Source organism: Polaromonas sp. SP1 (assembly GCF_003711205.1).
Lineage (GTDB): Bacteria > Pseudomonadota > Gammaproteobacteria > Burkholderiales > Burkholderiaceae_C > Polaromonas.
In genome coordinates, this window is sequence record NZ_CP031013.1 from 2,017,314 (window position 1) to 2,237,275 (window position 219,962).

Below are 219,962 nucleotides of genomic sequence, written 5' to 3' on the forward strand. Positions count from 1 at the left end.
TGCCGCCCCTGGCGTTGGCCTCGTCAAACGCCAGCTGCTGGCCGGCCAGCACGCCCATGAAGGCGGGCGCCATCATGCCGGAGAGCGGCGCGCTCTGCCCGACGAGGATGTCGGCTTTGTCGGCTTTATCAACCTTCTGCGCCATCGAAGGCAGGGCCGGCAGCAGGGCGATGGCGAGCAGGCACAGGCAACGGGAAAGACTGAAAGGGGAAAGAGCGTGCAGTGGCATGGCGTGGGGCTTCCTGGCAAGGTTGTGGTGGTCGGACCTGCCATCTTTTTCCGCGCCCCCGGCAGCGTCTATCCAAATCTTGCGTGTCTCAGGCGGATTTCGCCCAAACTTGCTTTTTGCCCGCCCGGCAAAACCCTAGGATGGCGAGGCCGGCCGTCCCGCCGTGCGCTGCCACTGCAAAGGCGTCTGCCCGGTGTGGCGTTTGAAATGCGCCGCGAAATGGCTGGACGAGCCAAAGCCGCACGCCAGCGCGACGTCCACCATGCTGGCGGCCGCTGATGGCTTGCCCGGCTGCGTCCAGAGCATCCGTTTGGCCCGCGTCACCCGGCGCGAGAGGATGTACTGGTGCGGCGTAGCGCCCAGCCGCTCGCGGAATACCCGGCAGAAATGCGACAGGCTCATGCCCGCCATGGCCGCCAGTTCTTCCAGGGCCAGCGGCGTGTGCAACTGGGCGTCGATGTGTTGTTGCACGGTGGCCAGCGTATCGGCCGCCGCGCTGCGGGCGCGGCTGTTTTGCCGCAGCAGAACGCGCGTGACAAGGGCGCAGGCCGTCTTCTCGGTGGCCTGCGCGCCGTCGGGGCAGCCCGCACGCAGGTCGGCCAGCAGGCCCTGCGCGGCGTTGCGAAGCAGCTCGTCGCCCGCCATCACCTGGTGCACCAGGCGGGCCTGGCCGGCCGCCAGGCCCAGGCCCATGGCGCAGTCGTCCAGCAACTCCCGCGAGATGCGGAAGGTGGCGAGCCTGGCGGGCGTATAGGCCCGGCCCGCCGGCTTGGGCAGGCCCGCGTAGTGGGCCACCGACAGGTCGGGCGGAATGATCATCAGGCTGTTGCGCCTGCACTCAAAGCTTTGCCGGTCCCGCCCGCCTGTCACGTCAATCGAATAGCTGGGGCCGATATTCAGGCTGATGCGCAGGTAGGGCTCGGCGGTGATGACATGCGCGGGCCCTGCCACCTGCACCAGCGCAAGCTGGACATGGCGGGACGGCGACGACACGACCTCTCGCGCAATCGTGGGCGCAGGCGGGCGGGGCGGGGCGGCGGCCGGTGCGCCCACGGCCCGGATAGCCGCCGCTGCGGCAGCCTGCACGGCTGCAAGGGACGGCGTCACGGTCGGGGCGGGCGCGGAAATCATCCACGCATGGTAGGGAGCGAAGACACCCGGCGGCTCGGGTGTTTCCCGCATCGCGTCACACTGGCGACGCGCCGGCCGGCCAGGCGCCCGGGAATAGCTTGCTATCTTTTCAGGAGCTAAAAGCCTAGGTAAGTATTGGGCTGGAGGGCTTTTTGATCAATAAACTGATCCGCGAACCGGTCAACGCACTTCAATCGTGACGCGCCGGTTGCGCGGCTCGTCGACTTCATCGGCGGTCGGCACCGCCAGCTCGCGTTCACCGCGCCCTGCGGCCTCGATGCGTGCGGGTGGAAACTGCCGGTCCGCCAACATCTGCCGCACCTGCTGCGCCCGCTGGGTTGACAGCGCGTCGTTGCTCGCGCCCGAACCCACGGTGTCGGTATGGCCGGTGATCACCATGTCGCCGCCGCTGCGGGCCAGCGCCGCGGCCAGCACTTCCTCCAGCGTTTGCTGCGACTCGGCCGTCAGCACCGTGCCGCCCGCGTCGAAGTACAGCGTGTAGCGCTGCGCCCTGGGCGGCGCCATCTCAAAGAGTGAGCCGTGCTCGGCTTTCACCTTGGCCGGGTCGGCCTGGTCCAGCGCCGGCGCGCGATCTGCGCCCAGCGCGGCCGTGGCGCGGTGGTAGGGCTGCGACAAGGTGGTCTCCGCACCCGCACCGGCCTTGGCGCGCACCACCACGGCAGACGGTGCGCCGCCTTCTTGCGGCAGCAGCACCACGCGGGTGCCGGGTGTGGAGCAGGCCGCCAGCAGCAAGGTCAGTGCGGCAACGATAAGGGGATAAGTGCGGCGGCTCATGGCTGCTCATCCGCCTGCACGATGAAATCCGTTCCGCGCACGCCGACAAAAGCGAACTGCGTTTCGATGCGCACCGCTTCCGGGTGCGCCTTGCCGATCAGCCCGGTGATCATGCGCAGCGAGCCCTTGAGCAGCACGGCCAGCAGGTTGCCGTCGTGGGTGGTGGCATCAAAGCTGAAGGCCTTGAGCTCAAACTGCGAGGACGGCCCGACCACCAGCGTGCTGCCGTCGCGCAGCACGACGCTGGCGGCGGAGTCGGGCCCCGTCGTGATGCGCCCGCCCGGTAGCAGCAAATCACCGGCCTGGGCCGGCCGCGCGGCGGCGTTGGCCTCGGGGCCGAACAACTGCACATTTCCTTTGAGTGTTTTGACGAAGCCGGCGTGCCGCGGTGCTTCGGCCGGGGCTGCGGGTGCTGGCGCGGCGGCGGCAACTGCAGTTTCGGGTTGGGGCTGGGGTGCCGGCGCGGGAGCCTGCGCCTTGGCGGCGGCTGCGGCCAGTGCCAGCACGGCGGCAGCCATCGAGTGCGAAGAGATCATGGTGTGTTCCAGAGTCCAGCGGGCATTGTCTCATCGGCTGCCTGATCTGATGCGCTGGCCGATGCGTCTTCTTCATGCCTCACAATGCCTGCATGAACATCCTGGACTGGCAATCCCTCACGCCGCAGCGGCTGCTGAAGATTTCCGTGGCGGTGGCTGTCGCCACCATCGCCCTCAAGACGGCCGCCTGGTACCTCACCGGTTCGGTGGGCCTGCTGTCCGACGCGATGGAGTCCTTCGTCAACCTGGCCAGTGCGCTTTTCGGCGTGGCGATGGTGACGATCGCGCAGCGCCCCGCCGATGAAGACCACCCTTACGGCCACCACAAGGCCGAGTATTTCTCTTCCGGGTTTGAAGGCGCGTTGATCGTCGTCGCGGCGGTAGCCATCATCTGGGCTGCCGCGCATCGAATGTTGAACCCGCAGCCGCTGGAGCAGCTTGGCTGGGGCCTGGTCTTGTCCATCGTCAGTTCGGGGCTCAATGGCGTGCTGGCCTGGGCGATGTTCCGTTCGGCCAAAGTCCACCGCTCGATTGCGCTGGAAGCCGACGCGCGCCACCTGATGACCGATGTCTGGACTTCGGCGGGCGTGGTGGTTGGCATCGGCCTGGTCATCATGACGGGCTGGCTGTGGCTGGATGCCGTCGTGGCCATCGGGGTGGCGCTCAATATCCTGTGGGAGGGCGGCCAACTGGTGTGGCGCTCCTCGCAGGGCCTGATGGACGAAGCGGTGGAGCCCGAGGTGATGGCCGAGATCCAGAAAACGCTGGACGGCTTTGCCCATCACACCATCCGCTTTGACCACCTCAGCACGCGCCGCGCCGGCCAGCGGCGCTTTGTCGACCTGCACATGCACATGCCGGCCAGCTGGTCGCTGGGGCGCGCCGCGGCGGTGCGGGGCAGCGTCGAGCAGGCCCTGATGAGCGCGGTGCCCGGCCTGCGCGCCACCATCCAGTTGCTGCCCAGCGACGTGGAAGCCCACTTTGACGATGAGGCTGACCTGATTTGAGGGTGCACCGCCGTTGATGCCGCCGATAATTCCCTGCCCTTACCCGCCCTTACCTCGCCCTTACCCCGCCTTTTTATCCAGGAGCTCTGATGAAACGAATCCCTTTTCTGGCCCAGGTCCTTGCCTGCGCACTGGCCGGCGCTGCGGCCCAGGCGGCAGAGCTCCAGGTGCTCAGCGCCGGCGCCATCGAGCCGGGGCTCAAGGCCGCCGTCGCCGCGTTTGAAAAGCAGACCCCGCACACCGTCAAGATCACCTTCAACACCGCGCCCGAGCTGAAAAAGCGCATGGACGGCAACCCGGCGTTTGATGTGGTGATCGCGCCGCCCGCCGTCATCAGTGAATTTGCCGCGGCCAGCAAGCTGGCCGAAACCCGCGCCAACGTCGGCCGCGTCGGCATGGGCGTGGCGGTGCGTGACGGCGCACCGGCGCCCGACATTGCCAACGCCGACGCGCTCAAGCGCTCGGTGCTGGCGGCGGACTCGCTGGTCTTTAACCGCGCCTCCACCGGGCTCTACCTGGAAGGCCTGCTCAAGAAGATGGACGTCTACACGCAGGTCGAAGGCAAGACCACGCGCTACCCCGACGGCGCCGCGGTGATGGAGCACGTCATCAAAGGCAAGGGCCACGAGATCGGCTTCGGCGCCATCACTGAAATTTTGCTGTACCAGGGCAAGGGCCTGAAGTTTGTCGGCCCCGTGCCGGCCGAGGTGCAGAACTACACCTCTTACACCGCCGCACCGCTGGCCTCCGGCAAGCAGCAGGACGTGGCCCAGCAGTTTGTGAGCTTCCTCTCGGGCCCGGTGGGCAAGCCGCTGTTTGTGGCGGCCGGCGTGACCGACTGATGAAGGCGGTGCTGCAGCGCGTGGCCGAGGCCCGCGTGGTGATTGCCGGCGAGACCGTCGGCGAGATCGGCGGCGGGCTGCTGGTGCTGGTGTGTGCCGAGCGCGGCGATGCCGAGGCGCAGGCCGACAAGTTGCTGGCCAAGATATTGAAGCTGCGGATTTTTTCCGACGATGCGGGCAAGATGAACTTGAGCGTGCAGGACGTGAAGGGCGGCCTGCTCATCGTCAGCCAGTTCACCCTGGCCGCCGACGCCTCCGGCGGCAACCGGCCCAGCTTCACCGGCGCAGCCGCGCCTGATGAAGGGCGCCGGCTCTACGACTACTTTGTGGTCCAGGCGCGGGCGCTGCATCCTGAAGTGCAAACAGGCCAGTTTGCCGCCGACATGAAGGTGCACCTGGTCAATGACGGGCCGGTGACGATTCCGCTGCAGATCGCAGCGGGCGTTTGAAACGCTTGCCCTGGCGGCTATTTGCTATCAAATAAATAGCTATGGGCCAAGGTGGTGATTGGGCTGGAGGCCTTTTTTGCTTAAATTTCAGCGATAGGGGTTCTTGAAACCCAAGCCCGCCAGGATGCGGATTTCCTCCGCCTCCATGGCCTCGGCGTCTTCTTCGCCGGTTTCGTGGTCCCAGCCCTGCGCATGCAGCGTGCCGTGCACCAGCAAATGCGCATAGTGGGCCTGCAGCGTTTTTTTGTTTTCTTTTGCCTCTTGGGCCACCACCGGGGCGCACAGCACCAGGTCGGCGGTCACCACGGGCTCTTGCGTGTAATCGAAGGTCAGCACATTGGTGGCGTAGTCGCGCTGGCGGTAGTCGCGGTTCAGCGCCTGGCCTTCTTCGGCGTCGACGATGCGCACGGTGATCTCGCCGTCGACCTCAAGCGCATGGCGGATCCAGCGGGCCACGCTGTGGCGCGGCAGGGCGGCGCGGTGGCGGGCGGCGTCTTTCAGCTCACCAAACTGCAGCGACAGGCTGAGCTGCTTAAGAGCCATTGCGGCTCCGGGCGCTGGCGCGGCGGGCCGGGGCGGCAACGGGTTCAGCGTCGGCTTCGCCGGCGGGCCCTGCGGCACCTGGTGATTTGTCATACGCATCCACAATGCGGGCGACCAGCGGGTGGCGCACCACGTCGGCGCTCGTCAGGCGGGTGATCGCAATGCCTTTGACGCGCTTGAGCACGCGCTCGGCGTCTACCAGGCCGCTCAGTTGCGTGCGCGGCAAATCGACCTGGCTCACGTCGCCCGTCACCACGGCCTTGCTGCCAAAGCCGATGCGCGTCAAAAACATCTTCATCTGTTCGGGCGTGGTGTTCTGCGCTTCGTCGAGGATCACGAAGGCATGGTTCAGCGTGCGGCCGCGCATGAAGGCGAGCGGCGCGATTTCGATCTGCTGGCGCTCAAAGGCCTTTTGCACGCGCTCAAAACCCATCAATTCGTGCAGCGCGTCATACAGCGGGCGCAGGTAAGGGTCCACCTTCTGGCTCAAATCGCCCGGCAAAAAGCCCAGGCGTTCGCCGGCCTCGACGGCAGGACGGGTCAGCACAATGCGTTGCACCGTGCTGCGCTCCAGTGCATCCACCGCGCAGGCCACGGCCAGGTAGGTCTTGCCGGTGCCGGCAGGGCCTATACCGAAGGTGATGTCGTGCGTGGCGATGTTTTCCAGGTAGGTGCCCTGGTTGGTGGTGCGGGCGCGCAGGTCGGCGCGCCGGGTGGAGAGCGCCATGCCGCCGTCGGCTGCGGTGCTCAGCGCCGTATCCCCTGCGAGCATCAGCTGCACGGTTTCAGGCTCGATGGGGCGCTGGGCGATTTCGTACAGGGCCTGCAGCACCTCCAGCGCCTGGTTCGCCTTCACCTTGGTGCCGTCGATCTTGAACTGCTCGAAGCGGTGCGCAATCGTGACATCCAGCGCCACCTCGATGGTGCGGATATGGCTGTCCATGGGGCCGCACAGGTGGCCCATGCGGGTGTTGTTGGGCGGCGTGAAGGTGTGGCGAAGAATCAAGGCGGTGGGTTTCCTGGAAAAGAGGGCCGATGAAGGGCGAAAAACGCAATTGTCCGCCCAAACGTGCGCCTGCGCCCGACTGATAAGATTTGCCCATGATTGGAAGACTCTCTGGCCAGCTGGCCGAAAAAAATCCCCCGGAAATCCTGGTGGACTGCAACGGCGTCGGCTATGAAGTGCTGGTGCCCATGAGCACCTTCTACAACCTGCCCGCCCTGGGCGAAAAAGTCAGCCTGCTGACGCATTTTGTGGTGCGCGAAGACGCACAAATCCTCTACGGCTTCGGCAGCGGCACCGAGCGCGCCGCCTTCCGCCAGCTCATCAAGATTTCCGGCGTCGGCCCGCGCACCGCACTCAGCGTGCTCAGCGGCATGAGCGTCGAAGAGCTCTCGCAAGCCGTCACCCAGCAGGAAGCCGGCCGCATCATCAAGGTGCCCGGCATCGGCAAGAAGACCGCCGAGCGCCTGCTGCTTGAATTGAAAGGCAAGCTCGGCGCCGACATCGGCATCCAGGTCAGCGTCGCCAACGACGCGCAGTCCGACATCCTGCAGGCCCTGGTGGCGCTGGGCTACAGCGACCGCGATGCGGCGCTGGCGCTGAAAGCGCTGCCGAAGGATATTGGTGTGAGTGACGGTATCAAGCTGGCGCTGAAGGCGCTGGCGAAATAGCCGCGGTAACCCAGCATGAGCATTCAAACCGACGATTTCTCTGCAGGCGACTTTCCGCCCGCCAAGCGCGTGATGTCGGCGGCGCCCGCCTCACCCGGCGAAGAGGCGATTGAGCGCGCGCTGCGCCCCAAGCTGTTTGACGAATACGTCGGCCAGACCAAGGTGCGCGACCAGCTGGAGATCTTCATCGGCGCCGCCAAAAAACGCAGCGAGGCGCTGGACCATGTGCTGCTCTTCGGCCCGCCCGGCTTGGGCAAAACCACGCTGTCGCACATCATTGCGCATGAGCTGGGCGTAAACCTGCGGCAGACCTCCGGCCCGGTGCTGGAAAAACCCAAGGACCTGGCCGCGCTGCTCACCAATCTTGAAAAGAACGACGTCCTTTTCATCGACGAAATCCACCGCCTGAGCCCGGTGGTCGAGGAAATCCTTTATCCCGCGCTGGAGGACTACCAGATCGACATCATGATCGGCGAAGGCCCGGCGGCGCGCAGCATCAAGCTCGACTTGCAGCCCTTCACCCTGGTGGGCGCCACCACACGTGCCGGCATGCTGACCAACCCGCTGCGCGATCGTTTTGGCATCGTGGCGCGGCTGGAGTTTTATACGCCCGACGAATTGGCCCGCATCGTGCGGCGCAGCGCCAAGCTGCTGAATGCACCGATGGACGAAGAGGGCGGCTTTGAAATCGCCCGCCGCTCACGCGGCACGCCGCGCATCGCCAACCGCCTGCTGCGCCGCGTGCGCGACTACGCCGACGTCAAGGGCAGCGGCCACATCTCGCTCGACATCGCCAACAAGGCGCTCGCCATGCTGGATGTGGATCCGCAAGGCTTTGACGTGATGGACCGCAAGTTGCTGGAAGCCGTCATCCACCGCTTCGACGGCGGCCCGGTAGGCCTGGACAACATCGCCGCCAGTATCGGCGAAGAGCGCGACACGATTGAAGACGTGATCGAGCCGTATCTGATCCAGCAGGGCTACTTGCAGCGCACGCCGCGCGGGCGCATCGCCACGCTGGCCGCTTACCGCCACCTGGGTGTGGCGCAGCCCCAGCAGGGGCAGGACTTTTTCGGCGCCGGCACATAAACCGTTAACCCGCCCGTCAACGAGGCAGGGATAGGAGGGGATCGTGGATTTTCCGGATACCGTTCCGTCGGCCGAAATGGCTGGCGACGCCGATGCGCGTGAGTCTGTGCGTGACTATGTGCGTGAGTTTCCGCCATCGTGGCGCAGCACGACGGGGACCCTCACGATCCTCTTTTCATTCCTGGCCGCCATTCCGGCCTTGATGCTCCTGTTTGTCCCGTTTTCCGGTTTTCCCGGGTGGCGGGTGGTCAGCCTCGGCGGCTTGCTGTGGTTTGTCTGGCTCCTTGGGCGCCAGCTTGTCGGTGGCCGCCCTGCCTTGCGGGTGGGCCCCGAGGGCATCAGCGCCGCCACCCTGAAAAACAGGACCATCGCGTGGACTGAGGTCTCCGACATCGAGTCGCAGACCGTGCAGGGCAATACATCGATCAACGTATCGCTTGCGCCGCACGTGAAAGACAAGTGGTGGTGGGGCAGCCGTAAAAAGCGGCTTGGCATTTCATTGAGCAGCATACGGACCAAGGACCATGCCGAGGCGATCGTGGCCGCGACGCAGGCTTTTGCCGCTTACGGCGGACGGGGTTTTATGCAGGCCATGGAGCAGCGGACCGCTGAACTCAAGGCAGTGGAAAATTTCGATGCCCGCCTCAAGCAACTCACACCTGTGACGTGGGCGCTTTATCTGGTGGTGTGCGTGAATGTCGCCGTCTGGCTGGCCAATCTCGGCGCCGGAATCAGCGCGTTCAAACCCTTGCCCTCGGAGCTTCTGGCCTGGGGCGCCAATTCGGCGGCCTCGGTGGTCGAAGACCGCCAGTACTGGCGGCTGCTGACGGCCACTTTTTTGCATGGCGGGTTTCTGCACCTTGCACTGAACATGCTGGGCTTGTGGGAGGCCGGCAGGCAGCTCAACCGGCTCCACGGCAACTTACAGTTCCTGCTGATCTACCTGGCCAGCGCGCTCACCGGCAGCGCGCTCAGCCTGCATTACTCCGCCCAGCAATCGGTGTCGGTGGGCGCTTCCGGCGCGGTGTTCGGGGTTCTGGGGGCTTTGCTGGTTGCCATGTACCAGCATCGTGGGCAGATACCCGGCATCACCAGCAAGAATGTGATGACCAGCCAGGGTGTGTTTCTGGCCTACGCCCTTGTCCAGGGTTTCAGCAAGCAGGGCATCGACAACGCCGCCCACGTAGGCGGCCTCATCGCCGGGTGTGTGCTGGCCTGGATGTTGACGGAAAAGATCGCTGTTGTGGCCACGCCCGCGCGACGTCTTTCAACGGCGGCCATTGGAGCGCTGTTGTCTGGGGTGGCGGTGGCCGCGCTGGTGGTGACGACACCCGCGCCCGCCGTGCATCACCGGCAGTTGTTTGAGTTTCAGGCCGGATTGACGCGGATCTTGCCCCTGATGAAGGCGACGGAAAAGGCTTTTCAGGCTGACGTGAAAGCCCTGCGGGAAGGCAAGATGACCGAGGAGCAGTTTGCGCAGGCGCTGCAAACACAGCACCTGCCCGGCTACCAGGCCGTGCAGCGTGCTTTGGCCCCGCTGGACGTTCCCGCGAACGACAAAGTCGGCGCCGGCATGCGCGATGTCAAGCGTGCGAACAGCCTCGTGGTGGAGGTCATGCAGATCCAGCTGGCGAACGCACGTGCTGTGCCGGGCGATGCGGCTGCCGCCGCAGGCCAGGCCCGCATAGACGTCATCAACACGGAGCTCCGCGCCATTAACGCGCGGATTTCCGAGCGCGTCAACGCCGCCAAGCCCAAGCCTTGACCCCTGGTGGATAGCCGCAAGATCGCTTACTCCTGAGCCTGCGTTGATGCACGCTGTGCATTGGCAGGCGCTCTGGCCCGTCAGGTCAGCGCGCCGCGCGCATCCACCCGGAAAATGCGCTGCACCGTGCCGGTGCGAAGGCCGCCAGTGACGCCGATCATGGTGTCGTGCAGGTTGACGGTGGGGTCGCAGTGGCCGGGTATCAGCCACAGCATGCGGCCGAGGCCGGGCAGGCGTTTGCTGTCGCCGGCGGCGCGCAGGATGCCGTGCTCGTCGCCGCCGTTGAAGTATTCCAGTTCGCTTTCGGTGTCAAAGGCGTGCACCAGCGGCATGCCTGAATCGATCGCGTGGCTCTTGTGGCCGGCGTCGCACACCGCGTGGCCGCTGTGGGTGCTGACGACCTGTGTCTTCACAAAGAGCGAGTGCTCAAATTGCGGCTGGGCCGCATCACGCTCGTTCTGGGCGTAGTCGGCATCCATGAACATGAAGGAGCCCGCCTGCAGCTCGCCGTACACGCCGCTGGCGGCCTCCAGCATGAGACTGCCGGTGCCGGCGCCCGTGACCAGTTCCACGGGGATCCCTTGCGCTTCAATGAGTTTTTTGGTCAGCACAACGGCCTCGACGGCTTTTGAAATGGCGTCGCGCCTTTCCTGGGCGCTGCGCATGTGCTGGGCCTTGCCGTGGTAGGCCTGCAGGCCGGCAAAGCGCAGGGCCGGGTGTTTGCGGATTTCCAGCACCAGGGTGACGGCGGCGGCGCCGGGCTCGACACCGCAGCGGCCCTGGCCGACGTCGATCTCGACGAACACGTCGATCACGGTGGCGCCGGTCTTGTTGCCCAGCCGGGCTTCCGTCATGGCCTGCGCCAGGCGGATCACGCCTTCGGTGCTGTCCACCGCGATGGCGAGCTGGCCGCCCTGGGCGGCGACTTTCTGCGTGAGCTCCGCCACACGCGCGAGTTTGCCGGGGGCGATCACCTCGTTGCTGATGTAGATGTTGTAGACGCCGCCGGCGAACATGGCTTCGGCTTCGGAGGTTTTTTGCACGCACACACCGACGGCCCCGGCCTTGATCTGCATCTTGGCCAGCGACGAGCATTTGTGCAGCTTGGCGTGCGGGCGCCAGCGGATGTTGTGTTTTTTGGCGAATTCGGCCATGCGCGCCAGGTTGCGTTTCATCGCATCCATGTCGATGACCAGGGCGGGCGTGTCGATGTCGTTGACCGGCTTGCCGATCAGCTTGGCGAGGTGGGGGGGCAGGGTGCTCATGGGTGTGGTCGTTATTGTGCGCCTGGGGGCCGCCTTGGCGGCGCGTTCTCAGGCCATTATGAATGGCTTGTCCGTAACAGCTTGTGCACTCGGCGGGCGCATTCAGCCGGCGCTCAAGGGCTTTGGGGTGCCGCCGGCCGCAAAACCGTTTCCGTCGTCCATGCTGCCTCCGTCCAGGTGCTGCGTGTCGGCCCAGCCCACCAGCGTAAAGCCCTCGGGTGTCCAGAGCAGGCGGTTGATGGCCGCATTGCCCAGCGCCCAGGTGCGCGGCGCCTGGATGTCCAGCCGAGTGGCGGCGCGGTAAAGCACGTCCATCACGCCGCCGTGGCCGACCATCGCGATCAGCTCGCCCGGGTGTTCGGCCGCCAGGCGTTCGGCGGTGGCCACCACACGGCTGCGCAGGTCGATCAGCGACTCGCCGCCGGCCGGCGCGAATTCCGGGTCCCGCTTGCGCCAGCGCATCGACTGGTCGGGCAGCAAGGCCTCGATCTCGGCGAAGGTCTTGCCCTCGAAGTCGCCGAAGCCGCGTTCACGCAGGCCTTCTTCGCGCGTCACCTCAATGCCCTGTATGCGGCCCAGGTACTGCGCTGTTTCCCAGGCGCGGGTCAAGTCGCTGGCGTAGATGGCCGTGATGGGTTCGTCGGCCAGCGCCAGCGCCATGCGCTCGGCCTGCTTGCGGCCGGTTTCGTTGAGCGGGATGTCGAGGTGGCCCTGGATACGGGTGTCGACATTCCATGTCGTTTCACCATGGCGAATAGCAATGATGCGCGTGGGTTCCATGGTCATGAAGCCCCCACGTTCGCCCACTGCGTGTGGCTCTCTGCCCCCCGAGGGGGCCGCCCGCCTGCGGCCCGGCAAAGCCGGTTCCGCGGCTCAGGCTTGTACAGATCTGTTTTGCAAATCGAGAAGCGTGGCGGCGGTATCACCGGGGAATCTCCACATTCACGCGGCGCGTGCCGGCCGGCGGTTGCGGAAAGCCGCGCAGCGCCGAGTCCAGCATGGCGGGCAATACGGCCAGGGTGTCGCCCCAGACGCCGTCGTGCAGTGCGCGGGTTTCAAACACCACCTGGTTGGTGCCGAGGTCGCGCATCAAGAGGGTCAGGTCGCGTTTGTAATACGGCTCTGAAAAGCGCAGCGGAAACGACAGGCCCACCGACGCGCCGCGGTTGCCGCCGCCCACAAACACGCCCGGTGCGCCGAAACCGAAGCCGTCGTAGGGGCTGTCATAGGGGTAGCGCTCCACCACCTGGGTGTTGGCGACCACCTGCACGCTGTAGCGCGCGATGGGCGAGTTGAGCTCCATACCCACCTTGGCCAGGGCCGTGCGCGTGAGGCCTTCGACCAGGTCCTGCTGGCTGCCTACGGCCTGCTGCGAGGGCAGGCGCTCAAAGCGGTAGGGCGTGCCGGGCCCGGGGGGCGCGGCCTTCCAGCCGTAGAACGCGGTGACGTCGCTGTCGACCAGGCGCACGGTGGAGCAGCCGGTCATGAAGAATGCCGTGGCTGCTATCAAAACAATAGCTACAAGTGCACGTCTCATATGGGCTCCAGCGTAAAAAGACTTAAAAATCAGTTGGGGCGGATGCCGATGACCGACATGCCCGGAAGCGCCGGCTCCTTGAACTCTTCGGCATCAAATGCTTTGTCGCCGTCGGCGTCGGCAATGCCGGTGGCCTTGATGCCTTTGAAGTCGTGGCGCTTGTTGTCCATCAGGTGCGAAGGCACGATGTTCTGCAGCGAGGCAAACATGTTCTCCAGCCGGCCGGGGAATTTTTTCTCCCATTCGCGCAGCATGTTGCCGACCTGCTTGCGCTGCAGGTTTTCCTGGCTGCCGCACAGCGTGCACGGGATGATGGGGAATTCACGCACCTGCGCCCAGCGCGTCAGGTCTTTTTCGGTCACGTAGGCCATGGGGCGGATGACGACGTTTTTGCCGTCGTCGCTCACCAGCTTGGGCGGCATGCCCTTGAGCTTGGCCGCAAAGAACATGTTGAGGAAAAAGGTCTGCAGCATGTCGTCGCGGTGGTGGCCCAGCGCGACTTTCGTGCAGCCGAGCTCACCGGCCACCCGGTACAAGATGCCGCGGCGCAGGCGCGAACACAGCGAGCACAGCGTCTTGCCCTCGGGGATCACGCGCTTGACGATGCTGTAGGTGTCCTGGTTTTCGATGTGAAAGGGCACGCCGAGTTTGCTGAGGTAGTCAGGCAGGATGTGCTCGGGAAAGCCGGGCTGCTTCTGGTCGAGGTTGACGGCCACCAGCTCGAAGTTGATGGGCGCGCGCTTTTGCAGCTTCAGCAGGATATCGAGCATCGCGTAGCTGTCTTTGCCGCCCGAGACGCACACCATCACCTTGTCGCCCTCTTCAATCATGTTGAAGTCGACAATCGCGCGGCCCACTTCGCGGCACAGGCGCTTTTCAAGCTTGTGGTCTTCGCGCTCGATCTTCATGCTGTTTTGCACGCGGGCCGAGCTCTCTTGCTGCTCAAACTCCGCAACGGCTTCTTCCCAGACTGCATTCATAAAGGCCCCCACGCTTGCGAAATACGCTGCGCTGCCCCCCGAGGGGGCGTTCGCTGCTTGAAGCGGTTCTGCGCGACGCTCATATCGTTTGCTCCCATATCGTTCACCACTGTCCCGTCTCGACGCGAATGGCCACTTCGCAGTCGTCAAAAATTTCAAGTTTGGCAATCTTCACCCGCACGCCCAGCACGCCGGGCAGCTGCATCAGCCGGTGCGCCAGCTTGCCGATCAGGCTCTCCAGCAGGTTCTGGTGTTCCGCCGTGCATTCGTTGATGATGATCTGGCGCACCTTGCGGTAGTCCAGCACGTGGTTGATGTCGTCGTCGTGGGGCAGCAGCGGCTGCGTGCCCAGGTTCAGCTCGGCATCGACCTGGATGGGCTGCGGCGCGGTTTTTTCGTGGTCCAGAATGCCGAGGTTCGCGTCGAAACGCAAACCGGTGAGGTTCAGGATTTGGGTGCCCCGGGTATTGAACATGGCGCCAGTCTGTAGTGGGTAGGGTGCAGGGATGTGTCAGCCGTTGCCGCAGGCTTACATCAGCGAAAAATCGCGTTCGAACTTCATCAGGTGCTGGCCGCCGTCCACCAGCAGCGTCGTGCCGGTGAGGGAGCGGTTTTCCAGCGCGAACTTGACCGTGGCCGCGACATCGGCAGGCGTGGACGAGCGGCCCAGCGGAGACAGCTTGTGCCTGGCCTCGAACTGCGCGTCGGTCAGCAGGTGGCTGGTCAGCGTGAGCCCGGGCGCCACACCCACCACACGTACCTGGGGCGCGAGCGCCAGCGCCAGCATGGTTCCGGCGGCCTCCAGGGCGGCCTTGGAGAGCGTGTAGCTGAAGAAATCGGGGTTCTGGTTCCAGAGCTTCTGGTCCAGCAGATTGACGACGGCGCCCTGGGCGCCGTTTTCGCCGCCTTCGGCGCGCGAAAGCACATGGGCGTGCAGCGCCTGGGCCAGCAGCACGGCCGCGCCGGTGTTGGTGTGCAAATGTTTGTCCAGGGCCGCAAAGCCGAAGCTGGCGGCGCTGTCGTGCTCGAAGGTAGAGGCGTTGTTGACCACCGCATCGACCCGACCCATGCGAGCGACCACCGCCGGCAGCAGGCCACGGACCGCCGCCTCACTTCCAAGATCAGCATGAAAAGCGGCTGCAGCCGGCGTCAAGCTTGAGCAGTCAGCTACTGTTTTTGTAGCGTCGGCCTCGGAGCCGCGGTAATGCACCGCCACCCGCCAGCCGCCGGTGGCAAGCGCCAGCGCGATGTCACGCCCCAGCCGCCGGGAGGCGCCGGTCACGAGGACAACGGGTTGCGGTGATGACGGAGCTGCAGGCATTGCTGGGGTAGGTGGGCTGAAAGGAGGGGAGGACGGGCCCGGGTGTAGCGCCGCCAATTGCAGGCGCTGACACACATGACCCCCAATGACCGCGACGGCCAATCCGCCCATTTTACCGGCCACCCCCGCAGGGCCCGTTGTCAGGGGCCTTTGAGGCTTGGCGTGTATCCACGGGTGCCCCAGAATCCCTGTTACGTTTTATATACAAATCTCGGTTCCCCTATAAGATTGCTAAATGGCTATCTTGTTTTAGAGGGATCCTCCAATGCGTAGACGAATACCCAGCATGGGTGCGCTGATGGCATTTGACGCGACCGCCCGCCATGCAAGCGTGACGCGCGCCGCAGACGAGCTGTCGCTCACGGAAAGCGCCATTTCACGCCAGATTTCCCAACTCGAAAGCCAGCTGGAGGTACAGCTCTTTCTTCGCGTCAAGAAGCGGCTGTCGCTCACCCAGGCCGGTGTGGCTTACGCGCGCGATGTGGGCAAGGTCCTTGAGCGTCTGGAAAGAGATACCCTGGACGTGATGACCAATGAGGGTGAAGGTGGTGCGCTGGAAATCGCGGTGTGCCCCACGGTGTGCAAGCTGTGGCTGATTCCCCGTCTGCCTGATTTCTACGAAAGCCACCCGAAGCTGACGATGAGCATCAGCGCACGCAACAACCGCTTCTTGTTCCGCGGGACGACTTTCGACGGTGCCCTTTTCTACGGCGCGGCGAGTTGGCCTGGTGCGCGTTCGGATTTCCTGTTTGATCGGGAGTTGATCGCCGTTGTCGGAGGCCGGCTGCTGCAGGACCCCGCGCCCTGGACACCCGAGCGGATCGCACAAGAGCGTTTGCTGCATCTCGTCACGCGACTGGATTCCTGGCGAGACTGGGCTGAAAGCGCCGGGGTCGAGGGTTTGAACATGCTCAAGGGTCCGCGCTTTGACATGCAGCTGATGGCGATTGAGGCCGCCTGCGCGGGCTTGGGTGTGGCGCTGGTGCCCCGGTTCATGGTGGCCGCAGACCTGCTGGAGGGCAGGCTGCGCATCGTCTCCGACATCTCGCTGCGCGAAGAAGGCGCCTACTATTTCTCTTACCCTGAAGAGAAGGCGGGGGAGCCTCAGCTGGAGTTCTTTCGCAGCTGGCTGCAAGTGCAGGCGCAGCGCTTCCGGGGGCCGGACGCAGCTGGGCCGCAGTAAGGCAGGGGCGCAGGCCTGCGTTGGGCTGGATGGGCTGAAAGAAGGGGCGGGGCTATCGCCGACAATTGCAGGCGCTGACACACGCCCCGATATGACCCCGATGGCCACCCCCCCCAATTTACACACCGCTCTTGCAAGGCACATCACCCAAGCCATTGAGGCCGCCGGCGGCTGGCTGGGCTTTGACGCCTTCATGGCGCTGGCCCTTTACACCCCCGGCCTGGGTTACTACGCCAACGACTCGCGCAAATTCGGCCTGATGCCCGGCACCGGCAGCGATTTTGTGACGGCGCCCGAGCTCTCCCCCAGATTCGGCCAGACGCTGGCCCGCCAGGCCGCCCAGGCCCTGGAGGCCACCGGCACGGCCGAAATCTGGGAGTTCGGCGCCGGCTCCGGCGCGCTGGCGCTGCAGGTGCTGGAGACACTGGGTGAGAAGCTGCAGCGCTACACCATCGTCGATTTGTCGGGCAGCCTGCAGGCACGCCAGCGCGAGCGCCTGGCCGCTTATGGCAGCAAGGTGCAATGGGCGACGGAGCTGCCGGCGAAGATGAGCGGCGTGGTGCTGGGCAACGAGGTGCTCGACGCGATGCCGGTCAAACTGCTGTCGCGTTTGGCGGGCGTGTGGCATGAACGCGGCGTGGTGATGCACGAAGGCGGCTTTCTCTACGCCGACCAGCGCACCGACTTGCGCCCCCCGTTCGAGGTAGAGGGTACGCACGATTACCTCACCGAAATCCACCCGCAGGCTGAAGGTTTTGTCGCCACGCTGGCCGACCGGCTCGAAGCCGGCGCCGTGTTCCTGCTCGACTACGGCTTTCCGGAGCACGAGTACTACCACCCCCAGCGCAGCATGGGCACGGTGATGTGCCACCGCGGCCACCTGGCCGACGCCGACGCGCTGGCCGACGTCGGCAGCAAGGACATCACCGCCCACGTCAACTTCACCGGCATCGCCCTGGCCGGCCAGCAAGCCGGGTTGCAAGTGCTGGGCTACACCAGCCAGGGGCGGTTTCTGCTCAATTGCGGCCTGGTCGACGGGATGGAAGGCGCGCCGCTGGAGCAGCGCGTGATGGTGCAAAAACTCATTGCCGAGCACGAGATGGGCGAGCTGTTCAAGGTGATTGCGTTCGGCGCCAAAGACACCGCTGTGTGGGAGCCTATGGGCTTCAAGGCGGGCGACCGCATGCATACCCTCTAAACTGTTCTGATGATCCGCTGGTTCATCGTCATCTTTTTGGCCCTGATGCTTATCAGCTGGTTCAGCCCGCTGCTGCACAAGCTGGGCTTTGGCAAGCTGCCGGGGGACTTTCGCTTTCGCCTTTTCGGGCGCGACTGGTTCATCCCGCTCACCACCACGATTTTGCTGAGCTTTATTGCCAGCCTGATCTCTCAACTCATCTGAATTAAAAAGGTGCCATACCGATGAAAGCCTGCGTCGACCTGGGAGGCACCAAGATCGCCGTCAGCCTGGTGGACGCCGGCCCGCAAATGAGCCTGGCGCAGGCCATGTCTGCGCTGCAATCGCGCCGCAGCGAGCCCACCGAAAAGGCCGGCCCGCCGGGCACCGTGGCGCAACAGGTGCTGCGCATGCTGGGCCAGGCCTGCGAGGCCGCCGGCATTCGCGAGCAGGACATCGAGGCGGTCGGCGTGTCGTCTTGCGGCCCCTTTGTCGTGGCGGGCGGCATGATCGAAGTGTCCAACCCGAATATTTGCGGCGGCATGGCCGGCCCGGCGCGCGGCCTGCCTAACGACTGGGTCAGCGTGCCGCTGGAAGCCCCGCTGCGCCAGCGGTTTGCCAATGTTCTCCTCGAAAACGACGGCGTAGGCGCCTTGCAGGCCGAACGCCGCTGGGGCGCGCTGCAGGGCGTTGACAGCTGTGCTTATGTGACCTGGAGCACCGGCATCGGCTTTGGCCTGTGCGTGGACGGAAACATCCTGCGCGGCAAACACGGCAACGCCGGCCACGCGGGGCACACGTTTGTGAGCGACAGCGACGACACGCTGTGCGGCTGCGGCAATGTCGGCGACCTGGAAGCGCTGGTGGCCGGCAATGCGATCGAGCGGCGTTTTGCCGGACAGGGATATGCCGGCGCCACCGCACTCTTCACCGCCGCACGCGCCGGCGATGCCGCCGCGCTGGCTATCGTCGACGAACTCTGCCGGGTGATGGGCCGCGGCCTCTACAACCTGGTTGCGACGCTGGACCTGCAGCGCTTCAGCATGGGCGGGGGCGTGTTCTGGAACAACCGCGACTTTTTGCTGCCGCGCCTGCAGGCGCAACTGCGCGGCAAGTTTCCGGCGCTCACTGAGGGGGTTGAGGTGGTGGCTGCGGGGCTGGGAGAGAAGGTGGGGGACTTTGGGGCTTTGGCGTTGGTGAGTTGAGGTTTGTTGGTGTTTTTGGCCACCAGCCCAAGTGGTTCCCTGGTTGTTAGCTCCTGAATTGATAGCACGCTGCGGTTCTATGCACAGGCACAGCCAGGCCGGAGCAAGAACCAACCTCACAAAGCAAGGTCACCTCACACCGGCCAAACCACACCCTTGTCATTGAGGATGGCATCCAGCGGAATGTCGTGCGGCTCGGGCTCCATGTCGGGCAACCACCCATGGGTGTAGCCCAGGCCCACGGTAAAGGGCCGTGGCTGCAGCGTGGCCAGCGTGCGGTCATAAAAACCGCCGCCATAGCCCAGCCGGTAACCGCCCGGCCCGTAACCCACGCAGGGCACAAACAGCAGGGTCGGCACGATGACTTCCGTGTCCTTGGGTTTGGGGATGCCGTAGGCGTCTTCTTCCATCGGGCAGCCGGGGTACCAGGCGTGGAAGGTCAGGGTCTTGTGCAGCTTGTTGACCACCGGCAAGCCGATCTTGCGCGGCGACCTCGCTGCTATGCTTTCTGTAGCTAACTGTGCAGACTCCACCTGGGCTAGCGCCGGATTTGATGATGAATCCTGGCTGAGGATGGCGTCCTCCTGCCAGCGGTAGAGCGCGGGCAGCGGATCAAACTCGCCCTTGATGGGCCAATAGGCGCCAATCACCTCGTGTTTGGAACCTACCAGCCAGATGCGCATCACACGTTGAAGCATGTCGGCGCGCTCCAGGCGGTCGGGCATGTTCAGGCGAGCTTCAACCAGTGCCTTGCGGGTGCTTAATTTGTCCATAATGTCCCGATGCTATACAAATTTCTTACCGGTTCCATGCGTGCGACCGCGCGGCCTTCCCTTCTTGGCGCCTTGGCGTGCCTGGCCCTGACAGCGCCGGCGCTGGCGCAGACCGCTTCTTCCGGCGGCAACAACAGCGCCGCCGACAACGTGATCGTCGAGATGAACAAGGCCTCCAAACGCGGCGACAAGGCCCGCATGGCGCAATTGCTGCCGCAGGCCAGGGGCCATGCGCTGGAGCCCTGGGCTGCTTACTGGGAGCTCAAGGCCCGGCTGGGCGAGGCCGGCCCGCAAGAGGTCCAGGATTTTTTCAGCCGCTACGCCGGCACCTACCAGGAAGACCGCCTGCGCAACGACTGGCTGCTGCTGCTGGGCCAGCGTCGCGACTGGGCCGGCTTTGCCGCCGAATACCCCAACTACCGCATGAACGACGACAAGGAAGTGCGCTGCTACGCCATCCTGGTCGAGCACCTGAAGAACCCGGCCATCGATGCGCGCCTCTCGGACGAAGTCAAAAAGAACTGGTATGCACAGCGCGAGGCCGACGACGGCTGCACCGCCGCCGCCGAGCGGCTGATGGGCGCCAAAAACCTCACGCCGCAAGATATCTGGATCAAGGCCCGGCTGGCCACCGAGGCCAACCGCCCACGCGCCGCGCGCGATGCGGTGCAGATCGTCGCACCCGACGCCGTGGGCATGGTGAACGACCTCAACGCCAGCCCGATCAAGTTCCTCGCCGGCAAACACCTGGCCATCAGCAAGGCGCGCCGCGAGATCATCACGCTGGCGCTGATCAAGATGGCGATCTCCGACATCGAAGGCGCGGCCTTCCAGCTCGAGAACAAATGGGGCATGCAGCTGAACACCGAAGAGCGCAACTGGGTGTGGGGCGCCATCGGCCGGCAAGCCGCCACCAGGCTGGGCACGGTGCCCGCAGGCGACGCGCTGCAGTACTTTGCCAAGGTCACCAAAGACAGCGACCTTTCCGACGACATGCTGGCCTGGAAGACCCGCGCCGCATTGCGCGCCGGCGCCCAGCCCAACTGGGCGCAGGTGCTGTCGGCCGTCAACGCCATGAGCGAAGACGCGCGCAAGGACCCGACCTGGACCTACTGGAAAGCGCGCGCGCTGCTGGCCACCGCGCCGCCGGACGCCGCACCCAAAACCCCCATCGTCGTGCCCGCCACACCCGGCGTGACGCAAACCATCAGCACCGGCATCACCATCGCGCCGCAGCGCGCCGAAGCCCTGGCGCTGATGCAGTCGATTGCCTCGGTGCGCGGTTTTTACGAGCAGCTCGCGCTCGAAGAAACCGGCCAGAAGATCACCGTGCCGGCCAAACCCGCAGCGCTGACGGCCGAAGAAAAAGAAGCCGCACGCCTGAACCCGGGCCTGAACCGCGCCGCCTACGCCATCGCGATCGGCCTCAGGCCCGAAGGCACGCGCGAATGGAACTACACCACCAACCTGCACAAGCGCGGCGGCATGGCCGACCGCGAACTGCTGGCCGCCGCCCAGTTCGCCTGTGACCGCCAGATCTGGGACCGCTGCATCAACACCAGCGAACGCACCAAGGGCGAGATGGACTTCGACCAGCGCTTTCCGATGCCGTTTCGCGAGGCCGTCACGCAGCGCAGCAAAACCATCAACCTGGATCCCGCCTATGTCTACGGCCTGATCCGCCAGGAAAGCCGCTTCATCATGGACGCCCGCTCCGGCGTGGGCGCCTCGGGCCTGATGCAGGTCATGCCGGCCACGGCCCGCTGGACAGCCAAAAAAATCGGGCTGGAAGGCTTCACGCAAGACCAGCTCAACGACCGCGACACCAACATCGCCATCGGCACGGCGTACCTCAAGCTGGCGCTGGACGACCTCAACGGCTCCATGCCCATGGCCGCAGCCGCCTACAACGCCGGCCCCGGCCGCCCCCGCACCTGGCGCAACGGCCCGGTGCTGGACGCCGCCATCTGGGCCGAGAACGTGCCCTTCAGCGAAACGCGCGACTATGTGAAAAAAGTGCTGTCCAACACCACCAACTACGCGGCCATCCTGACAGGGCAGCCGCAGTCGCTGAAGGCCCGCCTGGGCACGGTGGGGCCGCGGGATGCGTCGCAGCCTGAGCCTTACAAGGATTTGCCTTGAGGGGGTGCGCCTCTGCCTGGTTTCATAGTGAAATTGGCCTCTAGCCCAAGTGTCGCCTTGGGTGATAGCTACTGAATTGATAGCGAATGTGGGGTTTGGTGGTCGGGCTTTTTTCTTGGTCTTGCTGGCCGGGGGTTGCCCGGCGGCAACCCCCGGCCCCGGAATTCAAAACACCTCAGCGCCCCACAACAAAAACGCTTCGACAGGCTCAGCTCCAAGGAAGAAGACAGGGCTTCGAACCCTCAGCCCTTGGGCTTGTAAGCCACCACATCAATCTCAACCCGCGCATCCACCATCAAGCGCGCCTCCGTCGTCGACCGCGCAGGCTTGCCGCCGGTGAAGTAGCTCATATACACCCGGTTAAAGCTGCCGAAGTCGCGTGCGTCCTGCAGCCACACCGTCGTCTTGCAGACATCGTCCAGCGTGCAGCCGGCCAGCGCCAGGGCGGTCTGGATGTTCTTCATCACCTGGCGGGTCTGCACTTCAATGCCGCCGTGCACGATCTCGCCTTTTTCATCGGCCGGCACCTGGCCGGAGACATACACAAAGTCACCTGCGCGCACAGCGGGCGAAAAGGGGCGGGGCTGGTGGTCGGAGGCGATGGGCGGGTTGCCGAGGTATTCGAGGGCGGACATTGCGAAGACTCCTTATTAGGTAAACAATGGGCAGTTGCCGTGCGCAGCGGCGGGCGGTCAACAAACAACAACAACAAAGGGCGCGGCATCCATACCACCAAGGTGGTGCAAATGGCCGAAGCCGGCGGGGCGCAACGCCCCAAAGCCATGCAGCATAAACCCTAATCTGAAATATATTTTCAGTTTCTAGGGTCATTTCCTAGGGTTTATACCAATTTCTAGGTATTTTTTGGTGGCATATTCTTTGCAAGTTGAAAATTACTTTCACTTTTAAGGAGATCGGCATGCTGCAGAAGTTCTTGATCAGCCGTCGCACGGCGGTTGCGTTGGCCCTGGTGGCGAGTGGTTCGGCCCTGCTGCCGATGACCGCACAGTCCCAGGCATTGTCCAAATCGGCGCTTAACCTGGCGATGATCGCCGAGCCCGCCACGCTGGACCCGATGGCCACCACCGCCGACCTGACGGCGACCATCATGCAGCACGTGTACGAGCCGCTCTACACCTTCGACGCCAACTGGAAAATGATTCCCATGCTGGCCGAAAGCCTGCCGAAAATCTCGGCCGACGGCAAGCGCTACAGCATCACCCTGCGCAAGGGCGTCATGCTGCACAACGGCCGCGAGCTCAATTCCGAAGACGTGGTACTCAGCCTGAAACGCTGGATGGAAGTCTCGCCGCGCGGCAAGGCCCTGGCCAAGGAAATCGACAGCCTGACGGCCAGCGGCGCCAACGGCGTTGAGATCGCCCTCAAGGCCCCTTACGCGCCGCTGCTGCCGCAGCTGGCGCTGCCGTCCGGCATGGCCGCCATCATGGCCAAGGAAGCGATTGCCACGCCGCTCAAAGAATTCGTCGGCACCGGCCCCTACAAGTTCAAGGAGCGCCGCCCCGACCAGTATGTGCTGCTGACCAAGTTCGACCAGTACTCGGCCCGCAAGGAAGCCGCCAGCGGCTACGGCGGCAAGAAGGTCGCGATTGCCGAAGAGCTGCGCTTCATCCCCGTGCCCAACGCCAACACGCGTGTTGAAGGCTCGCTGGCCGGCCAGTACCACTTTGCCGACCTGCTGCCCACCGAAGCGCTGGGCCGCCTCGAAAAATCCGGCGGCAAGACCGTGCCCATCCTGACGCCGTCTTTCGGCTTTCCTTACTTCGTGTTCAACACCAAGGAAGGCGTGATGGCCTCGCAGCCGCTGCGCAAGGCGGTGCAGACCAGCTTTGGCGAAGGTGAAATGATGGCCGCCGGTTTCGGCGACACGCGTTTCTTCATCGCGGAAGCCAACCACTTCCCCAAAGGCACGCCCTTCTATTCCACCGCAGGCTCCAACCTGTACAACGAGCGCGATGCCGCCAAGGCCAAGGGCCAGGCCGGCGCCGCAGGGTACAAGGGCGAGACCATCCGCATCCTGACCAGCCGCCAGTACGACTTCCACTACAACATGGCCCTGATCATGGCCGAGCAGCTCAAGCGCGCCGGCTTCAAGGCCGAGCTCAATGTGGTCGACTGGGCAACGCTGGTGCAGCGCCGCGGCGACTCCAAGCTGTGGGACATCTACATCACCCATTCCGGCCAGTTCCCTGAGCCGATGCTGTCGCCGCCGCAACTGGGCGACGGTGCACCGGGCTGGTGGTCGTCTCCGGCCAAGCAGTCCACGCTGGCTGCGCTGAACCAGGAAACCAACCCCGCCAAGCGCGGCGCCCTCTGGGGTGCGGTGCAGCAGGTGGTGTACGACGAAGTGCCGTATATCAACGTCGGCAAGTTCAACAGCCTGTCGGCCAAGTCGCCGGCGCTGCAAGGCTATGTACCGTCCACCTGGCCGTTCTTCTGGAACGCAGGCCTGAAATAAATGAGCCCCCACGCTTTTCACTTCACCTTCGGCTTCGTGTAATACGCTGCCCCCTCAGGGGGCCGTCCGCCTGCGGCCCGGCAAAGCCGGTTCCGCGGCTCCACTGGTTTTTGTTTCGCTTCTCCTCTTTAATAGAACAAGGTCATGACCCGCTATTTGTTGTCAAGAGTCATGGGCATGCTGGTGGTGATGGCGCTGGTCGCCGTCATCGTCTTTGTCCTCACACGCGCCGCGTCGGGCGACCCGATTGCGGTGTTGCTGGGCGACCAGGCCACGGCCGAGGACATTGCCAGCGCGCAAAAGCTCTACGGGCTCGACAAGCCGCTGCCGGTGCAGTTCGGTTACTGGCTCAAAGAGCTGTCTCACGGCAACCTGGGCCAGTCGATCTTTTTGCAGCGTCCGGTGACGCAAGCACTGTGGGAGCGGGCCGAGCCCACCACGCTGCTCGCGTTGCTGTCGGTGTTGATTGCGGCGGTGATCGGCGTGCCCTGCGGCATCGTGTCGGCGGTGTTTCGCGGCAAGTTCATCGACCAGGTCTTTACCGGCTTTGCCATGCTGGGCGCCAGCATCCCGAGCTTCTGGTTCGGCCTGGTGCTGATGCAGATCTTTGCGGTCTCCATGGGCTGGTTCCCGGTCTCGGGGTATGGTGACCCGGGTGCCACGCTGGTCGAGCGCATGCACTACCTGGTGCTGCCGTCGGTAGTGCTGGGCGTTTTGAATTCCGCGCTCATCATCCGCTTCACGCGCGCCTCCATGCTCGACGTGCTGGGTGAAGACTATGTGCGCACCGCCCGCGCCAAGGGCCTGTCGGAAAACGTGGTGGTGCTCAAGCACGCCCTGCGCAATGCGCTGGTTCCCATCGTCACCGTGTTGGGCCTGACGGTCGCGCTCATGATCGGCGGCGCTGTGGTGACCGAAACCGTGTTCGGCCTGCCCGGCGTCGGCAATCTGGTGGTGAGCGCCGTGCTGCGCCGCGACTACCCCGTCATCCAGGGCGCGCTGCTCGTGATCGCCATGATTTATGTGGTGATCAATTTCCTGACCGACCTTCTCTACATGCTGGTTGATCCGCGCGTGAAGTACTAAGTTATGAAGATCCCCCTCACGCTGAAAAAACTCTTCCGCCGCCGCATCGTGCTGGCGGCGGGCATCTGCCTGCTGATCGTGGTGGCCGTCGCATTGCTGGCCAATGTGGTCAGCGGCTACGACCCCAACGACACGGCGGTGCGCGAGCGCCTTTCTGCGCCCACCGCCAAGCACCTGCTGGGCACGGACGAATTGGGCCGCGACCTGTTTGCGCGCATCGCGTTCGGCGCGCGTTATTCGCTGACGATTGCCGCGCTGACGGCGATCGGCTCCATCGCGCTGGGCACCTTGTTTGGCCTTGTCGCCGGCTTCTTCCGCCGGCTCGACGCACCCATCATGCGTGTGGTCGACGCGATGATGTCCTTCCCCGACATCCTGCTGGCGATCGCGCTGGTCGCCATCCTGGGCCCGTCCATGCTCAATGTGGTGTTTGCGCTGGTGCTGGTCTACACGCCGCGTGTGGCCCGTGTGGTGCGCGCTTCCACGCTGGTGGTGCGCGAGCTGCTGTTTGTCGAAGCCGCGCGCGCCGTCGGTGTCTCCACCGGCCGCATCCTGCTGCGCCACATCCTGCCCAATTTGATGTCGCCCATCCTGGTGCAGGCGTCCTTCATCTTTGCCTATGCCATCCTGGCCGAGGCCGCGCTGTCTTTCCTCGGCGTCGGCGTGCCGCCCGAAATCCCGACCTGGGGCACCATGGTCGCGGGCAGCCAGCAGTATGCGCATGAGGCGCTGTGGATCGTGCTGTTCCCCGGCCTGGCCATCATCCTGACGGCGCTGTCGCTGCAGCTGCTGGGCGACGGCGTGCGCGACCTGCTGGACCCTCGACTTAAGAAGTCGATGTAAGTAGTCCATCCAAAGAACGACTCCATGAATTCCCCCACACCTCTTCCAACGCCAGCTGGTACACGCCTCGACGTGCGCCACCTGAGCACCTTCTTCGACACCGACGAAGGCCTGATCCGCTCGGTCGCCGACGTGAGCTTCAGCATCCGCCCCGGCAAGACCACCGCGCTGGTCGGCGAGTCCGGCTCCGGCAAGTCGGTCACCAGCCTTACGCTGATGCGCCTGCTGTCGCGCACCGCTTCCACCCAGGTCAGCGGCGAGGCGATGTTCACCAACCGGGCCGGCCAGACAGTTGACTTGCTGTCATTGCCCGAAGCCGAGATGCGGCGCATACGCGGCAACGAAATCGCGATGATCTTCCAGGAGCCCATGACCAGCCTGAACCCGGTGTTCACCGTGGGCGAGCAGATCGCCGAGTCGGTGCGCCTGCACATGGGGCTGGACCGCAAGGCCGCGCTGGCCCACGCGTTGCGCATGCTGGAGCTGGTCGAGATCCCGGCCGCGAAGCAGCGCCTGAACGAATACCCGCACCAGCTCTCAGGCGGCATGCGCCAGCGCGTGATGATTGCCTTGGCCATGGCCTGCAACCCCACGCTGCTGATCGCCGACGAGCCGACCACCGCACTCGACGTGACCATCCAGGCGCAAATCCTGGAGCTGATGCGCCGGCTGCAGGCCGAGACCGGCATGAGCATTTTGTTCATCACGCACAACCTGGGTGTGGTGGCCCACCACGCCGACGATGTGGCCGTGATGTACGCCGGCCGCATTGTGGAAGCCGCGCCTGTGCGCGAACTCTTTGCCCAGCCGCGCCACCCCTACACACAAGGCCTGCTGGCCTGCCTGCCGGCGCAGCAGCGCAAGCGCGAACTCGCCAGCGGCCAGACCGGCGCCAAGCGCCGCCTGTATGCGATTCGCGGCCAGGTCTCCAGCCCGCTGGCGCCGCCGCCGGGCTGCGCGTTTGAGCCGCGCTGCGACCTGGCGATTCCGCCTTGCCGCGACGCCATGCCCGCGCTGCTGGCGGCGGGCCCCACCCGTGCCGCGCGCTGCATTCGCGTGGAAGAAACAGCTACTGCCACGGTGGAGACCGTATGAGCGCCCCTTTGATTGAGGTCAAAAACCTCCAGCGTTATTTCGGCGCGACGGCGAAACCGGTGCGTGCGGTGGACGACGTGTCCTTCAGCATCCAGCCCGGCGAAACCCTGGGCCTGGTCGGTGAGTCCGGCTCCGGCAAAAGCACGATTGGCCGTACCCTGCTGCGCCTGATCGAAGCGACCTCGGGCCAGGTGCTCTACCGCGGTGAAGACCTGGGCACGGCCTCCAGCAGCCGCATGCGTGCGCTGCGCAGCAAGCTGCAGATGATTTTTCAGGACCCGTATGCCAGCCTGAACCCCAAGATGCGGGTCAAGGACATCCTCGGCGAAGCGCTGCAGGTGCACGGCCTGGCCAAAGGCAAGGCGGCGCGCGAAGAACGCATCGCCGAGCTGCTGGAGCTGGTCGGCCTGCGCGCCGAACATGCCAGCCGCTACCCGCACGAATTTTCCGGCGGCCAGCGCCAGCGCATCGGTGTCGCACGCGCCCTGGCGGTGGAGCCCGAGTTCATCGTAGCCGACGAGCCGCTGTCGGCGCTCGACGTGTCCATCCAGGCGCAGGTGGTCAACCTGCTGTGCGACCTGCGTGACCGCCTCTCGCTGACCATGCTGTTTATCTCGCACGATCTTGACGTGGTCGAGTACCTGTGCGACCGCGTGGTGGTGCTGTACCTGGGCCGCGTGATGGAAGTCGCGCCCACGGCCGAGCTCTTCGCCCGGCCGCTGCACCCTTATACGCAAGCCCTGCTGGCTGCCTCGCCCAAGCCCGACCCGGAGCACAAGAGCGAACGCATTGCGCTCAAGGGCGACATCCCCAGCCCCGTCAACCCGCCCTCGGGCTGCGTGTTCCGCACCCGTTGCCCGCATGCCATCGAGGCCTGCTCCACCACGCGCCCCGAGTTGCGTGACATGGGCCAGGGCCGTTTCAAGGCCTGCATCCGCGATGACCTCGCGGTGCCCGTGCTGATGGCCGCCTGATAATCAGATTCACTTTATGACCACCTTGCAAGACCTTCTCGACCCGCAGATTGACCGCAGCTACAAGGGCTTTCCGCACAACAGCGCGCCGGTGCGCCGCTCCGACATGGGCAAGCAGGGCTGGAACGTGCTCAAGGGCGATTTGCCGCTGCCGCTGGCCATCGTCAAGCAGTCGGCCATGAAACACAACCTCGGCTGGATGCAGCGCTTTGCCAAGGGCCAGGGCGTGGACATGGCGCCGCACGGCAAGACCACCATGTCGCCGCAATTGCTGCAGCGCCAGCTGGACGAGGGCGCCTGGGGCCTGACCTTCGCCACCGTCGCGCAGATGCGCGCGGGCATCACCGCCGGTGCGAAACGCCTCATCATCGCCAACCAGGTGGTCAATGCGGTCGACCTGGCCGGCATCCAGGGCATGCTGCGCGAGTATCCCGGCCTGCGCATCGTCTTCCTCGTGGATTCAAAGGCACAGCTCGCATTGATCGAAACCTGGGCGAAAGCGAATGCCGCGCAAGGGGTCTCACCCTTTGAAGTGCTGATGGAAATCGGCGTGATGGGCGCACGCACCGGTGTGCGCACCGATGCCGATGCGATGGCGCTGGCCTCCGCCATCCACGCCAGCCCGGCCTGCCGCCTGATGGGCATCGAGACTTATGAAGGGCAGGGCGCTACCGGCAATTCTGACAACGACAAGGCCTATGCCGACACGCTGATGCAACGTGTCTGCGGCATCGCACTGGCCTGTGACCAGCAAGGCCTGTTCGACAGCGACGAAGTCCTGATGACGGCCGGCGGCTCGGCCATCTTTGACCTGGTGAGCGGCTGGCTCACGCCCAAACTGTCGAAACCGGTGCGTGGCCTGCTGCGTTCGGGTTGCTACATCACGCATGACCACGGCAACTACAAGCGCCTGGTCAGCGCCGTCAACAGCCGCCTGCACGACAGCGACGGCCTCAAACCCGCCATCGAGGTCTGGGCTACGGTGCAGTCCTGCCCCGAGCCCGGCCTGGCCATCCTGGCCGTGGGCCGGCGTGACCTGTCTTACGACCTGGAGCTGCCCATCCCGCTGTCGACCGTGAATGCACCCGGCGCCGCGCCGGTGGCCGTGCCGGCCGACTGGAAGATCACGGCGCTCAACGACCAGCACGCCTACCTGCGTGGCGAAGGCCCGGCGCATGCGGCGCTCAAGGTCGGCGACCTGGTGGCGCTGGGTATTTCCCATCCCTGCACCACTTTCGACAAATGGCGCTGGATGCCGGTGGTGGATGACAACTACGGTGTGTGTGATGCACTCGTCACCTGTTTTTAAGCGGATTCATTTGTTGGTAGTAACAGGCCCTAAGCACTCATGACCTCTCAAGTTCTTGCCAAAATTGCCGACACCATTGCCACCGCGCCGACCTCGCGGCGCAGCGTGCTGGAGTTGATCCTGCAGGACCCCCAGCGCGTGCTGGACGAAAGTTTTGAGCAACTCGCGCAGCGCGCGGGCAGCTCGGTGCCCACCATCATGCGCACCTGCCGCGACCTGGGTTACCCCGGCCTGCGCGAGTTCAAGCTCGCGCTGGCGCAGGAAATGGCCGTCAGCGGCTCGCCGCTGCACCGCCGCGTGCAGCTGCACGACGACACCGAAGAAGTCATCTCCAAAGTCATCAAGGGCGCCGCCACTGCCGTGAGCGGTGTGCAGGCCCAGCTGAACATCGAGGCCGTGGAAGCCGCGGCCAACGCCATCGCACGCGCCACCCGCATCGACTGCTACAGCGTGGGCGTCACGTCCAGCTTCATGGCCTCGGACATGCAGGCGCGGCTCTTCAGGCTTGGCCTGGTGTCGAATGCCTACCTGGACATTCACCTGCAACTGGTCTCAGCCGCCACCATCAGCCCGCAAGGCGTGGTGTTTGCGATCTCCCACGTGGGCGGCATGCCCTCGCTGCTCGAGGCCGTCGAGGTCGCGCAGTCGCAAGGCGCCACCGTGATTGCACTGACCCAGCAGGGCACCGAACTCGCCAAACGCGCCGACATCGTGCTGGGCATCCATGTGCCCGACGATCCTGTGATGCATGTGGGCACCGAGGCCTACCTGGTGCATTTGACCGTGATCGAAATCCTGACCGTGCTGGTGGCCCAGCGCCTGGGCGACCGGGCCGTCAAACGCCTGGGCGGCGTGCGCGATGTGCTCAGCACCCGCGGCGTGGACATGCGCCACTATCCAAAACTCGACTGGGACACCGTGACGGCCGTGAACGAAAGCAAGATCAAATGACGCGTGCGACGCTGCTGGAAAACGGCTTGGTGATTGATGGAACGGGCAATGCCGGATTTATAGGCGATGTGTTGCTGGCAGGTGACCGCATTGCCGCCGTGGGGCCGGGTCTGTGGGGAAAGCTGCCCGGGGCCATGGCGCAAAGCGATGTGACGCGTGTGGACTGCACGGGCCTGGCCATCACGCCGGGTTTTGTCGATGTGCACACGCATGACGACGCCATCGTGCTCAACCACCCCGAAATGCTGCCCAAGGTGTCGCAAGGCATCACCACCGTGGTCACGGGCAATTGCGGTATCTCGCTCGCACCCTTTGTGGTCAAGCAACCCGAGCCGCCGCTGAACCTGCTGGGCGCCGACTCCTTCCGTTTTGATTCTGTCGATGCGTATGAGCGCGCGGTGATGGCCGCGCAGCCGGCCGTCAATGTCGCCGTGCTGATCGGCCACACCACCTTGCGTTTTGCCTGCATGGACGACCTGACCCGCGCGGCCACGCCGGCGGAAGTCGACGCCATGTGCGCGCTGCTGGAAAAGTGCATGGAAAGCGGCGCCGCCGGCATGTCTTCCGGCCTGTTTTACGAACCCGCCTTTGCCGCGCCCGCTGAAGAGGTGGTGCGCCTGGCCCGCGTGGTGTCGCGCTTTGGCGGCGTTTACAGCACGCACCTGCGCGACGAGATGGCCAACATCATCGAAGCCCTGCACGAAGCCGGCGACTCCGCCTTCAGCGCCGGAGTGCCGCTCATCGTGTCGCACCACAAATGCGCCGGGCCTGCCAACTGGGGCCGCACACAACAAACACTGCCGCTGATCGAATCGCTGGCCGCACGCCAGTCCGTGGCCATGGACGTCTACCCCTACGTGGCCGGCTCCACCGTGCTGCGTGAAGACCTGGTCGACGGCGTGATCGACGTGCTCGTGAGCTGGTCTACCCCGCACCCCGAGATGACAGGCCGCACGCTGGCCTCCATCGCCGGCGAGTGGGGCGTCGATCAGAAAGAAGCCTGCCGCCGCCTGCAACCGGGCGGCGCCTGCTACTTCCAGATGCACGAGGATGACGTCAAACGTGTCATCGCGCACCCGCTGACCATGATCGGCTCCGACGGCCTGCCGCACGACCAGCACCCGCACCCGCGCCTGTGGGGCGCTTTCCCGCGCGTGCTGGCACGCTACTGGCGCGAGCAAAAACTCTTCTCCCTCGAAACCGCCATCTACAAGATGACCGGCATGTCGGCCCGCAACTTCCGCCTGCACCAGCGCGGCCAGCTGCAGCCCGGCTGGCACGCCGACGTGGTGGTGCTGGACCCGGCGCGTGTGCGCGACGTGGCGACGTATGAAGACCCGATCGCCTTGTCGGAAGGCATCGAGAAGGTGTTTGTGAATGGCGAGCTGGCGTATGTGGCCGGCAATGCCGATGCGGCGAATGCCAAGGTTCAGGCGCGTGCCGGCCGTTTGCTCAAACGCGGGGCGGCCTGAGCTTTTAGCGGTTTTTCCATCCCTGCCGTTCGGGCTGAGCCTGTCGAAGCCGTGCGTGAATTAAGCCCGTCGACAGGCTCAGGGCGAACGGGGAATTACCAGGGCCGGAGGTTCAATCAATCCAAAGAGTCGACCGTATCCGGATCCGGCCCATCCCCAATCGCCTCCCGCGTCAGCGCCGCCTGGCTCTTGAGCCAGTCGCAAAACGCAATCACCTCCGGCCGGGCCACGTTGCGCGGGCCGACGATCAGCCAGTAACTCATGGGCGACTCCATGCGCATCTGCGTCAGCGGCTCCACCAGGTCGCCTGAGGCCAGGCTTTCAGCGATTAGCGGCAGCCGGGCCAGCACCACGCCCTGGCCTGTCAGCGTGGCCTGCACCATCTGGTAGGCGTAATTGAAGTACAGCCAGCGTTTGGCTTCCAGCTTGGGGCTGGCGTGCAGTTCGAGCCAGCGGCGCCAGGTCAGCCACTCCAGGTGGGTGTGGTGGGCGTCGCCCGCCTCGATCAGCGTGAACTGCGCCAGGTCGTCCGGCTTTTTCAGCCTGGGCCCGCTTTTGAGCAGCCAGGGGCTGATCACCGGCGTGATCTGCTCGCCGAACAGGCGTATGGCACCCGGCGGCATGGCGCTGGCCGGCGCGTAGCGCAGCGCCAGGTCCAGGTCCGAAATGTCCAGATCCACCGCCACGTCCGACGCATCAATCCGGATGTCGATATCGGGGTTGTCGCGCTGGAAACCCTCCAGCCGCGGGATCAGCCACATCGACGCAAATGAGGCAAAGGTGGTGAGCGAGACGCTTTTGCGCCCCGCGCTCTGGCGGATCTGCCGCACGGCGTTGTCGATGCGCTCCAGCGAGGGCGTGACCGCCCGCAGCAGGATGCCGCCGGCGTTGGTGAGCTCTACCGCGCGGGTGTGGCGGTGAAACAGGCTCACGCCCACGTCTTCTTCCAGGCCCTGGATCTGGCGGCTCACGGCCGACTGGGTGAGGGCCAGTTCTTCCGAGGCGGCGCGGAAGTTGAGGTGGCGGGCGACGGCCTCAAAGGCCCGCAGCTGGCCGGCAGAAATGGGCCGGGAGCGGAGGTGGGTTTGTGAATGGAGCATGACAGTGTGGGGCTGAAAAGACGCAATTAGGGCAATTCGGGCCTGATTGATTAATGCGATTATGGAATCAATAGCTTACCGCGATTTCATTGGACTGTGCAAGCCCGCAGCGAGATGATTCAACCCTCATCACTCACTTCATGCCCTTTCAGGAGAACCACCATGGACCACGCAGCTCACCCCTCAGGAGATCGATTCTTGCAACAGGCTTCAGACGCCACCAACGGCCACGTGGCCGGCCTGGCGGGCTTCTGGAAACTGGGCGCGGGCCGGGCGCTGACGCTGCGTGCCTCGCAGGCCGGTGTGTTGCGAATTGCGCATGGCCGGGTCTGGGCCACCTTCGACTTTGCCAGCCAGGACATCCATGTCCGCGCCGGCGACCACTTCCTCGGCCGGGGCGAAAGCCTTTCGCTGCGGGCGGGTGAGTCGCTGGTGATGGAGTCCTTCAGCGCTGGTCACGCTGCTTCCGCGTATTTCAGCTGGGAGCCGGCAACGGCCTGCGCCGAAGTGACCGAGATGAAAGAGCCTTCGGGCTGGCGCGCCGGCGTCATGCAGCCCCTGGTGGACCTGCGCGCCGCCTTCGGCCTGGCCGCCGGCGCCCTGGGCCGCCTGGCCCGCGGGCTGGTGATGGGCGCGGCTGCCGCTGCTGAAGCGGTGCTGACCCCCATCGCCCTGGTGTTCGTCACCGCCCGCGCCCGGCCCCACGTCACCGGCCACGACTTTGACACCTACAAGGACAACCAGGCCCAGCCGCGAAGCTACAACGTGCTGGCCATGTCCAACCTGGTGAGCTGAATCAGCATCGCAGCCGGCCACCCAGCCAATAGTTTTTTACTCCGGGAAAACCGTTCACCCGCAGTCTGCAAAGGCTGCGGGTTTTTTTATGGGCGGCTGCGGGGTTTGGCGGTTTTGGCTGGCTTGGCCGTTTTGGCGGCCGGCGCTTTTTTTTTCACCTTGGGCGCTTTGGGTGTTTTCGCCGCTTTGGCTGCCCGCGCCTTCAGCGCGCAGTCCAGCGCCACACGCGCCCACGGCAGCATCACCGCGGGCGACTCCATCGCTTCCTCGGGCGCCGTGTAGTAGTTGAGGCTGTGCGGCGCCGCCACGCCGTTGCGGGTGATCTCATAGGTGAAGCGTTCGCAGCCCTGGGCTTCATAGAGCCCGCGCGTGTCCGCGTCGGCCTTGAGCCACAGCTTGTCGCCGCCGCCCAGGTCGGCCACCAGGGCCAGTGTCAGGCCTGAGGTGCTGATGCCCCAGCCGCCGAACATGCGTTTGGCGGTGCACGGCCCCACGCCTGACAAAAGCTCGCAGCAGTACATCGCAAAATCGTGGTGGGGTGCGTTGGATGAAGCCATGCCGCCACGATAGCAAAAGCGCATCAAATCGGCGGCGGCAGGCCTTTGCCCGCGATAATTTGCGGATGCCCCCTGTTTCGCCGACCCTGTCCCCTGCCGCCTCCGGTGTTCCTTCCACGCCATCGCCCGTGCGCGTGGTGGTGATGGGCGTGGCCGGCTGCGGCAAATCGGCGGTCGGGCGCTTGATCGCCGACCAGCTGGCGCTGCCGCTGATTGAAGGCGACGACTTCCACCCGCCCGGCAACATCCGCAAGATGCAGCAGGGCATCCCCCTGGCCGATGAAGACCGTGCCGACTGGCTGCGGCAGCTGGGCGCCGAACTGGCGCGCCACCCGGACGGCGTGGTGCTGACCTGCTCGGCGCTCAAGGCGGCTTACCGCAGCAGCCTGCGCGACGCCGCGCCGGGCCTGCAGTTTGTGCACCTGGCCATCAGCCAGGCAGAGTCCCTGCGGCGCGTGTCGGTGCGGCCCGGCCACTTCTACCCGCCCAGCCTGGTGGCCAGCCAGTTTGAGGCGCTGCAGGATCCCTCGGCCGAGGCCGGGGTGCTGACACTGGACGGCGACGCGCCGCTGCAAGCGCTGGCGCAGCGCGCAGCCGCCTGGCTCGGCGGCGCCGGCCGCTAGCCGCATTTATCAATCAAATTGGCCTCCAGCCCAGGCAGGGTATGGGCTATGCGCTATTAAATTTATAGCGCTACGCCGATCACAAGCGCACGGCCGGGTTTTGCGGTTCAACTATCCGTAACGAGTTACGTTTAAGTAAAATCCCCGCATACCGGCGGCTTTTGCTTCGCCGCGCCCACAACAGGAAGCCCCGATGTCCAAAGCCTTTGCCTCGCAGTCCGACCTCACGGACAAAACCATCACCTTCGAGCAGCTCAGCGCGCATTGCTGGGCCTACACGGCCGAGGGTGACCCGAATTCCGGCGTGATCATCGGCGACAAATTCATCATGGTGAGCGACGCCACCGCCACGCCCGCCATGGCGCAGGATTTGATCGCCCGAATCCGCACCGTGAGCGACAAGCCCATCAAGTACGTGCTGCTGACGCACTACCACGCGGTGCGCGTGCTGGGCGCCAGCGCTTACGTGGCCGAGGGCGCAACCGAAGTGATTGCCAGCCGCGGCACCTATGAGCTGATCGTGGAGCGCGGCGCGCAGGACATGCAAAGCGAGATGGAGCGCTTTCCGCGCCTGTTCCGCAACGCCGAAAGCGTGCCGGGCCTGACCTGGCCGACTTTGGTGATCGATGGCGGCAACCCGGTGAAAGGCGAGGTGCCCGGCAAGCTGGTGCTGGACCTGGGCGGCGTGAAAGTGCAGGTCTGGCACCCGGGCCCCGGCCACACGCGCGGCGACACGATTGCGTGGATCGAAGAAGAAAAAGTGCTGTTCTCAGGCGACCTGGTCGAGTACGAAGCCGGCGTCTACACCGGCGACGCCCAGCTGGAAGAGTGGCCCGCGACGCTGGAGGCCCTGCGCGCGCTGAAAGCCGAAGCCATCGTGCCCGGCCGCGGTGAGGCCATGAAGGGCGCGGCCAATGTCAACAAGGCGCTGGACTATACAAAACGCTGGGTCGAGACGCTGTACAAGGCCGGCAAGGAAGCCGCCGCCGCCGGCATGGACCTCAAGGCCGCGATGGACCACACCCGCAAAAGCATGGACCCGGTTTTCGGCCATGTGTTTATTTACGAGCACTGCCTGCCCTTTGATGTGAGCCGCGCGTTTGACGAGGCCAGCGGAATCAAGAACCCGCGCATCTGGACGGCCGAACGCGACAAGGAAATGTGGGCCGCGCTGCAGGGCTGAACCCGGCAGGCTCAGGCGTCCAGGTCCAGCTTGGCCAGCAGCCCGGTAAACGCATCCAGGGCGGCTTGCCCGTCCAGTTGTTCCATGCGCTCCAGCACGTCGTCCTCTTCCATGGTGCAATAGCCCAGGCTGAAGTTGCGAAAGCGCCGCAGCGCCAGCTCGCCGTGGTGCAGGATCTGCATATTGATATGGCGGGTGTCCTGCCGGATGCGCTCCAGCAGCGCCAGCACCTGCTTTTGGCCACCTTCCAGTTGCTGGCAAAAGCGCATGCCATCAAAGATCAACAGGCCGGTAATGCCACACTCGGCATTGGCCAGGCGGGCCTTGGCTGCAATGTCTCCGATCACGCTCAAAGGCGCTTCGGGCGCCAGCGTGCTGACGTAAAGGATTTCGTACAGAGTCGTGCTTATTTTGTTCATGTGCTTCAAATGTAAGTGCCCCGGACTCGCTACACAATGTCAAAAGACACAGGCAAATGCGCCTAAGATGTTCCCTCCATGAGCATACCGACGCCAACATCAGCTATCTGCCCACCGCGGTGTAATGCCTGCGGCTTACGCAAGACCGGCGCTTTCATGCCGGTGAAAGCGGAAGAACTCCAATTCATCGAAGCTTTTCGCAACGGCATCTCGCAAGTCAACGCCGGCACCACCATACTGCATGAGCAAAAACCCAACGGAAAACTCTTCACGCTGTATTCAGGGTGGGCGTTTCGCTACAAGACACTGAGCGACGGCCGCCGGCAGATCCTCAATTTTTTGCTGCCGGGCGACTTTATCGGTCTGCAGCAAAAGTTCGCCGACGGCGCCATGCACGGCATCGAGGCGGTGACGGACGTGAGCCTGTGCGTGTTTCCGCGCGAAGGGCTGTGGGAGTTGTTTCGCAACCACCCCAGCCTGGGTTATGACGTCACCTGGATGGGGGCGCGTGAAGAAGGCATGGTGGACGACCACCTGCTCACGGCAGGGCGGCGCAACGCCACCGAGCGCGTGGCCATGCTGCTGATGCACCTGTTCCGGCGGCTGGACCGTGTGGGTATGGCCGAGGGCGGCCTGATCGAGTTTCCCATCAACCAGCAACACATTGCCGATGCGCTGGGGCTGTCGCTGGTGCACACCAACAAGACGCTGCGGCGCCTGCGCCAGCTGGGCCTGCACGAGATCGAAAACGGCAAGCTGCGGCTGCTCAACACCCGCGCGCTGGAGCGCATTGCCGACTTTTACGACACGCCGCCACCGCAAGTGCCACTGTTGTAAGCGGCGTGTAGGCGGTCGCCGACAGCAAGGCTTTGGGGCGGATGACACGGCGGCTGCGGATGGGCCTTTAAGGTGCTTTCCTGTTCCGGATTTTCTTTTTTATTCCTTGATGCGGGAATGAAAGTCCGGACACCAGAACACGACACCAGGACATCCAAGGAGACTCCCACATGGACACCGCCAACCGCTCGCGCCTGCAGCAGCAACCCCGACGTTTCGCCGACCGCCAGCAACAGCAAAGCAGCGGATCGCGCGAGTTCCAGCCGCGCAAATCGCAGTCCTCGCAGCCATCGCAACCGTCTGACCGCCCCGCCGGCCAGATGGGCGAGGGCAGCTACGAAGGCACCCGCGACTACCAGGACAACATCAAGTCCTACCTGAAGAATGCCGACGTCGAGTCGGACGCCAAAGCCGCCAGGCCCGATTCAGCGGCGCAGGCTGCAGAGATGAAGAAGGCCGAGGAAGAGGGCAAGTCACACTCCAAAGCGCCGGGTAAATAAACGCCCGGTACACCCGGTACATCGGGTACTAAGCGCCAGGCATCAGGACTTATCAAGACCTTATCAAGACTTCTGCAGGTGCAGGGTCTTGAAGTCCTGCTCATACCGCAAAAGGGTTTCAACCGCTTTGCTGCGTTGCGCCGGCGTGGTGCTGTTGTGCAGTTCGGCAAAGCCGCTGCACGCGTCCTGAGTGAGCTTGTCCATGTAGGCGCGGTAGGCCGGGTCGGGTGAATTGAGCGTGCGTTCCAATAGTCCCTTCATCGCGGCCTGAGTTTTCTCCGGCGCCGCCTGGCCCGCTACCAAAGGGCGCAGGGTTTGCAGGGCGTCCTGCTGGCGCCGCAGCTTTTCCTCATACGACACCGGCGCGCTGAAGTGCGAGTTGTCGATCCGGTGCGCGATCACCGCCAGCTGTTTGTGGTCCAGGCTGCCGTACAGCATTTCGGCGCGCGAGACCGCCTGCTTGTAGCGCTTGTCGCGCCGCGCCTTGCGGCTGCCGTCCAGAAAGTCTTCGCGGTACTCGGCATTGCCTTTGGCAAAGCGGGTTTGCAGTTTCACCAGCTGGTCGGCGTTGAGTGTTCCGACCAGGGCCACCACCGCCGGCTCGGCGCGGTTCGTCACCGCGATCAGCTTGCTGCGCACGTCCGCATACAGCGCGCAGGCGCCGGCGGCGTCCATGTCTGCCGGTATTTGCTGCCGCAGTTTTTGCAGCGTCTCGATATAGGCCGGCAGCTGCGTCTGCCGGTGCCATGCCTGCAGTTTGGCCAGGTCGGCCTTGACCTGCAGGGTTTGCGCATCGGTGAAGTCGAAGTGGCCGTCCAGGTGCCAGTAGGCCAGTTCGGGCGCCTGGTTGTAGGCGATTTTCATGACGCTGCAGCCTTGCAGCGCCACGGCCAGCGCCAGGACGCCCAGCACGCCGATAATCCGGGTGCAGCGTCCCGCTGCTGCCCCGGCAGCCGGCGGACGCGTCAACATCCCAAGATTCAGAGGAAATTTCATGGCAACCCCAATTGATGTCGTCATCATGGCCGCGGGCAAAGGCACGCGGATGAAGAGCAGCTTACCCAAAGTCCTGCACCGCCTGGGCGGGAAGGCTTTGCTGGCGCATGTCATCGAATGCGCCGCGTCCGTGTCGGCACGCAAGGCAGTTGTCATCACCGGCCACGGCGCAGAAGCTGTCGAGGCCGCCTGCACAGGCTTTACGCAGGCGGCAGCGCTTTCAGATTCAAAACTGGACCTGAAGTTCGCGCGGCAGGAGCCGCAGCTGGGCACCGGCCATGCCGTGCAGCAGGCGCTGCCGCTGCTGGCCGACGACGGCGTCACGCTGGTGCTCTCGGGCGACGTGCCGCTGACCCAGCCCGCCACGCTTGAGGCCCTGATCGCCCAGTGCGACGGCCAGCGCCTGGCGCTGCTCACCCTCACCATGGCCGACCCCACCGGTTACGGCCGCATCGTGCGCGCAGGCACCGAAGCCTCGGCCCAGGTGCGCGCCATCGTCGAGCACAAGGACGCCAGCGCCGCCCAGCGCGAAATCCGCGAGATCTACAGCGGCATCATGGCCGTGCCCACGCGCCTCTTGCGCGCCTGGCTGTCCCGGCTGGACAACAAGAACGCGCAAGGCGAGTACTACCTCACCGACATCGTGAAGTTTGCAGTGGCCGACGGCGTGGCCGTGGTGGCCCACCAGATCACCGACGCCGCCCAGGTGGCCGGCGTGAACAGCCCGGTGCAACTGGCCGAGCTGGAGCGCGTGCACCAAAGCCGCGGCGCCGTCGCCCTGATGGAGCAGGGCGTGCGCCTGGCCGACCCGGCGCGGCTGGATGTGCGCGGCACGCTCAATTGCGGCCAGGATGTCGAGATCGATGTGAACTGCGTGTTTGAAGGCACGGTGAGCCTGGGCGACGGCGTGCGCATTGGCGCCAACTGCGTGATCGCCAACTGCACGATTGCCGCCGGCGCGGTGATCCACGCCTTCACCCACATCGACGGTGAAAAGCTCGGCGTGCAGGTCGGCGAGGGCGCGCTGATCGGCCCCTTTGCCCGCCTGCGGCCCGGCGCGCAACTGGGCGCCGAAGTGCACATCGGCAATTTTGTCGAAGTCAAAAACGCCACGCTCGCCAAAGGCGCCAAGGCCAACCACCTGGCTTACCTGGGCGACGCCACGGTGGGCGAGCGCGTCAACTACGGCGCGGGCAGTATCACCGCCAATTACGACGGCGCCAACAAACACCGCACGGTGATTGAGGCCGATGTGCACATCGGCAGCAACTGTGTGCTGGTGGCGCCTGTCACGATTGGTGCCGGCGGGACTGTTGGTGGGGGCTCCACGATTACGAAGAGCACGCCGCCTGGGGCGTTGAGTGTGGCGCGGGGCAAGCAGATCAGTTTGACGAATTGGACCCGGCCTGTGAAGGTTGCGAAGGGCTAGGTTCTCCTTTCCCGTGCCCGGATACGGCACCCCGCACCCCGCACCCCGCACCCGTTCGGGCTGAGCCTGTCGAAGCCTTCTCCCCCTCCGTTCGGGCTGACCCTTCGACAGGCTCAGGACAGGGTACGCCTGACGGCGTATCGAAGCCTGGTGGCGCTCCGGCGATGTGCTTTTTGCTAAGTGCTGCTGGCCGGGGGGTGCCCGGCAGCAACTCACTTTTCTTTTGCTTCGCCAAAAGTAAAGTAAGCAAAAGAAAGGCGACCCTGCTGGCTGCGTCCCTCCGCTTCGCTGCGTGCAACCTGCGGTGCTCGGTCCAGCCGGGGTCAAAAACAACTCGCCTTCGGCTCAAACAAGTTTTTGCCCTGATCCGTCTGGCCCTCCGCTCCTCGGCGCATCCAGAAGGGGCAATCAGGATCGGGATCGGATGCGGGAACGGATCGGCAACCTTACGCCCGAATACGGGATTAGTACCGGTGCTGCTTCCCGGTTACATGACGTAACATGGCGTCGGCGGTGCCTGCAATGGGTGCCGTTTACTTCAACAAATAAATCAACGAGGGGTCTCCCATGTTTCAACTGCTCAGGCGTGCCGTCCTGTTCTCGGGTATTGCTGTGTCTGCGTTTCTGGTGGGCTGCGCCGGCCCGGCGCCCAACTATGCGCCTTCGATAGACAACGTCGAAGCGCTCAAGAAGATTGAAGGTGCGACTGCGGTGAAGACGGGCGCGATCGGTGTGACGGCCGGCATGCCGGGCGCTGCTTCGCTCAGCCTTCGCGCCAACACCATGACGTCACCGGTCGGCAGCAATTACGGCGACTACATCGCTGCCGCGCTGCGCCAGGAGCTGGAGCTGGCCAAGCTGCACAACCCGCAATCGGGCGTTGAAATCAGCGGCACGCTGCTCAAGAACAACATCGATGCCGGAGGCATCAGCACCAATGCCGGGCAGATCGAGGCCCGCTTTGTCGTCACGGCCAACGGGCAGGTGCGCTTTGACAAGGTCAAGCAGGTTGAGCGCAAATGGGAAAGCTCTTTCGCCGGCGCCGTGGCCATTCCGCTGGCGGCCAACAACTACCCCTTGATGGTGCAGTCGCTGGTCGGTGCGCTTGTCACCGATCCTGACTTCATCAAAGCCATCCGCAAGTAAACGGAGACATCGACCATGAACCGTTTTATCGGCTATGCCGTCTCGGCGCTTGCCTGCGTTGCCCTGTTTGGCTGCGCGCATCCCATCAACATGAATCCCGATCTTGCAGCGCTGGCAGCTCCGGCCAACGCCAAGGTCATCAACAAAAGAGCGGGTTACCACATGCCGGACGCCCTGCGGGCGCTGGAAGTCACCACGCCGGGCGGTGGCGGGGACAAAGTGCGGTATTTCCCTTACCGCGACATCGAACCGGGTTTCTACAAGGCCTTGTCCGAAGTCTTCACCAGCGTGACCAAGGTGCAGAACCCCAAAGACCTGGCAGCCCTGCAGGCCGGCGGCGTGGCATTGCTCATCACGCCGGAGGTCACGACAACCTCCTATTCCGACGGCGCTTTCACCTGGCCGCCGACGCAGTTCAGTGTGAAGCTGGTCTGCGACATCACGGATGCGAACGGCAAGGCGGTTCAAACCGTCACCGTGACTGGCAACGGCGCTGCGACGTTTGACGAGTTCAAGGCCAATTTTTCGCTGGCCGCGGTACGCGCCTCGAATGAGGCCCTCGCCAAGCTGATCCAGGCGCTGGCCGAATCGCCCGAGCTGCGCAAGTAGGCAATCCATGGCGTTTCATGCCGGCGGCTGCCGGCATGAAACCGCCCGGCTCACTTGACGCGATTAACCAGAAACACCCCGAATATCGCCAGGCCTCCACCGGCCAGCAGGCTGACAGTCAAAGGCTCGCCCAGGATCAACCACCCCAACAACACCCCGAAAATCGGCACCAGGTTGTTGAACACCACAGTCCTAGCCGCACCCAGCTGGCGTATCCCCTCGTAGTACCAGACAAACGCCACGGCCGTGCCCAACACACCGAGGAACACCAGCCCCGCCCACACCTCGAGCGTGAACGAGGCGGCATGCACCTGCGAAATGTCGCGCAGGGCCAGCAAACCCAAAAACAGCGTGCCCCAGATCGCCGCCCACAGCGTGGCCAGCACAGGCGACAGGCCCTGCAGCAGCTTGCGGCCGAGCAGCGTGTAGACCGCCCACGCGCACACCGCGCCGAACATCGCCAGCTCCCCTTTGCCGACCGATTGCGCGATCTGCGACAGGTCGCCGCGTGTCACCACCACCCACACACCCAGCAGCGCCAGCGCCACACCCAACCAGCGCACCGGCGACATCCGCTCACCCATCAGCGCCGCAGCCAGCAGCAGCGTGACGACCGGGTTCAGGGCAATGATGAGCGAGGTGCGCCCGGCCGGCAGCACCGACAGGGCGGTGAAAAACAGCAGGTTGTACATCAGGATGCCGGTGGCGCCCAGCGCCATCGTGCCCAGCAGCTGGCGCCGCGTGAGCGTCGTGAGGGCGCGCAGGCCTTCGGTGAAATGCAGCGCCGCCAGCAGGGCCAGCGTGGCAAACACAAAGCGGACGAAGCCGGCCGTGGCCGGCGGCAAATGCGCCGAGATGACGCGCCCGGCGATAAAAGTGCCGCCCCAGAGCATGGGCACGCAGGTCAGGCGCAGGTAGATGCCCAGCAGCGACGGCGTGGCGGTGGTGGAGGGGGTAGCGGCAGAGGCGGCGGCAGCGGTCATGGGATGGGATGGTGAAAAAGCGGTCAATCGGGTAAATTCATGCATGAGATTAGTTGTTAAGTAACTCACTATCAAATGAGCATTCACTCATGGGCATTCACTCATAAGCATTTGCTCATAGGCATTCACTCGCAGGTATTCACGCATCATGACCCTGGCCCAACTCGAAGTGCTGATCACCCTGGACGAATGCCGCAGCTTTTCGCGCGCGGCCATGCGGCTGGGCACCACCCAGTCCGCCGTCAGCCACGCCTTGCGCGCACTGGAGACGCAGTTCGGCGTCAAGCTCGCGCAGCGCGATGCCTCCGGCGTGACCATGACCGACGCCGGCGAGCGCCTGCTGCTGCGCGCGCGCGAGATGACGGCGCTGGCCGCCACCATGACGCAAGAGCTGGGCGACGCCAAAGAGCTGAAGACCGGCACACTGCGCATCGGCTCCTTCGGCCCGACGTCTACCGTCAATCTGCTGCCGCCGCTGCTGGCCGCTTTCAAACAGCGCCACCCCGGGGCGCAGGTGCGCATTGAAGAAGAAAGCGACGAAGTGATCGACGGCTGGTTGCTGTCAAAGCGTGTCGAGCTCGGCTTCGTGGTGGTGCCCGACGAGCGCTTTGAAGTGTTGCCGCTGGTGCAGGACGAATTTGTCGCCATCCTGCCGGCGGACCACGCCCTGGCCAGGCTCAAGGCCGTGCCCGTCAGCGCGCTCACGGGGCTGGACTTCGTGCTGACCGAGGCCGGTTGCGGCCCTGTCATCGTGCCCATCCTGCAAAAAAACATCGCGCTGCCCAAGGTGCTGTACCACTTCACGCAAATCATCTCCATCCTGCAGTTTGTGCAACAGGGGCTGGCGGTGTCGGTGGCGGCGCGCCTGGCCTTGCCCGATGCGCCGCAGGGTGTGGTCTACCGGCCGCTCTTGCCGACGCAGCCGCGCACAGTGGGCCTGGCCTGCCTGGATGTGGCCAGACTCTCGCCGCTGGCGCGCGCCTTCTGGGAGCTGGCACGTGAGCAGGCCGGGGCGCGCGTGGGCGCCGCAGGCAAGGCGGGCGCGCGGGCTCGTGCCACAGCGGCCCAAGTCTGATTCTGTGGCCTCTCAGTTGCTATCGATTTGATAGCTGAATGCCAAGGTGAATAAAGGGCTGGAGCCCTATTTCATATAAATGTTGACGCGGCGCCCATCGCGGGCAAACCCTGTTCGCGTCGGTGCGCCGCTACTTCACAATCATTCACAACATCAAGAGGAGAGCGAGCATGAGGGATATGTCCAAGGCTTTTCAGGATCGCCGCGCATTGCTGGGCCGCCTCGCGGGCATGGGCGCAGCGGCCGCGTTCATGCCGCTGGCGGGCTTCGCGCAGGCGCCCGCCCGCGTTCCCATCGCCGACATGCATTCGCACCTGGGCATCGTGGGCCGCACGCGCTCGCCTGCCGACCTGGCCACCGAAATGAAAACCCATGGCGCCACCCTGGTGTCCTGGGCCGTGGTGGGCGACGCGCTCTGGCTGGCTTACGGCCCCAAGGGCATCGTCCAGAAGAGCGAGCCCACACCCGCCGAACTCTCGGCCTTCTTTGAAAAAACCCTGAGCGGCATGGTGACCTATGCCGAGCAGAACCAGCTGGCCATCGTGCGTACCGGCGCCGACGTGGATGCCGCCCTGGGCGGCAAGCATTCGGTGCTGCTGGCCAGTGAATCGGCAGAGTTCATCAGCACCGACCTCGCCCCGCTCAAGAAGGCCTTTGACATGGGGCTGCGCCAGCTGCAGCTTGTGCACTACATCCGCAACCCGATTGGTGATTTCTCCACGGCATCGCCGGTGCACAAGGGGCTTTCTCCGCTGGGCCGCGATGTGATCAAGGCGTGCGAAGCGCAAGGCATTCTGGTTGACCTGGCGCACTGCAGTACGCAGGCGCTGGAGCATGCGTTTGAGACCGCAACCAAACCCATGATCTGGTCGCACGGCTGGGTCGACAGTGACGCAGGGGAATACCGCGACCAATATGGCTACCTGATGCGGCGCCTGTCGGTTGCGCAGGCCAAAAAGATCGCCGCGGGCGGCGGCGTGGTTGGCCTTTGGGGCCTGGGCCTGCGCCAGCCGGCCAATGCCTTCGGCTGGAAGGTCGGCCTGCAAGACCGTGCCGGCTATGCGCGTGAGTTGGCCAGGCTGGTCGGCATGATTGGCGCCGACCACGTGGCCCTGGGCACTGACATCGCCGGTGTGGGCGACGACTGGACCACGAATGACTACAGCCACGTGCGCGAGGTGGTGCAATTGCTCGAAGGCCAGAAGCTGGATGCGGCAACGATCGAGAAAGTCGCCTTCGGCAACTTCGCCCGCGTGCTCAAGGCCACGCTGCCCAAGGCCTGAAGCGGGGTTTGATCCGGCCGGTGGCTGGAGCCGGCAACGGTTTGTTATTGGCTTGCTATTGATTTGGTAGCTGAAGGCCAAGGTGGTGATTGGGCTGCAGGCCTTTTTCTTATAAATTTTCAACACCGCCGTCGTCGTTTGCCGCGGCGAGCCCCCGGGGTTTCGTCGGTCCTCCATCAAGTACCATCAGCCAACCATAAGCCGGCGTAGCATCTTCGCGGCATGGCAACAAGAGGGAGGCTGGGTCATGATCATCTGGGGTATTGTTTGGGGTGCAGTCCTGGGCTCGATGTGGCCGGGCTATGGTGACTTTGGTGTTTTCCTGGGCGCCGTCCTCGGCTTCTTTGCCGGGTTCTCACTGCGCTGGGTGGTGCGGTCTGAAGTAGCGGCCGCGCAGAAAAAACTCCGACCGCAGGCCGCCACGGCGCCGGCGCCGGCTGCCGCCGCTGCCAAGCAAGTTGCCGAAGTCGAAGACGACGGCGGCTTCAAGGACTTTGAAGACACCAGCCCGCAGGCTGCTGCACCGTCATCCACCACAACGACCCCCACAACGACCCCCACAACGACAGCAACCACGGCGCCGCCCCCGCTGCCCGTGACCGCGGCAGACAACGAAGCCGCCTGGGCCAGTGAGCTCCCGCCGGCAGCGCAGTCTGCCCCGGCCTCCGTGGCCGCAGCACCCAAGTCCGTCACACGGCCCGCACCCGCGCAGCCCAACGCCATCGAGCAGGCCCTCACGGCGGCGCAGAACTGGTTCCTGGGCGGCAACACCATCGTGCGCGTGGGCCTGGTGATTCTGTTTATCGGCCTGTCTTTCCTGGCGCGCTACGCCGCGTCGGCAGGCCTCTTGCCGGTCGAGTTTCGCCTGGCCGCCATCGGCGCGGCAGCCATCGCGCTGCTGGCCGTGGGCTTTCGCAAGCGCCATGACAAACCTGGCTTTGCGCTGGCGCTGCAAGGCGCTGGCGTGGCGGTGATGTACCTCACGGTGTTCGCGGCGTTTCGCCTCTACGGCCTGCTGGATCCGCTGCCGTCCTTCGCGCTGATGATCATCGTGTGCGCGCTCAGTTGCGCGCTGGCGCTGCTGCAAAACTCGCGCGCGCTGGCCGTCGCCGCGTTTGCCGGCGGCTTTGCCGTGCCGCTGCTGCTGTCGACGGGGCAGGGCAGCCATGTGGGGCTCTTCAGCTACTACACGGTGCTCAACCTCGCCATTCTTTTCATCGCGTACAAGCGCTCGTGGCGCATCCTGAACGTGGTGGGTTTTATCGCCACCTTCGGCGTGGCCACTGCCTGGGGCGTGCTCAAGTACGCGCCTGAGCACTACGCCAGCGCCCAGCCTTTCCTCATCGGCTTAGTGCTGATCTACCTGTTCACCGCCATCCTGTATGCGCGCAACACGCCGACCAAGCTGGGCAACGCGGTCGACACCATGCTGGTGTTCGGCACGCCGCTGGCCGGCTTCGGCCTGCAGGCCGGGCTGGTGCAGGGCATGGAGTTGGGGACCGCGTTGTCGGCGCTGGGCTTTGCCGCGCTTTACCTGCTGACGGCGACGGTGCTGGTGCGCCGCGGGCTGGCCAGCTACCGCCTGCTGATTGAATGTTTTATCGCCGTGGGTGTGGGCTTTGCCACGCTGGCGGTGCCGCTGGCGCTCGATGCGAAATGGACCTCGGTCGTCTGGGCGCTGGAAGGCGCGGGCGCATTCTGGGTCGGCATGCGGCAGGCGCGCTGGATGCCGCGCGCGTTTGGCCTGTTGCTGCAGGGCGTGGCGGCGATGGCTTTTCTGGGCGGGATGGATGACGGGGGCGCGCTGGGCAGCCCGATCTCGGCGATTCCTTTCGGCAACCCGGCCTTTATCGGCGCCATGCTGATCGCGCTGCCGGCGCTGCAACTGGCGTGGTGGCTGCGCAAGCCCCTGCCGCACAGCGAGTCGTCGTGGGCCAAGGCCTATGCCGGTGTGGAGTCGCAGCTCAGCGCGCCTGTGTACCTCTACGGCTTTTTCTTCTGGTGCCTGGCCTGGTTGCTCGAAATCAGCCGCCGTGTGCCCGCGCTGCAGGCCGACGAGATGCCGCAGCAGGTCTTTAGCGACCGCACGACCGGCCTGCTGATGATGCTGGCGGTGGTGGCCAGCGCGGCCTTGTCCATGCTGCTGGGCCTGAAGAAGCAGTGGGCTGTGGCCACCTGGCCCGCGCGCATCACCGTGGGGGTGCTGGCGCTGGGCTTTGTGGTGCAGGTGGGCGCGGGCTACCGCGTGCTGGCCATGCCGGCGTGGGCTGTGTGGCCGGTGGTGCTGGTGCTGCATTACTGGATGCTGCGGCAGTCTGACCGCCAGGCGCTGGCGGGTGCGTCCGGCCAGTCACCCTATGGTTTCCTGCATGCGGCCAGCGCGTGGCTGGTCACCTTCCTGCTGGCCGACTGCCTGTGGTCGGGCATCGGCAAGGCCGAGCTCTGGCGCACCTCGTGGGCCGGTGTGGTCTTGCTGGTCAGCGCCATCGCGGTGCTGATGCTGCTGGCCGTGTGGGCCGGGCGCGCCAACAGCGCGGCCTTGCGCCAGGGCGCGAAGTGGCCGCTCAACCCGCATGCCCAGGCTTATTACTGGTATGCGGCCCTGCCGCTGGCGGTGCTGGTGTTCTGGGGCGCGCTGGCCGCGTCGGTCACCTCGTCGGGCCGCACCGCGCCGCTGCCGTACATCCCGCTGCTCAACCCGACCGACCTGACGCTAGCGCTCGCGCTGGGCGCGCTGGTGTTCTGGCGCCGCGTTCTGGTCACGGCCGCGCCGCCGCCCGGCAACGCGGGTTGGGTCACCGGCCGCAATGCGCTGGTGTCGCTGGCGCTGCTGGTGTTTGTTGCCGTCAACACCGTGTGGCTGCGCGTGGCGCACCACTTCTTCGGCGTGCGCTGGGACGCCGACGCGCTCTTTGAAAGTTTTGTCGTGCAAACCGGTTATGCCATCTTGTGGACGCTGCTGGCGCTCACGCTGATGGTGCTGGCGCACCGCCGTGTGCAGCGGCCGCTGTGGCTGGTGGGCGCGGGCCTGCTGGGCCTGGTTGTTGTGAAGCTGCTCTTGATTGATCTGTCGAACGCCGGCGGCGCCGAACGCATCGTCGCGTTCATCGCCGTGGGCATTTTGATGCTGGTGGTGGGCTACTTTGCGCCGCTGCCGCCCAAGGCGCCCAGCGCTGCAGTCGATGCCGCGCCGCCCGATGCTCTTGAACTGAAAGAGGCCCAGTGATGAAATTGAAGCTGCCATTTTTGGGGCTCGCCCTGTCGGCCGGATTGACGGCTCCGCTGATGGTGCTTGCCGCGGATGCGCCCGACGCGGCCAACGCCAGGTCGTACGCCATCCGCATCCCGGTGACGGCCGCGCCTGATGCGCCGCTGCAGCGTCTGCTGCTGCCGGCCGAGGCGCTGGTGCGCCTGCAAAGCGCGGGCTATGCAGATTTGCGCCTCTTCAACGCGGCGGGCCAGCCCGTGCCCATGGCGCTGGCGCAGGTGCCGACGGTCAATTCCGCCGAAGAGCAGCAGGTCAAGCTGCAGGCGTATCCCATCCTCGGCTCCGCCACATCCACCGCTGCCGGGCTCGAGGGTCTGTCGCTGCGCATTGAAGAGCGCCAGGGCCGGCGCGTGGTGCAGCTGAACACCGGCGGCGGCACCACAGCAGGCCCGGCATCGCAGCAAAAGGTGCTGGGCGCGCTGCTCGACGCGCGCGCCGTCAACGTTCCCGCGGTGCGCCTGACGCTCGACGCCGATTTGCCGGTGGGCCAGCCCGTCACCTTCAATGTGCAGGCCAGCAAAGACTTGAAGAGCTGGCGCGCCGTCGCCGACACGGTGCTGTTTCGCGCCGATGCGTCGGCGCCCGCCGCCAGCCTGGGCGACAGCAGCCTGGCGCTGTCGATGGCCGAGCTGAAAGACCACTATTTGCGCATCACCTGGGGCGACGCCGCCGTCACGCTGCGCGGCGCCACGCTGGTCACATCGCGCAACACTGCCACGCGCGAGCGCGTCAATGCCACCATGGCCGCCCCTGCAATGGCCGGCCCGCGCGAGTTGAGCTTTGCCTTGCCCTTTGCCACGCCTGTCGCCGCGCTGAAGATCACGCCGAAGGAAAGCAATGTGCTGGTGCCCCTGCGCGTGCTGGGCCGCAACGACCGCAACCAGCCTTGGACCTTGCTGGCCACGGCGGTGGTTTACCGGCTCACCACCGCAGGCAAAGAACAAACCAGCGGCCCGGTTGAGTTGCAGGGCGCCTCGGTGCGCGAGGTGAAGATCGAGGCCGATGCCAAGACGCCGGGCTTTGCGTCTGCGCCCGACATCGCGCTGCAGTTTGAGCCCGCGCAACTCGTCTTTCTGGCCAGCGGGCAGGGCCCCTTCACCTTGGCGGCGGGGCTGGCGGGGCCGGCCGGTGCTGCGGGCGCCTTCCTGCCCATGGCCAGTCTGATTCCGGGCTACAAAGCTGCGCAGGAAAACGCGCTGCCTTTGGCGAAGGCCGATGTGTCCAAGGCAGACGCTACCGGCGGCAGCGCCGGCGTGGGCGGCCCGCTGGTCGCTGCCCAGGCGCCGGGCGACGGCATCCCCACGCGCACGCTGGTGCTGTGGGGCATCCTGCTGCTGGGTGCGCTGGCGCTGGGCGCCATGGCCTGGGTGTTGATGAAGCAGACCCGGCAGCCGCCGGCCCAGTAGCCGGTTTGCTATTAATTCAGGAGCGGCTAGCCCAGACGCTTATTGGGCTAGAAGCACTTTTGGCTCAAATTTTGCGCGCCTGGTACTGAAGAAGGCCTTCACGTTGCGCACATTCGCATCGCTGGTAAACAGCCGCTGCGCCAGCGCCAGGTAGCGCGGCATGTCGGCCACATGCACCACCAGCATGAAGTCCGGTCCCGGTGAGACGCGGTAGCACTGCTGCACGGCGTCGTCCTGCACCACCCGCACTTCAAACGCCTCCTGCTGCTCGGCGCCTTGGCGCTCCAGCGTGATCTCGACCAGCGCCGTCAGCCCGTGGCCGGTGATGGCAGCCAGCTTGTCGGTGCTCAGCACAGCGATTTCGCGCTCCACCAGCCCCGCATCGCGCAGCCGTTTGACGCGGCGCAGGCAGGTCGGCGGCGAGATGTGGGCGCGCTCTGCCAGGTCCTGGTTGCTCAGTGAAGCATCCGTTTGCAGGCTGTCGAGCAGCTTGAGGTCTGTCTCGTCTATGGTGATTTGTTCCATAAAACTACTATAAATGAAAGTAAATTCAATCAATAGAGATTTATGAAATTAAATTCCGAAATCAGGAAAAAATCAATCACATAAGAAAGCATCAAGTCCGTAGCATCCATACATTGATTCTTTCAGGAGACCTTCCATGTGCGGCATCGTTGCTTCCGTTTCGACACGAAATATTGTTCCCATCCTGGTGCAGGGCCTGCAGCGGCTGGAGTACCGCGGTTATGACTCCTGCGGCGTCGCGGTGTACGCCGGCGGCCTGAAGCGCGCGCGCAGCACCTCGCGCGTGGCCGAGCTGCAAGAGCAGGTCACGAATGACAAGCTCGAAGGCGGCACCGGCATCGCCCACACCCGCTGGGCCACCCACGGCGCGCCGGCCGTGCACAACGCCCACCCGCATTTCAGCCACGGCAGCGGCGCCGCCTCGCAAACCAGGCCCGGCAAGGTCGCACTGGTGCACAACGGCATCATCGAAAACTACGAAGAGCTGCGCGCCGGCCTCAAAGCCAAAGGCTATGTCTTCGACAGCCAGACCGACACCGAAGTCATCGTGCACCTGATGGACAGCCTGTACGACGGCGACTTGTTTGAAGCCCTGAAAGCCACCGTGGCGCAACTGCACGGCGCCTATGCCATCGCCGCCTTCTGCAAAGACGAGCCGCACCGCGTCGTCGGCGCACGCGCCGGCTCGCCGCTGATCCTGGGTGTGGGCAAAGACAAGACCGAGAACTTCCTCGCCAGCGACGCGATGGCCCTGGCCGGCGTGACCGACCAGATCGTCTACCTCGAAGAAGGCGACATGGTCGACATCCAGCTCGGCAAATACTGGATCGTCGGCAAAGACGGCAAGCCCGCGCAGCGCGACGTCAAAACCGTGCACGCCCACAGCGGCGCGGCAGAGCTGGGCCCCTATCGCCACTACATGCAAAAAGAAATTTTTGAGCAGCCCCGCGCCATCGCCGACACGCTCGAAGGCGTTGAAGGCATCGTCCCCGAGCTCTTTGGCGACCAAGCCTTCCGCGTCTTCAAAGACGTCGACTCCGTCCTCATCCTCGCCTGCGGCACCAGCTACTACAGCGGCTGCGCCGCCAAATACTGGCTCGAGTCGATTGCCGGCATCCCGACACAAGTCGAAGTCGCCAGCGAATACCGTTACCGCACCTCGGTGCCGAATCCGAAATCACTCGTCGTCACCATCACCCAAAGCGGTGAGACGGCAGACACGCTGGCGGCCCTGCGCCACGCGCAAAGCCTGGGCATGACGCAAACCCTCACCATCTGCAACGTGTCAACGTCCGCCATGGTGCGCGAATGCAAGCTCGCCTACATCACCCGCGCCGGTGTGGAGATTGGCGTGGCATCGACCAAGGCCTTCACCACCCAGCTCGCAGGCCTCTTCCTGCTCACCCTCGCCCTGGCCCAAAGCAAAGGCAAACTCAGCGACGAAGAAGAAGCCAGCCACTTGAAAGCCATGCGCCACCTGCCGGCCGCCCTGCAAGCCGTGCTCGCGCTCGAGCCGCAAGTCATCAGCTGGGCCGAAGACTTTGCCAAAATGGAAAACGCACTCTTCCTCGGCCGCGGCCTGCACTACCCGATTGCTTTGGAAGGCGCCCTCAAGCTCAAAGAGATCAGCTACATCCACGCAGAGGCCTACCCCGCAGGTGAACTCAAACACGGCCCCCTGGCTTTGGTCACCAGCGAAATGCCCGTCGTCTGCGTCGCCCCCAACGACACGCTGCTCGAAAAACTCAAAAGCAACATGCAAGAAGTCCGCGCCCGCGGCGGCGTGCTCTATGTGCTGGCAGACGCCGACAGCCACATCGAAAACGGCGAAGGCTTGCACGTCATTCGCATGCCTGAACACTACGGCGCGCTGAGCCCGCTGCTGCACGTGGTGCCGCTGCAGTTGCTGGCGTATCACACGGCCGTGGCGCGGGGGACGGATGTGGACAAACCCCGCAATCTTGCAAAGAGCGTGACCGTCGAATGACGGTCACGGTGCGCGAAGCGCACTGCGAGGTTTGGGGGACGCTCACTTCGCGCAGCGGAGTTATGCGGCCACACAGGCCTCTCCCCCGCAACCTGACGAAGTCTGTGACCGTCGAGTGAGGTCACTCAGCCCGCCTCATCCAGCCTGCGTAGAACCAGGCGCAAGGCTTTGGCGAACCGCGGATCTGCGACGGCGCCCACGTTAAAGCGTGACCAGCGTGAGCTCTCGGAGGAGTCGACGCAAAACACTTTGCCTGGCGCCGACACGATTTTTTCCTTGAGCATTTCCTGGGCGAGTTTGAGCGAGTCGGGCACACCCGGCAGGGCCGCCCAGAGATAGAGCGTCTGCGGCGGCTTGGCGAAAATTTCACCGCCTACGCCTTCGAAGAGTCGCACAGCTTTGGCAGTGGCCTCGGTGATGCGGTCGCGCAGCCGGGCCAGGTGGCGCTGGTAGTGGCCTTCGCTGAGGATGATGTCCACCGTGCGTTCGCAGTATTCCGAACTGCTGACGTGAATCAGGGCCTTCAGGTCGGCCAGGTCGCTGGCCAGGTCGGCGCCGCAGGCGATAAATCCAACGCGCAGCGCTGCAGAAAACGATTTCGAAAAACTGCCGATATAGATCGTGCGGTTGAGCTGGTCCAGCGCGGAAAGGCGCGGCATGGACATGGGCTTGAAATCGGCAAGCGGGTCGTTTTCCACGAGCAGCAGGTCGTATTTCTCTGCAAGTTGCAGCACACGAAAAGCCTTGGCCGCGCTGATGTCCGAGCCCGTGGGGTTGTGCCCCACCGACTGGGTGAAGAACAGCCGCGGCCGATGTGTGATGAGCAACTGCTCCAGCGCATCCAGGTCCGGGCCGTCGGCCAGGCGCGGCACGCCGACGATGCGAGCGCTGGCCAGCTTGAGCTTGCCGAACAGCGGGTAGTAGCCTGGGTCGTCGGCCAGCACCGTGCCGCCGGGCGGCACAAAGTAGCGGATGACGATGTCCATGGCCTCGTTGGCGCCGTGCGTCAACACGATTTGCCGCGCTTCGGCGCCAATACCCAGGTCTGCCAGCTTGCGCACCAGGTGCTGGCGCAGCGGCTCATAGCCGAAGCGGCTGCCGTAGCGAAAGAGGGCACCCAGGCCGGTGCGCACGACCTTGTGGTGAAACTTGTCCAGGCGCGCGCCGGCCAGCCATTCGACGGGCGGAAAGCCGTCGCCCACGCTGAGCTGGTCGGCTTCCCACTTCAGTTGCTCCCGCATCAGCCAGACGATGTCCATGGCCCGGCCCAAAGAGCCGGCTTCTTCCTCCGCCGCTTTGGGCGCCGGCGCATCCAGCACGTAGTAGCCCGAGCCGCGCCGCGGCTCGACGATGCCGCGCGCCACCAGCAGCTCGAACGCCGCCACCACGGTGTTCTTCGCGTAGCCGTGCAGCTCGGCCAGCTCGCGCAGTGAAGGCAGCTTTTCGCCGGCCTTGAAGGCGCCTTCGGCGATCTGCCTTTCGAGCGAGGCCGCTAGCGCGCCGGCGATGGTGGTGGGTTGGGGTTTCTCTTTGGCTTTGGGCATATCGGCACGACAAAAAAGGTATGGGGCAACTATCGCTGCGGCCGCCTGTCCGGGGTTGGCCAGGCCCGCTGTCCCGTCAAACTGTACCTTTATTTGCTGGTACAGACTGCCTACAGTGTCCCCAACCGTACTAACAGACCTGCCCAGGAAAGATTCATGACTGTTGATTCCCGTCTTCCCAACTTCCGTGCCTTGAGCCCTTCTGAGCGGATGGCCCATGTCGGGCGCGCCGCTGGCCTCAGCGAGGCCGACCTGGCGTTATTGGCCCAACCCGGCGCCTTGAGCGTGGACCGGGCCAACGGCATGATTGAGAACGTCGTCGGCACTTTTGAACTGCCCTTTGGCGTGGCCGGCAACTTCACGATCAACGGCAAGGACGTGCTGGTGCCCATGGTGGTCGAGGAGCCCTCGGTGGTGGCTGCCGCATCGTTCATGGCCAAGCTGGTGCGTGAATGCGGCGGTTTCGAAACCTCCAGCAGCGAACCCCTGATGCGCGCGCAGGTCCAGGTGCTGGGCACCACCGATCCGTATGGTGCGCGCCAGGCTTTGCTCAAGCGGCGCGCCGAGATACTCGAGCTTGCCAACAGCCGCGACAAGGTGCTGATTGGCCTGGGCGGCGGTTGCCGCGACATCGAGGTGCATGTTTTCCCCGACACGCCGCGCGGCCCCATGGTGGTGATGCACCTCATCGTGAACGTGCGCGACGCCATGGGCGCCAACACCGTCAACACCATGGCCGAGTCGGTCTCGCCGCTGGTTGAAAAAATCACCGGCGGCACGGTCCGGCTGCGTATCCTCTCCAACCTGGCCGATTTGCGGCTGGCCCGGGCGCGCCTGCGTGTGACACCTGAGGCGTTGACCACCAAAGAGCGCGCGGGCGCCGATGTGATCGAGGGCATCCTCGACGCCTATACGCTGGCGGCCATTGATCCTTACCGGGCCGCCACCCATAACAAAGGCATCATGAACGGCATCGATCCCGTCATCGTCGCCACCGGCAATGACTGGCGCGCGGTCGAGGCGGGCGCCCATGCCTGGGCTTGCCGCAGCGGAAACTACACGTCGCTGACCACCTGGGAAAAAGACCGCTCCGGCGCGCTCGTCGGCACGATCGAGATGCCCATGCCCGTGGGTCTTGTCGGGGGCGCCACCAAGACACATCCGCTCGCACAACTTTCGCTGAAGATCATGAAGGTGGAAACTGCCCAGGAACTGGCCGAGGTCGCTGTGGCGGTGGGCCTGGCGCAAAACATGGGTGCGTTGCGGGCGCTTGCCACCGAAGGCATACAGCGCGGGCACATGGCCCTGCACGCCCGCAACATCGCACTGGTGGCCGGCGCCACCGGCGACGAGATCGACAAGATCGCCAGGCGCATGGCCAGCGAACACGATGTCCGCACCGACCGCGCCGTCCAGCTGCTGGAGGAGCTCCGGGCCTGACGGCTCCGCATTCAATTTTTCCCCGTTCGTGTCAGCGCTTCATTGCATCAATAATTCAATTAGGAGACAAGCATCATGTTCAAGCACTGGATTCCATCCAAACCCCTTTCCCTGCTGGCGGCCGCGCTTGCAGCCGCCTGTGTGATCGCCGCGCCTGCGCGCGCGCAGGACATCAAGGTCGGCTTCAATGCCGACCAGTCCGGCACCGCGGTGGCCGAGCTCGGCATTGCCGCGCGCCACGGCTTTGACCTTGCGATCGAAGACATCAACAAGGCCGGTGGCGTGCTCGGCCGCAAGCTGGTCGGCGTGATCCGCGACGACACGGGTGCGCCGCCCAAGTCCATCCAGAACATGACCGAACTGATCGACAGCGAAAAAGTCGTCGCCGTCCTCGGCCCCGCCAATTCCGGCAACGCGCTGGCCTGGCTGCACCTGCCGCAGCAAAAGAAGATTCCCGTCATCGTGCCCGTGGCCACTGCCACGGACATCACACGCCGCTACGCCAACGAGCCACAGAACTACATCTACCGCATCTCGATGGTCGACCGCGAACAGGTCGCGTTGCTGCTGGCTTACGCCGTGAAAGCCACCAAAAACAAAAAGATCGCTTTCATCGCGGACTCCACCGGTTTCGGGCAGCAAGGCGTGAAGGACCTGACCGAGGTGCTGGCCCTGCACGGCCAGCAACCGGTGGCGGTTGAAAAATTCGGCCCCAAGGACACCGACATGACCTCGCAGCTCGCGAAGATCCGCGACTCTGGCGCCGACACTGTCATCGTGTACGGCCTGGCCGATGCCAATGCGCAGTTGCTGCGCAGCATGGAAAAAATCAACTACTTCCCGACCACGCTTGGCACCTGGGGCAACATGAGCACGCCGCTGCTGAACATTGCCGGCAAGAAGCTCTCCGAGCACATCATTTTTGCCACATCGACTGCGGAAGACAGCAACCCGCGCGCCGTGGCATTGGCTGCCCGCGTGCGTGAGCGTTACCCGCAGATGCCGACCTTTGTGGCCGCTGCCCAGTCTTACGATGCCACCATCCTGCTGGCCGCCGCCATCAAGCAGGCCGGCACGACGGATGGCGCAAAAGTCGCCTCGACGCTGGACGCCGGCGTGCCCGATACGCAGGGCATCATCAAGCTGTACAAAAAGCCCTTTAACAAGACCGAGCACGACGCGCTGTCGGTGTCCGACTTCAACCTGGCGCGCTGGAAAGACGGCAGGGTCACTTCCTACAGCGATGCCATCACGAAGGCCATGACGCCTGCTGACCTCAAAAAATAGGCCCCGGCTCAGCTGACTCGCTGGCCAGCCGCCACCCGCCCTGACAGGCGCCACAGGAGACATATCGGATGATTAATTTGCTGCAGGCATTGCTCAGCGGCCTGGCGCTTGGCGGCATCTACGCCCTCGTGGCGCTGGGCTTCAGCATCACGCACACCACGACCAAGACGCTGAACTTCGGCCAGGGCGAATTCCTGGTGGCGGGCTCGCTGGTGGCAGTGGGCACGCTGCTGCTGATTTCCGGCAAGAGCCAGACCGGCGTGCTGACCAGTGCCGACGTCAACCTGCTCAGCTACGGCATGGCGCTGGTGGTGTCGTTGGCGGTGTTGGGGGTTCTGGGGGTCATCCTGTATTTCACGGCGGTGCGGCCTTTCTTCGGTTCGGCCGGAATGTCGTGGGTCATGAGCACCATCGGATTTGGCATCATCTTGCAGAACACCGCGCTGGCCATCTGGGGCCCAGGCTCCATGGCCATGCCGTCGCCGCTTGGCGAGACAGTCATCCGCATCGGCGGGGCGGGCATCCGGCCGCAGGAAATCCTCGTGCTGGCCGTCACAGCCGTGGTCATGCTCGCGCTGGACCATGTACTGCGCCGCACCCGTATCGGCAAGGCCGTGCGGGCGGTGGCGGCCAACCGGCAGGCGGCCGCGCTCATGGGCATCAATGTGGCGGCCATCGTGGTGCTGGCGTTTGTCGTGTCTTCCGGCCTTGCGGGGCTGGCGGGCCTGCTGATTGCCCCCATCACCACGGCTTCGGTCTTCATGGGGCTTTCCATCGCGCTGAAGGCCTTTTCTGCGGCCATCGTCGGCGGCCTCACCAGCCCGCGCGGCTGCATTGCCGGCGGTTTTTTACTCGGATGCGTTGAGGCGCTGGTGGGGCTTTGGCGCGCGGAGATGCGGGAGATCACCATCTTCGCGCTCATCATCCTGGTGCTGGTTATCAAGCCCGAAGGCCTGTTCGGCCAGAAGCCGTTTGAGAAGGTATGAGCGTGCGTCCCCACACCATTGGCATCGTCGTTGCCGCCGTCCTGGCTGCGGCCGTGCCGGCCTTCCTCACCAACGAGTTCTACCTCAAGATTATTTTTACGGCGGGTCTCTACTACCTGGCGGCCTGCGGCCTGAATGTGCTGGTCGGCTGGACCGGGCAGAAGTCGCTCGGCCATGCAGGCCTGTTTGCCGCAGGCGCCTACACCGTGGCGCTGCTGACCACCAAGGGCGGCTGGAACCCATGGCTTGCCCTGGCTGCATCGGGTGCTGTCGCGGGTCTTTTTGGTGTGCTGATCGCCTTGCCGTCGCTGCGCGTCAAGGGGCCTTCACTGGCCATGGTCACCATCGGCTTCGGCATCGTGGTCGAGAAGGTCGTCACTGAATGGCAAGAAGTATTTGGCGGCCAGCAGGGCATTTACGGGGTGGTGCCGCCGACTTTCGGCGGGCAGGCGCTGGGCACGCGCGAATGGGCCTGGCTGGTGCTGGCCTTCGCATTTGCCGCGCACCTGCTGCTGCGCACGCTGCTGTCGGGCAAGTACGGCCGGGCTTTCCAGGCCGTGCAGGCGGCCGAAGTGGCTGCCGAAAGCGTGGGCATCAATGTCTACCGGATGAAGGTGCTGGCGTTTGTCATCAGCGCGGTGACCTGCGGTCTGGCCGGCGCCTTGCTGGCGCAGCAGAACCAGTACATCAATTCGGACTTCATCACCTTCAATCTGTCGATCTTCCTGCTGCTCATCGTGCTGTTCGGTGGCCCCTCGTGGTACGGGCCGGTGCTAGGCGCGGTGGTGTTGACCTTGCTCGACGCCTTCCTGGCGCGCTGGCCGCATCTGCAGCATTTCACTTACGGCGCCTTGCTGTTGTTCGCCCTGTACGCCATGCCCCAGGGCCTGGCGGGTGCGCTGTCAAAGGCGGTGCGCAGGCTTTGGCCACGGCTTTCGGCGGCGGCTGCGCTGCCGGCTGTGCAAGGCGAATGGCAACCGAAATTTGCCGCCGTGCGCGACGAATCCGCGGTGATGCTGCGCGCGGAAGGTTTGTACAAGGCCTATGGCGGCGTCGTGCCCACGAACGACGTCAGCCTGGAACTGCGGCCCGGCCACGTGCATGCGCTCATCGGGCCCAACGGTGCGGGAAAGACGACGCTCCTCAACATCCTCTCGGGGGTCATTCCGGCCGACCGCGGCCGTATCGAGTTCTGCAATGCGGACATCACGCACAGCCGCTCCAGTGCCGTCTGCGCACTCGGCATCGGCCGCACCTTTCAGAACCTCAAGCTGTTTCCGCACATGAGCGTGCTGGACAACGTGCTCGCCGGCCTGCATCCGCACCTGAAAGTCGGTTTCTGGCCAAGCCTGCTGGGCTTGCCGGCAGCCCGAAGGGAAGAACGGGAGGCGCGCGACGAGGCCGTGCGCCTGCTCGGTTTTGTGGATTTGCTGGACCGCACCGGCGATGAAGCGGGCAGCCTGCCCTATGGCTTGCAGCGCCGCCTGGAGCTGGCGCGCGCACTCGCCACGCATCCGCGGCTGCTGCTGCTCGACGAACCCGCGGCAGGCCTGAATCCGCAGGAAACGCGAGACCTGACACACCTGATCGGCCGCATCAGGGACAAGGGCATGACGGTGCTGCTGATCGAACACCACATGGACCTGGTGATGGAGGTGTCCGACCATGTGCTGGTGCTGGACTACGGCGCCAAGATCGCCGAGGGCGCACCCGCTGACGTGCAGGGCAACCCGCGCGTGATTGCCGCTTACCTGGGCGTGGATGACGGCGACGACGTGGCGCCGCCCGCATCCCCTCTTCAACCCGCCTGAGCCGACCATGCTGCATATCAAAAACCTGGCCGTTCGTTACGGCGCGATTGAGGCCCTGAAGGGCGTGAGCCTGGAAGTGAAGGCCGGCGAAGTCGTCACCATCATCGGGGGCAACGGCGCTGGAAAGAGCACGCTGATGAAAGCGATTTCGGGCCTGGAGCCCGCCAGCGCAGGCAGCATCGAATTTGAAGGGCAGGACATCACCCGCCTGCCGGCCCATCAACGCGTGGCACTGGGCATCTCGCAGTCGCCCGAAGGCCGGCAGGTATTTGCCGACCAGAGCGTGCGCGACAACCTGCTGCTGGGCGCCTACCTGCGCAAGGCGTCTGACCCGGGGATTGAGCAGGACATTGCGTCGCAGTTCACCACGTTCCCCCGTTTGCGTGAGCGCCAGCAGCAACTGGCCGGCACGCTGAGCGGCGGCGAGCAGCAGATGCTGGCGATTGCGCGCGCATTGATGGCCAGGCCGCGCCTGTTGTTGCTCGATGAGCCTTCGCTCGGGCTGGCGCCGCTCATCGTGAAGGAAATCTTTGCCGTGATCCGCACGCTCAAGCAAAGCGGCGTGACGATCCTGCTGGTCGAACAGATGGCCAACCAGGCGCTCAAGGTCGCCGACCGGGCTTATGTACTCAAGACGGGGGAATTCACGTCCTCAGGCAATGCGCGCGCCATGCTGGACGACCCGGCTGTGCGCGAAGCCTACCTGGGCAAGCATTGACGTTTTATGCAGAAGATGATGGACGCGGTGCTGCGGTGAACGGGGAATTTGCGTGAAGGAACATATCAAGATCGTTGAGGTGGGGCCGCGCGACGGGTTGCAAAATGAAGCGGTCAACGTTGATCTCGAGACACGGCTGGAATTGATTGCCCGCCTGGCGGACGCCGGTGTCCGGCATATTGAGTCGGCCTCCTTCGTGTCTGCGAAGTGGGTTCCGCAGATGGCCGGAAGCGCTGATTTGATGAAGCGCCTGCCGCGCCTGGCGGGCGTTCATTACAGCGCACTGACCCCGAACCTGCAAGGACTGGAGTCAGCGATAGAAGCGGGATGCGAAGAGGTCGCTGTCTTTGCGTCTGCGTCGGAACAGTTCTCCCGCCGCAATATCAATTGCACCATTCGCGAAAGCCTGGAGCGTTTCCGGTCGGTAGTGGAAACGGCCCGCGCGCACCACATCAAGGTGCGCGGCTACGTATCGTGCGTACTGGGTTGCCCTTACGAAGGCCGGGTCGATCCGGAACAGGTCGCCGGGGTCGCGTTGCTGCTGCACGAGTTGGGCTGCCACGAGATATCGCTGGGGGACACCATAGGCCGCGGCACGCCGCGCGAAGTCCGCGCCATGCTGGAGGCAAGCGCCCGGCGTGTGCCTGTCAGTCGGCTGGCCGGGCATTTTCACGACACCTACGGCATGGCGATCGCGAACATTGCGGCTTCGCTGGAGATGGGTGTTCGGGTGTTTGACAGTTCTGTGGCCGGCCTGGGCGGCTGTCCTTACGCGGCGGGAGCGTCCGGGAATGTTGCAACGGAGGACGTCATCTATCTCCTGCACGGCATGGGCTACGAAACCGGCATCGACCTGCGCAAAATTGCCGAGGCTGGCCGGTTTATCAGCCAGGCGCTTGGCCGCGAATCGAACTCCCGGGTTGGCCGCGCCTTGTTGGGGTAGTTCTTTCTCGCGCCGGCCTGTGGTGCGCTCACCTCATCAGCGCGGAATGAACAGTTGCTGGACCACAAGGTGTTTTACTTTGCGCTCTGTGCTGATGGCGTAGTAGTTCTCATCGACACCGTCGCAAGGGCCCAGCAACCTGACCTGATGACGTTTCATGAGGTCATCCTGTACTGACAGCGCCGCTGGGAAAACGCCCAGCCCACTGCCGCCGAATGTTTCCAGCAGGGCGCTGTCTTCAAACTCTCCAACAACGCGCGGCCGCAGCCCGTGCTGGGTCAACCACTGATCCAGCGGCCCGCGCACGGTGGAGTGTGAAGTCGGCAGCAATACAGGCACCTTGCTCAATGACGCGGGGAAGTCTTTTTGAGCCAGCTTCCACCAGCGCTGCGATGCATACCACCCCATGCCTGAAGTGCCCAGGGAATGGTTGTGCACCTTCAGATGGGGATTGAACGGTGCGGGGTGATCGGACAGCACAACATCCAGCCTGTGCATGGCCAGGTCGGCCAGGAGGTCGGCCATTTCACCTTCGTGGCATATGAGCCTCAGGTCGGGCGTGCCCAGCACCGGCTGAAGCAGGCGCTGCACCACCAGCTTGGGCAGGCCGTCCGCAATGCCAACCGTCAACCGAACCGATTTGGCCTTGGCGGCGCTACGCACCAATTCAGGTAGCGCCTCGCCCAGCTGGAAGATCTGCTCGGCCTGCCGCAGCGCAATGTCTCCGGCTTCGGTCAGCGCCAGGCCCCGCCCGGCAGGTTTGAGGAGCTGGCATCCCAGGTCCCGCTCAAGTTCGCGCACCTGGGCGCTGATGGTCTGGACCGCCATGTCCAGCCGCGCTGCAGCATGCGACATGCCGCCTTCCTTCGCAACGACCCAGAAGTAGTACAGGTGCCGGTAGTTGAAGGCGAGGCTCATGGTCAGTTTTTACGGGATGGTAGATCAACAATTGTCTGCTTTTTATTTGTGTATGGAAACCCTATTCTGTATGGCTCCGCAGATGTTCTGCGATTCAAGAAAGGCACACCATGAATCGACCATTGGTTTTCCCATCCCACACCGCCGGCTCCGGCTGGGGCGCCGGCATTGCGAAGCACAGGGTGCTGCGTAACACCTACGCCCTGCTCTCCATGACCTTGCTGTTCAGCGCCGCGATGGCCGCGTTGAGTGTCTTCCTCAAGCTGCCGGCCCCCGGGTTGGTCATTACGCTCGCCGGATATTTCGGCTTGCTGTTCCTCATCCATAAAGTGCAGAACAGCGGCTGGGCCGTCCCGGCGGTTTTCGCGCTCACCGGCTTCATGGGCTACACGCTTGGCCCTTTGCTGGCGATGCATTTGGCCCTGCCGGGCGGAGCGCAGGCCATTGCACTGGCGCTGGGTACGACGGGCGTGACGTTCCTGGCCTTGTCCGGCTGGGTATTGGCCACACGGCGCGACTTCAGCTTCATGGGCGGTTTCCTGTTCGCCGGCATGGTGATCGCGATTCTCGCGGGACTGGCGGCGATGTTCCTGCAGATGCCGGCACTGGCGCTGGCCGTGTCGGCCGTGGTGGCGTTGCTCTCGGCGGGAATGATCCTGTTTGAAACCAGCCGCATCGTCAACGGCGGCGAGACCAATTACGTCCTGGCCACGGTAAGCCTCTTCGTTTCGCTGTTCAATCTTTTTACCAGCCTGCTGAGCCTCTTCGGCTTTGGCGGCAACAACGACTAATTCAAGGAGAACCCCATGAAATGTCCCCATTGCAACGACGTCACCCTGGTCATGACGGAACGCCAAGGCGTTGAAATTGATTACTGCCCCCAATGCCGCGGTGTGTGGCTGGACCGCGGTGAGCTGGACAAGCTCATAGCGCGCGACGTGGCCGCCGCACCGGCACCGCAGCCGGCCTACCAGCAACCCGCGCGGCGTCCCGACTTTCAGGATTCGGACTACCGGCACAACACCGGCTATGGCAGGCGCAAGCCCAAATCATGGCTCAGTGAAATCTTCGATTGAAGCAAAGACCCGGCCGGGCAGCTATGACGCCCCCCTGTTTAATTTTTTTCTTTAGGAAACTTCGTGAACACTTCTTTTCGCACCACCACCTCTGTGATCGCTCTGACCATCGCTTCGCTGGCCGTCCCTTCGCTTGCATTTGCCAAGCGGATGGGAAGTGGCGGCAGAACCATGCCGGCTGCCCGGGCCGGCAATGCCCCGGCCGCTCCCGTAGCGGCAAAGGCGCCGGCGCCAGCTGCCGCGCCCGCCGTCACTGCAGCCCCGGCCGCTGCGGCTGCGCCCACTGCCCGGGGACCCGGCTTGATGGGCACGATGGGCGCAGTCGCCGTGGGTGCAGTTGCCGGCACCATGGCCGGCAATGCGCTGGCTGGCGGCACCAACTCCGACAAAGAAGCCAAGGCCAAGGAAGCGGAGAAAGAAGCCCAGGAGCTTCAACAAAAGGCTGACGAAGCCAAGCGCAAGGCTGAAGCTGCTCGCGCGGCGGCAAAGTAGCCTGCGTGGCAGTCAGCGCTGCAAGACTTCACATCGCGCTGCGCGCCTTGCTGGGCGGATGCCCAATCACCCGCTTGAATGCCCGGCTGAACGAAGCCTCGGAATCAAAACCCAGCCGGTCGGCGGCGGTGGTCACGCGCATGCCGTCCTGCGCAATCCAGCTGCGGGCCTGGAACATGCGGACGCGGGCGACGTACCGGGCCGGGCTTTCGCCCACCGACTCCTTGAAGGCCTGGGCAAAACTGGATCGCGATGCGCCCATGATGTTTGCCAGCTCGGGCACGCTCCAGTCCTGCTCGGGCGATGCGTGAATGGCGGCCAGCACCTTGCCGACGCCGGGTGAACGCAGTGCCGTGATCCAGCCGGTCGAGTTGCTGCAGGCGCATTCCACCCAGGCGCGGATGATGCTCGCGGCGAGCACGTCGGCCATGCGGGCCAGGATGCCGCAGGCGCCGATGCGGTTCAGCGAGGCTTCACGCTCCATCGCATCGAGCAGCATGGGCACGCCGGGGTCGCGCTGGGCCAGGTCGCCGGCACGGATCACCTCCGGCATCATGGTGAGCAAGGGGTGCAGGGGATCGAGGTTGAACTTCATGCTGCCGCAGAACATGACGTGGGACGGTGTTTGTGCTGCGGGCGCTCCGTCGCGCAACAGATAAATATCGTCTGCAATTCGCTCACGTTCAAAGGTTGCGAGGGCTACCGGCGGCACCTCGGGCGAACTGGCCAGGGTGTGGGCCGTGCCGCGCGGCAGCAGCACCGCATCACCGGCCTTCAGTTCCATCCACCCGGACTGCGGTGTGTGCATCCAGCCATCCCCGCCGGCAAAAAAATGAAACCTTGCGGAGGGTTGCGCGGCAAAGGAAATGGCCCATGGCGCATGCATCAGGCAGCGGCCGTACTCGACGCCTTCCAGGCGCAAGCCCAGCAGGATTTGGGTGAGCGGGTCGGGCCCCGCGGCGGGAAGGCCGCCTCCGGCCAGAGGCGGCTGAACGACGGGCGTGAAAGTTCTGGAGGAATCGTCAAGCATTTCGGCTCTTTCGCCATGGAAAGCTGTCGATGCTAGGCCTAAGCTGGCAACCCTGTCCCCAACAAGGCTTCACATTTCATGTCATCTACTTGCTCTTCTGTTTGCCTGGATCCGCTGGCCGCAGGCGTAAACCCATCCAACGACCCGCCCGGCGAGGCGGCCGCTCGCTGGGCGGCGGTCGCTTCACTGTCCCTCGGTGTGTTTGGCCTGGTCACGGCGGAGTTCCTGCCGGCCAGCCTGCTGACGGCCATGGCGGCCGATCTCCACGTCACGGCAGGCGCTGCGGGTCAGGCCGTCACGGCCACGGCATTGGTCGGTGCGGTGGCCGCGCCGAGCATCCCGCTGTTGACGGCGCGCTTCGACCGCAAGCGGGTGCTGCTGGCACTCACGGCCCTTCTGCTTGTGTCCAACCTGCTGGCGGCGACAGCCGCCACGCTCACGGTGCTGCTGTTTGCGCGTGTGGTGCTCGGCATCGCGCTCGGGGGGTTCTGGTCGATGGCGGCGGCACTGACCATGCGCCTGGTGCCTGAGCGCTTGTTCCCGCGCGCGATGTCGCTGGTGTTAACCGGCGTCTCCATTGCCACCGTCTGCGCGGCGCCCATCGGCGCGTGGATGGGCGACTTATGGGGATGGCGCAGCGCGTTTGTCGCGGCAGGCGCTGTCGGCTTGCTGGCCTTTGTGGTGCAACTGGTCGCGTTGCCGGCCTTGCCGCCGCGCGACCAGGCCAGCCTGAATGGCCTGCGCGAGCTGCTCACGCGCGGGCCGGTGCGCATTGCGCTGCTGGCGGTGCTGCTGGTAATTTGCGGCCACTTCGCGGGCTTCACCTACATCCGGCCCGTGCTGGAAGACGTGACAAAACTTTCCGTGGCGTCGATTTCTGCCGTGCTGCTGGGCTACGGCATTGGCGGCTTCTTCGGCAACTTCGCGGGGGGATGGCTGGCGGAGCGCAGTGAACGCTACGCCATCGTTGCCGGCAGCGCCATGATTGCAGCGCTTGCGGCGGCACTGCTCATGGGCGGCGGCTCCACCGTGGTCGCGGCCGTGGCTGTGACGCTATGGGGATTTGCGTTCGGCGCATTCCCGGTCGGCTTCCAGACCTGGATCGTGCGCGCCGCACCCGACCAGGCCGAGGCCGCAGGCGGCTTGCTGGTGGCCGCGTTCCAGATCGCCATTGCCACGGGCGCCATCGCCGGCGGCCTCATGGTCGACTGGACGGGCGCGCTGGGCGCTCCTGCATTTGCATTGGTGGCCGTGGCCCTGGGCGGCCTGCTGGCATGGCGGCGCGGGCCCTCGGGCCGCGGCTGAGGAGCGAAGGCCATCATGACCCCTCCAAACCCTTCCATGAACAGCCACGTCAACACCAACCGGCGCATCACATTGGCAGCGCACCCGCGCGGCCTGCCTGTTGCGTCCGACTTCCATCTTGTGACGGAGCCCGTGCCCCGCGCAGGCGAAGGCCAGGTGCTGCTGCAAACGCTTTTCCTGTCGCTGGATCCGTATATGCGCAACCTGATGGACGAAATCGGGCCCGGGTACGCACCGCCCGTTCCGCTGGGCGGCACCATGCCGGGCGGCGCCGTCAGCCGTGTCGTCGACTCAAAGCATCACGCCTATCGTGCGGGTGATCTCGTACTCGCCAACACCGGCTGGCAGGACTACGCAGTGAGCGATGGGAGCGGCCTGCAGGCCATCGGCAACATGGCCCGTCCGTCGCTGGCGCTGGGCGCGCTCGGCATGCCGGGCTTCACGGCGCATGTCGGCCTGCTCGACATCGGCCAGCCCAAGGCGGGTGAAACAGTGGTGGTCGCCGCGGCCACCGGTGCGGTGGGCGCCATGGTCGGCCAGATCGCAAAACGCAAAGGCGCCCGCGTGGTGGGCATCGCCGGCGGCGCCGGCAAGTGCCGGCAAGCGGTTGACGAGCTGGGCTTTGATGCCTGCGTTGACCGGCACGGGCCGATGTTTGCGGCGCAGCTTGCGGCCGCGTGCCCCGCGGGCATCGACGTGTACTTTGAAAACGTCGGCGGTGATGTGTTGTCGGCAGTCCTTCCGCTTTTCAATATCGGCGCCCGCATGCCGGTGTGCGGCTTTGTCGCGCACTACAACGACACGGCAGACTCACCCGGCGCCAATCAGTTGCCGCATTTCCTGGCCGCCATCCTGCAAAAGCGTGTGCGGGTTCAGGGATTCATCATTCTTGACCACTACGGCGAGCGCTTTGACGGGTTCCGCCGCGAAATGGATGAATGGGTCAACAGCGGGCAGGTCAAGGCGCAGGAGCATTTGGTGGACGGCCTCCTGAATGCGCCCGCCGTGCTGTCGGACCTGCTGCAGGGCCGCCACAGCGGCAAGGTGGTGGTCCGCGTAGCCGCGTAGCCGCGTAGCCGCGTAGAGGCCTGGATGTGGCGCGTTGCCCTGGCAGCCTCAGGGCCTGGCCATGACCGCTTTGAGCCGCCGCACCGCTGCCGCGGCTTGTTCGGGCGTCGCGAAGTTGGCAAAGCCCATGAGCAAGCCACCCTGCGATGACTTGCGCATCCGCCAGTCGCTCAATGCCTGGACGGCCAGGCCTTTGGCTTCAGCGGCTGCTGTCACGGCTTTGTCGCTGTGGCGCTTGTTGAGGTAGGTCAGCACCTGGATGCCGCCCGCCTGGTGCTGGACATGCAGGTCGTCGCCGAGCGTCGCCGTCAGTGCCTCCACCAGGTAAGCGCGCCGCTCTGCATAGAGGGTTCGCATCTTGCTGAGATGCCGCGCAAAGTGGCCCTGTTCCATAAAGCTGGCCACCATGGCCTGCGGCAATATGGAGCCGGGACCGGGAAGGTAATTCACCGCCTCCCTGAACTTGCCGAGCTGCGACGCAGGCACCACCAGGTAGGCCAGCCGCAAACCCGGGAACAGCACCTTGCTGAAGGTGCCGGTGTAGACCACCCGCCCATCACGGTCCAGGCTTTTGAGTGCGGGCAAGGGCCGGCCGTGGTAGCGGAACTCGCTGTCGTAGTCGTCTTCGATGATCCAGGCCTGGCTGCGCCGCGCCCAGTCCAGCAACTCCAGCCGCCGCGGCAGCGACAGCGCAGAGCCCATCGGGCTTTGGTGCGTGGGCGTCACCACTACAAAGCGCGCATCGGCGGCGCGTTGCTGGCCGGCACGCACGTTCAAGCCTTCGTCATCGACAGGCACCGGCTCCAGGCGCAGGCCGGAATGTTCGAGGAACTGCCGCGCGAGGATGTAGCCCGGGTCTTCGTACCAGCCTACGTCTCCCGCTTGCAGCAGCGCGTGGCGCACGAGTTCGAGCGCGCCCCGGTAGCCCGCGGTGACGAAGACCTGCTCGTGCGAACAGGTGATGCCGCGCGAGATGCCCAGGTAGGTGGCAATGGCGCGCCGCAAAGGCCCGTAGCCGGAGGGATCCGGATAGCTCATCGTCGCGGTCTCCAGCGTGCGCAGGCTGCGCCCGGCCAGGCGGGCCCAGACCTTTCGCGGAAACGCATCCAGTGCCGGAAAGCCCATTTGAAACGGCAGGACCTTGCCGGCCTTGTCCAGCTCGCGGGTGGATGCGCCGGCAGGCAGCGCAGGCGCCTTGGCGCGGCCCGGCTCCGCCAGGTTTCCCAGCCGCGGGGAGACGACGGTTCCCGCAGCGCCGTTGGCGACGAAATAACCTTCGCTCACCAGGATCTGGTAGGCCTTTTCGACCGTGCCCCGTGCCAGGTTCAGCTCGCTGGCAAGGCTGCGCACGGAGGGTACGCGGTCCCCGGGGCGCAGCTTGCCACTGGCGATCGACTCGCGGAAACGGCGGTACAGCTGCAAATAGATCGCAGCGTCCTGCTCGCGGCTGGGTTGGAGGTCCTGCAAGTCCATCAGCGATGTCTCCGGTGTTGTAGATGTCCCATGAATCTAGTCAATTCTTGCACCTATGCCATAGGACATTATTTTCCTACAGTGAAGCCTGTTGACCAAGAAGGTTCGACAAGGAAGTTCGACAAGGATTCACATGAGCACTTTTCAATTGCGCCTGATCGACGGCGACCAGGACTATCAGGCCAGTTTCAACGTCATGCGCGAGCTGCGTCCGCACCTCACTGACGCAACCGCATTTGCCGCGCAGGTACGCCGCCAGGCCGCACAGGGCTATCGCCTGCTGGCCGGCTGGCAAGGCGGCGAGGTCAAGGGCCTGGCCGGCTACCGCCTCCAGGAGAACCTGATCTACGGGCGCTTTCTGTATGTCGACGACCTGGTGGCGACTGCCGAAGCCCGCCGCTGCGGCCTGGGCGCTGCCTTGATCGAGGCTGTGCGCGAAGAGGCGCTGCAGCAAGGCTGCGCCAACCTTGTTCTCGACACCGGGCTGGCAAACGCGCTGGGCCAGCGCTTTTATTTCCGCCAGGGCCTGCTGGCCGTGGGAATGCATTTCCGCCAGGCGTTGCAGGCCACATAAACCACACAGAACACACAGAACACACAGACCACATAAACCGCGTTTTATTTTTTGACTGAATTTGACTGGAGATTTTTATGAGCATGCCCAAACGTTTGCCTTATCACACCCTTTCTCCCGCAGCCTACCAAGGCTTGGGCGCCACCAAAAAGGCCCTCGAAAGCAGCCCCCTCGGCAAGCAGCTGATCGAGCTGGCCTGGCTGCGCATGTCGCAGATCAATGGCTGCTCCTTTTGCCTGGAGATGCATTCGAAAGCGCTGCGCGCCGGCGGCATGGCGGACGCCAAGCTGGACAGCCTGGCCGGCTGGCGTGTGTCGGATCATTTCAGCGAGCGCGAACGTGCCGCACTGGCGTGGACGGAATCACTGACCCATGTGGACAAGACGCATGCGCCGGATGAAGACTATGAGCCGCTCAAGGCGCTTTTCAGCGAGGTCGAAATATCCGACCTGTGTTTTGCCATTGCCCTGATGAGCGGCTTCAACCGCCTGGCCATCGGCATGCGGCAATAAGGGGCTGGAGAAGCTGGTATGAAAATTTTGCGTATCGACTGCAGCCCGAGGGCTGAGTCACAAAGCCGGAAACTTTCGGCAGCCCTCGTTGAGCGGCTTCTGGCCATGGACCCTGATGCACATGTCACGCACCGTGACCTGGGCCGCGAGCCCATTGCCCACCCGGAGGCCGACTACGCCTGGGCGCTTTCGTCGCCGGCGACGCTATCTGCCGGAGAAGCGAAAGGAGCCATGCGCCTGTCGGAAACCTTGATCCGGGAAGTGGAGGCCGCCGATGTGCTGGTCATCGGCACCCCGATGAACAACTTCACCGTGCCTTCGGTGTTCAAGGCCTGGATCGACCAGCTCCTGCGGGTAGGCCGCACCATCGGCATGTCCGCCACCGGCGAGAAGATCGGCCTGCTGCAAGACAAGCCGGTGTACGTCGGCATCGCCTCCGGCGGCTCATTCACCGGTGCGCGCGCCAACCAGCCCGACTTCCTGACGCCTTACCTGACGGCTGCCTTGGGCTGCGTAGGGCTGAAGTCCTTGCAGTTTTTTCCGGTGCAGGGAACGGCGTTCCTGAACGATGAGCAACTGGCCGCGGTCCGGGAGACGGTGCTCGCCACCCTGGAGGTGTCGAAGCCCGGCCTCGAAATGGCTGCGGAGGCCCGATAACGGCCGAAGTCAGCCCGGATCCGCCAGCGATTGCGCCAGAAAATCCACCAACGCCAGAACACGCCGGCTGGGCAGGCCGCCGGGGTGCACCGCATAGAGGTCGCTGGGCCCCACCACATAGTTTTCGAGCGCCGTCTCCAGCGTGCCGGCCTGCAGCTCATGCTGGATGTCCAGGCGGTTCTTGAAGGCGATGCCGACGCCGGCCAACGCCCAGTCACGCAGGATGCTGCCGTCATCCACCTGCCGGTCGCCGGAGACCTTGATGCTGAAGGGCTTCGAACCCTCGCGAAACGGCCAGGCGACCAGGGGCGCCCCCGGCCGCGCCAGCACCAGGCAGTTGTGGTCGGCCAGGTCTTTGGGGTGCACAGGCTTTCCGGCCCGGGCCCAGTAGGCGGGTGAGGCGCACACCAGCCGTTCGTTTCGCAGCAGCAGGCGGGCACGCAGGCTGGAGTCGGGCAGGGGCCCGTTGCGCAGCGCCAGGTCGATCTGCTCGTCCATCAGGTCCAGGTTGCTGTCGTTCAGCATCAGGCTGATGTGAATGCCGGGATGGCCGGCCTGAAACGCGTCCAGGCAGGCGCGCAGTTTCGAGCGGCCAAAGTCATGCGAGGCGGTCACGCGGATCGGCCCGGTCAGCGGCCCTTCCTGCCGCAGCCCCGACATGGCGGCGTCCCAGTCGGACACCAGGCGGCGCGCGTCGGCCAGCAGCCTTTCGCCCTCATGCGTGAAAACCAGGCGCCGGGTGGAGCGGACCATCAGCCGCGCACCAACCTCCTCTTCCAGCTGGTTGATCGCCAGCGTGACGGTGGAGGTGGCAATCGCGCGTTGCCGCGCCACCTGCGAAAAGCTTCCGGCTTCCGCGGTTTCCATGAACATCCTCAGTGCGTCGATCCGGTCCATGCGTCGTGTCTCATCTTTCGAATTTATCGAATAGTGAATTTGATATCGAGGCGATTATCAATGAACGGCAAATGATTCACAGTAGAGCCCATCACAGGAACACGCGCAAGGAGCTTTCATGATCATCGACTTCACGGGACGCCGGGTTCTGATTACCGGCTCAACCAGCGGCATCGGCTTTGCCACTGCCAAAGGCTTTCTGGCGGCAGGGGCGAATGTCGTCATCAACGGGCGCAGCGACAAGAGCGTGGCCGCCGCCATCGCACAACTGGGCGGAGCAGCGGGCAAGGTCGAGGGTTTTGCCGGCGACCTGAGCGATGAAGCGGCCTGCGCGCGGCTGGTGACCCAGTACCCGGACTTCGACATCCTGATCAACAACCTCGGCATATTCGGGCCGCAGGACTTTTTCGAAACGCCCAACAGCGAATGGCGGCGGTTCTTTGAGGTCAACGTCATGTCGGGCGTGCAGCTGTCCAGGGCCTATGGGCCCGGCATGGCGCGGCGCGGCTGGGGGCGGATTGTTTTTATCTCGTCGGAGTCGGGCGTCAACATTCCCGCAGACATGATCCATTACGGTTTCACCAAAACCGCCCAGCTGGCGGTGTCGCGCGGCCTGGCCAAACGCCTGGCCGGAACAGGCGTCACGGTCAATGCCGTGCTGCCCGGCCCCACACTTTCCGAGGGCGTGGCCGACATGCTCAAGGCCGATGTGGAGCGCACCGGCCAGAGCCTTGAGAAGGTCGCGGCCGATTTCGTCAACACCCACAGAAGCTCTTCCATCATCCGGCGCGCGGCCCGTGTCGAGGAAGTGGCCAACATGATCCTCTACGCCAGCTCCGAGCAGGCGTCCGCTACGACGGGCGCAGCGCTTCGGGTCGACGGCGGTGTTGTGGACACCGTGGTCTAGCCCCCGGTCCACCCGCTCGCGGCAGCCCGCCGCATTCATCCATCCGTCCATCCTTGAGCCTTGCCGCGACCGGCAAGGCGGGGATTCTTTCGTCCAAAAAAGGAATAGCCATGACTCACCCCTTCAACCCCTCCAGCTTTATCCAGGCCATCGAAGAGCGCCGCACCACCAATCTGTTCGATGCATCGCAAAGCATCGACGACGCGCAGATCCAGGAGCTCATCCGCCTGGCCACCAAGGCGCCGACCTCCTTCAACCTGCAGAACTGGCGATTCATTGCCGTGCGCACGGCCGAGGCCAAGGCGCGGCTGCGTAAGCTCGCATGGGACCAGGCCAAGGTGACGGACGCCGCGGTCACTTTTATTGTGTGCGGCCAGTTGCCCAACGCCCAGACCTTGCCGGACAGGCTCGCACCGTCTGTGGACGCCGGATTCATGCCCGCGGCGATGGTGCCCGGCTGGCAAGGCGCTGCCGCAAGCCTGTACTTCGAGCAACCGCAGCGCCAGCGCGACGAGGCGATCCGCTCTGCGGCCCTGGGCGCCGGCACGCTGATGTATGCGGCGCAGGCCATGGGCCTGGGTTCGGCGCCCATGATCGGTTTTGATGCCGAAGCGGTGTCGCGCGAGTTCGGGCTGGCGGCGGAAGAAGTCCCCGCGCTGCTGGTCGCGGTGGGTGTTGCCGCACCTGAAAACTGGCCGCAAAAACCGCGGCGCCCGCTATCGCAGGTTTTGCAGCTGGTCTAGCAATTCGGCGGCGGTTTGCCCGCCCGCCTGCACAGGCCTGCGGGCAGCTTCGCAATCACCTTGATTTCGAACTACAAGCCGTAGAGGCCTTTCCGCTGAACCGGCACGTCAGCGCCAAGCTGCGGGTGTTCATTGAGTGGATCGCTGAGTTGATGGCGCAGCATGCGCCTGCCGGTGGCAAGCCTGAAAGCATCGCACGCGCTCCGGCCCTGCACCGCGGCTCTGCAGCGCAGCGCAATGTGCCACGCAGCTAATTGTTTCGATTCAATCGGGCCCGTATCAGTTGCCGGGTCGCAAATTGGCCTGCCGGTGATGGTCGGCCGCCTCCTGGATGGCTTGCCTGGCCGTGGCATCCATCCGGGACAGGTTCTTCAGCTGCATGGCCATGCGCTGGTTTTTCTCGAGCAGCTTTTCATGCCGCATCAAAAAGTCCCAATACAGCGTGGTGTACGGGCAGGCTTTGGGGCCGGTGGATTCGGCCGGGTCGTATTGGCAGCCTTTGCAGTAGTTGCTCATGCGCTGAATGTATTTGCCGCTTGCCACATACGGCTTGCTCGCCATCAGGCCGCCGTCGCCAAACTGGCTCATGCCCAGCGTGTTCGGCAGCTCCACCCATTCCACAGCATCCACATAGACGCTGAGGTACCAGCCGTGAACTGCTTTCGGGTCCACCCCCAGCAGCAGGGCATAGAGGCCGGCCACCATCAATCGCTGGATATGGTGCGCGTAGCCGTGCTCCAGCGTCTGGGTGATCACGTCGCGCAGACAGGCCATGCTGGTTTCGCCCGTCCAGTACCAACCGGGGAGCGCACGCTGCGCACCCAGTGCATTTCTCTCAAGATAGCCGGGCATCTGCGTCCAGTAGATGCCGCGCACGTATTCGCGCCAGCCCAGTATCTGCCGGATAAAACCTTCCACCGCTGCAAGAGGCGCCAGGCCGAGGCGCAAAGCCTCTTCTGCAGCCGCCACCACTTCCCTGGCGCCCAGCAGCTTGAGGTTCAGCGCGCTGCTCAGGTGCGAGTGATAGAGCCAGGCCTCGCCCGACCACATGGCGTCTTCGTAGTCTCCGAAGAGGGGCAGGCGCTGGGCGATGAACTCCCGCAGGGCGACCAGCGCTTCTTCCCGTGTCACGGGCCAGCCAAACGCTTCAAGCTTGCCGGGGTGGCCGGAGAATTTTCGGTTGACCAGCGCCATCACCTCCCGCGTGGTTGCGTCGGGGGCAAAGCGGGTAGGTGGGGTGAGCTGCGGCGGCCCCGCCTTGCCAAAGGATTTGCGGTTGTCCGCATCAAAGTTCCACTGGTCACCGAGGGGTTTATCGCCCTGCATCAGAATGCCGTGCTTTTGCCGCAGCTCCCGGTACCAGTATTCGAGGCGAAGCTGCTTGCGTTGGGCGGCATGCGCGGCAAACTCCCGCACCGTGCTGAAAAAATGCCGGTCATCGCGCAGTGCCAGGGGCAACTTTTTTGTGGACGCGACAGACTTGATGAGCTGAAGTACCCGCCAGTCGCCAGGTGCGCACATGACCAAGGCCTGCGGTTGCAGGCGGTCAATGGCGTGGGCCAGTTCAAGATCCAGCGCGCCCAGGTTGCCTAGGTCGTCCAGCCCGGTGTAGCTGACCGCATAAGCCTGTGAGCTCAACCATTGCGCGAAATGCCGCATGGCGCTCAGGAACAAGGCAATGCGTTGCCTGGAAGACCACACATGGGTGGATTCCGCCTCCACTTCCGCCATCCAGACGACATCCTGGCCAACGTCAAAATCTTCAAGGGCTGACGAGGCCTGATCGAGCTGGTCTCCCAAAACAATCACCAGGTGACGGATAGGTGCCGGCGGTGCAGGGAGGTTCATGGCTCACACTTTAAGTCATGCCTGCCGGCACGACTCCTCGGGCTAAATCCCCTGGCGCAACGGGCCGTGCCGCAGGCGATATATTCAATTCCATCTGGTTTGATTCAATCCAAAGCAATCCAAAGCAATCCAAAGCAATTCAAGGAGCAGCCCATGGCCGATCTTCGCCAAGCCCTGGCCCACATGCGCGCGGGGCGCTGGAACGAGGCGCACGTTGTTGTGCAGAGTGATGAATCGCTGCTGGGCGCCTGGCTGCACGGCATCCTGCATATTGAAGAGGGCGACCTGGGCAATGCCGAGTACTGGTACGGCCAGGCGCAGCGGGATTTCGACAGCCGCGGAACGATCGCTGAAGAGCTGGATCGCTTTGAGGCCGAGCTGCCCGGTTTATAAGCAAAATTGGCCTCCAGCCCAATACCTGTATGGGCTGGCAATTCAGTATGGAAAAAATATGGGTATCAAAGTTGTCATAACCGCGGTGAACTAGCATGAACGACGTCACAGAAAAAAAATGGGCTTCGGCTTTATTCAACGGCGATTTCTATCTCATCGAAACATATTCGGGGTATCGAGGGAGTAGTCGCGACGAAAACGGTAAGCAACACACACTTGATCCGAATGCAGATGCAAACTCATTGGGTTCGGCTCTACTGGATGCGTTGTTGCATAGCCGATTCTTGACTTTGGCAGAGCTGGACGATTTCTTCGACTATAGAAAAAACCAGCAGTCTTATGAAGCTTGGGTTCAAGCGCTCATAACCAAACATGGCTACAAATCCAGGAACGCACTCTTTAAGAAAATGGCGTGTTGCACCATCACGGTGAACGTAGCTGATGGAACGATGGAGATATGCCCAATGCGCCATCAGAAGCTGGAAGGTTGGGGTCGGGAAAAAGATGATGGCATTGAGAATGTATTCATTCCGGCAAATAGTTCCGAAGCTGTTGTCGGAGACGCTTTACGCTTGGCCTTCAGTCGTTGTGTTTAGCAAGACAGCAAAACACCCAAACCAGTGCGTCGGGTTTTTCCGGCTTCGGGCTGAGCCTGTGCATCCCGCCGTTCTGCCACGGCACGCCCGTGACGGGCAGCGTCAGCGCTGCTGCACGAAAGCGAAAAGGCCAAGATCAAGGAATTGGCAAAAGGCCACGCAGAGCGCGAACAGAAGCTGGCCGATGCGGCCTGCTATTTGACTCATTGCTCAGCAGGCAAGGCCGATAGTGATCCGGTCAAGTGTTGAATTCCGCTGAAGTCTGACCCGAGTTTTCCATCGAATCTTGACCCACACTCTTTGTGAGCAGAAGGTGCTCACGATGTGGATAAGTTCTTGATCTTCTCCTTTTCGGGCTGAGTGTGTGGATCTGCCTCAAAGTGCGCCGCTGTTTCCGCGATTTTGTTGCCTCGATTCCTGGCCAGGTGGCCAGCTTCTCGGCGTAGGGATCGAGCTTGTTTGAGCTAACCCGTCTTTCGTAGCTGGGCTCGGTTTCCTCTGAGCGCAGGTACTTCTTCACTGTGTTGCGAGCCAGGCCCGTACGCCTTGAGATCTCGCGGATGGACACCTGATCGCGCAGTGCCCAACGTCTGATGACATTCAATGTCGCCACGTCTATCACTCCTGAATTCCCTCTGCTTTTAAAACAAGCGGAGTAGTGCCTACGTGGGTCAGTTTTGGATGGAAATTACTGCGCTAAGTGGGTCAGATTTCGACGGAACTCAACACTCAAGCCCATTATGTGTATGGGCTGATAGCTACCAATTTAATAGCAATGAAAGAATTGCACGAAAACTGCAGCGGCGTGCACGGGAGCGATGCCCATGCGCGCCTTGCCTTCAAACGACGGCCTTGATTAGAACGTCAGGTCTTTCTCGATGTCCTGCATCTTGCGCCGGGCGATGGCCAGGTTGGACTTGGCCTTGTCCAGCACGTAATAGATGAAGACGCCTTCCCTGCGTGAGAGCGGGCGGATCAGGTGGTATTGCTTGCCCAGGGTGATGAGGATGTCCTCGATCACGTCGTTCAGGCCCAGTGAGCGCATGGTCTTGAGCTTGGCGCGCATCACTTCCGTGTTGCCGGCGGCGGCTACTTCCAGGTCTACCCCGGTGCCGGCGGAACCCAGCATCATGCCGCTGGAGGAGTCGACGACTGCGGCGCACAGTGCGCCGTCAAGGGTCAGAAGTTCGTCGAGAGATTGCTTGATGGTTGACATTTTTTTGTAAGTCCTGGCGCGCATGTTCTTTAAAGGGATACGGGAAAGGCATGCGCGCCACCATTCCCGTGCCCGTTGAATTCATCTGCCGATCATTCGGCCGAGTTCGCCGACCTTGCGGAACCAGTCTCCCGTGTCCAGCGCCATTCGCGCCGACAGCGTGGCCATCACAATGCCCTTGCCGCACGGCATCAGGCTGAGCACGCCGCCCTGGTGGATCATCGAGATGGCCTGCAGCGGCCCGAGTTTTGAGAAAGGGCTGCCGCTGCGTTCATGCATGCGCCAATAGTCGCTCGCCGCCTCGGCGATGGCGTCGATCTGCGGGTGCTTGCCGGCGGACAGGTACACCATGCCGGTGGCCGAATCCACCAGCGCGCAGGCGTTGACGCCTGGCGTCAGGGCCATGTTCTCCAGTTCAGCCGCGATGTGCTGGGTGTTCACGCGGCCTCCAGTGCCCTGGCAAATTCGCCCGCGCGCCAGGCAACCTGCCCGAGGATGGCGTGCTCATTCGCGATGACGTTCACCACCAGGTCCACATCCGTGCGGTTGACGGCGCTCAGAAAAGCAAAGCCTGCATCCGTGTTGATGGTGACGCTGCGGCTGCGGCCCAGCCGGGCCTCTTGCGACACCACGGCCCCGATGGCCGAGATCGAGCTGGCCAGCGCGGCTACACGCACCGGGTCGATTTCGCGCGTCACGGCGCTGGCGATGTCGAAGCCGTCGGTGGTGGCCACTACCACGGCGACCACGCCGCTCACTTCTTCCAGCATCCTGCGTGCCTGTTCTTCGGCCGCGCTGCGGACCGTCTCATTCACCATCGTCATGTTGTTTCATTCCCGGTCAAGGATTCCATTTGCGACAGCAAGGTGTCGATCAGCAGCGCCACGTCCTCGCGCTGGCGCACATCGACAGGCAGTACGGGCAGCACCAGCCCGTGCTGCTCCAGCCGGGCCGAATAGGCGTCCAGGTTGGGTTCTGCATGCGTGTCCATTCTTCCGACGCCGACGGTGCAGGGCGTGTGCGCCAGCACGTCGGCAAAGCCTGTGAGGTAGGCGTCGAGGTCGGCCAGCGGGTCGGGCCTGGAGTTGTCGACCAGGATGATGATGCCCAGCGCGTTCTGCGCCAGGATGCGCCACATGAAATCAAAGCGCGCCTGGCCGGGCGTTCCGAAGAGGCGCAGCCTGTCTCCGGTATCCAGCGTCAGCTGCCCGAAGTCCAGCCCCACCGTTGTCTTCGCCTTGGCGAGCGAGGTGTCGTTGTTGGCCACGTCGGTCACGACGGGCGGTGTTTCGCTGATGGCCGCGATCGCGGTGGTCTTGCCGGCGCCCATGGTGCCGGTGAAAACGATTTTGTATTCCCTCATCAGGCGCTCCGGCTGTTGCGGCTCAAGCCCAGGCGGCGGCGGATGCTGCTGAGCAGACCGGGCGCGCCATGGGCCTGGGCCGCACCCCTCGGGGCGGACGCGGCGGCCGCTTGCCGCGGGTGTCCTGATGCCGCCTCGGCGATCTCCCAGCTCAGCAGGTCATGCTTTTCAAGCTCCAGCATGAAGGCGCCGCATGCCGACTCGGGATACCCGGCGGCCGCGCTCAGTTCACGCGCAGAACGGGACCGCCGCGACAGCAGCGTCGCCAGCTGGATCCGCTCGCGGCTGGAGCCCACCAGGTAAGAAGGCGGCCAGCGCTTGAGGCGGCCGCGCCTGTCTGAAGGCACCGTGGCCGCTTCACTGCGGCGCGGTGCAACAACGGGTGCAGGTTTCAGTGCCGGCCCCACGCGCCCCAGCAGGGCCACAAAATCCTCCGCCCTGAAGGGCCGCTCAAGGCACTCGCGGCCGTTGGCTTCACCGCGCCGCACGATGGGCACGACGATCTGGGCCGGCGGGCCGGCATGGACCCGCTCAGGTTCGAGGGTAGACGCCGTCAGCAACACGTCGCAGGGACCTTCTTCGCTCAAGCTCCAGTCCATCACCAACTGGGTGCTGAGCTTCAGAATGGTCCGTAGCAAACCCACTTCCGCAGCAGATAAACCTTCAACGCCGATGATCATAAAAGACTACTTTATAAGTACCAAATAAACAGAAATATCTGTCGTTTGTAATATTTGGTTTGCAATAAATATAGTTCAGGCTGCCTAAATTTCAATGAAATCGTAAGTATGCTCATCATTTTTGTGACATTAATCACACAGTGCTTTAGGCTTTAAGCATCTCTGGCGATCCGCTACCGGCTGCAACTCCGTGAAGATGAAAAAGGCGCGCTGAGCTGCCTCGCCCGGTGATGTCTTCTGCCACCTCAAGCCCGCTGGCTTCAGCGTGTTGGCGTGTGCTCCTACCCGGCAAGCACGGGGTGGTGCGCACAATCGCCTTCCATGACAACCCGCGCGCACCCCTGGCTGACAGGCATCCTGACGTTTATCGCGGCGCTGGCCGCGGTCTTGCTGGCACTCAATGTTTCAGTCGGAGAGAAAAAGGTGAGGCAGCAGCTGACACGCCACTACAGCGTGGCCGACCCGCAGTTTCACCGCGCCATGGGCAGCCTGCTGGGCCCGGGCATTGTGGGCGGCAACCAGGCGGCGGAGCTGCTCAACGGCGACCAGATCTTTCCGGCCATGCTGGGTGCGATCAAGGCGGCCACCCAAACCATCACATTTGAAACCTATATCTACTGGTCGGGCGATATCGGCAAGCAGTTTGCCGATGCCTTGTCTGAACGGGCCAAGGCCGGCGTCAAGGTCCATATCCTTCTGGACTGGGTGGGCAGCGCCAAGATGGACGACGACCTGCTCAAGGAGATGGCGGACGCGGGTGTCGACATCCGCAAGTTCCACAAACCCGCCTGGTACACCCTGGCCAAACTCAACAACCGCACGCATCGCAAGCTGCTGGTGGTGGACGGCAAGGTCGGCTTTACCGGCGGCGTGGGCATCGCCCCCAAATGGACGGGCAACGGGCAGGACGCTGAGCACTGGCGTGACTCGCACTACCGCGTCGAAGGGCCGGTGGTGGCGCAGATGCAGTCCACCTTTTTGGACAACTGGCTCAAGGTGAGCGGCCAGGTGCTGCATGGCGAGCCCTACTTTCCGGAGATCAAGCCAGCGGGCAACAGCCTGGCGCAGATGTTTTCGAGCTCGCCCACCAGCGGCAGTGAAAACGTCGAGCTGATGTACCACCTGGCCCTGACGGCCGCCGCCAAAACGATTGACCTCTCGATGGCCTACTTTGTGCCCGATGAGGTGAGCATTGAAATCCTGCTGGATGCCGTGCGCCGCGGTGTACGCGTTCGCCTCATCACGCCCGGCGACATCATCGACACCGAAACCGTGCGCGCCGCGTCACGCGCGACCTGGGGCAGCCTGCTGGAGGCCGGCGTCGAGATCCATGAGTTCCAGCCCAGCATGTACCACTGCAAGGTCATGATCGTTGACGGCCTGATGGTTTCCGTCGGCTCGACCAACTTTGACGCCCGCTCCTTCAGGCTCAACGACGAAGCCAACCTGAATATCTATGACGCGGCCTTCGCGGCGCGCCAGACCGAGGTGTTTGAGCAGGATTTGCAGAAGTCCCGCCGCGTGACCTTGCAGGAATGGCAAAACCGGCCGCTTGGCGAAAAGTTCAGCGAGAAGCTGGCCTCGCTGCTCAACTCGCAGCTGTGAAGGCCGGCTTGCGGTGAAGCTTATGAATAAAATTGGCCTCTAGTCCAATGTGCGTATAGGCTAATAGCTATTAATCTGATAGCAAACGGCAGAGGGTACGGAAACGGGCGCGGCGAGCGCGGGCGATGCCCGTACACGCCTTGCCCTTAACACTGCGGGCTTAAAACGTCAGGTTTTTTTCGATGTCCTGCATCTTGCGCCGGGCGATCGCCAGGTTGGACTTGGCCTTGTCCAGCACGTAATAGATAAAAACGCCTTCCTTGCGCGAGAGCGGGCGGATCAGGTGGTATTGCTTGCCCAGCGTGATGAGGATGTCTTCGATCACGTCGTTCAGGCCCAGCGAGCGCATGGTCTTGAGCTTGGCGCGCATCACCTCGGTGTTGCCGGCGGCGGCCACTTCCAGGTCCACGCCGGCGCCGGCGAAGCCCAGCATCATGCCGCTGGAGGAATCGACGAGTGCGGCGCACAGCGCGCCGTCCAGGGTGAGAAGTTCGTCGAGAGATAGCTTGATAGATGACATTCTTGTGGGTCCTTGCGCGCATGACATGCAAATGGATACGGGATTGGCATGCGCGCCACCGTCCCCGCGCCCGTTGATTTATCGCTTGCCGGCCAGGCGCCCTAACTGGCCGACCCTGCGGTGCCAGGCGCCCAGATCCAGCTCCATGCGCCTGGACAGCGTCGCCATCACGATGCCTTCGCCGCACGGCATCAGGCTCAGTACGCCGTCCCGGTGGATCATCGAGATCGCCTGCAGCGGCCCGAGTGCGGCAAGCGGGGTGCCGTTGCGCGCGTACATGCGCCAGTAGTCGCTCGCCGATTCGGCGATCGCGTCGATCTGCGGGTGCTTGCCGGCAGACAGGTACACCATGCCCGTGGCTGAATCGACCAGCGCGCAGGCGCTAACACCCGGCGTTTCGGCCATGCTCGCCAGTTCTGCCGAAACCTCCTGCTTGTTCACGCCGCCTCCAGCGCCTTGACGCATTCGCCGCAGTGCCATGCGACCTGCCCGAGGATGGCGTGCTCGTTGGCGATGACGTTGACCACGAGTTCCAGGTCCGCGCGGTTGACCGCACTGAGGAAGGCAAAACCTGCGTCCGTATTGATGGTGACGCTGCGGTTTTTGCCCAGGCGCGCCTCTTGCGACACCACGGAGCCGATGGCCGAAATGGAGCTCGCCAGCGCGGCCACACGCACCGGGTCGATGTCGCACGTCACCGCGCTTGCGATGTCGAAGCCGTCGGCCGTGGCGATCACCACGGCCACCACGCCATTGATTTCTTCCAGGGTTTTGCGCGCCTGCGCTTGGGCCACGCTGCGCAGTTGTTCATTCACGATCATCAGGTTTCGTTTTCCGTTATTGAGGATTCCAGCTGGGACAGCAGGGTGTCGATGAGCAAGGCCACCTCTTCGCGCCGGCGCACATCGACCGCCAGCACCGGCAGCACCAGCCCGTGCGCTGCGAGCCGCGCTGAAAATGCGTCCAGGTCAGGGTGTGTGTGGGTGTCCATCCGCCCTACGCCCACCGTGCAGGGCGTGTGCGCCAGCACTTCGGCAAAACCCGTGAGGTAGGCGTCGAGGTCGGCCAGGGGATCGGGCCGGGCGTTGTCGACCAGGATGATGATGCCGAGCGCGTTTTGCGCCAGGATGCGCCACATGAAGTCAAAACGCGCCTGCCCCGGCGTGCCGAAGAGTCGCAGCCGGTCGCCGGTGTCCAGCGTCAGTTGCCCGAAGTCCAGCCCCACCGTGGTTTTGGCTTTGGCGAGCGAGGCGTCGTTGTTCGCCACGTCGGTGACCACCGGGGGCGTCTCGCTGATGGCGGCAATGGCCGTGGTTTTGCCGGCGCCCATGGTGCCGGTGAAAACGATTTTGTATTCCCTCATTCGGCGCTCCGGCTGTTCCAGCTCAAGCCCAGGCGGCGGCGGATGCTGCTGAGCAAACCGTGGGATCGGGCGTCCTGGCGTTCAGGCGCGGGCGTATGGGTGACCGGGGCCGCGGCAACAATGGCCGTTGGTGCCTGGTCATCGGGTTCCCAACTCAGCAGGTTGAGACGGTCCAGTTCCTGCATGAAGGCGCTGCAGGCCGATTCGGGGTAGCCCGCCATTGCGCTCAGTTCACGCGCTGACCGGGGGCGACGAGACAACATCGTCGCCAGCTGGATGCGTTCGCGGCTGGCGCCCATCAGTTGCGCCGGTGGCCAGCGCTTGAGGCGGCCGCGCCGCGCGATGGGCGGCGTCATCGCTTCGTGCGGGCGCTTACGACTCGCATCCGCCTTGATAAGTGTGGGCCCAATACGCTGCAGCAGCCCCACAAAATCTTCCGCGCGGAAAGGCCGCTCAAGGCATTCGCCACCCTGGCCTTCACCGCGCCGCACGACGGGCACGACGAAGTTGCCGGCGGGCGCCCGCTGCGCGACGGTGGCGTGCGTTGTCAGGAGAATATGGCACGAACCGTTTTCGCTCACAGTCCAATCAGCCGTCAGCTGCGTGCTGAGCTTCAGAATGGTTCGCAGCAGTCCCACTTCCGCGGCGGACAGACCCTCTGTGCCAATGATCATAAAAAGAAAACTTTGTAAGTGCTATTTGTAGAAATCCTCCCGTTTGTAAGGGTTGAGCGTTAACAAATCTAATACCAATAGATCAAATTCAGAAACGCCAGGCAGGCGCATCATTCCGGAAAATTTTTCATGCACTTTTTGCCGTGGTCGCGCCGCCGAATGACCGCCGAACAGGATGAGCGCAATGTCCATGATCACTAATAGCCTGATGGCTCGAAGGCCTGCGTAGTCTCCACCAACTTTGACGCCAGCTATTCAGACGCAACGGCGAAGCCAATCGCAACATCCATGACGCAGCTTTGGCGGCCCGATGGGCAACTGCCGGGATTTATGAGCCAAATCGCCCTCTAGTCCAGACGGTACCTTGGTATATCGCTATTAATTTGATAGCAATTGAGGGGCTGGCCAGGCAAGCTCACCCCTCAAACGACGGCCGGCAGTTTCTCCAGCAGCTTGTCCAGCGTGATCGGGTACTCCCGCACACGCGCACCGGTGGCGTTGTAAACCGCGTTGGCCACGGCGGCGCCGACGCCGCAGATGCCCAGCTCACCGACGCCCTTGGCCTTCATCGGTGAAGAGGTCGGGTCGGTCTCGTCCAGGAAGATGACGTCCTGGTGCGGAATGTCGGCATGCACCGGCACTTCATAGCCGGCCAGGTCGTGGTTCACAAAAAAGCCATGGCGTTTGTCGACGGCGAGTTCTTCCATCAGTGCCGCGCCCACGCCCATGGTCATCGCGCCAATCACCTGGCTGCGCGCACTCTTGGGGTTGAGGATGCGGCCCGCGGCGCAAACCGCCAGCATGCGCCGCACGCGGATCTCGCCGGTGTAGAGGTCCACGCCGACTTCCACAAAGTGCGCACCGAAGGTCGACTGCTGAAATTTTTTGCCCAGGTCGCCGAACTCGATGGTGTCTTCAACCACCAGCCCGGCGGCGCCGGCAGCGTCCGCCAGCGGCACACTGCGACCGCCCGCACTGACCATGCCGTCAGAGAAGGCGGCATCGCCCGGCGCCATGCCCAGTTTCTGGGCAACCGCTTCGCGCAGCTTCATGCAGGCCGCGTACACGCCCGAGGTGGAACTGTTGGCACCCCATTGCCCGCCGGAGCCGGCCGACACCGGAAACGCGGAGTCGCCCAGCCGCACAAACACTTTTTGCAGCGGCACGCCCATGACTTCAGCGGCGGTCTGCGCAATGACGGTGTAGGTGCCGGTGCCGATATCGGTCATGTCGGTCTCGACGGTGACGAGGCCGGTGTTGTCCAGCCGCACGCGCGCAGCGGACTTCATCGTGATGTTGTTGCGAAACGCGGAGGCCACGCCCATGCCGATCAGCCAGCGGCCTTCGCGCAATTGGGCGGGTTGGGCGATGCGCCGGCTCCAGCCAAAGGTTTGCGCGCCGGTTCTCAGGCACTGGATCAGCTGGCGCTGCGAGAAGGCGCGTTCGGGTTTTTCAGGGTCGACCTGCGTGTCATTCAGGATGCGGAACTCGACCGGGTCCAGCCCGAGCTTTTCGGCCATCTCGTCCATCGCGATTTCCAGCGCCATCATGCCGGGTGCTTCGCCCGGCGCGCGCATCGCATTGCCTTCGGGCAGGTCCAGCACGGCCAGCCGCGTGCTGGTGAGGCGGTTGGCGCCGGCGTACAGCAGGCGCGTCTGGTTCACCGCGGTCTCGGGCCCGCCGCCGGGCAGGTCGCCTGACCAGCCGTCATGGCCGATGGCGGTGAGCTTGCCGTCACGCCCCGCCCCCAGCCGTATGCGCTGGATGGTGGCCGGCCGGTGGGTGGTGTTGTTCATCATCAGCGGCCGCTGCAGTGCGACCTTGACGGGCCGCCCCACCGCGCGCGCGCCCAGCGCCGCGAGCAGCACATCGGCACGCAAAAAAAGCTTGCCGCCAAAGCCGCCGCCAATAAAGGGCGAGACCAGCCTGACATTGGCCTTCGGGATGCCCAGCGTCTTGGCCAGGTCGCCCACGCCCCAGTCGATCATCTGGTTGGCCGTCCACACCGTGAGCTTGTCGCCCGTCCACGCGGCGGTGGAGGCATGCGGCTCCATCATCGCGTGCGACTGGTCGGGGGTGGTGTAGGTGGCGTCCAGCTGCACAGGCGCTGCGGCGAAGGCGCCGGCGAAATCGCCTACCTTCGTTTCGGGCGGCCCGGCAAAGTCGGACTCCTTGGCCAGCGGTGCGCCGTCTTTTTCAGAGGCCAGGCTGAACTTGCCCGGCGTGCTCAGGTAGGTGATGCGCACCAGCTGCGCGGCGGCGCGCGCCTGCTCGAAGGTGTTGGCCACCACCAGCGCCACGGCCTGGTGGTAGTGGTCGATCTCCGGCCCGCCCAGCAGTTTGGCGGTGTTCATGCTGCCCTTGGCAAGCTTGCCGGCGTTGTCTGCCGTGACGATGGCGATCACGCCCGGCGAGGTGCGGGCCGCGCGCACATCCATGGACGCGATGCGGCCCTTGGCAATGCCGGCGCCGACGACATAACCGTAAGCCGCGTCGGGCGCGGCGTCGTGGCGTTCGTAGGCGTAGGGTGCGGTGCCGGTGGTTTTCAGCGGGCCGTCAATGCGGTCGACGGGTTGGCCGATGACCTTGAGCTGGTCAATCGGGTTGGTGATGGCGGGGGTGTCGAACTTCACGATGCGCTCCTCGCCTGGGCCAGCGCGGCGGCGATGGTTCGCTCCACCAGTGGCAGTTTGAATGCGTTGTCAGGGGTGACTTGCGCGCCGGCCATCAAGCCAAGCGTCAGCGCCCGCGCGCCTTGCGGCATCGCGGCCTCCGCGGCTTCCACGCGCCAGGGTTTGTGCGCCACGCCGCCCAGTGCGACCTTGCCCGATCCGTCGCGCTGCACGATGGCGGCCACGGAGACGAGCGCAAAGGCATACGAGGCACGGTCGCGCACCTTGCGGTAGATATGGGCGCCGCCAACAGGGCGTGGCAGCGTCACGGCGGTGATCAACTCACCCGGTTCGAGATTGGTCTCGATGTGCGGCGTGTTGCCCGGCAGCCGGTGAAAGTCGGCAATCGGGATGACGCGCGTGCGCCCGTCGGGCCGCACGGTTTCGACCGCGGCGTCCAATACCCGCATGGCAACCGCCATGTCGCTCGGGTGGGTGGCAATGCAGGACTGGCTGGTGCCGATGATGCCGTGCTGCCGCGTCACGCCGCCCAGGGCGCTGCAGCCGCTGCCCGGCTGGCGCTTGTTGCAGGGCTGGTCGGTGTCGTAGAAATAAGAGCAACGCGTGCGCTGCAGCAGGTTGCCCGCGGTGGTCGCCTTGTTGCGCAACTGGCCTGAGGCACCGGCGAGCAGCGCGCGTGACAGCACGCCGTAGTCGCGCCGCACGCGCTCGTCAGAGGCGAGCGCCGTGTTGCGCACCATCGCGCCCACACGCAGGCCGCCCTCGGCCGTGGCCTCGATCTTGTCCAGCGCCAGGCCGTTCACATCGACCAGGTGTGCAGGCGCTTCGATCTGCAGCTTCATCAGGTCCAGCAGGTTGGTGCCGCCGGCGATGAACTTGGCCGCCGGGTTGCGCGCCACCGCCGCGGCGGCTTGCGCCGGCGAGGTGGCGCGTTCGTAGGTAAAGGGTTTCATGCCTGCACCCCCGCGGCTTCGGTGATCGCTTCCACGATGTTGGAGTAGGCGCCGCAGCGGCAGATGTTGCCGCTCATGCGCTCGCGAAGTTCGTCGGGCGAGAGCAGCGGGCGCGCGGTGATGTCGGCGCTGACATGGCTCGGGATACCCCGGCGGATTTCATCGAGCGCGCCGACGGCCGAGCAGATTTGCCCCGGCGTGCAGTAGCCGCACTGGTAGCCGTCGTGTTTGACAAAAGCTGCCTGCATCGGGTGCATGCGCTGCAGCGTCCCCAGGCCTTCGACGGTGGTGACCTTGCTGCCTTCGTGCATCACGGCCAGCGTGAGGCAGGAGTTGATCCGTTGCCCATCAAGCAACACCGTGCAGGCGCCGCACTGGCCGTGGTCGCAACCCTTCTTGGTGCCCGTCAGGTGCAGGTGCTCACGCAAGGCATCGAGCAGCGTCGTGCGCGTGTCCAGCTCCAGCGTGTGCGCCGTGCCGTTGACTTCAATCGTTACGCGGGCTTGCGGTACGGAGCCGGGTGCGGCGAGCGGTGAAGAAGGGGCGGCGGAGGCGTCTGATGGCATGGTGGTCACCGCCGCTGAGGCGGCACTGGCGATCAGAATACCCCGCCGTGAGATGGTGAGTGCATCGGTGGGACTTTCCATGGCTTCTGCCTTTGTGTGAGAGTGGCGAGGTAAACCGCCAGCATCCCGGGGCAGGGCCGGTCGTACTGTAGGAGGCTGGCTTGGCGCGTCGTCAGTTGTCGCCACCACCGCCTTTCGGGCATAAAAAAGCGGGCCTGGCGCCCGCTCCTGTTTCTCTTGTTATTCCTTTTGCCTTACTTGGCAAAGAGGTTGTCCAGCGACGCAAAAGCCTTGAACTCGATCGCGTTGCCCGAGGGATCCAGAAAGAACATCGTCGCCTGCTCGCCGGGCTCGCCCTTGAAGCGCACATAGGGCTCGATCACAAACTTGGTCCCGCCCGCTTTCAGCCGCGCGGCCAGCGTGTCCCATTGCTCCAGCGACAGAATGGCGCCGAAGTGGCGCACCGGCACGTTGTGCCCGTCAACCGCGCTGGTCTCTTTGTGGCCGCATTCGTCCGGCGCCAGGTGGGCGACGATCTGGTGGCCGTAGAAGTTGAAGTCCACCCACTCCGGTGAGCTGCGTCCTTCCGAACACCCGAGCAACTCACCATAAAACTTGCGCGCTGCAGCCAGGTCGTGCACCGGGAAGGCGAGGTGGAAAGGGGGCATGGTGGCTTGGGGGGTGGTGGCCGTGGTCATCGTGGGTCCTCGAGGGGTGAATCTGCAGAAAGAAGCCTGAACTTTAGGTGGTTTGTGAGATTCTGAAAAACGATATATATTGAATCTGAGTAACAACAATATCGATGAATTGATGAATCCGTTTTGATCACCGAACTGAAAACCTTTATTGCCGTGGTGAGAGACGGGAGCTTCTCCGCCGCGGGCGAACGCATAGGCCTCACCCAATCGGCCGTCAGCAGCCAGATCAAACGGCTCGAAGAGTCCCTGGGCTTTGAACTGTTTGACCGCACCCGCCGCGCCGCAGTGCTCAATGCCCACGGCAGCCAGACGCTGGCGCGCGCCGAAGAAATCGTCGCCCTCTACGACAAGCTGGGCGAGCCGCCCGCAGGCGTTGACGTCGCCGGCACGCTGCGTATAGGCGCCATCGCCTCCGCGCAATCGGCCCTGCTGCCCAAAGCCCTGGCCGCCATGCGCCGCAAACACCCCAAGCTGCGCCTGAACATCGTCCCCGGCGTTTCCATGCGATTGATGGACCAACTTGACGCAGGCGAGATCGACGCCGCCATCATGATCCGCCCACCCTTCGGCATCCTGCCCGAGATGGCTTGGCAAGCCCTCGTCTCAGAACCCTTCATGCTGCTGGTGCCCGAAAGCGTCAAAGGCCGCGACTGGCGCAAGATCCTGGCCTCGCATCCCTTCCTCAGGTACGAACGCACCTCCTTCGGCGGCCGTCTGGTGTCACGCTTCCTGCGCGACGCCAACATCACCGTGCAGGAAGCCGTCGAGCTCGACGAGATCGCCGGCCTGATGAACATGGTGTCGGAAGGCCTGGGCGTAGCGCTGGTGCCCATGGTCGAGGCCTACCTGCCGATGCCGCCCTCGGTGCGGGCGATTTCGTTGGGGGAGGAGACGTTCTATCGGGAGATTGGGGTGCTGCATCGGGGGAAGAGGCAGGCGTTGCCGGTGGTCGGGGAGTTGGCGCAGTGTTTGCGGGACGCGGTGGCTGTAAGCCGGTAGTGGCCTGGTTGGATTGAACTTTTCCAGGCCGAGCCCCTCAGACTCCCTTTCAACGGAGGGACCCCCATGGCTTTTGCCCAAAACGCTCAACTGACTTCACGCGCCTTGTCGGTGCTTCGCATTGTTTCTGCTTATTTGTTGATTCAGCATGGCACGGCCAAGCTGTTTGGGTTTCCTCATGTGGCGTATTTCGACAACCTGCAGGTGGTGTCGCTGGTTGGGTTTGCCGGGATTCTTGAAGTGGTTGGCGGTTTGCTGCTGTTGATCGGTTTGTTCACGCGCCCTGTGGCGTTTGTGTTGTCGGGCTTGTTGGCGTTTGCCTATTTCATCGGCCATGCGTCCAAGGGCTTTGTGGCGGCCCCTATGCTGAACGGCGGCGAGTCGGCTGTGTTGTTCTGCTTTGTGTTTTTGTTCTTTGCCGCAGCGGGCGGCGGTGCGTGGAGTGTGGACGCGCTTCGTTCGCGCAAGTAATCAAGACATCCATTTAAGCCGGTGCATCCTTTGTGGGTGCGCCGGCTTTTTCACGCCAGTGCCTCAGGCCCGAAGGCCAGCCCGTCGAGCTTGTCGGGGTTGCGCATGACGTAGATGTTGGTGGCCTTACCTTCGTCGTTGTAGGCAAAAGTGATGGCGGCGGCGATCTCGCCGGTGCTGGTGCGCAGCTGGATGGCACGGCCGCCGTTGATCTCGCAGGGCACCCATTCGTAAGCGGCCCAGTAGCGTGCCAGTTGCGTGGAGATGAGGGTGAGCACGCTGCCCAAGCCCCGCACCACGCCTTCGAAAGATGCGACCTTGCCGCCGCTGTCGGCGCACACGGCGATGTCGTCTGAGAGCAAACTCGCCAGCGCCTCGGTGCTGCCGGCGGTGATGGCTTCGCGAAAGGCGATGAGCAGGTCGTCCTGCACCTTGGGCGCCGTCACGTGCCGCACCTTGCCCTGGGCGATGTTGGTGCTGGCGCGTGACACCAGCTTGCGGCAGGCGGCTTCTTCCATGTCCAGCATTTCGGCCACTTCGGCGTACGGCGTTTCAAAAATCTCGTGCAGCAAGTAAGCCGCGCGCTCTTTGGGCGTGAGGCGTTCGAGCAGCAGCAAAAACGCCATGCTCAGCGACGAGGCCAGCAGCGCATGCGTTTCGGGCGTGTCTTCCGTCTGCGTGTGGATGGGTTCGGGCAGCCAGGTGCCGACATAGTCGACCCGGCTGCGCTGGGCGTCGCGCAGCATGTCGATGCAATGCCGCGTGCAGATGGCGGTGAGCCAGGCAGCGGGTGTGGCGATGCTGGCGTGGTCGGCGGCCAGCCATTTGATGAAGACGTCCTGCACGGCGTCTTCGGCATCGGCCCGCGAGCCGAGGATGCGGTAGGCCAAGCCGAACAGGTGCCTGCGCCTTTCTTCAAACACGGCGGTGGGGTTGATGCTTGTCATGATGCGTAAACCTTGATCTGACGCTTGCTCAGTGTGCCGAGACCTGGATGCGGTTCCAGAGGTTGATCATGCCGATGTTAGCGGTCAGCGTACCGATTTCCTTGTCGGTGAATGAGGCACGCAGGCGGCCGCGCAGGCTGGCGTAGTCGGTCTTGTGGTCGAGTGTGGTCAGGGCTTCCGTCCAGGCCAGTGCGGCTTTCTCGGCTTCGCTGAAGTCGTTGACGTGGGCCCAGACGACGAGGCGGTCCAGCCTGTCTTGCGTTTCGCCGTCTTCACGGGCTTCGCGCAGGTGCATCTTCACGCAGAAGGCGCAGCCGTTGATCTGCGAGGCACGCAGGTGCACCAGGTGCTGGAGCTTTTTGTCCAGGCCCTGGGCGGCGATGGTTTCACTGACCTTGAGCAGGGTGGGGAGGACTTCAGGAATGGCCAGGTCGATGCGGACGGGGGCGGTGTTGGCAGAGGTGGCAGAGGTGGCAGTAGCGGTGCTCATGGTGTTTCCTTTAAAGGTGTTCAAAAGTTGGGTGTCACACCGTATTGACGATCCAGCGTTTGCGTTTGTGACGCGGCCACCCAAAAAAGACCAAAAAAACGGGGAAGAAAACAAAAAATCGCCTGACCCGCAAAGGGGTCCAGGCGATTTTTGCTATGTTTTTAATAGCTACTTGTGCAGATGGATAAAGGGCTGGAGGCCAATTTTGCTTGTAAATTGATTTTGTGCTTCAGCGTGGTGAGCTCAGCAAGGTGTTCATCGCGGAGTAGTCCAGCTTGTCCCCCAGCAGCGGCGCCAGGTCCTGTTTGAGCAAAGCCTCGACGCTGGTGCGGGCGTGCTCATACGCCACCTGGAAGGGCGCCGGCCCGACGCTGACCCGGCGCGCACCAGCAGCCTGCAGCGCGCCGATGGGAGGCAACCCGGGCATGGCCATCACGTTCAGCGGCAGGCTGATGGCGGCGGTGATTTCCGTCACCTCGGGCAGGGCCGTGAGGCCGGGCACAAAGGCGCCGTCGGCACCGGCTTGCTGGTAGAGCTTCAGCCGTTCGACACTGGCCTGGGCCGGTGTGCCCTCGACCTTGAGCTTGCGCAGGTAGACGTCGGTGCGGGCATTGATAAACAGCGGCGCGCCTTTGAGGGCGCTGCGTATCGCCTTGATCTTGTCGGCCAGCAAGTCCGGGGCGCCGCTGCCGTCTTCGAGGTTGATACCTGCCGCACCCACGGCGACCAGCTCGGCGGCCAGGCGGCCCACCTCGGCGGGGCTGTCGCTGTAGCCGTCTTCCATGTCGACCGTCAGCGGCACGCGCAGGACGCGGGTGATGCGGGCGACGGCGTCCAGCAGCTCGTCGGGCGGCAAGGCGCCGCCGTCGGCATAACCGCAGGCCCAGGCGAGCGACGCACTGCTGGTGGCCACGGCCCTGGCGCCGGAGGCCTCAAAAATTTTGGCGCTGGCCGCGTCCCAGGCATTGGGCAGCAGCAGGATGGCGTTCGGCGCCTGGTGGAGTTGGGCGAACTGTTGGTGGTGTTGGGTTTGCATGGCGGCTCCGTTGTGATGGCTGGATTGGAATCGGGCCGCACAGCTTAGCAAGCCGGGCAAAAACTGCCCGCCGGTTTCGGACCTTTCCTGCCCTATATATCCGTATCTGCTTGCGTGGCACCGGGGGGAAGCTCGGGCTGACCGGCCGGGCATCCGGTTCTGCTATGAATTCAATAGCTGGTGACCCGGCAGCCGATTGGGCTGGAGGCCTATTTTGTTGATGAATTTGTGGGGTATGGGCTCCCCCTGTAGTATTGGCGGCTTCACCGTTTCGGCGGTCCCGCCCTTCTGTAACTCCTTCCCAACCCCTTCCCAACCCCTTCCAGACCCATGAATAAAAACCTCAGCCTTGCCGCCGCCCTGCCTGTTGATGCCGCCAACGCCTTGCTGGTCGGCCGTGTGTGGGTGGAAGGCACCGGCCCCGTGCTGGCGCTGGTGCGCCCCGAGGGCGTGTTTGACCTGTCCGCCGTGGCGCCCACTGCCAGCCAGTTGCTGGAATTGCCCGGTGTGGCCAAGGCCGTTCGTGCCGCCTTGCCTTCGTTGCCGCGCCTGGCTGGCACGGCCGAGGTGCTGGCCAATTCTGCGGCGGATGCGCAAGACACCAAGCTGCCCTGGCTGCTCGCGCCGTGCGACCTGCAGGCGCTGAAAGCTTCTGGCGTGACCTTTGTCGAATCGATGCTGGAGCGTGTGATCGAAGAGCAGGCGGGCGGCGATGCCAGCAAGGCTGAAGACGCGCGCAAGGCCGTGGTCGCGGTGATCGGCGAGAACCTGGGCAAGATCAAGCCGGGCTCACCCGAAGCCGCCAAACTGAAAGACGTGCTGATCGCGCAGGGCATGTGGTCGCAGTACCTGGAAGTGGGCATCGGCCCCGACGCCGAAATTTTTACCAAGAGTCAGCCCATGAGCGCGGTCGGCACCGGCGCCGAAGTGGGCATACACCCGGGCAGCGACTGGAACAACCCCGAGCCGGAGATCGTGCTGGCCGTGAACTCGCGCGGCGAGACGGTGGGCGCCGCACTGGGCAACGACGTCAACCTGCGCGACTTTGAAGGCCGCAGCGCACTGCTGCTGGGCAAGGCCAAGGACAACAACGCTTCCTGCGCCATCGGCCCTTTCATCCGCCTGCTGGATGAGCACTTCACCATCGACGATGTGCGCAAGAGCGACCTGAGCATCACCGTGACCGGCCCCGAGGGTTTTGAGATGAAGGGTGGAAGCTCCCTCAGCAAGATCAGCCGCGACCCGCTGGACCTGGTGGCCCAGGCCATTGGCGACAACCACCAGTACCCCGACGGCTTCATGCTGTTCCTCGGCACCATGTTTGCGCCCACACAAGACCGCCACGGCCCCGGCCAGGGCTTTACCCATGTGGTGGGCGACATCGTAACGGTGGCCACGCCGCAACTGGGCAGCCTGGTGAACCGCGTCACCACCTCCGACAAGGCCGCGCCGTGGACCTTCGGCATTTCGGCGCTGATGAAAAGCCTGGCCAAGCGCGGCCTTCTTTAAGGGCTGTTGAAGGTTCAGCCCATGCACACTTCCGCTCTCGTTTTATTCTCCGGCGGCCAGGATTCGACCACCTGCCTGGCGCAGGCGCTGTCCAAATACGAACGCGTCGAAACCGTCGCCTTTGACTACGGCCAGCGCCACAAGGTCGAGCTGGATGCACGCCTGAATGTGCTGCGCGAAATCAAGGCGCAGTTTCCGCAGTGGGCGCACAAGATCGGCGAAGACCATTTGCTCGACCTGGCGGTGCTGGGCCAGGTCAGCGACACCTCGCTCACGCGCGACGTGGCCTTCAAGATGGAAAGCTCAGGCCTGCCCAATACCTTTGTGCCTGGGCGCAACCTGCTCTTCCTCACGCTGGCCGCCGCGCTGGCGTACCGGCGTGATTTGCAGGTGCTGGTGACCGGCGTATGTGAAACCGATTTTTCGGGCTACCCCGATTGCCGCGACGACACCATGAAGGCCATGCAACTGGCGCTGTCGCTGGGCATGGACAAGCGCTTTTTGATTGAAACCCCGCTGATGTGGATAGACAAGGCCGACACCTGGCGGCTGGCGCATGAGGTCGGTGAAAAATCAGGCGTTCCCCATGGCGGCGAGGCGCTGGTGAACCTGATCGTGGAGCACACGCATACCTGCTACCTGGGTGACCGGGTGCACCGGCATGCCTGGGGCTATGGGTGTGGGACGTGCCCGGCTTGCGAGCTGCGCGCGCGCGGGTATGCAGGCTATGCAGACGGGCTGTCGAAACCATAATCGCGCTCGACCTTCGCGATTCTGGTTTTGTACTGCGTGTACCAGTCGCTGCGCCCGGTTTGCTGTGCCACCAGATGCTCTGCATTCATCTTCCAGGCCTTGATGGACGCCAGATCTTGCCAGTAGCTCACGGTAATACCCACGCCCTCGCGGGCTGATTCGACTCCCAGAAAACCCGGCTGTTTTGCGGCAAGCTCGACCATGCGGTCGGCCATCTCGCCGTAACCGTTGTCGCCTTCGGTGCGCAATGAGGTGAAGATAACCGCGTAATACGGGGCTGGGGGTGTGGCTGCAATCACAGGGTTCTCCGTGGTGGGGGTTGAAAAAATGCTGCTAGCTTCGGCCGGGTGCCTCGACCACGCTGCGAGTGACTAATGGCGGCTCCTCGCCGAGGTGAAATCCGAGCTTGCGCTCCCGCAACGACACATCGCTGGCCGTCACACGGTCAAAGCGGCGCAGGTGTTCCGTCCATGACTCGTCAATGATCTGCTCGATGTAGTGGCCGGGCTTGTTCACGTCGCGCAACAGCTCCCATTCGAGCGCGCCCTGGCGCAGGCGGCTGCGGCGGCTTTCCTGCATCACGGCGCGAAAACCGTCGGCGCGCGCCGGGTCGATCTGGTAGTGAATCATCACCACCACGCGGCCTGCGCCGGGCGGTGCGTCGGTCACCGGGGCCTTGAATTCGCGTGAGGGCGTCAGGTCTTCCTCGATGCTGAGGTCGGACACCACATATTGCGCCACCAGCATGACCACCGCGCCGCTGGCTGCGGCCATGAGCAAGCCGGTGGGCACGCTCGTGAGCGTGGCCGCATGGCCCCAGATGGCGGCGCCCGCGGCGCTGGCGCCCATGATGGCCATCTGGTACATCGACATGCCGCGCGCGCGCACCCAGTCGGGCAACGCCAGCTGGGCCGACACGCTCAGCGAATTGGCGCAGGTGATCCAGGCCATGCCGTTGAGCACCATGGCCGGCACCGCCACATACACATTGGGCGCAAAGGCCATGACGGCCATGGAAGCCGACTGCAGCAGCGTGGCACGCATCACCAGCACGTCGCGCGGCATCATCTGGCGCAGGCGCGGCAGGTTGAGCGCGGCGACGATGGCGCCCGCGCCCATGGAGGCCAGCAGCAGCGTGAAGGTGCCGGCGTCCCCGCCGCCGCCGTGCAGGCCGCGCGCCACCAGCGGCAGCATCGCCAGCAAGGCGGTGGAGTGGAAAAAGAAGATGGAGATGCGCAGCAGCACCGCACGCAGGCGCGCCGACTGGCCGACGTACTGCAGGCCGACACGCATGGCGCTGACCAGTCGCTCGCGCCCGAGCGGGCTGGGCGCGTGGTCGCGCCGCCAGCGCATGATGACAAAGCCGGAGATCACCGACAGCACCGCGTTGAGCACGAACACGTATTCGGTGCCGGCGCCGGCGATCAGCGCGCCCGCCACCAGCGGGCCGACGATGCGCGAGGCATTCATGGACACACCGTTGAGCGCCAGCGCCGCCGGCAGCTGCACGCGCGGCACCAGTTCCGGCACGATGGCCGAGAACACCGGCCAGCGCATCGCCAGGCCCACGCCGTTGGCGAAAGTGAGCGCCAGCAGCAGTGCGGGCGTCATCACGTCGGCGATCACGGCGATGCACAGCAGTGTGGCCACGCCGGCCACCCAGAACTGCGTCATGATGAAGTAGCGCCGGCGGTCCAGGATGTCGGCCAGCGCGCCGCTAGGCAGGCCCAGCAAAAACACCGGAAGGGTAGAGGCCGTTTGCACCAGCGCCACCCAGAGGGGCGAGGTGGTCATCGAGGTCATCATCCACGCGGCCGCCACGTCGTTCATCCACATGCAGATGTTGGCGACCAGCCAGGTGCTCCACAGCATGCGGAACACCGGGCGCCGGATGGGCGCCCAGGCGGCGAGGTCGGCCGTGCTGGGCGGCGGCGGGGACGGGCTGGCTTCTTCGGGCATTCAGGGTGTCTTCAGCGTTCTTGGGGACGTGCACTTTCGGCCAGGCTGTACAGCGCCGGCGCGCCCTCGGGCTGCTTTTCAAACGCCCACACCTTGCCGTGAAACGCGGCCACGTTGGGCCGGTGGGCGATGGAGACGATGCTGCCGTGCATGGCCTTGACGTGCGCGAGCAGCTTTTCGTACAGGGTTTTCTCGGCGGCTTCGTCCAGCGCGCTGGTCGCCTCGTCGGCAAAAATCCAGGTGGGTTTTTTCAGCAGCACGCGGGCAATCGCCAGGCGCTGTTGTTCGCCGCCTGAAAGCTTCTGGCTCCAGGCGTCCTTGTCGTCCAGCCTGCCCGTCAATTGGGGCAGCAGTGCGTCGGTCAATGCCTGCTTGAGCGCATCGTCGCTGTACTGCGTGGCGGGCTGCGGGTAGGCCAACGCGTCGCGCAGGCTGCCGTCAGGGAAGTAGGGGCGCTGCGGAATGAACATCACATCCTGCGGCAGCTGCGTCTGGCCTTTGGCAAAGGGCCAGATGCCGGCGAGGGCGCGGAACAGGGTGGACTTGCCGCTGCCCGACGGGCCTTTGACCAGAATGCTCTCGCCGGGGCCGGCGCGCAGCGAGACGCCACTGACCAGCGTGGCGCCCGTGGGCAGGTTCAGGCTCAGGCCGCCGGCCGCCAGGGTGTCTGCGCCGGCCAGCGGGTTGGCCGTGTTTGCTATCGAATTAATAGCTGCTTGTGCTTGCCCCTCCTGGGCTACAGCCGCAATATGGTCTTCAAAACTGGTCAGGCGGTCCGTCGTGGCGCGCCAGGCGGCCAGGCTGGAGTAGTTGTCGACCAGCCAGCTCAAGGAGTCCTGCACGCGGCCGAAGGCCGACGAGATCTGGATCAACTCGCCGAGCTGGATGGCGCCGCTGAAGAAACGCGGCGCCGCCACGATAAAGGGAAACACGACGGCGGCCTGGCCGAAGAAGTTGGTGAACCAGACCAGGTTTTTCTGCTTCTTGATGAGCGTGAGGTAGTTGCCGAGCACGGCTGAAAAGCGGGTGTCGAGCTGAACGCGCTCCACCGATTCGCCCTTGTCGAGTGCGATGGATTCGCTGTACTCGCGCACGCGCACCATGTGGTGCCGGAAGTCGGCCTCATAGCGTTGCTGCAGGAAGTTGAGCCTGATCTGCGGGCGGCCGATGTAGTGCGTGATGATGCTGCCGACGGCGCAGTAGAGCACCGCCATCCAGACCATAAAACCGGGGATGCTGTAGCTGGTGCCGCCCAGGGTGAAGGCAAAGGCGCCCGAGAGCGTCCACAAAATGCCGACAAAACTGACCAGCGTGACCACCGCGTTCAGAAGGCCCATGCTCAGTGAAATGCTGTAGGTGGTGAAAAGGTTGATGTCTTCCTGAATGCGCTGGTCCGGGTTGTCCGGCGTGTTGACGCTGCCGGTCTCACCGTGGGCGCTGTTGCTGGCCGCTGAAAAGCGCGCCAGCTCCAGTTTGTAAAACGCGTTGCCAGACAGCCAGCGCTGCAGGTAGTGCGCCGTCATCCACGCGCGCCAGCGCACTTCCAGCAGCTGCGTGAGGTAGAAGCGGTATACCGCGATGATGATGAAAGCAAAAGCCAGGTAGGTGAAGCGGCCCAGCTGTGTCCAGAAGACGGGCTGGTCCTTGTTCTGCAGGGCGTCGTAGAAGACGCGGTTCCAGTCGTTGAGCTGCACCAGCATGTAAACCGCCGCCAGGTTCAGCAGCACGATGGCCAGCAGCATGCCGCGGGCCTTCCATTTGTCTTCCGACCTGAAGTAGGGCGCCGACAAGGCCCAGACGCGCGAGCAAAAGAGCTTGAAGGCGCTGAACTTTGCGAGCAGGCCGGAGGGGGGAGTTGTGCTTGTTTCAGTCATGGCGTGCGCTTTGTTGTTGTGGGGTTCAGGACAGTTGATTCGAAACACCACTGGCCACATGGCCCGAAGGCACATGCTCCGCGGCGGAACTCACGTGGCCGGTCTGGTCGTCAAAGAAGAAGTCGGGCTCGAACTCGCGCAGGAATTCGCCTTTGGCCAGGCCGCCGAGGAACATGGCTTCATCAACCTCGATGTTCCAGTCCATCAGCGTGCGGATGGCGCGTTCATGCGCGGGCGCGCTGCGCGCCGTGACCAGCGCCGTGCGTATGCGCATGCGCGAGGTGCCGACCTGCTGCAGGCGGTGCAAGGCTTCCAGCAAAGGCTTGAACGGCCCGGCCAGCAGCGGCTGTGTGGCCTTGTCGCGCTCGTGCGCCTGGAAGGCTGACAGGCCCTCGGCCTGGAAGACGCGCTCGGCCTCGTCGGAGAACAGCACCGCGTCGCCGTCAAAGGCGATGCGTACTTCGTTGGGGTGCGCATCGCTGGCCCGCACCGAATGCGGGTAGACCTGTGCTGCCGGCACGCCCGCCAGCAGGGCGTCGCGCACATCGCTGAGGTGGGCCGACAAAAACAGGTTGGCGTGCAGCGGCTTGAGGTAGCGCCAGGGCGCTTCGCCGCGGTTGAAGGTACCGCGCTGGATGTTCAGGCCGTAGTGCTGGGCCGAGCGGAACACCCGCATGCCCGAGACAGGGTCGTTGCGCGAGAGGATCACGACTTCGACGCGCTGCGCGGGCGCGGCCGGGCTGGCAGCCTCGCCCGCGCTTTCGGGCGCTTCGTTAAACGCCAGCAATTTCTTGACGAGTGAGAACGCCACGCCGGGCTTGGCCGGAACGTCCAGGCGTTCGAGCTGCAGCTTCATGTAGGCCGCATCCTTTTTGGTGCCGGGCGGCGGCTCGGCCGTCATGCCGGTTTCAAAAACCTGGTTTTCTTCTTCAAAGTCAAACAGCGCGCGTGACGAGATCGCCACCACGAGCTGACCATCCAGAGTTGCTGCCATTGTTTGATGCCTTTTTGTTGTCAGGTCGCTTGGGGATATTGCTTCTTCACGCTGATCGCTCGGGCGCGGCAACACACCAGCAGACGCCGCGGAACTGGCTTTGCCAGGCCGCAAGCGTCGCCCCCTGCAAGGGGGGAAGGTGCTACGCGAAGCGAGCATCCGACGGGGATGTTCATAAAAGCTCCAGTTTGCACCATTGTCCGTATGCGGGTGCGCTAATCGGCCACTCGTCAGCCCTGGTGATCTGACGCTGGCCGCGTGCAATCAGTTCCGTAGCGCGTATGACACCGGCATGCGTGATCCACAGCGTGTCGCCAGGGCCTTGCAGTTCATCAAAGGCCGAGGCCACACGCGCCATCACCTGCAGGGTGCTCTCGCCGTGGCCACCGACCGCATGGTGCGCAAAGCTGTCAGTCCAGGCTTGCAGATCGGCGGGCGCGATGTCCTGCCAGGCGCGGCCTTCCCAACTGCCGAAGTCCATCTCCTGCAGGCGTGGGTCGGTTTTATAAGCCAAATCGGGCTGTAGCCCGCACAGCGCCTTGGCCAGCTGCTCACATCTTTGTAGCGGGGAACTGATGATGCGGACGCCGGCGGGGAGTATTTCAGCCAGCGCCCGGGCGCATTCAGCGGTTGCGTCATGGTCGGCCGCCATGTCTTGCCGGCCGTAGCACATGCCGGGTTCAACCAAAGGCGTTGCATGGCGGACCAGCCAGAGTTTCATGGCTTGATGGCGGTCATAGGCTGATGGCGAGGCCCAGGTAGAACGCGATTTCACAAACCTGTTGTGTGGCGCCCAGGCAGTCGCCGGTAAAGCCTTGAAGCCGTCGCTTGAAGAGCCTGCCCATCCATAGCAGCGCCAGCATGGCAAAGCTGCAGGCGACGACCAGGTTCAGGGCGTCGAGCGCCAGCGTGGCCAGGGCCAGAACGCCCAGGCACCAGGCGAATCCAACCCACAAGCTGCCCGGCGCGATCTGGTCGGCCAGCGGCTTGGATTTGGATGACGCGGTGTCGCCCACATGCGGCAGCAAATAAATCAGCAGCAGCGGCAGGCCGCGTGAGACGACATGGCCGGTCATCAGCGCGGCGCACACATACCAGGTGGCAAAGGGGGCCTCTTCCCATTCGCCCCAGCCGGTCGGCAAGCCTTCCACCGAGCCGAGGATGGCCAGCAGCGAGACCTTGCACAGCACGGCCAGCACCAGCGCCATGGCGCCGAAGGCCCCGACGCGCGAGTCTTTCATGATCTGCAGCGCGCGGTCCCTGTCGTAGCTGCCGCCCAGGCCGTCGGCCACGTCGGCCAGGCCGTCTTCATGAAAGCCGCCCGTGAGCAGCACGGTAGCAGCGGTGGAAAACGCTGCGGCCACCAGCGGCGTGTAGGTGGTGTCGGGCAGCATGGCCTGGAACAGCGCATAGGTTGCAGCCGCCACAGCGCCGGCCAGGATGCCCACCCCCGGAAAGTGCCCGGCGCTGGCGCGCAGCAGCTCGGGGCTGTAGCCCACCCATTCGGCCAGCCGCCCGGTGACGGGGATGCGGGTGAAGAACTGCACGGCGAGCAGGTACTCGCGCACAAACTGGGTGATGGCGGTCATGCGGCGTCCACGTGACTTACGTGCCTTCTTTGCCGCTCACACCGGCGGATTCAAAGCTGGCCATCTCGTTGAGGAAACCGGCCGCCGACTGCACCAGCGGCCAGGCCAGCAGCGCGCCCGTGCCTTCGCCCAAGCGAAGATCCAGCGCCAGCAGCGGCTGCGCTTTGAGGTGGGCCAACAGCAGGCGGTGGCCGTGTTCATTGCCCTGGTGGCAAAACACCAGGTAGTCCTGCACGGCAGGTGCCAGCGCGCGCGCCATCAGCGCGGCCGCGCCGGCGATAAAGCCGTCGACCAGCACGACGCGGCGCTCACTCGCAGCCTGCAGCATGGCCCCAGCCATCATGGCGATCTCAAATCCGCCCAGCGCGGCCAGCACATCCAGCGGCTGCGTCGCGCCGGCATGGCGGACCAGCGCGGCGGCGAGCACCCGGCGCTTGTGCGCGAGCTGCACGTCATCCAGGCCGGTGCCGCGGCCGGTGGCGTCGTCAATGCTGACGCCCGCCAGGCGCGCAAACAGCAGCGCCGCGGCGGAGGTGTTGGCAATGCCCATTTCGCCGAAGGCCACCACGTTGCCGGGCAGGTTTTGCACGATGTCCATGCCGGCCTGCAGTGCGGCTTGCGCTTGTGCGGGCGTCATGGCGGCTTCGTTGGCGATGTTGCGGGTGCCGTGTGCGATCTTGCGCTGCAGCAGTTGTGGGTGTACGGGCAAGTCAGCGGCCACACCGGCGTCAGCCACCTGCAATACAAAACCATGCTGGCGCGCAAATACATTGATGGCGGCGCCGCCGGCCAGCATGTTGCCCACCATCTGCACCGTGACGGCCTGCGGAAAGGCCGACACGCCTTCGTCGGCAATGCCGTGGTCGGCGGCGAACACCACCATTTGCGGCTCGCGCAGCGTGACGGTGTCGCTCTGCTGGATCAGGCCCAGCTGCAGCGCCAGGCTTTCAAGACGGCCCAGCGCGCCCAGCGGCTTGGTCTTGTGGTCGATCTTGTGCCGCAGCTTTGCCTCGAGCGAGGCGTTGGCGGTGCGCTCAATCGCGGGCAGGTGGGTTGGCGGAAAGTCGGGTGCGTTCATCGGTGATTTGTTTCAGGCAGGCGGGGCAAAAGCACGACAGTGCGCTGCCTTCCGGTTGCAAGGTTCTTTCGGAGGGCACCGGCATGACGTGCGGCAGCTTGACGCACCAGCACTCCGCATCGCCCGCCACCATCCCGCAGCGCAGGCCGGCGCCGCAGCGTGGGCACACCGAGGTGTTGGCCAGAGCGGGTGTGGATGGGGCTGCGGCCTGCGGGCTCATGGCGTGTGGGGCGGCTCAGCTTTGCAGTCAGCTTTGCAGGAAGAGGCGGTAGACAGGGTTCTCGGTTTCTTCCACGTGCGGGTAGCCCAGCGTGTCGAGGAATTCCTTGAAGGCCTTGTTGTCGGCCTTGGGCACCTGCAGGCCCACCAGGATGCGGCCGTAGTCGGCGCCCTGGTTGCGGTAATGGAAGAGGCTGATGTTCCAGCCCGGCCGCATGTTGGAGAGAAACTTCATCAGCGCGCCGGGGCGCTCAGGGAAGATAAAGCGCAGCAAGCGCTCGTCTTTGGACAACGCGCTGTGCCCGCCCACCATGTGGCGGATGTGTTCCTTGGCGAGCTCGTCGTGTGTCAGGTCCAGCGCCTTGAAACCGTGGCGTGAAAAATTCGCCGCGATCTTGCTGCTCTCGCCCTTGGCGGAAGTCGTCAGGCCCACAAAGACATGGGCTTTGGCGTCGTCGTTGATGCGGTAGTTGAACTCGGTCACGCTGCGTGGGCCGCCGGGCAGGTCGCCGATCACTTCGCAAAAACGCCGGAAGCTGCCGCGTTCTTCAGGGATCGTCACGGCGAACAGGGCTTCGCGCTCTTCGCCGACTTCGGCGCGCTCGGCGACAAAGCGCAGGCGGTCAAAATTCATGTTGGCGCCGCACAAAATGGCGGCGTAGGTTTCGCCCTTGGTCTTGTGGCTGGCCACGTATTGCTTGATGGCGGCCACGGCCATCGCGCCGGAGGGCTCGACGATGCTGCGTGTGTCGACAAAAATATCCTTGATGGCGGCGCAGACCGCGTCGGTGTCGACGGTGATGAATTCATCGACAAGCTCGCGGCTGATGCGGAAGGTTTCTTCACCCACCAGCTTGACGGCGGTGCCGTCGGCAAAAAGGCCGACGTCGCTCAGGGTCACGCGTTTGTTGGCGGTGACCGACTGCATCATCGCGTCGGAGTCGTTCATCTGCACGCCGATGACCTTGATCTCGGGCCGCACGGCCTTGATGTAGTTGGCCACGCCGGAGATGAGCCCGCCGCCGCCGATGGCCACAAACACCGCATCCAGCCGGCTGGAGCCCAGGGTTTGCAGCTGCATGAGGATTTCCATCGCGATCGTGCCCTGCCCGGCGATGACATCGGGATCGTCGAACGGGTGCACAAAGGTCAGGCCCTTTTTTTTCTCGAGCTCCACGGCGTGGCCGTAGGCGTCTGAATAGCTGTCGCCGTGCAGCACGACCTCGCCGCCCCAGGCGCGCACGGCGTCGACCTTGAGCTGCGGCGTGGTGGTAGGCATGACGATGACGGCGCGCGTGCCGAGCTTTTGCGCACTGAGGGCGACGCCCTGGGCGTGGTTGCCGGCCGAGGCGCAGATCACGCCTTTCTTGAGCTGGGCCGGGCTCAGGTGCGCCATCTTGTTGTAGGCGCCGCGCAGCTTGAAGCTGAACACCGGCTGCTGGTCTTCACGCTTGAGCAGCACCGTGTTCTTCAGGCGCAGGCCCAGGTTTTTGGCGGGTTCGAGGTTGGATTCCACCGCCACGTCGTAAACCCGTGCCGTCAAAATCTTTTTCAGGTAGTCGGCGGGCTGCAGCGGTTTGCCGGAAGGCTTGGATGCGGCGGGTTGGGGGCGGCGTGGGGCGGGTTGGGTCGGTGTTGGCATGTTTTTCTCGCAGCCTGACATCATAGTGGGGCAAGAAAAAAGGCCCAGACTTTGCAGTCTGGGCCTGTAAATCCACCCTTAGAGGAGGTGGAGGAGACAACCGGTGCAACCAATACCTTGCGATGCGGAAGGCATCTGATTGGTGCGATGATTTCAGTATAGCGTGGTGATGTTGCGCTGCACAATATTCTGTGGCGAGAATTCGACATTTTTCACGGTTTTAGTTATTAATTTTATGCATAAGGAGTGAAGTTTATGGAATGCACGGTGAGCTGGACAGGCAACGGTGCCACGACAGGGTCTCCCTCCAGCATGAGTTTTCTGGCCGAAACCGGCAGCGGCCACACGCTGATGATGGACGGCGCACCCGATGCGGACAAACCGGAGAACGGCGGCGCCAACCTGGCGCCCAGGCCCATGGAAACGGTGCTGGCAGGCGCCGGTGGCTGCACAGCCTACGACGTGGTGCTGATCCTCAAGCGCGGCCGCCAGGATGTGCGGACCTGCTCGGTAAAGCTGAGCGCCGAAAGGGCGCCCGTGGACCCGAAAGTCTTCACCAAGATCCATATGCATTTTGTGGTGACGGGGCGCAACCTGGCTGTCGGCGTGGTCGAGCGCGCCATCAACATGAGCCACGACAAATACTGCTCGGCGACCATCATGCTGGCGAAAACCGCAGAGATCACCACGACTTTTGAGGTGATCGAGGTTTAAGGTATTTTTGGCCCCTAGCCCATATGGATAATGGGCTTTTAGCTATTAATTCGATAGCAGATTGATCTGCAGCCCGGTTCGGGCTCCACCAGCTTCACCGGCGTTGCAGGCTTCAGAGGTAATGCGCCGTCGTCGTCATGACGCGCGCCGCCGAGCGCATGAGGGCCTTGACGGGCGCAGGCAGCTGCAGCGCTCCGGCCTGCTCGGCCTCGCGTGCGTGCAGGGCTTCGTCGTCTTTCATTTGCGCCACGATGGCGCGCGACTCGTGGTCACCCTGGGGCAGGCGCTCGAGGTGGCCGGCCAGGTGCTGCTCGACCTGGCGCTCCGTCTCGACGACAAAACCCAGGCTCAGGCGGTCGCCCAGGCGGCTGGCCACCAGCCCCAGGCCGAAGGCGCCGGCATACCAGAGCGGATTGAGCAGGGAAGGGCGGGCGCCCAGCTCGTCCAGCCGGGCTTTGGTCCAGGCCAGGTGGTCGCCTTCTTCGCGGCTGGCCTGCAGGAAATGCTCGCGCAGCACCGGGTCACGGGTGCCCAGCGCCTGGGCCGCGTACAGGGCCTGCGCGCAGACCTCTCCCACGTGGTTGACCCGCATCAGTGCGCCTGACAACGCCTTGTCCTGCAGGGCGAGCTCGGTTTTTTCACTGGGCACGGTCGGGCACGGCCGGCTGGCGTGCGGGGTGGCAAAGAGGGTGCGCAATGCGCCGTCGGCGGCGTTCAGCGCGGTGTCGAGTGCGGTGGTCATGGCCCCATGTTAGCGCCGGACCTGCAGCAAGGGAACGCCCATGAAAAAAGCCCCCGTAAGGAGGCTTTTGACGGAAGGCCCGGAATGAATCCGGGGCCAGTTGTCATCAGAACGTGTGGCGAATGCCCAGTGCCAGGTTGGTGGAACCGACGCCGGCGTCAGAGGTCACGCCACCGAGGAAGCCATTGCCGCCAGGAGCAGCCTGGGCCTGGTTCTTGTTGCTGAAGCGGGTCAGCACAGCATTCAGGCTGGTGCGCTTGGACAAGGCGTAGCTGTAACGAACGCCGTAGGACGACGTATCGTTGTTGGCAGCTTTCTTGTCGTCGTAGCGGCTGTATGCCACCACCACGGTGTGGACACCGCTGTTCAGGCGATAACCGACGTGCATCAGGTTGGCATCCTGCTTCAGGCCGTTGATCAGGCCAGCCTGGATCGTCGGGGCAACTGGTGCGAGGGCCGCGTTGGCCGCGATCAGGGCAGCGGAAACGCCGGACAAACCGGTGGGGTTTTCATCTTTCACGGTGGCAAACTGGCCATACAGAGCGCCAGGGCCGATGTCCACAGAAGCGCCAATCACGTTGTTGGTCAGGGATTTCTGGCCCAGTTCGTTGTTGCGTGCATTATGGCCAATACCAACGCCCCAGCCGTCGGCCTTGTACATGGCCATCGCGCCGTAAAAACGGCCTGCCGAATTGCCGGCGCCTGCGACTTCACCCGCGCCGTACATCAGGGCGGCGGTCAGGCCTTCCAGCTTGATACCGTACTGGATGGTATTGCTCAGGCGAATGTCAAACGCTGGCGGGAAGCTGGCCACCTGGCCGGCCGCGAGGCTGGACTCGGTCTGCGAAGCGTCGAACGAAGCGCCAATGATGTAGGCCGGCGTGTACTGGCGGCCCAGTGTGAAAGCACCGAACGGCGTGATCAGGCCGGCGAAAGCCTGGCGGTCAAACAGGTTGCCGGCGGTGTTCACGCCGATGCTGGAGCCCAGGCCCGCAGCGGTGCTGGGGGTGCCTGCTGCATTGCCGTAGGCTGCAACGTTCAGCGCGGTTTGCAGGGTGCCGCGGGTAAGCGCGGGCAGCAACGCGAAAGGCACGCCGTTCACGGTGGGCAGCAACAGGTTGGCTTGCGCCAGGCGGTCAGGCAACTGGCCGCCCGAAGGAGCGCGGTTGGTGACGGAGCCGGTGTCGAGTTCGAAGCGGTTTTCAAGGGTGAAGATGGCCTTGTAGCCGCCGCCGATGTCTTCCGTGCCGCGAAGACCGAACCTGGAGCCTTCGATGATGCCGCTGGCGAGCTGGTTGACGGTGCCTTGCTTCAGGCCGGTCACACGGTTGTAGCCGCCGTCAAGAACGCCGTAGACGGTCACGGTGCTTTGCGCCATGGCGGCCGAGGCGGACAAAAGTCCCATGATCGCAGTTGCAACGAGGGTCAGTTTTTTCATGGAGTCTCCAGGAGTTTTAATTAATAAACGAAACGCTATAAACAGGAATCTTGACGCCTGTCTTTACCCTGCAGGCCATCTCTGTGAAGGGAAGATTAATGGTGATGCTGTGACCCGTAAAGAGTGCCACTACCGGGGGTATCACTTTTGCGACAGGGGAAAACCCGAGGTTTTTGCCCGTGGCGCAGCGCACTGAAAATCACCGTGAAAGCCCCGCATTTGCCTGGCGCTCCCTCTGGTGCGATGGCGTGGCTGCCTCGGCGAAGAGCGGTTTGAATGCAGTTTGGTGGCGGGCAAACCTTGCCTAGGGCTTCATCTCTATTTTTCACCCTGCGTGGTAAGCGAGCCACATCCCGCCGGCGCCAAGCCGCAGATTCGCCGGCGGATGCACGCAGTCGGCGGTTTTTTGTTGCCGCACTCAGGGCGATGGATGAAAAACATGAGTTATTGCGGGGATCGTTTTCACCAAGACGATGCATCTACGTCCAAAACGCGCCATTTGGGTGTGGTCCGCATGCACCAAAAAAAGACATTCGCCCGAACAAAGGCCTCAAGCACACGAAATCACGGTCGCGCGAAGGTTGGACAGGAGGGGCTGTCGTTAGTCGCCAACACTTGGGTATGAAAGTTGCTAATGGAGCGATAAGGGCGTCCTGTGATTTGTGACGGCTTGGTTAAATCGCCCCCAAGGGCCAAACCAGAGGGCCCTTAAAAAAGAGTTCCATAACTTGTTTTCCCACCTTTTTGGAGATTTTTAATGATGAAGAAAAGCCTAGTTGCCCTGGCAGTGCTGGCCGTTTCCGGCGTGGCTTCTGCGCAGTCCACCGTCACCATCTACGGCCTTGTCGACGCCTGGATCGGTAACGTGAAGGACAACAACATCAGCCAGACCGGCGTGAACGTTCCCCACCCTTTCTCCGCTAGCGGCGGCGGCCTGCAGACCAGCCGTTTCGGCCTGAAGGGTTCGGAAGACCTCGGTGGCGGCCTGAAAGCCAACTTCCTGCTGGAAGCCGGCTTTGACCCCAGCACCGGCGCTGCCAACAACTACACCAACCCCTTCACGAATGCGACGTCCACCGCTGTCTTCGGCCGTCAGGCCTGGGTTGGCTTTTCCGGCGGCTTTGGTGAGCTGAAGCTCGGCAAAATGTGGACCCCTTACGACATGGTCAAGGGCTCCGGTTCCGCCAACTTCGACTCGCTCCTGTTTGCACCTTCCACCAGCGTGTGGGCCAGCAACAGCTACCAGGACCGTCCAGGCAACTCGGTGTACTACGAGACCCCTAACGTCGGTGGTTTCAGCGCTGCTGCCATGTACAGCTTCGGTGAAAACAAGACCGCCGCTGTCAGCGCCGGCAAAATCGTTGGTTTCAACGTTGCCTACGCCAACGGCCCCATCGGTGCTTCCTTGGCTTACCAGAGCGAAAAAGCCAATGGCAACGCCACTGCGATCAAGTACACGCAGCTGAACGGCTCCTATGACTTCGGCGTGGTCAAGCTGCTCGGCGCTTACGGTAACGTGAAGAACGGCACCACCCCTATCACCGGCGTGGCAGCAGACAAGAGCAAGGAATACCAGATCGGTCTGGACTTCCCTGTCTCCAGCGCTCTGACGCTGTCCGGCGGCTATGCCCGCTCCAAGAGCACGCTGCTGGCCGGCGCTCCTGACCTGAAGCGCACCGGCTACGGTGTGGCAGCCCTCTATGCGCTGTCCAAGCGTTCGAACCTGTACGCTGGCATTCAAACGGCCAAGGAAACCGGCGGCGCTACCGAGCGCAAGACCAGCACCTACGGCGTTGGCATTCGCCACACGTTCTAATCCGGGGTTGATCTGAACCGCTGTTAAACCCGCCTTGTGCGGGTTCGAAAAAAGCCGCTTCACGAAGCGGCTTTTTTTTATGGAATCGGCTGAAATCGGGCCCACAAAGCCGGATTTCAGCAAGCGGGAGCTCCTTGTTTTTGCGGGCGTTGTTTCTTTTCCACGTGCATCGCCTGTTTTGTGGTTTGACTACAACGGGTTGGCTGTTTTTTCGGGCATTCCTTTGCGAATTGAAGCCCAGTCTGGTGCAATAGACCCAACTTCCCGAAAGGGGGTTGGCCCGGGTCTCTGGTGGAGCCACGAAGACGCAAGTCCGAAGTAGCCCCCGTGCCGGAGCCCTATGTTTAACCTTGGAGAAACTCTCAATGAAAAAGACCCTTATCGCTTTGGCCGCACTCGGCGCGATGGCTGGTGCAGCACAAGCTCAGTCGACCGTGACCATCTACGGCTTGCTCGACGCTAACTTCGGTAGCTTCAAAACCAACGTGGCAGGTGCTGGTGCACAAGCCGGTACGATCCAGAGCGTTACCCAGACCAAAATTGACTCCGGCGGCCTGAACGGTTCGCGTTGGGGCATTCGCTTCAGCGAAGACCTCGGTGGCGGCCTGGCTGTTATCGGTAACCTCGAAAGCGGTATCAACCTCGACGCAGGTTCTTCCGCTCAAGGCGGCCTGCTGTTTGGCCGTCGCGCCAACGTCGGTTTCTCCAGCGGTTGGGGCACCTTGACCATCGGTCGCAACTCCAGCTCCTACGACGACGTGGCCAACAGCCACAGCACGATGGCTGGTACGCTTTTCGACCCATCCAACGTGAACAACGGCGCAGCTGCCTCCACTGGCCAGTTCGTTCAGCAAGCTTCCGGCGCGATTCTGCCAACCGCTGCTGCAGGCCTGACCCTGCTGCAACGTGAAGGCCGTAGCTGGGTTGGTTACAACACGCGTTTCAACAACAGCGTGAAGTACAACACCCCTAACTTCGGTGGCTTCACCGGTTCGTTCATGTACTCGTTCGGCGAAGACAAGACCACGGCCAACAACGCCAGCAAGACCGTTTCTGCAAACCTGCAGTACGCAAATGGTCCTCTGGTTGTCCTGGGCGGCTACCAGTCTGAAGCAGCTGTCAACACTGTGACCGCTACTGGCAAGCCAGCTCTGGAAAACTCGCTGATCGGCGCTACGTACGACTTCGGCGTGGTTAAGGTTGGTGCTGGTTTCAACCGTGCCAAGTACAAAGACGCTGTGACCCTGATCGGTGGCGGCACGGGTTCCTTGGCAGCTCAGAAAGAATGGAGCTTGACCGCTGCTATTCCTCTCGGTGCTACCACCCTGAGCGCAGGTTACGCACAATCCAAGGGTGACGATCTGGGCAAGGCTACCGGCTACGGTATCCAGGCTCTGTACTCCCTGAGCAAGCGCTCCACGCTGTACACCGGCGTGCTGAGCACCAAGGGCTTCGACAAGGTTGTGGCTGCAGCTCCTGCTGGCTCCAACATTGGTCGCACCACGACCTTCGCTGTTGGCCTGCGCCACACGTTCTAATTTGAAGCTGGCTTAACGCCAGTTTCTTATGAAGAATCAAAAGCCGCCCCGGGGTAACCCGAGGCGGCTTTTTTTATGACTTGAATACGTGTGAAATTCACCGGATTTCTGAAACCTTTCCTGTGTGCGCTGCGTTAGGGATATGGCATCCCTGATTTGTCCTTCTGCCTGCAGGGCGCACTCAAGTAATGTTTCCCACCGGGCTTTGGCTGTTTTTTTCATGACGCTGTCTCCATCTCATTTTTCTGTGCGTTTACTCCGCCCGTTAGCGCTTGTCGCTTGCGTGACCGTGCTTACGGCCTGTGCGGGCATAGAGACTTCCGCACCCACTGACAACCTGGATGTGCACTGGACTTCGGCGTCGCCGGAAAATTTAAACCCGAACTCGGACCTGAATCCAGATCGAAATAAAAACGCAGCGATGGTGAAGTGGCTGCACTGCGCATTTCCCGGAAAAAAATCGACGCACTATCGCGCCGTGCGGCTTGACGGGCGCGATGCCGTTCTGAGCGAGTCCGACAGTTCCGCCAGCATGTTGCGGCAGAACCTTCGCGTGGAGCCGGCGAACCTGGGCCAGCTCAGCTTCTCCTGGAAGGTGCCCAAGATGATCCCCGGCGCCGACATGACCCAGCGCGACAGCGACGACTCACCGGTGCGCGTGGTGCTCGCCTTTGACGGCGATCGCACCAAATTTTCCGCAAAGAACGCCATGCTGTCCGAGCTGGCACTGGCGTTGACGGGGGAGCCTTTGCCGTATGCCACCCTCATGTATGTGTGGGGCTCGCACAGCGCGCCTGAAAGCGTGATCATCAACACACGCACCGACCGCATTCGCAAGGTCGTCATTGAGTCCGGCCCCGCCCGGCTGGGCCGCTGGCTCGACTACGAACGTGATGTTCGTGCCGACTATGAAAAAGCATTTGGCGAAGCGCCCGGTGCGCTCGTCGGCATTGCCATCATGACCGACTCCGACAACACGCGGCAGCAAGCCAAGGCCTGGTACGGCCCCCTCAGCCTGGTGAAAAAGCCGCGCGATGTGCTGGCGACTTCAGCCGCGCCGTCAATGACCGCCGTGTCGGCTATGTCGGGGTTGGATTCGCAAGTCCCTGAATTTGCACCGCCATTCCTTCAAGACTAGTATTTCAATCAGTCGAACCCAGGATTTCATTGACATGCGTGCTGCGGCCACCACCCCAAGCCTTTCGAGCCTTCCAGGCCATCCGTCCAACGAAACCGCGGCAGCAGCAGCAGACGCCGCAAGCCAGGGCCACCCGGCCCCGCTGCGCGCCAGCGGCCGTGCTTTCGCACAGATCGCGCAATACCACCCCGAACTGACAGCCTTCCGGCGCGACCTGCACGCGCACCCTGAGCTCGGCTTTGAAGAGGTCTACACCTCCAGCCGCGTGGTGCATGCGCTCAAGCTGTGCGGTGTCGATGAAGTGCACACCGGTGTGGGCAAGACCGGCGTGGTGGCCGTCATCAAAGGCCAGCAGCCCGGCAAACCCGTCGGTACGAGCGGCGTCAGGCCCATGGTGGGCCTGCGGGCCGACATGGATGCATTGCCCATGACGGAGCACAACGAGTTCGGCTGGAAGTCGTCCAAGACCGGGCTGATGCACGGCTGCGGCCACGACGGCCACACCACCATGCTGGTGGGCGCCGCACGTTACCTGGCCGAGACGCGCAACTTTGCCGGCGACGCGGTGCTGGTCTTCCAGCCCGCAGAAGAAGGCCGCGGCGGGGCCGACGCGATGATCAAGGACGGGCTGTTCGAGCGCTTTCCGGTGCAGGCCATTTACGCCATGCACAACTGGCCCGCGATGCGGCCCGGCACCATCGGCATCAATCCCGGGCCCATGATGGCCGCGGCCGACCGCATCACCATTGAAGTGACCGGCAAGGGCGGCCACGGCGCGCATGCTTACCTGACGGTGGACCCGGTGCTGGTGGCCGCTCACATCATTACCGCCGTGCAAAGCATTGTGTCGCGCAACGTGAAGGCCATGGACAACGCGGTGATCAGCATCTGCGCCGTACGCGCGGGTGAGCTCGGCGCCATGAGCGTGGTGCCCGAAACCGCCACGCTGGTGGGTACGGTGCGCACCTTCAGGCCCGATGTGCAAGACCTTGTCGAGCGGCGCCTCAAGGAGTTGTGCGCGGCGGTGGCTCAGGGCTTCGGCGCCACTGCGACTGTGAAGTATGAACGCATTTACCCCGCCACCATCAATTCACCGGCCGAATACACGCTGGCCACCGCCGTGGCCGACCAGCTTGTGGGCGCGGAAAACGTGGTGCGCAACCTCGAACCCAGCATGGGCTCGGAAGATTTTTCCTTCATGCTCAGGGTCAAACCCGGCGCCTACCTGCGCCTGGGCCAGGGCGAACAATTGCCCGACGGCAAGGGCGGCACGGTCGGCGGCGTGGGCAGCCGCTTCCTGCACAACAGCTGCTATGACTTCAATGACAGCGTTTTGCCGCTCGGCTCTGCGTTGTTTGCGGGGATTGTGGAGCGCTCGCTGCCGCTGGCCGCATAAGCTATCTGCTATTGATTTAATAGCGTATCACCAAGGCGGTGATTGGGCTGGAGCCCGATTTTGCTTAAAAACCTGACGATTGAAGCTGAGGCGCCACCGTCTCAGGCATAACGTTTGTTGCGCAGGTTGTTTTTCATTTCCTTGAGCAGCGGCTGCAGCTTGACGCCGATGCGCAGCGCCACGCAGGTGGCCAGGATGTCGATGATCATCAAATGCATGAGGCGCGACACCATGGGGCTGTAGCGGTCATAACCTTCGGGGTGGTCGGCCGCCAGGTGGATGTTGCCGGCCGCGGCCAGCGGCGAGCCGGTGACCGTGATCACGATGGTGGTCGCGCCGTTCTTGCGGGCAATGTCGCAGGCGTCCATCAAATCGCGTGTGCGGCCCGAGTTGGAAATCACCACCACGCAGTCGCCTGGGCCCAGCAAGGACGCACTCATCACCTGCATGTGGCCGTCGCTGTAGGCAATGCTGGTAATGCCCAGCCGGAAGAACTTGTGCTGCGCGTCCTGCGCCACGATGCCCGAGTTGCCCACGCCGAAAAACTCAATGCGTTTGCCGGTGTTGTAGGTGTTCAGCAGCGCGTCGGCAGCCCGCTCAATAGCGACCGAACTCGCGTCGTTTCGGTACTTCAAAAACGCCGCCACGGTGTTGTCGATCACCTTGACCATCACGTCGCCGGTCTTGTCGTCGGCGTCCACGCTGCGGTGGATAAAGGGCACGCCCTCACTCACGCTGCCCGCCAGCTTGAGCTTGAAATCGGACAGGCCGTCATAACCCATGCTGCGGCAAAACCGCACCACGGTCGGTTTGCTCACATGCGACCGGCTCGCCAGCTCGGTGATCGGCAAGTTGGCAAATGCACGGGGATCGGACAGGACCAGGCGGCCGACGCGTTGCTCTGCTGGCGCCAGCGAAGGTAACGAGGCTTTAATTCGATCAAGCATGGAAGTGGCCCCCACGGTCGTTCACTACGTGTAACTCCCTGCCCCCCGAGGGGGCCGCCCCGCCTGCGGCCCGGCAAAGCCGGTTCCGCGGCTCGGACTGGTATCTGAAAGACCGGCAACTTGGGAAAGGTGTGGGGGCTAGCATTCCTCACTCCAGCAGTAGCCGTCTCTTGCGATCATCGCGCTGGCCGCGCTCGGCCCCCACGTGCCGGCCGCATAAGGCCGCGGCGCGCTGGCCTGGCTGCTCCAGCTGTCCAGGATGGGCTCGACCCAGCGCCAGGCTTCTTCCTGCTCGTCGCTGCGCACAAAAAGATTCAGCCGCCCGTCGATCACGTCCAGCAGCAGCCGTTCATAAGCGCCCACGCGTTCGGAGCCGAAGCGTTTGTCGAAGTCCAGGTCCAGCTGCACCGGCGCCAGCGAAGGCGTGCCGCGCCCGCCCGTGCGCTGGTCGGCGCCCTGCGCCAGCAGGTGCAACTCCAGGCCGTCCTTGGGCTGCAGGTTGATGACCAGCCGGTTGGCCACGTTGGAACCGCTGAGCCCGGTTTTAAAAATCGCATGCGGCGCGGGCCGGAAGTTGACTTCGATGTGCGCGTCGCGGCCGGCCAGGCGCTTGCCGGTGCGTATGTAAAACGGCACGCCGGCCCAGCGCCAGTTGGCGATTTCGGTGCGCAGCGCGACAAAGGTTTCGGTGGTGCTGTCGGGGTTCACACCTTTTTCGTCGCGGTAGCCGGGCACGGCCTCGCCGTCGATGTTGCCGGCCGCGTACTGGCCGCGCACCACGTGCTGGCTCAGCGTCTCGGGCGTCCAGGCTTTCAGCGAGCGCAGCACCTTGAGTTTTTCGTCGCGGATGGCGTCGGCGTGTGAGTTGATGGGCGGCTCCATGCCGATGGCGCACAGCAGCTGCAGTGCGTGGTTTTGCACCATGTCGCGCAGCGCGCCGGTGCTGTCGTAAAACGCACCGCGCTTTTCCACGCCCAGGTCTTCGGCAATCGTGATCTGGATGTTGGCAATCGTCTCGCGGCGCCACAGCGGCTCAAACAGCGAGTTGCCAAAGCGCAGCGCAAACAGGTTTTGCACCGAGGGCTTGCCCAGGTAGTGGTCGATGCGAAAGATCTGCTGCTCGCTGAGCACGCTGCGCACCGTCTTGTTGATCGCGCGGTTGGAGGCCAGGTCGTGGCCCAGCGGTTTTTCAAGCACCACGCGGGTTTGCGGGCCGTTCAGGCCGGCGGCGGCGATCTGCTCGCACACGACGGTGAACAGGCTGGGCGCCGTCGCCACATACATCACCACCACATCAGCGGGCCGCTGCTGCAGCTTGGCCGCCAGCGCCGCATAGTCGGCCGGGTTGGACAAATCCATGCGCAAATAACCCAGCATCGCCGCGAAGCGCGAGAACTCTTCCTCGCTCGGACGCTTGGCCAGCTCCACGTTGTCAAACCGTGACTTGATGAGCGCGCGGTACTGGTCGTCGGAGAGGTCGTCGCGCGCCACGCCCACAATGCGCCCGCCCTCGGGCAGTGAGCCGTGGCGGAACGCCTGGAACAGCGCCGGCATGATCTTGCGCCACGCCAGGTCGCCGGTGCCGCCAAACAGGATGAGGTCAAAACTCATGGTAAAAAAGTGTCTTGGTAATTAAGTTTCATATTCTATTGGCATAATGGTAACTCGGCCCCGGGCCCGTGAGATGCGGCATCCAGGGGCCTCCAAGGTGTTTCATCCGGACAACTTTCGCGTTCTTCGCATCTGACATGACCCAACTCGACGCCCTGAAACAGTTCACCACCGTGGTTGCCGACACCGGCGACTTCAAGCAACTGGGGCAGTTCAAGCCGCAGGACGCCACCACCAACCCGTCGCTGATCCTCAAGGCGGTGCAAAAGCCCGACTACCAGCCTCTGCTGAAAGACACGGTAGGCCGCTTCAAGGGCCGCCAGCTCGACGAGATCATGGACCGCCTGCTGGTGCGCTTCGGCTGCGAAATCCTCTCCATCATCCCGGGCCGCGTTTCGACTGAAGTCGACGCCCGACTGAGTTTTGACGCCAACGCCACCTACACGCGCGGCGAACGCATCGTCGAGCTCTACCAGGCCGAAGGCATCCACATCGACCGCGTGCTGATCAAGGTCGCCGCCACCTGGGAAGGCATCCAGGCAGCCGAAAAGCTTGAGCAGCGCGGCATCCACACCAACCTCACGCTGCTGTTCTCGTTTGCCCAGGCAGTGGCGTGTGGCCAGGCCAAGGTGCAGCTGATTTCGCCCTTTGTGGGCCGCATCTACGACTGGTACAAAAAATCCGCCGGCGCCGCCTGGGATGAGGCCGCCATGGCCGGCGCCAATGACCCCGGCGTGAAGTCGGTGCGCGAGATCTACAACCACTACAAACACTTCGGCATCGCCACCGAGGTGATGGGCGCGAGTTTTCGCAACGTCGGCCAGATCACCGCGCTGGCCGGCTGCGACCTGCTGACCATCAGCCCCGAGCTGCTGGCGCAGCTGGCGGCGTCCGATGCGCCGCTCTCACGTGCGCTCGACGCCAAGGCTGCCGCCGCGCTGGATTTGCCAGCCGTGAACTTCGACGAAGCGGGCTTCCGTTATGCGCTGAATGAAGACGCCATGGCGACCGAAAAGCTGGCCGAAGGCATTCGCGCTTTCGCGGCCGATGCGGTGAAGCTTGAACAGCTGATGCTGGCGGTCTGAGTCTCATGGCCAGACTCCGCTGCGACGAAACCCCGGCCTGGGCGGCGCTGCAAAGCTGCTTCAATGCCCATGGCAAAACCTTCGACCTGCGCGAAGCCTTTGCCGCAGATCCAGACCGCTTTGCCCGCTTCAGCCAGGACGCGCCCCACGTCTTTGCCGACCTGTCTAAAAACCTGGTCGACACCACCAGCCAGGCGCTGCTGCTGGACCTGGCCGTGCAATGCCAGCTTGAGCAGCACCGCGACGCGATGTTTTCCGGCGAGTTGATCAACAACACCGAGCAGCGCGCCGTGCTGCATGTTTTATTGCGAAATCCGGCTGCAGCCAAGGCGGCGACTGGGGATGGCGCTCCTGAAACCATAGCAAGCAAACTTTCCCAGGTGCATGAAACCCTGGACGCCATGCTGGCCTACGCCGGGCAGGTGCGCGCCGACGCCGCCATCACCGACATCGTCAACATCGGCATAGGCGGCTCAGACCTGGGCCCGCAGATGGCGGTGCTGGCGCTCGACGAATTTGCCACCACCGGCAAGCGCGTTCACTTTGTCTCCAACGTCGACGGCAGCGAGCTGGCCGGCGTGCTCAAGGGGCTCAAGCCGCACAGCACGCTGTTCCTGATCGCGTCCAAAACCTTCACCACCACCGAGACCATGACCAATGCGCATTCGGCGCGCCGCTGGTTTGAGGCCGAAGGCGGCACGGATGTGGGCCGTCATTTCGCGGCGCTCACCACCAACGTGGCGGCCGCCAATGAATTCGGCATCAAGACGACATTCGGTTTCTGGGACTGGGTGGGCGGGCGCTATTCGCTCTGGTCGGCCATCGGCCTGCCGTTGGCCATTGCCATAGGCGCCAGGGGCTTTCGTGAACTGCTGGCCGGCGCGCACGCCATGGACGAGCATTTCCGCACCGCGCCACTTGCCGTCAACTTGCCGGTGCGGCTGGGCCTGCTGGATGTCTGGTACCGCAACTTTTACGGCTTTGGCAGCCGCAGCATTGCGCCTTACAGCAGCGCCCTGCGGCGCCTGCCGGCCTACCTGCAGCAGCTTGAGATGGAAAGCAACGGCAAGCGCGTGGACGCCGATGGCCGGCCTTTGCCCTTTGGCACCTCGCCCGTGTTGTGGGGCGAGCCCGGCACCAACGGCCAGCATGCCTACTTCCAGATGCTGCACCAGGGTACGTCGGTCGTGCCAGTGGAGTTTGTTGCCGTCAAGAAAGCCGGGCACAGCCTGGCCGGCCATCACGACAAGCTGCTGGCCAATGCGCTGGCGCAGGCGCAAGCGTTGATGAAGGGTAAGGAAGATGTGGGTGGCCACAAACATTTTTCCGGCAACCGGCCTAGCACCTTTTTGCTGCTTGAGCAGCTCACCCCCGCCAGCCTGGGGGCGTTGATTGCGCTGCAGGAGCACCGCGTCTTTGTGAGTGGCGCGATCTGGGGCATCAACAGCTTTGACCAGTGGGGCGTGGAGCTCGGCAAGGTGCTGGCCAAAGACATCGAGCCGCGCCTGAAGAGTGGCGACGTCTGCGGCCTGGACGGCTCGACGGCTGGCCTGCTGCGCAAAATGGCCGGCTGATTCACGCGAAAGTGTGCGTTTTTCCATAGCGGGCCGCGCGCTTGCGTGGTCAACTTGCAGCTTCGCCGATTCTTCGATGACTTCGCATCATGGCTTCACCCGTTCCGTTTCCCCGCGTGTTCCCCCGTTTTTCAATCGTCGCTGCGGCGCTTGTTGCCTTCGCCCTGATCAGCGGCTGTGCAACGCGCCCGCCCGCTGATGAAGACGACGACATCGAGGAACCGGTCAGCCAGGGCGGCACCCTGGGGAGCGCCGAAGGGGTGACCGGCACCGCCTGGGCCGAGATGTCGGCGCCGCCCAAAGCCGAAGAACTCAAGCCCGACGACCTCAAGTGGGAAATCTTCCGCGTGCCCGGCAAGCAGCCGGCCAGCTACAGCTATGTGCGCCACGAAGGCCGCGACGCGGTGCTCGCAAAAGCCGAGGCCTCCGGCAGCATCCTGCGCCATCGCCACCGCATCGAGCCCGACCAGCTCGGCCTGGTGCGCTTTTCCTGGAATGTGCCCAACGCCGGCGCCGGCGCCAACCTTGCGCTGCCGCAACTCGACGATGTGCCGGTGCGGGTAGTGCTCGCGTTTGAAGGGGACCGCTCGCGACTGTCCATGAAAAACGCCATGCTGTCGGAGCTGAGCCGCCTGCTGACCGGCGAAGAGATGCCGTTTGCCACGCTGGTGTATTCGTGGTCGCGCGTCAACCAGCCCGGTGAGGTCATCGTCAACGACCGCACCGACCGCATCCGCAAGATCGTCGTCGACTCGGGCGACCATGGCTACAACGAATGGCGCAGCTACGAGCGCGACATCCGCGCCGACTACCGCCAGGCCTTTGGGGAAGACCCGGGCGCCTTGTTGAGCTTTGCGGTGTTTACCGAAGGTGAAAAGAACGAAGGCCAGCTGCAGGCCTTTTACGGGCCGCTGAAGTTAGTGCCGGCTTCGGCTGTCGCTCGCAAGTAGCGACGCGTCGGCAGGCTCCGGCGGTCACTTTGTCAGAACCTGTAGCCCAGGTGCAGGGTGAAGCAGTCGGGGTCCAGCCCGACATCAATCGTCTGGCCGGTGCTCAGCGTGCCGCGGGTTTTCAAAAATGTCTTGGCATAGCTGCCTTCCAGAAACCATTTCGCGTTCAGGTTCAGCACGCCGCCTACCTGCAATGTGGGTGCCAGTTTGGACTGGAAGGAAACACCGGTAGGCGGCCCGCCGGGGTTGGTGAGCGCTGTCAGCGTGGTGCTGCCGCGTTCCTTGTTGAACCGCACATAGGTAAAGCCGGCACCCACATAAGGGCGAAACCGCGCGTTGGCCTCCAGGAAGCGGTATTGGGCGACCAGTGTGATCGGCAAGGCCCGGGTGTCCGCCACCTTGCCCACGCCGGCCAGAACGCCCGCACCGTAAACGTCGTGCTTGAAACCCAGGCCCAGCGGCAAATGAAGATTGATATGGTCGGTGACCATGTAGCTCACCGCGGCCGTCAGCCGGGTGTCGCTGGCGACGTCGACCTTCGCATCGGCGATCACGCCACCGCCCGTGGGCGCCGAGAGGCTGCCGCTGTCTACCGAGGGCGCGATGCGCGTGACGCCGGCCGAGATAGCCCAGGTGCCGGCCTGTTGCGCAAGCGCCTGGGTGCTCAGGGTGATGAGTACCGCCGCAACGCAGTGTTGTTTTGAAGTTGTCATAGCGGCTTTATATTAGCGACAAGCGTCGGTGCTGAGGTGGCTTGAGGCGCTGATCGCTTCGCAGTGTGGTTTTTAGGCAAGGCCCGGGCGCACAGTAACGCATTCTTTTAGCTTTTGCCATGCTGGGGCGCTGCGTGCTTTTGGAGTCCCCGGTAGCTTTGGCAGGGCCGGCGCATTATCATGGCGCGGGGAATCCGCCCCGTCTGAATCCTGAGGAGGAGTAAAAACATGAATTTCGGCCAAGCCATTTCCGTTTGCCTGGGTAAATATGTCGATTTTTCGGGCCGCGCCGCCCGCCCTGAGTTCTGGTGGTTCTTTCTGTTCCAGATCCTGGTGTCCCTCGTGGCGTCCTTCCTGGGCGACATGGTCAGCTCACTGGTCAGCCTGGCCTTGCTGCTGCCCGCGCTGGCTGTAGGCTCCCGCCGCCTGCACGACATCGGCAAAAGCGGCTGGTGGCAACTGATCTCCCTGACCGTGATCGGCATTCTGGTGCTGATCTACTGGTTTGTGCAGCCCTCGGCCGAAGGCAGCAACCAGTACGACAAGGAGCCTGCCGCTGCCTGAGCTTCAGGTTTCTGGCGCCCATGAAAAAACCCGCAGGGCTTGCGCCCTGCGGGTTTTTTTGTTGGGAGCCCGGAGTTCCGGGCCGCGCCAAAGGCCTGATTACATGCCCATGTCGCCCATGCCGCCCATACCACCCATGCCGCCTGGCATGCCGCCGCCGCCGGCTGCTTCTTCCTTGGGGGCTTCAGCAATCATGGCTTCGGTCGTCAGCATCAGGGATGCGACGGAGGCTGCGTTCTGCAGTGCGGTGCGGGTGACCTTCGTAGGATCCAGGATACCCATTTCGATCATGTCGCCGTAGGTGTCGTTGGCGGCATTGAAGCCGTAGTTGCCCTTGCCGGCCAGAACCGCGTTCACCACCACAGAGGCTTCGCCGCCTGCGTTGTAAACGATTTCGCGCAGGGGGGCTTCGATGGCGCGCAGCACCAGCTTGATGCCGGCGTCCTGGTCAGGATTGTCACCGGCGATCTTGCCAGCCGCTTGCTTGGCGCGCAGCAGGGCCACGCCGCCGCCGGCCACAATGCCTTCTTCCACGGCAGCGCGGGTGGCGTGCAGTGCGTCTTCCACGCGGGCCTTCTTTTCCTTCATTTCGACTTCGGTGGCAGCGCCGACCTTGATCACGGCAACACCGCCGGCCAGCTTGGCCACGCGCTCTTGCAGTTTTTCACGGTCGTAGTCGCTGGTCGCTTCTTCGATCTGGACGCGCACTTGCTTGACGCGTGCTTCGATGTCGGCAGCGGCGCCGGAGCCGTCGATGATGATGGTGTTTTCCTTGCCCACTTCGATGCGCTTGGCCTGGCCGAGGTCAGCCAGCGTCACTTTTTCGAGCGACATGCCGACTTCTTCAGCGATGACCTTGCCGCCGGTCAGGGTGGCGATGTCTTCCAGCATGGCCTTGCGGCGGTCGCCGAAGCCAGGTGCCTTCACGGCCACAACCTTCAGGATGCCGCGCAGGGTGTTCACGACCAGCGTTGCCAGGGCTTCGCCCTCGACTTCTTCGGCAATGATCAGCAGCGGACGGCCGGCCTTGGCGACTTGCTCCAGGGTAGGCAGCAGGTCACGGATGTTGCTGATCTTCTTGTCGTAGAGCAGAACAAAGGGGTTGTCCAGCAGTGCGGACTGCTTTTCAGGGTTGTTGATGAAGTAAGGGGAGAGGTAGCCGCGGTCGAACTGCATGCCTTCGACGACGTCGAGCTCGTTTTGCAGGGACTTGCCGTCTTCCACGGTGATCACGCCTTCTTTACCGACCTTGTCCATGGCGTCAGCAATGATCTTGCCGATGGATTCGTCGGAGTTGGCGGAGATGGAGCCGACCTGGGCGATTTCTTTGGAGGTCGTGGTGGGCTTGGAAGCCTTCTTCAGCTCTTCGGTCAGGGCCAGCACGGCCTTGTCGATACCGCGCTTGAGGTCCATCGGGTTCATGCCGGCGGCCACGTACTTCATGCCTTCGCGGACGATGGCTTGAGCCAGAACGGTGGCGGTGGTGGTGCCGTCACCGGCGTTGTCGGAGGTCTTGGAAGCGACTTCCTTGACCATCTGCGCGCCCATGTTCTGCAGCTTGTCCTTCAGTTCGATTTCCTTGGCGACGGACACACCGTCCTTGGTCACCGTGGGGGCGCCGAACGAGCGCTCCAGAACCACGTTACGGCCTTTGGGGCCCAGGGTTACCTTGACGGCGTTGGCCAGGATGTTCACACCCTCGACCATGCGTGCGCGGGCTTCGCCGCCGAAAATTACGTCTTTTGCTGCCATGATGCAGATTCCTTAAAGTTTATGGATGAAATCGCCTGCCAGCTCAATAGGGATATGCGCTAGCAGCTATCAAATTAATAGCGGTACGGGAATTACTTCTCGACCACTGCAAACAGGTCTTCTTCTTTCATGACGAGCAGTTCGTCGCCGTCGACCTTGACGGTCTGGCCGCTGTATTTGCCGAACAGCACGCGGTCGCCGACTTTCACGCCCACGGGGCTGACTTCGCCCTTGTCGTTCTTCTTGCCTGGGCCAACGGCCAGCACTTCGCCTTGGTCAGGCTTTTCAGCGGCGCTGTCAGGGATGACGATGCCGGAAGCGGTTTTGGTTTCGTTTTCCACGCGTTTGACGATCACGCGGTCGTGCAAAGGACGAAGTTTCATGAGAGCTCCTTGTTTGAGAACAATGGTTTTGGGAATCAAAAAGCACCCATACAGAAGTGGGTGCCTGTTAACTTTGGTGGTGGGGTGCGTTGTTAGCACTCAATACCATCGAGTGCTAATCATAGAGGCAATCAGGCCTGTTTTCAAGGCGGCTTGACTGAAAGTCGCTGTTTTAACGGTTCCCGGTGGTCTGGAGGGTTGGGGCGCACCCGACGTTGGCGGGCATCAAAACCTGTCAAAACCGTTCGATCGGAGGGTTTTGTACTTTTGGACAGGGCCTTGTCCTACGCATAGCTTAGGCGACTCAAACCAGGGTTTTTGGGGTGTGCTGGCTACTATTTATTCAGGTGTTACAAGCCGCTTTGTTCTTAAACGGGTGTTGCGGATTGTTCTTTCCCGGCCATGTTGGCTCACAACCCGCATCCCTGTAACCATGACATTAAAGACCTCAACCGAACCTGTTTTCCTTTCCACCGGCATTTCAGGCCTGGACAACATCCTGGGCGGCGGCCTCATAAAAGACCGCATCTACCTCATCGAAGGTGAGCCAGGCACCGGAAAGACCACCACCGGCCTTCAATTCCTGGTCGAGGGCGCCCGACTAGGCGAGTCCGTCGTCTACATCACACTGGCCGAAACGGCGACGGAGCTGGCCGGGGTCGCCGAATCCCACGGCTGGGATATGGAAGGCATCCACATTCATGAGGTCCTTCCGTCGGAAAACCTGCTGACGCCCGAAGCGGAATACACCATGTTCCACCCCTCAGAGGTGGAAATGGGCACCACCACACAAATGATCCTGTCGGTGATTGAAGAGCGAAAACCGACCCGCGTGGTGATCGACTCGCTCTCGGAGCTGCAATTGCTGGCCGACACGCCGCTGCGCTACCGCCGCCAGGTGCTGGCGCTCAAGCAGTTCTTCGCCAGCCGTTCCTGCACCGTCATGCTGCTGGACGACCGCACGGCCGCCGGCATTGACCTTCAGGTGCGCTCCATCGCCCACGGCGTGATCACGCTGGACCAGTCCGTGAAGGACTACGGCGCCGAACGCCGGCGCGTGCGCGTGGTGAAGTACCGCGGCATCGCCTTTCGCGGCGGCATGCATGACTACGACATCCAGTACGGCGGCCTCTCGGTGTACCCGCGCCTGGTGGCAGCCGAGTCACGGGTCATGGAAAAACGCGATCAGCTCAAAAGCGGCCTCACGGAGCTTGACGCGCTGCTGGGCGGCGGCCTGGAAGAAGGCACCAGCACGCTCATCGCCGGGCCGCCCGGCACCGGCAAGTCCTCGCTGGCGGCCCAGTTCGTCACGGCCGCCGCAGCGCGCGGGCAGTCCAGCGCCATGTTCCTGTTCGAAGAAGCCGCCAACAACCTGCTGAACCGAGCCGACGGCCTGGGCATGAAAATCCGAGAGCCTTACGAACGCGGCACGCTGAGCATCCAGCAGATCGACCCGGCCGAGCTGTCTCCAGGCGAGTTCACCTCCGTGGTGTGCCAGGCGGCCGACCGCGGCTGCAAAGTCGTCGTCATCGACAGCATCAACGGCTACCTCAACGCCATGCCGGACGAGCGTTTCCTGACCACCCATTTGCACGAATTGCTGACCTACCTGGGCCAGCGCGGTGTGGTGACCATACTGATCGGCGTGCAGCAGGGCATGCTGGGCGGCCAGATGTCCACCACGGTGGATGCCAGTTACCTGGCCGACAACGTGCTCATGCTGCGTTACTTCGAGCACGACGGCGAGGTCAAGCAGGCCGTGTCGGTGTTCAAAAAGCGCGGCAGCCTGCACGAGCGCACCATCCGCGAGTTTTCCATGTCCCGCAACGGCATTCACGTCGGCGCCCCGCTGCGCGGCTTCCGCGGCATCCTGACGGGAGTGCCTGTCTATGTCGGCAGTGATCCCGAACTCAATGCCTCCCGCGGAGTGAAATAGGTGGAGCGGCGAATCGTCATTTGTGCGCCCACGGGGCGGGATGGGGCGCTGACCGCCAAAGTGCTGCAGTCGGTCGGCATCCACAGCATCGTGTGCGCCAACAGCGACGAACTCATGCAGCAACTGCCGCTGGGCGCGGGCGCCGTGCTGCTGGTGGAAGAGGTCGTCAGCGGCAGCGGCATGCGGCCCCTGGCCGAATACGTCGCCACCCAACCGACCTGGTCGGACATCCCCATCCTGCTGCTGACGCGCAGCGGCGCCGATTCGCTGGATGTGCAGCGTGCTGTGGAGCACCTGGGCAATGTGACGCTGGTGGAGCGGCCGGTGCGCACCATTGCGCTCATTACCGCCACACGCTCGGCCGTACGGGCGCGTGAGCGGCAATACCAGGTTCGCGATGCCGACAAGCGCAAGGATGAATTCCTCGCCACGCTGGCCCATGAACTGCGCAACCCGCTGGCGCCCATCCGCACGTCCATGGGCATCCTCAAGCACCTTTACCCGGAGTCGGGCCAGATCACGCAGGTGCGCAACGTGGTGGACCGCCAGGTCAGCCACCTGACGCGCCTGGTCGATGACCTGCTGGATGTGGCGCGTATCACCAGCGGCAAGGTCACGCTGAAAAAAGGGGAGATCACGCTGCAGTCGGTGGTCAACCATGCGGTGGAGATCTCCGGCTCTGCCATGGAGAGCAAGCAGCACCGGCTGGAGGTGCAGGAGCCGGACACGCCCTATCTGCTCGACGCCGATCACGCGCGCCTGGTGCAAAGCGTGGCCAACCTGCTGGTCAACGCGGCCAAGTTCACCCCCCCGGGCGGGCACATTGTGTTGCGCGCGGAAGTGGAGGGCCCTGTCGTGACGTTCCGCGTCACCGACAACGGCATCGGCCTGGAGCCGGCCTCGCTGGCGAAGATTTTTGACCTGTTTGTGCAGACGCCCGTGCCGGGCGAGGCGCCGACCGGCCTGGGCATCGGCCTCAGCCTGGCCAGGCAGTTTGCCGGGATGCACGGCGGCACCATCCACGCCACCAGCGAAGGCCTGGGCCGCGGAAGCGAGTTTGTGCTGACGCTGCCGGTGGTGCTGCAGGCAGTGCCGCCTGCATTGGAATTGCCCGTGCCCGTGGCCGCCCCCGCCTTGCAAGGCAACGCCAAAAAAATCCTGATCGTCGACGACAACGTGGACGCTGCCAACACCCTGGCGGCCTTGTTGGGAATGGACGGGTTTGCCGTGACCACCGCGTATGACGGTGTCGCCGCCGTGGCCGCCGCCCAGGCCGGCACGCCGGACGTGGTTGTCATGGACATCGGCATGCCCGGCATGAACGGCTATGACGCGGCCCGCCTGATGCGGCAGCAGCCCCACAGCGACAAAATGGTGCTCGTCGCGCTGACGGGCTGGGGGCAGTCGACCGACAAAACCCTGGCCGCCCAGGCAGGGTTTAACCACCACCTGGTCAAGCCGGTGGATTACGAGAGCCTGATGTCTTGCCTGGTGGCCTGACGATGGAAAGTGCAATCCTGCGCATGGCGGCCTGATTCAGGCTTGTCCTACACACATTTCCTATCCCGCTGACGGCGGGCGGATGGGCGCACCCCTAAAGTCAAAACCCAGCTACTCAAAGCCATACCGGCGCCACCATGTTCCTCGACATCTTTCCCATGCACGAGCCGCACGCCCGACCTGCCCGGCCTGCCCGTGAACCTGCTGCAGAAACGGCAAAGTCCCGCAGCGCCTGGCCATTTATTGTGGCGGGCAAGAGCGCCACTGAGCCGCGTCCCGCATGGGGTTCGATGGCGGCCGTGCGCCCGGCGCCTGCGTCCGCATTGGCTGCCCCGGACACCAGCAGCTTTGTCACCTGACGTCCAGCGCCGTCTGCACCCTAGAACCAGCAAGACCAGCAAGACCAGCAAGGACACACGATGAGTTCCAGACACCCTGTTGATCCCGGGAGCGACGCAAACAACCGAAAGAAAAAGCCGGCCGAAACCCCCGCCGCAAGGCCGGACCCGGCCTCTGCCGAGGAATACGGCAAAGAGGGCACGAACAAAACCATTGCGCAGCCCAAACCCGACAACGCCCCTTCAGAAGAATTGGGCAATACCCCGCACGTCGAAAAAACCCCTTACACCCGCGGTTGACCCGGCCGCGACGGCGGCTAGCTTCAAGCGTGCGAAATTGCCTTGCGCAGGACGGCCAAGGGCAGCGTCGCCATGATGGTGGTGCCGCCGTCCGTCGTGATGTCCAGCCGGCCGCCCGAGGCCTCCACCCGGTGGCGCATGCCCTGCAGGCCGTGGGCCGAGATTTGCACCGTTTTCGGATCAAACCCCTTGCCGTCGTCGCGGACCGACACGGTGATGTGGTCCTTGTAAGCCAGCAGGTTGATTTCCACGTTGCTTGCCTCGGCGTATTTGGCGATGTTGGTCAGCGCCTCCTGGATCAGGCGGTAGACCGTCAGCTGTATGGTCTCGTCCAGCTCGGCCGGCTCGAGGTTGACCGTGATGTCCAGGCCCGAGCGCTGGCCGAACTCCCGCGTCAGGATCTCCAGCGTCGGCACCAGGCCCAGGTTGGACAGCGTCGAAGGGCGAAGGTCTTCGATGATCCGCCGCTTCAGCGCAATGCCGCTGTTCAGGGTTTCGGTCAGGTGGTCGATGCGCGAGGGCAGGTCGCCAGGGTCGCCGGCTACTTTGGCTTTGATGCGCGCCACGTCCAGCTTGGCGGCCGTGAGCAGCGCGCCCAGCTCGTCGTGCAGCTCGCGCGCCAGGTGGGCCCGCTCTTCTTCCCGTATCTGCTGCAGGTGCGTGGCCAGTTCAGTCAGTCGGGCAGTTCGCTCCCGGACCTGGATGTCCAGCAGGTCGCGCTCGGACTGCAGGGCGAGTTGCTGGCGCTGGCCTGCCAGGTTCAGGGCGGCGGTCTGGCGCAGGTAGAGCCAGAAAGCCGCAAAGGCGACAGCCGCGACCAGCGTGATGCCCAGGCGCGACAGAAACAGTGAGCGGCGAACCTCGGCATAGCCGGCGCTGGTCTGCTGGTCGCTTTCCTCGACCAGCTGGCCGGCAAAAGTGCGTATGGCGTCCATCTGCTCCTTGCCCACCTCGGTATTCAATACAAAGCGCCAGGCGTCGTCTTTGCCCTCGTTTTTCATGCGGATGGACAAATCCATTTCCGCCAGCTTGCGCTGAACCGTACGCCCCAGCCGCGCCAGCGTGCCGATCTGGCCGGGCTTGAGGACGTACAGCTCCCGAAGCTGGTCCTGCGTCTGGCCGATATCCGCAACGGCTGCCTTGTAGGGTTCCAGGTAGGCCGTGTTGTCCGACAGCAGATAGCCCCGGTGGCCGCTTTCAGCGTCCAGCACGTCGCGCAGCAGCCGCTGGACGTGGCTGCGCGCCGCATGGGCCTGCGCGATGTCATCCATCGCGTCCACGGATTTGTCATAGGCCAGCTCGCTGATGCCGATCAGGGCGAACACCGCGAACAATGCGGCGGCGATATTGACGGCCATTTTGGGAGGAGTGCGTGGCATGGGGGCTTTCGTGAAAGTTGACGAAAAACGGCGCTGCCGCCCGGACGGATACTTGCCCAAAATTGTAGTGGCCGCCTCTGAAAACACGCATGAAAAAAGCCACCCGAAGGTGGCTTTGTGTTGCAGGTGTTTTGCGGGCTGCGGTGTAGGACGTTGCGCTTGGGCGGGCTCCACGTTAGCTTCGGCACCGGGCCTTTGGCCCTTAACTTCGCGATGCGACGTTAGCCTGCGCTGAAGAACCGAACCGCGCGATGCGCGGCGGCCTTACAGGCCGGCTGCAGCCTTAAGGGCTGCAGCTTTATGGTGACCGCATCACATTGCTGCGCAATATGAGCGTTCCCCAAAGCGCAAGAGGAGCTTCGCTCCGCGGTCCTTACAGACCCGCCGCTGCACGCAGCGCTTGAGCTTTATCAGTCCGCTCCCACGTGAACTCCGGCTCATCGCGGCCGAAGTGGCCGTAGGCCGCGGTTTTTTCGTAGATGGGGCGCAGCAGGTCCAGCATCTGGATGATGCCCTTGGGGCGCAGGTCGAAGTGCTCCTGCACGAGTGCCGAGAGTTTTTCGTCGGAGATCACGCCGGTGCCTTCGGTGTACACGGTCACATTCATCGGCTTGGCAACGCCGATGGCGTAGGCCACCTGGATCTGGCACTGGCGAGCCAGGCCTGCGGCGACGATGTTCTTGGCCACGTAGCGGGCGGCGTAGGCGGCCGAGCGGTCCACCTTGCTGGGGTCTTTGCCGCTGAAGGCGCCGCCGCCGTGCGGGCAGGCGCCGCCGTAGGTGTCGACGATGATCTTGCGGCCGGTCAGGCCGCAATCGCCTTGCGGGCCGCCGATGACAAAGCGGCCGGTCGGGTTGATCAGGTAGCGCGTGTCCTTGAGCCACTCTTTGGGCAGCACGGGTTTGATGATTTCTTCAATGATGGCTTCGTTGAACGAGGCCTTCATCTTGTGGGCGGTTTCGCTCTGGTCGGGGCTGTGCTGGGTCGACAGCACCACGGTGTCGATGCTGTGCGGCTTGCCGTCGACATAACGCATCGTGACCTGGCTCTTGGCGTCGGGGCGCAGGAAAGGCAGGCGGCCGTCCTTGCGTAGCTGGGCCTGGCGCTCGACGAGGCGGTGCGCGTAATAAATGGGCGCGGGCATCAGGTCGGGCGTTTCGTCGCAGGCGTAACCGAACATCAGGCCCTGGTCGCCGGCGCCGATGTTCAGGTGGTCGTCGGAGGCGTGGTCCACGCCCTGGGCGATGTCGTTGGACTGCTTGTCGTAGCAGACCATGACGGCGCAGCCCTTGTAGTCGATGCCGTAGTCGGTGTTGTCGTAGCCGATGCGCTTGATGGTGTCGCGTGCGACCTGGATGTAGTCGACATGCGCGTTGGTGGTGATTTCGCCGGCCAGCACGACCAGGCCGGTGTTGGTCAGGGTTTCGGCGGCGACGCGGCTGCGCGGGTCCTGCTTGAAGATCGCGTCGAGAATCGCGTCGGAAATCTGGTCCGCGACCTTGTCGGGATGGCCTTCAGAGACGGATTCGGATGTAAAGAGAAAATCGTTCGCCATTGCGTACACTCCATGAAGTTTGTCGGCGCGTTGCCGGCTGGAATGCTTCGGCGAACGCTTTAGCAGTTTGGTTTAATGTCGCCCTGCAAGTTGTTCAGTAACTCGGCGACAGCCCCGATTATAAGACGGTCCTCCGGGGGCCGGATTGGCCCTTCAATACCCCTTTCACCTGTCTGATGCTCTGGTTGTTCCGTTTCCTCGCCCTCTGGCCGCTGGCTGCCCTGCATGCGGCGGGCGGCGCGCTGGGCTGGCTGGTGTGGGCCCTGAGCCCGCGCTACCGCGCGCAGTTCCGGGCGCATGTGGCGCAAGCCGGCCTGCCGTTTGAGGTGGCCCGGCCGGCGATTGCCGAAGCCGGGCGTTTTATCGCCGAGCTGCCCAAGCTCTGGATGCGGCCGGCCGATGAGTCGTGCCTGGGCAATGTGCGGGTGGAAGGCCAGACCCATGCCGAGAGCGCTTTTGCGCAGGGCCGTGGCGTGATTTTTTTCGGCCCCCACTGCGGCAGTTTTGAGCTGGGCCCGCAGGCGCTGGCCGAGCTTTACGGCCCCATCACCGCCATCTACCGGCCCGCGCGCAAGGCCTGGCTGGCCCGGCTGGAACGCCTGGCCCGCGACCGCGCCCACCTCACCGTCGTGCCGGCTTCCCTGGCCGGCATCCGCCTGATGCACAAAACCCTCAAGGCCAACCAGGCCGTGGCGCTGCTGACCGACCAGGTGCCGCCCGAGGGTTTGGGTGTGTGGGCGCCGTTCTTCGGCAAACCGGCTTACACCATGACGCTGGCGGCGCGGCTGGCGCTGCAAAGCGGGGCGGTGCTGCTGCCGGTGAGCTGCGAGCGCCTCGCGCACGGCAAAGGTTATTTCCTCAAGATCTGGCCGGCGGTAGAAGGCGTGCAGCCTGCCGATTCCGGCAAGGCTGGAGCCGACCTGCTGCAGCGCGTGACGGCGATCAACCGGGCGATTGAAGCCATCGTGCTGAGCCAGCCGGGCCAGTACCTCTGGGGCTACGCCCGCTACAAGACACCACGCAAGGAAGCCTCCCTTTGAAGACCGTTCGACAGATGGCCAGCCGGCTTGTGACCCGCGGCGGCATTGCGTTCATGCAGGTGCTGGCGCTGGTGCCGCTTTCCGTGACGCGCGGCCTGGGCGTGGTGCTCGGCTGGGTGTTGTATGCGGTGGTGGGCTCGCGCCGGCGTGTGGTCGGCGCCAACTTTGCGCTGTGCTTTCCTGAACTGTCAGCCGATGCGCGGCGCAAGCTCACGGTGCAGACCTTTGTTTACTTCGCCCAGGCCTGGCTGGACCGCGCCTGGCTGTGGCATGCGCCCAAGGCCTGGGTGCAGCGGCGCGTGCAGGTGACGGGTGCTCTGCAAGAGCTGCAGGGCAATGCGCCCACGCTGATTTTTTTGCCGCACTTCTTCGGTCTGGACGCGGCCTGGGCCGGTGTGGCGCTGCAGATGCCGCGGCCGTCAACCACCATTTACACCGACCAGTCCAACAAGCTAATCGACCGCTGGATCCTGCGCGGCCGGCGGCGTTTCGGCAACCTGCGGCTGTTTGGCCGCGCGGCCGGCGTCAAGCCCATCGTGGCGGCGCTGCGTGAAGGCCAGCCGCTGTATTTGCTGCCCGACATGGATTTCGGCCCGGATGACTCGGTGTTTGTGCCTTTTTATGGCCTGCCGACGGCAACCGTGCCGTCACTGTCGCGCTTTGCCAGACTGGGCCGCGCCAAGGTCTTGCCGCTGCTGCCGCGCATCACGCCCACCGGTTACGAGGTGCAGGTGCTGCCGGCCTGGACGGACTTTCCGACCGACGACGCGGTGGCCGATACCGCGCTGATGAACGCGCGGCTGGAGGACTACATCAACACCATGCCGGCGCAGTACTACTGGGTGCACAAGCGCTTCAAGACCCGGCCTGAAGGTGAGCCTTCGCTCTATTGAAGCGCGGTCGCGGGGTTGCGGGAAATTTAAGAAAATAGGCATCCAGCCCAATCCCTGTCTTGGGATATTGCTATCTATTTGATAGCGCTCAGCGCAAAAAGCGCTGCAGGTGCGCGGCCACCAGGGCAGGCTGCTCATGCACGATCCAGTGCGTCGCGCCTTCAATCCGGCGCAGGTCCATGCGCGGCACGTAATCACCCAATCCATCGAGCAAAGAAGCCGGCAGCGCGATGTCGTCCATGGCCCACAGCACCAGCGTGGGCAGCTTCACCTCCAGCATCTCGCGCGGAATCGTCACGCCGGCCGCGGCCGGGTCGTTGTGCGGAGGCCCGGGCCGCGGCGGGCGCAGCGGCGAGGCGCGGTAGTAGTTGCAGGGGCCCGTCAGGCCCTGGCGCCAGATGGCGCGGTATTGTTCCCGCACGGCGTCCGTCAGCCAGGCGTGGGGGCCGTCGGCCGCGCCCATCTTGGTAAAAAACTCCCACAGGCGGCGAAAGTCGTCTTCGGCCAGCAGGGCTTCGGCGTCCGGCCGGATCAAAAAATTCATGTAGGCGCTGGCGGCCTGTTGTTCGGTCGAGTGCTGCAGTTCGCGCAAAAAAGTGCCCGGGTGCGGCGAGTTGATGATCGCCAGCTTTTTCGTCAACGCCGGCTGGCCGGCCGCCAGGTTCCAGGCCACGGCGCCGCCCCAGTCATGCGCGATCAAACATTCGAGCGGGCCGCCTTCCAGCGCAATCAGCGCGGCGATGTCCTGCACCAGGTGTTTGGGCCGGTAGGCCGCGGCCTCGGCCGGCGCGCTGGATTGTTCAAAGCCGCGCAGGTTGGGCGCGATGCAGCGATAGCCGCCGTTTTCAGGCTGGGCGAAATGTTCGAGCAGGCCGTCCCACACAAAAGCAGCTTCGGGGAAGCCGTGCAGGAACATCAACACCGGCCGGCCTTTGGCACCGCTGCTGCGGCATGACAGCGTGATGCCGTGGGGCAGGGGCTGCAAACTGGTTTTAATCATGGTGCTACGCTTTTGATAGCGGCTTGCCCATGTACTGATTGGGCTGGGGCCGGTTTTTGTTCATAAACCTGGGCGGCCCCGCCCGCACCCGGATGAGCCCGCTCAGTCGTTGGCTTCCGGCTCGGCTTCAATCGCCTTGGCCGCCTTGGCCGGTTTTTCCTGCGGATGCGCCCAGTCCCACAAATGCTGGGCGACTTCCTCGACGCCGCGGCGCTTCAGCGAAGAAAACAGTTTGACGTCTCCGCCGCCGGCCTGCAGTCGCACAATGGACAGCGCCTTGGCGGCTTCGGTCTTGTTGAGCTTGTCCGACTTGGTCAGCAGCACCAGAAACTTCAGGCCTTCTTCCACCCGGGGCCGGATCACGTCGAGCAGGATTTCGTCCAGCTCGGTGAGGCCCAGGCGAGGGTCGCACAGCAGCACCACCGCCTTGAGGTTGTCACGCGTCTGCAAATAATTGCCCATTACTTTTTGCCAGCGGTATTTGGCTTCCTTGGGCACGGCCGCGTAGCCGTAGCCCGGCAAATCGGCCAGCACCGCGTCGGTCACGCCCTGCTTGCCCAGGCTGAAGAGGTTGATGCTTTGCGTGCGGCCCGGCGTTTTGGAGGCAAACGCCAGCCTGTGCTGCTGCGTCAGGGTGTTGATGCAGGTGGACTTGCCCGCATTGGAGCGGCCCACAAAGGCGATTTCAGGCACGTCGATACGCGGCAGGTGCATGAGCTCAGGCGCCGTGGTCAGGAACTTGGCCGTGTGCAGCCAGCCCATGGCGATCTTGGGATCAGGTGCGCCAGGTGCGGCTGCGGGCAGTTTGGGCTTGGGTGTGGAGGCTGAGGTCATTGGTCGGGCGGTCCCTGAAGGTCGGTTGTGCGCCACGGGCTTGCGTGGAAGGGAGCAAATGCCCCTGCAGGCGGGGCTTGGAGGGTGCTTGAACCCCAGTGGCGCCGGCGGCCGGTTGCCGCGGCAAGACCCGAATAATCGGGGATGCCCTGAAGCCATTGTAAAATCAGAAAGTTATAAGTTTTGTGCGCCAACCAATTAAAACCCCCGATATGAAGCTGTTCGTTACTTCCCTCCTGGCCGCCCTGTTGGCCGTGCCTGCCATGTCGTCGTTTGCCGCCGGCGAAGCCGCACCCGCGCACGGTGCCGCATCTGCCCCCGCAGCAGCAGCGCCAGCCAAGGTCGCCAAGCCAGACCTCGTCAAGGGCGGTGCCAGCTTCGCCGCCGTGTGCGTGGCCTGCCACGGCGCCGACGGAAACTCGGGCTCCCCCGAGAATCCCAAGCTGGCGCAGCAGCACCCTGAATACATCGTCAAGCAGCTGCAGGAGTTCAAGTCCGGCAAGCGCAAGAACGCCGTCATGCAGGGCTTTGCTTCGGCGCTGTCCGACGAAGACATGAAAAACATCGCTTACTGGGTCACGGCCAACAAGGCCAAACCCGGCTTCGCCAAAGACAAGGAACTGGTTTCCCTGGGCGAGCGCATTTACCGCGGCGGCGTGCAGGACCGCCAGATCGCCGCCTGCGCAGGCTGCCACAGCCCGACCGGCGCCGGCATTCCTTCGCAATACCCCCGCCTGGGCGGCCAGCATGCGGCCTACACGGCTGCGCAGCTGACGGCCTTCCGCGACGGTGGCCGCAAGAACAGCATCCCGATGAGCCAGGTCGCCGCCAAACTCAATGACCGCGAAATCCGCGCGCTGGCCGATTACATTGCCGGCCTTCGCTAGGCCACAAGCCTGCCGGGAGGCAGGTTTTTTTGCTGAAAGTACACGCAGAAGCCCTGCAGTATTGAACCCAAGCCTCCAAAACCAATCACACCAAGGCGGGTCTTTCTGATGAAAGCCCGCCTTTTTTCTTTTTCCCGTGCGCGCCGCCGGCTTTCCTGAGCTGGCCCCAGCTTCCACTCCAGCAATCCAAGCATGACAGTTTCCACCCAGGGTATGAAGGTCAATTGGGGCTCCCGCAGTCTGCGGGCGTCGGTGGAACTGCTGTCGTCCATGCGGTTTTCGATCTCGCTGCTGACGGTGATCTGCATCGCCTCCATCATCGGCACCGTGCTCAAGCAGGCCGAGCCGCTGGCCAATTACGTGAACCAGTTCGGCCCGTTCTGGGCGCAGGTGTTCAGCCTGCTCAGCCTCAACACGGTTTACAGCGCCTGGTGGTTTTTGCTGATCCTGGCCTTCCTGGTGATCTCCACGTCGCTCTGCATTGCACGAAACGCCCCCAAAATTTTCGCGGACCTGAACCAGCTCAAGGAAAACGTTCGTGAGCAAAGCCTCAAGGCCTTCGGCCATCGCGCTGAGGCCGCACTGGCCGAATCCCCCGAAGCGGCCGCGTGCCGCATCGGCCAGACGCTGGTGCAAAGCGGCTGGAAGGTCAAGCTGCAGCAGCGCCAGACAGCCGGGGGCGGCGGCTGGATGGTGGCGGCCAAGAAGGGTGCGGCCAACAAGCTCGGCTATATCGCTGCGCACAGCGCCATCGTGCTGGTGTGCATAGGCGGCCTGCTCGACGGCGACATGGTCGTGCGTGCGCAGATGTGGCTGAACGACAAGTCCATCTATTCCGGCGGCGGGCTGATTGCCGATGTGCCGGTGCAGCACCGCCTGAGCGACCGTAACCCGACCTTTCGCGCCAACCTGCTGGTGGCCGAGGGCACGCAATCGGGCACGGCCATCCTGAACCAGCCCGGCGGCGTGCTGCTGCAGGAGCTGCCGTTTTCCATCGAGCTCAAGAAATTCATCGTGGAGTACTACTCCACCGGCATGCCCAAGCTCTTTGCCAGCGACATCATCATTCACGACAAGGAAACCGGCGAGAAAATCCCGGCCCGTGTTGAAGTGAACCACCCGGCCAGCCACCGCGGCATCGAGATCTACCAGTCCAGCTTTGACGACGGCGGCTCCAGCGTCACGCTCAAGGCGATTCCCATGGCGGCGGCCAGCAAGCCGTTTGAAATCCAGGGCACGATTGGCGGCACCAGCCAGCTGACCAACGGGCAAGGCGAGGGCGCCGAAAAACTCACACTCGAATACACCGCGCTGCGTGTCATCAACGTCGAGAACTTCGCCTCGGGCGGCAGCATGGGCTCAGGCGCTGACGTGCGCAAGGTCGACCTTCACCAGGCCATCGACACACGCCTGGGCGCGGCCAACAAGACCGTGACGCAAAAAGAGCTGCGCAACGTCGGGCCCAGCGTGAGCTACAAGCTGCGCGACGCGGCCGGGCAGGCCCGCGAATTCCACAACTACATGCTGCCGGTCAAGACCGACCAGAACGAAAACGCCCCCGCTGTCTACCTGCTGGGCGTGCGTGAGACACCGTCTGCGCCTTTCCAGTACCTGCGCATTCCGGTCGACCCGGAAGGCAGCATGGACACCTTTTTGCGCCTGCGCGCGGCGCTGGCCAATCCGGCACAGCGTGAGCTGGCCGTCAGGCGCTATGCCAGCCAGGCCATCGGCCGCGACCGGCCCGAATTGGCGCAGCAACTGGCCGCTTCGGCTTCACGTGCGCTGGCCTTGTTCGCCGGCAGCGCCGCCGACGCTACACCGGCCGGTGTGAAAACCGCAGGCCTGCAAGCGATTTCCGACTTCATGGAAGCCAACGTGCCCGAAGCCGAACGCAGCCGCGCCGGCGAAGTGCTGGTGCGCATCCTCAACGGCGTGCTGTTTGAGCTGGCCCAGATGACGCGCGAGCAGGCAGGCCTCAAGCCGCTCGGCCAGGACGACAAGACGCTGGGCTTTATGTCGCAAATGGTGCTGAGCCTGTCGGACGCCCATTTCTACCCGGCCCCGATGGCGTTTGAGCTGAAGGATTTCACGCAGGTGCAGGCCAGCGTGTTCCAGGTGGCGCGCGCGCCGGGCAAGACCATCGTCTACCTGGGTTGCGCCTTCCTGATTTTGGGCGTGTTCGCCATGCTGTATGTGCGTGAGCGCCGCGTCTGGGTCTGGCTGGCACCGCGCGGCGCCTCGGCACACGGGGCTCCCGCTGAGGGCGCTTCAGTGACAGAATCGGCCGAAGACCCGGCACATAGCCACGCCACCATGGCCTTGTCCACCAACCGCAAGACCATGGACGGGGACAAGGAGTTCGAGATGTTGAAAACGAAACTGTTGCAGGCGCCTTTATGAATACCTCCACGATCAACAACACGGCGGTCAACACCACCACCCTCAAAGCCGGTGGCGACACCACGCTCAGCCTGAACGAAGGCTACTTCGCCCGGCGCAATGTGCTGGACTGGGTGTTTGCCGCGCTGGTCACCGGCGGCCTTTTGTACGCCTTCTTCCGCTACGGCGCGTTCATGGACGTCTATGAAAAAGGCATCCTGCTGGCGGCCATTCCGTCGGCCATCGCGATGGGCTGGTTCTGGCGGCCGCTGCGTGTGCTGATGGTGGTGGTGAGCGCCTTCGCGCTGCTGGCCATCGCGTCTTACCAGGTCGACGGCGCGGGCAGCCTGGCGCGCTCCGAGCAGGTGTTCTGGCTCAAGTACTTCCTCTCCAGCCAGTCGGCGATCTTGTGGATGAGCGTGCTGTTTTTCATGAGCACGATTTTTTACTGGCTGGGCATGTTTGCCAAAGGCCAGAGCAGCACGCTGGAATCACTGGGCTCCAAAATCGCCTGGGTCGCCGTCGGCATGGCGCTGATCGGCACGCTGGTGCGCTGGTACGAAAGCTACCTGATCGGCGCTGACGTCGGGCACATCCCGGTCAGCAACCTCTATGAAGTGTTTGTGCTGTTTTGCTGGATGACAGCGGCTTTCTACCTCTACTTTGAATCGCAGTACAACACCCGCGCGCTGGGCGCTTTTGTGATGCTGGTGGTCAGCGCCGCGGTCGGCTTTTTGCTCTGGTACACGGTGGTCCGCGAAGCCCATGAAATCCAGCCGCTGGTGCCTGCGCTCAAAAGCTGGTGGATGAAGCTGCATGTGCCGGCCAACTTCATCGGCTACGGCATGTTCTCGCTGGCCGCCATGGTGTCGCTGTCTTACCTCATCAAGCAGCAGGCCGACGAAACCCGCTGGCACCGGCTCACGCCGCTGTGGCTGCTGGGCGTGGTGCTGTGTTTTGTGCCCATCGTGTTTCGCAGCAAGTCGCCGGCCGAAGTGGGCGGCAGTTACTACTGGGTCGGGTACCTCGCCGTGTCCGGGCTGATCGCCGCCGGCATCCTGCTCGGCCGCAAGCGCATCGCTTCGCGCCTGCCCAGCTTTGAGGTGCTGGACGATGTGATGTACAAGTCCATTGCCGTCGGCTTTGCCTTTTTCACCATCGCCACGGTGCTGGGCGCCCTGTGGGCGGCTGAAGCCTGGGGCGGCTACTGGAGCTGGGACCCCAAGGAAACCTGGGCGCTGATTGTCTGGCTCAACTACGCGGCCTGGCTGCACATGCGGCTGATGAAGGGCCTGCGCGGCACCGTGGCGGCCTGGTGGGCGCTGGTGGGGCTGGCGGTCACCACATTTGCCTTCCTGGGTGTCAACATGTTCCTGTCGGGCCTGCACAGCTACGGAACCTTGTAGCCGGCAGCGAGTCCTTGTAAGGTGGGTTAACTTGCTTGTTCGCCTGCCAGGTTGAATCCCTGTAAGAAGCTGCGGCGTATTCAGACTAACCCCTTAACGGATATCAAGGACCTCTCATGCTCATCAAGACCCACGCCAGCGGCTTCGACCACCCCGTTCCCAGCGAAATCACCCCGCAAGGCATTTACCAGGGCCGCCGCGACCTGATCAAACTCATGGCCACGGGCGCGGCGGGCGCCGCCATGGCGGGCTGGGCCGGACGGCAGGCGATGGCGCAAACGGTACAAAAGCCCGGCAAGCTGGCAACGCTGGCGGGCGGCAAATCGGCCGTGGCCGGTGCGGTGACCATGGAAAAGGTCACCGACTACAAAGACGCCTCGACCTACAACAACTTCTACGAGTTCGGCACCGACAAGGCCGACCCGGCCAAAAATGCCCACACGCTGGTGACCAAGCCCTGGTCGGTGGCCGTCGAAGGCCTGGTCAAGCAGCCCAAAACCTTCACGCTCGAAGACCTGCTCAAGCTCAGCCCGCAGGAAGAACGCATCTACCGCATGCGCTGCGTCGAGGGTTGGTCCATGGTGATCCCGTGGGTGGGGTATTCGCTGTCGGAGCTCATCAAGAAGGTCGAGCCGCTGGGCAACGCCAAATACGTCGAGTTCATCACCCTGGCCGACCCCAAGACCATGCCGTTTGTGGGTTCGCGCGTGCTCGACTGGCCTTATGTGGAAGCGCTGCGCATGGACGAAGCCATGCACCCGCTGGCCCTGTTGACCTTTGGCATGTACGGTGAAGTGCTGCCCAACCAGAACGGCGCGCCGGTGCGCATGGTGCTGCCCTGGAAGTACGGCTTCAAGAGCGGCAAGAGCATTGTGAAAATCCGCTTTACCGACAAAGAGCCGCGCACTGCCTGGAACAAGGCCGCGGCGCAGGAATACGGCTTTTATTCCAACGTGAACCCGGACGTCGACCACCCGCGCTGGAGCCAGGCCACCGAGCGCCGCATCGGCGAAGACGGCCTCTTTGCCAAGAAGCGCAAGACGCTGATGTTCAACGGCTATGAAGCCCAGGTGGGCCAGTTGTACGCAGGCATGGACCTCAAGAAGAACTTTTGATGAGTTCTCTTCTGGCGAGCCGGCAAAAATGGTTGCTGCACCCGGCAGCCAAACCGGTGGTGTTCTTGCTGTGCCTGCTGCCGTTTGCCTGGCTTTTCTACGGCGCCTTTACCAACCAGCTGGGCGCCAATCCCGCCGAAGCATTGATACGCGCGACCGGCGACTGGACGCTGCGTTTCCTTTGCATCGTGCTGGCGGTCACGCCGCTGCGGGTCATCACCGGTACGCCGGCACTGGCGCGCTTTCGGCGCATGCTGGGGCTGTTCACGTATTTTTATGTCGTCATCCACCTGCTGAGCTACAGCTGGTTTGACATGGGTTTTGATTTTTCCGATATCGCGAAAGACATCGCCAAGCGGCCGTTCATCCTGGTGGGGTTCTCGGCCTTTGTCCTCCTGACGCCTTTGGCGGCGACGTCGTTCAACGCCGCCATCAAGGCCATGGGCGCCAAACGCTGGCAGTGGCTGCACAAGCTGGTCTACCTGATTGCCGGGTTGGGGCTGCTGCACTTCTTCTGGATGCGCGCCGGCAAGAACAACTTTGCGGAAGTATTTGTCTACGCCGGGATCATCGCCGCGCTGCTGGGCTGGCGCGTGCAGCAGTTTTTAAGGAAAAAGAGGCTGCAGCCCGCGTACGGTGTACGCAATACGCTATCGTAATGATAGCAACCGGCGTTTAGCCGGCGACCAGCCGTTCCTGGCGGGTCTGGTCGTCCACGGTTTCCCGCTGGCGGATCAGGTGCACTTTGTCCCCGTCAACCAGCAATTCAGCCGCGCGGCCGCGGGTGTTGTAGTTGCTGGCCATGCTCATGCAATACGCGCCCGCCGACATCACCGCCAATTGGTCGCCCGCCGCCACTGACAAGGCGCGGTCGCGGCCAACCCAGTCGCCGCTTTCGCAGACCGGGCCGACCACGTCATAGGTGACTTTCTCCGCATCATCTTTGGGCGATGAAAGCGGCACGATGGCGTGAAACGCCTGGTACATGGCGGGCCGGGGCAGGTCGTTCATGGCCGCATCGATGATGCAGAAATTCTTGTGCTCACCGGGCTTGACGTACAGCACTTCGGTCAGGCACACGCCGGCATTGCCGACCAGCGAACGGCCGGGCTCGATCATCAGTTTTTTGCCGCCGTAGCCGCGCGCGTCCAGCTTGGCCAGCAGCTGGTGCCACAGGGCGTCTGCTTCAGGCGGGGTGTCGTTGTTGTAGTTGATGCCCAGGCCGCCGCCGAAGTCGATGTGTTCCAGGGGAATGCCCGCGCCTTCAATCGCCGCCACCAGGTCGAGCACCCGGTCCATGGCATCCAGGTAAGGCGTGGTGTCGGTGATTTGCGAGCCGATGTGGCAATCGATGCCGACCACCCGCAGGCCCTGGAGCGATGCCGCGTGCCGGTAGAGGCGCAGGGCGTCTTCATGCGCCACGCCGAACTTGTTGTCCTTGAGGCCGGTGGAAATATAGGGATGCGTCTTGGGGTCCACATTCGGGTTGACGCGGATGCTGACAGGCGCGCGCAGTTTCATGGCCAGCGCCACTTCCGAAAGCACGTCCAGTTCGGCTTCGCTTTCGACGTTAAAGCAGCCGATGCCGGCCGCCAGGGCCTGGCGCATTTCGGCGCGGGTTTTGCCCACGCCCGAGAAGATGATCTTGGCGGCCTCACCGCCCGCGGCCAGCACGCGGCTGAGTTCCCCACCCGAGACGATGTCAAACCCGCAGCCGGCGCGCGCAAACACCTGCAGCACGCCCAGCGATGAGTTGGCCTTCATGGCGTAGCAGATTTGCGCGTGGCGCCCTTCAAAACCGCGCTGGTAAGCGGCGAGCGCCGACAGCATGGCCGCTTTGGAGTAAACAAAGAGCGGCGTGCCATGCGTGGCGGCGAGGTCGTGCAAGCGGACGTTTTCAACGAACAGCTCACCCTCTCGGTAGGCGAAATGGGGGTGGCCGGGAAGGAATGGGCGGGTCATGGGTAATAAAGGCTTTTAACCGTGCGTGTTGTTCGGGGTATCTTAAAGAGCGTGCAGGCTGCGCGCCATGACCGATTCAAGGTGACTGTCTGCCTTCGCCTTGGATTTGAAGGTTCAGGCGGGACATGGCCTGAAGCTTCGCAACGCCAGGAGCGCAAGCCTTACGGGCGGGGGGCAGAAGCCGGCAGGGCCGGCGCCACTGCCGCAGGCGGCGCTTCGGGAAGGGCGGTGTAGGGTGCGGGCGGGGCCGAAGGCGTCACCCCGGGAATTTTGGGCGGCACTGGATGGTAAAGCGGGCCTTTTTGCCCGCAGCCGGCCAGCAAGGCGGCGCCGACCACAAGCGCAGCAAGGCCATGCCGCAAGGCCGGATTACGGACGCGGCCTAAAATTTGAGCTGAAGAAACCATGATGGGATTGTAATGACGGACATCGAATACCAGGATCTGGCCGAGAGCGCGCTCAAGGCGGTGGAGACGGCCTGCGACCGGATCAATGATGAAACCGACGCGGACATCGACAACCAGCGGACCGGCGGCATGATCACGCTGACTTTTTCAAACCGCAGCCAGATCATCATCAACCTGCAAAAACCGCTGCAGGAAATCTGGATGGCGGCCAAGGCCGGCGGGTTTCACTACAAGTTCAGCGGCGGGCGCTGGGCCGACACCAAGGATTCCAGCGAGTTCTTCGCCAATTTGTCGCGTTATGCCAGCGAGCAGGCGGGCCGGCCGCTGGTGTTCAAGCCGGCTTGAGGCGCTGGGGCCTCCAGGCCGAAGCGAAACCAAAAAAAGGGCTCCGAGAGAGCCCTTTTTCCTTTTTGCTGGTTGATGCGGATTCGCGTCAGTGCGTCAGTTCTTGAACAAATCCAGGATGCGTTTTTTCTCGTCCGAAGGCGGCAGCACCTGGATAGCCCCGCCCGGCGGCGCGGCCGGGTTGGCGGGCTGGCCGGCATTGGCTGCGGCCGGGTCCTGCTGGATGCCGACCGTGCTGACGCCGGAGCCCCGGGCGTATTCGCTGTAGTACCACTCGCCGCCCACATTCACCACGCCTTCGGGCGCCGGGTATTCGGTCACCGGCACGCCTTTGAGGGCATATTCCATATAGTTGATCCAGATCGGCAGGCTCAGGCCGCCGCCGGTTTCGCGGTCGCCCAGTTTTTTCGGCGTGTCGTAACCCATCCAGACCGCTGCGGTCAGCGTGGGCTGGAAGCCCACAAACCAGGTGTCGATGGAGTCGTTGGTCGTGCCGGTCTTGCCGAAAAGGTCAGGGCGCTTGAGCGTGGCCTGCGCCCTCGCAGCCGTGCCGGAGCGCGCCACTTCCTGCAGCAGGCTGTCCATGATGAAGGCATTGCGTGCGTCAATGCCCCGGATGGACTCGTCCAGCACGGGCGGCTTGGTTTCCAGCAACACTTTGCCGCGCTGGTCGGTGATTTTGGTGATCAGGTAGGGATTGACGCGGTAGCCGCCGTTGGCAAACACCGAATAGGCGGTGGCCATCTGCATCGGTGTGACCGAGCCGGCGCCCAGCGCCATCGTCAGGTAGGCGGGGTGCTTTTCCGCTTCAAAGCCGAAATGCGTGACCCAATCCTGGGCGTAAGGCGCGCCTATCGCTTGCAGGATACGGATGGAGATCATGTTCTTGGACTTCTTCAGGCCGGTCCGCAGGCTCATCGGGCCGTCGAAAGTGCCGTCGTAGTTTTTCGGCTCCCAGGGCTGGCCGCCGGTCACGCCGGCATCAAAGAACAGGGGCGCGTCGTTGACCACGGTGGCCGGGGTGAAACCCTTTTCAAGCGCTGCCGAGTAGATAAAGGGCTTGAAGCTGGAGCCCGGCTGGCGCCAGGCCTGGGTTACGTGGTTGAACTTGTTCTTTTCGAAGTCAAAGCCGCCCACCAAGGCGCGGATGGAGCCGTCACGCGGGTCCAGCGCCACAAAAGCGCCTTCCACTTCAGGTAACTGGGTGATTTCCCAGGTGTTCTTCGGTGTCTTCGCGACACGGATCAGGGCGCCGCGGCGGATCTTGATATTGGGGCCGGCCTTGTCGGCCAGGCCCGATTGGGCGGGCTTCAGGCCGTCGCCGGTGATTTCCACCGTTTCGCTGTTCTGGCGCATCGCCAGGATTCGTTTGGGATTGGCCTCCAGCACCACGGCCGACATGACGTCGCCGTTGTCCGGGTTGTCGGTCAGGGCGTCGTCGATCGCGTCTTCGGTTTCCTGCGGGTTGACGGGCAGGTCGATGAATTTCTCGGGGCCGCGGTAAATCTGGCGGCGCTCGTAATCCATGATGCCCTTGCGCAAGGCCTTGTAGGCGACGGTCTGGTCGGTGGCGCGCAGGGTGGTGTAAACGTTCAGGCCACGGGTGTAGGTCTCATCCCCATACTGGTTGTAGACCAGCTGGCGCACGGTTTCGGCCACATATTCAGCATGAACCCGGCCCGCATCCGGGCCTGTCCTGACCTTCAGGGGCTCTTCCTTGGCCGATTTGGCCTGTTCGGCCGTGATGAAGCCGTTTTCTTCCATGCGCTCAATGATGTAGAGCTGGCGGGCGCGGGCGCGCTTGGGGTTGATGATGGGGTTGTAGGCCGAAGGGGCCTTGGGCAAGCCGGCCAGCATGGCGGCTTCAGCGATGGAGATGTTCTTGAGAGGCTTGCCGAAATAGGCCTCCGAAGCGGCCGCAAACCCGTAAGCCCGGTTGCCCAGGAAAATCTGGTTCATATAGATCTCAAGGATCTGGTCCTTGGTCAGCAGGTGCTCCAGCTTGAAGGTCAGCAAAATCTCATAGATCTTGCGGGTATAGCTTTTTTCCGCCGACAGGTAGACGTTGCGGGCCACCTGCATGGTGATGGTGGACGCGCCCTGCGCTTTGGCGCGGCCAACGTTCGCAAGTCCTGCCCGGATCACACCCAGGTAGTCCACCCCGCCATGCTGGAAGAAGCGGGCGTCCTCGATGGCGAGCACGGCATCCTTCATGACCTGGGGGATGTCGTTTATGGGGGTCAGGCTGCGGCGCTCTTCCCCGAATTCGCCGATCACCACGCCGTCGGCGGAATAAACGCGCAGCGGAAGCTTGGGCCGGTAGTCCGACAAGTCGGAGATGTCCGGGAGGTTGGGGTAGGCGACCGACAGGGCGACGGCCACAAACAGCAGGATGGCGACGGCGCCCGCCAGCAGCAGGCCCCCGCTCCACAAAAAGAGCTTGACCAGCCAGCCCGGCAGGAAGGACCTGGCAGGACCTTGCTTGACCGGGTCGGGGTTTGAATCAGGAGATGTGGGCTTGGAGGGCATGTAGGCAATCGTAAAGTCGCGTCACTATTATAAAAATCCCGAAAAGCCAGGAAGGCGGCGTGTCAGCGCCAGCACCATACTTTTACGTTTACAGACATCGTTTTGGGGAACCCCTGCCTCTGGCGGCCTGGCAAGACCGTCTGCTTTTGACAACGTTCCGGGCATCCAAAACAGGAAAAATCCTTACTGCACAAAGAGCTTACTGCTACTATTCAAGTGATTTCTTAAGTATGCAGGGCTACATATTAGCCGTCATTTGGGGACTGCCTTGATCTCTCTGGGATCGTTATTCAACCGCCAACAACCCGCTTTGCTGGGTTTGGATATCAGTTCGTCCAGCGTCAAGCTGGTGGAGTTGAGCCGTGACAAGGCCGGGAACCTGGTGCTCGATCGCTGCGCGATCGAACCCCTGGAGCGCGGCTGGATCACCGACGGCAATGTCGAGAAATTCGACGAAGTCGCCGAAGCCGTGCGACGTTTGGTCAAAAAAAGCGGAACCCGCACCAAAAACGTGGCCATGGCGCTGCCCGCATCGGCGGTCATCACCAAAAAAATCATCCTGCCGGGCGGCATGACGGATGCCGAACTCGAACTCCAGGTGGAGTCGGAAGCCAACCAGTACATTCCCTTCTCCCTGGACGAAGTCAGCCTTGACTTCTGCGTGGTGGGGCCGAGCCCGACCTCCAGCGGTGACGTGGAAGTGCTGATTGCCGCTTCGCGCAAGGAAAAAGTGCAGGATCGGGAGGGCCTGGCAGAAGCCGCCGGGCTCAAGCCCATCGTGGTCGATGTCGAGTCGTATGCCTCGCGCCTTGCCACAGCCCGCCTGATCGAAAACCTGCCCAACAAGGGCGTGGACACCATGGTCGCCCTGTTTGAGGTGGGCGCTTTGACCACCAGCATGCAGGTCATCAAGAATGACGATGTGCTCTACGAGCGCGACCAGGCCTTCGGCGGCGCGCAACTGACGCAGCTGATTGTTCGCCAGTACGGTTTTTCCCCCGAAGAGGCGGAAAGCAAAAAGCGCAGCGGCGAGTTGCCGGAAGACTATGCGTCGGGCGTCCTGAAGCCGTTTGTCGAAAGCATGGCGCAGGAAATCGGTCGTGCGCTCCAGTTCTTTTTCACCAGTACACCGCATAACAAGGTGGACTACGTGATGCTGGCCGGCGGCTCGTCCGCATTGCCCGGCCTGACCGACTCCGTTACGCAGCAGACCTCATTTGCCTGCCTTCTGGCCAATCCTTTTGAAGGAATGGAGCTAGGGGACAGCGTGCGGGAAAAGAAAATGCGCCGTGAGGCATCGTCTTACCTGACCTCCTGTGGTCTGGCTTTGCGGAGGTTCCTGCAGTGATTCTGGTCAATCTGCTCCCGCACCGCGAAGCTGCGCGCAAGCGCCGGCGTGAGGTATTTTTTGCAGCCCTGGGCATCGCCGCATTGATAGGCGGCCTGATTTGCGGCGCGGTGTACTCGTGGTACCTCGCCCAGATTGAAACCCAGCGAGGCAAAAACAATTTCCTCAAGACAGAAATTACCCGTCTGGAAGGCCAGATCAAGGACATTGCCACCCTGCAGGCGGAAATCGCTGCGCTGAGGGCGCGCCAGAACGCGGTGGAAGATCTGCAGGGCAACCGCAACATGCCGGTATATCTGTTGAGCGAGCTGGTCAAGCAGCTTCCCGATGGCGTTTATATCAGTTCCATGAGGCAGGACAACCAGACTGTCTTGATCACAGGTGTAGCGCAATCCAATGAACGGGTTTCCGAGTTGCTGCGAAATCTATCCAACAACAGTGTTTGGCTCACACAGCCTCAATTGATAGAGATCACCGCGGGAACGGTGGCGCTCAGCCCACGTGATCAGCGGCGGGTGTCTAATTTCTCCATGCGCATAGGTGTGAAGCGTGCGACTGATCCGAAAGTTGTGAGCTCTGCAGCTGTCGGTTCGGCATCAGCGCCTGTCGTGCAATCGGCGGTGCCCGCCTTGCAGGCGGCTGTGCCCGCTGCAATCGCCTCGGCTCCTGCCAAGAAGATCTGAAACGGGCTGAACGATACTGATCATGGCAAAAATTCCAAAACCATCTATCGATTTTGCGGCGCTTCAAAGCAGTTTGAAGACCCAGTTCTCGGGGCTTAATCCCAATGATCCACCGTCATGGCCGGCGTTGCCCCGGTACCTTTTGTGCGTTGTCGTAACCATTTTTGTCGTTGTGGCGCTTTGGTTCTTATGGTTGAGCTCCTCGGACGAAGAATTGACGAACGAGAAGGCCAAGGAAGTTCAGCTGAAAGAGGATTACAAGAAAAAGCTGGTCCAAGCAGTCAATCTTGACGCGCTGAAGAAGCAGAGAGAACAGGTTCAGCAATATGTTACGCAGCTGGAAAAGCAGCTGCCAGGCAAAGCTGAAATGGATGCGCTTCTTTCCGATATCAATCAAGCTGGCCTGGGCCGCAGTCTGCAGTTTGAGTTGTTCCGCCCAGGCCAAGTGAGTGTGAAGGAATATTACGCAGAGTTGCCTATTGCTGTCCGCGTGACTGGCCGCTACCACGACATCGGAGCTTTTGCGGCCGATATTGCAAACCTCTCCCGTATCGTGACGCTGAACAATATGACCATCACCCCGGGCAGGGATGGCAATTTGACGATGGATACCACCGCAAAGACTTTCCGTTATCTGGACACTGCAGAAGTGGCTTCGCAGCGCAAAGTCGCTCCAGCAAAAGGAGCCGCTAAATGACGTCCGACAATAAGATGCGGTGGATCGGTGTGATGCTGATTGCATCCGGGCTGGTGGGCTGCGGTTCATCCGAGCAGGAAGAGTTGCAGCAGTGGATGACGGAGCAGCGCAACGCGACAAAGCCACGGGTTCAGCCTTTGCCTGAGCCCACGAAATTCTCGCCGCAATCGTATACCCAGGAAGGCGCCATAGAGCCGTTCAGCAACCAGAAGCTGACCCAGGCGCTCAAGCGTGACTCGAATCAGGCGACATCCAATGCGGCCTTGATTGCGCCGGAGCTTAGCCGGCGCAAAGAGCCCCTGGAGGCCTATCCGCTGGATGCAACTGTCATGGTGGGAAGTCTGATCAAGGCCGGCCAGCCGGTGGCACTGGTCAAGGTCGACAACCTGGTCTACCAGGTTCGAATGGGAAACTATCTGGGGCAGAACTACGGCCGCATCACGAAGGTGGGTGAAACGAGCATTGCCCTGCGTGAAATCGTGCAAGACGCCGCCGGAGAGTGGATTGAGCGGACGGCGACTTTACAGCTTTTAGAGGGATCAAAATGAACAAGCAAACATGGGCATTCGAGGCAGAAGGTACGGGAGGCGGCCTTAAGCGTTTGCTTGAACGTGTATTGCGCGGCGCTTCATTGGGCGTAGCCGTGCTGGTGGCGTCACTGCCGATGGCCGCAAATGCTGAAAACTCGATTCAGTCCGTCTCAGGTTCGGTTCAGGGGGGCACCGAGATCATCCGGATTGACCTGGCGGAGCCGCTGGCAACCGTTCCTACCGGCTTCAGTATTCAGGCGCCCGCACGGATTGCCCTGGATTTCCCGGGCGTGAGCAATGCCATGGGGCGGTCTTCGGTGGAACTCAATGTGGGGAACCTGCGCTCGGCAAATGTGGTTCAGGCCGGTGAGCGTACCCGTGTAGTGCTTAACCTGAAGGCGCCTTCAACCTACAAGGCCGAGATTCAAGGCAAGACCTTGTTGATCACGCTGGACGCTTCAGCATCTGTCGCTTCGCCTACAGCCCCGGTGCAGGTATTCGCGGAGAGCCGCAATCGCGACGTTCTGCCACTCAAGGACATCGATTTCCGCCGCGGCAACGACAGCAGCGGACGCATTGTCGTCGGATTGTCCAACAACGAAGTGGGTGTTGATATCCGCCAGCAGGGCCAGACCCTGGTGGTTGAATTCCTGAAAACCGCTTTGCCGGAAGGTTTGCGCCGCCGCCTTGACGTCGCTGATTTCGGCACCCCCGTGCAGACTGTGACGACATTCCAGACCGGCGACAAGGTTCGCATGGTGGTGGAGCCCAAAGGTTCCTGGGAGCACAGCGCTTACCAGAGCGACAACCAGTTTGTGCTGGAAGTACGTCAGCAAAAAGTGGACCCGACCAAGCTGACCCAGGGGCCCGGCTACAACGGCGAAAAGCTCTCCCTGAATTTCCAGAACATCGAGATTCGCTCTTTGCTGCAAGTCATCGCCGATTTCACCAACTTCAACATCGTCACTTCCGATTCCGTGACGGGCAGCGTCACTTTGAGGTTGAAGGACGTCCCATGGGATCAGGCGCTGGACATCATTTTGCAATCCAAGGGCCTGGGTATGCGCAAAAACGGCAATGTGCTGGTGATCGCACCCAAGGATGAACTGGCGGCGAAAGACAAGCTTGATCTCGAGTCCAGGAACGCGATACAGAGCCTAGAGGCTGTTCGTACGCAATCCTTCCAGATCAACTACGCCAAGGCGGCCGATATTGCGACGCAGATCACCGCCGGCGGCAGCGGGCCCACCAGCGCCCGTATCCTGTCCAACCGCGGCAGCGTCATTGCCGAGTCGCGTACCAACCAGTTGTTTGTGACCGATATCCCGTCGAAGCTGGAGCAGGTTCAAGACCTGATCACCAAGCTTGACGTGGCAGTTCGTCAGGTGCTGATCGAAGCGCGGATTGTCGAAGCTTCGGATTCATTCGGGCGGTCGCTGGGTGCGCGTCTGGGCGGCCAACCCTTTAACCAGAACACCAACTCGTCTTTTGGCGGCACATACAGCGCCACAACGGCTGGCACCACTGCGGGACAGTTTTTGAGCCTGCCGGCTGTGGGCCAGAACGGTTTTGCAGCGGCAACGTTCGCAGTGTCCTTGTACAACGCTGCCAAAACCCGCTTCCTGAACCTTGAAATTTCCGCATCAGAGGCGGACGGCAAGACAAAGATTGTCTCCAGCCCGCGGGTAGTTACGGCGGACCAGGTGAAGGCGCTGATTGAGCAGGGTACCGAGCTTCCATATCAGCAGGCCACCTCCAGCGGCGCGACTTCCATCGCGTTCCGCAAGGCCAACCTGAAGCTTGAAGTCACCCCGCAAATCACCCCTGAGGGCAACATCATTCTCCAGGTGGATGTCAACAAGGATAGCGTGGGTCGCGAAACATCCAATGGTTTTGCCATTGATACCAAACACATCCAGACGCAGGTTCTCGTGGAAAACGGCGGAACGGTGGTGATCGGCGGCATTTTTGAACAGAACGACCGCGACAACGTGACCAAGGTTCCGTTCCTGGGCGACCTGCCGGGTGTCGGCAATCTCTTCAAGCAGACCACACGCTCCGCGACCAAGTCCGAGCTGCTGGTGTTCATCACGCCAAAAATGCTGACCAACGGATCGGCGTTGCGTTAAGTCTTGCAACAAGGCCGGTGTCGCCGCGAGGCGGCCGTCCTGGTGAGAAAATGCAGGTAGTGGCGGGCCCTTTGGGGCCTGTTCCGTTTTTGACGCTGGCCTGTTTTTCGTCCGCTTTTATTCACGCTATCCGAGGCAGACTGTCTCCCGACTCCATTGAATGCACTCCCTTTGAGAATCGCCTGTGTGGGTCTTCCCGGTTCGGGCAAGTCGACCGTCGGCAGGCATCTCGCCCGAAAGATGGGGCTGCGATTCGTCGATTCGGACCAGGTGATCGAGCAACGCATCGGCTGCTCCATTCGTGAATTCTTTGAGCGTGAAGGCGAAAACGCATTCCGCGATATCGAGCAGCTTGTCATTGATGAGTTGACTGCTGGCCCCTCCTGCGTGCTTTCCAGCGGCGGCGGAACGGTGCTGCGTCCCGCCAACCGGCAAAACCTTCGGGAAAGGGCGCAGGTGGTTTACCTGCACTCCATCCCCGAAGAGGTGTTCCGCCGTTTACGGCATGACCAGAACCGGCCCCTGCTTCAGGTGGCCGATCCGCTGGCCCGGCTCAGGGATCTTTATGCCGCGCGCGACCCCCTGTACCGGGAAACCGCCCACTTCGTCATTGAAACCGGCCGGCCTTCGGTGTCCACCCTGGTCAACATGATCCTCATGCAGCTTGAGCTGGCGGGCGTGGCGCCTTCGCCCTGAGCGCAGCGAATCCTCCCCGCTGCACGGGGCCGGCAGTAGCCTCTACACTTCCCCCATGCAAGCAAATTCTTCTCCTGCGGCGGCGCAAATCCAGATTGACCTCGGCGAGCGCAGCTATCCCATCACGATCGGCAGCGGGCTTCTTGGCAACAGCCTGACGTACAAGGACATCCCCAAAGCCGCCACCGCGCTGGTGGTGTCGAACACGACGGTGGCGCCCCTTTATGCGGCGCAGCTGACAGAAGCGCTGCGCCAGCGGTATGACAAGGTGGTGCTGGTCACATTGCCTGACGGCGAAGTGCACAAGGACTGGCCGACGCTGCAGCTGATCTTTGATGCCCTGCTGGGCAACGGCTGCGACCGTAAGACGGTGCTCTTTGCGCTGGGCGGCGGTGTGGTGGGTGACATGGCGGGTTTTGCCGCCGCCAGCTATATGCGCGGCGTGCCGTTTGTGCAGGTGCCCACGACCTTGCTGGCCCAGGTGGATTCGTCGGTCGGCGGCAAGACGGCGATCAACCATCCTCTGGGCAAAAACATGATCGGTGCGTTCTACCAGCCCTTGCTGGTGGTGTGTGACCTCGACGCCCTGGCGACATTGCCGACCCGCGAATTGAGCGCCGGGCTGGCCGAGATCATCAAATACGGCCCGATTGCCGACATGGCATTTCTTGAGTGGATCGAGGGCAATCTTGAAGACCTGCTGGCCAGGGAGCCCGCGGCCATGGCCCATGCCATCCGCCGCAGCTGCGAGATCAAGGCCTGTGTCGTGAGCCAGGACGAGCGCGAATCGGGGCTGCGGGCCATCCTGAACTTCGGCCACACCTTCGGCCATGCCATTGAGTCCGGCCTGGGCTACGGGGAATGGCTGCATGGCGAAGGCGTGGGTTGCGGCATGGTCATGGCCGCGCATTTGTCGGAACGCCTTGGCCTGGTCGACCGGTTTTTTGTCGAACGCCTGACCCGGCTTGTGCTGCGCGCCGGCCTGCCCATCAGGGCGCCGGTGCTGTCCGCCAGCGACAACGCCGGCCGCTACCTGGAGTTGATGCGCATCGACAAAAAATCCGAGGCGGGCGAAATTCGTTTTGTCGTGATAAACGGCCCGGGCCAGGCCGCCGTGCGCGCCGCGCCCGATGCCCTGGTGCGCGAAGTGATCGACCTGTGCTGCGCATGAGTGCCCGTCGGGTTTGCGGCACCGGCCATTGGTTGCTATTAATTTAATAGCTGTATCCCTAGATGGCGCAATGGCTACAGGCCTTTTTTATGCTTAAACCATGACCCTGCAGCCTTATGCCTGTGACCCGGCGCAATCACGCGGCCGGCGTTACGCCGAAATCGCGGCGCCGACGCGCTCCGAGTTCCAGCGCGATCGCGACCGTATCGTGCATTCCACGGCGTTTCGCCGCCTGGTCTACAAAACCCAGGTCTTCCTCAACCATGAAGGCGACCTGTTCCGCACGCGCCTGACCCATTCGCTGGAGGTCGCGCAGCTCGGGCGCTCCATCGCACGCACCTTGGGCTTGAACGAAGACCTGGTCGAGGCGATTGCCCTGGCGCATGACCTGGGCCACACGCCTTTCGGCCATGCCGGGCAGGACGCCCTCAATGCCTGCCTGAAGGCCTGCAATCCCGAGAGCGCGGGTTTCGAGCACAACCTGCAAAGCCTTCGTGTGGTGGATGCACTGGAAGAGCGCTACCCGGCCTACAACGGCCTGAACCTCACCTTCGAGACGCGCGAAGGCATCCTCAAGCATTGCTCGCGGCGCAATGCGCGTCACATCGAGGCGCGTGAGCCGGGCGGCGTCGCCCGGCGGTTTGTCGAGCAACCGCCTGACGGCCCGCAGTGGAAGCAGCCAGGGCTGGAAGCGCAACTGGCCAACCTCGCCGACGAAATCGCCTACAACGCCCACGACATCGACGACGGCGTGCGCTCGGGCCTGCTCAGCCTGGAGCAACTGGAGGACGTGGAGCTGTTCGCCCAGCACTGCCGCGAAACCCGCTTGGCCCACCGCGGGCTGCAAGGGCGGCGGCTGTTGTTCGAGACCATACGGCGCATGCTCAGCGCGCAGGTCTACAACGTCATGGATGCGACATCGGCCGCCATTCACGCGGCTGCGCCGGCCAATGTCGACGATGTTCGCTCTCACGCCCCGCTGGTTTGCTTCACCGAAGAAATGGCGCTGCAGTCGGCTGCACTCAAGCGGTTTTTGCTGCAAAACCTGTACCGCCACCCGAAAGTGACGGAAACCACGCAGGCGGCCAAGCAGGTGGTGCGCGACCTGTTCGAAGCCTATATGGCGGATCCCTCCCAGATGCCGCAGGCGCATATCGACCGGTTTGACGGCATCGATGCACCCCACGCGGCGGGCGCCAAACCCGAACGGGTGGTGGCCGACTACATCGCCGGCATGACGGACCGCTTTGCCACGAAAGAGCATGAGCGCCTGAAAGGGCGCGCCGCCTTTTCCGTGTGATCGCCGGTGTGACGCGCGCCTCCACTGCCGCCACCGACTCGCGCGCCGCCTGGTGCGTCATGGCCGCCGGCGTGGTGGCCGCACTGCATGTCGGCAAGCTGCCGCCCGCCTTGCCCGTGCTCGGCCAGGTGCTGGGCGTTTCGCTGTTGCAGGCCGGCTTCCTGTTGTCGCTGGTGCAGTTGGCGGGCATGACGCTGGGGCTTGTCACCGGCCTGGCTGTGCAGCGCACGGGCCTGCGGCGCAGCATGGTCGGCGGCCTGCTGGTGCTGGCGCTCGCCAGCGCGCTGGGCGGCGGCGCCCCCGGTGTCCACGGCTTGCTGGCCTCCCGTGTGCTCGAGGGGCTGGGATTCTTGTGGGTCGTTTTGCCGGCGCCGGCCCTGGTGCGTCAATTGGTACCGCCGCAAAATCTCAGCCGCATGATGGGCGTTTGGGGCGCTTACATGCCGCTGGGTGCTGCGCTGGCCTTGCTGGCGGGCCCGCAGGTCATCAGCTGGGCTGCGCCGGAGTGGGGCTGGCGAATCCTGTGGTGGCTGCTTGCCGTGCTCGCCGCTGGGCTGGCGCTGCTGCTGCTGTGGCGCGTGCCCGCCGACGAAAAGAAACCCGGCCCGCTGCCTGGGCAGGAAGCGGCCGGGAACCGCAACGGCTTCCAGCTCGTCAGCGTGACCTTGCGTTCACCCGCAGCGTGGCTCATGGCGATGGCGTTTGCCATGTATTCAGGTCAGTGGCTTGCCGTGGTGGGCTTCCTCCCCTCGATCTACGCGCAGGCGGGCGTGGGCGGCAGCTCGGTCGCCTGGCTCACGGCGCTGGCCGCCGCCGTCAACATCGTCGGCAACGTGGCCGCCGGCCGGCTCCTGGGCCGCGGTGTGCGGCCGCTTTCGCTGCTCTGCACGGGTTTTGCGGCCATGGCGGGCGGCACCCTGCTGGCCTTTACCGCACACGTTCCCCCCGAGCTTCAGTATGCGGCGGTGCTGGCATTCTCCATGGTGGGGGGCTTGATACCCGCGACCCTTTTCAGCCTGGCGATCCGCCTGGCCCCCAGCGCCGACACGGTGTCCACCACCGTGGGCTGGATCCAGCAATGGTCGGCGCTCGGCCAGTTCGCCGGCCCTCCGCTGGTGGCGTGGGTTGCCGCGGCGGCGGGCGGCTGGCAATGGACGGGGTGGGTCACCGCGGCGAGTTCCGGGCTTGGGTTGCTGCTGGCGGTCGTATTGCACCGTTTGCTGCCCAGGCAGGCGGCGCAGCGGTAGTGTTTGTTGGGCGTGGGGGCGGCAATAAGAAGAAAAGAAGCGTGTAAAGCACGATTGGCGAGAAAGCGCATGCGCAATACGTAGTCGAAAGGCTACAGGCTATGACATAGGCTTATGACGTGTTGGCATTTCCCCTGCTGTCTTTTCGCCGCTGCAGGGCTTACGCTTCCCATCTGCGCACAATTCGTCACAATTTTTTCGGGCAGTAAGCGCATGCTGCATTGCAGGCATCAAACCTGCTTTGGCTGTCTCTTATCTCTAAAGGTGTTGTCATGGGCTTCAATCGGCGTCAGTTAATCCTCAGCGGTGTATCAGCCGGCGTCAGTGTCGCAAGCCCCGCGCTCTGGGCCCAGGCCAAGGGCGGCAAAAAAATCGTCCTCGGGCAATCGGTGCCGCTGACGGGCGCCGCAGACCAGATTGGCCTTGCCTACCTCAACGGCGCAAAAATCTACTTTGACGCCCTCAATGCCAAAAACGGCGCCGGCGGTTACAAGATCGAGGTCAAGGCCCTCGATGACGGTTACGTCCCCGCCAAAGCGGCCGCCAACGCCAAGCAACTGATCGACGAAGGCGTCGATGCCCTGTTCGGCTTCACCGGCACGGCCAGTTGCGACGCGGCCTTCGCTGCGGCAAAAGCGTCCGGCACCCTGTTCTTCGCGCCTTTTGCCGCGTCCGACGCGCTGCACGATCCCGCGCTCACCAACGTGTTCCATGTGCGTCCCGCGCTGGCCGACGAGGCCTACAAGATCGCCCGCCATTGCGCCACGCTCAACCAGGATCGCATCGCCGTATTCGCCGAAGACGACGCCATGGGCAAGGCCGGCCTGGCCGCCGTCAACCAGGCGCTGATTGACCTGAAACGCCCGGCCATCGTCGGCAGCGCACTGTCGCCGGTCAACAGCGACAAGGTCGATGCGGCCGTGGCGCAGATCATGAAGGCGCAGCCCCAGGCCGTCATCCAGGTAAGCCTGTTCAATTCCTCGGCGGCTTTCATCCGCAAGATGCGCCAGGCCGGCTTTGGCGGGCAGTTCCTCAATTTTTCCGTCGTGGGGATCGATCCGCTGTTCAGCGCGCTGGGCAAAGAGATCGGCGGCGTGGTGATTTCACAGGTGGTGCCGTCGCCGCGCAGCACCGGCACGCCCATCATCAAGGAATACCTGGACGTGCTGAACCAGACCGACCAGACGCCCAGCTACGAAAGCGTCGAAGGCTATATCGCCGCCAGGACTTTTGCCGAAGGCGTGCGCCGCAGCGCGGCTGGCAGCGGCAAGCCCGACAGGGCAGGCCTGCAAAAGGCGTTTGAGACCATGACCGACTACGACGTGGGCGGCTTTCGCGTCAACTTGCGGCCCAAAAAATACGAATCGGTGCGTGTGATCGACCTGGTCACCATCACGCCCGACGGCAAAGTCGTTCGCTGAGCGTCTTCGCTGCCGGGAGGCGGTCCGGCAGGGCTGCGGCGATTCGCCTTTAGAGCGGTCAGAAATTAGGGTCAGATTCAAATATCATGGTGCAAACTCCCGGCATTGCATCCCATGGCCCGTCTTCCCCGCCTGACGCTTCCAGGCTTTCCCCACCACATCATCCAGCGCGGCAATAACCGCCAGAGCGTCTTTTCATCAGTGGCCGACCACCAGATGTTTTTGGCGCTGCTGGACGAAAGCGCCCGCAAATTCGGTGTTGCCCTGCATGCTTATGTGCTGATGGACAACCATTTCCACCTGCTCGCAACACCTTCCACGGCCGATGGCCTGCCGCAGATGATGCAGGCCGCCGGGCGGCGTTATGTGCGCTATTTCAACGACAGCCATGGCCGCACCGGCACTTTGTGGGAGGGGCGTTACCGCGCCACCGTCATCGAGGCCGAACGCTACCTGCTGGCGTGCATGGCCTATATGGACCTCAACCCGGTCCGCGCCGGGCAGGTGGCCGAGGCCAAAGACTACCCGTGGTCCAGCCACGGCCATTACGCCGGCCTGCGCGTCGACAGCCTGCTGACGCCGCACCCGCTGGTCTGGGCGCTGGGCAACACGCCCTTCGCGCGGGAGGCCGCCTACGCCGAACTGGTGCGTGCCGGCATCACGCTGGAGCAGCAGGACCAGCTGACCCGCTCGGCGCTGAGCGGCTGGGCCTTGGGTGGCGAAGGTTTTGTGGCGGAGCTGCAAAAGCACACGGAGCGCCGCATGACCAAAAACCAGCCGGGTCGGCCTGTACGTACCAAAGATGAGGATGAAAAAGGCCTATAGCCCACATTCCACATAGACTTTTTGCTATCAAATTTGATGTGTCCCCAATTTAAAGTTGATTAAATCAATCGGCATTTAATTAGAATCTGACCCCATTTAAAGCGCTTGGCATTGTTGTTGCAATGCAATATGCTCCCATTCCCTGCGAAAAATTATGAACCTTGCGGATGGAAGCGTTGCCAGGCCCTTTTAAGCGCTGCGCGGCACCGCCGTCATCCCCACCTGACGAGGAAATGCCATGACCACGGCTGCTGAAATCAAGCATTTTGAAGAAAACGGTTTGTACTCCGGTGCGAACGAACACGATGCCTGCGGCGTCGGTTTTGTGGCCCACATCAAGGGGCACAAAAGCCATGCCATCGTCCAGCAGGGCCTGAAGATCCTCGAAAATCTCGACCACCGGGGCGCAGTGGGCGCTGACAAGCTGATGGGCGACGGCGCCGGTATCCTGATCCAGTTGCCTGACGCGCTCTACCGCGAAGAAATGGCCGGCCAGGGCGTGCAGCTGCCGCCGCCCGGTGAATACGGCGTCGGCATGGTGTTTTTGCCGAAAGAACATGCCTCCCGCCTGGCTTGCGAGCAGGCGCTGGAGCGCGCCGTCAAGGCCGAAGGTCAGGTGCTGCTGGGCTGGCGCGATGTGCCGGTCAACCGCGACATGCCGATGTCGCCCACCGTGCGCGAAAAAGAACCCATCCTGCGCCAGATCTTCATCGGCCGCGGCAACGACGTCATCGTGCAGGACGCGCTGGAGCGCAAGCTGTACGTGATCCGCAAAACCGCCAGCGCCGCCATCCAGAACCTGCGCCTGACGCACAGCAAAGAGTATTACGTGCCCAGCATGTCTAGCCGCACGGTGGTCTACAAGGGCCTGCTGCTGGCCGATCAGGTGGGCACCTACTACCGTGATTTGACCGACCCGCGCTGCGTCTCGGCGCTGGGCCTGGTGCACCAGCGTTTCTCGACCAACACCTTTCCCGAATGGCCGCTGGCCCACCCTTACCGCTACGTTGCGCACAACGGCGAAATCAACACCGTCAAGGGCAACTACAACTGGATGAAGGCCCGCGAAGGCGTGATGTCGTCGCCGGTGCTGGGCGCCGACCTGCAAAAGCTCTACCCGATCAGCTTTGCCAGCCAGTCTGACACCGCGACCTTCGACAACTGCCTGGAGTTGCTGACCATGGCCGGCTACCCCATCAGCCAGGCCGTGATGATGATGATCCCCGAGCCGTGGGAGCAGCACACCACCATGGACGAGCGCCGCAAGGCCTTCTATGAATACCATGCCGCCATGCTCGAGCCCTGGGACGGCCCGGCCTCCATCGTCTTCACCGACGGCCGCCAGATCGGCGCCACGCTGGACCGCAACGGCCTGCGCCCGTCGCGCTACTGCGTGACCGATGACGACCTGGTCATCATGGCCTCCGAATCGGGCGTGCTGCCGATCCCTGAGCACAAGATCGTGCGCAAATGGCGCCTGCAGCCGGGCAAGATGTTCCTGATCGACCTCGAGCAAGGCCGCATGGTCGACGACGAGGAAATCAAGGCCACGCTGGCCCACAGCAAGCCCTACAAGCAGTGGATTGAAAACCTGCGCATCAAGCTGGACGACGTGGCCGGCAAGGCGGCCAAGGCAGCGCCGGCCACCGCGCCCGCCGCTTCGAACATCGCTTTGCTAGACAGGCAACAGGCTTTCGGCTACACCCAGGAAGACATCAAGTTCCTGATGTCCCCCATGGCCGCCAACGGCGAAGAAGCCACCGGCTCCATGGGTAACGACAGCCCGCTGGCCGTGCTGTCCAACAAGAACAAGCCGCTCTACAACTACTTCAAGCAGTTGTTCGCGCAAGTGACCAACCCGCCCATCGACCCGATCCGCGAAGCCATCGTGATGTCGCTGGTGTCCTTCATCGGCCCCAAGCCCAACCTGCTGGACATCAACCAGGTCAACCCGCCGATGCGGCTGGAAGTCAGCCAGCCCGTGCTCAACGTGGCCGACATGCAAAAGCTGCGCGACATCGAGGCGCACACCCAGGGCAAGTTCAAGAGCTACACCCTGGACATCACCTACCCGCTGGCCTGGGGCCACGAAGGTGTCGAGGCCAAGCTGGCCTCGCTGTGCGCCGAGGCGGTCGACGCGATCAAGGACGGCAAGAACATCCTGATCGTCAGTGACCGCGGCATCAGTGCCACGCAGGTCGCCATCCCGGCCCTGCTGGCCCTGTCGGCCATTCACCAGCACCTGGTGAAAGAAGGCCTGCGCACCACCGCCGGCCTCGTCGTTGAAACCGGCTCGGCCCGCGAAGTGCACCACTTCGCCGTGCTGGCCGGCTACGGCGCCGAAGCCGTGCACCCCTACCTCGCCATGGAAACCCTGGCTGAGTTGTCCAAGGGCCTGCCGGGCGACCTCAGCACCGACAAGGCCGTCTACAACTACACCAAGGCCATCGGCAAGGGCCTGTCCAAGATCATGTCCAAGATGGGCGTGTCCACTTACATGAGCTACTGCGGCGCGCAGCTGTTCGAGGCCATCGGCCTGAACCGTGACACCGTGGCCAAGTTTTTCACCGGCACGGCCAGCCAGGTCGAAGGCATGGGCGTGTTCGAGATCGCCGAAGAAGCGCTGCGCATGCACCGCGCGGCTTTCAGCGACGACCCGGTGCTGGCCAACATGCTGGACGCCGGCGGCGAATACGCCTGGCGCGTGCGCGGCGAAGACCACATGTGGACGCCCGACGCAATCGCCAAGCTGCAGCATTCCACGCGCTCCAACAACTGGAATACCTACAAGGAATACGCCCAGCTCATCAACGACCAGAACCGCCGTCACATGACGCTGCGCGGTTTGTTTGAATTCAAGATCGACCCGTCCAAGGCCATCCCGATCGACGAAGTCGAGCCGGCCAAAGAGATCGTCAAGCGTTTTGCCACCGGCGCAATGTCGCTGGGCTCCATCAGCACCGAGGCCCACGCCACCCTGGCCGTGGCCATGAACCGCATCGGCGGCAAGAGCAACACGGGCGAAGGCGGTGAAGACCCGAACCGTTACCGGCAAGAGCTCAAAGGCATCCCGATCAAGAAGGGCGAAACGCTCAAGAGCGTGATCGGCCCGAAACAGGTCGAAGTTGATTTGCCGCTGCAAGACGGCGACTCGCTGCGTTCGCGCATCAAGCAGGTCGCGTCGGGCCGCTTCGGCGTCACGGCCGAATACCTGGTGTCTGCCGACCAGATCCAGATCAAGATGGCGCAGGGCGCCAAGCCCGGCGAAGGCGGCCAGCTGCCCGGCGGCAAGGTCAGCGAATACATCGGCCAGTTGCGCTACTCGGTGCCCGGCGTGGGTTTGATCTCGCCGCCGCCGCACCACGACATCTATTCGATTGAAGACCTGGCCCAGCTGATCCACGATTTGAAGAACGTGAACCCGCGCGCCAGCATCAGCGTCAAGCTGGTCAGCGAAGTCGGCGTCGGCACCATCGCCGCGGGCGTGGCCAAGGCCAAGTCCGACCACGTGGTGATCGCCGGCCATGACGGCGGCACGGGCGCCTCGCCCTGGTCGTCCATCAAGCATGCCGGTTCGCCCTGGGAAATCGGCCTGGCTGAAACGCAGCAGACTTTGGTGCTCAACCGCCTGCGCGGCCGCATCCGCGTGCAGGCCGACGGCCAGATGAAAACCGGCCGCGACGTGATCATCGGCGCGCTGCTGGGCGCCGACGAGTTCGGTTTTGCCACCGCGCCGCTGGTCGTGGAAGGCTGCATCATGATGCGCAAGTGCCACCTCAACACCTGCCCGGTCGGTGTGGCCACGCAAGACCCGGTGCTGCGCCAGAAATTCAGCGGCAAGCCCGAGCACGTCGTCAACTACTTCTTCTTCGTCGCTGAAGAAGCCCGCCAGCTGATGGCGCAGCTCGGCGTGCGCAAGTTTGACGACCTGATCGGCCGCGCCGACCTGCTCGACACGCAAAAAGGCATTGAACACTGGAAGGCCAGCGGCCTTGACTTTGGCCGCCTGTTCTACCAACCCAACGTGCCCGCAGACGTGCCTCGCCTGCACGTGATGGAGCAGGACCACGCGCTCGAAAAAGCACTGGACGTGCGCCTCATCGAAAAATCCAAAGCCGCGATTGAAAAGGGTGAAAAAGTCCAGTTCATCGAAGTGGCGCGCAACGTCAACCGCACCGTCGGCGCCATGCTGTCGGGCGAGCTGACACGCCACCACCCGCAAGGCCTGCCCGACGACACGCTGCGCATCCAGCTCGAAGGCACGGGCGGGCAGTCTTTCGGCGCCTTCCTGGCCAAGGGCATCACCATGTACCTGATCGGTGACGCCAACGACTACACCGGCAAGGGCCTGTCGGGCGGCCGCATCGTCGTGCGCCCCAGCATCGATTTCCGCGGTGACGCGGTGAAGAACACCATCGTCGGCAACACCGTGCTCTACGGCGCGACCACCGGTGAGGCCTTCTTCAGCGGCGTGGCCGGCGAACGTTTTGCCGTGCGCCTGTCGGGCGCCACCGCGGTCGTTGAAGGCACGGGCGACCACGGCTGCGAATACATGACGGGCGGCACCGTCGCGGTGCTGGGCAAGACCGGCCGCAACTTCGCAGCCGGCATGAGCGGCGGCGTGGCGTACGTGTACGACGAAGACGGGTTGTTTGCCACGCGCTGCAACACCTCCATGGTGTCGATGGACCGCATCGTCACCACGGCCGAGCAGCACACCCATGACAAGGCTGAATGGCATGCGGGCGAAAGCGATGAAGAGCTGCTTAAGCGCCTCTTGCAGGACCACAACCGCTGGACCGGCAGCAAGCGCGCGCGCGAGCTGCTCGACAACTGGAGCGAGTCACGCCTGAAGTTTGTGAAGGTCTTCCCGAACGAATACAAGAAGGCCCTGATCGAGCGCAAGGAACGCCGCCTGGAAGCCGCGACCGAAACCACCCGGGCCCAGGTCGCCACCAACCAGGAAGCGGTGGCGGCCAAGTAGGCCGTCACTCCTTCGCTCATCACACAGGTTGCTATCGAATTTATAGCTACATGCCCAGACAGGTATTGGGCTAGAGGCATAAAAAGCTTAAAGAATTGCACAGGACTTCATCATGGGAAAAATCACCGGCTTCATGGAATACGAGCGCATCGAGGAGGGCTACAAGCCCGTGCCGGAGCGCCTGAAGAACTACAAGGAATTTGTCATCGGGCTGGACGACGCGCAGGCCAACAAGCAGGCCGCGCGCTGCATGGACTGCGGCACGCCGTTTTGCAACAGCGGCTGCCCGGTCAACAACATCATTCCCGACTTCAACGACATGGTGTTCCGCGCCGACTGGAAAAACGCCATCGACACGCTGCACAGCACCAACAACTTCCCCGAGTTCACCGGCCGCATCTGCCCCGCGCCCTGCGAAGCCGCCTGCACGCTGAACGTGAATGACGACGCCGTCGGCATCAAGTCCATCGAGCACGCCATCATCGACCGCGCCTGGTCCGAAGGCTGGGTCAAGCCCGTGATGCCCAAGCACAAGACCGGCAAGAAAGTGGCCGTGGTCGGCTCCGGCCCCGCCGGCATGGCTGCCGCCCAGCAGCTGGCGCGCGCCGGCCATGAGGTGACGCTGTTTGAGAAGAACGACCGCGTCGGCGGCCTGCTGCGCTACGGCATTCCCGACTTCAAGATGGAAAAAGTCCATATCGACCGCCGCGTGGACCAGATGAAAGCCGAAGGCGTGAACTTTCGCACCGGCGTGATGGTGGGCAGCCTGCCCAAAGACTCCAAGGTCACCAATTGGGCCAAGGAAAGCATCACGCCCGAGCAACTGCAAAAAGACTTCGACGCCGTGATTCTGACCGGCGGCGCCGAGCAGTCGCGCGATTTGCCCGTGCCCGGCCGCGACCTGGACGGCGTGCACTTTGCGATGGAATTTTTGCCCCAGCAAAACAAGGTCAACGCCGGCGACAAGGTCAAAGGCCAGCTGCGCGCCGACGGCAAGCACGTCATCGTGATCGGCGGCGGCGATACCGGCTCCGACTGCGTGGGCACCAGCAACCGCCACGGCGCGGCCAGCGTCACCCAGTTTGAGCTGATGCCCCAGCCGCCCGAAGAAGAAAACCGCCCCATGACCTGGCCTTACTGGCCGATCAAGCTGCGCACCTCTTCCAGCCATGAAGAAGGCTGCGAGCGCGAGTTCGCCATCTCGACCAAAGAACTGATCGGTGAAAAAGGCAAGGTCGCGGGCCTGAAGACCGTTCGCGTCGAATGGAAAGACGGAAAGATGGTCGAAGTGCCCGGCTCCGAGCAAACCCTCAAAGCCGACCTGGTGCTGCTGGCCATGGGCTTTGTCTCGCCGGTCGCCTCTGTGCTGGACGCCTTCGGCATCGAAAAAGACAACCGCGGCAACGCCAAGGCCGGCACCGACTTCACCGGCGGCTACGCCACCAACGTGCCCAAGGTGTTCGCTGCCGGCGATATCCGCCGCGGCCAGAGCCTGGTGGTATGGGCGATTCGCGAAGGCCGCCAGGCCGCGCGTGCGGTGGACGAGTTTTTGATGGGCTACAGCGACCTGCCTCGCTAACGCTGTGCCCCGGCCTTCGCAAATCGCCCCAAGGGGCGGTTAAATAAACCTCAAGCTTGCGCTTGAGGTGCGCGAAGGCCGCCAGGCCGCGCGCGCCGTCGACGAATTCCTGATGGGCTTTAGCGACTTGCCTGCCCAATAGACATCGCAGTATTACTGGCCGGTATTACTTCCCGGGAGCAGACGGGCCAAACCCCGTATCATTAGGGCATTCCCCTAGCTCCGCCGGCGCGCTTGCCGGCCCTCACTTTCCCAATGGCCGACACCCCCGCTTCATCACTGGTTGAATTCAAGGATGTGACCTTTTCCTACCCGGGTTCCACGGGTGACCGCGTCATCCTCGACCAGGTCACGCTGTCTGTTCCCCGCGGCAAGGTCACGGCGCTCATGGGCGCTTCCGGCGGCGGCAAGACCACGGTGCTGCGCCTTATCGGCGGCCAGCAAAAAGCCAACAGCGGCACCGTCACGTTTGACGGGCAGGACATCGGCAAGCTGGCGCAAAAAGAGCTCTACGCCGCCCGACGCCGCATGGGCATGCTGTTCCAGTTCGGCGCGCTCTTCACCGACCTGAGCGTGTTCGACAACGTCGCCTTTCCGCTGCGCGAGCACACCGCACTGGACGAGCGCATGATCCGCGACATCGTGTTGATGAAGCTCAATGCCGTCGGCCTGCGCGGCGCGCGCGACCTGATGCCCAGCGAGGTGTCCGGCGGCATGGCGCGGCGTGTGGCGCTGGCCCGGGCCATCGCCCTGGACCCGGCACTCATCATGTACGACGAGCCTTTTGCCGGGCTGGACCCGATTTCGCTGGGCACTGCGGCCCAATTGATTCGCGAGCTCAATGACACGCTGGGCATCACCAGCATCGTGGTGTCGCATGACCTCGAAGAGACATTTCGCATCGCCGACAAGGTGGTGATCCTGGCCAACGGCAGCATCGCTGCGCAGGGCACGCCGGATGAAGTCCGTAATTCGACCGATCCGCTGGTGCACCAGTTCGTCAACGGCCTCGCCGAGGGGCCTGTGAAATTCCATTACCCCGGGCCGGAAGTCCTGTCGGATTTCGGCAGCCAGCCCGCATCCCGCAAGGGGCAATCATGAGCCGCTACAGCCCTGTTCGCCTGCTGTCCGACCTCGGCTTTGCCGTGCGCCGGCAGATGGCGGAAATCGGCTATGCCGCCCGCCTGATGTCCAAATTGGTGGCCCTGACGGGACCGGCGCTGGCCCGTTTCGGGCTGGTGAGGGACCAGATCCTGTTCCTGGGCAACTATTCGCTCGCCATCATTGCGGTGTCGGGCCTCTTCGTCGGTTTTGTGCTGGGCCTGCAGGGCTACTACACGCTGCAGCGCTACGGCTCTGAAAGCGCGCTGGGCTTGCTGGTGGCGCTCAGCCTGGTGCGCGAACTCGGGCCTGTCGTCACGGCTCTGCTGTTTGCCGGCCGTGCCGGCACCGCCCTGACGGCCGAAATCGGCATCATGAAGCGCGACGAAGTGCTCAGTTACATGGAAATGACCGCAATTGACCCGGTGCGGCGCATCCTCGCGCCTCGCTTCTGGGGCGGCATCATCGCCATGCCGCTGCTGGCAGCGGTGTTCAGCGCCGTCGGCATCATGGGCGGCTGGCTGGTGGGCGTGGTCATGATCGGCATCGACGCGGGTTCCTTCTGGAGCCAGATGCAGGGCGGTGTGGACGTCTGGCGCGACGTGGGCAACGGCGTCATCAAGAGTTTTGTCTTCGGCGTCACGGTGACTTTTGTGGCCTTGCACCAGGGTTTTGAGGCCCAGCCGACGCCCGAGGGCGTCTCGCGCGCCACAACCCGGACCGTCGTTGTGGCTTCGCTGGCCGTGCTGGGGCTCGATTTCCTGCTGACCGCATCGATGTTCAGCCTTTGATTTGTGTCTTTTATCCGCCTTTAACCACCCTAAAACATTTTTAATCCGCCCATGAGAAAATCCACCATTCCAGTGTTTGCCTTGAATGGATGGTGCAGGGCAGCCCTCTCGGGCCACTGAAAGAAGAACCATGCAACGCTCCAAAAATGATCTCTGGGTTGGCCTGTTTGTCCTGATCGGGGGGGCTGCTGTCCTGTTCCTGGCGCTCAAATCCGCCAATTTGCTCAGCCTGAACTTCGACACCTCCTACAGGATCGTTGCGAAATTTGACAATATCGGCGGCCTGAAGCCGCGCGCGGCTGTTAAAAGCGCAGGCGTGGTGGTCGGCCGGGTGGAAAGCATCACCTTCGACGACAAGGCCTACCAGGCCAGCGTCAACCTGGCCATGGAAAGCCGCTACGTGTTTCCCAAGGACAGCTCCCTGAAAATCCTGACCAGCGGTTTGCTGGGCGAGCAGTACATCGGCGTGGAGGCCGGTGGGGACGAAAAGAATTTTGCCGCGGGCGACGTGACCAAAAACACGCAGTCGGCCGTGGTGCTTGAGAATCTGATCAGCCAGTTTTTATACAGTAAAGCGGCGGACAGCAGTTCCGGATCAGGGTCTGCACCGCCACCAGCGACCACAGAAAAAAAATGACAAGCAACAACACGATGAAAAAATCAACAGGGTGGGCCGGCGCTGTTCTGGCCATAGCGCTGCTGCAGGGATGCGCCTCCGGCCCAGGGGCCAATCCGGCCGATCCGCTGGAGCCTTTCAACCGGGCCATGTTCAGCTTCAACGAAGGTGTGGACCGCACGGTGCTCAAGCCGGTGGCCACCGCTTACCGCGACGTCACGCCCCAGCCGGTGCGCACCGGTGTCACCAACTTTTTCGGCAACATCTCCGACGTCTGGGCGGTCGTCAACAATCTGCTCCAGGGCAAGGGTGAGGCCGCAGCCGACAGCCTGTTCCGCGTCACGACCAACACCTTCTGGGGCCTGGGCGGCATTTTTGACGTGGCCAGCGACATGAAGATTGCCAAGCATTCCGAAGACTTCGGCCAGACCCTGGGTGTGTGGGGCGTGGGCTCCGGCCCCTACCTGGTCCTGCCTTTGCTCGGCCCGTCCACCGTGCGCGACACCGCCGGCCTGGTGGTGGACTCGCAAATGGACCTGGTCACCCAGGCCAGCAATGTGCGTGTGCGCAATTCACTGACGACGCTGCGCGTGGTCAATGTCCGCGCCAACCTGCTGGGCGCCGGCGATGTGCTGGACCAGGCGGCACTGGACAAATACAGCTTCACCCGCGAGATCTACCAGCAGCGCCGTGCCAGCCTGATCGGCAACGCACCGGCGGAAAAGGAAGAGCGCTTTGACTTGCCTGAAGGTGCGCAGCCTGCCCCCGCCGCGCCGGCTGCCAGGTAAGAAGATGAAACAAACCTGAACATGGCCAAATAAGGCCTTGTTTAAGCGCTGTTCCAGCAATATTTACAAGACTGCCGAATAACTTCATCCGCTGTCCGGACACAATCCCGCAAAATCTCCCCAGAAACATCGGTTTTCAGGCGCGGCAGGCACACCCAGTGGTGCCGTGATCCCGTAACCGCATGTTTCACCATTGAAGGAACATCATGAAACGTAGAACGCTTGGCCATTTGTTGACCGCCACCCTCAGCCTGGCACTGATGGGCGCCGCGCCTTTCGTGCGCGCCGCCGACGAGGCGCCTGACGCCCTGATCAAACGTGTGTCGGCCGAAGTGCTGGACAACATAAAGACCGACAAAGCCGTCAAGGCCGGTGACCTGACCAAGGTGCTGGCGCTCGTCGACAGCAAGATCATGCCCAACGTGAACTTCACCCGCATGACGGCTTCGGCCGTGGGCCGCAACTGGCGCCAGGCCACGCCCGAGCAGCAAAAGAAGCTGCAGGACGAGTTCAAGACCCTGCTGATCCGCACCTATTCCGGCGCACTGGCGCAAGTCAGCGACCAAAGCGTCAATGTCAAGCCGCTGCGTGCGGCACCGGCCGACACCGAAGTCGTGGTGCGCACCGAAGTCCTGGGCCGGGGCGATCCTGTCCAGCTTGACTACCGCATGGAAAAAACCACCACGGGCTGGAAGATCTATGACCTGAACGTGCTGGGCGTCTGGCTGGTGGAAACCTACCGCACCCAGTTCGCGCAGGAAATCAACGCCAAGGGCGTCGATGGCTTGATCGCCTCGCTGGTGCAACGCAACCAGTCCAATACCGGCGCCGGCGCAGCCGCTGCCAAGAAGCCCTGAACGGCCGACCTCCGGTGCTCACGCTTCCTTCCGTCCTGACGCACGCCGAGGCCGCCGGGTTCGCCCATGGCCTCAAGCAGGCCGTGCTGGCCCAGCCGGCTGAGGTGGTGGCCGACGCCGGCGCGCTCGAGGGGTTCGACTCCTCGGCGCTGGCGGTCTTGCTCGAATGCCGGCGCGAAGCGCTGGCCGCCGGCAAAGCGTTCTCAGTAAGCGGCCTGCCGGCCCGCCTGCGCCAGCTGGCAGGCCTTTATGGCGTGGCGGAGTTGATTCCCGCCACCGCCGCACCGGCCGTCTGAAGCCCTTTTAGTGCGCACTCGCCGCTCGGGGCGGCTTCGCCGCAGGGCATTCAGCCGGCGGGACGGATAAAAACAGCATCCGCCCTTAAAATGACGGGCTCATGCCAGCGATCTCATTCCAGTCCGTCTCCAAAACCTATTCCTCCACGCGAAACCAGACGGGGCCCGTCGTCAAGGCGCTTGACGATGTCAGTTTTGATATTCAGCAGGGCGAATTTTTTGGCCTGCTGGGCCCCAACGGCGCCGGCAAAACCTCCCTCATCAGCATCCTGGCCGGCCTGTCGCGGGCCAGCAGCGGCACCGTCAAAGTCCACGGCAGCGATGTGCTGGCCGACTACGCCAGCGCCCGACGCAAGCTCGGCGTCGTGCCGCAAGAGCTGGTCTTCGACCCTTTTTTCACTGTGCGCGAGGCGCTTCGCATCCAGTCCGGCTATTTCGGCATCAAGCACAACGACGACTGGATCGACGAGCTGCTCGTCAACCTCGGTCTGGCCGACAAGGCCAATGCCAACATGCGCCAGCTCTCGGGCGGCATGAAGCGGCGCGTGCTGGTCGCGCAGGCGCTGGTGCACAAACCGCAGGTCATCGTGCTCGACGAACCGACCGCCGGTGTCGACGTGGAGCTGCGCCAGACGCTGTGGCAGTTCATCGCCAAACTCAACAAGCAGGGCAGCACGGTGCTGCTGACCACGCACTACCTCGAAGAAGCCGAGGCCCTGTGCAGCCGCATCGCCATGCTTAAGCAGGGGCGGGTGGTGGCGCTGGCGCAAATGTCCGAGCTGCTCAAGGCCGCGTCTTCCAATGTGCTGCGCTTCAAGATCGACAGCGAACTCCCCGCACACCTGGCCGCGCAGGCCCGCATCACCGGGCGCATCGTGCAGTTTCCGGCGCACAACGCCAACGACATCGAGCAGTACCTCGCAGCGATCCGCGAGGCGGGGCTGGTGGCGGAAGACGTGGAGATCCGCAAGGCCGACCTGGAAGATGTTTTCCTGGATGTCATGAACAAAAAACCAGCCGTTGAAGCAGCCCCTCTGACGGTCGATCTCGCGAAAGTAGCAACATGAGTGGCTGGCAAACCCTGCTCTACAAAGAGACCCTGCGATTCTGGAAGGTCGGCTTCCAGACCGTCGGCGCGCCGGTGCTCACCGCCGTGCTCTACATGCTCATCTTCGGTCATGTGCTGCAAGACCAGGTCAAGGTCTACAACCAGGTCAGCTACACCGCCTTCCTGGTTCCGGGCCTCGTGATGATGAGCGTGCTGCAGAACGCATTTGCCAACAGCTCGTCGTCGCTGATCCAGAGCAAGATCATGGGCAGCCTGGTATTTGTGCTGCTGACGCCGCTGTCGCACTGGCACTGGTTCTTTGCGTATGTTGGCTCGTCGGTGGCGCGCGGCCTGCTGGTGGGCGCGGGCGTGTTTGCCGTGACTGTGTTTTTCGGCCAGCCCGCTTTTGTGGCGCCGCTGTGGATTGTCCTGTTCGCCGTGCTGGGCGCCGCCATGCTGGGTGCGCTGGGCGTGATCGCCGGTCTCTGGTCTGAAAAGTTCGACCAGATGGCGGCCTTCCAGAACTTTGTCATCATGCCGATGACTTTTTTGAGCGGTGTGTTCTATTCGATTCACTCGCTGCCGCCTTTCTGGCAAAAGGTCAGCCACCTGAATCCGTTTTTCTACATGATTGACGGTTTCCGTTACGGATTTTTCGGCGTCAGCGACGTCTCGCCCTGGCTGAGCCTGGGTATCGTCACTGCCGCTTTGCTCACGGTCAGTGCTGTTGCCGTCAACATGCTGCGCACCGGCTACAAAATAAGACACTAGAACATGACCAGCGAAGAACTCCAATCCATCATCGCCGCAGGCCTGCCCTGCGAACACATTGAGCTGTCGGGCGACGGCCGCCACTGGTACGCCACCGTGGTGTCCAGTGCCTTTGAAGGCCAGCGCCTGATCCAGCGCCACCAGAAGGTGTATGCCACGCTGGGCGGCCGCATGCAGACCGACGAGGTGCATGCGCTGTCGATGAAAACCTATACGCCGGCCGAGTGGGCCAACAACCCACAATAACAACAACACGAACTGAAAAACGACATGGACAAACTACTCATCAAGGGCGGCAAGTCGCTGGCCGGCACGGTCGAAATCTCCGGCGCCAAGAACGCTGCGCTGCCGGAGCTGTGCGCCGCGCTGCTCACCGCCGACACGGTCACGCTGCAGAACGTGCCGCGCCTGCAGGACGTGTCCACCATGCTCAAACTGATCCGCAACATGGGCGTGGAGGCCGATCGCAGCGAGGCCACGCCCAGCACGGTGGTGATCAATGCCGGCCCCCTGAGCTCGCCCGAGGCACCGTACGAGCTGGTCAAGACCATGCGCGCTTCTGTATTGGCCCTGGGCCCGCTGCTGGCACGCTTCGGCGAAGCCACGGTGTCACTGCCGGGCGGTTGCGCCATCGGCTCGCGTCCGGTCGACCAGCACATCAAGGGCCTGCAAGCCATGGGCGCCGAGATCGTGGTCGAGCACGGCTACATGATCGCCAAGCTGCCGGCCGGGCAGAAGCGCCTGAAGGGCGCCAGCATCACCACCGACATGGTGACGGTGACCGGCACCGAAAACTTCCTGATGGCCGCCAGCCTGGCCGAAGGCGAAACGATCCTGGAAAACGCCGCGCAAGAGCCCGAGATCGGTGACCTGGCCGAAATGCTCATCAAGATGGGCGCGAAGATTGAAGGCCACGGCACGCGCCGCATCCGCATCCAGGGTGTGGACCGCCTGCACGGCTGCACCCACCAGGTGGTGGCCGACCGCATTGAGACCGGCACCTTTTTGTGCGCGGTGGCTGCCGCCGGCGGCGACGTGGTCTTGAAGCACGGCCGCGCCGACCACCTCGACGCGGTCATCGACAAGCTGCGCGAGGCCGGCGCGACGGTGACGGCGGACGCAAACTCCATCCGTATCCAGGCCAGCGGCCGCATGAAGGCGCAATCCTTCCGCACGACGGAGTACCCCGGCTTCCCAACCGACATGCAGGCCCAGTTCATGGCGCTCAACGCCATCGCGCAGGGCAGCAGCACGGTGACCGAGACGATTTTTGAAAACCGTTTCATGCACGTCAACGAAATGGTGCGCCTGGGCGCCAAGATCCAGATCGACGGCAAGATCGCCGTCATGGAAGGTGTTGAAAAGCTCTCGGGCGCCACCGTGATGGCGACGGACTTGCGCGCCTCCGCCAGCCTGGTGATCGCCGGCCTGGTGGCCGAAGGCGAAACACTGGTCGACCGCATCTACCACCTGGACCGCGGCTACGACCAGATGGAAGCCAAGCTGCGCGGCATCGGCGCCGACATTGAGCGAGTCAAAGCATGATCACCTTAGCGCTCTCCAAAGGCCGCATCTTCGACGACATCCTGCCGCTGCTGCGAAGCGCCGGCATCGAGGTGCTCGATGACCCGGAAAAATCCCGCAAGCTGATCCTGGACACCAACCAGCCTGGCCTGCGCGTGGTGCTGGTGCGCGCTACCGATGTGCCGACCTATGTGCAATACGGCGGTGCCGATCTCGGCGTGGTCGGCAAAGACACCTTGCTCGAATCCGGCAGCCAGGGGCTCTACCAGCCGCTCGACTTGCAGATCGCCAAATGCCGCATCAGCGTGGCGGTGCGCGAAGGCTTTGACTACGCCGCCGCCGTGCGCCAGGGCTCGCGCCTGAAAGTGGCCACCAAATACGTGGCGATTGCCCGCGATTTTTTCGCCACCAAGGGCGTGCACGTTGACCTGATCAAACTCTACGGCAGCATGGAACTGGCGCCGCTCACGGGCCTGGCCGACGCGATCGTCGACCTGGTGTCGACCGGCAGCACGCTCAAGGCCAATCACCTGGTGGAGGTCGAGCGCATCATGGACATCAGCTCGCATCTCGTCGTGAACCAGACGGCGCTCAAGCTCAAGCAGGCGCCCATCCGCAAGCTGATCGACGACCTGGCCGCCGCCATCTCGCCCTCCTCATCAAAACCCTGATGCTATGAAATTAATAGCTGCACCTGCACGTCTGTCAACGGCTACAGCCACTTTTGATGCTGAGTTCAAGGCGAGGCTGCATTGGTCCGCCGACACCGACGCGGCCATCGAGCAGCGCGTGGCCGACATCCTGGCCGATGTGCAGCAGCGCGGCGATGCGGCGGTGCTGGAATACACGGCGCGCTTCGACGGGCTCAATGTCTCTTCGATGGGCCAGCTGGAGCTCACCCAGGCCGAGCTGAAAGCCGCGTTTGACGCGATTCCGGCCGCCCAGCGCGATGCCCTCGAAGCCGCCGCACGCCGCGTGCGCAGCTACCACGAGGCCCAGAAGAAGGCCAGCGGCGAAAGCTGGAGCTACCGCGACGAAGACGGCACCCTGCTGGGCCAGAAGGTCACGCCGCTGGACCGCGTCGGCATCTATGTGCCCGGCGGCAAGGCGGCTTACCCGTCGTCGGTGTTGATGAATGCGATCCCTGCCCACGTGGCCGGTGTCGGCGAAATCATCATGGTCGTGCCCACACCCAAAGGCGAAAAGAACGCGCTGGTGCTGGCTGCCGCTTATGTCGCCGGCGTTACCCGCGCCTTCACCATCGGCGGCGCGCAGGCTGTGGCCGCGCTGGCCTACGGCACGCAGACCGTGCCCAAGGTCGACAAGATCACCGGCCCCGGCAACGCTTACGTCGCCAGCGCCAAGAAGCGCGTCTTCGGCACGGTCGGCATCGACATGATCGCCGGCCCGTCTGAAATCCTCGTGCTGGCCGACGGCAGCACGCCGGCCGACTGGGTCGCCATGGATCTGTTCAGCCAGGCCGAACACGACGAGCTCGCACAAAGCATCCTGCTGTGCCCCGACGCCGCGTACATCGACGAAGTGCAGGCCGCGATCGACCGCCTGCTGCCCGAAATGCCGCGCGCCGAGATCATCGCCAAGTCCCTCAGCGGCCGCGGCGCGCTCATCCACACCCGCAGCATGGAAGAGGCCTGCGAGATCAGCAACCGCATCGCCCCCGAACACCTCGAAGTCTCCAGCCGCGACCCGCACAAGTGGGAGCCGCTGCTCAAACACGCCGGCGCCATCTTCCTGGGCGCCTACACCAGCGAATCGCTGGGCGACTACTGCGCCGGCCCCAACCACGTGCTGCCTACCAGCGGCACCGCGCGCTTCAGCTCACCGCTGGGCGTCTACGACTTCCAGAAACGCTCCAGCCTGATCGAAGTCAGCGAAGCCGGCGCCCAGGTGCTGGGCAAGATCGCCGCCGAGTTGGCGTATGGCGAAGGCCTGCAGGCGCACGCGCGGGCGGCCGAGATGCGCTTGAAGTAAAAATCCTCAAAATTACACGAACTTCGTGTTCCACGAATTCCGTGTAAACTTCAGTCCATGAAGAACGTCACCATCACCGTGGACGACGCCGCCCTCGAATGGGTGCGGGTGGAGGCGGCCAAGCGCAATACCAGCGTGTCCCGTCTCGTCGGCGAAATGCTGACTGAAAAGATGCAGCGCACTGACGCCTACCAGCGCGCCATGCACGATTGGCAGAACAAGGCGCGGCTCTGGGTGTCCGACGGGCAGCCTTACCCCACACGTATCGACCTTGACGAGCGCGGCGCATGAGCAGCAGTACCACTAACTCAGCCGGCGTGTTTGTCGACGCCAACATCCTGATTTACAGCGAAGACGGGGCCGATCCGGCCAAGCAGAGGGCGGCTCTCGCCTGGCTGACGGTGCTGTGGCAGCGCGGCGTGGGCCGCATCAGCACGCAGGTGCTCAACGAGTTTTACCTGCTGGCCACCCGCAAGATCAACCCGCCCATGCCGGCCGGCGATGCGCGCGCCGAAGTGCGCCGTTATGAGCTCTGGCAGCCCTGGCAAACCGACCACGCCACCGTCGAATCCGCCTGGGCGGTGGAAAGCCGCTACGGCCTGCATTACCGCGACAGCCTGGTCGTCGCCGCCGCCCAGCACCTGGGATGCCGCTATTTGCTGAGCGAAGACCTGGCGCATGAGCAGCACTACGGCGGTGTCCAGGTGATCAACCCTTTTAAAACCGGCATTGAACTGCTGGAGCAAGCCCCATGACCGAAGCCTCTTCCTCCTTAGACCCCAAGTTCAAACAACTGATCCGCCAGGACGTGCAGTCCATGCACGCCTACGCCATCCAGGAGTCGGCCGGCATGGTCAAGCTCGACGCGATGGAGAACCCGCACCGCCTGCCGGCCGAGTTGCAGGCCAAGCTGGGCGAGCGGCTGGGCGCGATCGCGCTGAACCGCTACCCGGACGGCCGCGTCAACGACCTGCGCCGCGCGCTGGCCGCCCATGCGGGCATGCCCGAGGGCTTTGACATCATGCTGGGCAACGGCTCGGACGAGCTGATCTCGCTGCTGGCCATGGCCTGCGACGTGGAAGGCGGCTCGATATTGGCGCCGCTGCCGGGCTTTGTGATGTACGCCATGAGCGCGCAGCTGCAGGGCCTGAAATTCATCGGCGTGCCGCTGACGGCCGACTTTGAACTCGACGAAGCCGCCATGCTGGCCGCCATCAAAGCGCACAAGCCTTCGCTGACCTACCTGGCCTACCCGAACAACCCGACCGCCAACCTGTGGGACGACGCGGTGATCGAAAAGATCATCGAAGCCGTGGGCGAGCAAGGGGGCCTGGTCGTTATGGACGAGGCCTACCAGCCCTTCTCCAGCAAAAGCTACATCAACCGCATCGCAAAGCACAAGCATGTGCTGCTGATGCGCACCATGAGCAAGTTTGGCCTGGCCGGTGTGCGCCTGGGCTACATGATGGGCCCCAAAGCGCTGATCGCCGAAGTCGACAAGGTCCGCCCGCCTTACAACATCAGCGTGCTCAATTACGAGTGCGCGCTGTTTGCGCTGGCCTACCAGGAGGTGTTTGCCGCACAGGCCAAAGACATCCTGGCCCAGCGCGTGCGGATTTTTGAGGCACTGCAGGCTATGCCCGGTGTGAAAGCCTGGAAAAGCGATGCCAACATGATCCTGGTGCGCGTGCCCGATGCCGCCACAACCTTTGAGGGCATGCGTTCGCGCAAGGTCCTGATTAAAAACGTTTCTAAAATGCATCCATTGCTGGCCAATTGTTTGCGCCTGACGGTCGGCACCGCGGACGAGAACACCCAAATGCTGGCGGCGCTTAAAGAATCCCTATGACTACCACCCTCGCTCCCCGCACTGCCGAGGTTTCGCGCAACACCGCCGAAACCCAGATCACCGTCAAGCTCAACCTGGACGGCACCGGCCAGGCCAGCCTTTCCACGGGCATCGGCTTTTTCGATCACATGCTCGACCAGATCGCCCGCCACGGCCTGATCGACCTGGACATCCAGGCCAAGGGAGATTTACACATCGACGGCCACCACACGGTGGAAGACGTGGGCATCACGCTGGGCCAGGCGGTCGCCAAGGCCGTAGGCGACAAAAAGGGCCTGCGCCGCTACGGCCACGCCTATGTGCCGCTCGACGAAGCGCTGTCGCGCGTGGTGGTTGATTTCTCGGGCCGCCCGGGCCTGGAGATGCACGTGCCCTTCAAGAGCGGCATGATCGGCACCTTCGACAGCCAGCTCGCCTACGAGTTTTTCCAGGGTTTCGTCAACCACGCCTTCGTCACGCTGCACATCGACAACCTCAAAGGCGAAAACGCCCACCACCAGGCTGAAACCGTGTTCAAGGCCTTTGCCCGCGCGCTGCGCATGGCGCTGGAGATCGACCCGCGCGCTGCCGGCGTGATTCCCTCGACCAAGGGCTCGCTCTAAGACCTGTCTGCTGATTCATGGTCTTTTAGGCCTCCAGCCCAATAAGGGTATGGGCAGTCAGCTATCAAATTTGTAGCAAGCAAACATTCTTTATCCTCAATCCTGATGGCAAAACCGAAAACTGTCGCCGTGGTCGATTACGGCATGGGCAACCTGCACTCCGTGTCGCAGGCCGTGCGGCACGTGGCCGCCGGCAGCGGCTTTGAGGTGATGGTCACCTCCAAAGCCGAGGACGTGATGAACGCCGAGCGCATCGTGCTGCCAGGCCAGGGCGCGATCGCCGACTGCATGCGCGAGCTGGCCGACTCCGGCATGCTGGAGTCCGTGCTGCACGCCGCGGCCCACAAGCCGCTCTTCGGTGTCTGCGTCGGCATGCAGATGCTGCTGACCCACAGCGACGAAGGCGTGCCCGGCGACGGCGGCGCAGGCACACAAGGCCTGAACCTGATTCCCGGCGAGGTCGTCAAGTTCGAGCTGGCCGGCCGCCTGCAGCCCGACGGCAGCCGCTACAAGGTGCCTCAGATGGGCTGGAACCAGGTTCACCAAAATGGGGCAGGCACGGGCAAGGCCCACCCGGTGTGGGCGGGCGTTCCCGACGGCGCGTATTTTTACTTCGTGCACAGCTTCTACGCCCGCCCGTCGGATGCACACCACATCGCCGGCGAGGCCGATTACGGCGGCCGCTTTGCGGTGGCCATTGCACGCGATAATATTTTTGCCACCCAGTTCCACCCCGAGAAAAGTGCCGACCACGGGCTGGCCCTGTATCGCAACTTCCTGCACTGGAACCCCTGAGCCCCTTGGGTCAGACCCGGTATCGGGGCTTCCCGCTTTTTGTTACCCTGAGCGTCCGTTTTCTTTTTTTACCGTCTTTTTTACCGCCACATGCTACTCATCCCCGCGATTGACCTGAAAGACGGTCACTGCGTCCGCCTCAAACAGGGCGACATGGATCAATCCACCATCTTCAGCGAAGACCCCGCCGCCATGGCGCGCAGCTGGGTCGACAAAGGCGCGCGCCGCCTGCACCTGGTGGACCTGAACGGCGCTTTTGCGGGCAAACCAAAGAACGAGGCGGCCATCAAGGCCATCCTGGCCGAAGTCGGCAGCGAAATCGACGTGCAGCTGGGCGGCGGCATCCGCGACCTGGACACCATCGAGCGTTACCTCGACGCCGGCCTGCGCTACGTCATCATCGGCACGGCAGCCGTGAAGAACCCCGGCTTTTTGCAAGACGCCTGCACCGCCTTCGGCGGCCATATCATCGTCGGCCTGGACGCCAAAGACGGCAAGGTCGCCACCGACGGCTGGAGCAAGATGACCGGCCACGAGGTCATCGACCTCGGCAAGAAATTCCAGGACTACGGCGTCGAATCCATCATCTACACCGACATCGGCCGCGACGGCATGCTGACCGGCATCAACATCGACGCCACCGTCAAGCTCGCCCAGGCGCTGACGATTCCCGTCATTGCCTCGGGTGGCCTCTCGAACATGGCCGACATTGAAAAGCTGTGTGAAGTCGAGGAAGAGGGTGTCGAAGGCGTGATTTGCGGGCGCTCCATCTACAGCGGTGACCTCGACTTTGAGAAGGCGCAGGCCAGAGCCGACGAGTTGAATGGATAAAAAAGGTCAGAAGAAAGACCTGGGGCCTTCCTGGCCATATCTTTTAGGTTTGTTCTGGCTGATTGCCTGGTTTGGCGTCCTGATCCACTATTGCAATCTGCCTCCCGGTGAATACCTCGGCTTCTTCGCTTGGGTCATTCTTTTTCTCCCGATTGCTGCGATTGCTGCTTTCTTCTTTTACTAAACCATGCTCGCCAAACGAATCATTCCCTGCCTTGATGTGACCGGCGGCCGCGTGGTCAAAGGCGTCAACTTCACCCAGCTGCGCGACGCGGGCGACCCGGTGGAAATCGCCGCGCGCTACAACGAGCAGGGCGCCGACGAACTCACTTTCCTCGACATCACCGCCACCAGCGACGGCCGCGACCTGATCCTCCCCATCATTGAAGCCGTGGCGTCGCAGGTCTTCATTCCCTTGACCGTCGGCGGCGGTGTTCGCACCGTTGAAGATGTGCGCCGCCTGCTCAATTCCGGCGCCGACAAGACCAGCTTTAATTCGGCCGCCATCGCCAACCCGCGGGTGATTGCCGATGCGTCCGCAAAATACGGTTCGCAGTGCATCGTGGTGGCGATCGACGCCAAGCGCCGCAGCGCCGAAGACGAAAAGCGCCTGACGCCCGCCGGCGAACCGGTCGGCCCGGGTTGGGATGTTTACAGCCACGGCGGGCGCAAAAACACCGGCCTGGACGCCGTGGCCTGGGCCACCGACATGGCGCGGCGCGGCGCCGGCGAGATCTTGCTGACCAGCATGGACCGCGACGGCACCAAGTCGGGCTTTGACCTGGCGCTGACCCGCGCGGTGAGCGACGCCATCAGCGTGCCGGTGATCGCCTCGGGCGGCGTTGGCAACCTGGAACACCTGGCCGACGGCATACAGACTGGCGGCGCCGACGCGGTGCTGGCGGCGAGCATCTTTCATTACGGTGAATACACGGTGCAGCAGGCCAAGCAACATATGGCTTCGCGTGGCATCCCGGTACGGTTGTAACCCCCGTCGGACGCTCACTGCGTGTAGCGCCTTCCCCCCCCTGCTGGGGCGAAAAAATAGGTAACCCCCGTCGGCTTCGCTGCGCTACGCCTTCCCCCTGCTGGGGCGATATCTGCGGTCCGGCAAAGCCGGTCCCGCGATATCCTTGGCTTGAACGCCATTTGAGCCTCTCTAAATCCGGGACAATACAAAAATGAACTGGTTAGACGACGTTAGCTGGGACGACAAGGGCCTGATCCCTGTCATTGCACAAGAAGCCGCCAGCGGCGATGTGCTCATGTTCGCCTGGATGAACCGCGAGGCGCTGCAAAAGACCGCCGAGCTGGGCCGGGCGGTGTACTACAGCCGCTCGCGCGGGCGGCTCTGGCACAAGGGCGAAGAGTCCGGCAACCAGCAGACGGTGCATGAAATCCGCCTGGATTGCGACAACGACGTCATCCTGCTCAAGGTGACGCAACTGGGCCACACACCGGGCATTGCCTGCCACACGGGCCGCCACAGCTGCTTCTTCAGTGTGTATAAAGACGGCCAGTGGGTGGTCACCGAGCCCGTACTGAAAGACCCGGCCACCATGTACAAACAGAACGAACAGAGCCCCGGCAAACATGACCACGAATGACTCCCTCCAGCGCCTGGCGCAGATCATTGAAAGCCGCAAGGCGGCCAGCGGCGGCGACCCGGACACCAGCTATGTGGCGCGCCTGCTGCACAAAGGCCCCGACGCCTTCCTGAAAAAAATCGGCGAAGAAGCCACCGAAACCGTGATGGCCGCGAAAGACATCGACCACGGCGGGCCCACGGCCGAGCTCAAGGGCAAGCTGGTCGGTGAAGTGGCCGATTTGTGGTTTCACAGCCTGATCGCGCTGGCGCACTACGGCCTGAGCCCCGCCGACGTGATCGCCGAGCTGGAGCGCCGCGAAGGCACCAGCGGCATCGAGGAAAAAGCCCTGCGCAAGTTGCAGATTCGCGACGCTGCAGAAAAGTCCTGAGTCGGATGCCGATCTTTAATTTGACCGACCCCAAGAGGAACCCGACCTGATGGAAACCGACCTGGCCGAATTCGAAGGCAAGAACCCCAACGACCGCACCGTGATGCATGTGCTCTACGGCCTGCACACGCTGGCCTGGTTCAGCGGCGGCGTGTTTGCGGTGATCGCCCTGATCATCAATTACATCCGACGCGCCGACGAGTCCGATGCGCTGTACATCGACCACCACAACTACATGATCCGCACCTTTTGGTGGACGCTGGTCTGGCTGGTGTTGCTGTCGCCGCTGTGGCTGCTGTTCTTCTTCCCGGGCGCCATTGCTTATACCGTGGTCTGGTTCTGGTACCTGTACCGCTGCATCCGCGGCTGGATGCGTTTTAACAGCCACAGGCCCACTTAAATCTTTTCCGGATCGATCCAAGCCATGAGCCACCCCGACAACTGCCTCTTCTGCAAGATCGCCGCCGGCGCCATCCCCAGCCGCAAGGTGTACGAAGACGACGAGTTTTTCGCCTTCCACGACATCAATCCCTGGGCGCCGATACATTTCCTGATCATCCCCCGGGAGCACATCCCCTCGATGGCGCAGGTCGGGCCTGAACACACCGCGATGCTGGGCCGCCTGATGGCGCTGGCGCCGAAACTGGCGATGGAGCAGGGCTGCAACCCCTACCCGGAAGGCGGTTTCCGCATCGTGACCAACACCGGCGCGGAAGGCGGGCAGGAAGTGCACCACTTGCATTTCCACGTGATCGGCGGTCCCCGTCCATGGTTGAAAGGTTAGCCCCCACGCTTGTCGCTTCGCGTACTGCGCTGCCCCCCGAGGGGGCGTCGCTTGCTCGGGGCGGCCCGTCGCGGCGCGGGCTAAGCGAGTTACAAAGCCAAACGGAACCCCGGCGCCCGCAGCCACACTAACCCGGTAGGGCAATGTGTGTACTCAGCGTCCTGACAGGGCTGGCCTTTAGAATCAAGCCAGTTCCGTGCAAACCGGCAATTCCGCAAGTTTTGCGTTTACCTGCACTGACACCTCACAATTTCCAGATTAGGAGCAAATCATGGGTTCATTTTCCATTTGGCACTGGCTGATCGTGCTGTTGATCGTGGTGATGGTTTTCGGCACAAAAAAGCTGAAAAACATGGGCAGCGACCTCGGCGGCGCCGTCAAGGGTTTTAAAGACGGCATGAAAGACGGCAGCCAGACGCCCGCCGACGTGCCCGTGCCGCCCGCCAGCGTGACCAACGCCCAGGCCGCCGACAAAACGACGATCGACGTCGAAGCGAAACAAAAGTCCTGATCCGGCCTGACATCCAGTGATTGACCTCGGCATCTCCAAAATAGCGCTGATAGGCGCAGTCGCGCTGATCGTCATCGGCCCGGAGAAGCTGCCGCGCGTGGCGCGCACTGTCGGCACGCTGCTGGGCAAGGCCCAGCGTTATGTGGCCGACGTCAAGAACGAAGTCAACCGCTCGATGGAGCTGGACGAGCTCAAGAAGATGAAGGAGACCGTCGAGGGCGCGGCCCGCGACGTGGAGAACTCCATCCAGACCAACGCCAGCGATTTTGAAAAATCATGGGCCGAGGCGACGGGCGATTCATCCTCTTCTTCCGCCAGCCTGCCCGGCATGGAAATCTTCCCTGAATACAAGCACCCGAAAAAGAAGTGGCGCCTCAAGCAGGGCGCGACGCCCCAGTGGTACAAGGCCCGTTCGGGCGTGCGCACCCGGGCGCAGTCCGGTGCGGCGCGCGTGGCGCGGTTCCGCCCGCAGCCGGGCCGCCCGCTTTGAGCTGCTCCACTGACCTTTCCAGCCAGGCGCGCATACCGGCGCAACCTACCCAGCGCACACCTTCCTCCCCATGAGCGACCCCCACACCGACAAGCCCGACGAACTCGCGGGCACCGAGCAGCCCTTTGTGCAGCACCTGATGGAGCTGCGCGACCGGATGATCAAGGCGGTGATCGCCATCGGCATCGCCGCCGCCGTGCTGGCGATCTTCCCGGGCCCGGGCGCGCTCTATGACATCCTGGCCGCGCCGCTGGTTGCCGCGCTGCCCAAGGGCGCCACGCTGATCGCCACCAACGTGATCTCGCCCTTCGTGGTGCCGATCAAGATTTTGTTCATGGCCGCCTTCATGATCGCGCTGCCGGTGGTGCTCTACCAGGTGTGGGCCTTTGTGGCGCCCGGCCTTTACTCGCACGAGAAAAAACTCGTGATGCCGCTGGTGGTTTCCAGCACCTTGCTGTTTTTTGTCGGCGTGGCCTTTTGCTACTTCGTCGTGTTCGGTCAGGTGTTTCACTTCATCCAGAGCTTTGCGCCCAAGTCGATCACCGCCGCGCCTGATATCGAGGAATACCTGAACTTCGTGCTCGGCATGTTCCTGGCGTTCGGGCTGGCCTTTGAGGTGCCGATTGCGGTGATTTTGCTGGTGCGCATGGGCGTGATCACCGTGGCCCAGTTGCGCGAATACCGCGGCTACTTTTGGGTGGCGGCCGCCGTCGGCACGGCGCTGGTCACGCCGCCCGATGCGGGCTCGATGATCATGCTGCTGGGCGTGGTGGGCGGCCTGTATGAAGTCGGCATCATCGCCGCGCAGGTGTTCGTCAAGAACACCAAAAAGCCCGAAGACGACGCCGAGGCCGAAGCGGCCAAGTCCTGAGGCGATCAGGCCTGGCCCCGGTGCTGCCGGGCGCCTGCCTTTCCTTCTTTCACTTCTTGAGAGAAATCGGGCTCCAGCCCAATCGGCGCCTGCACTGGCCGCTATTAAATCAATAGCAAGCCATTGCGGCGGGCCTGGCGTACTGCCGCTGGAAACCGTCTAGCGCTGCTGCTGCACCTTGGGCCGCTGGCGCTTGCCCGGCGTGATGGCGATTTCGCTTTCCTTGTCCTTGCGCAGCACCGTCAGCGGCGCCGGTGTGCCGGGCTTGAGGGCCGCCACGGCCGTCAGCAGCTGACTCACATTGCGCACGCTTTTGCCGTTGACGGCCGTGATCACGTCGCCGGGCTGCAGGCCGGCCTGCGCGGCCGGGCCGTTTTGCAGCACGCCGGTGATGATCACGCCGCCGTCTTTGGCGGCCGAGGGTTTGAGGCCGAAGGTCTCGGCCAGCTCGGGGTTCAGGTCCTGCGGCTCCACGCCGATCCAGCCGCGCGTGACCTGGCCGTCTTTCACGATGCCTTCGAGCACCTGTTTTGCCGTCGACACCGGAATGGCAAAGCCGATGCCCATGGAGCCGCCCGAGCGTGAATAAATCGCGGTGTTGATGCCCATCAGGTGGCCGTTCACATCGACCAGCGCGCCGCCCGAGTTGCCGGGGTTGATGGCCGCGTCGGTCTGGATGAAGTTTTCAAAGGTGTTGATGCCCAGCTGGTTGCGCCCCAGCGCGCTCACGATGCCGCCGGTGACCGTCTGGCCTACGCCGAAGGGGTTGCCGATGGCCATCACCGGGTCGCCCACCTGCAGCGCGTCGGAATTGCCCAGCACGATGACGGGCAGCTTCTCCAGGTCGATCTTGAGGATGGCGAGATCGGTGTCCGGGTCGGTGCCGATAACCTGCGCCTTGGCCTTGCGCGTGTCGTTGAGGATGACCTCGATCTCGTCGGCGCCTTCGACCACGTGGTTGTTGGTCAGGATGTAGCCGCTGGCGCTGATGATCACGCCGCTGCCCAGGCCGCCCTGCGGCTCGTTGGGGCTCTGGTCGCCGAAGAAAAACTTGAACCACGGGTCTTCGGCGTGCGGGTTGCGGGCGGCGGCCTTGCTGGTGTTGATGCTGACGACGGCCGCGGACGCGACCTTGGCGGCGGAGGCGAACCCGGCGCCCGTGCCGGCGCTGCGCGGCGTGGCGCCGGCCGGCGCTTCGATCACCGATACGCCTTGCACGTTGCTGCGGTTCAGCCACTCAGGCTTGAGCGTGGCCACAACGAAGTAAGCCGCGAGCAGGACGGTGACGGCTTGGGAAAACAGGAGCCAGGTACGCTTCATGAAGGAGGGGGTGTCAGCAAAAATGTCGAAAAACCGCGCGGAGCTTGGCGCGTAAGCCGCTATTGTCCCTCAGGAGCCGCAAGTTCCCAAGGCAAAAGGGCATGCGCCTTCCCCCGCCTGAGACAATTGCCCCATGAGCACCACCACCCCACGACAGGATTTGCTGCAGGCCTTCGACGCGCTTTTGCAGCCCGCGCGCTTCAAGGACTACGGCCCCAACGGCCTGCAGGTCGAGGGCAAGCCCCGCGTCGGCAAGATCGTCTCGGGCGTCACCGCCAGCCGGGCCTTGATTGAAGCGGCCATCGCAGCGCGGGCCGACGCGATTTTTGTGCACCACGGCCTCTTCTGGCGCGGCCAGGACGGCCGTGTCACCGGCTGGATGAAGCAGCGCCTGGCCTTGCTGCTGGCGCACGACATCAACCTCTACGCCTACCACCTGCCGCTGGACGCGCACCCCGAACTGGGCAACAACGCGCAGCTGGGTGTGCAGCTGGGGCTGGCGGCGACGGGGCGCTTTGGCGAGCAGGACCTGGGGTTTATCGGCGGGCGGGCCGACGGCGGCGCCTTTGCCGATGCCGCAGCATTGGCGGCCCACGTGAGTCAAGTGCTAAATCGGCCTGTAGCCCAGGTGGCACCTGGACATACAGCTATCAAAAACATAGCGTGGTGTACCGGCGGCGCGCAAGGCTACTTTGAGGCGGCGATTGCGGCGGGCGCCGACGCCTTCATCACCGGCGAAATTTCGGAGCCCCAGGCGCATTACGCACGCGAGATGGGCGTGGCCTTTATCGCCTGCGGGCACCATGCGTCAGAGCGCTACGGCGCGCCGGCCGTGGCGGCGCACGTCGCGGCGCAGTTGGGCCTGGCCCACGAGTTCATCGACATCGACAACCCGGCCTGAATCAAGCGGGCTTGTGGCGATGCCGCCCGGCATGCGGCGCCTTGGCCCTGCCGGTTTTGGGGCGGGCCGCAGATTTCGGCACCGCGTTGCGCAGCGCGCGCCAGCTGGAGCCCAGCTCGGCGTGCTCCACCGGCACGGCCCAGTGGCTCTCCGGGTCCAGCAGCGCCGCGCGCGAGCGCATGGCGCGCGCCGCCTCGGCAACCGATTGCGCTTCATGCAGCAGCTGGTCCACGTCCTTGTCGGCGGCCGACAGGTGAACAATGCCGACGGCGATGTCCGGCGTGATCCGCAGGCGCACGCCGCTCAGCGAGGGCACATCCATCGGGCGGCGCAGGGCGGAGGCCACGCGCAGGCCCAGTGTGCGTATCCAGCGCGGCGAGTGCATGGTTTCGAGCAGCACCACAAAACAGCGGTCGTAATAGCGGCCGGCCGGGTTGACGGCGCCCGTGTGGCGCTGCATGCGGCGCGCCAGCTGGATGTAGAGATCGTTCAGGCCCGCCTGGCCGATCTGCGGCAAGAGGCGTTCGGGCTCGAACACCATCACCGCCATCAGCGCGCCGTCGCGCCGGGTGCGCTGGCGCCGGCGCTGCGCCCAGATGATTTTCTGCACCATCACCACGCCGTTGTAGAGCTGGGTGATCGGGTCGCGCCGCGAGACTTCGCCCTGCATCATCTGCCGGGTTTGCCGGTTGCGCAGCCAGAGCATCGCGGCGGTGATGATGAGGCTGAGCGAAGCGGCCATCGCCACGCCGGCCTGCACGGCCAAAGACGGCCGGCTGGCATTGAGCGCCAGGCTGTACAGGCCGATCTGCGCAGGCAGCGTGAAGAAGCAGCCGGCCGCCAGGCCCCAGGCGAGTTTGTCGCCCAGCTGCGTGGCGCGCACCGACAGCCACAGCACGACAGACAGGTTGGCAATCGCCAGCGCGCCCGATACCGGCAGGCGCCAGGGCGGCGCCAGCAGCAGGCACAGCGGCCCGCCGGCCAGGCACACCAGGGTGATGGTGAGCAGGCTGACCTTCATCAGGCGGTCTCGCTGGTGGGCCGACAACCATTCGCTGGCGCCAAAACTGCCCATCGCGGCGCACATCGGCCCAACGAGGATTTGCGCGATGCCCAGCGGCCCCTTCAGCCCAGGCCAGATGGCCGCCGGCAGGCCGCACAGCAGCATCACGACCCACCAGCACAGCGCCAGATAGGCCAGGGTTTGCGACGCGGCGCGCGTGCGGCTGTAGACGGTGTCGGCCAGGGCCAGCAGGACGATCAGCCCGATCGCGCCAGCCGCGGCGCTCCACAGCATCATTTCAGCGCTGGAGAGCAGGGGGCGGAGGGCGGCATCCACGGCGCTTCAGGGCCCTGTGCGGCCGTGGGCCGGGGTTTGCGCCAAAATAGCCCAAGAATGCATCTGCTTGAACTCCCTGTGTCTGTGTCGCTGCCACCGGTCTCTCATCGCCGGCAGGCCTGCCCTTTTTTGGCGATTATGGGCTGTCCGGCCCTGAATTGCATCCGCCGTATGGCCGCCTTCCATGAATAAGCCCCTGCTCATCACCATGGGCGACGCGGCCGGCATCGGTCCCGAAATCATCGCCAAAGCCTTTCGCGACGCGCCCGCCGACATGGCCGGCTGCGCCGTGGTGGGCGATGTGGCGACGCTGCGGCGCGCCGCGGCGCTTGTGGCGACCCCGCTGGCCTTGCCCGTGGCGCAGCTGGAGGGCCTGGGCGACCTGCCGGGCGTGCCGCCGCGCTGCATCGCCGTGCTACAAAAATGTGAGCTGAAAGCCCAGGTTCCGTATGGGCTGGTGAGTGGTTTGGCTGGTCAAGCCGCCGCCGACTGCATCGTCTGGGCGGCCCGCCGTGTGCTGGCCGGCGAGGCGGCTGCGGTGGTCACCGCGCCCATTCACAAGGAGGCCCTGGCGGCCGCGGGCGGCTGGGCCGCCGGCTTTCCGGGTCACACCGAGATGCTGCAGGCCGAGGCCGCCGCTTTCCTGGGCAAGCCTGTGGGCGACGTGCCGGTGCGCATGATGCTGGCCAACGACGAGCTCAAGACCGTGCTGGTGAGCATTCACATGTCGCTCAGGCAGGCGATTGAAGCCGTCACCTTCGACAACGTGCTGCAGACCTTGCGCATCACGCACCGCGCGGTCGCCGCCGGCCTGGGCCGCGCGCCGCGCATCGGCGTGGCGGGGCTGAATCCGCACGCCGGCGAGGGCGGGCTTTTCGGCAGCGAAGAGCAGGCCATCATCGCGCCGGCCATCGCGGCAGCGCGTGCCGAGGGCCTGAATGTGAGCGGTCCCTTCGCGCCTGACACGGTGTTCATGCGGGCAAGGCAGGCCGCCGGCAAGCCCGGTGAGTTTGATGTGGTGGTGGCGATGTACCACGACCAGGGGCTGATCCCGGTGAAATACCTGGGGGTGGAGCAGGGCGTGAACGTGACGCTGGGCCTGCCGCTAGTGCGCACCAGCCCGGACCACGGCACGGCATTTGACATCGCCGGGCGCGGCGTGGCCGATGCGTCCAGCCTGCTGGCGGCGGTGCGTGTGGCCCGGCAGCTGGCAGCCGGCTGAAGATTCAAGCGAAATCGGGCTCCAGCCCAATCACTGCCTTGTCCGGCAGCTACTAAATTAATAGCAAGACCCGTGTCTTCGCAAGCGGGCGCCGCGAAGCGACTCAGGGGGTTAGCGCTTGTTCAGACTGTCGCGGATTTCGCGCAAGAGCACGATGTCTTCCGGCGTCGCTGCGGGCGCGGGGGGCGCGGCTTCGTGATGGCGCTTGAGGCGGTTGATCTGCTTGACCATCAGGAAAATGATGAAAGCCAGGATGATGAAGTTTACCGTCACGGTCAGGAAGTGGCCGTAGGCGAACACCGGTACGCCCGCCTTGCGCAGTGCATCCAGCGACATGTCGGTGCCCGCAGGCACGTTGCCCAGCAACACATACATGCTGGAGAAATCCAGTTTGCCGAAGACCAGGCCCACCACCGGCATGATCAGGTCGCTCACCACCGCGTCGACGATCTTTCCGAAGGCCGCGCCGATGATCACGCCGACTGCCAGGTCGATCACGTTGCCCTTGACGGCAAATTCCTTGAATTCCTGCATCATTCCCATGAAATGCTCCTCTTGTTGGTGAGTGTTGTGCTGGTGCCGGTGCGTTGTTGCTGCGCCACCCGAAAAAACATTATCGACGCCGGCCCTGTTTGTGAAAGCGTCCCGCAAGCTTTGCTTGAAACAAAGTATGAGCAAATCAGGAAGTAAATCAGGGGGTGCTTAAAAAAGAGGCGCTCCGGCTGCCGCCGGGCAGCCTGCGGCCACCCGAACCCCGGCCTTTGCCTTGAAAAACGACATCGCGCTCCGCTACAATTGCGGGTTGACCCCACTAAGCCTATTTCAAGCCAGTTCTTGAAGGACTCTCATGACCCAAGCAAGCGAAGCAAGCGCGAACGGTACGCCCCACGGCGCCCCCGTCGATAAAGATAAAAGAAACTGGCTCGTCACCACCTGCGTCGTAGGCGGCGCCGGTGTTGCAGCCACCGCAGTTCCCTTTGTCAGCACGTTCCAGCCCTCCGAAAAAGCCAAGGCCGCCGGCGCGGCTGTTGAAGTCGATATTTCCGACGTCAAGCCCGGTGAAAAAATCACCGTCGAATGGCGCGGCAAGCCTGTCTGGATCGTCAAGCGCACGCCCGCGCAGCTCGCCGAGCTGCCCAAGGTCGATGCCTTGCTGGCCGACCCCAAGTCCGAGCGCAAGCCCGACGAACTGACGCCTGTTTACGCCCGCAACGAAAACCGCTCCATCAAGCCCGAAACGCTGGTGGTCGTCGGCATCTGCTCGCACCTGGGCTGCTCGCCTTCCGACAAGTTCCAGCCTGGCGCGCAGCCTTCGCTGCCCGACGACTGGGCCGGCGGCTTCCTCTGCCCCTGCCACGGCTCGACCTTCGACATGGCCGGCCGCGTCTACAAGAACAAGCCCGCACCGGATAACCTCGAAGTGCCGCCCCACATGTACCTGTCAGACACCCGTTTGCTGATCGGTGAAGACAAAAAGGCCTGAAGGCGCTTTTAACCCGGCACCTTCAAAAGACCTTGTAGCCAGCGCCTGACGCTTGCCAGAGAACCCCACCGAACCAGGATCAGTTATGGCTGAATTCAAAGAAATTTCCCCCGATGCACCGCTCGCCGCCAAGGCGATGAACTGGATCGACAACCGCTTCCCCGCCAGCAAGCTCTACAAAGAGCACATGAGCGAGTACTACGCACCGAAGAACTTCAACTTCTGGTACATCTTCGGCTCGCTCGCCATGCTGGTGCTCGTCATCCAGATCGTGACCGGCATCTTCCTGACGATGAACTACAAGCCCGACGCCGCACTGGCCTTCGGCTCTGTCGAATACATCATGCGCGACGTGCCCTGGGGCTGGCTGATCCGCTACATGCATTCCACCGGCGCGTCCGCCTTCTTTGTGGTGGTGTACCTGCACATGTTCCGCGGCCTGCTCTACGGCAGCTACCGCAAGCCGCGTGAGCTGGTCTGGATCTTCGGCTGCGCGATTTTCCTGTGCCTGATGGCCGAGGCCTTCATGGGGTACCTGCTGCCATGGGGCCAGATGAGCTACTGGGGCGCCCAGGTGATCGTCAACCTGTTTGCCGCGATTCCTTTCATCGGCCCCGACCTGGCGCTGCTGATCCGCGGCGATTATGTGGTGGGCGACGCGACCCTGAACCGCTTCTTCGCGTTCCACGTGATCGCCGTGCCGCTGGTGCTGCTGGGCCTGGTGGCCGCGCACATCATTGCGCTGCATGAAGTGGGCTCCAACAACCCCGACGGCGTTGAAATCAAGGGCCCGAATGCGCCGAAAGACGCGGCCGGCCATCCGCTGGACGGCATTCCCTTCCACCCCTATTACACGGTGCACGACATTTTCGGCGTGAGCGTATTCCTGATGATCTTCACGGCGATCATCTTCTTCGCACCCGAATTCGGCGGCTACTTCCTCGAATACAACAACTTCATCCCGGCCGACCCGCTGAAGACGCCGGCGCACATCGCCCCGGTCTGGTACTTCACGCCTTACTACTCGATGCTGCGCGCCATCACCAGCGAAATGCTCTACGCATTGGTGGTCTGCGTGATAGCGGCTGCAGGTTTCAGCGCCTGGAAGTTCCGCATGCCGGTGCTGCTGAAGGCTGCTATCGTCGGTGCCGCCGTCGTGGGCGCTGCGCTGCTCTTGTCCATCGATGCCAAGTTCTGGGGTGTGGTCGTGATGGGTGGCGCTGTGGTCATCCTGTTTTTCCTGCCCTGGCTGGATTACAGCCCGGTCAAGTCAATCCGCTACCGTCCCGACTGGCATAAATACCTCTACGGCATTTTTGTCATCAACTTCCTGGTGCTGGGCTACCTCGGTGTTCAGCCGCCATCGCCGATCGGCGAGCGCGTCTCTCAGGTCGGTACGCTGTTTTACTTCGGCTTCTTTATCCTGATGCCGTGGTGGAGCCGCCTGGGCACCGCCAAGACACCGCCTGACCGTCCTATTTTTCACGGTCACTGAGAGCTGGAGATAAAAACGATGAAAAAACTGATTTTTGCGCTGATCACCGCCTTCGGCCTCGTCGCTGGGGCACAAGCCTCAGAAGGTGGCATTGCCTGGGATAAAGCGCCCAACAAGACCAACGACCTGGGTTCCCTGCAAAACGGCGCCAAGCTGTTCGTCAACTACTGCCTGAACTGCCATTCCGCCGCTTTCATGCGCTTTAACCGCCTGAAAGACATCGGCCTGACCGACCAGCAAATCAAGGACAACCTGCTGTTCACCACGGAAAAAGTGGGCGACACCATGAAGGCCGCGATTGATCCCAAGCAGGCCAAAGACTGGTTCGGCGGCAACCCGCCCGACCTGACTGTGATTGCGCGTTCGCGCGCCGGCGCCGGCGGTTCGGGGGCTGACTACCTTTACACCTACCTGCGCAGCTACTACCCCGACGAAACCAAGGCGACGGGCTGGAACAACCGCGCTTTCCCGAGCGTGGCCATGCCGCATGTGCTGTGGGAACTGCAGGGAAAGCGCGAGCCGCAGTACGACTACAAGGAAGAGCACGGCCACAAAGTGGAGATCTTCAAAGGCTGGAAGCAGCTCACACCCGGTACCATGACGCCCTTGCAGTACGACCAGGCCATGGGCGACCTCGTGGGTTACATGCAGTGGATGGCCGAACCGGCCCAGAACACCCGCATTCGCGTCGGCGTCTGGGTGCTGCTGTTCCTTCTCTGCTTGACTTTCGTCGCCTGGCGCCTGAATGCGGCGTTCTGGAAAGACGTCAAGTAATTTTTCGCCGGGGCCTCGTTCCCGGCACCTTCTGGAGTGGATGCTTTTTATATGTATCCACTCCTTTGCATTTAGGAGTTCCGCACCATGATGGTCCTTTATTCAGGCACAACCTGCCCCTTCTCGCATCGCTGCCGTTTTGTGCTGTTTGAAAAAGGCATGGACTTCGAAATTCGCGACGTTGACCTGTACAACAAGCCCGAAGACATCAATGTGATGAATCCTTACGGCCAGGTGCCTATCCTGGTCGAGCGCGACCTGATCCTGTACGAGTCGAACATCATCAACGAGTACATCGACGAGCGCTTCCCGCATCCGCAGCTCATGCCCGGCGACCCGGTCGACCGCGCCCGCGTTCGCCTCTTTTTGCTGAACTTCGAAAAAGAGCTGTTCGTGCACGTGAGCACGCTGGAGTCGCGCGCTTCCAAGGGCAACGAGAAGGCGCTTGAAAAAGCCCGCTCGCACATCCGCGACCGCCTGACGCAGCTTGCTCCCATCTTCCTGAAGAACAAGTTCATGCTGGGTGACAACTTCTCCATGCTGGACGTGGCGATTGCCCCGCTGCTGTGGCGCCTTGATTACTACGACATCGACCTGTCGAAAAATGCCGCGCCGCTGCTCAAGTACGCAGAACGCATCTTTTCGCGCCCGGCATACATCGAAGCACTGACGCCGTCCGAAAAGGTCATGCGGAAATAATCCATCCGACCGATTTCCCGGACAAGCAGCTTGGCTGAATTCATGAACGCCCTGGACTCCACGTCGACGCGCCCCTACCTGATACGGGCCCTGTACGAATGGTGCACCGACAACGGTTTCACGCCCTATGTGGCCGTGTCGGTTGACGACACCGTACAGGTGCCGCGCGAGTACGTGAAGAACAATGAAATCGTGCTCAATATCAGTTTTGATGCGACCTCTTCACTCAAGCTGGGTAACGATTTCATCGAGTTCAAGGCGCGTTTTGCCGGCAGCGCCCGGGAAATCATGGTGCCCATCAGCCACGTGATTGCCATTTATGCCCGCGAAAACGGGCAAGGCATGGCGTTTCCCATGGGGACGCCTGCTTCGGGTACGGCCCCCGGCGCTGACGCCGGAAGTGATGGGGGTGCGAGCGCTGCAGGCGCTTCCGCCTCGCCGTCAGCCACGCCGGCCCATCCGCACAATCCGGCGGAAGGTCCTGAGGGCAAGATCATGCAACTGGTGCCTGAAAGCGCACCTGGCGAGGGCGAGGATGGCTCCGACCCCCCGAACCCGCCCAAGTCGCCCCGTACGCGGCCTTCACTGAAACGGGTCAAGTAAAATAGCCTTCCTTGTGCCGCTTTAGCTCAGTTGGTAGAGCAACCGCCTTGTAAGCGGTAGGTCGTCAGTTCGATTCCGACAAGCGGCACCATTTATCCTCAATCCTTGCCTTCCCCATGCCATATGGGTATCATCCGCTACCAATTTTGTAGCGGGGCGGCGCAGGAGGCATTCAGTTTCAAGGCGTTGCGGCACCCTTAAACAGCCGCCAGCCTACTACTTTTTGCTTATTAGGATCTTGATTCGAATTGAGGTAACCTTCCAACCCTTGCCTATAAGGCGGGCTTGGATAAGAGGCAGTAACTGACGGATTTTGGCGGCGGCTGCGTTGCCGCTGACCAGCAGGCACCAGGTTTCGCCGTCAATAGGCCCGGCCTGGACGGCAGGGCGCAAGGCTTCAGGCAGCAGCGACTCAATGGCCTTGAGCCTGTCGCCGGATTCCTGGACGAGCTCCGTCAGTCGAGCCAAAGAAGGGGAGTTCTCCGCAGCCTGGTACACGGAAAGCGCCTGCGGAAGGCGCCGGTCTGTGGTCATGATGTGCGATGCGCGGCCATGTGCGCCCAAGCTTTTAAAGAGGTAGACAAGTGCATTTGATTATCACGGATGCGTGGCTGGCAAAAAGCCGGGCCATCTATTTAAGCGGCACAAAACTGGTTCTGGCGGGCTTTGTCGCCGCTTTGGCGCTCATGCTTGTGGCCGCAGGCCTGTATCACTGGGTGTTTCTCAAGGGTGCCCGTGAAGGCTGGCCTGTCGTCGGTTCGCTGGTCAAGCTCATGGTCAAGGATGAGTTCGACCAGCGTGACCGCTTCATGCGCGAAAACCTAGACGTGATGGCCAAGCGGGTCGGCGAAATGCAGGCCAAGATGATTCAGCTCGAAGCCCTTGGCGAACGGGTTTCCGGCCTGGCGGGCGTCAATCCAGGTGAGATCAAGGTCCAGCCCGGCCGGGGCGGCGCGCTGGTGGCAGGCCCTTCGCTCACCATGGAAGAACTTCAGGCCACGCTGGCTGACCTGGACAAACTCACCGATCAGCGGGTCGACCTGATGACCGTCATGGAGTCCCGCCTTTTCGACCAGAAAATCAAGAAGATGATGGTTCCGACCCAGGAACCGGTAGCGGGCGGCAACCTGGGCTCGGCCTTCGGCTGGCGTATCGACCCCATGAACGGACGCTCAGCCCTGCATACCGGGCTCGATTTCCCGTCGGAGCCGGGCACCCCCATCCTTGCCGCTGCCGGCGGCGTGGTCGTGACGCAGGAATACCACCAGGCCTACGGAAACATGGTCGAGGTAGACCATGGCAACGAACTGGTCACCCGCTACGCCCATGCTTCGCGCGTACTGGTGAAAAAAGGTGACCTGGTCAAACGCGGGCAGAAGATCGCCGAGGTGGGCACCACCGGGCGTTCCACCGGCCCGCATCTGCACTTCGAAGTGCTGGTTCAAGGCGTTTTCCAGGATCCGCAGAAATTCCTGACCGCGGGGCGCAATTTGCCGAAGCCGGCGGTGGCGGTAGCCGCTCCGCAGCCGGCTGTGCCCGGCCTGCCTCAACTGCCTCGCCCTCACTAGGGCATTCAACAACCGCGAACAACCGCGCCCGTCACAAGCGCAATGCGCGGTTTTCCTCGCTGACTCTTTACTGACCTGGCGTTTTAGGGGTGACTGCCTTATTGCCCACTGGCAGAGTTAAAATCAGAGGTTTGCGCACAGTTGAACTCGCTGACAGCGCCCACACCTAGGTTCCGTACTCAATAAGGGATTTCGGCCGCATTGCCAGCTCAAGGGGAGCGGTCAAGGCGGCCCCGCATTTATGGCTTCCAACATCCTGACCAAAATTTTCGGCAGCCGCAATGACAGGCTGCTCAAAACCTACCGCAAAACCGTAGAACGCATCAATGCGCTGGAGACCCAGTACGAGAAGCTGGACGACGACCAGCTCCGCGCCAAAACCCAGGAGTTCAAGGACCGTGTGGCTGCGGGCGAAGACCTGAACGCCATCCTCCCCGAAGCCTTTGCCGTGGTCCGTGAGGGCAGCAAGCGCGTCATGAAGATGCGGCACTTTGATGTCCAGATGCTGGGCGGCATGTCGCTGCACAACGGCAAGATCTCTGAAATGCGCACCGGCGAAGGCAAGACCCTCACTGCCACGCTGCCGGTCTACCTCAATGCGCTGACCGGCAAGGGCGTGCACGTGGTGACGGTCAATGACTACCTGGCCAGCCGCGACGCGCGCTGGATGGGCAAGCTCTATAACTTCCTGGGCCTGACGGTCGGCATCAACCTGCCCAATATGTCGCGTGAGGAAAAGCAGGCTGCCTACGGCTCCGATATCACCTACGGCACCAACAACGAGTACGGCTTCGACTACCTGCGCGACAACATGGTCTACGAAGTGGCAGACCGCGTGCAGCGCGGCCTGAACTACGCCATCGTCGACGAAGTGGACTCCATCCTGATCGACGAGGCCCGCACGCCGCTCATCATCAGCGGCCAGGCGGAAGACCACACCGAGATGTACCTGGCGATGAACAAGGTCGTCCCCATGCTGACGCGCCAGGAAGGTGAAGCCGACCCGCGCACCGGCGAGGGCGTCACCAAACCGGGCGACTTCACCATCGACGAGAAAACCCACCAGGTGTTCCTGACCGAGCAAGGCCATGAGAACGCCGAGCGCCTGCTGTTCAACATGGGCCTGATCCCCGAAGGCGCCACGCTCTACGACCCGGCCAACATCTCGCTGATGCATCACCTGTATGCGGCGCTGCGGGCCAACCTGCTGTACCACCGCGACCAGCACTATGTGGTGCAGGACGGCGAGGTCGTGATCGTCGATGAATTCACCGGCCGCCTGATGTCGGGCCGCCGCTGGAGCGACGGCCTGCACCAGGCTGTCGAAGCCAAGGAAGGCGTGCAGATCCAGGCGGAAAACCAGACCCTGGCCTCCATCACTTTCCAGAACTACTTCCGCCTGTACGGCAAGCTGGCCGGCATGACCGGCACCGCCGATACCGAAGCCTACGAGTTCCAGGAAATTTACGGCCTTGAAACCACGGTGATCCCGCCTAACCGCGTGAGCCGCCGTGACGACCAGCTGGACCGCGTCTACAAGACCACCCGTGAGAAGTACGAAGCGGCCATCAAGGACATCCGCGAATGCTACGAGCGCGGCCAACCCGTGCTGGTCGGTACTACCTCGATTGAAAACTCCGAAATCATCGATGCACTGTTGATCAAGGAAAACCTGCCGCACCAGGTTCTCAACGCCAAGCAGCATGCCCGCGAAGCCGACATCATCGCCCAGGCAGGCCGCCCGAAGATGATCACCATCGCCACCAACATGGCGGGCCGCGGCACCGACATCGTGCTGGGCGGCAATGTTGAAAAGCTGGTCGAAGCCGTTGAGGTGGACGAGTCGCTGGACGCCGCCGCCAAGGAGGTTGAAATTGCCCGCCTGCGCGCCGTGTGGAAAGAAGAGCACGATCAGGTCACCGCCCTGGGCGGCTTGCGCATCATCGCCACCGAGCGCCACGAATCACGCCGTATCGACAACCAGTTGCGCGGCCGCTCGGGCCGCCAGGGTGACCCTGGTTCTTCACGCTTCTACCTGAGCCTGGACGACCCGCTGATGCGCATTTTCGCGGGTGACCGCGTCAAGGCCATCATGGAGCGGCTCAAGATGCCTGATGGCGAAGCGATCGAGGCGGGCATCGTGACCCGCAGCATCGAATCGGCCCAGCGCAAGGTCGAAGCCCGCAACTTCGACATCCGCAAGCAACTGCTTGAGTACGACGACGTCGCCAACGACCAGCGCAAGGTGATCTACCAGCAGCGCAACGACATCATGGACGCCGGCAGCCTGCAGGCACAGATCGCCTCGCTGCGCGAAGGCTGCTTTACCGACCTGGCGCGCCAGTACGTGCCGGTCGAAAGCGTCGAAGAGCAATGGGACGTAGCGGGGCTGGAGAACGTGCTGCGCGACGAATGGCAGATCGAATTCCCCCTGCGCGCCGAGCTGGATGCGGCCACCGCCATCACCGACGAAGAAGTGGTCGAGAAAGTCGTCGCCGCGGCCAATGCCGTTTTTGACGACAAGGTTGAAAAAATCGGCGAAGAAAACTTCATGCAGTTCGAGCGCGTGGTGCTGCTGCAAAGTATCGACAGCCATTGGCGCGAACACCTGAGCGCGCTGGACTACCTGCGCCAGGGCATCCACCTGCGCGGTTACGCGCAAAAGCAGCCCAAGCAGGAATACAAACGCGAAGCGTTTGAACTCTTCGGTCAGTTGCTCGACAGCGTCAAGAACGAAGTCACCAAGATCCTGATGACCGTCAAGATCCAGTCGGGCGAACAACTGGAGCAGGCCGCCGAGGAAATGGAAAGCCGTGCCGAGAACATCGCGAACGTCACCTACACGGCGCCCACTGAAACCGGCGAAGTCGAAACCATCGTTGACGAAGACTCGCGGCGTGCGCCGGCCATCCCTGCCGGTGGTGTGCCGCGCGTCGGGCGCAACGACCCTTGTCCTTGCGGTTCCGGTAAAAAGTACAAGAACTGCCACGGCCGCCTGAACTGAACGCTGGCCTGAGGCAAGCCTCTCCAGCACCTGCAACCTCTCACTGGTTTTCCGGAGTTTCAACATGCCCGTCAATCTGGTTGCCACGCCTGCCGCCGACCTCTACCCTGTCCCCGGCGTGCGCTGGGGCATTGCAGAGGCCGGCATACGCAAGGCCAATCGCAAGGACCTTTCCGTACTGCTGCTCGATGAAGGCGCGTCGGTAGGCGCGGTCTTCACGCAAAACCGCTTTTGCGCGGCGCCCGTGCAGATCTGCCGCGAGCACCTCGCCAAAAACGACGGCAAGACGGCGGGCATACGCGCGATGCTGATCAACACCGGGAATGCCAATGCCGGCACGGGCGACGACGGCCTGAGCCGCGCACACGCCAGCTGCATCGCGCTGGCCCGCCTGCTGGACCTTGCGCCTGAGCAGATCCTGCCTTTCTCCACCGGCGTCATCATGGAGCCGCTGCCCAATGACCGCATCGCGGCGGGCTTGCCGGCCGCGTTGAACGACGCGAAGGAAGACAACTGGGGCAACGCCGCCGAAGCCATCATGACCACCGACACGGTGGCCAAGGCGTTTTCGAAGCGCATCAAGATCGCAGGCGCGGAAGTCACCATCACCGGCATCAGCAAGGGCGCGGGCATGATCCGGCCCAACATGGCCACCATGCTGGGCTTTATGGCAACGGACGCCTGCGTGGCCCAGCCGCTCATGGCGCAGCTGGCCAAAGAACTGGCTGAGGGCTCTTTCAATCGCGTGACCGTGGATGGCGACACCTCGACCAATGACTCCTTTGTGGTGGTTGCCAGCAACAAGGCCCAACACGCACCCGTGACCTCGCTGGACAGCGCAGACGGCCAGGCCTTGCGCGCCGCCATGCTCGACATCGCGAAGAAGCTGGCGCAGGCCATCGTGCGTGACGGCGAAGGCGCGACCAAATTCATGACCATCCAGATCGAAGGCGGGAAGACCGGCGAGGAATGCCGCAAGGTGGCCTATGCCATTGCCCATTCGCCGCTGGTGAAAACCGCGTTCTTCGCCAGTGACCCCAACCTCGGGCGCATCCTGGCCGCCGTGGGTTATGCAGGCATTGACGACCTGGACCAGACAAAAATCGATTTGTACCTGGACGACGTGCTGGTGGCTAAAAACGGCGGCCGGCATCCCGGCTATGTCGAGGCCGACGGCCAGCGTGTGATGAAGCAAAGCGAGATCACGGTGCGTGTGGTGTTGGGCCGCGGCGCGGCAACCGACACCGTCTGGACCTGCGACTTCTCCTACGACTACGTCAAGATCAACGCCGATTACCGCAGTTAAGCGGCGAAGAAAAAAATGAACGAGCAGTTTGAACGCCTGATCTCCCGCGTCGAGTCCCTGATGGCGCGGATTGAATCCGTGCTGCCGCAGCCCCTGACCGCGCCGGACTGGAGCGCCTCCGTCGCTTACCGCTACCGCAAGCGCAGCTCCGGCCACGGCTCGCTCGAGCCGGTGCGCCACATCGGCAGCATGAGCTTGGGCGACTTGAAGGAAATCGAGGACCAGAAGGAAAAGATCAAGCGCAACACCGAGCAGTTCGTGCTCGGCAAGCCCGCCAACAACGTGCTGCTGACCGGCGCACGCGGCACCGGCAAGTCCTCGTTGATCAAGGCCTGCCTCAACGAATATTCGTCACGCGGCCTGCGGCTGATCGAAGTCGACAAGGCCGACCTGACCGACCTGCCGGACATCGTCGACGTGGTCTCCGGCCTGCCTGAAAAATTCATCGTCTTTTGCGACGACCTGAGTTTTGAAGAAGGCGAGCCCGGCTACAAGGCGCTCAAGTCCATCCTCGACGGCTCCGTCGCGGCGGCCACGCCCAATGTGCTGATCTACGCGACCAGCAACCGGCGCCACCTGCTGCCCGAGTACATGACGGAAAACCTCACCTACACGCGCAGCGACGACGGCGAAGTGCATCCTGGTGAAGTGGTTGAAGAAAAGATTTCGCTGTCCGAGCGTTTCGGCCTCTGGGTCAGCTTCTATCCTTTCAGCCAGGACGAATACCTGACCATCGTCGCGCAGTGGCTGTCGTCCTTTGGCGTGGGGCCTGACGCGATCGCAGCGGCCAAGCCCGCCTCCCTGGTCTGGGCGCTGGAGCGCGGCTCGCGCAGCGGGCGTGTGGCCTATCAGTTCGCCCGCGACTACGCCGGCCGCGACAGCGCCAGCCGGCCTGTGGCGGCTGCGCCCATTGCCGCCTACGAGCGCCCGGGCGCCGCGGCGGCCGCCCCGTCTGACCAAGCCCCAGACCATTCGACATGAGCGTGCTGGTCGCCGACGGTGAACGTCCGCGAGAAGGCGGCGCCGACCGCAAGGTCGTTGATGTCGCAGTCGGTGTGCTCATCCGCCCCAACGGAGACTTCCTGCTCACCTCACGCCCGCCCGGAAAGGTCTACGAAGGCTATTGGGAATTCCCCGGCGGCAAGCTCGAGCAAGGCGAAACCGTCGAAGCCGCGCTGCGCCGCGAGCTCCAGGAAGAAATCGGCATCACCATCGCGGCCGCGCATCCCTGGAAGGTCGAGATGGTCGACTACCCGCACGCGCTGGTGCGCCTGAACTTCTGCAAGGTGTTTGAGTGGACCGGCGAGTTGCACATGCATGAAGGCCAGTCTTATGCCTGGCAGTCGCTGCCGGTCAGCGTAGAGCCAGTGCTGCCTGGTACCGTTCCAGTGTTGACTTGGTTTGCCGAAGAGTGCGCTGGATCTTCAATAGAAAATGGCCTGTAGCCCAATAAATACCTGGGCTGCGCGCTATAAATAAGATAGCAGCGCGTTTTATCAAGCAGGTGCCGCGGATCTGGCTTTGCCAGGCCGCAGGCGCCGCCCCCTGCAAGGGGGGAGCAGGCTACACGCAGTGAGCCTGGACGGGGGTTAATCAACTTAGCCGGCAAATTCCCAGTTCTTGCTCGCCCCCATGACGGCATTCGGATACGGCGACTTTCCGCGCGAGCCGTTGTAGCGGCCCAGGCCCATGAACAAATCGCCGCGCTCGCGGTCAAGGTAATGCCGCAGGATCACGCAGCCGAAGCGCAAATTGGTTTGCATGTGGAACAGCTTGCCCGCATCGCCGTCGCCGATCACGCGCGTCCAGAAGGGCATGACCTGCATGTAGCCGCGCGCGCCCACGTTGCTCACTGCGAACTTGCGGAAGTTGCTTTCGACCTGGATCAGGCCCAGCACCAGCGTCACGTCCAGCCCGGCGCGTTTGCTCTCGTACCAGACGGTCTGCAAAAACTCTTTGCGGATCTGCCACTCGGGCTTTTTCTTCTTGAGGCGCTCGCTCATGGCGCCTAGCCAGCGCAAATATGTGAGCCGGCTTTCGGTGTCCCTGAACTCGGGAATGGGCGGCGCCTGGTTGGCGATGGCCGAGCTCAATGCGGTGCGCACGGAGTCGATCAGTGGCTCCTCAATCTGCGCGCCGGCACTCGCTTGCTCTGAAATCAATAGCGAACTGCCAAGGACTGGCAAGGCCTGGAGGCACTTTCTTCTTGAAATCAGCCCGGTCCCTGCAAAAGAAGAGACGCTGGATGCGGGCACGGTCACGAGGTCTGCGAAAGCCATGTCAGCATCAAAGCGCCAGTTTTCCCTTGAGGAAATCGAAAGCGCCGGCAGCGTCTATCTTGCTGGAGGCCGCGTCGCGGCGGTGCTGGTATTCCAGTTGCCCATCTTTCAGGCCACGGTCGCCGATGGTGACGCGGTGCGGCACGCCGATCAGTTCCCAGTCGGCAAACATGGCGCCGGGGCGCTCGCCACGGTCGTCCAGGATCACGTCTACGCCAGCGGCAAGCAACTCGGCGTAGAGCTTGTTGGCCGCCGCCTCGACTTCGGGGAATCGGTCAGGGCTGATGGGGCACAGCACGACCGTGAAAGGCGCGATGGCGTCGGGCCAGATGATGCCGCGCTCGTCGTGGTTTTGCTCGATGGCGGCGGCCGGAAGGCGCGTGATGCCGATGCCGTAGCAGCCCATCTCCATGAATTGCGGCTTGCCGTTTTCACCCAGGAAGGTGGCGTTCATCGCCTTGCTGTATTTGGTGCCGAGGTAAAAAACGTGGCCGACCTCGATGCCGCGCTCGATCACCAGCGCGCCCTTGCCGTCGGGTGAAGGGTCGCCCGCCACCACGTTGCGGATGTCTGCCACCAGCGTTGGCTCGGGCAGGTCGCGGCCCCAGTTGACGCCGGTGAGGTGAAAGTCCACTTCGTTGGCGCCGCAGACCCAGTCGGCCAATGCGGCGACTTCGCGGTCGGCCACCAGCTTGACGGGTTTTTTCAGGTTCAGCGGGCCCAGGTAGCCCGGCTTGCAGCCGAAGTGGTCTTCAATCTCGGGCAGCGTGGCAAAACGGAAGTTCGCCAAGCCCTCAACCTTGCCGACCTTGATCTCGTTCATGTCGTGGTCGCCGCGCAGCAGCAGCAGCCAGACCTGCGACTTGATGACCTTGCCCGCTTCGTCGAGTTCGTCGGTGGCCAGCACCAGGGACTTGACGGTGGTTTGCAGCGGGATGCCCAGCAGCCCGGCCACATCGGCGCAGGTGGCTTTGCCGGGCGTGGGGGTTTTGGCCATGGCCTGTGATGCCGGCTTGCGCGCGCCCTGGGGCGCCAGCGCCTCGGCTTTTTCCATGTTGGCGGCGTAGTCGCTGCCGGGGCAGTAGACGATGGCGTCTTCGCCGGTCGCGGCGATCACCTGGAACTCCTCACTCAGGTCGCCGCCGATGGCGCCGCTGTCGGCGGCCACGGCGCGGTAGGTCAGGCCGAAGCGGTCAAAAATCTTGCGGTAGGCGGCCGCCATGACCTGGTAGCTGGCCTTGGCGCTGTCCTGGTCGCGGTCGAAGCTGTAGGCGTCCTTCATGATGAACTCGCGCCCGCGCATCAGGCCGAAGCGGGGGCGGCGCTCGTCGCGAAATTTCGTCTGGATCTGGTACAGGTTTTTGGGCAGCTGCTTGTAGCTTTTGATGTCCTGGCGCATCACGTCGGTGACGACTTCCTCGCTGGTCGGCTGCACGACAAAATCGCGGCCGTGGCGGTCCTTGATGCGCAGCAGCTCGGGGCCCATTTTTTCAAAGCGGCCGGTTTCCTGCCAGAGCTCGGCCGGCTGGATCACCGGCATGGTCATCTCGACGGCGCCGGCGCGGTTCATTTCCTCGCGCACGATGGCCTCGACCTTGCGGATCACGCGCAGGCCCATGGGCATGTAGTTGTAAACGCCGGCGCCCAGCTTCTTGATCATGCCCGCCCGCATCATGAGCTGGTGGCTCACGACTTCCGCGTCGGCAGGCGCTTCCTTGAGGGTGGAAATGAAGAACTGGGAGGCTTTCATGGGCGGTTTTCTGGAATTCCGGGGTGGAAAAAGGGGGTGGAAAGAAGACGAAAAGGGGGCAAAAAACGGGTGGAAAACGAATGGAAAGGGGTGCTGCAGCCCGCTGTGCGCTTGGCGCTGGGGCCTTCGCTGTGCATAATGGACTCAGTTTAAAAAATTTGAGGTTTGATTATGCTTGACCGGGACGGCTTTAGGCCCAACGTCGGCATCATCTTGCTCAACCAGAGAAGTCAGGTATTTTGGGGCAAACGTATCCGTACCCACTCGTGGCAATTTCCGCAGGGTGGCATTGATCGGGGCGAAAATCCCGAGCAGGCCATGTACCGCGAGTTACATGAAGAAGTGGGGCTGTTGCCACAGCATGTGAATGTGCTGGCCCGAACCCGAGACTGGTTGCGCTATGAGGTGCCTGACCGGTTCATCCGCCGCGATGCGCGCGGACATTACAAAGGCCAGAAACAAATCTGGTTTCTCCTTCAGCTGGTCGGCCACGACTGGGATTTGAACCTGCGCGCCACCGACCACCCCGAGTTCGATGCCTGGCGCTGGAACGACTACTGGGTGCCGCTGGATGTCGTGGTGGAGTTCAAGCGCGGCGTGTATGAAATGGCGCTGACCGAGCTGGCGCGTTTTGTGCCGCGTGTGGACAGCCGCAGCGATGTTCGCCCCGACCACCGCAACCGCTACCTGCGCGGTGGGCTGCATCAGCGCGACCATATCAGCCCGGCGGGTGACGCCGGCCTTCATCCCGGCTCCGGCGGCGACGCCTTCCACAAACCCGTCACCAGGCCGGGCGCCGCCTTCGAGTTGCCGCCCGGCGCCACCTTTGAACCGGATCCGCAGACCAGCCTGGATGCGAATACCCAATCCACCAAAACATGAACTTCAAATCCGCTCTCCTGGTCTCTGTGGCGCTCCTGCTGGGTAACCATGCAGCCTGGGCCCAAACCCCGGCCTTTCTCACACCCGATGATCCCGACTGGAAAGAAACCGAAGTTCCGCCGCCGCCGGCGTTTGACGTCAGCAAGCTGGTGGTGTTTGATGCGTCACCCAACTCGCAGCTTGTGTTTGGCGTAGACCCTGCCTCCATCCAGATATCGGAGAAAGACAGCCTGGTTCGTTATGTGATGGTGGCCACCAGCGCCAGCGGCGCGCGCAACGTCATGTATGAAGCCATACGCTGCGCGACAGGTGAGTTCAAGACCTATGCCCGCGCTTCGCCTGACGGCAAATGGAGCCATGTGAGCGATCCCAAGTGGCGCTCCATGTTTGACAACATGCCGTCCAAGCACGCCTTGCGTTTTGCCAAGGCCGGCGCCTGTGACAGCGCTGCGTCGGCGCCTTCGGTGCAGGTGCTGGTGTCGCGCCTGAAAAACCCCAACTTCAGGATGACCGACTGAGACCGTCGAGGCCAGCGACGCCGGTGCCTGCCGCAATGGGCCGGCGCCGCCTAGCGGGTCAGCACCAGGTTGGTACGGTGGACCATCTCGGGCTCACCGGTATAACCCAGCAGTTTCTCGAACTCTGACGACGCCTTGCGGCAAATCAGCCGGGCTTCAGCGCTTGAATAATTGGCCAGCCCGCGCGCGATCTCGGCGCCTTCAGGGCCCCGCACGGCGATCACATCGCCCCGCGAAAACTCTCCCTGAACCGCGGTCATGCCGATGGGCAGCAGGCTCTTGCCCTCATCCCTTACCTTGCCCACGGCGCCTGCATCCACCGTCACGGAGCCCCGCATCTGCAAGTGATCGGCCATCCACTGTTTGCGCGCCTGCATTTTCTGGGTCTGCGCCACCAGCAGCGTGCCGATGGACTCACCCTGCGTCAGCCGGATGAGGGCCTGGGGTTCGCGGCCCCAGGCGATGACGGTCGAGGCGCCCGAGCCCGCGGCCCGCTTGGCCGCCAGGATCTTGGTGATCATGCCGCCCTTGCCGATGCTGGAGCCGGCGCCGCCCGCCATGGTCTCCAGCGCCGCATCACCGGCCTTGGCTTCGTGCACAAACTGTGCGGCCGGATCCTTGCGCGGGTCGGCGGTGTAAAGGCCACGCTGGTCAGTGAGGATCACCAGCGCATCGGCCTCCACCAGGTTGGCCACCAGCGCACCCAGGGTGTCGTTGTCGCCGAATTTGATCTCATCGTTGACGACCGTGTCGTTCTCGTTGATGACCGGCACCACGCCCAGTTGCAGCAAGGCCAGCAGGGTGGAGCGCGCGTTCAGGTAGCGTTCCCGGTCGGCCAGATCGGCGTGCGTGAGCAGCACCTGGGCGCTGCCGATGCCGTTTTCGCGCAGCTTGGTTTCGTAGACCTGGACCAGGCCCATCTGACCTACCGCGGCGGCGGCCTGCAGCTCGTGGATGGCCTTGGGACGGGTGGTCCAGTTCAGGCGTTTCATGCCCTCGGCGATGGCGCCGCTGCTCACCATGATCACTTCGCGGCCGTCCTTCACGAGCGAGGCCAGTTGTTCGCACCACTGGCCGATGGCCACGGCGTCGAGTCCGCGGCCTTCATTGGTGACCAGGCTGGAGCCCACTTTGACCACGATGCGTTTGGCATTGCGCAGGATGGGAGAGCCTGTTTTTTCTTGCATGTTTAAGTACTTTTCGGGCTCTAGCCCAATGAATACAAGGGGAGATAGCTACTATTTTTATAGCAAGCGCCGCCTTGCACCTGCTTGCTGATCCGTCTGGAAATGAGGGCGTCAGGACGATTCAGGCAACTCGGGAGGCAGCGGGGCAAAGCGCGGATCAATTTCTTCCTCGGGTTGCTCGCTTTTCTGGACCTGCTTGACGTGCTGGTAGATCGTCTTGATCAGGTGCTCACAGCCTTCGCGCGTGAGCGCCGAAATCTCGAACACGGGGCCTTTGAATTTGAACCGCTTGACGAAGTCCTTGACGATGGCTGCGCGTTTGTCGGCGTCCACCATGTCCAGCTTGTTGAGCACCAGCCAGCGCGGCTTTTCATAAAGCGCTTCGTCGTACTTCTTGAGTTCGCCCACAATGGCTTTGGCCTGGGCCACGGGGTCCACGCCTTCGTCAAAGGGCGCCAGGTCAACGATGTGCAGCAGCAGCCGGGTGCGCTGAAGGTGGCGCAGGAAGAGGTGGCCCAGGCCGGCGCCTTCAGAGGCGCCTTCAATCAGGCCGGGCAGGTCGGCCACCACGAAGCTTTGCTCTGGCCCCACGCGCACCACGCCCAGGTTGGGGTGAAGCGTGGTGAAGGGGTAATCGGCAATGCGCGGGCGGGCATTGGACACCGCTGAAATGAAGGTGGATTTGCCGGCGTTGGGCATCCCGAGCAGGCCGACGTCGGCCAGCACCTTCAGCTCCAGCTTCAGGCTTTTGCGCTCGCCGGGCCAGCCGGGCGTCTTGCTGCGGGGGGCGCGGTTGGTCGAGCTCTTGAAGCGCAGGTTGCCGAAGCCGCCGTCGCCGCCCTTGGCGATCAGCACTTGTTCACCGGGAACCAGCAGTTCGTAAAGCACTTCCCCGGTTTCGCCGTCGGTCAGGATGGTGCCCACCGGCATTTTGAGGATGATGTCGTCGCCCTTGGCGCCGAACATGTCCGAGCCCATGCCGTGCTGGCCGTTGCGGGCCTCATGGCGGCGCGAAAACCGGAAGTCAACCAGCGTGTTCAGGTTGATGTCTGCCACCGCATACACATGGCCGCCGCGCCCGCCGTCGCCGCCGTTGGGGCCGCCGAATTCTTTGTACTTTTCGTGGCTGAACGAGACGCAGCCACTCCCGCCATCGCCTGCGGCAATGTCAATAAAGGCTTCGTCAACAAATTTCATGATGGAGTGCTGCGGTTAAACCAGGGCTTCAGGGGCCGGAGATCAAGTTTACAAACAAAAAAGCCCCGACAGGTCGGGGCTTCGTTTCAGTCGAAGTGACTTATCGAAGTGATCAGCTTACGCCGGGGTCACATTCACGGTGTGCTTGTTCAGCGCGCCCTTGACGGAAAACGAGACCGAGCCGTCAACCAGTGCAAACAGGGTGTGGTCCTTGCCGATGCCGACATTGACGCCTGGATGGAACTTGGTGCCGCGCTGGCGCACGATGATGCTGCCTGCGTTGATGACTTCGCCGCCGAATTTCTTCACGCCAAGCATTTTGGGCTGTGAATCACGCCCGTTTCGCGTAGAGCCGCCGCCTTTTTTCTGTGCCATTTTTCGTTACTCCTGGTACGTCCCTGCTCAGCCGGCGATAGCGCCGATTTGCAGTTCCGTGTAGTTTTGCCGGTGGCCCTGACGTTTTTGATAGTGCTTGCGACGGCGCATTTTGAAAATGCGAACCTTGTCGTGCCTACCCTGTGAAAGGACAGTGACTGTAACAGTGGCGCCGGACACCAAGGGCGTACCAACCGTGATCGTGCTGCCGGTGCCGACAGCCAAAACCTGGTCAATAACGATCTCTTGGCCTACGTCCGCAGCAATCTGTTCTACTTTAATTTTTTCTCCAGTAGCAACCTTGTATTGTTTGCCACCGGTTTTTATGACCGCGTACATGTAAGACCTCGTAATTTGAGTTCTGCAGACGGATTTCCGCAGAGCCCAATATTCTAGCACGGCAGGCCGAAATTGGCTACAGCACCGTTTTCGGGACTATTTTGGCCCCAACGGAAGGGTCCGTGTGGTTTTTGGTGCCGGGGCAGGCGAAGCTGCTTTCTATAATCTGCCCAAACCTAACGTCTGGACCCGCCTTTTGTCTGCAAATTCTTCAAGCACCGCCGTAGCCCTCGCCCTGATTGCCGACGACATGCGGGGAATGGATGGGGTGATCGAGCTGCGCCTGAAGTCCGAAGTGCCGCTGGTCAGCCAGGTTTCACGCTACATCGTGGCGGCTGGCGGCAAACGGTTGCGCCCGGCCCTGCTGCTGCTCATGTGCGGCGCCCTTGATTATCGGGGCGATCAACGTTACAACCTGGCCGCCGTGGTGGAGTTCATCCATACGGCCACCCTGCTGCATGATGACGTGGTGGACGAGTCCACGTTGCGCCGCGGACGCGCCACTGCCAACGAGGCGTTTGGCAATCCAGCTAGCGTCCTGGTGGGCGATTTCCTTTACTCCCGGGCGTTCCAGATGATGGTGGAAGCCGGCGATATGCGGATCATGCAGACCCTGGCCGAAGCCACCAATGTGATCGCGGAAGGGGAAGTCCTGCAGCTCATGAATATGCATGACGCAACGCTTTCCGAAGAGGGCTACCTGCGGGTGATTCGCTCCAAGACGGCCAAGCTTTTCGAGGCCAGCGCCCGCCTGGCAGCGCTGCTGGCGCAGTCGACGCCGGCCGTCGAGCAAAGCTGCGCAGCCTACGGACAGGCATTGGGCACGGCCTTTCAGGTGATCGACGATGTCCTGGACTATGACGGCGATGTGTCGGAAATGGGCAAGAACCTGGGCGACGACCTGAGGGAAGGCAAGGCGACCCTACCGCTCATCATTGCGATGCAGCGCGGCACGGGAGCGGAGCGCAACACCATTCGGCAGGCTATTGAAACCGGGGGCACCGACCAGATGGCCCAAATCATTGCCATCGTGCAGCAGACCGGAGCGCTCCGGGCCACCCGCGACGCCGCTGCGCTGGAGGCGCAACGCGCGCTCGACGCCTTGCAAGTACTGCCGCAAAACATTTACAGTGATGCCTTGGTGCAGCTGGCCTCCCAATTGCTGGACAGGCGTTCCTGACAAACGGCTGCATATTGGCGGGGTGTAGCTTAGCCTGGTAGAGCGCTACGTTCGGGACGTAGAGGCCGGAGGTTCGAATCCTCTCACCCCGACCAGGTCTGTTTTGGCTCCATATGTGCGTTTCTCCGCACAGTTCCGGCGTCCGCCGGTGCAGGTCGGGCGTTTTCGATTTACACCCGGTAATCTATAGGCGATGATACCTATTTGAGTTAATCCAGAGAACCATGGCCGCTGTCGACACCGCTATCAACCAACCGCCGTCCATGGCTTTACCCGGCTTGGGCCGAGCCCTGGTGATGGCCGGAAAATTGGGGCAGAAAGCTGCCGAAGACATTTTTCGCAAGGCCCAAAGCAGCCGTACCAGCTTTATCGCCGAATTGACGGGCTCCGGCGCGGTATCCGCTTTTGATCTGGCCCACACCATGTCGACGGCTTTCGCTGCCCCTTTGCTGGATCTGGAAGCCATCGACGTACAGCGCCTGCCCAAAGGCCTGCTGGACACCAAAATCTGCGCCACCTACCGAATTGTTGTCCTGAGCAAGCGCAACAACCGTCTGATCGTCGCGACTGCAGATCCTTCCGACCAGGAGGCCGCGGAGAAGATCAAGTTTTCCACCCAGATGGGGGTGGATTGGGTCATTGCGGAGTACGACAAGCTGTCCAAGCTGGTAGAGGCGTCCAACACCACGGCCGCCGAGGCCATGGAAAGCATCATCGGTGACGACTTCGAGTTTGACGAATCGAGCACCGAGGCCTCTGCCGAAGACAGTGAAGCCAGCGTTTCAGAAGTCGAGGACGCGCCCGTCGTCAAATTTCTGCAAAAAATGCTGCTTGACGCTTTCAGCATGCGGGCTTCCGACCTGCATTTCGAGCCGTTTGAGCATACCTACCGTGTCCGGTTCCGGGTTGACGGAGAACTGCGCGAAATCGCATCGCCACCGGTGGCCATCAAGGAAAAGCTCGCGGCGCGCATCAAGGTGATCTCAAAGCTGGACATCTCGGAAAAGCGCGTGCCGCAGGACGGCAAGATGAAGCTCAAGATAGGCCCGGACCGGGTCATCGATTTCCGGGTCAGCACCTTGCCCACCATGTATGGCGAGAAAATCGTCATCCGTATTCTTGACCCGAGCAGTGCCAAGTTGGGCATTGATGCCCTGGGCTACGAGGCGGATGAGAAGGAGCGCTTGCTCCACGCGATTCAGCGGCCCTATGGCATGGTGCTGGTGACCGGGCCCACCGGTTCGGGCAAGACGGTGTCGCTTTACACCTGCCTGAACATTCTCAACAAGCCGGGCGTCAACATCGCTACTGCCGAGGATCCCGCCGAAATTACCTTGCCTGGCGTCAACCAGGTCAGCATGAACGACAAGGCCGGCATGACCTTTTCAGTCGCGCTCAAGGCGTTCTTGCGGCAGGATCCCGACATCATCATGGTCGGTGAGATCCGGGATCTTGAGACCGCCGATATCGCGATCAAGGCCGCGCAGACCGGCCATATGGTGATGTCGACGTTGCACACCAACGATGCACCGACCACACTGACGCGTATGCGCAACATGGGCATTGCACCTTTCAATATCGCCTCCAGCGTGATTCTGATCACCGCTCAGCGTTTGGCCCGCCGCCTTTGCCCCAATTGCAAGACGCCTGCGGACATCCCGCGTGAGACCCTGCTTGACGCGGGCTTCAAGGAAGAGGATGTAGACGGCTCATGGACGCCTTACCGCCCGGTAGGCTGCTCGATGTGTACGAATGGTTACAAAGGGCGGGTGGGCGTTTATCAGCTCATGCCTATTTCCGAGGAGATCCAGCGTATCGTCCTTCGCGACGGCAGCGCCCTGGAAATTGCTGCCCAGGCGGAGGCTGAGGGCGTGAAAAGCCTGCGGGTGTCGGGTTTGTCCAAAGTTAAACTCGGCATGACTTCGCTGGAAGAGATTCTGGGCTGTACCAATGTTTAAACCGGTGCATCCAGAAGCCGGCACATGGCGGCGTGACTATCCTGATGGCACGCGCTGAAGCTGTCCATACAACGAGAAAGCATCATGGCAACTGCAGTATCCAAGGGCGTTAAGGAATTTGTTTTCGAATGGGAGGGCAAGGACCGCGGCGGCAAGCAGGTCCGCGGTGAAATCCGTGCCGTCGGTGAAAACCAGGTCAAGTCCTCATTGCGTCGTCAGGGCGTATTACCCACCAAGATCAAGAAGCGCAAGATGCGCGCCGGCAAGTCCATCAAGCCCAAGGACATCGCCATTTTTACGCGCCAATTGGCCACCATGATGAAGGCGGGCGTTCCGCTTCTTCAGGCGTTTGACATCGTCGGCCGCGGTAATCCGAATGTCAGCGTCACCAAGCTGCTTAACGATGTGCGTACCGACGTTGAAACGGGTACGTCTCTCAGCGCGGCCTTTCGCAAGTACCCGATGTACTTCAATGCGCTTTATTGCAACCTGGTCGAAGCGGGCGAAGCGGCCGGTATTCTGGAGTCTTTGCTGGACCGCCTTGCGGTCTACATGGAAAAAACCGAGGCGATCAAGTCCAAGATCAAGTCGGCCCTGATGTACCCCATTTCAGTGGTGGTTGTTGCCTTTGTGGTGGTGGCGGTGATCATGATTTTTGTGATCCCTGCGTTCAAGCAGGTGTTCTCATCTTTTGGGGCGGACCTTCCAGCCCCGACACTCATTGTGATTGCGATTAGCGAATTTTTTGTTGCTTATTGGTGGCTGATTTTCGGCGGCATCGGCGGCAGCCTGTATTTCTTCATGCAGGCCTGGAAACGCAATGAAAAGATGCAGAAATTCATGGACAGGCTGCTTTTGAAGGTGCCGGTCTTTGGCGCACTGATTGAGAAGTCCTGTATTGCCCGTTGGACTCGCACACTGTCCACCATGTTCGCGGCGGGTGTTCCGCTGGTGGAGGCACTTGACTCCGTCGGCGGCGCTTCCGGCAATTCCCTGTATGCCGATGCCACCGAGAAAATCCAGCAGGAAGTCTCTACCGGCACCAGTTTGACGGCTGCGATGACCAACGCCAATCTGTTCCCCACCATGGTGCTGCAAATGTGCGCCATCGGAGAGGAATCCGGCTCCGTTGACCACATGCTCGGTAAAGCAGCGGATTTCTATGAAGCGGAAGTCGATGAAATGGTGGCCGGCCTTTCAAGTTTGATGGAGCCCATCATCATTGTGTTTCTGGGCGGGCTTATCGGGGGCATCGTGGTTTCCATGTACCTGCCCATCTTCAAGCTGGGCCAAGTCGTCTGATGGCGACGGGTCTGGGGCCGGCGTTTGATGCGTTGCTGGCCGGTATTTTTGGGCTGCTGATCGGCAGCTTTCTTAACGTCGTTATTTATCGCCTGCCCAAGATGATGGAGCGCCAGTGGGCGCAGGAATGTGCGGAGCTGGCCGACAAAACCCCAGAGGCCCCGGATTCCACGGAAAAGTTCAATTTGCTGGTGCCGCGTTCACGCTGCTCCAGTTGCGGTCATGTCATACGCTGGTATGAAAACATCCCGGTCGCCAGTTATTTGTTCTTGAGGGGCAAATGCTCGGTATGCGGCACGCCTTACGGTGTGCGCTACCCGGTCGTCGAGGCGGTCACCGGTGCCCTTTTCTTTTTTTGCGTCTGGCGCTGGGGCTGGTCGGTCACGGCGCTGGCGTGGTGCGGGTTTTCCGCGGCGCTACTTGCGCTGGCGATGATTGACTGGGATACGACACTGCTGCCTGACGACATCACCTTGCCCCTGCTGTGGGCCGGCCTTATCGTTGCGGCGATGCAGTGGAATCCAGCCGTCAATCTGCCGACGGCGCTGTGGGGCGCCATAGCCGGCTACCTGTCCTTGTGGCTGGTGTATTGGGCCTTCAAGCTGGCGACCGGTAAAGAAGGCATGGGTTATGGCGACTTCAAATTGTTTGCCGCGCTGGGTGCCTGGTTCGGCTGGCCCGCACTGGTTCCCATCATCCTGATGGCCTCCGTGATCGGCGCCGTCATCGGCATTGCGATGAAGTTTTCCAGCGGGTTGCGGGAGGGCGGCTATGTACCTTTCGGACCTTTCCTGGCCGGGGCGGGTTTCACCGCCATGGTCTTTGGCCCCCAAACTATCTTGCGGGTCGTAGGCCTGTGACGCCATGCGCCCTGCCGCCTTGCGCATAGGATTGACGGGCGGCATAGGCAGCGGCAAGAGTACGGTTGCCCATACGCTGGTGGCCTGTGGCGCCGCGCTGGTCGATGCCGATGCAATTTCCAGGGCGGTCACGGCCACCGGCGGGGCCGCCCTGAAGGAAATCGCCGCACAGTTCGGACCCCATCTCATAGCTGCCGATGGTGCCATGGACCGGGACCGCATGCGGCAGCTCGCTTTTGAGGACCCTTCCGCCAGGCGGCGGCTCGAGTCGATTGTTCACCCCCTGGTGGGCCAGGAAACCCTGCGACAGTACGGGGAGGCCGTGAAAGCCGGTAAGACCTGCGTTGTTTTTGACATTCCGCTGCTGGTGGAGTCGGGCCGCTGGCGCCAGCAACTTGACCAGGTGCTGGTGGTGGATTGCAGCGAAGCCACGCAGATCAGCCGGGTCATGGCCCGTAACGGCTGGCCCCAAGACGTGGTGGAAAAAATCCTGGCAGGGCAGGCCAGCCGCGGCCAGCGCCTGTCGGCGGCCGATATTTGCCTTTACAACGACGGCTTGTCCCTTGAAGACCTGCAGGCCCAGGTCCGGCTGCTTGCCGCGCGCTTCGGGCTATGATGCACAGACAAACCTCTCCTTTGAAGCCGACGAAAATAGCGCTGTGATTCTTTACGAGTATCCATTTAACGAACGCATACGCACGTACTTGCGACTGGAGCACCTGTTTCGCCGCCTTGGTGAACTGGTGGAGCGCGAGAGCCCGACGGATCATCACTACGCCATCACGACCATCTTTGAAATCATGGACGTGGGCGCGCGGGCCGACCTCAAAACCGACGTGCTCAAGGACCTCGAGAAGCAAAAGCACGTCCTCAACGGCTACCGCGGCAACCCGGCCATTTCGGAAGCCGTCCTGGATGAAGTTACCGGGCAGCTCGAAGGGTGTTTTGCCGCCTTGAACGGCTTGCCGGGCAAGGCGGGCCAGTCACTGACTGAAAACGACTGGCTGATGAGCATTCGCAGCCGCGTCGGCATTCCGGGCGGCACTTGCGAATTCGATTTACCGGCTTATTTTGCGTGGCAGCACCTGGATACCGCAACGCGCAAGCAGGACCTGCAGCGCTGGATCACGCCGCTGGTGCCGCTGGCTGAATCCATCCGTGTTTTGTTGACGCTGCTGCGCGACTCCGGCGCCCCGCAAAAAGTGATCGCCCCGGCCGGGCAGTACCAGCAGACGCTTCCCCAGGGACGCACCTTCCAGCTGCTGCGCCTGCGGATTGACCCCTCGCTGGGCATGATCCCCGAAATCAGCGGCAACCGCCTGATTGTCTCGGTGCGCCTCATGCGCCACGAAAGCGATGACCGCCTGCACGCCAGCACCGAGGACTCGGCGTTTGAGCTGACACTCTGCTCCTGACCGCGTTTGCGTCCCTGGTCGACCTATTCAGAAACAGCCTGAAGCCATGCCTGTCACGAAAAAAGACTCCACGCCCCTCCCTGTGAAGCTGGTGGTATGCCCCGGCTGCGGTGGCGAAAGCGTTTACGCACCGGGCAACCCCTTCCGTCCCTTCTGCAGCGAGCGTTGCAAGAACATCGACCTGGGCGCCTGGGCCAGCGAAGGTTTTCGCCTGCCGGCCGACGCACCGCCGGACGACGAAGCGTTTGGGGACCCGAAGCTGCAATAACAAACAAGCATTGGCCTGCCAAGGAAGCGGTGTCACCCGCGTTCTCGGCAGGATGGGAGGCGCGGGGGCGGCAAGCCTCGCAGCGTGTGTGAGAGTGAAAAGGGAGGGAAAAAATGAACACAAAGTTCTTCAAGGGGCCTGTACTGGCCTTGCTGGCTGCTGCCGTTTTGCTGGGCGGAAACGCCCTGGCGCAGAGTCAACCGCTGCAGGATGAAAGCAAACCTGCCAAGTCAAAATCTAAATCCAAAAAAGCGACGGCCAAACCCGGTGCGGCAAGCCCGGGCGGCAGAGCCAAATTCATACGCGGATCTGAAGAGTCGCCCGCACAGCGCACCGCCAGGCTCAAGCGCGAATGCAAGGGCGGCGTAGACGCGGGCGCCTGCGCGGGCTACACGCGCTGACATTTTCGGCGCCGCCGCCGCCGCGCACCGGGTTTTAAGCGGCGGTGGTGCCCAGCACCTGCTGGAGCTCGCCGCTTTGGTACATCTCCATCATGATGTCCGAGCCGCCGATGAATTCACCCTTCACGTACAGCTGGGGGATCGTCGGCCAGTTGCTGAATTCCTTGATGCCGTGGCGGATTTCTTCGTCTTCCAGCACGTTCACGGTGGCGGGTTTGTTCACGCCGCAAGCCTTGAGCACCTGGATGGCGCGGCCTGAAAAACCGCACATCGGGAATTGCGCCGTGCCCTTCATGAAGAGGACAACATCGCTGGATTTGACGATTTCGGCGATGCGTTGCTGGGTGGGGTCGGTGGTGCTCATGATGAAGTCCTTTAGAAATCCTGGGGGTGGGCCGGAAGGCCGTGCCGGGCTGAAAAGCTTCAGCCGGGGCATTTCACGTTTCAATTAGATGGAATCTGGAAACCAGAATTCAACGGGCTGATTATCCCGCCGTTTGGTTTTCTGCGTGATTTCCCGGACCGCCGCGTCAGCCGCCCGGCCACAAGCCGCCCGAACAGCGCTCAATGCCGGCCAGGTCCTGGCGGCTTTGAACCTGCTCAAAACCTTCGCCGGCCAGCAGCTCGCGCACGGCCGCGGCCTGGTCGTAACCGTGTTCCAGCAGCAGCCAGCCGCCCGGCAGCAGGCTGTCGGGTGCCTGCCGGGCGATCGCGCGAATGTCGTTCAGCCCGTCCGGCCCGGCCGCCAGGGCGCTCAGGGGTTCGTGGGTCAGGGCGTCCAGATGGGGATCGGCGCTGGCGATGTAGGGCGGATTGCTGACGATCAGGTGAAAGTGTCCGCTAACTTTCTCAAGCCAGTGGCTTTGAACGAAATCCATCTCAAGACCCAAACGGGCCGCGTTTTCGCGGGCGACGACCAGCGCGTCCGCACTCGCATCCACGGCCACGACGCGGCCCTGGCGGCCGGCTGTTTTCAGGCTGTGCGCGATGGCCAGCGCGATGGCGCCGCTGCCGGTGCCCAGGTCCAGAATCTCCGGCGCCGCGGGCATATTGGGGAGGTTGGGGAGGTTGGGGAATTGCAGCACCTCCAGCGCCCAGTTCACCAGCGTTTCGGTGTCCGGCCGCGGCACCAGCACGCGGGCATCGACTTGCAGCGCAAGGCCAAAAAACTCCTTGCTGCCGACGATGTAGGCCAGCGGTTCGCCGGCAGCCCGGCGCAGGCTCATGGCCCGGAAGGCTGCGGCGGCTTCTTCGGACAGGATGTCGGTGTCGTGCGCCAGCAGCCAGGCCCGTGCGTCAGCCGGCTTGTCCAGTGCGTGCAGCAGCAGCAACTGGGCGTCCAGCCGGTCCAGCCCCAAGGCCTGGGCGGCGGTGAGGGCTTGTGCGCAACTGGGCTGGTTCATGGGTGCGCGCGTGCTGAAGTGATGTCATTGCTATCAAAAGAATAGCTGTAACCCAAGACGGTATATAGGCTGGAGGCCGATTTGGCATATAAAAACCGGGAAGGAATCATGGGGCGAAACCTCAAAGCCCGCTGTTCGCGGTTTCCAGTTCGGCCAGCAATTCGGCCCCGCGCGCCACTTGCAGCGCGGTGACGACATCGCCCATGTCGCCTTCCATGATGGCCAGCAGCTTGTACAGCGTCAGGTTGATGCGGTGATCGGTCAGGCGGCCTTGCGGGAAGTTGTAGGTGCGGATGCGGTCGCTGCGGTCGCCGCTGCCGATCAGGCCCTTGCGCATGGCGGCGTCTTTGGCGGCGCGCTCGGAGCGGTCTTTTTCGTGGATGCGCGCGGTCAGCACCTTGAGCGCCTGCGCCTTGTTGCTGTGCTGGCTGCGGCCTTCCTGGCATTCGGCGACGATGCCCGTCGGCAAGTGCGTGATGCGCACGGCCGAATCGGTCTTGTTGATATGCTGGCCGCCGGCGCCGCTGGCGCGGTAGGTATCGATGCGCAGGTCGGCCGGGTTGATCTGGATGGCCACGGCCTCATCAGGCTCGGGCAGCACGGCCACGGTGCAGGCGCTGGTGTGGATACGGCCCTGCGTTTCGGTCGCCGGCACGCGCTGCACGCGGTGGCCGCCTGACTCAAACCGCAGCTTGCCGTAAACGCCCACGCCCATCACGTCCAGCGGCCCGTCGATGCGCAGCACCACTTCCTTGAAGCCGCCCAGCTCGCTTGGCGACTCGCTGATGATCTCCACCTGCCAGCGGTTGCGCTCGGCAAAACGGGTGTACATGCGGCACAGGTCGCCGGCAAACAGCGCCGACTCGTCACCGCCCGTGCCCGCGCGGATTTCGATAAAAGCCGCCCGGGCGTCGTCCGGGTCCTTGGGAATCAGCATCAGCTGCAGGGCTTCGTCGATCTGCGCGATATCGGCTTTGGCCGCGGCGATCTCTTCTTCGGCCATCGCCGTCATTTCAGGGTCGTTTTTGGCCTCTGCCAGCATGCCCTCGGCGCCGGCCAGGTCGGCCTCGCGGGTGGTGAGGCGCATGTACTGCTCGGCGATCACGCTGGCTTCGGCGTGCTCACGCGTCAGGGTGCGAAAGCGGTTCAGGTCGCTCACCACGTCGCTGGCGGACAGCAGCGCATCCAGCTCGTGCAGGCGCAGAAGCTGGCGGTCCAGGGTTTGGCGGAGAAAGGGTTTCATGACGATGGAAAAAGCAAAAGGGATTCAGGGCGACGACGGGCGGCGAGGGCGCTGCCAGACGTCAGCAGGTGTGGCGGCAGTCGCAGCCACGGCGCAGCGGCGGCCGCTAACGCTCTTTGTCGTCGGGCTGGACTTTGGGCAACTGGCCGCGCAGGAACAGCCGTGAGACGGCTTGCGCCGTGGCTTCGCGGCTGCTGGCATCGCCCGCATGCAATTCGGCCAAAGTGCCGTGCAGCATTTTCTGGGTCAGGCCGCGGGTCAGCGCGTCCAGCACGGTGTCGATGGGCTCGCCCCGGGCCAGCAGCTTTTTGGCGCGCACGATTTCGGCGGCGCGCCACTCGTCGGTCTGCGCATTGAGTTGCTGGATCAGCGGCACGCTGCGGCGTTGGCCCAGCCAGTGCATGAAGTTCTGCACGCCGGCGTCGATGATGACTTCGGCCTGCGCCACGGCGGCCTGGCGGCTGTCCTTGCCGGTCTGCACCACGTGGGCCAGGTCGTCGACGGTGTAGAGGTAGATATCGGGCAGGGCCTTGACTTCGGGCTCGATGTCACGCGGCACGGCCAGGTCGACCATGAACATCGGGCGATGCTTGCGCAGCTTCACGGCGCGCTCGACGGCGCCCAGGCCGATGATGGGCAGCGTGCTGGCGGTGCAGCTGATGACCGCGTCGAATTCATGCAGGCGGCTGGGCAGGTCGGCCAGGCGCATCACTTCGGCGCCAAAGCGGCCGGCCAGCTTTTCGCCGCGCTCCAGCGTGCGGTTGGCAATCGCCATGGCCTTGGGGTTTTTGGCGGCGAAGTGGGTGGCCGCCAGGTCGATCATTTCGCCCGCACCGACAAACAGCACCTTGATGTCGCTCAAATCTTCAAACAGCTGACCAGCCAGCCGCACGCTGGCCGCCGCCATGCTGATGCTGTGCGCGCCGATTTCGGTGCTGCTGCGCACTTCCTTGGCCACGGCAAAGGAGCGCTGAAAGAGTTGATGCAGGGTGGTGCCCATGGCGCCCGCATCTTCGGCGGCGCGCACGGCGTCTTTCATCTGGCCGAGGATTTGCGGCTCGCCCAGCACCATGGAATCCAGCCCGCTGGCCACCCGGAAGGCGTGGCGGGCGACCTGGTCGCCCTGCAGGGTGTAGGCATGCGAGCGCAGCAGGGCGGGCGAAACGCCGCCGCTGTGGGCCAGCCAGTCCAGCGTGTGGTCCAGGTCGGTTTTTTCGCCGGCGCAGTAGATCTCGGTGCGGTTGCAGGTGGAGAGCAGTGTGGCCTCAGGCTGGCGCGCCAGCGACGCGCGCAGGGCGCGCAAAGTGGGCTCGACCTGGTCCAGGGCGTAGGCGAACCGGCCGCGCAAATCGAGCGGTGCGGTGGTGTGGTTTAGCCCAAGGGCCCAGACTGACATCCTCCGATTATAAAATTGAAGCGGTCGGGCCGGTACAAAGCAGGCACAAAGGCCGGACAATCGCCCCGATAGCCATTTTTTCGGGCTTTTTGACCCCCGGCGACTTTCAACCACCCGCACGCGCATGACCTTCTACCTGCTGGCCAACCACCTGCTCAACCTTGTCCTGCCGGCTGCCGCCGTTGCGCTGCTGCTGGTATTGGCCACGCAGCTGATGGGCGGGGTTTTCAAGTCAAAAAGGCCTCTAGCCCATACGTGGTATGGGCAGGCAGCTATTGTTTTTGTAGCAAACGTGCTGGTGTTGGTGGCCGGGCTGGTGTTCTTCGGCCATGACGGGAAGATGCTGACCTATGCCGCGATGGTGGTTGGGGCGGCGCTGTGTCAGTGGGCGGTACTGGGCGCGTGGCGCGCCTGAAAGCCTAGTCGGGCTTGAAGACGTCCACCGCGTCCGTGATGATGCCGTCGGTGCCCAGCGCCAGCAGCCGCTGCACATTCGCCTCGTCATTCACCGTATAGCTCAGCAGCTTGAAGCTGGCTTTTTTGGCCTGGGCCACGGTGTCGGCATTCCAGAGCTTGTGGTTGCAGACGATGGCGACACAGCCCAAGCCTGTTGCCGTTGCCAGCCAGTTGGCGGGGAGTTGGTCCAGTAGCAGGCCGCGCGGCAACTGGGGCTGGGCGCGCCTGGCGGCCTCCAGCGACGGCGGCTGGAAGGATGTCAGCAGCGGCGGAACCGCCGTCCCTTGCCACAGCCGGGCCGCCTCATTGGCCACCACTGTGCCGGTACGAGCCTCGGCACCCGGCGTGGGCTTGATCTCGATGTTCAGGAAATAGCCCTTGTCCAGGCAAAAACGGGCAATGCGCTCAAAGCTGGCCAGGCCCTCCGCGGCAAACGCCGGCGAATGCCAGCCACCCGCGTCCAGCTTGGCGAGTGCGTCCCAGGTCAGCTCGCTGGCCACACCTTTGCCGTTGCTGGTGCGCTCCAGTGTCGCGTCGTGCAGCAAGAAGGGGATGCCGTCGGCGCTCAGCTTCACGTCGCACTCGAACATGCGGTAGCCGTGGCTGGCGCCCAGCATGAAGGAGGCGAGGGTGTTTTCAGGCGCCAGCTTGCCGGCGCCGCGGTGCGCCACCCAGCGCGGGTAGGGCCAATTGGCGGCGGATACGGGATTTGTCATGGGGTCAAGACCTATCGAGACGAAAGCCGAAAGCTAGATGCGTTTGCCCGTTTCCGCATCAAACCAGTGCAGGCGGTCCGTGCGCGGCTCCACGTGGATGGTTGCGCCGATTTCGGGGGCTGTCGACAGGCTTTCGTCGGTACGCACGATCAGAAACTCCTCGCCCATGCGGCAGTACAGCAGGCGCTCGGCGCCCAGCATTTCGATCGTGTCAACCTGCACCGCCCAGCCGGTGTGACCCACCGTCAGATGCTCGGGCCGTATGCCCAGAATGGCACCGGGTTTGCCGCCGAAGTCGGCATTCGGCGCCCGCTTGAGCAGATTCATGGGCGGCGAGCCCATAAAGCTCGCCACAAAGGTGGTGGCGGGCCGGTTGTAGACCTCTTCGGGTGTGCCGAACTGCTCCATGCGGCCGGCGTTCATCACCATCATGCGCTGGGCCAGCGTCATGGCTTCGACCTGATCATGCGTGACGAAGAGCGAGGTGATGCCGAGCTCGCGGTGCAGCTTCTGGATCTCCAGGCGCGTCTGCACGCGCAGCTTGGCGTCGAGGTTGGACAGCGGCTCGTCGAACAAAAACACCTGGGGCTGGCGCACGATGGCGCGGCCCATGGCCACGCGCTGGCGTTGGCCGCCCGAGAGCGCGCGCGGCTTGCGGTCCAGCAGGTGGCCCAGCTCCAGGATCTTGGCGGCCTTGTCGACGCGCGTCTTGATCTCGTCCTTGGGCACCTTGGCGATCTTCAGGCCGTAGGCCATGTTGTCGAACACGCTCATGTGCGGGTAAAGCGCGTAGTTCTGGAACACCATGGCGATGTCGCGCTCGGAAGGCTCCAGTTCATTGACGACTTTGCCGCCGATGGATATCTGCCCGTCGCTGACTTCTTCGAGCCCGGCCACCATGCGCAGCAGGGTGGACTTGCCGCAACCCGATGGCCCGACGATGACGATGAACTCGTGGTCGTTGATCTCGGCGTTCACGCCGTGCAGCACTTGCAGCACGTCCTTGCCGGAGCCGTAGCGTTTGATGACGTTGTTGAATTGGAGTGAAGCCATTGAGATTACCTGTGTTGGTTTTAATTCAAGCGGACGCCGCGGAACCGGCTTTGCCGGGCCGCTGGTGGCGCCCCCTGGGGGAGGCGCCGAAGGCGCTTCGGGGGAGGATCATTTCTCGGTATCGACCAGGCCCTTGACGAACCATTTCTGCATCAGCACCACCACCAGCGCGGGCGGCAGCATCGCCAAAATGGCGGTGGCCATGACCACGTTCCATTCGTTCTGGCCGTCGCCGCCGGCGATCATGCGTTTGATACCCACGACCACCGGGTACATGTCTTCACTCGTCGTGGCCAGCAGCGGCCAGAGGTACTGGTTCCAGCCGTAGATGAACTGGATCACGAAGAGCGCGGCGATGGAGGTTTTCGACAGCGGCAGCAGCACATCAAAGAAAAACCGCATCGGGCTGGCGCCGTCCATGCGTGAGGCTTCGGTGAGTTCGTCGGGCACCGTCAGGAAGAACTGGCGGAACAAAAAGGTCGCCGTCGCCGAGGCGATCAGCGGCACCGTCAGGCCCGCATAGGTGTTGAGCATGTTCAGGTCCGACAGCACCTTGTAGGTGGGCAGGATGCGCACCTCCACCGGCAGCATCAGCGTGATGAAGATGGCCCAGAAGCAGGTCTTCTTGAACGGGAAGCGGAAGTACACGATGGCGAAGGCCGACAGCAGCGAGATGGTGATCTTGCCGATGGCAATCACCATTGCCGTGACAAAGCTGACCCACATCATGTGCGCCACCGGGGCATTGGAGCCGGCCGCCGATTCGCGGCCGAACAGTGCCGCCTTGTAGCTGTCGATCATGTTGGTGCCCGGCAGCAAAGGCATGGGCGCCTGCACGATTTCCTGCGCCGTGTGGGTCGAGGCCACAAAGGCCAGGTAGAGGGGAAAGGCGACGATGAAGACGCCCAGGATCACGATCACATGGGCAAGGATGCCGTGGGTTCCGCGTTTTTCAACCATGGTGGACTCCCGTCGTGTTTTTTGTTGTCGTTTTCATCAGTATTGGACTTTCTTCTCGACGTAGCGGAACTGGATGACCGTGAGCGCCACCACGATCACCATCAGCACCACCGACTGCGCGGCCGAGCCGCCCAGGTCCATGGCCTTGAAGCCGTCGTAATACACCTTGTAGACCAGGATGGCCGTGTCCTTGCCCGGCCCGCCCTGCGTGGCGGCGTCGA

The 219,962-nt window shown here is 63.3% G+C and carries 226 protein-coding genes, 2 tRNA genes and 1 pseudogene (2 of these 229 cut by a window edge); 141 read left to right on the forward strand and 88 right to left on the reverse strand.

Features of this window, described 5'->3' with window-relative positions:
- The 4 genes from DT070_RS09510 to DT070_RS09525 all read right to left on the reverse strand — a co-directional run.
- Window positions 1–229 carry the 5' portion of an ABC transporter substrate-binding protein gene (locus DT070_RS09510; protein WP_122955168.1) on the reverse strand. Its footprint begins 929 nt before the window's first position, so the window shows 229 of its 1,158 coding nt (coding positions 1–229); the start codon lies at window positions 227–229; its stop codon lies off the left edge, out of view.
- A 135-nt stretch (window positions 230–364) separates the two neighbouring features.
- Complete coding sequence (locus DT070_RS09515) at window positions 365–1,411, reverse strand: helix-turn-helix domain-containing protein (RefSeq protein WP_122955169.1); 1,047 nt, start codon at window positions 1,409–1,411, stop codon at window positions 365–367.
- Window positions 1,412–1,540: 129 nt separating this feature from the next.
- Window positions 1,541–2,155 (reverse strand): OmpA family protein, encoded by a 615-nt coding sequence (locus tag DT070_RS09520; RefSeq protein WP_122955170.1) that lies wholly within the window; start codon window positions 2,153–2,155, stop codon window positions 1,541–1,543.
- On the reverse strand, window positions 2,152–2,691 hold the full coding sequence (locus DT070_RS09525; RefSeq protein ID WP_122955171.1) for a FecR domain-containing protein: 540 nt from the start codon (window positions 2,689–2,691) through the stop codon (window positions 2,152–2,154). Before DT070_RS09525 ends, DT070_RS09520 begins: the two co-directional genes overlap by 4 nt.
- 92 nt (window positions 2,692–2,783) lie before the next feature.
- Between DT070_RS09525 and DT070_RS09530 the strand changes: the two genes are divergently transcribed.
- From DT070_RS09530 to dtd, 3 genes are all read left to right on the forward strand, one after another.
- Window positions 2,784–3,698 (forward strand): cation diffusion facilitator family transporter, encoded by a 915-nt coding sequence (locus tag DT070_RS09530; protein ID WP_122955172.1) that lies wholly within the window; start codon window positions 2,784–2,786, stop codon window positions 3,696–3,698.
- An 89-nt stretch (window positions 3,699–3,787) separates the two neighbouring features.
- Window positions 3,788–4,540 carry a substrate-binding domain-containing protein gene (locus DT070_RS09535; protein WP_122955173.1) on the forward strand — a complete coding sequence of 251 codons (753 nt, stop codon included), beginning with the start codon at window positions 3,788–3,790 and terminating at the stop codon, window positions 4,538–4,540.
- A complete protein-coding gene (dtd, locus tag DT070_RS09540; RefSeq protein ID WP_122955174.1) occupies window positions 4,540–4,989 on the forward strand; it encodes a D-aminoacyl-tRNA deacylase in 450 nt (149 codons plus the stop codon). The genes DT070_RS09535 and dtd overlap by 1 nt, the downstream gene beginning before the upstream one ends.
- 87 nt (window positions 4,990–5,076) lie before the next feature.
- Here dtd and ybeY read toward each other — a convergent pair whose 3' ends face one another.
- Both ybeY and DT070_RS09550 read right to left on the reverse strand, forming a co-directional pair.
- A complete protein-coding gene (gene ybeY, locus DT070_RS09545; protein WP_122955175.1) occupies window positions 5,077–5,532 on the reverse strand; it encodes an rRNA maturation RNase YbeY in 456 nt (151 codons plus the stop codon).
- Window positions 5,522–6,538, reverse strand: coding sequence for a PhoH family protein (locus DT070_RS09550; RefSeq protein ID WP_122955176.1), 1,017 nt, complete (start codon window positions 6,536–6,538; stop codon window positions 5,522–5,524). Before DT070_RS09550 ends, ybeY begins: the two co-directional genes overlap by 11 nt.
- Before the next feature lie 95 nt (window positions 6,539–6,633).
- On the opposite strand from DT070_RS09550, the gene ruvA reads away from it, so the two are divergent.
- The 3 genes from ruvA to DT070_RS09565 are packed head-to-tail and all read left to right on the forward strand — an operon-like array spanning window position 6,634 to window position 10,060.
- On the forward strand, window positions 6,634–7,206 hold the full coding sequence (ruvA, locus tag DT070_RS09555; protein WP_122955177.1) for a Holliday junction branch migration protein RuvA: 573 nt from the start codon (window positions 6,634–6,636) through the stop codon (window positions 7,204–7,206).
- A gap of 15 nt (window positions 7,207–7,221) precedes the next feature.
- Entirely contained in the window at window positions 7,222–8,295 is a 1,074-nt protein-coding gene (gene ruvB / locus DT070_RS09560) for a Holliday junction branch migration DNA helicase RuvB (protein WP_122955178.1), read from the forward strand.
- Window positions 8,296–8,338: 43 nt separating this feature from the next.
- Window positions 8,339–10,060 carry a rhomboid family intramembrane serine protease gene (locus tag DT070_RS09565; RefSeq protein WP_122955179.1) on the forward strand — a complete coding sequence of 574 codons (1,722 nt, stop codon included), beginning with the start codon at window positions 8,339–8,341 and terminating at the stop codon, window positions 10,058–10,060.
- An 80-nt stretch (window positions 10,061–10,140) separates the two neighbouring features.
- Here DT070_RS09565 and DT070_RS09570 read toward each other — a convergent pair whose 3' ends face one another.
- The 6 genes from DT070_RS09570 to DT070_RS09595 form a co-directional block, all read right to left on the reverse strand.
- A complete protein-coding gene (locus tag DT070_RS09570; RefSeq protein WP_194965935.1) occupies window positions 10,141–11,325 on the reverse strand; it encodes a DSD1 family PLP-dependent enzyme in 1,185 nt (394 codons plus the stop codon).
- A gap of 102 nt (window positions 11,326–11,427) precedes the next feature.
- A complete protein-coding gene (locus tag DT070_RS09575) occupies window positions 11,428–12,105 on the reverse strand; it encodes a histidine phosphatase family protein (protein ID WP_122955181.1) in 678 nt (225 codons plus the stop codon).
- 142 nt (window positions 12,106–12,247) lie between these two features.
- Window positions 12,248–12,862, reverse strand: coding sequence for a DUF4136 domain-containing protein (locus DT070_RS09580; protein WP_122955182.1), 615 nt, complete (start codon window positions 12,860–12,862; stop codon window positions 12,248–12,250).
- Between the two features lie 29 nt (window positions 12,863–12,891).
- Complete coding sequence (gene ttcA / locus DT070_RS09585) at window positions 12,892–13,842, reverse strand: tRNA 2-thiocytidine(32) synthetase TtcA (RefSeq protein ID WP_122955183.1); 951 nt, start codon at window positions 13,840–13,842, stop codon at window positions 12,892–12,894.
- A 103-nt stretch (window positions 13,843–13,945) separates the two neighbouring features.
- Window positions 13,946–14,317 carry a dihydroneopterin aldolase gene (locus DT070_RS09590; RefSeq protein WP_122955184.1) on the reverse strand — a complete coding sequence of 124 codons (372 nt, stop codon included), beginning with the start codon at window positions 14,315–14,317 and terminating at the stop codon, window positions 13,946–13,948.
- Window positions 14,318–14,371: 54 nt separating this feature from the next.
- Window positions 14,372–15,163 (reverse strand): SDR family oxidoreductase, encoded by a 792-nt coding sequence (locus DT070_RS09595; protein ID WP_122955185.1) that lies wholly within the window; start codon window positions 15,161–15,163, stop codon window positions 14,372–14,374.
- A gap of 265 nt (window positions 15,164–15,428) precedes the next feature.
- Here DT070_RS09595 and DT070_RS09600 point away from each other — a divergent pair, with 265 nt between their 5' ends.
- The 4 genes from DT070_RS09600 to DT070_RS09615 all read left to right on the forward strand — a co-directional run bounded on the left by DT070_RS09600 (window position 15,429) and on the right by DT070_RS09615 (window position 18,728).
- Window positions 15,429–16,346 carry a LysR substrate-binding domain-containing protein gene (locus DT070_RS09600; RefSeq protein ID WP_122955186.1) on the forward strand — a complete coding sequence of 306 codons (918 nt, stop codon included), beginning with the start codon at window positions 15,429–15,431 and terminating at the stop codon, window positions 16,344–16,346.
- Between the two features lie 91 nt (window positions 16,347–16,437).
- A complete protein-coding gene (locus DT070_RS09605; RefSeq protein WP_122955187.1) occupies window positions 16,438–17,544 on the forward strand; it encodes a class I SAM-dependent methyltransferase in 1,107 nt (368 codons plus the stop codon).
- 9 nt (window positions 17,545–17,553) lie between these two features.
- Window positions 17,554–17,748 carry a DUF2905 domain-containing protein gene (locus DT070_RS09610; protein WP_122955188.1) on the forward strand — a complete coding sequence of 65 codons (195 nt, stop codon included), beginning with the start codon at window positions 17,554–17,556 and terminating at the stop codon, window positions 17,746–17,748.
- A 20-nt stretch (window positions 17,749–17,768) separates the two neighbouring features.
- A complete protein-coding gene (locus DT070_RS09615) occupies window positions 17,769–18,728 on the forward strand; it encodes an ROK family protein (protein WP_122955189.1) in 960 nt (319 codons plus the stop codon).
- Between the two features lie 134 nt (window positions 18,729–18,862).
- Here DT070_RS09615 and DT070_RS09620 read toward each other — a convergent pair whose 3' ends face one another.
- A complete protein-coding gene (locus DT070_RS09620) occupies window positions 18,863–19,501 on the reverse strand; it encodes a 5-formyltetrahydrofolate cyclo-ligase (RefSeq protein WP_122955190.1) in 639 nt (212 codons plus the stop codon).
- 36 nt (window positions 19,502–19,537) lie between these two features.
- Between DT070_RS09620 and DT070_RS09625 the strand changes: the two genes are divergently transcribed.
- Complete coding sequence (locus tag DT070_RS09625) at window positions 19,538–21,643, forward strand: lytic transglycosylase domain-containing protein (protein WP_122957341.1); 2,106 nt, start codon at window positions 19,538–19,540, stop codon at window positions 21,641–21,643.
- Between the two features lie 242 nt (window positions 21,644–21,885).
- Here DT070_RS09625 and DT070_RS09630 read toward each other — a convergent pair whose 3' ends face one another.
- Window positions 21,886–22,278, reverse strand: coding sequence for a RidA family protein (locus DT070_RS09630; protein WP_122955191.1), 393 nt, complete (start codon window positions 22,276–22,278; stop codon window positions 21,886–21,888).
- Between the two features lie 284 nt (window positions 22,279–22,562).
- On the opposite strand from DT070_RS09630, the gene DT070_RS09635 reads away from it, so the two are divergent.
- From DT070_RS09635 to DT070_RS09670, 8 genes are all read left to right on the forward strand, one after another.
- A complete protein-coding gene (locus DT070_RS09635; protein WP_122955192.1) occupies window positions 22,563–24,119 on the forward strand; it encodes an ABC transporter substrate-binding protein in 1,557 nt (518 codons plus the stop codon).
- 144 nt (window positions 24,120–24,263) lie between these two features.
- Window positions 24,264–25,205 (forward strand): ABC transporter permease, encoded by a 942-nt coding sequence (locus DT070_RS09640; RefSeq protein WP_122955193.1) that lies wholly within the window; start codon window positions 24,264–24,266, stop codon window positions 25,203–25,205.
- Between the two features lie 3 nt (window positions 25,206–25,208).
- Window positions 25,209–26,048 carry an ABC transporter permease gene (locus DT070_RS09645; protein WP_092132859.1) on the forward strand — a complete coding sequence of 280 codons (840 nt, stop codon included), beginning with the start codon at window positions 25,209–25,211 and terminating at the stop codon, window positions 26,046–26,048.
- Between the two features lie 24 nt (window positions 26,049–26,072).
- Complete coding sequence (locus DT070_RS09650) at window positions 26,073–27,143, forward strand: ABC transporter ATP-binding protein (RefSeq protein WP_122955194.1); 1,071 nt, start codon at window positions 26,073–26,075, stop codon at window positions 27,141–27,143.
- A complete protein-coding gene (locus DT070_RS09655) occupies window positions 27,140–28,117 on the forward strand; it encodes an ABC transporter ATP-binding protein (protein ID WP_122955195.1) in 978 nt (325 codons plus the stop codon). The genes DT070_RS09650 and DT070_RS09655 overlap by 4 nt, the downstream gene beginning before the upstream one ends.
- A 16-nt stretch (window positions 28,118–28,133) precedes the next feature.
- Complete coding sequence (locus DT070_RS09660; RefSeq protein WP_122955196.1) at window positions 28,134–29,426, forward strand: amino acid deaminase; 1,293 nt, start codon at window positions 28,134–28,136, stop codon at window positions 29,424–29,426.
- A 39-nt stretch (window positions 29,427–29,465) separates the two neighbouring features.
- Complete coding sequence (locus tag DT070_RS09665) at window positions 29,466–30,377, forward strand: MurR/RpiR family transcriptional regulator (protein WP_122955197.1); 912 nt, start codon at window positions 29,466–29,468, stop codon at window positions 30,375–30,377.
- Complete coding sequence (locus tag DT070_RS09670) at window positions 30,374–31,849, forward strand: amidohydrolase family protein (protein ID WP_122955198.1); 1,476 nt, start codon at window positions 30,374–30,376, stop codon at window positions 31,847–31,849. Before DT070_RS09665 ends, DT070_RS09670 begins: the two co-directional genes overlap by 4 nt.
- 116 nt (window positions 31,850–31,965) lie before the next feature.
- On the opposite strand, the gene DT070_RS09675 is transcribed toward DT070_RS09670, so the two are convergent.
- Window positions 31,966–32,949, reverse strand: coding sequence for a LysR substrate-binding domain-containing protein (locus DT070_RS09675; protein WP_122955199.1), 984 nt, complete (start codon window positions 32,947–32,949; stop codon window positions 31,966–31,968).
- 162 nt (window positions 32,950–33,111) lie between these two features.
- On the opposite strand from DT070_RS09675, the gene DT070_RS09680 reads away from it, so the two are divergent.
- On the forward strand, window positions 33,112–33,744 hold the full coding sequence (locus tag DT070_RS09680) for a DUF2917 domain-containing protein (protein ID WP_164483738.1): 633 nt from the start codon (window positions 33,112–33,114) through the stop codon (window positions 33,742–33,744).
- 86 nt (window positions 33,745–33,830) lie between these two features.
- Here the strand turns inward: DT070_RS09680 and DT070_RS09685 are convergent, their stop codons facing one another.
- Window positions 33,831–34,301 carry a TfoX/Sxy family protein gene (locus tag DT070_RS09685; protein ID WP_228778530.1) on the reverse strand — a complete coding sequence of 157 codons (471 nt, stop codon included), beginning with the start codon at window positions 34,299–34,301 and terminating at the stop codon, window positions 33,831–33,833.
- A gap of 65 nt (window positions 34,302–34,366) precedes the next feature.
- Here DT070_RS09685 and DT070_RS09690 point away from each other — a divergent pair, with 65 nt between their 5' ends.
- Both DT070_RS09690 and DT070_RS09695 read left to right on the forward strand, forming a co-directional pair.
- Entirely contained in the window at window positions 34,367–34,924 is a 558-nt protein-coding gene (locus DT070_RS09690) for a gluconokinase (RefSeq protein WP_122955201.1), read from the forward strand.
- Between the two features lie 193 nt (window positions 34,925–35,117).
- Window positions 35,118–36,107: an MBL fold metallo-hydrolase gene (locus tag DT070_RS09695; RefSeq protein WP_122955202.1), complete on the forward strand. Its 990-nt coding sequence runs from the start codon at window positions 35,118–35,120 to the stop codon at window positions 36,105–36,107.
- Between the two features lie 11 nt (window positions 36,108–36,118).
- Here the strand turns inward: DT070_RS09695 and DT070_RS09700 are convergent, their stop codons facing one another.
- The gene (locus DT070_RS09700) at window positions 36,119–36,526 is read right to left on the reverse strand and encodes a BLUF domain-containing protein (protein ID WP_122955203.1); all 408 of its coding nucleotides are present in this window, start codon (window positions 36,524–36,526) and stop codon (window positions 36,119–36,121) included.
- A gap of 78 nt (window positions 36,527–36,604) precedes the next feature.
- Here DT070_RS09700 and DT070_RS09705 point away from each other — a divergent pair, with 78 nt between their 5' ends.
- Window positions 36,605–37,363: a Crp/Fnr family transcriptional regulator gene (locus tag DT070_RS09705; RefSeq protein ID WP_122955204.1), complete on the forward strand. Its 759-nt coding sequence runs from the start codon at window positions 36,605–36,607 to the stop codon at window positions 37,361–37,363.
- A 170-nt stretch (window positions 37,364–37,533) separates the two neighbouring features.
- Complete coding sequence (locus DT070_RS09710; protein WP_122955205.1) at window positions 37,534–37,863, forward strand: hypothetical protein; 330 nt, start codon at window positions 37,534–37,536, stop codon at window positions 37,861–37,863.
- A gap of 63 nt (window positions 37,864–37,926) precedes the next feature.
- On the opposite strand, the gene DT070_RS09715 is transcribed toward DT070_RS09710, so the two are convergent.
- Complete coding sequence (locus DT070_RS09715) at window positions 37,927–38,835, reverse strand: DUF6279 family lipoprotein (RefSeq protein ID WP_122955206.1); 909 nt, start codon at window positions 38,833–38,835, stop codon at window positions 37,927–37,929.
- Window positions 38,836–38,857: 22 nt separating this feature from the next.
- Here DT070_RS09715 and glmU point away from each other — a divergent pair, with 22 nt between their 5' ends.
- From glmU to DT070_RS09730, 3 genes are all read left to right on the forward strand, one after another.
- Window positions 38,858–40,288, forward strand: coding sequence for a bifunctional UDP-N-acetylglucosamine diphosphorylase/glucosamine-1-phosphate N-acetyltransferase GlmU (glmU, locus tag DT070_RS09720; RefSeq protein WP_122955207.1), 1,431 nt, complete (start codon window positions 38,858–38,860; stop codon window positions 40,286–40,288).
- A gap of 567 nt (window positions 40,289–40,855) precedes the next feature.
- Window positions 40,856–41,434 carry a hypothetical protein gene (locus DT070_RS09725; protein WP_122955208.1) on the forward strand — a complete coding sequence of 193 codons (579 nt, stop codon included), beginning with the start codon at window positions 40,856–40,858 and terminating at the stop codon, window positions 41,432–41,434.
- A 15-nt stretch (window positions 41,435–41,449) separates the two neighbouring features.
- Entirely contained in the window at window positions 41,450–42,043 is a 594-nt protein-coding gene (locus DT070_RS09730) for a hypothetical protein (RefSeq protein WP_122955209.1), read from the forward strand.
- Window positions 42,044–42,093: 50 nt separating this feature from the next.
- Here DT070_RS09730 and DT070_RS09735 read toward each other — a convergent pair whose 3' ends face one another.
- Window positions 42,094–43,026 (reverse strand): DMT family transporter, encoded by a 933-nt coding sequence (locus tag DT070_RS09735; protein WP_164483739.1) that lies wholly within the window; start codon window positions 43,024–43,026, stop codon window positions 42,094–42,096.
- A gap of 148 nt (window positions 43,027–43,174) precedes the next feature.
- Between DT070_RS09735 and DT070_RS09740 the strand changes: the two genes are divergently transcribed.
- The 4 genes from DT070_RS09740 to DT070_RS09755 all read left to right on the forward strand — a co-directional run bounded on the left by DT070_RS09740 (window position 43,175) and on the right by DT070_RS09755 (window position 50,058).
- Window positions 43,175–44,101, forward strand: coding sequence for a LysR family transcriptional regulator (locus tag DT070_RS09740; protein ID WP_122955211.1), 927 nt, complete (start codon window positions 43,175–43,177; stop codon window positions 44,099–44,101).
- Between the two features lie 170 nt (window positions 44,102–44,271).
- Window positions 44,272–45,384 (forward strand): dipeptidase, encoded by a 1,113-nt coding sequence (locus DT070_RS09745; protein WP_122955212.1) that lies wholly within the window; start codon window positions 44,272–44,274, stop codon window positions 45,382–45,384.
- 247 nt (window positions 45,385–45,631) lie between these two features.
- A complete protein-coding gene (locus DT070_RS09750; protein WP_122955213.1) occupies window positions 45,632–48,610 on the forward strand; it encodes a DUF2339 domain-containing protein in 2,979 nt (992 codons plus the stop codon).
- Window positions 48,610–50,058, forward strand: a complete 1,449-nt coding sequence (locus DT070_RS09755) for a DUF3999 domain-containing protein (RefSeq protein ID WP_122955214.1) — start codon at window positions 48,610–48,612, stop codon at window positions 50,056–50,058. Before DT070_RS09750 ends, DT070_RS09755 begins: the two co-directional genes overlap by 1 nt.
- A gap of 39 nt (window positions 50,059–50,097) precedes the next feature.
- Here DT070_RS09755 and DT070_RS09760 read toward each other — a convergent pair whose 3' ends face one another.
- Window positions 50,098–50,583 (reverse strand): Lrp/AsnC family transcriptional regulator, encoded by a 486-nt coding sequence (locus tag DT070_RS09760; protein ID WP_122955215.1) that lies wholly within the window; start codon window positions 50,581–50,583, stop codon window positions 50,098–50,100.
- Between the two features lie 136 nt (window positions 50,584–50,719).
- On the opposite strand from DT070_RS09760, the gene glmS reads away from it, so the two are divergent.
- Window positions 50,720–52,570, forward strand: coding sequence for a glutamine--fructose-6-phosphate transaminase (isomerizing) (glmS, locus tag DT070_RS09765; RefSeq protein WP_122955216.1), 1,851 nt, complete (start codon window positions 50,720–50,722; stop codon window positions 52,568–52,570).
- A 125-nt stretch (window positions 52,571–52,695) separates the two neighbouring features.
- Here glmS and DT070_RS09770 read toward each other — a convergent pair whose 3' ends face one another.
- Window positions 52,696–54,114 (reverse strand): PLP-dependent aminotransferase family protein, encoded by a 1,419-nt coding sequence (locus DT070_RS09770; protein WP_122955217.1) that lies wholly within the window; start codon window positions 54,112–54,114, stop codon window positions 52,696–52,698.
- A 96-nt stretch (window positions 54,115–54,210) separates the two neighbouring features.
- Between DT070_RS09770 and DT070_RS09775 the strand changes: the two genes are divergently transcribed.
- The 6 genes from DT070_RS09775 to DT070_RS09800 all read left to right on the forward strand — a co-directional run bounded on the left by DT070_RS09775 (window position 54,211) and on the right by DT070_RS09800 (window position 61,299).
- Window positions 54,211–55,554 carry a hydroxymethylglutaryl-CoA reductase, degradative gene (locus DT070_RS09775; RefSeq protein WP_255416868.1) on the forward strand — a complete coding sequence of 448 codons (1,344 nt, stop codon included), beginning with the start codon at window positions 54,211–54,213 and terminating at the stop codon, window positions 55,552–55,554.
- Window positions 55,555–55,629: 75 nt separating this feature from the next.
- On the forward strand, window positions 55,630–56,841 hold the full coding sequence (locus DT070_RS09780) for an ABC transporter substrate-binding protein (RefSeq protein ID WP_122955219.1): 1,212 nt from the start codon (window positions 55,630–55,632) through the stop codon (window positions 56,839–56,841).
- Between the two features lie 68 nt (window positions 56,842–56,909).
- Window positions 56,910–57,827, forward strand: coding sequence for a branched-chain amino acid ABC transporter permease (locus tag DT070_RS09785; RefSeq protein ID WP_122955220.1), 918 nt, complete (start codon window positions 56,910–56,912; stop codon window positions 57,825–57,827).
- Window positions 57,824–59,638: an ATP-binding cassette domain-containing protein gene (locus DT070_RS09790; RefSeq protein WP_122955221.1), complete on the forward strand. Its 1,815-nt coding sequence runs from the start codon at window positions 57,824–57,826 to the stop codon at window positions 59,636–59,638. Before DT070_RS09785 ends, DT070_RS09790 begins: the two co-directional genes overlap by 4 nt.
- Before the next feature lie 7 nt (window positions 59,639–59,645).
- Complete coding sequence (locus tag DT070_RS09795; protein WP_122955222.1) at window positions 59,646–60,356, forward strand: ABC transporter ATP-binding protein; 711 nt, start codon at window positions 59,646–59,648, stop codon at window positions 60,354–60,356.
- 46 nt (window positions 60,357–60,402) lie between these two features.
- Window positions 60,403–61,299: a hydroxymethylglutaryl-CoA lyase gene (locus DT070_RS09800; protein WP_164483806.1), complete on the forward strand. Its 897-nt coding sequence runs from the start codon at window positions 60,403–60,405 to the stop codon at window positions 61,297–61,299.
- A gap of 36 nt (window positions 61,300–61,335) precedes the next feature.
- Here DT070_RS09800 and DT070_RS09805 read toward each other — a convergent pair whose 3' ends face one another.
- Window positions 61,336–62,217, reverse strand: a complete 882-nt coding sequence (locus DT070_RS09805; RefSeq protein ID WP_122955224.1) for a LysR family transcriptional regulator — start codon at window positions 62,215–62,217, stop codon at window positions 61,336–61,338.
- Window positions 62,218–62,327: 110 nt separating this feature from the next.
- On the opposite strand from DT070_RS09805, the gene DT070_RS09810 reads away from it, so the two are divergent.
- From DT070_RS09810 to DT070_RS09820, 3 genes are all read left to right on the forward strand, one after another.
- Window positions 62,328–63,008 (forward strand): Bax inhibitor-1/YccA family protein, encoded by a 681-nt coding sequence (locus DT070_RS09810; RefSeq protein WP_122955225.1) that lies wholly within the window; start codon window positions 62,328–62,330, stop codon window positions 63,006–63,008.
- 15 nt (window positions 63,009–63,023) lie between these two features.
- Entirely contained in the window at window positions 63,024–63,293 is a 270-nt protein-coding gene (locus DT070_RS09815) for a zf-TFIIB domain-containing protein (protein WP_122955226.1), read from the forward strand.
- Window positions 63,294–63,356: 63 nt separating this feature from the next.
- Entirely contained in the window at window positions 63,357–63,785 is a 429-nt protein-coding gene (locus DT070_RS09820) for an ABC transporter substrate-binding protein (RefSeq protein ID WP_122955227.1), read from the forward strand.
- Window positions 63,786–63,813: 28 nt separating this feature from the next.
- On the opposite strand, the gene DT070_RS09825 is transcribed toward DT070_RS09820, so the two are convergent.
- Window positions 63,814–64,815 (reverse strand): AraC family transcriptional regulator, encoded by a 1,002-nt coding sequence (locus tag DT070_RS09825; RefSeq protein WP_122955228.1) that lies wholly within the window; start codon window positions 64,813–64,815, stop codon window positions 63,814–63,816.
- 78 nt (window positions 64,816–64,893) lie between these two features.
- On the opposite strand from DT070_RS09825, the gene DT070_RS09830 reads away from it, so the two are divergent.
- Entirely contained in the window at window positions 64,894–66,120 is a 1,227-nt protein-coding gene (locus DT070_RS09830) for an MFS transporter (RefSeq protein WP_122955229.1), read from the forward strand.
- Window positions 66,121–66,156: 36 nt separating this feature from the next.
- Entirely contained in the window at window positions 66,157–67,188 is a 1,032-nt protein-coding gene (locus DT070_RS09835) for an NADP-dependent oxidoreductase (RefSeq protein WP_122955230.1), read from the forward strand.
- Window positions 67,189–67,236: 48 nt separating this feature from the next.
- Here the strand turns inward: DT070_RS09835 and DT070_RS09840 are convergent, their stop codons facing one another.
- Window positions 67,237–68,661, reverse strand: coding sequence for a PLP-dependent aminotransferase family protein (locus DT070_RS09840; protein ID WP_122955231.1), 1,425 nt, complete (start codon window positions 68,659–68,661; stop codon window positions 67,237–67,239).
- Window positions 68,662–68,794: 133 nt separating this feature from the next.
- Between DT070_RS09840 and DT070_RS09845 the strand changes: the two genes are divergently transcribed.
- The 3 genes from DT070_RS09845 to DT070_RS09855 all read left to right on the forward strand — a co-directional run bounded on the left by DT070_RS09845 (window position 68,795) and on the right by DT070_RS09855 (window position 70,404).
- Window positions 68,795–69,235, forward strand: coding sequence for a GNAT family N-acetyltransferase (locus DT070_RS09845; RefSeq protein ID WP_122955232.1), 441 nt, complete (start codon window positions 68,795–68,797; stop codon window positions 69,233–69,235).
- Between the two features lie 77 nt (window positions 69,236–69,312).
- Window positions 69,313–69,747: a carboxymuconolactone decarboxylase family protein gene (locus tag DT070_RS09850; protein WP_122955233.1), complete on the forward strand. Its 435-nt coding sequence runs from the start codon at window positions 69,313–69,315 to the stop codon at window positions 69,745–69,747.
- 18 nt (window positions 69,748–69,765) lie between these two features.
- A complete protein-coding gene (locus tag DT070_RS09855; protein WP_122955234.1) occupies window positions 69,766–70,404 on the forward strand; it encodes an FMN-dependent NADH-azoreductase in 639 nt (212 codons plus the stop codon).
- A 9-nt stretch (window positions 70,405–70,413) separates the two neighbouring features.
- Here the strand turns inward: DT070_RS09855 and DT070_RS09860 are convergent, their stop codons facing one another.
- A complete protein-coding gene (locus tag DT070_RS09860; protein WP_122955235.1) occupies window positions 70,414–71,301 on the reverse strand; it encodes a LysR family transcriptional regulator in 888 nt (295 codons plus the stop codon).
- Window positions 71,302–71,419: 118 nt separating this feature from the next.
- Here DT070_RS09860 and DT070_RS09865 point away from each other — a divergent pair, with 118 nt between their 5' ends.
- Window positions 71,420–72,208 (forward strand): SDR family NAD(P)-dependent oxidoreductase, encoded by a 789-nt coding sequence (locus DT070_RS09865; protein WP_122955236.1) that lies wholly within the window; start codon window positions 71,420–71,422, stop codon window positions 72,206–72,208.
- A gap of 110 nt (window positions 72,209–72,318) precedes the next feature.
- Window positions 72,319–72,951 (forward strand): nitroreductase family protein, encoded by a 633-nt coding sequence (locus tag DT070_RS09870; RefSeq protein WP_122955237.1) that lies wholly within the window; start codon window positions 72,319–72,321, stop codon window positions 72,949–72,951.
- A gap of 279 nt (window positions 72,952–73,230) precedes the next feature.
- Here the strand turns inward: DT070_RS09870 and DT070_RS09875 are convergent, their stop codons facing one another.
- Window positions 73,231–74,799, reverse strand: a complete 1,569-nt coding sequence (locus DT070_RS09875; protein ID WP_122955238.1) for a cryptochrome/photolyase family protein — start codon at window positions 74,797–74,799, stop codon at window positions 73,231–73,233.
- Window positions 74,800–74,952: 153 nt separating this feature from the next.
- On the opposite strand from DT070_RS09875, the gene DT070_RS09880 reads away from it, so the two are divergent.
- Window positions 74,953–75,192: a hypothetical protein gene (locus DT070_RS09880; protein WP_122955239.1), complete on the forward strand. Its 240-nt coding sequence runs from the start codon at window positions 74,953–74,955 to the stop codon at window positions 75,190–75,192.
- 95 nt (window positions 75,193–75,287) lie between these two features.
- Window positions 75,288–75,788, forward strand: coding sequence for a contact-dependent growth inhibition system immunity protein (locus tag DT070_RS09885; RefSeq protein ID WP_122955240.1), 501 nt, complete (start codon window positions 75,288–75,290; stop codon window positions 75,786–75,788).
- A gap of 364 nt (window positions 75,789–76,152) precedes the next feature.
- Here the strand turns inward: DT070_RS09885 and DT070_RS09890 are convergent.
- The 6 genes and pseudogenes from DT070_RS09890 to DT070_RS09915 form a co-directional block, all read right to left on the reverse strand.
- Window positions 76,153–76,410 (reverse strand): annotated as a pseudogene (locus tag DT070_RS09890) (IS21 family transposase); the annotation flags it as partial.
- Window positions 76,411–76,644: 234 nt separating this feature from the next.
- Window positions 76,645–77,004: a hypothetical protein gene (locus DT070_RS09895; RefSeq protein WP_122957343.1), complete on the reverse strand. Its 360-nt coding sequence runs from the start codon at window positions 77,002–77,004 to the stop codon at window positions 76,645–76,647.
- An 81-nt stretch (window positions 77,005–77,085) separates the two neighbouring features.
- Window positions 77,086–77,445, reverse strand: a complete 360-nt coding sequence (locus DT070_RS09900; protein WP_122955241.1) for a hypothetical protein — start codon at window positions 77,443–77,445, stop codon at window positions 77,086–77,088.
- The gene (locus tag DT070_RS09905) at window positions 77,442–77,828 is read right to left on the reverse strand and encodes a roadblock/LC7 domain-containing protein (RefSeq protein ID WP_122955242.1); all 387 of its coding nucleotides are present in this window, start codon (window positions 77,826–77,828) and stop codon (window positions 77,442–77,444) included. The genes DT070_RS09900 and DT070_RS09905 overlap by 4 nt, the downstream gene beginning before the upstream one ends.
- The gene (locus DT070_RS09910) at window positions 77,825–78,367 is read right to left on the reverse strand and encodes an ATP/GTP-binding protein (RefSeq protein ID WP_122955243.1); all 543 of its coding nucleotides are present in this window, start codon (window positions 78,365–78,367) and stop codon (window positions 77,825–77,827) included. Before DT070_RS09910 ends, DT070_RS09905 begins: the two co-directional genes overlap by 4 nt.
- Window positions 78,367–79,047, reverse strand: coding sequence for a hypothetical protein (locus tag DT070_RS09915; protein WP_122955244.1), 681 nt, complete (start codon window positions 79,045–79,047; stop codon window positions 78,367–78,369). Before DT070_RS09915 ends, DT070_RS09910 begins: the two co-directional genes overlap by 1 nt.
- Before the next feature lie 321 nt (window positions 79,048–79,368).
- Between DT070_RS09915 and DT070_RS09920 the strand changes: the two genes are divergently transcribed.
- The gene (locus DT070_RS09920) at window positions 79,369–80,652 is read left to right on the forward strand and encodes a phosphatidylserine/phosphatidylglycerophosphate/cardiolipin synthase family protein (protein ID WP_122955245.1); all 1,284 of its coding nucleotides are present in this window, start codon (window positions 79,369–79,371) and stop codon (window positions 80,650–80,652) included.
- A 160-nt stretch (window positions 80,653–80,812) separates the two neighbouring features.
- On the opposite strand, the gene DT070_RS09925 is transcribed toward DT070_RS09920, so the two are convergent.
- The 10 genes from DT070_RS09925 to DT070_RS09965 all read right to left on the reverse strand — a co-directional run bounded on the left by DT070_RS09925 (window position 80,813) and on the right by DT070_RS09965 (window position 88,059).
- Entirely contained in the window at window positions 80,813–81,172 is a 360-nt protein-coding gene (locus tag DT070_RS09925) for a hypothetical protein (protein ID WP_122955246.1), read from the reverse strand.
- Between the two features lie 78 nt (window positions 81,173–81,250).
- Entirely contained in the window at window positions 81,251–81,613 is a 363-nt protein-coding gene (locus DT070_RS09930; protein ID WP_122955247.1) for a hypothetical protein, read from the reverse strand.
- Window positions 81,610–81,993, reverse strand: coding sequence for a roadblock/LC7 domain-containing protein (locus DT070_RS09935; protein ID WP_122955248.1), 384 nt, complete (start codon window positions 81,991–81,993; stop codon window positions 81,610–81,612). The genes DT070_RS09930 and DT070_RS09935 overlap by 4 nt, the downstream gene beginning before the upstream one ends.
- Window positions 81,993–82,535: an ATP/GTP-binding protein gene (locus tag DT070_RS09940; protein ID WP_122955249.1), complete on the reverse strand. Its 543-nt coding sequence runs from the start codon at window positions 82,533–82,535 to the stop codon at window positions 81,993–81,995. The genes DT070_RS09935 and DT070_RS09940 overlap by 1 nt, the downstream gene beginning before the upstream one ends.
- Window positions 82,532–83,209 (reverse strand): hypothetical protein, encoded by a 678-nt coding sequence (locus DT070_RS09945; RefSeq protein WP_122955250.1) that lies wholly within the window; start codon window positions 83,207–83,209, stop codon window positions 82,532–82,534. The genes DT070_RS09940 and DT070_RS09945 overlap by 4 nt, the downstream gene beginning before the upstream one ends.
- 21 nt (window positions 83,210–83,230) lie before the next feature.
- On the reverse strand, window positions 83,231–83,401 hold the full coding sequence (locus DT070_RS21300; protein WP_153976401.1) for a hypothetical protein: 171 nt from the start codon (window positions 83,399–83,401) through the stop codon (window positions 83,231–83,233).
- A 230-nt stretch (window positions 83,402–83,631) separates the two neighbouring features.
- Window positions 83,632–85,842, reverse strand: coding sequence for an aldehyde oxidoreductase molybdenum-binding subunit PaoC (gene paoC, locus DT070_RS09950; RefSeq protein ID WP_122955251.1), 2,211 nt, complete (start codon window positions 85,840–85,842; stop codon window positions 83,632–83,634).
- On the reverse strand, window positions 85,839–86,795 hold the full coding sequence (locus DT070_RS09955; RefSeq protein ID WP_122955252.1) for a xanthine dehydrogenase family protein subunit M: 957 nt from the start codon (window positions 86,793–86,795) through the stop codon (window positions 85,839–85,841). Before DT070_RS09955 ends, paoC begins: the two co-directional genes overlap by 4 nt.
- Window positions 86,792–87,442, reverse strand: a complete 651-nt coding sequence (gene paoA / locus DT070_RS09960) for an aldehyde dehydrogenase iron-sulfur subunit PaoA (protein ID WP_122955253.1) — start codon at window positions 87,440–87,442, stop codon at window positions 86,792–86,794. The genes DT070_RS09955 and paoA overlap by 4 nt, the downstream gene beginning before the upstream one ends.
- A gap of 173 nt (window positions 87,443–87,615) precedes the next feature.
- Entirely contained in the window at window positions 87,616–88,059 is a 444-nt protein-coding gene (locus tag DT070_RS09965; protein ID WP_194965934.1) for a VOC family protein, read from the reverse strand.
- A 123-nt stretch (window positions 88,060–88,182) separates the two neighbouring features.
- Between DT070_RS09965 and DT070_RS09970 the strand changes: the two genes are divergently transcribed.
- Entirely contained in the window at window positions 88,183–89,058 is an 876-nt protein-coding gene (locus tag DT070_RS09970; RefSeq protein ID WP_122955254.1) for a LysR substrate-binding domain-containing protein, read from the forward strand.
- A 66-nt stretch (window positions 89,059–89,124) separates the two neighbouring features.
- Complete coding sequence (locus DT070_RS09975; RefSeq protein WP_122955255.1) at window positions 89,125–89,529, forward strand: DoxX family protein; 405 nt, start codon at window positions 89,125–89,127, stop codon at window positions 89,527–89,529.
- 50 nt (window positions 89,530–89,579) lie between these two features.
- Here DT070_RS09975 and sigJ read toward each other — a convergent pair whose 3' ends face one another.
- The 3 genes from sigJ to DT070_RS09990 form a co-directional block, all read right to left on the reverse strand.
- Window positions 89,580–90,476: an RNA polymerase sigma factor SigJ gene (gene sigJ / locus DT070_RS09980; RefSeq protein WP_122955256.1), complete on the reverse strand. Its 897-nt coding sequence runs from the start codon at window positions 90,474–90,476 to the stop codon at window positions 89,580–89,582.
- A gap of 28 nt (window positions 90,477–90,504) precedes the next feature.
- Window positions 90,505–90,966, reverse strand: a complete 462-nt coding sequence (locus DT070_RS09985; RefSeq protein ID WP_122955257.1) for a carboxymuconolactone decarboxylase family protein — start codon at window positions 90,964–90,966, stop codon at window positions 90,505–90,507.
- A gap of 229 nt (window positions 90,967–91,195) precedes the next feature.
- Complete coding sequence (locus DT070_RS09990; protein WP_122955258.1) at window positions 91,196–92,002, reverse strand: isocitrate lyase/phosphoenolpyruvate mutase family protein; 807 nt, start codon at window positions 92,000–92,002, stop codon at window positions 91,196–91,198.
- A 330-nt stretch (window positions 92,003–92,332) separates the two neighbouring features.
- Between DT070_RS09990 and DT070_RS09995 the strand changes: the two genes are divergently transcribed.
- Window positions 92,333–93,511: a fumarylacetoacetate hydrolase family protein gene (locus DT070_RS09995; protein WP_122955259.1), complete on the forward strand. Its 1,179-nt coding sequence runs from the start codon at window positions 92,333–92,335 to the stop codon at window positions 93,509–93,511.
- Between the two features lie 21 nt (window positions 93,512–93,532).
- Window positions 93,533–94,264 carry a 7-cyano-7-deazaguanine synthase QueC gene (gene queC, locus DT070_RS10000; RefSeq protein WP_122955260.1) on the forward strand — a complete coding sequence of 244 codons (732 nt, stop codon included), beginning with the start codon at window positions 93,533–93,535 and terminating at the stop codon, window positions 94,262–94,264.
- Here queC and DT070_RS10005 read toward each other — a convergent pair.
- The 9 genes from DT070_RS10005 to ilvA form a co-directional block, all read right to left on the reverse strand.
- On the reverse strand, window positions 94,237–94,563 hold the full coding sequence (locus DT070_RS10005) for an antibiotic biosynthesis monooxygenase (protein ID WP_122955261.1): 327 nt from the start codon (window positions 94,561–94,563) through the stop codon (window positions 94,237–94,239). The two genes, queC and DT070_RS10005, sit on opposite strands and share 28 nt — an antisense overlap.
- A gap of 34 nt (window positions 94,564–94,597) precedes the next feature.
- Window positions 94,598–96,223 carry an MFS transporter gene (locus DT070_RS10010; RefSeq protein ID WP_122955262.1) on the reverse strand — a complete coding sequence of 542 codons (1,626 nt, stop codon included), beginning with the start codon at window positions 96,221–96,223 and terminating at the stop codon, window positions 94,598–94,600.
- An 11-nt stretch (window positions 96,224–96,234) separates the two neighbouring features.
- A complete protein-coding gene (locus DT070_RS10015; RefSeq protein ID WP_122955263.1) occupies window positions 96,235–98,097 on the reverse strand; it encodes an ABC transporter ATP-binding protein/permease in 1,863 nt (620 codons plus the stop codon).
- 25 nt (window positions 98,098–98,122) lie between these two features.
- Window positions 98,123–99,091, reverse strand: a complete 969-nt coding sequence (locus tag DT070_RS10020; protein ID WP_122955264.1) for a 5'-nucleotidase — start codon at window positions 99,089–99,091, stop codon at window positions 98,123–98,125.
- A gap of 172 nt (window positions 99,092–99,263) precedes the next feature.
- Complete coding sequence (locus tag DT070_RS10025; protein ID WP_122955265.1) at window positions 99,264–99,812, reverse strand: histidine phosphatase family protein; 549 nt, start codon at window positions 99,810–99,812, stop codon at window positions 99,264–99,266.
- Between the two features lie 13 nt (window positions 99,813–99,825).
- Complete coding sequence (locus DT070_RS10030) at window positions 99,826–100,680, reverse strand: adenosylcobinamide-GDP ribazoletransferase (RefSeq protein WP_122955266.1); 855 nt, start codon at window positions 100,678–100,680, stop codon at window positions 99,826–99,828.
- 16 nt (window positions 100,681–100,696) lie between these two features.
- Entirely contained in the window at window positions 100,697–101,758 is a 1,062-nt protein-coding gene (gene cobT, locus DT070_RS10035) for a nicotinate-nucleotide--dimethylbenzimidazole phosphoribosyltransferase (RefSeq protein WP_122955267.1), read from the reverse strand.
- Window positions 101,715–101,978 (reverse strand): cysteine-rich CWC family protein, encoded by a 264-nt coding sequence (locus tag DT070_RS10040; RefSeq protein ID WP_122955268.1) that lies wholly within the window; start codon window positions 101,976–101,978, stop codon window positions 101,715–101,717. The genes cobT and DT070_RS10040 overlap by 44 nt, the downstream gene beginning before the upstream one ends.
- Before the next feature lie 27 nt (window positions 101,979–102,005).
- Window positions 102,006–103,619 (reverse strand): threonine ammonia-lyase, biosynthetic, encoded by a 1,614-nt coding sequence (gene ilvA / locus DT070_RS10045; protein ID WP_228778528.1) that lies wholly within the window; start codon window positions 103,617–103,619, stop codon window positions 102,006–102,008.
- A 255-nt stretch (window positions 103,620–103,874) separates the two neighbouring features.
- Between ilvA and DT070_RS10050 the strand changes: the two genes are divergently transcribed.
- Window positions 103,875–104,333 (forward strand): OsmC family protein, encoded by a 459-nt coding sequence (locus tag DT070_RS10050; protein ID WP_122955269.1) that lies wholly within the window; start codon window positions 103,875–103,877, stop codon window positions 104,331–104,333.
- A 112-nt stretch (window positions 104,334–104,445) separates the two neighbouring features.
- Here DT070_RS10050 and coq7 read toward each other — a convergent pair whose 3' ends face one another.
- Together coq7 and DT070_RS10060 are read right to left on the reverse strand one after the other, a co-directional pair.
- Entirely contained in the window at window positions 104,446–105,075 is a 630-nt protein-coding gene (gene coq7, locus DT070_RS10055; RefSeq protein WP_122955270.1) for a 2-polyprenyl-3-methyl-6-methoxy-1,4-benzoquinone monooxygenase, read from the reverse strand.
- Between the two features lie 106 nt (window positions 105,076–105,181).
- Window positions 105,182–106,513 (reverse strand): porin, encoded by a 1,332-nt coding sequence (locus DT070_RS10060; protein ID WP_122955271.1) that lies wholly within the window; start codon window positions 106,511–106,513, stop codon window positions 105,182–105,184.
- Between the two features lie 760 nt (window positions 106,514–107,273).
- On the opposite strand from DT070_RS10060, the gene DT070_RS10065 reads away from it, so the two are divergent.
- Together DT070_RS10065 and DT070_RS10070 are read left to right on the forward strand one after the other, a co-directional pair.
- The gene (locus tag DT070_RS10065) at window positions 107,274–108,329 is read left to right on the forward strand and encodes a porin (protein ID WP_240642561.1); all 1,056 of its coding nucleotides are present in this window, start codon (window positions 107,274–107,276) and stop codon (window positions 108,327–108,329) included.
- Window positions 108,330–108,694: 365 nt separating this feature from the next.
- Complete coding sequence (locus DT070_RS10070) at window positions 108,695–109,867, forward strand: porin (RefSeq protein WP_122955273.1); 1,173 nt, start codon at window positions 108,695–108,697, stop codon at window positions 109,865–109,867.
- Window positions 109,868–109,903: 36 nt separating this feature from the next.
- Here the strand turns inward: DT070_RS10070 and DT070_RS21305 are convergent, their stop codons facing one another.
- Complete coding sequence (locus DT070_RS21305) at window positions 109,904–110,089, reverse strand: hypothetical protein (RefSeq protein WP_153976400.1); 186 nt, start codon at window positions 110,087–110,089, stop codon at window positions 109,904–109,906.
- Between DT070_RS21305 and DT070_RS10075 the strand changes: the two genes are divergently transcribed.
- The gene (locus DT070_RS10075; RefSeq protein ID WP_122957346.1) at window positions 110,088–111,005 is read left to right on the forward strand and encodes a DUF3047 domain-containing protein; all 918 of its coding nucleotides are present in this window, start codon (window positions 110,088–110,090) and stop codon (window positions 111,003–111,005) included. The two genes, DT070_RS21305 and DT070_RS10075, sit on opposite strands and share 2 nt — an antisense overlap.
- 34 nt (window positions 111,006–111,039) lie before the next feature.
- Window positions 111,040–112,401 (forward strand): M20 aminoacylase family protein, encoded by a 1,362-nt coding sequence (locus tag DT070_RS10080; RefSeq protein ID WP_228778527.1) that lies wholly within the window; start codon window positions 111,040–111,042, stop codon window positions 112,399–112,401.
- 101 nt (window positions 112,402–112,502) lie between these two features.
- Here DT070_RS10080 and DT070_RS10085 read toward each other — a convergent pair whose 3' ends face one another.
- Complete coding sequence (locus DT070_RS10085) at window positions 112,503–113,348, reverse strand: MurR/RpiR family transcriptional regulator (protein WP_122957348.1); 846 nt, start codon at window positions 113,346–113,348, stop codon at window positions 112,503–112,505.
- A 138-nt stretch (window positions 113,349–113,486) separates the two neighbouring features.
- On the reverse strand, window positions 113,487–114,959 hold the full coding sequence (gene zwf, locus DT070_RS10090) for a glucose-6-phosphate dehydrogenase (RefSeq protein WP_122955274.1): 1,473 nt from the start codon (window positions 114,957–114,959) through the stop codon (window positions 113,487–113,489).
- Window positions 114,960–115,096: 137 nt separating this feature from the next.
- Here zwf and tal point away from each other — a divergent pair, with 137 nt between their 5' ends.
- The 3 genes from tal to DT070_RS10105 all read left to right on the forward strand — a co-directional run bounded on the left by tal (window position 115,097) and on the right by DT070_RS10105 (window position 118,568).
- The gene (gene tal, locus DT070_RS10095; RefSeq protein ID WP_122955275.1) at window positions 115,097–116,044 is read left to right on the forward strand and encodes a transaldolase; all 948 of its coding nucleotides are present in this window, start codon (window positions 115,097–115,099) and stop codon (window positions 116,042–116,044) included.
- Between the two features lie 5 nt (window positions 116,045–116,049).
- The gene (gene pgi / locus DT070_RS10100; protein ID WP_122955276.1) at window positions 116,050–117,618 is read left to right on the forward strand and encodes a glucose-6-phosphate isomerase; all 1,569 of its coding nucleotides are present in this window, start codon (window positions 116,050–116,052) and stop codon (window positions 117,616–117,618) included.
- Between the two features lie 89 nt (window positions 117,619–117,707).
- The gene (locus DT070_RS10105) at window positions 117,708–118,568 is read left to right on the forward strand and encodes a DUF3047 domain-containing protein (protein WP_122955277.1); all 861 of its coding nucleotides are present in this window, start codon (window positions 117,708–117,710) and stop codon (window positions 118,566–118,568) included.
- Window positions 118,569–118,600: 32 nt separating this feature from the next.
- Here DT070_RS10105 and DT070_RS10110 read toward each other — a convergent pair whose 3' ends face one another.
- Complete coding sequence (locus DT070_RS10110) at window positions 118,601–119,281, reverse strand: OmpW family protein (protein ID WP_122955278.1); 681 nt, start codon at window positions 119,279–119,281, stop codon at window positions 118,601–118,603.
- Between the two features lie 228 nt (window positions 119,282–119,509).
- Between DT070_RS10110 and DT070_RS10115 the strand changes: the two genes are divergently transcribed.
- Window positions 119,510–119,845, forward strand: coding sequence for a DUF805 domain-containing protein (locus DT070_RS10115; RefSeq protein ID WP_122955279.1), 336 nt, complete (start codon window positions 119,510–119,512; stop codon window positions 119,843–119,845).
- 99 nt (window positions 119,846–119,944) lie between these two features.
- On the opposite strand, the gene groL is transcribed toward DT070_RS10115, so the two are convergent.
- Together groL and DT070_RS10125 are read right to left on the reverse strand one after the other, a co-directional pair.
- Window positions 119,945–121,597 carry a chaperonin GroEL gene (gene groL, locus DT070_RS10120; RefSeq protein WP_122955280.1) on the reverse strand — a complete coding sequence of 551 codons (1,653 nt, stop codon included), beginning with the start codon at window positions 121,595–121,597 and terminating at the stop codon, window positions 119,945–119,947.
- Between the two features lie 92 nt (window positions 121,598–121,689).
- Complete coding sequence (locus DT070_RS10125) at window positions 121,690–121,980, reverse strand: co-chaperone GroES (protein WP_122955281.1); 291 nt, start codon at window positions 121,978–121,980, stop codon at window positions 121,690–121,692.
- Window positions 121,981–122,413: 433 nt separating this feature from the next.
- Between DT070_RS10125 and DT070_RS10130 the strand changes: the two genes are divergently transcribed.
- From DT070_RS10130 to DT070_RS10140, 4 genes are all read left to right on the forward strand, one after another.
- Window positions 122,414–123,916: an ATPase domain-containing protein gene (locus DT070_RS10130; protein ID WP_122955282.1), complete on the forward strand. Its 1,503-nt coding sequence runs from the start codon at window positions 122,414–122,416 to the stop codon at window positions 123,914–123,916.
- On the forward strand, window positions 123,917–125,416 hold the full coding sequence (locus DT070_RS10135) for a response regulator (RefSeq protein WP_122955283.1): 1,500 nt from the start codon (window positions 123,917–123,919) through the stop codon (window positions 125,414–125,416).
- Window positions 125,417–125,553: 137 nt separating this feature from the next.
- Complete coding sequence (locus DT070_RS21310) at window positions 125,554–125,775, forward strand: hypothetical protein (protein WP_153976399.1); 222 nt, start codon at window positions 125,554–125,556, stop codon at window positions 125,773–125,775.
- A gap of 60 nt (window positions 125,776–125,835) precedes the next feature.
- On the forward strand, window positions 125,836–126,054 hold the full coding sequence (locus DT070_RS10140) for a hypothetical protein (RefSeq protein ID WP_122955284.1): 219 nt from the start codon (window positions 125,836–125,838) through the stop codon (window positions 126,052–126,054).
- Window positions 126,055–126,077: 23 nt separating this feature from the next.
- Here the strand turns inward: DT070_RS10140 and DT070_RS10145 are convergent, their stop codons facing one another.
- Window positions 126,078–127,433 (reverse strand): CHASE3 domain-containing protein, encoded by a 1,356-nt coding sequence (locus DT070_RS10145; protein WP_228778526.1) that lies wholly within the window; start codon window positions 127,431–127,433, stop codon window positions 126,078–126,080.
- A gap of 373 nt (window positions 127,434–127,806) precedes the next feature.
- On the reverse strand, window positions 127,807–128,988 hold the full coding sequence (gene metK, locus DT070_RS10150) for a methionine adenosyltransferase (protein ID WP_122955286.1): 1,182 nt from the start codon (window positions 128,986–128,988) through the stop codon (window positions 127,807–127,809).
- Between the two features lie 176 nt (window positions 128,989–129,164).
- Here metK and DT070_RS10155 point away from each other — a divergent pair, with 176 nt between their 5' ends.
- A complete protein-coding gene (locus DT070_RS10155; RefSeq protein WP_122955287.1) occupies window positions 129,165–130,028 on the forward strand; it encodes a lysophospholipid acyltransferase family protein in 864 nt (287 codons plus the stop codon).
- The gene (locus tag DT070_RS10160) at window positions 130,025–130,921 is read left to right on the forward strand and encodes a lysophospholipid acyltransferase family protein (protein ID WP_194965933.1); all 897 of its coding nucleotides are present in this window, start codon (window positions 130,025–130,027) and stop codon (window positions 130,919–130,921) included. The genes DT070_RS10155 and DT070_RS10160 overlap by 4 nt, the downstream gene beginning before the upstream one ends.
- Before the next feature lie 88 nt (window positions 130,922–131,009).
- Here the strand turns inward: DT070_RS10160 and DT070_RS10165 are convergent, their stop codons facing one another.
- Together DT070_RS10165 and yihA are read right to left on the reverse strand one after the other, a co-directional pair.
- Window positions 131,010–131,921 (reverse strand): alpha/beta fold hydrolase, encoded by a 912-nt coding sequence (locus DT070_RS10165; protein ID WP_122955289.1) that lies wholly within the window; start codon window positions 131,919–131,921, stop codon window positions 131,010–131,012.
- A gap of 102 nt (window positions 131,922–132,023) precedes the next feature.
- On the reverse strand, window positions 132,024–132,755 hold the full coding sequence (gene yihA, locus DT070_RS10170) for a ribosome biogenesis GTP-binding protein YihA/YsxC (RefSeq protein WP_122955290.1): 732 nt from the start codon (window positions 132,753–132,755) through the stop codon (window positions 132,024–132,026).
- A gap of 212 nt (window positions 132,756–132,967) precedes the next feature.
- Here yihA and DT070_RS10175 point away from each other — a divergent pair, with 212 nt between their 5' ends.
- Entirely contained in the window at window positions 132,968–133,642 is a 675-nt protein-coding gene (locus DT070_RS10175) for a cytochrome c (protein WP_122955291.1), read from the forward strand.
- Here the strand turns inward: DT070_RS10175 and DT070_RS21315 are convergent.
- Window positions 133,639–133,836 (reverse strand): hypothetical protein, encoded by a 198-nt coding sequence (locus tag DT070_RS21315; protein WP_153976398.1) that lies wholly within the window; start codon window positions 133,834–133,836, stop codon window positions 133,639–133,641. The two genes, DT070_RS10175 and DT070_RS21315, sit on opposite strands and share 4 nt — an antisense overlap.
- On the opposite strand from DT070_RS21315, the gene DT070_RS10180 reads away from it, so the two are divergent.
- From DT070_RS10180 to DT070_RS10195, 4 genes are all read left to right on the forward strand, one after another.
- Window positions 133,835–136,042, forward strand: a complete 2,208-nt coding sequence (locus tag DT070_RS10180; protein WP_122955292.1) for a cytochrome c biogenesis protein ResB — start codon at window positions 133,835–133,837, stop codon at window positions 136,040–136,042. The two genes, DT070_RS21315 and DT070_RS10180, sit on opposite strands and share 2 nt — an antisense overlap.
- A complete protein-coding gene (gene ccsB / locus DT070_RS10185; protein ID WP_194965932.1) occupies window positions 136,039–137,427 on the forward strand; it encodes a c-type cytochrome biogenesis protein CcsB in 1,389 nt (462 codons plus the stop codon). The genes DT070_RS10180 and ccsB overlap by 4 nt, the downstream gene beginning before the upstream one ends.
- Window positions 137,428–137,543: 116 nt before the next feature.
- Window positions 137,544–138,542 (forward strand): protein-methionine-sulfoxide reductase catalytic subunit MsrP, encoded by a 999-nt coding sequence (gene msrP / locus DT070_RS10190; RefSeq protein WP_122955293.1) that lies wholly within the window; start codon window positions 137,544–137,546, stop codon window positions 138,540–138,542.
- The gene (locus tag DT070_RS10195) at window positions 138,542–139,201 is read left to right on the forward strand and encodes a sulfite oxidase heme-binding subunit YedZ (protein ID WP_122955294.1); all 660 of its coding nucleotides are present in this window, start codon (window positions 138,542–138,544) and stop codon (window positions 139,199–139,201) included. The genes msrP and DT070_RS10195 overlap by 1 nt, the downstream gene beginning before the upstream one ends.
- A 16-nt stretch (window positions 139,202–139,217) precedes the next feature.
- Here DT070_RS10195 and lysA read toward each other — a convergent pair whose 3' ends face one another.
- Both lysA and DT070_RS21770 read right to left on the reverse strand, forming a co-directional pair.
- Window positions 139,218–140,504 (reverse strand): diaminopimelate decarboxylase, encoded by a 1,287-nt coding sequence (gene lysA / locus DT070_RS10200; RefSeq protein WP_122955295.1) that lies wholly within the window; start codon window positions 140,502–140,504, stop codon window positions 139,218–139,220.
- A gap of 161 nt (window positions 140,505–140,665) precedes the next feature.
- Window positions 140,666–140,911 carry a lipoprotein gene (locus tag DT070_RS21770; RefSeq protein ID WP_122955296.1) on the reverse strand — a complete coding sequence of 82 codons (246 nt, stop codon included), beginning with the start codon at window positions 140,909–140,911 and terminating at the stop codon, window positions 140,666–140,668.
- Between the two features lie 12 nt (window positions 140,912–140,923).
- On the opposite strand from DT070_RS21770, the gene cyaY reads away from it, so the two are divergent.
- A complete protein-coding gene (cyaY, locus tag DT070_RS10210) occupies window positions 140,924–141,256 on the forward strand; it encodes an iron donor protein CyaY (RefSeq protein WP_122955297.1) in 333 nt (110 codons plus the stop codon).
- A 96-nt stretch (window positions 141,257–141,352) separates the two neighbouring features.
- On the opposite strand, the gene DT070_RS10215 is transcribed toward cyaY, so the two are convergent.
- Window positions 141,353–143,785, reverse strand: coding sequence for a penicillin-binding protein 1A (locus DT070_RS10215; RefSeq protein ID WP_122955298.1), 2,433 nt, complete (start codon window positions 143,783–143,785; stop codon window positions 141,353–141,355).
- A gap of 268 nt (window positions 143,786–144,053) precedes the next feature.
- Between DT070_RS10215 and DT070_RS10220 the strand changes: the two genes are divergently transcribed.
- From DT070_RS10220 to tatC, 40 genes are all read left to right on the forward strand, one after another.
- Window positions 144,054–145,133, forward strand: a complete 1,080-nt coding sequence (locus tag DT070_RS10220; RefSeq protein WP_122955299.1) for a pilus assembly protein PilM — start codon at window positions 144,054–144,056, stop codon at window positions 145,131–145,133.
- Window positions 145,130–145,816 (forward strand): PilN domain-containing protein, encoded by a 687-nt coding sequence (locus DT070_RS10225; protein WP_122955300.1) that lies wholly within the window; start codon window positions 145,130–145,132, stop codon window positions 145,814–145,816. The genes DT070_RS10220 and DT070_RS10225 overlap by 4 nt, the downstream gene beginning before the upstream one ends.
- A 22-nt stretch (window positions 145,817–145,838) precedes the next feature.
- The gene (locus DT070_RS10230; RefSeq protein ID WP_122955301.1) at window positions 145,839–146,513 is read left to right on the forward strand and encodes a type 4a pilus biogenesis protein PilO; all 675 of its coding nucleotides are present in this window, start codon (window positions 145,839–145,841) and stop codon (window positions 146,511–146,513) included.
- Window positions 146,510–147,061: a pilus assembly protein PilP gene (locus tag DT070_RS10235; protein ID WP_228778525.1), complete on the forward strand. Its 552-nt coding sequence runs from the start codon at window positions 146,510–146,512 to the stop codon at window positions 147,059–147,061. Before DT070_RS10230 ends, DT070_RS10235 begins: the two co-directional genes overlap by 4 nt.
- Window positions 147,058–149,172, forward strand: coding sequence for a type IV pilus secretin PilQ (pilQ, locus tag DT070_RS10240; RefSeq protein ID WP_122955302.1), 2,115 nt, complete (start codon window positions 147,058–147,060; stop codon window positions 149,170–149,172). Before DT070_RS10235 ends, pilQ begins: the two co-directional genes overlap by 4 nt.
- A gap of 171 nt (window positions 149,173–149,343) precedes the next feature.
- A complete protein-coding gene (locus DT070_RS10245; RefSeq protein ID WP_122955303.1) occupies window positions 149,344–149,868 on the forward strand; it encodes a shikimate kinase in 525 nt (174 codons plus the stop codon).
- Window positions 149,869–149,923: 55 nt separating this feature from the next.
- Entirely contained in the window at window positions 149,924–151,039 is a 1,116-nt protein-coding gene (gene aroB / locus DT070_RS10250; RefSeq protein WP_122955304.1) for a 3-dehydroquinate synthase, read from the forward strand.
- A 100-nt stretch (window positions 151,040–151,139) separates the two neighbouring features.
- Entirely contained in the window at window positions 151,140–152,339 is a 1,200-nt protein-coding gene (locus DT070_RS10255) for a deoxyguanosinetriphosphate triphosphohydrolase (RefSeq protein WP_122955305.1), read from the forward strand.
- A gap of 59 nt (window positions 152,340–152,398) precedes the next feature.
- Complete coding sequence (locus DT070_RS10260) at window positions 152,399–153,586, forward strand: CynX/NimT family MFS transporter (protein ID WP_122957351.1); 1,188 nt, start codon at window positions 152,399–152,401, stop codon at window positions 153,584–153,586.
- Between the two features lie 272 nt (window positions 153,587–153,858).
- Entirely contained in the window at window positions 153,859–155,007 is a 1,149-nt protein-coding gene (locus DT070_RS10265) for an ABC transporter substrate-binding protein (RefSeq protein ID WP_122955306.1), read from the forward strand.
- Between the two features lie 114 nt (window positions 155,008–155,121).
- A complete protein-coding gene (locus tag DT070_RS10270; RefSeq protein ID WP_122955307.1) occupies window positions 155,122–155,832 on the forward strand; it encodes a transposase in 711 nt (236 codons plus the stop codon).
- Between the two features lie 238 nt (window positions 155,833–156,070).
- Window positions 156,071–160,816 (forward strand): glutamate synthase-related protein, encoded by a 4,746-nt coding sequence (locus DT070_RS10275; protein ID WP_122955308.1) that lies wholly within the window; start codon window positions 156,071–156,073, stop codon window positions 160,814–160,816.
- Between the two features lie 112 nt (window positions 160,817–160,928).
- Window positions 160,929–162,395, forward strand: a complete 1,467-nt coding sequence (locus DT070_RS10280) for a glutamate synthase subunit beta (RefSeq protein WP_122955309.1) — start codon at window positions 160,929–160,931, stop codon at window positions 162,393–162,395.
- Window positions 162,396–162,650: 255 nt separating this feature from the next.
- Window positions 162,651–163,496, forward strand: a complete 846-nt coding sequence (locus DT070_RS10285; RefSeq protein WP_122955310.1) for an ABC transporter ATP-binding protein — start codon at window positions 162,651–162,653, stop codon at window positions 163,494–163,496.
- Complete coding sequence (mlaE, locus tag DT070_RS10290; RefSeq protein ID WP_122955311.1) at window positions 163,493–164,287, forward strand: lipid asymmetry maintenance ABC transporter permease subunit MlaE; 795 nt, start codon at window positions 163,493–163,495, stop codon at window positions 164,285–164,287. Before DT070_RS10285 ends, mlaE begins: the two co-directional genes overlap by 4 nt.
- Before the next feature lie 130 nt (window positions 164,288–164,417).
- The gene (gene mlaD / locus DT070_RS10295) at window positions 164,418–164,924 is read left to right on the forward strand and encodes an outer membrane lipid asymmetry maintenance protein MlaD (RefSeq protein WP_122955312.1); all 507 of its coding nucleotides are present in this window, start codon (window positions 164,418–164,420) and stop codon (window positions 164,922–164,924) included.
- Window positions 164,921–165,691, forward strand: coding sequence for a VacJ family lipoprotein (locus DT070_RS10300; protein ID WP_122955313.1), 771 nt, complete (start codon window positions 164,921–164,923; stop codon window positions 165,689–165,691). The genes mlaD and DT070_RS10300 overlap by 4 nt, the downstream gene beginning before the upstream one ends.
- Window positions 165,692–165,897: 206 nt before the next feature.
- A complete protein-coding gene (locus DT070_RS10305; protein ID WP_122955314.1) occupies window positions 165,898–166,548 on the forward strand; it encodes a phospholipid-binding protein MlaC in 651 nt (216 codons plus the stop codon).
- Between the two features lie 14 nt (window positions 166,549–166,562).
- A complete protein-coding gene (locus DT070_RS10310; protein WP_122955315.1) occupies window positions 166,563–166,844 on the forward strand; it encodes a lipid asymmetry maintenance protein MlaB in 282 nt (93 codons plus the stop codon).
- Between the two features lie 101 nt (window positions 166,845–166,945).
- Entirely contained in the window at window positions 166,946–167,911 is a 966-nt protein-coding gene (locus tag DT070_RS10315; protein WP_122955316.1) for an ABC transporter ATP-binding protein, read from the forward strand.
- Complete coding sequence (locus DT070_RS10320) at window positions 167,908–168,663, forward strand: ABC transporter permease (RefSeq protein ID WP_122955317.1); 756 nt, start codon at window positions 167,908–167,910, stop codon at window positions 168,661–168,663. Before DT070_RS10315 ends, DT070_RS10320 begins: the two co-directional genes overlap by 4 nt.
- Window positions 168,664–168,666: 3 nt before the next feature.
- Window positions 168,667–168,909 carry a BolA family protein gene (locus tag DT070_RS10325; RefSeq protein ID WP_122955318.1) on the forward strand — a complete coding sequence of 81 codons (243 nt, stop codon included), beginning with the start codon at window positions 168,667–168,669 and terminating at the stop codon, window positions 168,907–168,909.
- Window positions 168,910–168,933: 24 nt separating this feature from the next.
- Window positions 168,934–170,208 carry a UDP-N-acetylglucosamine 1-carboxyvinyltransferase gene (murA, locus tag DT070_RS10330; RefSeq protein WP_122955319.1) on the forward strand — a complete coding sequence of 425 codons (1,275 nt, stop codon included), beginning with the start codon at window positions 168,934–168,936 and terminating at the stop codon, window positions 170,206–170,208.
- Window positions 170,205–170,858: an ATP phosphoribosyltransferase gene (gene hisG, locus DT070_RS10335; protein ID WP_122955320.1), complete on the forward strand. Its 654-nt coding sequence runs from the start codon at window positions 170,205–170,207 to the stop codon at window positions 170,856–170,858. The genes murA and hisG overlap by 4 nt, the downstream gene beginning before the upstream one ends.
- A gap of 4 nt (window positions 170,859–170,862) precedes the next feature.
- Window positions 170,863–172,179 (forward strand): histidinol dehydrogenase, encoded by a 1,317-nt coding sequence (gene hisD, locus DT070_RS10340; RefSeq protein ID WP_122955321.1) that lies wholly within the window; start codon window positions 170,863–170,865, stop codon window positions 172,177–172,179.
- Window positions 172,180–172,236: 57 nt separating this feature from the next.
- Entirely contained in the window at window positions 172,237–172,470 is a 234-nt protein-coding gene (locus DT070_RS21320; RefSeq protein WP_092129187.1) for a CopG family transcriptional regulator, read from the forward strand.
- On the forward strand, window positions 172,467–172,934 hold the full coding sequence (locus DT070_RS10345; protein ID WP_164483740.1) for a PIN domain-containing protein: 468 nt from the start codon (window positions 172,467–172,469) through the stop codon (window positions 172,932–172,934). Before DT070_RS21320 ends, DT070_RS10345 begins: the two co-directional genes overlap by 4 nt.
- A complete protein-coding gene (gene hisC / locus DT070_RS10350; RefSeq protein WP_122955322.1) occupies window positions 172,931–174,028 on the forward strand; it encodes a histidinol-phosphate transaminase in 1,098 nt (365 codons plus the stop codon). Before DT070_RS10345 ends, hisC begins: the two co-directional genes overlap by 4 nt.
- Complete coding sequence (gene hisB, locus DT070_RS10355; protein WP_122955323.1) at window positions 174,025–174,630, forward strand: imidazoleglycerol-phosphate dehydratase HisB; 606 nt, start codon at window positions 174,025–174,027, stop codon at window positions 174,628–174,630. The genes hisC and hisB overlap by 4 nt, the downstream gene beginning before the upstream one ends.
- Window positions 174,631–174,735: 105 nt before the next feature.
- Complete coding sequence (gene hisH, locus DT070_RS10360; protein WP_369973941.1) at window positions 174,736–175,425, forward strand: imidazole glycerol phosphate synthase subunit HisH; 690 nt, start codon at window positions 174,736–174,738, stop codon at window positions 175,423–175,425.
- A 90-nt stretch (window positions 175,426–175,515) separates the two neighbouring features.
- Window positions 175,516–176,256, forward strand: a complete 741-nt coding sequence (gene hisA / locus DT070_RS10365; protein WP_122955325.1) for a 1-(5-phosphoribosyl)-5-[(5-phosphoribosylamino)methylideneamino]imidazole-4-carboxamide isomerase — start codon at window positions 175,516–175,518, stop codon at window positions 176,254–176,256.
- Window positions 176,249–176,440 (forward strand): hypothetical protein, encoded by a 192-nt coding sequence (locus tag DT070_RS21325; protein ID WP_153976397.1) that lies wholly within the window; start codon window positions 176,249–176,251, stop codon window positions 176,438–176,440. The genes hisA and DT070_RS21325 overlap by 8 nt, the downstream gene beginning before the upstream one ends.
- A gap of 3 nt (window positions 176,441–176,443) precedes the next feature.
- Window positions 176,444–177,244, forward strand: coding sequence for an imidazole glycerol phosphate synthase subunit HisF (gene hisF, locus DT070_RS10370; protein ID WP_122955326.1), 801 nt, complete (start codon window positions 176,444–176,446; stop codon window positions 177,242–177,244).
- A 193-nt stretch (window positions 177,245–177,437) separates the two neighbouring features.
- Entirely contained in the window at window positions 177,438–177,863 is a 426-nt protein-coding gene (gene hisI / locus DT070_RS10375; protein ID WP_122955327.1) for a phosphoribosyl-AMP cyclohydrolase, read from the forward strand.
- Window positions 177,850–178,233, forward strand: coding sequence for a phosphoribosyl-ATP diphosphatase (locus tag DT070_RS10380; RefSeq protein ID WP_122955328.1), 384 nt, complete (start codon window positions 177,850–177,852; stop codon window positions 178,231–178,233). The genes hisI and DT070_RS10380 overlap by 14 nt, the downstream gene beginning before the upstream one ends.
- A 49-nt stretch (window positions 178,234–178,282) precedes the next feature.
- Window positions 178,283–178,633, forward strand: a complete 351-nt coding sequence (locus tag DT070_RS10385) for a hypothetical protein (protein ID WP_122955329.1) — start codon at window positions 178,283–178,285, stop codon at window positions 178,631–178,633.
- A 24-nt stretch (window positions 178,634–178,657) separates the two neighbouring features.
- Window positions 178,658–179,017 (forward strand): histidine triad nucleotide-binding protein, encoded by a 360-nt coding sequence (locus DT070_RS10390; RefSeq protein WP_122955330.1) that lies wholly within the window; start codon window positions 178,658–178,660, stop codon window positions 179,015–179,017.
- Window positions 179,018–179,288: 271 nt separating this feature from the next.
- A complete protein-coding gene (gene tatA / locus DT070_RS10400; protein ID WP_122955331.1) occupies window positions 179,289–179,528 on the forward strand; it encodes a Sec-independent protein translocase subunit TatA in 240 nt (79 codons plus the stop codon).
- A 16-nt stretch (window positions 179,529–179,544) separates the two neighbouring features.
- Window positions 179,545–180,018, forward strand: coding sequence for a Sec-independent protein translocase protein TatB (gene tatB / locus DT070_RS10405; RefSeq protein WP_122955332.1), 474 nt, complete (start codon window positions 179,545–179,547; stop codon window positions 180,016–180,018).
- Between the two features lie 70 nt (window positions 180,019–180,088).
- On the forward strand, window positions 180,089–180,889 hold the full coding sequence (tatC, locus tag DT070_RS10410; protein WP_122955333.1) for a twin-arginine translocase subunit TatC: 801 nt from the start codon (window positions 180,089–180,091) through the stop codon (window positions 180,887–180,889).
- A gap of 159 nt (window positions 180,890–181,048) precedes the next feature.
- Here the strand turns inward: tatC and DT070_RS10415 are convergent, their stop codons facing one another.
- On the reverse strand, window positions 181,049–182,209 hold the full coding sequence (locus DT070_RS10415; protein ID WP_122955334.1) for a S1C family serine protease: 1,161 nt from the start codon (window positions 182,207–182,209) through the stop codon (window positions 181,049–181,051).
- Between the two features lie 133 nt (window positions 182,210–182,342).
- Here DT070_RS10415 and DT070_RS10420 point away from each other — a divergent pair, with 133 nt between their 5' ends.
- Window positions 182,343–183,110 carry a Nif3-like dinuclear metal center hexameric protein gene (locus tag DT070_RS10420; RefSeq protein ID WP_122955335.1) on the forward strand — a complete coding sequence of 256 codons (768 nt, stop codon included), beginning with the start codon at window positions 182,343–182,345 and terminating at the stop codon, window positions 183,108–183,110.
- 1 nt (window position 183,111) lies between these two features.
- Here the strand turns inward: DT070_RS10420 and DT070_RS10425 are convergent, their stop codons facing one another.
- Window positions 183,112–184,449, reverse strand: coding sequence for a GGDEF domain-containing protein (locus tag DT070_RS10425; protein WP_122955336.1), 1,338 nt, complete (start codon window positions 184,447–184,449; stop codon window positions 183,112–183,114).
- A gap of 184 nt (window positions 184,450–184,633) precedes the next feature.
- Between DT070_RS10425 and pdxA the strand changes: the two genes are divergently transcribed.
- The gene (gene pdxA, locus DT070_RS10430) at window positions 184,634–185,671 is read left to right on the forward strand and encodes a 4-hydroxythreonine-4-phosphate dehydrogenase PdxA (protein ID WP_122955337.1); all 1,038 of its coding nucleotides are present in this window, start codon (window positions 184,634–184,636) and stop codon (window positions 185,669–185,671) included.
- 111 nt (window positions 185,672–185,782) lie between these two features.
- Here the strand turns inward: pdxA and mscL are convergent, their stop codons facing one another.
- On the reverse strand, window positions 185,783–186,214 hold the full coding sequence (gene mscL / locus DT070_RS10435; RefSeq protein WP_122955338.1) for a large conductance mechanosensitive channel protein MscL: 432 nt from the start codon (window positions 186,212–186,214) through the stop codon (window positions 185,783–185,785).
- A 304-nt stretch (window positions 186,215–186,518) separates the two neighbouring features.
- Between mscL and petA the strand changes: the two genes are divergently transcribed.
- The 6 genes from petA to DT070_RS10465 all read left to right on the forward strand — a co-directional run bounded on the left by petA (window position 186,519) and on the right by DT070_RS10465 (window position 190,816).
- Window positions 186,519–187,154 (forward strand): ubiquinol-cytochrome c reductase iron-sulfur subunit, encoded by a 636-nt coding sequence (gene petA / locus DT070_RS10440; protein ID WP_092129146.1) that lies wholly within the window; start codon window positions 186,519–186,521, stop codon window positions 187,152–187,154.
- Between the two features lie 85 nt (window positions 187,155–187,239).
- Entirely contained in the window at window positions 187,240–188,649 is a 1,410-nt protein-coding gene (locus tag DT070_RS10445; protein WP_122955339.1) for a cytochrome bc complex cytochrome b subunit, read from the forward strand.
- 18 nt (window positions 188,650–188,667) lie between these two features.
- Complete coding sequence (locus DT070_RS10450; RefSeq protein ID WP_122955340.1) at window positions 188,668–189,423, forward strand: cytochrome c1; 756 nt, start codon at window positions 188,668–188,670, stop codon at window positions 189,421–189,423.
- An 87-nt stretch (window positions 189,424–189,510) separates the two neighbouring features.
- The gene (locus tag DT070_RS10455; RefSeq protein ID WP_007868077.1) at window positions 189,511–190,122 is read left to right on the forward strand and encodes a glutathione S-transferase N-terminal domain-containing protein; all 612 of its coding nucleotides are present in this window, start codon (window positions 189,511–189,513) and stop codon (window positions 190,120–190,122) included.
- Window positions 190,123–190,164: 42 nt separating this feature from the next.
- A complete protein-coding gene (locus DT070_RS10460) occupies window positions 190,165–190,725 on the forward strand; it encodes a ClpXP protease specificity-enhancing factor (RefSeq protein ID WP_122955341.1) in 561 nt (186 codons plus the stop codon).
- Between the two features lie 15 nt (window positions 190,726–190,740).
- Window positions 190,741–190,816, forward strand: a tRNA-Thr gene (locus DT070_RS10465).
- A gap of 125 nt (window positions 190,817–190,941) precedes the next feature.
- Here DT070_RS10465 and DT070_RS10470 read toward each other — a convergent pair.
- A complete protein-coding gene (locus DT070_RS10470) occupies window positions 190,942–191,259 on the reverse strand; it encodes a hypothetical protein (protein ID WP_122955342.1) in 318 nt (105 codons plus the stop codon).
- A gap of 50 nt (window positions 191,260–191,309) precedes the next feature.
- On the opposite strand from DT070_RS10470, the gene DT070_RS10475 reads away from it, so the two are divergent.
- The 5 genes from DT070_RS10475 to DT070_RS10495 all read left to right on the forward strand — a co-directional run bounded on the left by DT070_RS10475 (window position 191,310) and on the right by DT070_RS10495 (window position 198,048).
- Complete coding sequence (locus DT070_RS10475) at window positions 191,310–192,293, forward strand: M23 family metallopeptidase (protein WP_122955343.1); 984 nt, start codon at window positions 191,310–191,312, stop codon at window positions 192,291–192,293.
- A gap of 241 nt (window positions 192,294–192,534) precedes the next feature.
- Window positions 192,535–195,297, forward strand: a complete 2,763-nt coding sequence (gene secA, locus DT070_RS10480) for a preprotein translocase subunit SecA (protein WP_122955344.1) — start codon at window positions 192,535–192,537, stop codon at window positions 195,295–195,297.
- A gap of 64 nt (window positions 195,298–195,361) precedes the next feature.
- Window positions 195,362–196,603: a bifunctional glutamate N-acetyltransferase/amino-acid acetyltransferase ArgJ gene (gene argJ, locus DT070_RS10485; protein WP_122955345.1), complete on the forward strand. Its 1,242-nt coding sequence runs from the start codon at window positions 195,362–195,364 to the stop codon at window positions 196,601–196,603.
- Window positions 196,604–196,618: 15 nt separating this feature from the next.
- Complete coding sequence (locus tag DT070_RS10490; RefSeq protein ID WP_122955346.1) at window positions 196,619–197,584, forward strand: ATP-binding protein; 966 nt, start codon at window positions 196,619–196,621, stop codon at window positions 197,582–197,584.
- Window positions 197,581–198,048 (forward strand): NUDIX domain-containing protein, encoded by a 468-nt coding sequence (locus DT070_RS10495; protein WP_122955347.1) that lies wholly within the window; start codon window positions 197,581–197,583, stop codon window positions 198,046–198,048. Before DT070_RS10490 ends, DT070_RS10495 begins: the two co-directional genes overlap by 4 nt.
- Window positions 198,049–198,201: 153 nt before the next feature.
- Here the strand turns inward: DT070_RS10495 and DT070_RS10500 are convergent, their stop codons facing one another.
- Together DT070_RS10500 and DT070_RS10505 are read right to left on the reverse strand one after the other, a co-directional pair.
- Window positions 198,202–198,882 (reverse strand): lytic transglycosylase domain-containing protein, encoded by a 681-nt coding sequence (locus DT070_RS10500; RefSeq protein WP_122955348.1) that lies wholly within the window; start codon window positions 198,880–198,882, stop codon window positions 198,202–198,204.
- A gap of 7 nt (window positions 198,883–198,889) precedes the next feature.
- On the reverse strand, window positions 198,890–200,632 hold the full coding sequence (locus DT070_RS10505; protein ID WP_122955349.1) for a proline--tRNA ligase: 1,743 nt from the start codon (window positions 200,630–200,632) through the stop codon (window positions 198,890–198,892).
- 171 nt (window positions 200,633–200,803) lie between these two features.
- Between DT070_RS10505 and DT070_RS10510 the strand changes: the two genes are divergently transcribed.
- Window positions 200,804–201,514: an RNA pyrophosphohydrolase gene (locus DT070_RS10510; protein ID WP_122955350.1), complete on the forward strand. Its 711-nt coding sequence runs from the start codon at window positions 200,804–200,806 to the stop codon at window positions 201,512–201,514.
- On the forward strand, window positions 201,511–202,032 hold the full coding sequence (locus tag DT070_RS10515; RefSeq protein WP_122955351.1) for a CNP1-like family protein: 522 nt from the start codon (window positions 201,511–201,513) through the stop codon (window positions 202,030–202,032). The genes DT070_RS10510 and DT070_RS10515 overlap by 4 nt, the downstream gene beginning before the upstream one ends.
- A 50-nt stretch (window positions 202,033–202,082) precedes the next feature.
- Here DT070_RS10515 and proB read toward each other — a convergent pair whose 3' ends face one another.
- The 4 genes from proB to rplU form a co-directional block, all read right to left on the reverse strand.
- On the reverse strand, window positions 202,083–203,219 hold the full coding sequence (gene proB, locus DT070_RS10520) for a glutamate 5-kinase (protein ID WP_122955352.1): 1,137 nt from the start codon (window positions 203,217–203,219) through the stop codon (window positions 202,083–202,085).
- A 111-nt stretch (window positions 203,220–203,330) separates the two neighbouring features.
- On the reverse strand, window positions 203,331–204,416 hold the full coding sequence (cgtA, locus tag DT070_RS10525; protein WP_122955353.1) for an Obg family GTPase CgtA: 1,086 nt from the start codon (window positions 204,414–204,416) through the stop codon (window positions 203,331–203,333).
- Between the two features lie 117 nt (window positions 204,417–204,533).
- Window positions 204,534–204,791 carry a 50S ribosomal protein L27 gene (rpmA, locus tag DT070_RS10530; RefSeq protein WP_122955354.1) on the reverse strand — a complete coding sequence of 86 codons (258 nt, stop codon included), beginning with the start codon at window positions 204,789–204,791 and terminating at the stop codon, window positions 204,534–204,536.
- 27 nt (window positions 204,792–204,818) lie between these two features.
- Window positions 204,819–205,130, reverse strand: a complete 312-nt coding sequence (gene rplU, locus DT070_RS10535; protein ID WP_122955355.1) for a 50S ribosomal protein L21 — start codon at window positions 205,128–205,130, stop codon at window positions 204,819–204,821.
- Between the two features lie 196 nt (window positions 205,131–205,326).
- Between rplU and DT070_RS10540 the strand changes: the two genes are divergently transcribed.
- The 9 genes from DT070_RS10540 (at window position 205,327) to DT070_RS10580 (ending at window position 212,514) form a co-directional block, all read left to right on the forward strand.
- On the forward strand, window positions 205,327–206,310 hold the full coding sequence (locus DT070_RS10540) for a polyprenyl synthetase family protein (protein WP_122955356.1): 984 nt from the start codon (window positions 205,327–205,329) through the stop codon (window positions 206,308–206,310).
- An 18-nt stretch (window positions 206,311–206,328) separates the two neighbouring features.
- Window positions 206,329–206,405: transfer RNA gene (locus tag DT070_RS10545), tRNA-Pro, on the forward strand.
- A 129-nt stretch (window positions 206,406–206,534) separates the two neighbouring features.
- Window positions 206,535–208,268: a type IV-A pilus assembly ATPase PilB gene (gene pilB, locus DT070_RS10550; protein ID WP_122955357.1), complete on the forward strand. Its 1,734-nt coding sequence runs from the start codon at window positions 206,535–206,537 to the stop codon at window positions 208,266–208,268.
- Window positions 208,269–208,352: 84 nt separating this feature from the next.
- Entirely contained in the window at window positions 208,353–209,570 is a 1,218-nt protein-coding gene (locus tag DT070_RS10555) for a type II secretion system F family protein (protein WP_122955358.1), read from the forward strand.
- Window positions 209,570–210,430 carry an A24 family peptidase gene (locus DT070_RS10560; RefSeq protein ID WP_122955359.1) on the forward strand — a complete coding sequence of 287 codons (861 nt, stop codon included), beginning with the start codon at window positions 209,570–209,572 and terminating at the stop codon, window positions 210,428–210,430. Before DT070_RS10555 ends, DT070_RS10560 begins: the two co-directional genes overlap by 1 nt.
- Before the next feature lie 4 nt (window positions 210,431–210,434).
- Complete coding sequence (coaE, locus tag DT070_RS10565; RefSeq protein ID WP_122955360.1) at window positions 210,435–211,046, forward strand: dephospho-CoA kinase; 612 nt, start codon at window positions 210,435–210,437, stop codon at window positions 211,044–211,046.
- 43 nt (window positions 211,047–211,089) lie between these two features.
- Window positions 211,090–211,845, forward strand: coding sequence for a cell division protein ZapD (gene zapD / locus DT070_RS10570; RefSeq protein WP_122957352.1), 756 nt, complete (start codon window positions 211,090–211,092; stop codon window positions 211,843–211,845).
- 46 nt (window positions 211,846–211,891) lie between these two features.
- Entirely contained in the window at window positions 211,892–212,113 is a 222-nt protein-coding gene (locus DT070_RS10575) for a DNA gyrase inhibitor YacG (protein WP_122955361.1), read from the forward strand.
- Window positions 212,114–212,226: 113 nt separating this feature from the next.
- Window positions 212,227–212,514, forward strand: coding sequence for a hypothetical protein (locus DT070_RS10580; RefSeq protein WP_122955362.1), 288 nt, complete (start codon window positions 212,227–212,229; stop codon window positions 212,512–212,514).
- Window positions 212,515–212,548: 34 nt separating this feature from the next.
- Here DT070_RS10580 and grxD read toward each other — a convergent pair whose 3' ends face one another.
- From grxD to hemA, 4 genes are all read right to left on the reverse strand, one after another.
- On the reverse strand, window positions 212,549–212,878 hold the full coding sequence (gene grxD, locus DT070_RS10585) for a Grx4 family monothiol glutaredoxin (protein WP_122955363.1): 330 nt from the start codon (window positions 212,876–212,878) through the stop codon (window positions 212,549–212,551).
- Window positions 212,879–213,044: 166 nt separating this feature from the next.
- Window positions 213,045–213,917 carry a peptide chain release factor N(5)-glutamine methyltransferase gene (gene prmC / locus DT070_RS10590; RefSeq protein WP_122955364.1) on the reverse strand — a complete coding sequence of 291 codons (873 nt, stop codon included), beginning with the start codon at window positions 213,915–213,917 and terminating at the stop codon, window positions 213,045–213,047.
- 121 nt (window positions 213,918–214,038) lie between these two features.
- The gene (prfA, locus tag DT070_RS10595; protein ID WP_122955365.1) at window positions 214,039–215,160 is read right to left on the reverse strand and encodes a peptide chain release factor 1; all 1,122 of its coding nucleotides are present in this window, start codon (window positions 215,158–215,160) and stop codon (window positions 214,039–214,041) included.
- A gap of 106 nt (window positions 215,161–215,266) precedes the next feature.
- A complete protein-coding gene (gene hemA, locus DT070_RS10600; RefSeq protein ID WP_122955366.1) occupies window positions 215,267–216,556 on the reverse strand; it encodes a glutamyl-tRNA reductase in 1,290 nt (429 codons plus the stop codon).
- Window positions 216,557–216,680: 124 nt separating this feature from the next.
- On the opposite strand from hemA, the gene DT070_RS10605 reads away from it, so the two are divergent.
- Window positions 216,681–216,971, forward strand: a complete 291-nt coding sequence (locus DT070_RS10605) for a hypothetical protein (protein WP_122955367.1) — start codon at window positions 216,681–216,683, stop codon at window positions 216,969–216,971.
- Window positions 216,972–216,975: 4 nt separating this feature from the next.
- Here DT070_RS10605 and ugpQ read toward each other — a convergent pair whose 3' ends face one another.
- The 4 genes from ugpQ to ugpA form a co-directional block, all read right to left on the reverse strand.
- Window positions 216,976–217,728, reverse strand: a complete 753-nt coding sequence (gene ugpQ, locus DT070_RS10610; RefSeq protein WP_122955368.1) for a glycerophosphodiester phosphodiesterase — start codon at window positions 217,726–217,728, stop codon at window positions 216,976–216,978.
- Window positions 217,729–217,761: 33 nt separating this feature from the next.
- Window positions 217,762–218,781, reverse strand: a complete 1,020-nt coding sequence (locus DT070_RS10615) for a sn-glycerol-3-phosphate import ATP-binding protein UgpC (RefSeq protein ID WP_122955369.1) — start codon at window positions 218,779–218,781, stop codon at window positions 217,762–217,764.
- Between the two features lie 108 nt (window positions 218,782–218,889).
- A complete protein-coding gene (gene ugpE, locus DT070_RS10620) occupies window positions 218,890–219,741 on the reverse strand; it encodes a sn-glycerol-3-phosphate ABC transporter permease UgpE (RefSeq protein WP_092129095.1) in 852 nt (283 codons plus the stop codon).
- 36 nt (window positions 219,742–219,777) lie between these two features.
- Window positions 219,778–219,962, reverse strand: the end of a protein-coding gene (gene ugpA / locus DT070_RS10625) for a sn-glycerol-3-phosphate ABC transporter permease UgpA (RefSeq protein WP_122955370.1). The gene runs 697 nt beyond the window's last position; only the last 185 of its 882 coding nucleotides appear in the window; the start codon falls outside the window, past its right edge — the gene reads right to left on this strand; it ends in the stop codon at window positions 219,778–219,780.

What these genes read in the sequence shown, in the direction of transcription:
- argJ (WP_122955345.1), top strand. Translation starts at nt 195,362, where the DNA reads ATGCCCGTCAATCTGGTTGCCACGCCTGCCGCCGACCTCTACCCTGTC.
- DT070_RS10060 (WP_122955271.1), bottom strand. Translation starts at nt 106,513, where the DNA reads ATGAAAAAACTGACCCTCGTTGCAACTGCGATCATGGGACTTTTGTCC.
- mlaE (WP_122955311.1), top strand. Translation starts at nt 163,493, where the DNA reads ATGAGCCGCTACAGCCCTGTTCGCCTGCTGTCCGACCTCGGCTTTGCC.
- DT070_RS09650 (WP_122955194.1), top strand. Translation starts at nt 26,073, where the DNA reads ATGAATTCCCCCACACCTCTTCCAACGCCAGCTGGTACACGCCTCGAC.
- DT070_RS10510 (WP_122955350.1), top strand. Translation starts at nt 200,804, where the DNA reads ATGCTTGACCGGGACGGCTTTAGGCCCAACGTCGGCATCATCTTGCTC.
- cobT (WP_122955267.1), bottom strand. Translation starts at nt 101,758, where the DNA reads ATGAACGCACCCGACTTTCCGCCAACCCACCTGCCCGCGATTGAGCGC.
- DT070_RS09755 (WP_122955214.1), top strand. Translation starts at nt 48,610, where the DNA reads ATGAAATTGAAGCTGCCATTTTTGGGGCTCGCCCTGTCGGCCGGATTG.
- DT070_RS09855 (WP_122955234.1), top strand. Translation starts at nt 69,766, where the DNA reads ATGAAAATTTTGCGTATCGACTGCAGCCCGAGGGCTGAGTCACAAAGC.
- DT070_RS09880 (WP_122955239.1), top strand. Translation starts at nt 74,953, where the DNA reads ATGGCCGATCTTCGCCAAGCCCTGGCCCACATGCGCGCGGGGCGCTGG.
- DT070_RS21305 (WP_153976400.1), bottom strand. Translation starts at nt 110,089, where the DNA reads ATGAAAAAAACAGCCAAAGCCCGGTGGGAAACATTACTTGAGTGCGCC.
- DT070_RS10175 (WP_122955291.1), top strand. Translation starts at nt 132,968, where the DNA reads ATGAAGCTGTTCGTTACTTCCCTCCTGGCCGCCCTGTTGGCCGTGCCT.
- DT070_RS09845 (WP_122955232.1), top strand. Translation starts at nt 68,795, where the DNA reads ATGAGCACTTTTCAATTGCGCCTGATCGACGGCGACCAGGACTATCAG.
- metK (WP_122955286.1), bottom strand. Translation starts at nt 128,988, where the DNA reads ATGGCGAACGATTTTCTCTTTACATCCGAATCCGTCTCTGAAGGCCAT.
- dtd (WP_122955174.1), top strand. Translation starts at nt 4,540, where the DNA reads ATGAAGGCGGTGCTGCAGCGCGTGGCCGAGGCCCGCGTGGTGATTGCC.
- cyaY (WP_122955297.1), top strand. Translation starts at nt 140,924, where the DNA reads ATGACGGACATCGAATACCAGGATCTGGCCGAGAGCGCGCTCAAGGCG.
- DT070_RS10030 (WP_122955266.1), bottom strand. Translation starts at nt 100,680, where the DNA reads ATGACCGCCATCACCCAGTTTGTGCGCGAGTACCTGCTCGCCGTGCAG.
- DT070_RS09645 (WP_092132859.1), top strand. Translation starts at nt 25,209, where the DNA reads ATGAAGATCCCCCTCACGCTGAAAAAACTCTTCCGCCGCCGCATCGTG.
- DT070_RS09815 (WP_122955226.1), top strand. Translation starts at nt 63,024, where the DNA reads ATGAAATGTCCCCATTGCAACGACGTCACCCTGGTCATGACGGAACGC.
- hisI (WP_122955327.1), top strand. Translation starts at nt 177,438, where the DNA reads ATGAACTGGTTAGACGACGTTAGCTGGGACGACAAGGGCCTGATCCCT.
- DT070_RS21770 (WP_122955296.1), bottom strand. Translation starts at nt 140,911, where the DNA reads ATGGTTTCTTCAGCTCAAATTTTAGGCCGCGTCCGTAATCCGGCCTTG.
- DT070_RS09990 (WP_122955258.1), bottom strand. Translation starts at nt 92,002, where the DNA reads ATGCAAACCCAACACCACCAACAGTTCGCCCAACTCCACCAGGCGCCG.
- hisF (WP_122955326.1), top strand. Translation starts at nt 176,444, where the DNA reads ATGCTCGCCAAACGAATCATTCCCTGCCTTGATGTGACCGGCGGCCGC.
- DT070_RS10275 (WP_122955308.1), top strand. Translation starts at nt 156,071, where the DNA reads ATGACCACGGCTGCTGAAATCAAGCATTTTGAAGAAAACGGTTTGTAC.
- pilB (WP_122955357.1), top strand. Translation starts at nt 206,535, where the DNA reads ATGGCCGCTGTCGACACCGCTATCAACCAACCGCCGTCCATGGCTTTA.
- msrP (WP_122955293.1), top strand. Translation starts at nt 137,544, where the DNA reads ATGCTCATCAAGACCCACGCCAGCGGCTTCGACCACCCCGTTCCCAGC.
- DT070_RS09520 (WP_122955170.1), bottom strand. Translation starts at nt 2,155, where the DNA reads ATGAGCCGCCGCACTTATCCCCTTATCGTTGCCGCACTGACCTTGCTG.
- DT070_RS09735 (WP_164483739.1), bottom strand. Translation starts at nt 43,026, where the DNA reads ATGACCGCTGCCGCCGCCTCTGCCGCTACCCCCTCCACCACCGCCACG.
- DT070_RS09665 (WP_122955197.1), top strand. Translation starts at nt 29,466, where the DNA reads ATGACCTCTCAAGTTCTTGCCAAAATTGCCGACACCATTGCCACCGCG.
- ugpE (WP_092129095.1), bottom strand. Translation starts at nt 219,741, where the DNA reads ATGGTTGAAAAACGCGGAACCCACGGCATCCTTGCCCATGTGATCGTG.
- hemA (WP_122955366.1), bottom strand. Translation starts at nt 216,556, where the DNA reads ATGTCAGTCTGGGCCCTTGGGCTAAACCACACCACCGCACCGCTCGAT.
- ttcA (WP_122955183.1), bottom strand. Translation starts at nt 13,842, where the DNA reads ATGAATGCAGTCTGGGAAGAAGCCGTTGCGGAGTTTGAGCAGCAAGAG.
- DT070_RS09790 (WP_122955221.1), top strand. Translation starts at nt 57,824, where the DNA reads ATGAGCGTGCGTCCCCACACCATTGGCATCGTCGTTGCCGCCGTCCTG.
- DT070_RS10380 (WP_122955328.1), top strand. Translation starts at nt 177,850, where the DNA reads ATGACCACGAATGACTCCCTCCAGCGCCTGGCGCAGATCATTGAAAGC.
- lysA (WP_122955295.1), bottom strand. Translation starts at nt 140,504, where the DNA reads ATGACCCGCCCATTCCTTCCCGGCCACCCCCATTTCGCCTACCGAGAG.
- DT070_RS09825 (WP_122955228.1), bottom strand. Translation starts at nt 64,815, where the DNA reads ATGCTTGACGATTCCTCCAGAACTTTCACGCCCGTCGTTCAGCCGCCT.
- DT070_RS09715 (WP_122955206.1), bottom strand. Translation starts at nt 38,835, where the DNA reads ATGTTGACGCGTCCGCCGGCTGCCGGGGCAGCAGCGGGACGCTGCACC.
- DT070_RS09605 (WP_122955187.1), top strand. Translation starts at nt 16,438, where the DNA reads ATGACCCCGATGGCCACCCCCCCCAATTTACACACCGCTCTTGCAAGG.
- DT070_RS10260 (WP_122957351.1), top strand. Translation starts at nt 152,399, where the DNA reads ATGGCCGCCGGCGTGGTGGCCGCACTGCATGTCGGCAAGCTGCCGCCC.
- coq7 (WP_122955270.1), bottom strand. Translation starts at nt 105,075, where the DNA reads ATGACCACCGCACTCGACACCGCGCTGAACGCCGCCGACGGCGCATTG.
- pilQ (WP_122955302.1), top strand. Translation starts at nt 147,058, where the DNA reads ATGAACAAGCAAACATGGGCATTCGAGGCAGAAGGTACGGGAGGCGGC.
- DT070_RS09610 (WP_122955188.1), top strand. Translation starts at nt 17,554, where the DNA reads ATGATCCGCTGGTTCATCGTCATCTTTTTGGCCCTGATGCTTATCAGC.
- queC (WP_122955260.1), top strand. Translation starts at nt 93,533, where the DNA reads ATGCACACTTCCGCTCTCGTTTTATTCTCCGGCGGCCAGGATTCGACC.
- DT070_RS09595 (WP_122955185.1), bottom strand. Translation starts at nt 15,163, where the DNA reads ATGCCTGCAGCTCCGTCATCACCGCAACCCGTTGTCCTCGTGACCGGC.
- DT070_RS09600 (WP_122955186.1), top strand. Translation starts at nt 15,429, where the DNA reads ATGCGTAGACGAATACCCAGCATGGGTGCGCTGATGGCATTTGACGCG.
- DT070_RS09910 (WP_122955243.1), bottom strand. Translation starts at nt 78,367, where the DNA reads ATGAGGGAATACAAAATCGTTTTCACCGGCACCATGGGCGCCGGCAAG.
- DT070_RS21315 (WP_153976398.1), bottom strand. Translation starts at nt 133,836, where the DNA reads ATGCTTGGATTGCTGGAGTGGAAGCTGGGGCCAGCTCAGGAAAGCCGG.
- DT070_RS09725 (WP_122955208.1), top strand. Translation starts at nt 40,856, where the DNA reads ATGTTTCAACTGCTCAGGCGTGCCGTCCTGTTCTCGGGTATTGCTGTG.
- hisH (WP_369973941.1), top strand. Translation starts at nt 174,736, where the DNA reads ATGGCAAAACCGAAAACTGTCGCCGTGGTCGATTACGGCATGGGCAAC.
- DT070_RS10490 (WP_122955346.1), top strand. Translation starts at nt 196,619, where the DNA reads ATGAACGAGCAGTTTGAACGCCTGATCTCCCGCGTCGAGTCCCTGATG.
- DT070_RS10320 (WP_122955317.1), top strand. Translation starts at nt 167,908, where the DNA reads ATGAGTGGCTGGCAAACCCTGCTCTACAAAGAGACCCTGCGATTCTGG.
- DT070_RS09770 (WP_122955217.1), bottom strand. Translation starts at nt 54,114, where the DNA reads ATGCCCAAAGCCAAAGAGAAACCCCAACCCACCACCATCGCCGGCGCG.
- DT070_RS10450 (WP_122955340.1), top strand. Translation starts at nt 188,668, where the DNA reads ATGAAAAAACTGATTTTTGCGCTGATCACCGCCTTCGGCCTCGTCGCT.
- DT070_RS10235 (WP_228778525.1), top strand. Translation starts at nt 146,510, where the DNA reads ATGACGTCCGACAATAAGATGCGGTGGATCGGTGTGATGCTGATTGCA.
- glmU (WP_122955207.1), top strand. Translation starts at nt 38,858, where the DNA reads ATGGCAACCCCAATTGATGTCGTCATCATGGCCGCGGGCAAAGGCACG.
- DT070_RS10105 (WP_122955277.1), top strand. Translation starts at nt 117,708, where the DNA reads ATGGCTTCACCCGTTCCGTTTCCCCGCGTGTTCCCCCGTTTTTCAATC.
- DT070_RS10130 (WP_122955282.1), top strand. Translation starts at nt 122,414, where the DNA reads ATGACATTAAAGACCTCAACCGAACCTGTTTTCCTTTCCACCGGCATT.
- DT070_RS09570 (WP_194965935.1), bottom strand. Translation starts at nt 11,325, where the DNA reads ATGAGCACCCTGCCCCCCCACCTCGCCAAGCTGATCGGCAAGCCGGTC.
- prmC (WP_122955364.1), bottom strand. Translation starts at nt 213,917, where the DNA reads ATGAACCAGCCCAGTTGCGCACAAGCCCTCACCGCCGCCCAGGCCTTG.
- DT070_RS10285 (WP_122955310.1), top strand. Translation starts at nt 162,651, where the DNA reads ATGGCCGACACCCCCGCTTCATCACTGGTTGAATTCAAGGATGTGACC.
- mlaD (WP_122955312.1), top strand. Translation starts at nt 164,418, where the DNA reads ATGCAACGCTCCAAAAATGATCTCTGGGTTGGCCTGTTTGTCCTGATC.
- hisA (WP_122955325.1), top strand. Translation starts at nt 175,516, where the DNA reads ATGCTACTCATCCCCGCGATTGACCTGAAAGACGGTCACTGCGTCCGC.
- DT070_RS10145 (WP_228778526.1), bottom strand. Translation starts at nt 127,433, where the DNA reads ATGCCACGCACTCCTCCCAAAATGGCCGTCAATATCGCCGCCGCATTG.
- DT070_RS10560 (WP_122955359.1), top strand. Translation starts at nt 209,570, where the DNA reads ATGGCGACGGGTCTGGGGCCGGCGTTTGATGCGTTGCTGGCCGGTATT.
- DT070_RS09745 (WP_122955212.1), top strand. Translation starts at nt 44,272, where the DNA reads ATGAGGGATATGTCCAAGGCTTTTCAGGATCGCCGCGCATTGCTGGGC.
- DT070_RS09635 (WP_122955192.1), top strand. Translation starts at nt 22,563, where the DNA reads ATGCTGCAGAAGTTCTTGATCAGCCGTCGCACGGCGGTTGCGTTGGCC.
- DT070_RS09625 (WP_122957341.1), top strand. Translation starts at nt 19,538, where the DNA reads ATGCGTGCGACCGCGCGGCCTTCCCTTCTTGGCGCCTTGGCGTGCCTG.
- DT070_RS21300 (WP_153976401.1), bottom strand. Translation starts at nt 83,401, where the DNA reads ATGGACATTGCGCTCATCCTGTTCGGCGGTCATTCGGCGGCGCGACCA.
- DT070_RS09795 (WP_122955222.1), top strand. Translation starts at nt 59,646, where the DNA reads ATGCTGCATATCAAAAACCTGGCCGTTCGTTACGGCGCGATTGAGGCC.
- yihA (WP_122955290.1), bottom strand. Translation starts at nt 132,755, where the DNA reads ATGACCTCAGCCTCCACACCCAAGCCCAAACTGCCCGCAGCCGCACCT.
- DT070_RS09955 (WP_122955252.1), bottom strand. Translation starts at nt 86,795, where the DNA reads ATGAAACCCTTTACCTACGAACGCGCCACCTCGCCGGCGCAAGCCGCC.
- sigJ (WP_122955256.1), bottom strand. Translation starts at nt 90,476, where the DNA reads ATGACAAGCATCAACCCCACCGCCGTGTTTGAAGAAAGGCGCAGGCAC.
- DT070_RS09780 (WP_122955219.1), top strand. Translation starts at nt 55,630, where the DNA reads ATGTTCAAGCACTGGATTCCATCCAAACCCCTTTCCCTGCTGGCGGCC.
- DT070_RS09690 (WP_122955201.1), top strand. Translation starts at nt 34,367, where the DNA reads ATGCCCCCTGTTTCGCCGACCCTGTCCCCTGCCGCCTCCGGTGTTCCT.
- DT070_RS10180 (WP_122955292.1), top strand. Translation starts at nt 133,835, where the DNA reads ATGACAGTTTCCACCCAGGGTATGAAGGTCAATTGGGGCTCCCGCAGT.
- DT070_RS09580 (WP_122955182.1), bottom strand. Translation starts at nt 12,862, where the DNA reads ATGAGACGTGCACTTGTAGCTATTGTTTTGATAGCAGCCACGGCATTC.
- DT070_RS09675 (WP_122955199.1), bottom strand. Translation starts at nt 32,949, where the DNA reads ATGCTCCATTCACAAACCCACCTCCGCTCCCGGCCCATTTCTGCCGGC.
- DT070_RS10500 (WP_122955348.1), bottom strand. Translation starts at nt 198,882, where the DNA reads ATGGCTTTCGCAGACCTCGTGACCGTGCCCGCATCCAGCGTCTCTTCT.
- pdxA (WP_122955337.1), top strand. Translation starts at nt 184,634, where the DNA reads ATGAATAAGCCCCTGCTCATCACCATGGGCGACGCGGCCGGCATCGGT.
- ybeY (WP_122955175.1), bottom strand. Translation starts at nt 5,532, where the DNA reads ATGGCTCTTAAGCAGCTCAGCCTGTCGCTGCAGTTTGGTGAGCTGAAA.
- DT070_RS09660 (WP_122955196.1), top strand. Translation starts at nt 28,134, where the DNA reads ATGACCACCTTGCAAGACCTTCTCGACCCGCAGATTGACCGCAGCTAC.
- DT070_RS10165 (WP_122955289.1), bottom strand. Translation starts at nt 131,921, where the DNA reads ATGATTAAAACCAGTTTGCAGCCCCTGCCCCACGGCATCACGCTGTCA.
- DT070_RS10505 (WP_122955349.1), bottom strand. Translation starts at nt 200,632, where the DNA reads ATGAAAGCCTCCCAGTTCTTCATTTCCACCCTCAAGGAAGCGCCTGCC.
- DT070_RS09710 (WP_122955205.1), top strand. Translation starts at nt 37,534, where the DNA reads ATGGACACCGCCAACCGCTCGCGCCTGCAGCAGCAACCCCGACGTTTC.
- mscL (WP_122955338.1), bottom strand. Translation starts at nt 186,214, where the DNA reads ATGGGAATGATGCAGGAATTCAAGGAATTTGCCGTCAAGGGCAACGTG.
- DT070_RS09705 (WP_122955204.1), top strand. Translation starts at nt 36,605, where the DNA reads ATGAGCATACCGACGCCAACATCAGCTATCTGCCCACCGCGGTGTAAT.
- groL (WP_122955280.1), bottom strand. Translation starts at nt 121,597, where the DNA reads ATGGCAGCAAAAGACGTAATTTTCGGCGGCGAAGCCCGCGCACGCATG.
- DT070_RS10255 (WP_122955305.1), top strand. Translation starts at nt 151,140, where the DNA reads ATGACCCTGCAGCCTTATGCCTGTGACCCGGCGCAATCACGCGGCCGG.
- DT070_RS09530 (WP_122955172.1), top strand. Translation starts at nt 2,784, where the DNA reads ATGAACATCCTGGACTGGCAATCCCTCACGCCGCAGCGGCTGCTGAAG.
- glmS (WP_122955216.1), top strand. Translation starts at nt 50,720, where the DNA reads ATGTGCGGCATCGTTGCTTCCGTTTCGACACGAAATATTGTTCCCATC.
- DT070_RS09590 (WP_122955184.1), bottom strand. Translation starts at nt 14,317, where the DNA reads ATGTTCAATACCCGGGGCACCCAAATCCTGAACCTCACCGGTTTGCGT.
- DT070_RS09515 (WP_122955169.1), bottom strand. Translation starts at nt 1,411, where the DNA reads ATGCGGGAAACACCCGAGCCGCCGGGTGTCTTCGCTCCCTACCATGCG.
- DT070_RS10070 (WP_122955273.1), top strand. Translation starts at nt 108,695, where the DNA reads ATGAAAAAGACCCTTATCGCTTTGGCCGCACTCGGCGCGATGGCTGGT.
- ilvA (WP_228778528.1), bottom strand. Translation starts at nt 103,619, where the DNA reads ATGCCAACACCGACCCAACCCGCCCCACGCCGCCCCCAACCCGCCGCA.
- DT070_RS09730 (WP_122955209.1), top strand. Translation starts at nt 41,450, where the DNA reads ATGAACCGTTTTATCGGCTATGCCGTCTCGGCGCTTGCCTGCGTTGCC.
- DT070_RS10515 (WP_122955351.1), top strand. Translation starts at nt 201,511, where the DNA reads ATGAACTTCAAATCCGCTCTCCTGGTCTCTGTGGCGCTCCTGCTGGGT.
- DT070_RS10270 (WP_122955307.1), top strand. Translation starts at nt 155,122, where the DNA reads ATGGCCCGTCTTCCCCGCCTGACGCTTCCAGGCTTTCCCCACCACATC.
- DT070_RS10385 (WP_122955329.1), top strand. Translation starts at nt 178,283, where the DNA reads ATGGAAACCGACCTGGCCGAATTCGAAGGCAAGAACCCCAACGACCGC.
- DT070_RS10140 (WP_122955284.1), top strand. Translation starts at nt 125,836, where the DNA reads ATGAGTTCCAGACACCCTGTTGATCCCGGGAGCGACGCAAACAACCGA.
- DT070_RS09535 (WP_122955173.1), top strand. Translation starts at nt 3,788, where the DNA reads ATGAAACGAATCCCTTTTCTGGCCCAGGTCCTTGCCTGCGCACTGGCC.
- DT070_RS10415 (WP_122955334.1), bottom strand. Translation starts at nt 182,209, where the DNA reads ATGAAGCGTACCTGGCTCCTGTTTTCCCAAGCCGTCACCGTCCTGCTC.
- DT070_RS09805 (WP_122955224.1), bottom strand. Translation starts at nt 62,217, where the DNA reads ATGAGCCTCGCCTTCAACTACCGGCACCTGTACTACTTCTGGGTCGTT.
- ruvB (WP_122955178.1), top strand. Translation starts at nt 7,222, where the DNA reads ATGAGCATTCAAACCGACGATTTCTCTGCAGGCGACTTTCCGCCCGCC.
- DT070_RS21325 (WP_153976397.1), top strand. Translation starts at nt 176,249, where the DNA reads ATGGATAAAAAAGGTCAGAAGAAAGACCTGGGGCCTTCCTGGCCATAT.
- DT070_RS10085 (WP_122957348.1), bottom strand. Translation starts at nt 113,348, where the DNA reads ATGCTTGATCGAATTAAAGCCTCGTTACCTTCGCTGGCGCCAGCAGAG.
- DT070_RS09940 (WP_122955249.1), bottom strand. Translation starts at nt 82,535, where the DNA reads ATGAGGGAATACAAAATCGTTTTCACCGGCACCATGGGCGCCGGCAAA.
- DT070_RS21320 (WP_092129187.1), top strand. Translation starts at nt 172,237, where the DNA reads ATGAAGAACGTCACCATCACCGTGGACGACGCCGCCCTCGAATGGGTG.
- DT070_RS09670 (WP_122955198.1), top strand. Translation starts at nt 30,374, where the DNA reads ATGACGCGTGCGACGCTGCTGGAAAACGGCTTGGTGATTGATGGAACG.
- DT070_RS09875 (WP_122955238.1), bottom strand. Translation starts at nt 74,799, where the DNA reads ATGAACCTCCCTGCACCGCCGGCACCTATCCGTCACCTGGTGATTGTT.
- DT070_RS10265 (WP_122955306.1), top strand. Translation starts at nt 153,859, where the DNA reads ATGGGCTTCAATCGGCGTCAGTTAATCCTCAGCGGTGTATCAGCCGGC.
- ugpQ (WP_122955368.1), bottom strand. Translation starts at nt 217,728, where the DNA reads ATGACAAATCCCGTATCCGCCGCCAATTGGCCCTACCCGCGCTGGGTG.
- DT070_RS09985 (WP_122955257.1), bottom strand. Translation starts at nt 90,966, where the DNA reads ATGAGCACCGCTACTGCCACCTCTGCCACCTCTGCCAACACCGCCCCC.
- DT070_RS09700 (WP_122955203.1), bottom strand. Translation starts at nt 36,526, where the DNA reads ATGAACAAAATAAGCACGACTCTGTACGAAATCCTTTACGTCAGCACG.
- DT070_RS10460 (WP_122955341.1), top strand. Translation starts at nt 190,165, where the DNA reads ATGAACGCCCTGGACTCCACGTCGACGCGCCCCTACCTGATACGGGCC.
- DT070_RS10075 (WP_122957346.1), top strand. Translation starts at nt 110,088, where the DNA reads ATGACGCTGTCTCCATCTCATTTTTCTGTGCGTTTACTCCGCCCGTTA.
- DT070_RS10115 (WP_122955279.1), top strand. Translation starts at nt 119,510, where the DNA reads ATGAATTTCGGCCAAGCCATTTCCGTTTGCCTGGGTAAATATGTCGAT.
- DT070_RS10155 (WP_122955287.1), top strand. Translation starts at nt 129,165, where the DNA reads ATGCTCTGGTTGTTCCGTTTCCTCGCCCTCTGGCCGCTGGCTGCCCTG.
- ccsB (WP_194965932.1), top strand. Translation starts at nt 136,039, where the DNA reads ATGAATACCTCCACGATCAACAACACGGCGGTCAACACCACCACCCTC.
- DT070_RS10080 (WP_228778527.1), top strand. Translation starts at nt 111,040, where the DNA reads ATGCGTGCTGCGGCCACCACCCCAAGCCTTTCGAGCCTTCCAGGCCAT.
- DT070_RS21310 (WP_153976399.1), top strand. Translation starts at nt 125,554, where the DNA reads ATGTTCCTCGACATCTTTCCCATGCACGAGCCGCACGCCCGACCTGCC.
- DT070_RS10065 (WP_240642561.1), top strand. Translation starts at nt 107,274, where the DNA reads ATGAAGAAAAGCCTAGTTGCCCTGGCAGTGCTGGCCGTTTCCGGCGTG.
- pgi (WP_122955276.1), top strand. Translation starts at nt 116,050, where the DNA reads ATGGCCAGACTCCGCTGCGACGAAACCCCGGCCTGGGCGGCGCTGCAA.
- DT070_RS10125 (WP_122955281.1), bottom strand. Translation starts at nt 121,980, where the DNA reads ATGAAACTTCGTCCTTTGCACGACCGCGTGATCGTCAAACGCGTGGAA.
- DT070_RS10580 (WP_122955362.1), top strand. Translation starts at nt 212,227, where the DNA reads ATGAACACAAAGTTCTTCAAGGGGCCTGTACTGGCCTTGCTGGCTGCT.
- DT070_RS09680 (WP_164483738.1), top strand. Translation starts at nt 33,112, where the DNA reads ATGGACCACGCAGCTCACCCCTCAGGAGATCGATTCTTGCAACAGGCT.
- DT070_RS10010 (WP_122955262.1), bottom strand. Translation starts at nt 96,223, where the DNA reads ATGCCCGAAGAAGCCAGCCCGTCCCCGCCGCCGCCCAGCACGGCCGAC.
- tatC (WP_122955333.1), top strand. Translation starts at nt 180,089, where the DNA reads ATGAGCGACCCCCACACCGACAAGCCCGACGAACTCGCGGGCACCGAG.
- murA (WP_122955319.1), top strand. Translation starts at nt 168,934, where the DNA reads ATGGACAAACTACTCATCAAGGGCGGCAAGTCGCTGGCCGGCACGGTC.
- DT070_RS10195 (WP_122955294.1), top strand. Translation starts at nt 138,542, where the DNA reads ATGAGTTCTCTTCTGGCGAGCCGGCAAAAATGGTTGCTGCACCCGGCA.
- DT070_RS09870 (WP_122955237.1), top strand. Translation starts at nt 72,319, where the DNA reads ATGACTCACCCCTTCAACCCCTCCAGCTTTATCCAGGCCATCGAAGAG.
- DT070_RS10605 (WP_122955367.1), top strand. Translation starts at nt 216,681, where the DNA reads ATGACCTTCTACCTGCTGGCCAACCACCTGCTCAACCTTGTCCTGCCG.
- DT070_RS10110 (WP_122955278.1), bottom strand. Translation starts at nt 119,281, where the DNA reads ATGACAACTTCAAAACAACACTGCGTTGCGGCGGTACTCATCACCCTG.
- rplU (WP_122955355.1), bottom strand. Translation starts at nt 205,130, where the DNA reads ATGTACGCGGTCATAAAAACCGGTGGCAAACAATACAAGGTTGCTACT.
- ruvA (WP_122955177.1), top strand. Translation starts at nt 6,634, where the DNA reads ATGATTGGAAGACTCTCTGGCCAGCTGGCCGAAAAAAATCCCCCGGAA.
- hisC (WP_122955322.1), top strand. Translation starts at nt 172,931, where the DNA reads ATGACCGAAGCCTCTTCCTCCTTAGACCCCAAGTTCAAACAACTGATC.
- DT070_RS09740 (WP_122955211.1), top strand. Translation starts at nt 43,175, where the DNA reads ATGACCCTGGCCCAACTCGAAGTGCTGATCACCCTGGACGAATGCCGC.
- DT070_RS09640 (WP_122955193.1), top strand. Translation starts at nt 24,264, where the DNA reads ATGACCCGCTATTTGTTGTCAAGAGTCATGGGCATGCTGGTGGTGATG.
- tal (WP_122955275.1), top strand. Translation starts at nt 115,097, where the DNA reads ATGACCCAACTCGACGCCCTGAAACAGTTCACCACCGTGGTTGCCGAC.
- cgtA (WP_122955353.1), bottom strand. Translation starts at nt 204,416, where the DNA reads ATGAAATTTGTTGACGAAGCCTTTATTGACATTGCCGCAGGCGATGGC.
- petA (WP_092129146.1), top strand. Translation starts at nt 186,519, where the DNA reads ATGACCCAAGCAAGCGAAGCAAGCGCGAACGGTACGCCCCACGGCGCC.
- DT070_RS10470 (WP_122955342.1), bottom strand. Translation starts at nt 191,259, where the DNA reads ATGACCACAGACCGGCGCCTTCCGCAGGCGCTTTCCGTGTACCAGGCT.
- DT070_RS10280 (WP_122955309.1), top strand. Translation starts at nt 160,929, where the DNA reads ATGGGAAAAATCACCGGCTTCATGGAATACGAGCGCATCGAGGAGGGC.
- DT070_RS09835 (WP_122955230.1), top strand. Translation starts at nt 66,157, where the DNA reads ATGAACAGCCACGTCAACACCAACCGGCGCATCACATTGGCAGCGCAC.
- DT070_RS10305 (WP_122955314.1), top strand. Translation starts at nt 165,898, where the DNA reads ATGAAACGTAGAACGCTTGGCCATTTGTTGACCGCCACCCTCAGCCTG.
- DT070_RS09905 (WP_122955242.1), bottom strand. Translation starts at nt 77,828, where the DNA reads ATGACGATGGTGAATGAGACGGTCCGCAGCGCGGCCGAAGAACAGGCA.
- DT070_RS09850 (WP_122955233.1), top strand. Translation starts at nt 69,313, where the DNA reads ATGAGCATGCCCAAACGTTTGCCTTATCACACCCTTTCTCCCGCAGCC.
- DT070_RS09760 (WP_122955215.1), bottom strand. Translation starts at nt 50,583, where the DNA reads ATGGAACAAATCACCATAGACGAGACAGACCTCAAGCTGCTCGACAGC.
- rpmA (WP_122955354.1), bottom strand. Translation starts at nt 204,791, where the DNA reads ATGGCACAGAAAAAAGGCGGCGGCTCTACGCGAAACGGGCGTGATTCA.
- DT070_RS09620 (WP_122955190.1), bottom strand. Translation starts at nt 19,501, where the DNA reads ATGGACAAATTAAGCACCCGCAAGGCACTGGTTGAAGCTCGCCTGAAC.
- DT070_RS09975 (WP_122955255.1), top strand. Translation starts at nt 89,125, where the DNA reads ATGGCTTTTGCCCAAAACGCTCAACTGACTTCACGCGCCTTGTCGGTG.
- DT070_RS09965 (WP_194965934.1), bottom strand. Translation starts at nt 88,059, where the DNA reads ATGACCACGGCCACCACCCCCCAAGCCACCATGCCCCCTTTCCACCTC.
- DT070_RS09525 (WP_122955171.1), bottom strand. Translation starts at nt 2,691, where the DNA reads ATGATCTCTTCGCACTCGATGGCTGCCGCCGTGCTGGCACTGGCCGCA.
- DT070_RS09945 (WP_122955250.1), bottom strand. Translation starts at nt 83,209, where the DNA reads ATGATCATTGGCACAGAGGGTCTGTCCGCCGCGGAAGTGGGACTGCTG.
- DT070_RS09915 (WP_122955244.1), bottom strand. Translation starts at nt 79,047, where the DNA reads ATGATCATCGGCGTTGAAGGTTTATCTGCTGCGGAAGTGGGTTTGCTA.
- DT070_RS09630 (WP_122955191.1), bottom strand. Translation starts at nt 22,278, where the DNA reads ATGTCCGCCCTCGAATACCTCGGCAACCCGCCCATCGCCTCCGACCAC.
- DT070_RS09750 (WP_122955213.1), top strand. Translation starts at nt 45,632, where the DNA reads ATGATCATCTGGGGTATTGTTTGGGGTGCAGTCCTGGGCTCGATGTGG.
- DT070_RS09810 (WP_122955225.1), top strand. Translation starts at nt 62,328, where the DNA reads ATGAATCGACCATTGGTTTTCCCATCCCACACCGCCGGCTCCGGCTGG.
- DT070_RS09785 (WP_122955220.1), top strand. Translation starts at nt 56,910, where the DNA reads ATGATTAATTTGCTGCAGGCATTGCTCAGCGGCCTGGCGCTTGGCGGC.
- hisD (WP_122955321.1), top strand. Translation starts at nt 170,863, where the DNA reads ATGAAATTAATAGCTGCACCTGCACGTCTGTCAACGGCTACAGCCACT.
- coaE (WP_122955360.1), top strand. Translation starts at nt 210,435, where the DNA reads ATGCGCCCTGCCGCCTTGCGCATAGGATTGACGGGCGGCATAGGCAGC.
- DT070_RS09685 (WP_228778530.1), bottom strand. Translation starts at nt 34,301, where the DNA reads ATGGCTTCATCCAACGCACCCCACCACGATTTTGCGATGTACTGCTGC.
- DT070_RS09575 (WP_122955181.1), bottom strand. Translation starts at nt 12,105, where the DNA reads ATGGAACCCACGCGCATCATTGCTATTCGCCATGGTGAAACGACATGG.
- DT070_RS10015 (WP_122955263.1), bottom strand. Translation starts at nt 98,097, where the DNA reads ATGACTGAAACAAGCACAACTCCCCCCTCCGGCCTGCTCGCAAAGTTC.
- DT070_RS10455 (WP_007868077.1), top strand. Translation starts at nt 189,511, where the DNA reads ATGATGGTCCTTTATTCAGGCACAACCTGCCCCTTCTCGCATCGCTGC.
- DT070_RS09615 (WP_122955189.1), top strand. Translation starts at nt 17,769, where the DNA reads ATGAAAGCCTGCGTCGACCTGGGAGGCACCAAGATCGCCGTCAGCCTG.
- DT070_RS10215 (WP_122955298.1), bottom strand. Translation starts at nt 143,785, where the DNA reads ATGCCCTCCAAGCCCACATCTCCTGATTCAAACCCCGACCCGGTCAAG.
- DT070_RS10495 (WP_122955347.1), top strand. Translation starts at nt 197,581, where the DNA reads ATGAGCGTGCTGGTCGCCGACGGTGAACGTCCGCGAGAAGGCGGCGCC.
- aroB (WP_122955304.1), top strand. Translation starts at nt 149,924, where the DNA reads ATGCAAGCAAATTCTTCTCCTGCGGCGGCGCAAATCCAGATTGACCTC.
- DT070_RS09925 (WP_122955246.1), bottom strand. Translation starts at nt 81,172, where the DNA reads ATGTCATCTATCAAGCTATCTCTCGACGAACTTCTCACCCTGGACGGC.
- DT070_RS09830 (WP_122955229.1), top strand. Translation starts at nt 64,894, where the DNA reads ATGTCATCTACTTGCTCTTCTGTTTGCCTGGATCCGCTGGCCGCAGGC.
- DT070_RS10315 (WP_122955316.1), top strand. Translation starts at nt 166,946, where the DNA reads ATGCCAGCGATCTCATTCCAGTCCGTCTCCAAAACCTATTCCTCCACG.
- DT070_RS10345 (WP_164483740.1), top strand. Translation starts at nt 172,467, where the DNA reads ATGAGCAGCAGTACCACTAACTCAGCCGGCGTGTTTGTCGACGCCAAC.
- proB (WP_122955352.1), bottom strand. Translation starts at nt 203,219, where the DNA reads ATGCAAGAAAAAACAGGCTCTCCCATCCTGCGCAATGCCAAACGCATC.
- DT070_RS10025 (WP_122955265.1), bottom strand. Translation starts at nt 99,812, where the DNA reads ATGAAACTCTGGCTGGTCCGCCATGCAACGCCTTTGGTTGAACCCGGC.
- DT070_RS09865 (WP_122955236.1), top strand. Translation starts at nt 71,420, where the DNA reads ATGATCATCGACTTCACGGGACGCCGGGTTCTGATTACCGGCTCAACC.
- tatA (WP_122955331.1), top strand. Translation starts at nt 179,289, where the DNA reads ATGGGTTCATTTTCCATTTGGCACTGGCTGATCGTGCTGTTGATCGTG.
- DT070_RS10020 (WP_122955264.1), bottom strand. Translation starts at nt 99,091, where the DNA reads ATGGCAGCAACTCTGGATGGTCAGCTCGTGGTGGCGATCTCGTCACGC.
- DT070_RS09935 (WP_122955248.1), bottom strand. Translation starts at nt 81,993, where the DNA reads ATGATCGTGAATGAACAACTGCGCAGCGTGGCCCAAGCGCAGGCGCGC.
- DT070_RS10445 (WP_122955339.1), top strand. Translation starts at nt 187,240, where the DNA reads ATGGCTGAATTCAAAGAAATTTCCCCCGATGCACCGCTCGCCGCCAAG.
- DT070_RS10575 (WP_122955361.1), top strand. Translation starts at nt 211,892, where the DNA reads ATGCCTGTCACGAAAAAAGACTCCACGCCCCTCCCTGTGAAGCTGGTG.
- paoA (WP_122955253.1), bottom strand. Translation starts at nt 87,442, where the DNA reads ATGGAAAGTCCCACCGATGCACTCACCATCTCACGGCGGGGTATTCTG.
- DT070_RS10300 (WP_122955313.1), top strand. Translation starts at nt 164,921, where the DNA reads ATGACAAGCAACAACACGATGAAAAAATCAACAGGGTGGGCCGGCGCT.
- hisB (WP_122955323.1), top strand. Translation starts at nt 174,025, where the DNA reads ATGACTACCACCCTCGCTCCCCGCACTGCCGAGGTTTCGCGCAACACC.
- DT070_RS10390 (WP_122955330.1), top strand. Translation starts at nt 178,658, where the DNA reads ATGAGCCACCCCGACAACTGCCTCTTCTGCAAGATCGCCGCCGGCGCC.
- DT070_RS10230 (WP_122955301.1), top strand. Translation starts at nt 145,839, where the DNA reads ATGGCAAAAATTCCAAAACCATCTATCGATTTTGCGGCGCTTCAAAGC.
- DT070_RS09655 (WP_122955195.1), top strand. Translation starts at nt 27,140, where the DNA reads ATGAGCGCCCCTTTGATTGAGGTCAAAAACCTCCAGCGTTATTTCGGC.
- DT070_RS09995 (WP_122955259.1), top strand. Translation starts at nt 92,333, where the DNA reads ATGAATAAAAACCTCAGCCTTGCCGCCGCCCTGCCTGTTGATGCCGCC.
- DT070_RS10420 (WP_122955335.1), top strand. Translation starts at nt 182,343, where the DNA reads ATGAGCACCACCACCCCACGACAGGATTTGCTGCAGGCCTTCGACGCG.
- DT070_RS09895 (WP_122957343.1), bottom strand. Translation starts at nt 77,004, where the DNA reads ATGTCAACCATCAAGCAATCTCTCGACGAACTTCTGACCCTTGACGGC.
- hisG (WP_122955320.1), top strand. Translation starts at nt 170,205, where the DNA reads ATGATCACCTTAGCGCTCTCCAAAGGCCGCATCTTCGACGACATCCTG.
- DT070_RS09920 (WP_122955245.1), top strand. Translation starts at nt 79,369, where the DNA reads ATGACAACCCGCGCGCACCCCTGGCTGACAGGCATCCTGACGTTTATC.
- DT070_RS10615 (WP_122955369.1), bottom strand. Translation starts at nt 218,781, where the DNA reads ATGGCTTCACTCCAATTCAACAACGTCATCAAACGCTACGGCTCCGGC.
- DT070_RS09695 (WP_122955202.1), top strand. Translation starts at nt 35,118, where the DNA reads ATGTCCAAAGCCTTTGCCTCGCAGTCCGACCTCACGGACAAAACCATC.
- DT070_RS10555 (WP_122955358.1), top strand. Translation starts at nt 208,353, where the DNA reads ATGGCAACTGCAGTATCCAAGGGCGTTAAGGAATTTGTTTTCGAATGG.
- DT070_RS09840 (WP_122955231.1), bottom strand. Translation starts at nt 68,661, where the DNA reads ATGGACTTGCAGGACCTCCAACCCAGCCGCGAGCAGGACGCTGCGATC.
- zwf (WP_122955274.1), bottom strand. Translation starts at nt 114,959, where the DNA reads ATGAGTTTTGACCTCATCCTGTTTGGCGGCACCGGCGACCTGGCGTGG.
- DT070_RS10325 (WP_122955318.1), top strand. Translation starts at nt 168,667, where the DNA reads ATGACCAGCGAAGAACTCCAATCCATCATCGCCGCAGGCCTGCCCTGC.
- DT070_RS09885 (WP_122955240.1), top strand. Translation starts at nt 75,288, where the DNA reads ATGAACGACGTCACAGAAAAAAAATGGGCTTCGGCTTTATTCAACGGC.
- DT070_RS09860 (WP_122955235.1), bottom strand. Translation starts at nt 71,301, where the DNA reads ATGGACCGGATCGACGCACTGAGGATGTTCATGGAAACCGCGGAAGCC.
- secA (WP_122955344.1), top strand. Translation starts at nt 192,535, where the DNA reads ATGGCTTCCAACATCCTGACCAAAATTTTCGGCAGCCGCAATGACAGG.
- prfA (WP_122955365.1), bottom strand. Translation starts at nt 215,160, where the DNA reads ATGAAACCCTTTCTCCGCCAAACCCTGGACCGCCAGCTTCTGCGCCTG.
- DT070_RS10050 (WP_122955269.1), top strand. Translation starts at nt 103,875, where the DNA reads ATGGAATGCACGGTGAGCTGGACAGGCAACGGTGCCACGACAGGGTCT.
- DT070_RS10040 (WP_122955268.1), bottom strand. Translation starts at nt 101,978, where the DNA reads ATGAGCCCGCAGGCCGCAGCCCCATCCACACCCGCTCTGGCCAACACC.
- grxD (WP_122955363.1), bottom strand. Translation starts at nt 212,878, where the DNA reads ATGAGCACCACCGACCCCACCCAGCAACGCATCGCCGAAATCGTCAAA.